185 protein-coding genes and 4 pseudogenes (1 of these 189 only partly in view) are annotated in these 230686 nt (G+C 60.9%); 84 read left to right on the top strand and 105 right to left on the bottom strand.

All coding sequences use genetic code 11. The annotated features are described in order from the left end of the window. Positions 1 to 77: 77 nt before the first annotated feature. From KSS91_RS16475 to KSS91_RS16450, 6 genes are all read right to left on the bottom strand, one after another. Positions 78 to 743: a response regulator transcription factor gene (locus tag KSS91_RS16475; protein WP_007976602.1), complete on the bottom strand. Its 666-nt coding sequence runs from the start codon at positions 741 to 743 to the stop codon at positions 78 to 80. A 56-nt stretch (positions 744 to 799) separates the two neighbouring features. Next, positions 800 to 1357 carry a PQQ-dependent catabolism-associated CXXCW motif protein gene (locus tag KSS91_RS16470; RefSeq protein WP_126046097.1) on the bottom strand — a complete coding sequence of 186 codons (558 nt, stop codon included), beginning with the start codon at positions 1355 to 1357 and terminating at the stop codon, positions 800 to 802. Between the two features lie 226 nt (positions 1358 to 1583). Further along, a complete protein-coding gene (locus KSS91_RS16465) occupies positions 1584 to 2375 on the bottom strand; it encodes an ABC transporter permease (RefSeq protein ID WP_217835422.1) in 792 nt (263 codons plus the stop codon). Further along, complete coding sequence (locus tag KSS91_RS16460) at positions 2372 to 3103, bottom strand: ABC transporter ATP-binding protein (protein ID WP_217835421.1); 732 nt, start codon at positions 3101 to 3103, stop codon at positions 2372 to 2374. The genes KSS91_RS16465 and KSS91_RS16460 overlap by 4 nt, the downstream gene beginning before the upstream one ends. Then, positions 3100 to 4059, bottom strand: a complete 960-nt coding sequence (locus KSS91_RS16455) for a YVTN family beta-propeller repeat protein (protein ID WP_217835420.1) — start codon at positions 4057 to 4059, stop codon at positions 3100 to 3102. Before KSS91_RS16455 ends, KSS91_RS16460 begins: the two co-directional genes overlap by 4 nt. 30 nt (positions 4060 to 4089) lie before the next feature. Next, positions 4090 to 5274, bottom strand: a complete 1185-nt coding sequence (locus tag KSS91_RS16450) for an ABC transporter substrate-binding protein (RefSeq protein WP_217835419.1) — start codon at positions 5272 to 5274, stop codon at positions 4090 to 4092. 157 nt (positions 5275 to 5431) lie between these two features. On the opposite strand from KSS91_RS16450, the gene KSS91_RS16445 reads away from it, so the two are divergent. From KSS91_RS16445 to KSS91_RS16380, 14 genes are all read left to right on the top strand, one after another. After that, positions 5432 to 5596, top strand: coding sequence for a hypothetical protein (locus KSS91_RS16445; protein WP_177325098.1), 165 nt, complete (start codon positions 5432 to 5434; stop codon positions 5594 to 5596). Positions 5597 to 5652: 56 nt separating this feature from the next. After that, positions 5653 to 6114 carry a cytochrome c-550 PedF gene (pedF, locus tag KSS91_RS16440; RefSeq protein ID WP_217835418.1) on the top strand — a complete coding sequence of 154 codons (462 nt, stop codon included), beginning with the start codon at positions 5653 to 5655 and terminating at the stop codon, positions 6112 to 6114. Between the two features lie 3 nt (positions 6115 to 6117). Beyond that, complete coding sequence (locus KSS91_RS16435; RefSeq protein ID WP_126046094.1) at positions 6118 to 6993, top strand: substrate-binding periplasmic protein; 876 nt, start codon at positions 6118 to 6120, stop codon at positions 6991 to 6993. 10 nt (positions 6994 to 7003) lie between these two features. After that, entirely contained in the window at positions 7004 to 7765 is a 762-nt protein-coding gene (locus KSS91_RS16430) for a quinoprotein dehydrogenase-associated SoxYZ-like carrier (RefSeq protein ID WP_102701833.1), read from the top strand. A 16-nt stretch (positions 7766 to 7781) separates the two neighbouring features. After that, the gene (locus KSS91_RS16425; protein ID WP_217835417.1) at positions 7782 to 8720 is read left to right on the top strand and encodes a quinoprotein relay system zinc metallohydrolase 1; all 939 of its coding nucleotides are present in this window, start codon (positions 7782 to 7784) and stop codon (positions 8718 to 8720) included. A 272-nt stretch (positions 8721 to 8992) separates the two neighbouring features. Continuing rightward, positions 8993 to 10768: a PQQ-dependent methanol/ethanol family dehydrogenase gene (locus KSS91_RS16420; protein ID WP_217835416.1), complete on the top strand. Its 1776-nt coding sequence runs from the start codon at positions 8993 to 8995 to the stop codon at positions 10766 to 10768. A 241-nt stretch (positions 10769 to 11009) separates the two neighbouring features. Continuing rightward, entirely contained in the window at positions 11010 to 12530 is a 1521-nt protein-coding gene (gene exaC / locus KSS91_RS16415) for an acetaldehyde dehydrogenase ExaC (protein WP_015095428.1), read from the top strand. A 258-nt stretch (positions 12531 to 12788) separates the two neighbouring features. Beyond that, complete coding sequence (pqqA, locus tag KSS91_RS16410) at positions 12789 to 12860, top strand: pyrroloquinoline quinone precursor peptide PqqA (RefSeq protein WP_003253598.1); 72 nt, start codon at positions 12789 to 12791, stop codon at positions 12858 to 12860. 55 nt (positions 12861 to 12915) lie between these two features. Beyond that, positions 12916 to 13830, top strand: a complete 915-nt coding sequence (pqqB, locus tag KSS91_RS16405; protein ID WP_217835415.1) for a pyrroloquinoline quinone biosynthesis protein PqqB — start codon at positions 12916 to 12918, stop codon at positions 13828 to 13830. Positions 13831 to 13954: 124 nt separating this feature from the next. Continuing rightward, positions 13955 to 14707, top strand: coding sequence for a pyrroloquinoline-quinone synthase PqqC (pqqC, locus tag KSS91_RS16400; protein WP_217835414.1), 753 nt, complete (start codon positions 13955 to 13957; stop codon positions 14705 to 14707). Further along, complete coding sequence (pqqD, locus tag KSS91_RS16395) at positions 14704 to 14976, top strand: pyrroloquinoline quinone biosynthesis peptide chaperone PqqD (protein WP_007972043.1); 273 nt, start codon at positions 14704 to 14706, stop codon at positions 14974 to 14976. The genes pqqC and pqqD overlap by 4 nt, the downstream gene beginning before the upstream one ends. Next, positions 14954 to 16096, top strand: a complete 1143-nt coding sequence (gene pqqE / locus KSS91_RS16390) for a pyrroloquinoline quinone biosynthesis protein PqqE (RefSeq protein WP_217835413.1) — start codon at positions 14954 to 14956, stop codon at positions 16094 to 16096. The genes pqqD and pqqE overlap by 23 nt, the downstream gene beginning before the upstream one ends. A gap of 236 nt (positions 16097 to 16332) precedes the next feature. After that, entirely contained in the window at positions 16333 to 17496 is a 1164-nt protein-coding gene (gene ercA, locus KSS91_RS16385) for an alcohol dehydrogenase-like regulatory protein ErcA (RefSeq protein WP_007972176.1), read from the top strand. Beyond that, positions 17480 to 19216: a PAS domain-containing hybrid sensor histidine kinase/response regulator gene (locus tag KSS91_RS16380; protein ID WP_217835412.1), complete on the top strand. Its 1737-nt coding sequence runs from the start codon at positions 17480 to 17482 to the stop codon at positions 19214 to 19216. The genes ercA and KSS91_RS16380 overlap by 17 nt, the downstream gene beginning before the upstream one ends. Here the strand turns inward: KSS91_RS16380 and KSS91_RS16375 are convergent. The 4 genes from KSS91_RS16375 to KSS91_RS16360 form a co-directional block, all read right to left on the bottom strand. Next, entirely contained in the window at positions 19192 to 20082 is an 891-nt protein-coding gene (locus tag KSS91_RS16375; RefSeq protein ID WP_217838435.1) for an aldose 1-epimerase, read from the bottom strand. The two genes, KSS91_RS16380 and KSS91_RS16375, sit on opposite strands and share 25 nt — an antisense overlap. A gap of 5 nt (positions 20083 to 20087) precedes the next feature. Then, positions 20088 to 20978 carry an SMP-30/gluconolactonase/LRE family protein gene (locus KSS91_RS16370; RefSeq protein ID WP_217835411.1) on the bottom strand — a complete coding sequence of 297 codons (891 nt, stop codon included), beginning with the start codon at positions 20976 to 20978 and terminating at the stop codon, positions 20088 to 20090. Between the two features lie 52 nt (positions 20979 to 21030). Further along, entirely contained in the window at positions 21031 to 21855 is an 825-nt protein-coding gene (locus tag KSS91_RS16365) for an NAD-dependent epimerase/dehydratase family protein (protein WP_217835410.1), read from the bottom strand. A gap of 254 nt (positions 21856 to 22109) precedes the next feature. Then, entirely contained in the window at positions 22110 to 23405 is a 1296-nt protein-coding gene (locus KSS91_RS16360; RefSeq protein ID WP_015095420.1) for an OprD family porin, read from the bottom strand. Positions 23406 to 23638: 233 nt separating this feature from the next. Here KSS91_RS16360 and KSS91_RS16355 point away from each other — a divergent pair, with 233 nt between their 5' ends. Beyond that, complete coding sequence (locus KSS91_RS16355) at positions 23639 to 24259, top strand: TetR/AcrR family transcriptional regulator (protein ID WP_015095419.1); 621 nt, start codon at positions 23639 to 23641, stop codon at positions 24257 to 24259. A gap of 125 nt (positions 24260 to 24384) precedes the next feature. Here KSS91_RS16355 and preA read toward each other — a convergent pair whose 3' ends face one another. The 3 genes from preA to hydA form a co-directional block, all read right to left on the bottom strand. After that, a complete protein-coding gene (gene preA, locus KSS91_RS16350) occupies positions 24385 to 25659 on the bottom strand; it encodes an NAD-dependent dihydropyrimidine dehydrogenase subunit PreA (RefSeq protein WP_007988216.1) in 1275 nt (424 codons plus the stop codon). Continuing rightward, positions 25660 to 27027, bottom strand: coding sequence for an NAD(P)-dependent oxidoreductase (locus KSS91_RS16345; RefSeq protein ID WP_217838434.1), 1368 nt, complete (start codon positions 27025 to 27027; stop codon positions 25660 to 25662). A 158-nt stretch (positions 27028 to 27185) separates the two neighbouring features. Next, the gene (gene hydA, locus KSS91_RS16340; RefSeq protein ID WP_217835409.1) at positions 27186 to 28625 is read right to left on the bottom strand and encodes a dihydropyrimidinase; all 1440 of its coding nucleotides are present in this window, start codon (positions 28623 to 28625) and stop codon (positions 27186 to 27188) included. 544 nt (positions 28626 to 29169) lie between these two features. On the opposite strand from hydA, the gene KSS91_RS16335 reads away from it, so the two are divergent. The 5 genes from KSS91_RS16335 to KSS91_RS16315 all read left to right on the top strand — a co-directional run bounded on the left by KSS91_RS16335 (position 29170) and on the right by KSS91_RS16315 (position 35305). Next, positions 29170 to 30654, top strand: a complete 1485-nt coding sequence (locus tag KSS91_RS16335; protein ID WP_217835408.1) for an NCS1 family nucleobase:cation symporter-1 — start codon at positions 29170 to 29172, stop codon at positions 30652 to 30654. Between the two features lie 151 nt (positions 30655 to 30805). Beyond that, on the top strand, positions 30806 to 32089 hold the full coding sequence (locus KSS91_RS16330; protein ID WP_217835407.1) for a Zn-dependent hydrolase: 1284 nt from the start codon (positions 30806 to 30808) through the stop codon (positions 32087 to 32089). Positions 32090 to 32327: 238 nt separating this feature from the next. After that, positions 32328 to 33824 carry a helix-turn-helix transcriptional regulator gene (locus KSS91_RS16325; protein ID WP_217835406.1) on the top strand — a complete coding sequence of 499 codons (1497 nt, stop codon included), beginning with the start codon at positions 32328 to 32330 and terminating at the stop codon, positions 33822 to 33824. Positions 33825 to 33984: 160 nt separating this feature from the next. Next, positions 33985 to 34236, top strand: a complete 252-nt coding sequence (locus KSS91_RS16320) for a DUF1652 domain-containing protein (RefSeq protein WP_217835405.1) — start codon at positions 33985 to 33987, stop codon at positions 34234 to 34236. A gap of 808 nt (positions 34237 to 35044) precedes the next feature. Beyond that, entirely contained in the window at positions 35045 to 35305 is a 261-nt protein-coding gene (locus KSS91_RS16315) for a hypothetical protein (protein WP_217835404.1), read from the top strand. A gap of 653 nt (positions 35306 to 35958) precedes the next feature. On the opposite strand, the gene KSS91_RS16310 is transcribed toward KSS91_RS16315, so the two are convergent. From KSS91_RS16310 to KSS91_RS16290, 5 genes are all read right to left on the bottom strand, one after another. Further along, positions 35959 to 36726 (bottom strand): SDR family oxidoreductase, encoded by a 768-nt coding sequence (locus KSS91_RS16310; RefSeq protein ID WP_007976320.1) that lies wholly within the window; start codon positions 36724 to 36726, stop codon positions 35959 to 35961. Between the two features lie 132 nt (positions 36727 to 36858). Continuing rightward, positions 36859 to 37926, bottom strand: coding sequence for a phosphotransferase family protein (locus KSS91_RS16305; RefSeq protein ID WP_217835403.1), 1068 nt, complete (start codon positions 37924 to 37926; stop codon positions 36859 to 36861). A 144-nt stretch (positions 37927 to 38070) separates the two neighbouring features. Next, the gene (locus KSS91_RS16300; RefSeq protein WP_217835402.1) at positions 38071 to 39036 is read right to left on the bottom strand and encodes a 2-hydroxyacid dehydrogenase; all 966 of its coding nucleotides are present in this window, start codon (positions 39034 to 39036) and stop codon (positions 38071 to 38073) included. A 472-nt stretch (positions 39037 to 39508) separates the two neighbouring features. Further along, positions 39509 to 40117, bottom strand: coding sequence for a TetR/AcrR family transcriptional regulator (locus KSS91_RS16295; protein WP_217835401.1), 609 nt, complete (start codon positions 40115 to 40117; stop codon positions 39509 to 39511). Positions 40118 to 40144: 27 nt separating this feature from the next. Further along, entirely contained in the window at positions 40145 to 40528 is a 384-nt protein-coding gene (locus tag KSS91_RS16290) for a tautomerase family protein (protein ID WP_015095408.1), read from the bottom strand. A 367-nt stretch (positions 40529 to 40895) separates the two neighbouring features. On the opposite strand from KSS91_RS16290, the gene KSS91_RS16285 reads away from it, so the two are divergent. After that, positions 40896 to 42176 (top strand): serine/threonine transporter, encoded by a 1281-nt coding sequence (locus tag KSS91_RS16285; RefSeq protein WP_102674538.1) that lies wholly within the window; start codon positions 40896 to 40898, stop codon positions 42174 to 42176. Between the two features lie 97 nt (positions 42177 to 42273). Further along, positions 42274 to 43926, top strand: coding sequence for a SulP family inorganic anion transporter (locus KSS91_RS16280; protein WP_217835400.1), 1653 nt, complete (start codon positions 42274 to 42276; stop codon positions 43924 to 43926). A 174-nt stretch (positions 43927 to 44100) separates the two neighbouring features. Here the strand turns inward: KSS91_RS16280 and acnB are convergent, their stop codons facing one another. Next, positions 44101 to 46701, bottom strand: coding sequence for a bifunctional aconitate hydratase 2/2-methylisocitrate dehydratase (gene acnB, locus KSS91_RS16275; RefSeq protein WP_041474887.1), 2601 nt, complete (start codon positions 46699 to 46701; stop codon positions 44101 to 44103). Positions 46702 to 47155: 454 nt separating this feature from the next. Here acnB and KSS91_RS16270 point away from each other — a divergent pair, with 454 nt between their 5' ends. Further along, a complete protein-coding gene (locus KSS91_RS16270) occupies positions 47156 to 47626 on the top strand; it encodes a DUF1289 domain-containing protein (RefSeq protein ID WP_095966964.1) in 471 nt (156 codons plus the stop codon). Positions 47627 to 47757: 131 nt separating this feature from the next. On the opposite strand, the gene KSS91_RS16265 is transcribed toward KSS91_RS16270, so the two are convergent. Continuing rightward, on the bottom strand, positions 47758 to 48621 hold the full coding sequence (locus tag KSS91_RS16265; protein WP_217835399.1) for a universal stress protein: 864 nt from the start codon (positions 48619 to 48621) through the stop codon (positions 47758 to 47760). Between the two features lie 163 nt (positions 48622 to 48784). On the opposite strand from KSS91_RS16265, the gene KSS91_RS16260 reads away from it, so the two are divergent. Continuing rightward, entirely contained in the window at positions 48785 to 49393 is a 609-nt protein-coding gene (locus KSS91_RS16260; protein WP_007976299.1) for a MiaE family protein, read from the top strand. Between the two features lie 210 nt (positions 49394 to 49603). On the opposite strand, the gene KSS91_RS16255 is transcribed toward KSS91_RS16260, so the two are convergent. Continuing rightward, positions 49604 to 51847, bottom strand: coding sequence for a TonB-dependent siderophore receptor (locus KSS91_RS16255; protein WP_217835398.1), 2244 nt, complete (start codon positions 51845 to 51847; stop codon positions 49604 to 49606). Positions 51848 to 52244: 397 nt separating this feature from the next. Here KSS91_RS16255 and KSS91_RS16250 point away from each other — a divergent pair, with 397 nt between their 5' ends. From KSS91_RS16250 to KSS91_RS16240, 3 genes are all read left to right on the top strand, one after another. Further along, complete coding sequence (locus KSS91_RS16250; protein ID WP_217835397.1) at positions 52245 to 53129, top strand: LysR substrate-binding domain-containing protein; 885 nt, start codon at positions 52245 to 52247, stop codon at positions 53127 to 53129. Positions 53130 to 53229: 100 nt separating this feature from the next. After that, positions 53230 to 54354 carry an agmatine deiminase gene (gene aguA, locus KSS91_RS16245; protein WP_217835396.1) on the top strand — a complete coding sequence of 375 codons (1125 nt, stop codon included), beginning with the start codon at positions 53230 to 53232 and terminating at the stop codon, positions 54352 to 54354. Between the two features lie 2 nt (positions 54355 to 54356). After that, positions 54357 to 55454, top strand: coding sequence for an extracellular solute-binding protein (locus KSS91_RS16240; protein WP_217835395.1), 1098 nt, complete (start codon positions 54357 to 54359; stop codon positions 55452 to 55454). A 70-nt stretch (positions 55455 to 55524) separates the two neighbouring features. Here KSS91_RS16240 and KSS91_RS16235 read toward each other — a convergent pair whose 3' ends face one another. From KSS91_RS16235 to KSS91_RS16215, 5 genes are all read right to left on the bottom strand, one after another. Continuing rightward, positions 55525 to 56142 (bottom strand): DNA-3-methyladenine glycosylase family protein, encoded by a 618-nt coding sequence (locus KSS91_RS16235; protein WP_217835394.1) that lies wholly within the window; start codon positions 56140 to 56142, stop codon positions 55525 to 55527. 4 nt (positions 56143 to 56146) lie between these two features. Next, positions 56147 to 56959, bottom strand: a complete 813-nt coding sequence (locus KSS91_RS16230; RefSeq protein WP_217835393.1) for an isocitrate lyase/PEP mutase family protein — start codon at positions 56957 to 56959, stop codon at positions 56147 to 56149. Positions 56960 to 56994: 35 nt separating this feature from the next. After that, on the bottom strand, positions 56995 to 58077 hold the full coding sequence (locus KSS91_RS16225) for a bifunctional transcriptional activator/DNA repair enzyme AdaA (RefSeq protein ID WP_217835392.1): 1083 nt from the start codon (positions 58075 to 58077) through the stop codon (positions 56995 to 56997). 203 nt (positions 58078 to 58280) lie between these two features. Next, complete coding sequence (locus KSS91_RS16220; RefSeq protein ID WP_217835391.1) at positions 58281 to 58901, bottom strand: LysE family translocator; 621 nt, start codon at positions 58899 to 58901, stop codon at positions 58281 to 58283. 91 nt (positions 58902 to 58992) lie between these two features. Continuing rightward, complete coding sequence (locus KSS91_RS16215; RefSeq protein WP_217835390.1) at positions 58993 to 59889, bottom strand: DMT family transporter; 897 nt, start codon at positions 59887 to 59889, stop codon at positions 58993 to 58995. A gap of 89 nt (positions 59890 to 59978) precedes the next feature. Between KSS91_RS16215 and KSS91_RS16210 the strand changes: the two genes are divergently transcribed. Both KSS91_RS16210 and KSS91_RS16205 read left to right on the top strand, forming a co-directional pair. Continuing rightward, the gene (locus KSS91_RS16210) at positions 59979 to 61310 is read left to right on the top strand and encodes an aminotransferase-like domain-containing protein (RefSeq protein ID WP_217835389.1); all 1332 of its coding nucleotides are present in this window, start codon (positions 59979 to 59981) and stop codon (positions 61308 to 61310) included. An 86-nt stretch (positions 61311 to 61396) separates the two neighbouring features. After that, positions 61397 to 61984: a LysE family translocator gene (locus KSS91_RS16205; RefSeq protein WP_217835388.1), complete on the top strand. Its 588-nt coding sequence runs from the start codon at positions 61397 to 61399 to the stop codon at positions 61982 to 61984. Between the two features lie 208 nt (positions 61985 to 62192). On the opposite strand, the gene KSS91_RS16200 is transcribed toward KSS91_RS16205, so the two are convergent. From KSS91_RS16200 to KSS91_RS16180, 5 genes are all read right to left on the bottom strand, one after another. Further along, positions 62193 to 63026: an AraC family transcriptional regulator gene (locus KSS91_RS16200; RefSeq protein ID WP_217835387.1), complete on the bottom strand. Its 834-nt coding sequence runs from the start codon at positions 63024 to 63026 to the stop codon at positions 62193 to 62195. Between the two features lie 33 nt (positions 63027 to 63059). After that, positions 63060 to 63563 carry a VOC family protein gene (locus tag KSS91_RS16195; RefSeq protein ID WP_217835386.1) on the bottom strand — a complete coding sequence of 168 codons (504 nt, stop codon included), beginning with the start codon at positions 63561 to 63563 and terminating at the stop codon, positions 63060 to 63062. A 103-nt stretch (positions 63564 to 63666) separates the two neighbouring features. Next, positions 63667 to 66156 carry a TonB-dependent siderophore receptor gene (locus tag KSS91_RS16190; protein ID WP_217835385.1) on the bottom strand — a complete coding sequence of 830 codons (2490 nt, stop codon included), beginning with the start codon at positions 66154 to 66156 and terminating at the stop codon, positions 63667 to 63669. 99 nt (positions 66157 to 66255) lie between these two features. Continuing rightward, on the bottom strand, positions 66256 to 67239 hold the full coding sequence (locus tag KSS91_RS16185) for a FecR domain-containing protein (protein WP_217835384.1): 984 nt from the start codon (positions 67237 to 67239) through the stop codon (positions 66256 to 66258). Continuing rightward, positions 67236 to 67760: a sigma-70 family RNA polymerase sigma factor gene (locus KSS91_RS16180; protein WP_041474885.1), complete on the bottom strand. Its 525-nt coding sequence runs from the start codon at positions 67758 to 67760 to the stop codon at positions 67236 to 67238. The genes KSS91_RS16185 and KSS91_RS16180 overlap by 4 nt, the downstream gene beginning before the upstream one ends. Before the next feature lie 359 nt (positions 67761 to 68119). Here KSS91_RS16180 and KSS91_RS16175 point away from each other — a divergent pair, with 359 nt between their 5' ends. The 5 genes from KSS91_RS16175 (at position 68120) to KSS91_RS16155 (ending at position 73316) form a co-directional block, all read left to right on the top strand. Next, on the top strand, positions 68120 to 69274 hold the full coding sequence (locus KSS91_RS16175) for an NnrS family protein (protein WP_217835383.1): 1155 nt from the start codon (positions 68120 to 68122) through the stop codon (positions 69272 to 69274). Positions 69275 to 69445: 171 nt separating this feature from the next. Then, positions 69446 to 69901, top strand: a complete 456-nt coding sequence (locus tag KSS91_RS16170) for a (2Fe-2S)-binding protein (RefSeq protein WP_015095385.1) — start codon at positions 69446 to 69448, stop codon at positions 69899 to 69901. A 7-nt stretch (positions 69902 to 69908) separates the two neighbouring features. After that, positions 69909 to 72077: a xanthine dehydrogenase family protein molybdopterin-binding subunit gene (locus KSS91_RS16165; protein ID WP_217835382.1), complete on the top strand. Its 2169-nt coding sequence runs from the start codon at positions 69909 to 69911 to the stop codon at positions 72075 to 72077. 1 nt (position 72078) lies between these two features. Next, a complete protein-coding gene (locus KSS91_RS16160; protein WP_217835381.1) occupies positions 72079 to 72660 on the top strand; it encodes a hypothetical protein in 582 nt (193 codons plus the stop codon). Positions 72661 to 72734: 74 nt separating this feature from the next. Then, a complete protein-coding gene (locus tag KSS91_RS16155; protein ID WP_217835380.1) occupies positions 72735 to 73316 on the top strand; it encodes a GGDEF domain-containing protein in 582 nt (193 codons plus the stop codon). A gap of 121 nt (positions 73317 to 73437) precedes the next feature. Here the strand turns inward: KSS91_RS16155 and KSS91_RS16150 are convergent, their stop codons facing one another. Further along, entirely contained in the window at positions 73438 to 73863 is a 426-nt protein-coding gene (locus tag KSS91_RS16150) for a VOC family protein (protein WP_217835379.1), read from the bottom strand. Between the two features lie 113 nt (positions 73864 to 73976). On the opposite strand from KSS91_RS16150, the gene KSS91_RS16145 reads away from it, so the two are divergent. Further along, positions 73977 to 74837, top strand: a complete 861-nt coding sequence (locus KSS91_RS16145) for a LysR family transcriptional regulator (RefSeq protein ID WP_217835378.1) — start codon at positions 73977 to 73979, stop codon at positions 74835 to 74837. A gap of 171 nt (positions 74838 to 75008) precedes the next feature. On the opposite strand, the gene fabI is transcribed toward KSS91_RS16145, so the two are convergent. The 8 genes from fabI to gloB form a co-directional block, all read right to left on the bottom strand. Further along, positions 75009 to 75803, bottom strand: a complete 795-nt coding sequence (gene fabI / locus KSS91_RS16140) for an enoyl-ACP reductase FabI (protein ID WP_008028639.1) — start codon at positions 75801 to 75803, stop codon at positions 75009 to 75011. A gap of 19 nt (positions 75804 to 75822) precedes the next feature. Further along, positions 75823 to 77433, bottom strand: a complete 1611-nt coding sequence (locus tag KSS91_RS16135) for an ABC transporter ATP-binding protein (protein WP_217835377.1) — start codon at positions 77431 to 77433, stop codon at positions 75823 to 75825. A gap of 1 nt (position 77434) precedes the next feature. Then, positions 77435 to 78454, bottom strand: a complete 1020-nt coding sequence (locus tag KSS91_RS16130) for an ABC transporter permease (protein ID WP_015095378.1) — start codon at positions 78452 to 78454, stop codon at positions 77435 to 77437. 1 nt (position 78455) lies between these two features. Then, positions 78456 to 79529, bottom strand: a complete 1074-nt coding sequence (locus tag KSS91_RS16125; RefSeq protein ID WP_007979116.1) for a microcin C ABC transporter permease YejB — start codon at positions 79527 to 79529, stop codon at positions 78456 to 78458. A 4-nt stretch (positions 79530 to 79533) separates the two neighbouring features. Further along, entirely contained in the window at positions 79534 to 81375 is a 1842-nt protein-coding gene (locus KSS91_RS16120) for an extracellular solute-binding protein (RefSeq protein WP_217835376.1), read from the bottom strand. Next, positions 81372 to 83192: an extracellular solute-binding protein gene (locus KSS91_RS16115; RefSeq protein WP_437179757.1), complete on the bottom strand. Its 1821-nt coding sequence runs from the start codon at positions 83190 to 83192 to the stop codon at positions 81372 to 81374. The genes KSS91_RS16120 and KSS91_RS16115 overlap by 4 nt, the downstream gene beginning before the upstream one ends. A gap of 189 nt (positions 83193 to 83381) precedes the next feature. Then, positions 83382 to 84812, bottom strand: a complete 1431-nt coding sequence (locus KSS91_RS16110; protein ID WP_015095375.1) for a transglycosylase SLT domain-containing protein — start codon at positions 84810 to 84812, stop codon at positions 83382 to 83384. 99 nt (positions 84813 to 84911) lie between these two features. Next, entirely contained in the window at positions 84912 to 85679 is a 768-nt protein-coding gene (gene gloB, locus KSS91_RS16105; RefSeq protein ID WP_217835374.1) for a hydroxyacylglutathione hydrolase, read from the bottom strand. A 65-nt stretch (positions 85680 to 85744) separates the two neighbouring features. On the opposite strand from gloB, the gene KSS91_RS16100 reads away from it, so the two are divergent. From KSS91_RS16100 to KSS91_RS16080, 5 genes are all read left to right on the top strand, one after another. After that, positions 85745 to 86503, top strand: coding sequence for a class I SAM-dependent methyltransferase (locus tag KSS91_RS16100; RefSeq protein WP_217835373.1), 759 nt, complete (start codon positions 85745 to 85747; stop codon positions 86501 to 86503). Positions 86504 to 86596: 93 nt separating this feature from the next. Continuing rightward, positions 86597 to 87049: a ribonuclease HI gene (gene rnhA, locus KSS91_RS16095; RefSeq protein WP_007996378.1), complete on the top strand. Its 453-nt coding sequence runs from the start codon at positions 86597 to 86599 to the stop codon at positions 87047 to 87049. 195 nt (positions 87050 to 87244) lie between these two features. Then, on the top strand, positions 87245 to 88003 hold the full coding sequence (gene dnaQ / locus KSS91_RS16090) for a DNA polymerase III subunit epsilon (RefSeq protein ID WP_007979124.1): 759 nt from the start codon (positions 87245 to 87247) through the stop codon (positions 88001 to 88003). Positions 88004 to 88265: 262 nt separating this feature from the next. Continuing rightward, positions 88266 to 90521, top strand: a complete 2256-nt coding sequence (locus KSS91_RS16085; protein WP_217835372.1) for an Orn/Lys/Arg family decarboxylase — start codon at positions 88266 to 88268, stop codon at positions 90519 to 90521. Positions 90522 to 90535: 14 nt separating this feature from the next. After that, a complete protein-coding gene (locus KSS91_RS16080) occupies positions 90536 to 91150 on the top strand; it encodes a GNAT family N-acetyltransferase (protein ID WP_217835371.1) in 615 nt (204 codons plus the stop codon). Here the strand turns inward: KSS91_RS16080 and KSS91_RS16075 are convergent. Beyond that, positions 91116 to 92009 carry a LysR family transcriptional regulator gene (locus KSS91_RS16075; protein WP_217835370.1) on the bottom strand — a complete coding sequence of 298 codons (894 nt, stop codon included), beginning with the start codon at positions 92007 to 92009 and terminating at the stop codon, positions 91116 to 91118. The two genes, KSS91_RS16080 and KSS91_RS16075, sit on opposite strands and share 35 nt — an antisense overlap. A gap of 88 nt (positions 92010 to 92097) precedes the next feature. Next, complete coding sequence (locus KSS91_RS16070) at positions 92098 to 92325, bottom strand: hypothetical protein (protein WP_015095369.1); 228 nt, start codon at positions 92323 to 92325, stop codon at positions 92098 to 92100. Positions 92326 to 92501: 176 nt separating this feature from the next. Here KSS91_RS16070 and KSS91_RS16065 point away from each other — a divergent pair, with 176 nt between their 5' ends. Continuing rightward, a complete protein-coding gene (locus KSS91_RS16065) occupies positions 92502 to 93062 on the top strand; it encodes an NADPH-dependent FMN reductase (protein WP_217835369.1) in 561 nt (186 codons plus the stop codon). 198 nt (positions 93063 to 93260) lie between these two features. On the opposite strand, the gene KSS91_RS16060 is transcribed toward KSS91_RS16065, so the two are convergent. Further along, positions 93261 to 94211 (bottom strand): DUF1853 family protein, encoded by a 951-nt coding sequence (locus KSS91_RS16060; RefSeq protein ID WP_217835368.1) that lies wholly within the window; start codon positions 94209 to 94211, stop codon positions 93261 to 93263. Between the two features lie 117 nt (positions 94212 to 94328). Here KSS91_RS16060 and KSS91_RS16055 point away from each other — a divergent pair, with 117 nt between their 5' ends. From KSS91_RS16055 to pepN, 6 genes are read left to right on the top strand one after another with little or no spacing between them, the layout of a single operon-like run. Next, a complete protein-coding gene (locus KSS91_RS16055; protein WP_007979142.1) occupies positions 94329 to 95219 on the top strand; it encodes an NAD(+) kinase in 891 nt (296 codons plus the stop codon). Next, positions 95216 to 96190: a metallophosphoesterase gene (locus tag KSS91_RS16050; RefSeq protein WP_437179756.1), complete on the top strand. Its 975-nt coding sequence runs from the start codon at positions 95216 to 95218 to the stop codon at positions 96188 to 96190. Before KSS91_RS16055 ends, KSS91_RS16050 begins: the two co-directional genes overlap by 4 nt. After that, positions 96187 to 97056, top strand: a complete 870-nt coding sequence (locus tag KSS91_RS16045; protein WP_217835367.1) for a rhomboid family intramembrane serine protease — start codon at positions 96187 to 96189, stop codon at positions 97054 to 97056. Before KSS91_RS16050 ends, KSS91_RS16045 begins: the two co-directional genes overlap by 4 nt. Positions 97057 to 97089: 33 nt before the next feature. Further along, a complete protein-coding gene (locus tag KSS91_RS16040) occupies positions 97090 to 97350 on the top strand; it encodes a YeaC family protein (protein ID WP_007979148.1) in 261 nt (86 codons plus the stop codon). Next, on the top strand, positions 97347 to 98177 hold the full coding sequence (locus tag KSS91_RS16035) for a DUF2797 domain-containing protein (protein WP_095967001.1): 831 nt from the start codon (positions 97347 to 97349) through the stop codon (positions 98175 to 98177). The genes KSS91_RS16040 and KSS91_RS16035 overlap by 4 nt, the downstream gene beginning before the upstream one ends. Positions 98178 to 98187: 10 nt before the next feature. After that, positions 98188 to 100845 carry an aminopeptidase N gene (gene pepN, locus KSS91_RS16030; RefSeq protein ID WP_217835366.1) on the top strand — a complete coding sequence of 886 codons (2658 nt, stop codon included), beginning with the start codon at positions 98188 to 98190 and terminating at the stop codon, positions 100843 to 100845. A 41-nt stretch (positions 100846 to 100886) separates the two neighbouring features. Here the strand turns inward: pepN and KSS91_RS16025 are convergent, their stop codons facing one another. Next, complete coding sequence (locus tag KSS91_RS16025) at positions 100887 to 102923, bottom strand: hypothetical protein (protein WP_225923689.1); 2037 nt, start codon at positions 102921 to 102923, stop codon at positions 100887 to 100889. Positions 102924 to 103298: 375 nt separating this feature from the next. Here KSS91_RS16025 and KSS91_RS16020 point away from each other — a divergent pair, with 375 nt between their 5' ends. Further along, on the top strand, positions 103299 to 104351 hold the full coding sequence (locus KSS91_RS16020) for a WD40/YVTN/BNR-like repeat-containing protein (protein WP_015095361.1): 1053 nt from the start codon (positions 103299 to 103301) through the stop codon (positions 104349 to 104351). 28 nt (positions 104352 to 104379) lie between these two features. Beyond that, positions 104380 to 106764, top strand: a complete 2385-nt coding sequence (locus KSS91_RS16015; RefSeq protein WP_217835365.1) for an efflux RND transporter permease subunit — start codon at positions 104380 to 104382, stop codon at positions 106762 to 106764. Between the two features lie 173 nt (positions 106765 to 106937). On the opposite strand, the gene KSS91_RS16010 is transcribed toward KSS91_RS16015, so the two are convergent. Further along, on the bottom strand, positions 106938 to 107657 hold the full coding sequence (locus KSS91_RS16010) for a FadR/GntR family transcriptional regulator (protein WP_217835364.1): 720 nt from the start codon (positions 107655 to 107657) through the stop codon (positions 106938 to 106940). 185 nt (positions 107658 to 107842) lie between these two features. Further along, positions 107843 to 109579, bottom strand: coding sequence for an IlvD/Edd family dehydratase (locus KSS91_RS16005; protein ID WP_007979961.1), 1737 nt, complete (start codon positions 109577 to 109579; stop codon positions 107843 to 107845). Between the two features lie 194 nt (positions 109580 to 109773). Here KSS91_RS16005 and KSS91_RS16000 point away from each other — a divergent pair, with 194 nt between their 5' ends. The 9 genes from KSS91_RS16000 to KSS91_RS15965 all read left to right on the top strand — a co-directional run bounded on the left by KSS91_RS16000 (position 109774) and on the right by KSS91_RS15965 (position 116738). Then, complete coding sequence (locus tag KSS91_RS16000) at positions 109774 to 111096, top strand: MFS transporter (RefSeq protein WP_217835363.1); 1323 nt, start codon at positions 109774 to 109776, stop codon at positions 111094 to 111096. Between the two features lie 160 nt (positions 111097 to 111256). Beyond that, the gene (gene araD1, locus KSS91_RS15995; protein ID WP_217835362.1) at positions 111257 to 112249 is read left to right on the top strand and encodes an AraD1 family protein; all 993 of its coding nucleotides are present in this window, start codon (positions 111257 to 111259) and stop codon (positions 112247 to 112249) included. 10 nt (positions 112250 to 112259) lie between these two features. After that, the gene (locus KSS91_RS15990) at positions 112260 to 113840 is read left to right on the top strand and encodes an aldehyde dehydrogenase (NADP(+)) (RefSeq protein WP_217835361.1); all 1581 of its coding nucleotides are present in this window, start codon (positions 112260 to 112262) and stop codon (positions 113838 to 113840) included. A 176-nt stretch (positions 113841 to 114016) separates the two neighbouring features. After that, positions 114017 to 114316 (top strand): DUF5629 family protein, encoded by a 300-nt coding sequence (locus KSS91_RS15985; protein WP_217835360.1) that lies wholly within the window; start codon positions 114017 to 114019, stop codon positions 114314 to 114316. Beyond that, the gene (locus tag KSS91_RS15980) at positions 114309 to 115478 is read left to right on the top strand and encodes a lactonase family protein (protein WP_217838432.1); all 1170 of its coding nucleotides are present in this window, start codon (positions 114309 to 114311) and stop codon (positions 115476 to 115478) included. The genes KSS91_RS15985 and KSS91_RS15980 overlap by 8 nt, the downstream gene beginning before the upstream one ends. Positions 115479 to 115634: 156 nt before the next feature. After that, positions 115635 to 115814 carry a hypothetical protein gene (locus KSS91_RS15975; protein WP_007979950.1) on the top strand — a complete coding sequence of 60 codons (180 nt, stop codon included), beginning with the start codon at positions 115635 to 115637 and terminating at the stop codon, positions 115812 to 115814. Positions 115815 to 116030: 216 nt separating this feature from the next. Continuing rightward, on the top strand, positions 116031 to 116156 hold the full coding sequence (locus KSS91_RS28495) for a hypothetical protein (RefSeq protein ID WP_007979948.1): 126 nt from the start codon (positions 116031 to 116033) through the stop codon (positions 116154 to 116156). A 115-nt stretch (positions 116157 to 116271) separates the two neighbouring features. After that, positions 116272 to 116484 (top strand): hypothetical protein, encoded by a 213-nt coding sequence (locus KSS91_RS15970; protein WP_217835359.1) that lies wholly within the window; start codon positions 116272 to 116274, stop codon positions 116482 to 116484. Beyond that, entirely contained in the window at positions 116481 to 116738 is a 258-nt protein-coding gene (locus KSS91_RS15965; RefSeq protein WP_015095351.1) for a hypothetical protein, read from the top strand. Before KSS91_RS15970 ends, KSS91_RS15965 begins: the two co-directional genes overlap by 4 nt. Positions 116739 to 116901: 163 nt before the next feature. Here KSS91_RS15965 and KSS91_RS15960 read toward each other — a convergent pair whose 3' ends face one another. From KSS91_RS15960 to KSS91_RS15915, 10 genes are all read right to left on the bottom strand, one after another. Beyond that, positions 116902 to 117498 carry a glutathione S-transferase gene (locus KSS91_RS15960; protein ID WP_217835358.1) on the bottom strand — a complete coding sequence of 199 codons (597 nt, stop codon included), beginning with the start codon at positions 117496 to 117498 and terminating at the stop codon, positions 116902 to 116904. Continuing rightward, positions 117495 to 121136 carry an AAA family ATPase gene (locus KSS91_RS15955; protein ID WP_217835357.1) on the bottom strand — a complete coding sequence of 1214 codons (3642 nt, stop codon included), beginning with the start codon at positions 121134 to 121136 and terminating at the stop codon, positions 117495 to 117497. Before KSS91_RS15955 ends, KSS91_RS15960 begins: the two co-directional genes overlap by 4 nt. Continuing rightward, a complete protein-coding gene (locus KSS91_RS15950; RefSeq protein ID WP_217835356.1) occupies positions 121133 to 122377 on the bottom strand; it encodes an exonuclease SbcCD subunit D C-terminal domain-containing protein in 1245 nt (414 codons plus the stop codon). Before KSS91_RS15950 ends, KSS91_RS15955 begins: the two co-directional genes overlap by 4 nt. A 287-nt stretch (positions 122378 to 122664) precedes the next feature. After that, positions 122665 to 124317 carry a BatD family protein gene (locus KSS91_RS15945; RefSeq protein ID WP_217835355.1) on the bottom strand — a complete coding sequence of 551 codons (1653 nt, stop codon included), beginning with the start codon at positions 124315 to 124317 and terminating at the stop codon, positions 122665 to 122667. Further along, entirely contained in the window at positions 124314 to 126053 is a 1740-nt protein-coding gene (locus KSS91_RS15940; RefSeq protein WP_217835354.1) for a VWA domain-containing protein, read from the bottom strand. Before KSS91_RS15940 ends, KSS91_RS15945 begins: the two co-directional genes overlap by 4 nt. Further along, complete coding sequence (locus KSS91_RS15935; protein ID WP_217835353.1) at positions 126050 to 127132, bottom strand: vWA domain-containing protein; 1083 nt, start codon at positions 127130 to 127132, stop codon at positions 126050 to 126052. Before KSS91_RS15935 ends, KSS91_RS15940 begins: the two co-directional genes overlap by 4 nt. Further along, positions 127125 to 127619: a DUF4381 domain-containing protein gene (locus KSS91_RS15930; RefSeq protein ID WP_095967019.1), complete on the bottom strand. Its 495-nt coding sequence runs from the start codon at positions 127617 to 127619 to the stop codon at positions 127125 to 127127. Before KSS91_RS15930 ends, KSS91_RS15935 begins: the two co-directional genes overlap by 8 nt. Further along, a complete protein-coding gene (locus KSS91_RS15925) occupies positions 127616 to 128560 on the bottom strand; it encodes a DUF58 domain-containing protein (protein WP_015095343.1) in 945 nt (314 codons plus the stop codon). Before KSS91_RS15925 ends, KSS91_RS15930 begins: the two co-directional genes overlap by 4 nt. A gap of 5 nt (positions 128561 to 128565) precedes the next feature. After that, complete coding sequence (locus KSS91_RS15920; RefSeq protein ID WP_015095342.1) at positions 128566 to 129525, bottom strand: AAA family ATPase; 960 nt, start codon at positions 129523 to 129525, stop codon at positions 128566 to 128568. 286 nt (positions 129526 to 129811) lie between these two features. Beyond that, entirely contained in the window at positions 129812 to 130165 is a 354-nt protein-coding gene (locus KSS91_RS15915) for a hypothetical protein (protein WP_217835352.1), read from the bottom strand. Here KSS91_RS15915 and KSS91_RS15910 point away from each other — a divergent pair. The 3 genes from KSS91_RS15910 to KSS91_RS15900 all read left to right on the top strand — a co-directional run bounded on the left by KSS91_RS15910 (position 130164) and on the right by KSS91_RS15900 (position 137824). Then, positions 130164 to 130331 (top strand): hypothetical protein, encoded by a 168-nt coding sequence (locus KSS91_RS15910; RefSeq protein ID WP_217835351.1) that lies wholly within the window; start codon positions 130164 to 130166, stop codon positions 130329 to 130331. The two genes, KSS91_RS15915 and KSS91_RS15910, sit on opposite strands and share 2 nt — an antisense overlap. Before the next feature lie 160 nt (positions 130332 to 130491). Continuing rightward, entirely contained in the window at positions 130492 to 132333 is a 1842-nt protein-coding gene (locus KSS91_RS15905; RefSeq protein WP_217835350.1) for a S8 family serine peptidase, read from the top strand. Between the two features lie 595 nt (positions 132334 to 132928). Continuing rightward, positions 132929 to 137824: an NAD-glutamate dehydrogenase gene (locus KSS91_RS15900; RefSeq protein WP_217835349.1), complete on the top strand. Its 4896-nt coding sequence runs from the start codon at positions 132929 to 132931 to the stop codon at positions 137822 to 137824. Positions 137825 to 137904: 80 nt separating this feature from the next. Here the strand turns inward: KSS91_RS15900 and KSS91_RS28800 are convergent, their stop codons facing one another. The 5 genes from KSS91_RS28800 to pdxR all read right to left on the bottom strand — a co-directional run bounded on the left by KSS91_RS28800 (position 137905) and on the right by pdxR (position 142055). Further along, positions 137905 to 138432: a hypothetical protein gene (locus KSS91_RS28800; protein ID WP_217835348.1), complete on the bottom strand. Its 528-nt coding sequence runs from the start codon at positions 138430 to 138432 to the stop codon at positions 137905 to 137907. Positions 138433 to 138677: 245 nt separating this feature from the next. Then, the gene (locus KSS91_RS15890) at positions 138678 to 139385 is read right to left on the bottom strand and encodes an ATPase (RefSeq protein WP_217835347.1); all 708 of its coding nucleotides are present in this window, start codon (positions 139383 to 139385) and stop codon (positions 138678 to 138680) included. Between the two features lie 228 nt (positions 139386 to 139613). Beyond that, positions 139614 to 140024, bottom strand: coding sequence for a cupin domain-containing protein (locus tag KSS91_RS15885; protein ID WP_015095336.1), 411 nt, complete (start codon positions 140022 to 140024; stop codon positions 139614 to 139616). Positions 140025 to 140204: 180 nt separating this feature from the next. After that, positions 140205 to 140498 carry an antibiotic biosynthesis monooxygenase family protein gene (locus KSS91_RS15880; RefSeq protein ID WP_217835346.1) on the bottom strand — a complete coding sequence of 98 codons (294 nt, stop codon included), beginning with the start codon at positions 140496 to 140498 and terminating at the stop codon, positions 140205 to 140207. 123 nt (positions 140499 to 140621) lie between these two features. Further along, positions 140622 to 142055, bottom strand: a complete 1434-nt coding sequence (gene pdxR / locus KSS91_RS15875) for a MocR-like pyridoxine biosynthesis transcription factor PdxR (protein WP_217835345.1) — start codon at positions 142053 to 142055, stop codon at positions 140622 to 140624. Positions 142056 to 142260: 205 nt separating this feature from the next. Between pdxR and KSS91_RS15870 the strand changes: the two genes are divergently transcribed. The 3 genes from KSS91_RS15870 to KSS91_RS15860 all read left to right on the top strand — a co-directional run bounded on the left by KSS91_RS15870 (position 142261) and on the right by KSS91_RS15860 (position 144450). Further along, a complete protein-coding gene (locus KSS91_RS15870) occupies positions 142261 to 142701 on the top strand; it encodes a carboxymuconolactone decarboxylase family protein (RefSeq protein WP_015095333.1) in 441 nt (146 codons plus the stop codon). Between the two features lie 73 nt (positions 142702 to 142774). After that, positions 142775 to 143755 carry a LysR substrate-binding domain-containing protein gene (locus KSS91_RS15865; protein ID WP_217835344.1) on the top strand — a complete coding sequence of 327 codons (981 nt, stop codon included), beginning with the start codon at positions 142775 to 142777 and terminating at the stop codon, positions 143753 to 143755. A gap of 173 nt (positions 143756 to 143928) precedes the next feature. Then, a complete protein-coding gene (locus tag KSS91_RS15860; protein ID WP_217835343.1) occupies positions 143929 to 144450 on the top strand; it encodes a GNAT family N-acetyltransferase in 522 nt (173 codons plus the stop codon). Position 144451: 1 nt separating this feature from the next. Here KSS91_RS15860 and KSS91_RS28795 read toward each other — a convergent pair whose 3' ends face one another. Further along, a complete protein-coding gene (locus tag KSS91_RS28795) occupies positions 144452 to 144601 on the bottom strand; it encodes a hypothetical protein (RefSeq protein ID WP_437179707.1) in 150 nt (49 codons plus the stop codon). A 42-nt stretch (positions 144602 to 144643) separates the two neighbouring features. Between KSS91_RS28795 and KSS91_RS15850 the strand changes: the two genes are divergently transcribed. After that, the gene (locus KSS91_RS15850; RefSeq protein ID WP_217835342.1) at positions 144644 to 145138 is read left to right on the top strand and encodes a hypothetical protein; all 495 of its coding nucleotides are present in this window, start codon (positions 144644 to 144646) and stop codon (positions 145136 to 145138) included. A 64-nt stretch (positions 145139 to 145202) separates the two neighbouring features. Here the strand turns inward: KSS91_RS15850 and KSS91_RS15845 are convergent, their stop codons facing one another. The 3 genes from KSS91_RS15845 to KSS91_RS15835 are packed head-to-tail and all read right to left on the bottom strand — an operon-like array spanning position 145203 to position 149181. Beyond that, positions 145203 to 147239, bottom strand: coding sequence for an LTA synthase family protein (locus KSS91_RS15845; RefSeq protein WP_217835341.1), 2037 nt, complete (start codon positions 147237 to 147239; stop codon positions 145203 to 145205). Positions 147240 to 147271: 32 nt separating this feature from the next. Further along, positions 147272 to 147889: a hypothetical protein gene (locus KSS91_RS15840; protein ID WP_126046016.1), complete on the bottom strand. Its 618-nt coding sequence runs from the start codon at positions 147887 to 147889 to the stop codon at positions 147272 to 147274. Next, the gene (locus KSS91_RS15835) at positions 147886 to 149181 is read right to left on the bottom strand and encodes a sialidase family protein (RefSeq protein WP_217835340.1); all 1296 of its coding nucleotides are present in this window, start codon (positions 149179 to 149181) and stop codon (positions 147886 to 147888) included. The genes KSS91_RS15840 and KSS91_RS15835 overlap by 4 nt, the downstream gene beginning before the upstream one ends. 273 nt (positions 149182 to 149454) lie before the next feature. Here KSS91_RS15835 and KSS91_RS15830 point away from each other — a divergent pair, with 273 nt between their 5' ends. Next, a complete protein-coding gene (locus KSS91_RS15830; RefSeq protein WP_015095326.1) occupies positions 149455 to 150357 on the top strand; it encodes a universal stress protein in 903 nt (300 codons plus the stop codon). 104 nt (positions 150358 to 150461) lie between these two features. Here KSS91_RS15830 and KSS91_RS15825 read toward each other — a convergent pair whose 3' ends face one another. From KSS91_RS15825 to KSS91_RS15765, 14 genes and pseudogenes are all read right to left on the bottom strand, one after another. After that, positions 150462 to 152822, bottom strand: coding sequence for a tetratricopeptide repeat protein (locus KSS91_RS15825; RefSeq protein ID WP_217835339.1), 2361 nt, complete (start codon positions 152820 to 152822; stop codon positions 150462 to 150464). A gap of 198 nt (positions 152823 to 153020) precedes the next feature. After that, positions 153021 to 155534: a fused MFS/spermidine synthase gene (locus KSS91_RS15820; RefSeq protein ID WP_217835338.1), complete on the bottom strand. Its 2514-nt coding sequence runs from the start codon at positions 155532 to 155534 to the stop codon at positions 153021 to 153023. Positions 155535 to 155800: 266 nt separating this feature from the next. After that, on the bottom strand, positions 155801 to 157381 hold the full coding sequence (locus tag KSS91_RS15815; protein ID WP_217835337.1) for an arylsulfatase: 1581 nt from the start codon (positions 157379 to 157381) through the stop codon (positions 155801 to 155803). A gap of 70 nt (positions 157382 to 157451) precedes the next feature. Then, positions 157452 to 158480: an HAD family hydrolase gene (locus KSS91_RS15810; protein ID WP_217835336.1), complete on the bottom strand. Its 1029-nt coding sequence runs from the start codon at positions 158478 to 158480 to the stop codon at positions 157452 to 157454. After that, complete coding sequence (locus KSS91_RS15805; protein WP_217835335.1) at positions 158477 to 159898, bottom strand: BatD family protein; 1422 nt, start codon at positions 159896 to 159898, stop codon at positions 158477 to 158479. The genes KSS91_RS15810 and KSS91_RS15805 overlap by 4 nt, the downstream gene beginning before the upstream one ends. Beyond that, complete coding sequence (locus KSS91_RS15800; RefSeq protein WP_217835334.1) at positions 159895 to 161475, bottom strand: VWA domain-containing protein; 1581 nt, start codon at positions 161473 to 161475, stop codon at positions 159895 to 159897. Before KSS91_RS15800 ends, KSS91_RS15805 begins: the two co-directional genes overlap by 4 nt. A 1-nt stretch (position 161476) precedes the next feature. Then, the gene (locus KSS91_RS15795) at positions 161477 to 162469 is read right to left on the bottom strand and encodes a vWA domain-containing protein (protein ID WP_217835333.1); all 993 of its coding nucleotides are present in this window, start codon (positions 162467 to 162469) and stop codon (positions 161477 to 161479) included. Continuing rightward, positions 162456 to 163049, bottom strand: a complete 594-nt coding sequence (locus KSS91_RS15790; protein WP_015095318.1) for a DUF4381 domain-containing protein — start codon at positions 163047 to 163049, stop codon at positions 162456 to 162458. The genes KSS91_RS15795 and KSS91_RS15790 overlap by 14 nt, the downstream gene beginning before the upstream one ends. Continuing rightward, entirely contained in the window at positions 163046 to 163990 is a 945-nt protein-coding gene (locus tag KSS91_RS15785; protein WP_437179706.1) for a DUF58 domain-containing protein, read from the bottom strand. Before KSS91_RS15785 ends, KSS91_RS15790 begins: the two co-directional genes overlap by 4 nt. Further along, the gene (locus tag KSS91_RS15780; protein ID WP_217835332.1) at positions 163990 to 164970 is read right to left on the bottom strand and encodes an AAA family ATPase; all 981 of its coding nucleotides are present in this window, start codon (positions 164968 to 164970) and stop codon (positions 163990 to 163992) included. The genes KSS91_RS15785 and KSS91_RS15780 overlap by 1 nt, the downstream gene beginning before the upstream one ends. A gap of 54 nt (positions 164971 to 165024) precedes the next feature. After that, complete coding sequence (locus tag KSS91_RS15775; protein WP_217835331.1) at positions 165025 to 165972, bottom strand: SphA family protein; 948 nt, start codon at positions 165970 to 165972, stop codon at positions 165025 to 165027. 225 nt (positions 165973 to 166197) lie between these two features. Further along, positions 166198 to 167649 carry a DUF1254 domain-containing protein gene (locus tag KSS91_RS15770; protein ID WP_217835330.1) on the bottom strand — a complete coding sequence of 484 codons (1452 nt, stop codon included), beginning with the start codon at positions 167647 to 167649 and terminating at the stop codon, positions 166198 to 166200. A 10-nt stretch (positions 167650 to 167659) separates the two neighbouring features. Beyond that, a pseudogene (locus KSS91_RS28260) lies at positions 167660 to 167926 on the bottom strand (hypothetical protein); the annotation flags it as partial. A gap of 393 nt (positions 167927 to 168319) precedes the next feature. Further along, entirely contained in the window at positions 168320 to 168745 is a 426-nt protein-coding gene (locus tag KSS91_RS15765) for a YciI family protein (protein WP_015095313.1), read from the bottom strand. 422 nt (positions 168746 to 169167) lie between these two features. On the opposite strand from KSS91_RS15765, the gene tpx reads away from it, so the two are divergent. From tpx to KSS91_RS15720, 9 genes are all read left to right on the top strand, one after another. After that, on the top strand, positions 169168 to 169668 hold the full coding sequence (gene tpx, locus KSS91_RS15760; protein ID WP_015095312.1) for a thiol peroxidase: 501 nt from the start codon (positions 169168 to 169170) through the stop codon (positions 169666 to 169668). A gap of 308 nt (positions 169669 to 169976) precedes the next feature. Next, a complete protein-coding gene (locus KSS91_RS15755) occupies positions 169977 to 171293 on the top strand; it encodes an MdtA/MuxA family multidrug efflux RND transporter periplasmic adaptor subunit (protein ID WP_217835329.1) in 1317 nt (438 codons plus the stop codon). Next, positions 171290 to 174385 carry an MdtB/MuxB family multidrug efflux RND transporter permease subunit gene (locus tag KSS91_RS15750; protein ID WP_217835328.1) on the top strand — a complete coding sequence of 1032 codons (3096 nt, stop codon included), beginning with the start codon at positions 171290 to 171292 and terminating at the stop codon, positions 174383 to 174385. Before KSS91_RS15755 ends, KSS91_RS15750 begins: the two co-directional genes overlap by 4 nt. 148 nt (positions 174386 to 174533) lie before the next feature. Then, positions 174534 to 177641 (top strand): efflux RND transporter permease subunit, encoded by a 3108-nt coding sequence (locus KSS91_RS15745; RefSeq protein ID WP_126046000.1) that lies wholly within the window; start codon positions 174534 to 174536, stop codon positions 177639 to 177641. Then, positions 177638 to 179119, top strand: a complete 1482-nt coding sequence (locus tag KSS91_RS15740) for an efflux transporter outer membrane subunit (protein ID WP_217835327.1) — start codon at positions 177638 to 177640, stop codon at positions 179117 to 179119. Before KSS91_RS15745 ends, KSS91_RS15740 begins: the two co-directional genes overlap by 4 nt. A 296-nt stretch (positions 179120 to 179415) precedes the next feature. Next, positions 179416 to 181497, top strand: coding sequence for a putative bifunctional diguanylate cyclase/phosphodiesterase (locus KSS91_RS15735; RefSeq protein WP_217835326.1), 2082 nt, complete (start codon positions 179416 to 179418; stop codon positions 181495 to 181497). Between the two features lie 178 nt (positions 181498 to 181675). Then, complete coding sequence (locus KSS91_RS15730) at positions 181676 to 182422, top strand: SDR family oxidoreductase (RefSeq protein ID WP_007974372.1); 747 nt, start codon at positions 181676 to 181678, stop codon at positions 182420 to 182422. Positions 182423 to 182552: 130 nt separating this feature from the next. After that, a complete protein-coding gene (locus tag KSS91_RS15725; protein WP_217835325.1) occupies positions 182553 to 184547 on the top strand; it encodes an RHS repeat-associated core domain-containing protein in 1995 nt (664 codons plus the stop codon). A gap of 19 nt (positions 184548 to 184566) precedes the next feature. Continuing rightward, entirely contained in the window at positions 184567 to 185331 is a 765-nt protein-coding gene (locus KSS91_RS15720) for a M35 family metalloendopeptidase (protein WP_217835324.1), read from the top strand. Between the two features lie 37 nt (positions 185332 to 185368). Here the strand turns inward: KSS91_RS15720 and mapR are convergent, their stop codons facing one another. From mapR to KSS91_RS15705, 3 genes are all read right to left on the bottom strand, one after another. Beyond that, on the bottom strand, positions 185369 to 186784 hold the full coding sequence (mapR, locus tag KSS91_RS15715; RefSeq protein WP_217835323.1) for a GntR family transcriptional regulator MpaR: 1416 nt from the start codon (positions 186782 to 186784) through the stop codon (positions 185369 to 185371). 145 nt (positions 186785 to 186929) lie between these two features. Next, positions 186930 to 188342 (bottom strand): cytochrome c oxidase accessory protein CcoG, encoded by a 1413-nt coding sequence (gene ccoG / locus KSS91_RS15710; protein ID WP_217835322.1) that lies wholly within the window; start codon positions 188340 to 188342, stop codon positions 186930 to 186932. 195 nt (positions 188343 to 188537) lie between these two features. Further along, the gene (locus KSS91_RS15705) at positions 188538 to 188771 is read right to left on the bottom strand and encodes a DUF3203 family protein (RefSeq protein ID WP_217835321.1); all 234 of its coding nucleotides are present in this window, start codon (positions 188769 to 188771) and stop codon (positions 188538 to 188540) included. Between the two features lie 120 nt (positions 188772 to 188891). Between KSS91_RS15705 and KSS91_RS15700 the strand changes: the two genes are divergently transcribed. Beyond that, positions 188892 to 189392 (top strand): MgtC/SapB family protein, encoded by a 501-nt coding sequence (locus KSS91_RS15700; RefSeq protein ID WP_217835320.1) that lies wholly within the window; start codon positions 188892 to 188894, stop codon positions 189390 to 189392. Here the strand turns inward: KSS91_RS15700 and KSS91_RS15695 are convergent. Together KSS91_RS15695 and KSS91_RS15690 are read right to left on the bottom strand one after the other, a co-directional pair. Then, the gene (locus KSS91_RS15695; RefSeq protein WP_217835319.1) at positions 189389 to 189634 is read right to left on the bottom strand and encodes a hypothetical protein; all 246 of its coding nucleotides are present in this window, start codon (positions 189632 to 189634) and stop codon (positions 189389 to 189391) included. The genes KSS91_RS15700 and KSS91_RS15695 overlap by 4 nt on opposite strands. Before the next feature lie 246 nt (positions 189635 to 189880). After that, complete coding sequence (locus KSS91_RS15690; RefSeq protein ID WP_172435747.1) at positions 189881 to 190048, bottom strand: hypothetical protein; 168 nt, start codon at positions 190046 to 190048, stop codon at positions 189881 to 189883. A gap of 203 nt (positions 190049 to 190251) precedes the next feature. On the opposite strand from KSS91_RS15690, the gene KSS91_RS15685 reads away from it, so the two are divergent. The 3 genes from KSS91_RS15685 (at position 190252) to glgB (ending at position 198043) form a co-directional block, all read left to right on the top strand. After that, on the top strand, positions 190252 to 192249 hold the full coding sequence (locus KSS91_RS15685; protein ID WP_217835318.1) for an alpha-1,4-glucan--maltose-1-phosphate maltosyltransferase: 1998 nt from the start codon (positions 190252 to 190254) through the stop codon (positions 192247 to 192249). Positions 192250 to 192467: 218 nt separating this feature from the next. After that, the gene (gene treS, locus KSS91_RS15680) at positions 192468 to 195809 is read left to right on the top strand and encodes a maltose alpha-D-glucosyltransferase (RefSeq protein WP_217835317.1); all 3342 of its coding nucleotides are present in this window, start codon (positions 192468 to 192470) and stop codon (positions 195807 to 195809) included. Positions 195810 to 195811: 2 nt separating this feature from the next. Continuing rightward, complete coding sequence (glgB, locus tag KSS91_RS15675; RefSeq protein ID WP_217835316.1) at positions 195812 to 198043, top strand: 1,4-alpha-glucan branching protein GlgB; 2232 nt, start codon at positions 195812 to 195814, stop codon at positions 198041 to 198043. A 158-nt stretch (positions 198044 to 198201) separates the two neighbouring features. Here glgB and KSS91_RS15670 read toward each other — a convergent pair whose 3' ends face one another. From KSS91_RS15670 to glgA, 10 genes are all read right to left on the bottom strand, one after another. After that, a complete protein-coding gene (locus KSS91_RS15670) occupies positions 198202 to 200898 on the bottom strand; it encodes an RHS repeat domain-containing protein (RefSeq protein WP_225923688.1) in 2697 nt (898 codons plus the stop codon). A gap of 254 nt (positions 200899 to 201152) precedes the next feature. Continuing rightward, a complete protein-coding gene (locus KSS91_RS15665) occupies positions 201153 to 203750 on the bottom strand; it encodes an autotransporter family protein (protein ID WP_217835315.1) in 2598 nt (865 codons plus the stop codon). A gap of 273 nt (positions 203751 to 204023) precedes the next feature. Next, positions 204024 to 204824 carry an endonuclease/exonuclease/phosphatase family protein gene (locus tag KSS91_RS15660; RefSeq protein WP_217835314.1) on the bottom strand — a complete coding sequence of 267 codons (801 nt, stop codon included), beginning with the start codon at positions 204822 to 204824 and terminating at the stop codon, positions 204024 to 204026. 267 nt (positions 204825 to 205091) lie between these two features. Continuing rightward, the gene (locus tag KSS91_RS15655; RefSeq protein WP_217835313.1) at positions 205092 to 205850 is read right to left on the bottom strand and encodes a PIG-L deacetylase family protein; all 759 of its coding nucleotides are present in this window, start codon (positions 205848 to 205850) and stop codon (positions 205092 to 205094) included. A 215-nt stretch (positions 205851 to 206065) separates the two neighbouring features. Further along, complete coding sequence (glgX, locus tag KSS91_RS15650; protein WP_015095293.1) at positions 206066 to 208216, bottom strand: glycogen debranching protein GlgX; 2151 nt, start codon at positions 208214 to 208216, stop codon at positions 206066 to 206068. Between the two features lie 218 nt (positions 208217 to 208434). Beyond that, on the bottom strand, positions 208435 to 208755 hold the full coding sequence (locus KSS91_RS15645) for a DUF2934 domain-containing protein (RefSeq protein WP_102700049.1): 321 nt from the start codon (positions 208753 to 208755) through the stop codon (positions 208435 to 208437). Between the two features lie 21 nt (positions 208756 to 208776). Next, the gene (locus KSS91_RS15640; RefSeq protein ID WP_217835312.1) at positions 208777 to 211572 is read right to left on the bottom strand and encodes a malto-oligosyltrehalose synthase; all 2796 of its coding nucleotides are present in this window, start codon (positions 211570 to 211572) and stop codon (positions 208777 to 208779) included. Continuing rightward, entirely contained in the window at positions 211569 to 213647 is a 2079-nt protein-coding gene (gene malQ / locus KSS91_RS15635) for a 4-alpha-glucanotransferase (protein WP_217835311.1), read from the bottom strand. Before malQ ends, KSS91_RS15640 begins: the two co-directional genes overlap by 4 nt. Beyond that, positions 213640 to 215439, bottom strand: a complete 1800-nt coding sequence (treZ, locus tag KSS91_RS15630) for a malto-oligosyltrehalose trehalohydrolase (protein WP_217835310.1) — start codon at positions 215437 to 215439, stop codon at positions 213640 to 213642. Before treZ ends, malQ begins: the two co-directional genes overlap by 8 nt. Before the next feature lie 12 nt (positions 215440 to 215451). Continuing rightward, positions 215452 to 217035, bottom strand: coding sequence for a glycogen synthase GlgA (glgA, locus tag KSS91_RS15625; protein ID WP_015095288.1), 1584 nt, complete (start codon positions 217033 to 217035; stop codon positions 215452 to 215454). A 559-nt stretch (positions 217036 to 217594) separates the two neighbouring features. Here glgA and KSS91_RS15620 point away from each other — a divergent pair. Both KSS91_RS15620 and nudC read left to right on the top strand, forming a co-directional pair. Then, a complete protein-coding gene (locus KSS91_RS15620; protein ID WP_217835309.1) occupies positions 217595 to 218407 on the top strand; it encodes a crotonase/enoyl-CoA hydratase family protein in 813 nt (270 codons plus the stop codon). Between the two features lie 5 nt (positions 218408 to 218412). Continuing rightward, a complete protein-coding gene (gene nudC / locus KSS91_RS15615) occupies positions 218413 to 219243 on the top strand; it encodes an NAD(+) diphosphatase (protein WP_015095286.1) in 831 nt (276 codons plus the stop codon). On the opposite strand, the gene KSS91_RS15610 is transcribed toward nudC, so the two are convergent. From KSS91_RS15610 to KSS91_RS15600, 3 genes are all read right to left on the bottom strand, one after another. Further along, entirely contained in the window at positions 219211 to 219990 is a 780-nt protein-coding gene (locus KSS91_RS15610; protein WP_007974280.1) for a TSUP family transporter, read from the bottom strand. The two genes, nudC and KSS91_RS15610, sit on opposite strands and share 33 nt — an antisense overlap. A gap of 191 nt (positions 219991 to 220181) precedes the next feature. After that, positions 220182 to 220658 carry a nuclear transport factor 2 family protein gene (locus tag KSS91_RS15605; RefSeq protein WP_217835308.1) on the bottom strand — a complete coding sequence of 159 codons (477 nt, stop codon included), beginning with the start codon at positions 220656 to 220658 and terminating at the stop codon, positions 220182 to 220184. Between the two features lie 55 nt (positions 220659 to 220713). Beyond that, positions 220714 to 221277 (bottom strand): TetR/AcrR family transcriptional regulator, encoded by a 564-nt coding sequence (locus KSS91_RS15600; protein WP_217835307.1) that lies wholly within the window; start codon positions 221275 to 221277, stop codon positions 220714 to 220716. A gap of 218 nt (positions 221278 to 221495) precedes the next feature. On the opposite strand from KSS91_RS15600, the gene pssA reads away from it, so the two are divergent. Both pssA and KSS91_RS15590 read left to right on the top strand, forming a co-directional pair. Further along, positions 221496 to 222839 carry a CDP-diacylglycerol--serine O-phosphatidyltransferase gene (gene pssA, locus KSS91_RS15595; protein WP_217835306.1) on the top strand — a complete coding sequence of 448 codons (1344 nt, stop codon included), beginning with the start codon at positions 221496 to 221498 and terminating at the stop codon, positions 222837 to 222839. 164 nt (positions 222840 to 223003) lie between these two features. Further along, positions 223004 to 224020, top strand: coding sequence for an AraC family transcriptional regulator (locus KSS91_RS15590; protein WP_217838430.1), 1017 nt, complete (start codon positions 223004 to 223006; stop codon positions 224018 to 224020). Between the two features lie 27 nt (positions 224021 to 224047). Here the strand turns inward: KSS91_RS15590 and KSS91_RS15585 are convergent, their stop codons facing one another. The 8 genes and pseudogenes from KSS91_RS15585 to KSS91_RS15555 all read right to left on the bottom strand — a co-directional run. Beyond that, positions 224048 to 224518 (bottom strand): LEA/WHy family protein, encoded by a 471-nt coding sequence (locus KSS91_RS15585; RefSeq protein WP_217835305.1) that lies wholly within the window; start codon positions 224516 to 224518, stop codon positions 224048 to 224050. A gap of 66 nt (positions 224519 to 224584) precedes the next feature. After that, entirely contained in the window at positions 224585 to 226048 is a 1464-nt protein-coding gene (locus KSS91_RS15580) for a nucleobase:cation symporter-2 family protein (RefSeq protein ID WP_217835304.1), read from the bottom strand. A gap of 96 nt (positions 226049 to 226144) precedes the next feature. Then, the gene (locus KSS91_RS15575; protein WP_217835303.1) at positions 226145 to 226852 is read right to left on the bottom strand and encodes an HPP family protein; all 708 of its coding nucleotides are present in this window, start codon (positions 226850 to 226852) and stop codon (positions 226145 to 226147) included. 159 nt (positions 226853 to 227011) lie between these two features. Continuing rightward, positions 227012 to 228223, bottom strand: coding sequence for an MFS transporter (locus tag KSS91_RS15570; RefSeq protein WP_437179705.1), 1212 nt, complete (start codon positions 228221 to 228223; stop codon positions 227012 to 227014). Positions 228224 to 228361: 138 nt separating this feature from the next. Continuing rightward, positions 228362 to 229741, bottom strand: a complete 1380-nt coding sequence (locus KSS91_RS15565; protein WP_015095277.1) for a UDP-glucose dehydrogenase family protein — start codon at positions 229739 to 229741, stop codon at positions 228362 to 228364. Next, positions 229738 to 229812, bottom strand: a pseudogene (locus tag KSS91_RS15560) (4-amino-4-deoxy-L-arabinose-phosphoundecaprenol flippase subunit ArnF); the annotation flags it as partial. The gene KSS91_RS15565 and the pseudogene KSS91_RS15560, both read right to left, overlap by 4 nt. 55 nt (positions 229813 to 229867) lie before the next feature. Continuing rightward, a pseudogene (locus KSS91_RS28915) lies at positions 229868 to 229966 on the bottom strand (hypothetical protein); the annotation flags it as partial. A 49-nt stretch (positions 229967 to 230015) separates the two neighbouring features. Continuing rightward, a pseudogene (locus tag KSS91_RS15555) lies at positions 230016 to 230159 on the bottom strand (DegT/DnrJ/EryC1/StrS family aminotransferase); the annotation flags it as partial. A 347-nt stretch (positions 230160 to 230506) separates the two neighbouring features. On the opposite strand from KSS91_RS15555, the gene KSS91_RS15550 reads away from it, so the two are divergent. Continuing rightward, positions 230507 to 230686, top strand: partial view of a site-specific integrase gene (locus tag KSS91_RS15550; protein WP_217835301.1) — the 5' end (the start) only. 729 nt of this gene lie beyond the right edge of the window; only the first 180 of its 909 coding nucleotides appear in the window; its start codon is at positions 230507 to 230509; its stop codon lies beyond the right edge, outside the window.

Raw genomic sequence — 230686 nt, 5'->3', positions numbered from 1 at the left:
AGCAGGCTCGCTCCCACAGGGGCGGTACCGTACCTGTGGGAGCGAGCCTGCTCGCGAAGGGCGCGCTGCGGTCTGACTCAACGCCGCAAATAAGACCCGAAATCAATATCCCCGGCACTCAGGATCGCCTGCACCCGGTTGTGCACGTTGAGCTTGCGCAGGATCGCCGAGACGTGGGCCTTGACCGTGGTCTCGGCGATTTCCAGGGTGTAGGCGATCTGTTTGTTCGATTCGCCCTTAGTCATGCGTTCCAATACCTGCAACTGCTTGCGGGTCAGGGCCTGGAGCAGTTCGGGCGGGAAGCTCGGGGTGTCGTTCATCCGCCGGTGGGTGCTGCTTTTGGCGGTGCGGATGATGTCCGGGGGCAGGTAGACATTGCCATTGAGAATCTGCTGGATGGCATCGGTCATCTGGGCGCGGGGTGAAGACTTGGTGATGAAACCCACCGCGCCGTAGGTAATGGCCTGCAGCACGATCTGCTTGTCCTGTTCGGCGGAGACAATCACCACCGGAATGGTCGGCGCCTCGTTACGCAGGTTGATCAGGCCATTGAGCCCGTGCATGCCGGGCATGTTCAGGTCGAGCAGGATCAGGTCCAGGTCATCGTGTTCCTGGGTCAGTGCCAGGGCGCTGTCCAGGTCGGCGGTTTCCATCACTTCGCTGCCGGCAAAACCGTCGCTGATGACGTTGTGGATGGCTTCTCGAAACAGCGGGTGATCGTCGGCAATCAGAATTTTGTACATGGCCTTTCACCTCATTATTTTGATTATGGTGTGGCAACAACACGCACGCGTAAAGCTCAGGGAAAGGGTTCGGGCCTGGCTGGCGAAACCGGCAGATTGGCCGCTTGCCAGGCGTCCAGGCCATCGCGATACCAGTACAGGGTCTTATAGCCCATGGTGGCTGCGCGCTTGACCGCATTCCAGCTCAACCAGCAGTCGGAGCGGCAATAGAAGACCAGCGGTTGCGTCGGGTCGCCGGCGGTCAGCTTTTTCAGGTTGGCGGCGAAATAGTCCTGCCATTGCGGCGTCAGCTCACCGTCACCGGTATTGGCCAGCCAATGGCTGCCGGGCAGGTTTTCATGGGGCTGGTCTTCGATGAATTGCCCTTGCAGCCACTGGCGGCGGTAGACATCGATCAGCAGCGGGCGCGGGGTTTGGCCGAGCAGGGCTTGCAGGGCGGGGGTATCGACGATGGTTGCGCCTTGCAGCTGGTCGGGCGTCGGGCTGCGGTACAGGCCGATGCGATAGCCGTCGCGAGAGAACAGTGCGGTGTCGGCCTGCGCGGTGCTCAGCAGCAGGCCCAGCGACAGGGCGGCGAGAGTAGGGCGCAACAGGCAACGTCGGGCACGCGGCATGGGGTCAGTCCTTATAGTTATGGACCTATTACATGCCAGTCGGGGGATGTTGGGAATGCGACGATAGACAGGGAAACCAGTACTAAAGTAGTAATTTCACCCTGCTTAATGAAGATCCCCCCTGTGGGAGCGGGCTTGCTCGCGAAGGCGGCGTTACATTCAATGAATGAGTTGACTGACACAACGCTTTCGCGAGCAAGCCCGCTCCCACATTGGGATTGTGTTGTTACCCAGATTTACGCAAGGCCGCATGCTGTGGGTTGAAGGTCAGTACGGCGAGTAACGCAAACAGCAGCGTCAACCCCGCGCACACCGCCAGCGCCAGCGGATTGAAGCGTTCATACAGGGCAAAACGCACCAGCTCCACCGCATGGGTGAACGGATTCACCGCGCACAGCCAGTACAGCCATTCGCTGGCCTCGCGCATCTTCCACAGCGGATACAGTGCCGATGACAGGAAAAACAGCGGAAAGATCACGAAATTCATCACCCCGGCAAAGTTCTCCAGCTGGCGGATCGCGTTCGACAGCAACAGGCCCAGTGCGCTGAGCATCAACGCCACCAGCAGCAGCGCCGGCAACGCCAGCAACAGGCCCATGGCCGGTGGCCGCACGCCGTAGGCCCAGGCAATCGCCAGGAATGCATACACCTGCAACAGCGAAATCAGTGACGTGGCCATCAGTTTGCTGCACAGCAGGAAGGTTCGGGGCAGGGGGCTGGTCAGCAGCACGCGCATGCTGCCCATCTCGCGGTCGTAGACCATCGACAGAGACCCCTGCATGCCATTGAACAGCAGGATCATGCAGGCCAGACCGGGAATGATGTAGACCTCGTAGGGGATGTAGGTGTCGTAGGGCTCGATGATCGCGATCCCCAGCGCCGCGCGAAAACCGGCGGCGAACACCAGCAACCACAGCAGCGGCCGCACCAGGGCGCTGAGAAATCGCGTGCGTTGCAGCACAAAGCGCAGCCACTCGCGCAGCACGATGCCGCTGAAACATTGCCAGTAAGCGTTCATTGGGTAGCTCCCGATGTAGTCAGGCGGGTGAAGGCCGAACCGAGGTCTCCACCGTGTTCCAGGCTCAGGGCATCGGCCTGTCCGCTGGCCACCAGTCGGCCTTGATGCAGGATCAGCAAGTCATCGCTGGGTTGCACTTCGTCGAGCAGGTGGGTGGTCCAGAGCACGCTGATGTGCTCCTCGCGACACAGGCTGCGGATGTGCTGGTTGAGCGCCAGGCGACTCGCCGGGTCGAGGCCGACACTGGCTTCATCGAGCAACAGCAGGCGCGGCTCATGCAACAGGGCGCGGGCAATTTCCACCCGGCGACGATGGCCGCCATTGAGCTCACGCACCCGTTCGCGGCGGCGCTCGGTCAGGGCCTGGCGAGCCAGTTCGGCGTTGACCCGAAGGTCGGTCTGGCGCCGGGACAGGCCATGCAATGCCGCGTGATAACGCAGGTTCTGCTCGACGCTGAGGTCCAGGTCCAGGGTGCTTTGCTGGAACACCACGCCCAACTGCCTGAGCGCCGGGCGTGCCGCGCTGCGCAACGAACAGCCACCGACGCGGATCTCGCCGTGCTGCAGATCATAGAGTCGGGTCAGCAGGGCAATCAGGGTCGACTTGCCGGCGCCGTTGGGTCCCAACAGCGCGGCAAAACGCCCGGGTTCCAGGCTGAAACTCACTTTGCGCAAGGCCTCCCGGGCGCCGTAGGCAAAGCTCAGGTCACTGACTTCAAGGGCGTTCATGGCGTCACCACCACGCCCCAGGGATAGCGCCCGACCTTCACCGATTTGCTGACCTTGAGGCTGTCGACATCGATCACCGAGACATCGCCGCTGACGCCGTTGGTGGTCAGCAACTGTTTCTGATCCGGGGTGAACGCCATCTGCCAGACCCGTCGACCCACCAGCAGGTAATCGAGAATCTCGAAGGTCCTGGCATCGATCACCGCCACATGATTGGCCGGGCCGAGGGCGACGAAGCCGTACTTGCCATCGGCGCTGAGCTTGATGCCGACCGGCTGGACCTTGTCCGGGTGCACGCCCTTGATCTGGAAGTTCAGGGTCTTGAGCACGGTGCGGCTGGCTACATCGAGAATGGTCACGGTGCCGCCGATTTCCGCCGAGGCCCAGAGCCTGGCGCCATCGGGGGAGAACTCGACGAAGCGCGGACGCTGGTCCACCAGAGTGCTGTCGGCCAGGGTCTGGGTGCTGGTGTCGATCCAGTGCAGCATGTTGGTGGTTTCGCTGGTGTTGACCGCCCACTTACCGTCAGGGCTGACGGCCATGCCCTCGGGCTCGACACCGACTTCGATCTGGCCAAGTACCTTGGAGGTCTCGGTGTCGATCACCGTCACCAGCGCATCGTCTTCGTTGGAGACGTACAGCCAGCGGTTGTTCGGGTGCAGGGCGAATTGCTCGGGGTCTTTGCCCGAGGGCAGTTCCTTGATGATCTTGCGTGTGGCCACGTCCATCACCTGGACCCGGTCCGAGTCGCTGGCGCAGATGTACAACAGCTTGTTGTCATGGGACAGCAGCAGGCCCCGGGGGCGCTGGCCGACGGGCAGGGTGTCGGTGACTTGCAGGGTCTGCATGTCGATCAGGCTCAGGCTGTTGTCCTTTTCGTTGGAGACCCAGGCAGTGCTGGCAACGGCATGGCCGGCGGCGAGCAGCAAGGTGCACGAGAGCAGGGTGCGGCGCATGGCGGATTCCTTGTTGTTGTGATGTTCGGATCAGGGAAAGCGGCAGCTGACCTCGGGTTTGTCGTAGCCCAGGCTGTCCATCTCGTTGAACGGGTGCAGAAAGCCCTCCTGGGGCGAGGTGCTGACCAGCGCCCGGGGCTGGACGATGGGAATCGGCTGGCGCAACTGGCCGTTCCATGGCCGGTAGCTGAGCTTGCGACCCTTGAAACCGTCGAGGGGCAACTGGTCGCTGATTTCCAGCGTGCGGATCGCCATCGGCTCGACCTGGCGCAATTTGCTCACGGCACTGGCGATACTGCGCACGGCCATCCAGGCGGCGAAATCGCGGTCATTCATCCAGCGCCCGGTCAGGGCTTCAAAGCGTTTTTGCAGCTGCGCGGCGCCGTAGGTTTCCACGGTCTTGTGCCAGCCCACCGGGGTCAGGCCCTGGGTGCCGGCGACCGGGCGCGGGTACCAGGTCTGGTAGGGCACGTATTCACCGAAGTCGCCGCGTTCATCGGCCACCAGTACCACGTCGTACTCGGCGGTCTGGGTGAACAGCGGCATGTCGGCCTGGGCACTGCGGCGTTGGTCGTTATCGAAGCTCCAGGTTTTTTCCGCCACCAGTTGCAAGCCGAAACGCTTGGCCCCGCGGCGCAGGGCGGCGGCATAGGCTTGATCGTCGGGCGTCGGCCCGACGATCAGCAGCGCCCGCTGCCATTTGCGCAACACCAGAAACTGCGCCAGCGCATCGGCGAGCATCGCCCGGCTCGGCAAGGTGTGCAGCACGTTCGGCAGGCAAGCGGTGGTGCGCAGGCTGTCATCGGCACTGCCGGCGTTGAACAGCAAACTGTCGGGCAGTGCCGCACTCAATTGGCGCAGGCTGGTCGCGGGGGCATTCACCACAAACAGGCGCAGGCCTTGTTCGTGCTGAGCCTTCGCCGCTTCGAGCAAGGCTTCGGGGCTGTCGACGCTGGCGCTGACCAGGCTGTAGCCGTGGTTGAGAAAACGCCCGGTGCTGTTGCTGTCGGTGATCGCCAGTTCGGCGCCGCGCAGCCCGGCATCGATGGGCTCGGGGATGACGTTGGACAGCAACGGGCCGGGGGCGGGGCGATAGCCCAGGTAGCCGATCCGCACCTGCAAGGGCGCATCGGCGGCCTGGCTTTGGGTGGCCAGGCCGGCGGCGCAGGCAATCGCCAGCAGGTAGATCAGGGCGTAAGGGGCAAGCTGGCGCATAAGGCTCTCCATGACCGTTAGCGCCAGCATAGGAAGCCTGGGGGGCGGTGAAAATATGCAGAAAGTACCGAAGGGCCAGTACCAAGGTAGTAGCCCGCCACACACGGCGCGGTTCTAGCATGGGTAACCACGGCCACTGATCTGGAGGGGATTGACCATGCGTATCGTCAAAGCACTGCTCCTGCCGTTTCTGCTGATCCTGACCCTGATCGGCGTCGACCGGCTCCAGGGCCCGCGTCCGGTGTCCAACGATCGCCTTACGACCAAGGGAGTAGGTGGCGACCACCAAAGCAGCATGGGGTCTGAGCGCAGGGCTTTCTAAGATGGCTGCCATAGCCTCTGCCAAGAGGTTTTGCGTGCAATCCAGAGGGCATGACAATGACAACAAAACGCAACGCCTTGCTCGTGACCGGTCTATTGGCCAGTTTGATCAGCGCAGGTTCGGTCTGGGCCCACGGCAACGTGGTGCCACAGGCTGTCGCCACCCAGGGCCTGACCCCGATAAAAGATGCCGGTGTGCAGCTCGATGCCGATGGCTGGGCCGCGGTAAACCCGTATCGCACTGCCCCGGAACACGACAAGGCAGTGGAAATCGGCTCTTCGGCCTATACCCAGAACTGCGCGGCCTGTCATGGCCTGGAGGCCAAGTCCGGCGGTATCGCTCCCGACCTGCGCATGCTCGATGTCGGCGAGGCGGGCGATGAATGGTTCGCCGAACGGGTGCGCCATGGCGCGGTACGCGACGGTCGCGTGTACATGCCGAAGATGGCCGACTACCTGAGCCAGGAAGCCCTGTGGGCGGTGCGCACTTATCTGGACACTGTGCACGTCGAGGAGTGACCCATGCGCCTGTTCGCGGTGTTGATCAGCGCTCTGTGGCTGTGCTGCCAGGCGGCGCAGGCGCAGGTTCGCAACTACGACGAAATGATCGCCGCCGGGGAGCTGAAGGTTGCGGTCTACAAGGACTTCGCCCCCTACAGCTTTGAACGTGCCGGCAAACCCCAGGGTGTCGATGTCGAGCTGGCCGAAGCCCTGGCCAAGGCGCTCGGCGTGCGCCTGACGCTGATCTGGGCGCCGGCCGGGGAAAAGCTCGATGACGACCTGCGCGATTACATCTGGCGTGCCAGTGCCTTGCACAACCAGCAACTGGCCGACCTGATGATGCGCGTGCCCTACGACCACGACTACGCGCAGAGGCGCAACGAAGTCGGTGAGCTGGTCAACGGCCATGTGGTGATGTTCGGTCCGTACCAGAACGAACAATGGCAGGTGGCCTATGACCGCCGAAGGCTGGACAAGGTCGCCAGCGTCGCGGTGTTCGAGCAGCACCCGATTGGTGTCGAAGTGGACAGCGTGCCGTCGTTCTACCTGACCTCGGTGTTCAACGGCATGCTCGCCGGCAAGACCCATCACTACCCCGGCGTGCCCCAGGCGTTTGCCGCGATGAAGGCCGGCGAGGTCGACGCGGTGATGGCCATGCGCGGCGAAATCGACTGGCAAGTGCACGAAGCGGCCGACCCGCAGCTGGCGCTGGCAGAAAATGCCTACCCGAACATGGGCAAGCAGCTCTGGGAAATCGGCATGGCGGTGCACGAAAGCAACCGGCAACTGGCCTATGCCGTGGAAGAAGCGCTCGAAGGCCTGATCCGCGAGGGTTCGGTGAAGACCATCTACGGCCGTTACGGCCTGCAATACGACGTGCCCGAGATGTATCAATAAGGAGCAGGCGATGAAATGGCGAGGGAGTTGTCTGTTGGCCTGCTGGTTGAGCCTGGCGGCACAGGCTGGCGCTATCGATCCCGGCAAAGACCCGGTGCCATCGGTGATGTGGGCTTTCTATCACCAGCAGTTTCTGGGCAATGCGCCGTTCGTTTTCGATGAGCGGGTCAAGCTGCTGGCGCCGCCGTTTGCCGAAGATGCCCGGCAGGTGCCGCTGGAAATCGACGCCCGGGCGTTCAAGGGCGAGGTGGTAAGAATCCTCGCCTGGGCAGAACTGAATCCGTTGCCGAAAATCGTCGACTTCCAGCCGCTGGATTCGGTTTTGCCCTGGCTGTCGTTGCGCATCCGCATCGAACAGGCCACGCCCCTGCGCGCGGCGGTGTTGACCCGCGACGGGCTGTGGCATGTCGGCTCGACCCTGATTGACGCCGCAGGTGGCGGTTGCACCGCGCCGAGTGTGGTGCGCACCCAGCCGGGCTGGGAGGAACACATCGGCGAAGTGCTCGGCGGGCGCTATCCCCGGGACGGGTTCAGCCGTTTGCGTATGCAGGTGGCCCATCCCATGGACAACGGCATGGTCAGCGGCATTCCGGAATTCTTCATCAACCATGCCGAGCTGCGTGACCACAACCAACACGTGCTGGCCCGGCTGGAGCTGTTCCCCGCAGTCAGCGAAAACCCCAATCTGGCCTTTGACATCGAGGGGGCAGGGCAAACACGTCTGTTACTACGGGACAACAGCGGCAATGAGTTCGATGCGTCGATCCCCTGACCCCAAGGAGCGTGGCATGCGCTGGATCCTGTTGATGGTGTTAAGCGTCAGTCTGCCGGCCCTGGCCGATCTCGACTACTCACTCAAGCCCCGGCAGATCGCCCGGGACACCTGGCTGCTGGAAGGCAGCACCGATAATTTCGCCAAGGCCAACGGCGGCAACATCGTCAACACCGCGTTTATCGTCACTGAACGCGGTGTGGTGGTGATCGACACCGGGCCGTCCCGCCGTTACGGCGAAGCGATGCGCAAGGCCATCGCCGCCACCACCGACAAACCGGTGATCGAGGTCTTGCTGACCCATCACCACCCGGACCATGTGCTGGGCAATCAAGCCTTCACCGACGTGCCGATCGGCGCCTTGGCCGGCACCACCGAACTGTTGCACCGGCAGGGCGATGCCATGGCCGAGAATATGTACCGAATGGTCGGCGACTGGATGCGTGGCACCGAAGTGGTGCTGCCGACGCAGACGCTGACACCCGGCGTGAAAAGTTTTGGGAATCACGATCTGCGCTTGCTGAGCCTGGGTGGGCATACGGGCGCGGATCTGGCTATTCTCGACCAGCAAACCGGCGTGCTGTATGCCGGGGACCTGGTGTTTTATCAGCGGGCGCTGACCACGCCCAACAGTCCGGGGTTGTCAGTGTGGCTGGCGGACATCGCGACCCTGCAAGGTTTGCCCTGGACGCAGGTCGTGCCGGGCCATGGGCCGGTGGCCAGTGATCGACAACCCTTCGAGCAGATGCGCGATTACCTGAGCTGGCTCGATCAGCTCATGCGCGACGGCGCGGCCAATGGCAGTGATATGGCGGAGATGATCCGCAGCCCCATCCCCGAACGCTTCGCCGGGATCAGCCTGAGCCGTTATGAACTGATCCGCAGCGTCAGTCATCTGTACCCGCGCTACGAGCGCGAGCGGATGACGCGGGTGGATTCCGCCGCAAACAACTGACCCACCCCGATCCAATGTGGGAGCGGGCTTGCTCGCGAAGGCGGAGTGTCAGGCAACAACGATGTTGAATGTGCCGGCCTCTTCGCGAGCAAGCCCGCTCCCACAGGGGACCTGTGTCGGGTACAAAATCGCTGCTCATCTCCTCCCACCCTGTACCAAGGAACTAGCAATCTCCTCATTGCGGGCAATTGTTGTCAGGGCGGCGGCGCCCAAGAATCTGCACCAGACCGGAAAATTTCCGGGCATAACAAAAATCCGCAGAGGAAGCCGTCATGACTCAACCCGCACGTCGCCAGCCCTTCGTCCTGAGCTTGCTGCTCAGTGCCATGCTGTTGTCCGGCCAGGCATTGGCCGGGGTTTCCGACCAGGACATTCTCCAGGACCCGAAGAACCCGGAACAGGTCGTGACCAACGGCCTCGGCGTTCAAGGGCAGCGCTACAGCCCGCTGGATATTCTCAACGTCGACAACGTCAAGGAGCTGCGCCCGGCCTGGGCGTTTTCCTTCGGCGGTGAAAAACAGCGTGGCCAGCAAGCGCAGCCGATGGTCAAGGACGGCGTGATGTACATGACCGGTTCCTACTCCCGGGTCTTCGCCGTGGATGCGCGCACCGGCAAGAAACTCTGGCAATACGATGCGCGTCTGCCCGATGACATCCGCCCTTGCTGCGACGTGATCAACCGTGGCGTCGCGCTGTATGGCGACCTGGTGATCTTCGGCACCCTCGACGCCAAGCTCGTGGCGCTGAACAAGGACACCGGCAAGGTGGTGTGGAGCAAGAAAGTCGCCGACCACAAGGAAGGCTACTCGATCAGCGCCGCGCCGCTGGTGATCAACGGCAAGCTGATTACCGGTGTGGCCGGTGGCGAGTTCGGCGTGGTGGGCAAGATCGAGGCCTACGACCCGAAAAACGGTGATCTGCTGTGGACCCGGCCGACGGTCGAAGGCCATATGGGCTACGTCTACAAGGACGGCAAAGCCGTGGAGAACGGCATCTCCGGCGGCGAGGCGGGCAAGACCTGGCCGGGCGATCTGTGGAAAACCGGCGGTGCGGCCCCTTGGCTTGGCGGTTATTACGATCCGGAAACCAACCTGCTGCTGTTCGGTACCGGCAACCCGGCGCCGTGGAACTCGCACCTGCGCCCTGGCGACAACCTCTACTCCTCATCGCGCCTGGCGCTCAACCCGGACGACGGCACCATCAAGTGGCACTTCCAGAGCACGCCCCACGACGGTTGGGACTACGACGGCGTGAACGAGCTGGTGTCGTTCAACTACAACGAAGGCGGCAAGGAGATCAAGGCAGCGGCCACGGCCGACCGTAACGGTTTTTTCTACGTGCTGGATCGTACCAATGGCAAATTCATCCGTGGCTTCCCGTTCGTGGACAAGATCACCTGGGCCACTGGCCTGGATAAGGACGGCCGGCCGATCTACAACGAAGCCAGCCGTCCCGGCGCCCCGGGTTCGGAAGCCAAGGGCAGCTCGGTGTTCGTGGCACCGGCGTTCCTCGGTGCGAAAAACTGGATGCCGATGGCCTACAACCGGGACACCGGGCTGTTCTATGTGCCGTCCAACGAATGGGGCATGGACATCTGGAACGAAGGCATCGCCTACAAGAAAGGCGCGGCGTTCCTCGGTGCCGGCTTCACCATCAAGCCGTTGAACGAAGACTACATCGGCGTGCTGCGGGCCATCGATCCGAAAACCGGCAAGGAAGTCTGGCGTCACAAGAACTACGCGCCGCTGTGGGGCGGGGTGCTGACCACCAAGGGCAACCTGGTGTTCACCGGCACGCCTGAAGGTTTCCTGCAGGCGTTCAACGCCAAGACCGGCGAAAAGGTCTGGGAATTCCAGACCGGTTCCGGCGTGCTCGGCTCGCCCGTGACCTGGGAAATGGACGGCGAACAGTACGTCTCGGTGCTCTCCGGCTGGGGCGGCGCGGTACCGCTGTGGGGCGGCGAAGTGGCCAAGCGGGTGAAGGACTTCAACCAGGGCGGCATGCTCTGGACGTTCAAGCTGCCCAAGGACCTTGTGGCCAAGCACTGATCCCTTGTGGGAGCGAGCTTGCTCGCGATGGTCGTCAACGATAACGCTGGAAACCTGAAACCCCGCGGCGTTCTCGGGTTCATCGCGAGCAGGCTCGCTCCTACAGTGATCTGTGTGAAACCTACGACCAAATAACGAGAGCCCCTCCTGCCAACGACGCATTCGTCTGGTACGCGGGGCTCTCTAGTATCGGCTCATCGCCTGTCAGTACGACAGGCATCGACCCAGACAGAGGCCCACCATGATCTACGCACAACCCGGAACCCCAGGCGCCGTCATTACCTTCAAGCCGCGCTACGGCAACTTCATCGGTGGTGAGTTCGTTGCCCCGATCAATGGCGAGTACTTCACCAACACCTCGCCGGTCAACGGTGAAGTGATCGCCGAATTCCCGCGTTCCAGCGCCGCCGACATCGACAAGGCCCTCGACGCCGCCCATGCCGCTGCCGACGCCTGGGGCAAGACCTCGGCCCAGGACCGCTCCCTGGTGCTGCTGAAGATCGCCGACCGCATCGAGCAGAACCTTGAGGTCCTGGCCGTCACCGAAACCTGGGACAACGGCAAGGCCGTGCGCGAAACCCTGAACGCAGACGTACCGCTGGCGGCCGACCACTTCCGTTACTTCGCCGGATGCATCCGTGCCCAGGAAGGCGGGGCTGCCGAGATCAACGAGCTGACCACGGCCTATCACTTCCATGAGCCCCTGGGCGTGGTCGGGCAGATCATTCCGTGGAACTTCCCGCTGCTGATGGCCGCCTGGAAACTCGCCCCGGCGCTCGCCGCCGGCAACTGCATCGTGCTCAAGCCTGCCGAGCAAACGCCGCTGTCGATCATGGTGTTCGCCGAGCTGATCGCTGACCTGCTGCCAGCGGGCGTGCTGAACATCGTCCAGGGCTTCGGTCGCGAAGCCGGCGAGGCCCTGGCCACCAGCAAGCGCATCGCCAAGATCGCCTTCACCGGTTCGACCCCAGTGGGTGCGCACATCATGCATTGCGCCGCCGAGAACATCATCCCGAGCACCGTTGAACTGGGCGGCAAGTCGCCGAACATCTTCTTCGAGGACATCATGAACGCGGAACCGGCGTTCATCGAAAAAGCCGCCGAAGGCCTGGTGCTGGCGTTCTTCAACCAGGGCGAAGTCTGCACCTGCCCGTCCCGGGCGCTGGTGCAGGAGTCGATCTACGAGCCGTTCATGGCCGAGGTGATGAAGAAGATCGCCAGGATCAAGCGCGGCAACCCGCTGGACACCGAGACCATGGTCGGGGCCCAGGCGTCCGAGCAGCAATACGACAAGATCCTCTCGTACCTGACCATTGCCCAAGAAGAGGGCGCCGAACTGCTCACCGGCGGCGCGGCCGAGCGTCTGGAGGGCGACCTGTCCAGCGGTTACTACATCCAGCCGACCCTGCTCAAGGGTCACAACAAGATGCGCGTGTTCCAGGAAGAAATCTTCGGCCCGGTGGTGGGTGTCACCACCTTCAAGGACGAAGCCGAAGCCCTGGCGATTGCCAACGACAGCGAGTTCGGCCTCGGCGCCGGCCTGTGGACCCGCGACATCAACCGCGCCTATCGTATGGGCCGCGCCATCAAGGCTGGACGGGTGTGGACCAACTGCTACCACCTGTACCCGGCGCACGCCGCGTTCGGCGGGTACAAGAAGTCCGGCGTCGGCCGGGAAAACCACAAGATGATGCTCGACCACTATCAGCAGACCAAAAACCTGCTGGTGAGCTACGACATCAATCCGCTGGGGTTCTTCTAACCCGCAAAAACACCACAAACCAAAATGTGGGAGCGGGCTTGCTCGCGAATACGGAGTCCCATTCAGCAGAAATGTTGACTGGCACACCGCTTTCGCGAGCAAGCCCGCTCCCACATTGATTATGTGTGTTTTGTAAGTCCTGCAACACCCCCTACCAAATCACCCCGCCAACTCCTTCGAAAGTAGCATTCGGGCACTCAACGCCCCGTGCATTAATGGCTCTACCGGAATCACCCGGCACAAGAAGAGGAATGACCCATGTGGACTAAACCCGCGTTTACCGATCTGCGCATTGGCTTCGAAGTGACGATGTATTTCGCCAACCGTTGATTGATCACCCGGCCAGCCGCTGCGTTGGCCGGGCCTGCCTTCCGGAGCATCTGCCATGCACATCCGCGTTCTCGGTTCCGCCGCTGGCGGTGGTTTTCCGCAATGGAACTGCAACTGCCGCCAGTGCGCCGGTGTGCGCAATGGCAGCCTGCGGGCCCAGCGCCGTACGCAGTCGTCGATTGCCTTGAGTGACGACGGTGTGGAGTGGGTGCTGTGCAATGCCTCACCGGACATTCGCGCGCAACTCGAAAGTTTTGCGCCTCTGCAACCGGCGCGGCGCCTGCGTGACAGCGCCATCGCCGGTATCGTGCTGCTGGACAGCCAGATCGACCATTGCACCGGTTTGCTCAGCTTGCGCGAAGGCTGCCCCCATGACGTCTGGTGCACCGAGCGTGTGCATCAGGACCTGAGCAGCGGTTTCCCGTTGTTCAACATGCTCGGACACTGGAACGGCGGACTGCAATGGCAACCGGTCGGCCTCGATCGCCAGCCGTTCGGCATAGCGGCCTGCGGGCATTTGCAATTTCGCGCGATTCCCCTGGTGAGCAACGCGCCGCCGTATTCGCCCAATCGCGGCAACCCGCAACCAGGCGACACCATTGGCCTGTTCATTGAAGACCTGCGCAACGGCGCCTCGCTGTTCTATGCCCCGGGCCTTGGCCGAATCGACGATGAAGTGCTGGGCTGGATGCAGCGTGCCGATTGCCTGCTGCTGGACGGCACCCTGTGGCGCGACGACGAGATGCGTATCTGCGAAGTCGGCCAGAGCCTGGGCAGCGAAATGGGGCACCTCCCACAAAGCGGCCCCGGCGGGATGCTTGAAGTGCTGGAGGGTTTCAACCGCCAGCGCAAGGTGCTGATCCACATCAACAACACCAATCCCATTCTCGATGAAGACTCGGCCGAGCGGGCTTTGCTGGAGCGGCGGGGGATTGAAGTGGCTTATGACGGCATGAGTATTGAGCTGTAGCGAAGGACGCCTTCGCGGGGCAAGCCCGCTCCCACAGGTTTTGTGGACACTGCCGAACCCTGTGGGAGCGGGCTTGCCCGCGAAGAGGCCGGAACAGACACCGAAGATTCCCCGGAGACCCGCAATGACCGACACTCCCATGTCCCCCAGCGAATTCGAAGCCGCCCTGCGCGCCAAGGGCGCCTACTACCACATCCACCATCCTTTCCATCAAGCCATGTACGCCGGCCGCGCCAGCCGCGAGCAGATTCAGGGCTGGGTCGCCAATCGCTTCTACTATCAGATCAACATTCCCCTGAAGGACGCCGCGATTCTCGCCAACTGCCCGGACCGCGACGTGCGCCGCGAGTGGCTGCAACGGATTCTCGACCACGATGGCGTCCCCGGCAGCGAGGGTGGAATCGAAGCCTGGCTGCGCCTGGGCGAGGCTGTGGGCCTGGATCGCGAGCAGATCCTCTCCCAGGAACGGGTGCTGCCCGGCGTGCGTTTCGCCGTGGACGCCTACGTCAATTTCGCCCGTCGCGCCTGCTGGCAGGAAGCGGCCAGCAGTTCGCTGACCGAACTCTTTGCCCCACAGATCCATCAGTCGCGACTCGATGCCTGGCCGACCCATTACCCGTGGATCGACGTCGCCGGCTACGACTATTTCCGCACGCGCCTGAGTCAGGCACGGCGCGATGTCGAGCATGGGTTGCGCATCACTCTCGCGCACTACGTGACCGCCGAAGGCCAGCAACGCATGCTGGAGATCCTGCAATTCAAGCTCGACGTGCTGTGGAGCATGCTCGATGCCATGAGCATGGCCTACGAACTTGCGCGCCCGCCGTATCACACGGTTACCGGCGACAACGTCTGGCATCGGGGGATCGCCCTGTGAGCCTGATCGATCGCCAACAGTCACCGGCCTTGCGTCGCGGTTTTCGTCTGCAATGGGAGCCCCGTCAGGACTGCCATGTACTGCTGTACCCCGAAGGCATGATCAAGCTCAACGCCAGTGCCGGGCAGATTCTCGATCTGGTGGATGGCCAGCGCAGCGTGGCGGCGATCATTGAGCGATTGAGCGCGAATTTCCCCGGCGTCCCCGGGATCGACGAAGACGTGCTGGCGTTTCTGGAGGTGGCCCATGCGCAATTCTGGATCGAGTGAGACGCTGCCCGGACCGCCGTTGTGGCTGCTCGCCGAGCTGACTTACCGCTGTCCGTTGCAGTGCCCCTATTGCTCCAATCCGTTGGACTTTGCCCGGCACGGCGAGGAACTGAGCACGCAAGAATGGATTCGCGTATTTCGCGAGGCGCGGGACATGGGCGCCGCGCAATTGGGCTTTTCCGGTGGTGAGCCGCTGGTGCGCCAGGACCTCGCCGAACTGATCAAGGCCGCCCGGGACATGGGCTACTACACCAATCTGATCACCTCCGGCATCGGCCTGACCGAGCAGAAGGTGCGCGACTTCAAGGTGGCCGGGCTGGATCATATCCAGATCAGCTTCCAGGCCGCCGACGAAGCGGTGAACAACATGCTCGCCGGTTCGCGCAAGGCCTTTGCCCAGAAACTCGCCATGGCCCGTGCGGTGAAAGCCCAGGGCTATCCGATGGTGCTGAACTTCGTCACCCATCGGCACAACATCGACCGGATCGCGCAGATCATCGAGCTGTGCCTGGAGCTGGAGGCGGACTTTGTCGAATTGGCCACCTGCCAGTTCTACGGCTGGGCTGAACTCAACCGCGTCGGCCTGCTGCCCACCCGCGAGCAATTGCAGCGCGCCGAGCGCATCACTAACCAATACCGCGAACGCCTTGAAGCCCAGGGTCACCCGTGCAAGTTGATCTTCGTCACCCCGGACTACTACGAGGAACGTCCCAAGACCTGCATGAACGGCTGGGCCAACCTGTTTCTCGACATCACCCCCGACGGCACTGCCTTGCCTTGCCACAGCGCCCGGCAGTTGCCGGTAGCGTTTCCCAACGTGCGCGAGCACAGCCTTTCGCACATCTGGAACGATTCGTTCGGCTTCAATCGTTTTCGCGGCGACGACTGGATGAAGGAGCCGTGCCGCTCCTGCGACGAAAAACACAAGGACCTGGGAGGGTGCCGCTGCCAGGCCTTCATGCTGACCGGCGATGCCGCCAATGCCGACCCGGTGTGCAGCAAGTCGCCCCACCACGGGGTGATCCTCAAGGCCCGCGAGGAAGCCGAGGCGCCGGGGATGGGGATCGAACACCTGACGCTGCGCAACGCGAAGGCTTCGCAACTGATCTATCGCGGCTAGTCTGGCGACATAAATCCCCTGTGGGAGCGGGCTTGCTCGCTAAAGCGGTGGGTCAGGCAATATAAATGTTGAATGTTAAGGCCTCTTCGCGAGCAAGCCCGCTCCCACAGGGGATCTGCGGTGAATACAGAATGTGAGCACACCCCAGGCAGTGCTACCCATTGGTCTGATTGCATTCACAGCTGGATGGTTTAGTGTGGTTTCTACCTTCCAAAACAATAAGAACAGGCTTTCCAATGAGCCAGAGTCTCAACCAGTTGCGCAAGTTCGTTTCCCCCGAAATCATCTTCGGTGCCGGTAGCCGGCACAGTGTCGGCAATTACGCCAAGACCTTTGGCGCACGCAAGGTCCTGGTGGTCAGTGACCCCGGCGTGATCGCCGCCGGTTGGGTCGCCGATGTCGAGGCCAGCCTGCAGGCGCTGGGCATCGAATACTGCCTGTACAGCGATGTCTCGCCCAACCCGCGGGTTGAAGAGGTGATGCTCGGTGCCGAGATGTACCGGGAAAACCACTGCGACGTGATCGTCGCCGTGGGCGGCGGCAGTCCGATGGACTGCGGCAAAGGCATCGGCATTGTCGTCGCCCATGGCCGCAGCATTCTCGATTTCGAGGGCGTGGACACCATCCGCGTGCCCAGCCCGCCGCTGATCCTGATACCGACCACCGCCGGCACCTCGGCCGATGTCTCGCAATTCGTGATCATTTCCAATCAGCAGGAGCGCATGAAGTTCTCCATCGTCAGCAAGGCCGTGGTGCCGGACGTTTCGCTGATCGATCCGGAAACCACCCTGAGCATGGATCCGTTCCTGTCGGCCTGCACCGGCATCGACGCCTTGGTGCATGCCATCGAAGCCTTCGTGTCCACCGGCCACGGGCCGTTGACCGATCCTCATGCGCTGGAGGCGATGCGCCTGATCAATGGCAACCTGGTGCAGATGATCGCCAACCCGAGCGACATTGCCCTGCGCGAGAAGATCATGCTCGGCAGCATGCAGGCCGGGCTGGCGTTCTCCAACGCCATCCTGGGCGCGGTGCATGCCATGTCCCACAGCCTCGGCGGTTTTCTCGACCTGCCCCACGGCCTGTGCAACGCGGTGCTGGTCGAGCATGTGGTGGCCTTCAATTACAACTCGGCGCCGGAGCGTTTCAAGGTGATCGCCGAGACGTTCGGCATCGACTGCCGGGGCCTGAATCACCGGCAGATCTGCGGGCGCCTGGTCGAACACCTGATCGCCCTCAAACACGCCATCGGCTTTCACGAAACCCTCGGTTTGCATGGCGTCAGGACCTCGGACATTCCGTTCCTGTCGCAACATGCAATGCACGATCCGTGCATCCTGACCAACCCGCGCGAATCCAGCCAGCGTGATGTCGAGGTCGTCTATGGCGAAGCCCTCTGACGAGCAACAACGGGCCCTGACCGGGCTGCTGGGGCTGGGCAGCCATTCTGCGCGCAAGAGTCATTACCCGGAACTGGCCGCGCGCCTGGATGATCTGGAAGCCGAGCGCAATCGCTACAAGTGGCTGTTCGAAAACGCGGTGCACGGGATCTTCCAGGCCAGCCTGCACGATGGCATGCGCGCCGCCAACCCGGCGCTGGCACACATGCTCGGCTACCAGGACCCGCAGGAGGTGCTGTTCTCCCTGACTGACCTGGGCAGCACCCTGTTCGTCGACGGCGCGCAGGAACTGGAAGCCATCGGCGAAATCCTCAGGCACCAGCGCAGCCTGCACGGCTATGAAACCCGCTTGCGACGCAAGGACGGCAGTCACCTGGATGTGTTGATGAACCTGCTGCTCAAGCCCGGCCAGGAAGGTCTGGTGGAAGGGTTCGTCTCCGATATCACCGAGCGCAAGCTGGCCCAGCGACGTCTGCAGCAACTCAATGACGAACTGGAGCAGCGCGTCGTCGCGCGCACCGATGAATTGCTCGAAGCCAACCGTAACCTTCAGCAGCAGATCACCCAGCGTAAACAGATTGCCAAGGCCTTGCGCGATGCCCGCGATGCCGCCGAGGCCGCCAACCACAGCAAGGACAAATACCTCGCCGCCGCCAGCCACGACTTGCTGCAACCGCTGAACGCCGCGCGGTTGCTGATTTCGACCTTGCGCGAACGCAATTTGCCGCAAGCTGAACAGGTGCTGGTGGAGCGCACTCACCAGGCCCTGGAAGGCGCCGAAGACCTGCTGACGGATCTGCTGGACATTTCCCGACTCGATCAGGCTGCGGTCAAGCCGGACATCGCGTTGTACCGCCTCGACGAACTGCTGGGGCCACTGGTGTCGGAGTTCCAGTCCGTCGCCCAGGCGGCCGGCTTGAACCTGCGGGTGCACATGGCCGATTACGCCATCAGCACCGACTTGCGCCTGATGACGCGGATCCTGCGCAACTTCCTCAGCAATGCCTGCCGCTACACCGATGAAGGCAGCATCCTGCTGGCGGCAAGGCGTCGGGGCGAGATGTTGCGCCTGGAGGTCTGGGACACCGGGCGTGGCATCGCCGCCGACCGGCTCGATTCGATCTTCCTCGAGTTCAACCAACTGGATGTCGGCCGAGCCGCCGACCGCAAGGGCGTGGGCCTGGGGTTGGCGATTGTCGAGCGCATCGCCAAGATCCTTGGCTACAGGATTGGCGTTCACTCGTTGCCGGGACGGGGTTCGATGTTCAGCATCGAGGTGCCGTTATCCGACGAGGTTCCATTGCCCGTGAGCCAGGCGGTGCCACAGCCGGGCACCGGCAACCCGTTGCCGGGACGCCGTTTACTGGTGATCGACAACGAAGTGAGCATTCTCCAAAGCATGGGCGCGTTGCTCGGGCAGTGGGGCTGTGACGTTCTGGTCGCCACCGATGAAGCGGCTGCACTGGCGGCGTTAGGCGGGCAGGCGCCGGAACTGATTCTCGCGGACTACCACCTCGATCACGGGGTGGTCGGCTGTGATGTGGTGCGACATTTGCGTGAGCATTTCCACCAGGACATTCCTGCGGTGATCATTACTGCCGACCGCACCGACCATTGTCGGCGTGCGTTGCAGCGGCTCAACGCGCCCTTGCTGAACAAACCGGTGAAGCCCGGCAAGTTGCGAGCGGTGTTGAGTCAACTGTTGGGGGCATCAGTCTGATACGGCCGATACTGCAGGGTCAAGCCCAGTTCGGTGGCTTGACCTTGCTCCAGCAAACGCAACCCCGGCCGACCGGGAAGGTGGTGTGCGTTGACCGGGTGGCTCACCGGTTCGATGCAGAAAAATTCCAGGCCCACGGGGCAGTAGAGCAGGTAGTAATCGCTACCGGTGGCCTGGCAGTCCAGTTCGTATCCGAGGTCGGGCTGGCGGATCAGGCAGTGGCCGTTCCATTCGCAGAAGCCGTTGTCCACGAGCGATTCGGGCAATGGCTTGAGCTGCTGAAAATCCCACTCGACCGGCAATGCGCTGAGTTGCGTCGGTAGTTTTTTCTCGTTGCACAACCATACCTCGCGGGCTGCGGCCTGCAGTCGAGTGTTGGCGGTGCGCGGCAGATACGGATGCAGGCCCAGTCCATGCCAGGCGGCACGTTCAGCCAGATGGGTGACGCTCAGTTCGATGCTGAGTTTGCCCTGACTCAGATGGAAACGCTGGCGGGCGCGATAAGCGAAGGGGGTTGTGCTGTCGAGTTGCAGGACCACTTCATTTTCCGACCGGGAAACCACATCCCACGCCTGCTGCCAGGCGCTGCCATGGATCGGCAGGGGATCGGTGAGGCTGTTGGGCGCCAGTGCCAGCCAGCCATCGGGGCAATCGAAGCCGCCTTCGGCGATGCGGTTGGACCAGGGGATCAAGGGAAAGCAGCCGAGCTTGCCGGGCAGACCGGTGTTTAGGGCGTGCTCATCGGCGTGGCGCAACAAGGGCTGGCCGCTGCTGCGCACGGTCCAGTTGACGATGCTGGCGCCGAGTTCGGGGGCGAGGGTCAGCTGAGTGTATTCGTCTTCGAGCTCGAGAAGTGCGGGCGTCATCGTCATCACTGATCCTGAAATCGCGGTTCCGGCAATCCCTTCACGCCAGGATCGAGCGCGAACACCCCCCCGGCCAGTGATTGCGGATCATGGTCGTCGCCGGGGCGGATCGAGGTCACGAAGAGCGTGTCCAGTCGAGGGCCACCGAAGGCGCACATGGTGGGTTTTTTCACCGGTACGGCCAGAGAAAGGTCTAGCCGGCCGTCGGGGGTAAAACGGTGGATCAAGCCGGCGTCGTTGGCGCAAATCCAGTAGCAGCCATCGGCGTCCACCGCCGCACCGTCGGGTCGACCTTCGTGCCGGTTCATGTCAACGAACACGCGGCGGTTGGAAGGGGTGCCGGTTTCGGTGTCGTAGTCGAAGGCCCAGATCTGCTGGATCTGCGGATGGGAGTCGGACAGGTACATCGTGCGCCCGTCCGGGCTGAAACCCAGGCCGTTGGGCACGATGAACCCGCTCAGCCGGGAATCGAGCGGCCCGCGTTGTCCGGCGCTGTAGCGGTACAACGTGCCGTTGGCGGCGTTGGCGCCCATGTTCAGCACCATGCTGCCGGCCCAGAAGCGTCCCTGACGATCGCAGCGGCCGTCGTTCAGGCGCATGTCGGCGCGGGCATGGTCGACGTGGGCCAAGGGTTCACTGTCGAGGCTGCCGTCGTTGCGCGGATGCAGGCGGAAGAACCCGCTTTCCATGCCGGCGACCCAGCCGCCGTCGGCATGAGGCGCGATGCAAGCGAGCATCTGCGGGGTTGTCCAGGTAGTCACCTGCCCGGTGTCGGCACTCCAGCGCTGTAAACCGCCGGCGGGAATATCGACCCAGTACAGAGCGCTTTCCTCAGGCACCCAGACCGGGCTTTCACCGACTGCGTTACGGGCGTCGACAATCAATTCGGCTTGCATGGCAACTCATTCCCTTGGTTTTTGTTGTGGGGATCAAGCGGGGCGCGAAGGTTCAGTCACCGAACGGGCCGGCTACGCAAAAGGCGCCGCCCTGATACAGCCGCGCCGGGTCATCGGCGGCAGGCATCGGCTGGGTTTCGATTTTTTCGCGGAACTGTTCGGAGCTGTCCTGCGCGACAAAACCCAAGGCAGTAGCGTAGCGGTTGTCCCACCAGACGTCCTTGTTGTCGGACACGCCGTAGACCACGGTGTGGCCGACGTTCGGGGTGTACAAGGCACGTTCGAGCAGTTGCGTAAGGTCGCCGAAACTCAGCCAGGTGCTCATCATCCGACGGTTGTGCGGCTCGGGGAACGAGGAGCCGATGCGCACGCTGACGGTCTCGATGCCATAGCGGTCGAAGTAGAACGTGGCCATGTCCTCGCCGTAGGACTTGGACAGGCCATAGTAGCTGTCCGGGCGGCGAGGGGAGTGGGCGTCGATGACTTCGTCCTGCCGGTAGAAGCCGATCACATGGTTGGAACTGGCGAAGATCACCCGCTTCACCCCATGGCGGCGCGCGGCTTCGTAGATGTGGAACACGCCACAGATGTTGGCGCCGAGGATCTCTTCGAACGAGTGCTCGGTCGACACGCCGCCGAAGTGCAGGATCGCGTCCACGCCTTCGACCAGTTGATGCACCGCTTGCTTGTCGGCGAGGTCGCACGGCATCACTTCTTCGCGATCATCGATGGCTGGCGCAATGTCGGCGATGTCCGACAGGCGAATGACATTGGCGTAAGGGCGCAGGCTTTCGCGCAAGACTTTGCCGAGGCCACCGGCGGCGCCGGTCAGCAGCAGGCGGTTGAAAGGGGGGCGGGCGTTTGCTGTGGTCGTCATGGGAATCCTGGGTGCGCGGTTGTTGTTATTGATTTGTTGTAGGTTGTCGTATGACTTGGATGAAGTATCGTTAGGGTCTCCGGCTCTTGTCAACGCGGCATTGGTGGAAATTGACGGAGGGTCGTTCCTATTCGCTGAACTGAAATACCCTCCTGTGGGAGCGGGCTTGCTCGCGAAGGCGGAGTGTCAGTTAACAACATGTCGACTGACACTCCGCCTTCGCGAGCAAGCCCGCTCCCACAGTGGTTCTGTGTTTACAGGAGGCTGATCGGGTAGCTGATGAAAATGCGGTTTTCATCGAATTCGTTGGTGCTGAAACTCTTGCGGATACTCGCGTTACGCCATTTCACGTTGAGGTTTTTCAGCGCACCGCTTTGCACCGTGTAGGCCAGTTCGGATTCGCGGCCCCATTCCTTGCCGTCGGTGATCGCGCCGGTGTGCACGTTGTCACCGCTGATGTAGCGGTTCATCAGGGTCAGGCCGGGAATGCCGAGGGCGACGAAGTTGTAGTCGTGGCGTACCTGCCAGGATCTCTCCCGGGCGTTGTCATAGCTGGAGTTGTAGCTGTCGTTGGCCAGGGTGCCGCCGCTGGTGCCGTTGACCCGCATCCACACGTCGTCGCCGGTGAGTTTTTGCAGGCCGACATAGAAGGTGTTGCCGCCATATTTGGCCGAGAGCAGGGCAAACGCGGTCTTGTTGTCGAGATCACCGGCCTTGGCGCTGCCGTCTTCCTTGCCGATGAAGTAGCCCAGGTTGGCGCCCAGGGTCCAGTCACCGACGGGCTGGCTGTGGGTCAGGTTGAAGTATTGCTGCTGGTAGATGTCGCTCAGTTCCGAGTACCAGACGCCGACCTGCGTGCGCTTTTCATTGAACGCGTATTCACCGCCGCCGAAGTTGAAACGATCGGAGGTGAACGCGGTTTTTCCGTTCATGAACATGTCTTCCATGCTCGCGTCATTGCGCGGGCTGTTTTTCTGGAATTGACCGCCATACAGCGTCAGGCCGCTGATTTCGGTGGACGTCACCTGGGCGCCCTGGAAGGTCTGCGGCAGTGAGCGGCCATCGTCGGAACGCAGGATCGGCAGCACCGGCATCCATTCGCCGACCTTCAACTCGGTTTTCGAAATCTTGCCTTTAAGCGCCACGCCCAGGCGGCCGAAATTGTCGGCGGGGCGGCCGTCGTCGTGGATCGGCAACAGCTGCGTGCCGCCAGTGCCCTTGCCGCCATCGAGCTTCTGCGAATACAGGCCCAGTACATCGACACCGAAACCCACGGTGCCCTGGGTGAACCCGGACCTGGCATCGAGGATGAAGTTTTGCGTCCACTCTTCAGCCTTGCCCTGGGGGTAGGCCGGGTTGGTGTAGTTGCGGTTGATGTAGGCGTTACGCAGGTTCAGCGTGGCCTTGGCGTCGTCGGTGAAACCTGCGGCTTGGCCTGTGATGGGCAAGGCGAGGGCCAGCCCGCTGCAGCCGATCAGGCTCAGGGTATGACGACGAGAAAGGTATGCACGCGAAGAACGGGCGGACGAATTGCGGACGAGCTTGCTCACTGTGACGCTCCCTTGTTTCTTGTTTTTATAGTTGTCATACGTCGTCGTACAACATTGCGGGCGATATTTGCGGGATTTTTGTGGGTTGTCAATCGGAAGTTATACGATGACTTGTGGCGGGGTGGATTAGACTCTCAGCTTTCTGACTGCGGCTGTACGAAGATTCGTTTTCCCCTGTCGCCGCAGTCCAGAGCGGATGCTAGTCTTGCTCAACGCTGTTGTCGGGGACCCGCATGGGCAATCACAAGATCGAGATTCGTCGCAGTAACGTCGAAAAAATCCTGCTGGGGGCGGAAAAGGTCTTCGCTGAAAAGGGCTTCGGCAGCACGGCCATGGCCGACATCGCCGCGCAAGTGCAACTGCCGCGTTCAAACCTGCATTACTACTTCAGCACCAAGACCGAACTGTACAGCGCGGTACTGTTCGACTTGCTGGAAGTCTGGAAGCAGGACGCACTGTGCTTCGAGATGTTCGACGACCCGCGCGTGGTGCTCAGTAGCTACATCCGCGCCAAGATGAACCATTCCCGCAGCCGGCCTTATGGTTCGAAAGTCTGGGCCAACGAAATCATCCACGGCGCGCCGACCCTCGGCGCAGCGCTGGATGCGAGCCTGTACGACTGGGCCAAGATGAAGGAAGCGAAAATCCGCCAGTGGGTGGACGACAAACGCATCCTGCCGGTGGAGCCGTCGAGCCTGCTGTACATGATCTGGGCCTCGACCCAGCACTATGCCGACTTCGATCACCAGGTGAATATTCTCAACGACCATCAGCCGCTGTCGGACATGCAATTTGAAAAAGCAGTGCAGACGGTGACCAGTGTGATTTTGCGGGGGATCGGGTTGGAGCCTTGAGGTTGGGTGGTGTGGCTGCTGGCCTCTTCGCGGGCAAGCCCGCTCCCACAGGGGATCTCGGTGTTTATGCGATCCCTGTGGGAGCGGGCTTGCCCGCGAAGGCGCCAGATCAGGCGCCGCTGAACTTAAGGGCTGACGTGATACGGATTCCTCGGATCATGATTCCAGTCCAGGAACGGTTTGCCGGTCTCCACCGGCACCATCTCGATACAGTCCTGCACCGGGCAGGTGATCTGGCACAGGTTGCAGCCCACGCACTCCTCATCGATCACCTGGTACTTGTGCGTGCCATCCGCTTGCTTGAGGCTGGCCACGGCCTGGTGCGAGGTGTCCTCACAGGCAATGTGGCAACGACCACAGCCGATGCACGCCTCCTGGTCGATTTTCGCGATCACCTGGTAGTTGATGTCCAGGTACTTCCAGTCCGTGGTGTTGCCCACCGCGCGCCCGGAAAATTCCGCGACACTGGCGTAGCCCTGACTGTCCATCCAGCGTGACAAACCGTCCTTCATGTCTTCGACAATCCGGAAGCCATGCAGCATCGCCGCCGTGCACACCTGCACCGCGCCGCTGCCCAACGCGATGAATTCCGCAGCGTCGCGCCAGTTGCCGATGCCGCCGATGCCGCTGATTGGCAAGCCTTGGGTCTGCGGGTCACGGGCGATTTCGGCGACCATGTTCAAGGCAATCGGCTTGACGGCCGAGCCACAGTAACCGCCGTGGGTGCTTTGGCTGCCGACCATGGGATTGGCGACCATGCGTTCGAGGTTGACGCTGGTGATCGAGTTGATGGTGTTGATCAGCGACACCGCGTCGGCACCGCCACGGTGGGCCGCGCGGGCGGCGACGCGGATGTCGGTGATGTTCGGCGTGAGCTTGACGATCACCGGCAGCGAGCAATAGGTCTTGCACCAGCGGGTGACCTGTTCCACGTATTCCGGCACCTGGCCGACCGCGGCGCCCATGCCGCGTTCCGGCATGCCGTGGGGGCAACCGAAGTTCAGTTCGATGCCGTCGGCGCCAGTGGCTTCCACCAGCGGCAGGATGTGTTTCCAGGATTCCTCGACGCAGGGCACCATCAAGGACACGATCAGCGCGCGGTCCGGCCAGTCCTTTTTGACCTGGGTGATTTCCCGCAGGTTGATCTCCAGCGAGCGGTCGGTGATCAGCTCGATGTTGTTAAAGCCAAGCACCTCCCTGTTCGCCCCGAAGTGCGCCGAGTAGCGCGACGACACGTTCACCGCCGCCGGATCTTCCCCCAGGGTTTTCCAGACCACGCCGCCCCATCCGGCCTCGAAGGCGCGGACCACGTTATAGGCTTTGTCGGTGGGTGGCGCGGAGGCCAGCCAGAACGGATTGGGTGCCTTGATGCCGGCGAAGACAATCGACAGATCGGCCATTTACGCAGCCTCCACGTTGAGCATCAGTTGAGCGTTGATCGCCTCGGCGGCGCGCTTGCCGTGTTGCACCGCTTGCACGGTGAGGTCTTGATCGAGGCTGGTGCAGTCGCCGCCGGCATACACGCCGGGGATGCTGGTGCGCAGCTGTTCATCGACGGCGATGCGCTCGCCCTGGCGCTTGAGTTCGCGCGCCAGCGGATCGGCCAGGGCGTCGCTGTCGAAGGCCTGGCCGATGGCCTTGAAGATCGCGTCGGCGGCCAGTTCGAAGGTTTCACCGGTGGTTTGCAGGCGACCTTCGACCAGATGGGTGCGGGCGAAACGCATGCCGCGCACCCGGCCGTGGTCATCGAGCAGCACCTCTTCAGGTTGTGCCCAGGTCATCAGCCGCACCTGATTGGCCTTGGCAATCTCCTGTTCGTGATGGGTGGCGCCCATGTCTTCGACGCCGCGCCGGTACACCAGGTTCACGTCACGGGCGCCGAGACGAGCCATTTGCACGGCCATGTCGATGGCGGTGTTGCCTGCGCCGAGGACGATGCAATGGTCGGCCAGGGGCAATTGGCTCAGGTCATCGGCCTGGCGCAGTTCGCGGATGTAGTCGGTGGCGGCGAGCAGGCCAGGCGCGTCTTCGTGGGCCAGGCCCAGTTGCTTGCTGGCGTTGAGCCCGAGGCCGAGGAACACCGCATCGAACTGTTGATGCAGTTCGCTGAGGGTCAGGTTGTCCCCGAGTTTGTGCCCGTGGCGGATTTCGATTCCGCCGATTTCCAGCAGGAACTCAAGCTCCCGTTGCGCGTAGTCGTCCACCAGTTTGTATTTGGCGATCCCGTATTCATTGAGGCCGCCAGCTTTTTCCCGCGCCTCGAAGATCACCACGTCATGCCCGTGCATGGCGCTGCGGTGGGCGCAGGACAATCCGGCCGGACCTGCGCCCACCACGGCGATGCGTTTGCCGGTGGCGGCAGCACGCGGGAAGGGGTGCGTGCTGAAGTGGGCGTTGTCCACGGCGTAGCGCTGCAACAGGCCGATCATGACCGGCGCGCATTCGTGGGCGTTGTTGCGCACGCAGGCTTGCTGGCAAAGGATTTCCGTCGGGCACACCCGGGCGCAACTGCCGCCGAGGATGTTGGCCGAGAGGATCTTCTGCGCGGCGCCTTGCACGTTGTCCTGCTGGATATTGCGGATGAACGAGGGGATGTCGATTTCGCTCGGACAGGCATTCACGCAGGGCGCGTCGTAGCAATACAGACAGCGCGAGGCTTCCAGGTGCGCCTGGCGCTCGTTGAGCGGCGGCGCCAGATCGGTGAAATGGCCGGAGAGGGCGGCCGCATTCTCGACGGGATGCGGAAGGTGGTCCAGGGTCTTGATCACGGTGTTGGCCTCACGGTTATTTGAGGTATTGCCTCTGATGGGCATTGTTTTGTGTTGCCTGTACCGGCCTCATCGCGAGCAAGCTCGCTCCCACAGGATCTCGGGTGTTCACAAAACCTGTGGGAGCGAGCTTGCTCGCGATAGGCCGCAGGCCGCTTTCAGCGTTTCACAGCGACCGGCTGATTCAGCTCGGCCCGCTTGCTCAGCAAATCAAACACCGCCGGGTACGCCGGCCGTTCGATGTAGCGCCCGGCGCCACGCTCGGCCCGCAGGTCACCGTCGGCCCAGACCACCCGGCCCTGGCTGATGGTGTGGCTGGGCACGCCGCGCACGGTCTTGCCTTCGAAGATGTTGAAGTCCACCTGCTGATGGTGGGTCTTGGCGGAAATGGTCCGCGTGCCTTGCGGGTCCCACAGCACCAGGTCGGCATCGGCCCCCACGCGAATCGCGCCTTTGCGTGGGTAGAGGTTGAAGATCTTCGCCGTGTTGGTGGACGTCAGGGCGACGAATTGCTGCATCGAAAAGCGTCCGCTGTTCACCCCTTCATCCCACAACACCGCCATGCGGTCTTCGATGCCGGCGGTACCGTTGGGGATCTTGCTGAAGTCGTCGCGGCCGGCGGCTTTTTGCTCGGCGCAGAAGCAGCAGTGGTCGGTGGCGGTGGTGTGCAGGTTGCCCGATTGCAGGCCATGCCAGAGCGCCTCTTGATGACCGCGAGGGCGGAACGGCGGGCTCATCACGTAACCGGCGGCGGTTTGCCAGTCCGGGTGGCGGTAGACACTGTCGTCCAGCAGCAAGTGGCCCGCCAGCACTTCGCCGTAGACCGGCTGGCCCTTGCCCCGGGCGTAGGTGATTTCGTCGAGGGCTTCCTTGGTCGAGACGTGCACCAGATACAGCGGCGTACCCAGGGTTTCGGCGATGCGGATCGCCCGGCTCGCGGCCTCGCCTTCAACCTGTGATGGCCGCGACAGCGGATGCGCTTCCGGCCCGGTGATGCCCTGGGCCATCAGCTTGCGTTGCAGGTGATAGACCAGTTCGCCGTTTTCCGCATGCACGGTCGGTACCGCGCCCAGTTCCAGGCAGCGCTCGAAGCTCGCCACCAGGGTGTCATCGGCGGCCATGATCGCGTTCTTGTAGGCCATGAAGTGCTTGAAGCTGTTGACGCCGTGCTGGCTGACCAGTTCGGCCATTTCCTCGCGGACCTGTTCGCTCCACCAGGTGATGGCGACGTGAAAACCGTAGTCCGACGCCGACTTCTCGGCCCAGCCGCGCCATTGATGGAAGGCTTCGAGCAAGGATTGCTGCGGATTGGGAATCACGAAGTCGATGATCGAGGTGGTGCCGCCGGCCAGTCCCGCCGCCGTGCCACTGTAGAAGTCTTCGCTGGCCACGGTGCCCATGAACGGCAGTTGCATGTGGGTGTGCGGGTCGATGCCGCCGGGCATCAGGTATTGCCCGCTGCCGTCGAGCACTTCGGCGCCTGCAGGGACATCGAGGTTTTCGCCTATGGCCTTGATCACGCCGTCTGCGCAATACACATCGGCGCGATAACTTTCATCATGGGTAATAACGGTGGCGCCACGGATCAACAGAGACATTCCGAGTTCCTCGCAGGCAATGACCGGCTTGTGCCGGCTCTAGATGTTTTATGTGACGCCAGCGTCAACAGGTGTATTCCTGTCAATGCTGTCAGGATTAAACGCTAGCTGCAGTTATTCGAATCGGCAAGAATATTTTTTATAAGCTTATTCAGTTATTAACTGATTGATATTTAACGATTAAATACAACAATCACCAAAATGGTGAGCGGCCTCACCATTTTGACGCACTTGACAGGATCTAAAAATAGTCAAGATTTCTTATGTGAAATCAGCTGTTTGAGTATGGTCTATGGTTGATGCGCGGCCATTGAAAAAAAAGATCAACGCACCAGTTTGAGTCCTGACTGTCCGGACAACTTGCCTGGCATTCGGCCTGAGTGCCCTGACAAATAGTCGAGTCAGCGAATAAAACCGATAAACATCAGTGGGTTGCAATGTGTTTATGGAACTGCCCGATGCGTAATCGGGGTACCCGGCACGTTTATTGATGCCGCCAGCCCCCGATGAGCAAAAAAATAATTCAAAGAACAGTGGAGCGGCCATGCAACAGATCAGATCGCAAGTGACCGAGCGCGACGGCTTGTTTGAGCTGGAAGCCGGCAGCGATGTCCTCGACAGTCCCCGTTACAACCACGACATTGCACCGACCAAGGTGCGCGAACGCACCTGGAACAAATGGCACATCACCGCGCTGTGGGTGGGCATGGCGATCTGCGTGCCGACCTACACCCTCGGTGGCGTGCTGACGGCGTACTTCGGCCTGACGGTCGGTGAAGCGCTGCTGGCGATTCTGTTTGCCAACATCATCGTGCTGATTCCCCTGACCTTGAACGCCTTTCCCGGCACCAAATACGGCATTCCCTTTCCGGTGTTGCTGCGCTCGTCCTTCGGCGTGCTCGGTTCCAACATTCCGTGTCTGATCCGCGCCCTGGTGGCGTGCGGCTGGTTCGGCATCCAGACCATGTTCGGCGGGTTGGCCATTCACCTGCTCCTCGGTTCGGTGTTCGAGGGCTGGAAGTCCCTGGGCGGCACCGGCGAGGTCATCGGCTTCATGGTGTTCTGGGCGCTGAACCTGTGGGTGGTAATACGCGGCGCCGAGTCGATCAAATGGCTGGAAACCCTGTCTGCACCACTGCTGGTACTGGTGGGCGTAGGGCTGTTGGTCTGGGCCATGCCGAACGTGTCGATGACCGAGTTGCTGGCGATTCCGCCCAAGCGTCCCGAAGGCGCCGGGGTAGCCAGTTACTTCGCCGCCGGGCTGACCGCGATGGTCGGCTTCTGGGCCACGCTGTCACTGAACATTCCGGACTTCAGCCGCTACGCGAAAAGCCAGAAGGATCAGATTGTCGGGCAGATCATCGGCCTGCCGTTGACCATGTTCCTGTTTGCTTCCCTGGGTGTGGTAATGACCGCGGCCTCGGTGAAGCTGGTGGGCGTGACGGTTTCCGATCCGGTGACCCTGATCGGCCATATCCAGAGCCCGGTCTGGGTGGCGCTGGCCATGGCGCTGATCATCATCGCCACGCTGTCGACCAATACCGCAGCGAATATCGTGTCGCCGACCAATGACTTCCAGAACATCGCCCCCAAGGTGATCAACCGCACCAACGCCGTATTGCTGACCGGGTTCGTCGGCTTGGCGTTGATGGCCCATGAGTTGTTGAAAAAGCTCGGCCTGATCGTTTCCGACCTCAGCCTGGAAACGGTCTACTCCAACTGGTTGCTCGGCTATTCCAGCCTGCTCGGGCCGATCGCCGGGATCATGGTGGTGGACTATTTCCTGATCAAGAAACAGCAACTGGACCTTGCCGGCCTGTACCGCGATGACGTGTATCCGGCGTGGAACTGGAGCGGTTTCATGGCCTTCGGTGTGCCGGTGGTGTTGACGCTGCTGTCGCTTGGCAGCGATGTCTTCAGCTGGTTTTACAGCTACGGCTGGTTCACCGGTTCGATTTTGGGAGGGGTGATTTATTACGGGTTGAGTGTGATGTGGCCCAGTCCATCTGTAGCGAAATCTGCGGTGTGAGCACTGGCCCTATCGCGAGCAAGCTCGCTCCCACAGGGGATCTGTAAACACTGGAGATCCAATGTGGGAGCGAGCTTGCTCGCGATGAGGGCTTTGAGTCCACCGAAGAAACACCTGAAGAAACACACAAGAACAGCCAGAGGAGATCATCATGAACGCGGCCGTCGACGTTCTGCAGTCCAGCCATCAACACATCAACCGCGACCGCCTGTGGCAGTCGCTCATGGAGCTGGCCAAACTTGGCGCCACGGTCAAGGGGGGCGTGTGTCGCCTGGCCCTGACCGATCTCGATCGCCAGGCTCGGGACATCTTCGTCAAATGGTGTGTCGATGCCGGCTGCACGGTCAGCATCGACGCCGTCGGCAACATCTTCGCCCGTCGCCCCGGGCGCAATCCCGACCTGCCACCGGTGATGACCGGCAGCCACATTGACACCCAGCCCACGGGCGGCAAGTTCGATGGCTGCTTCGGTGTATTGGCGGGGGTCGAGGTGCTGCGTACCCTCAATGACCTGAACATCGAAACCGAAGCACCGCTGGAGGTGGTGGTCTGGACCAACGAAGAAGGCTCGCGCTTTGCCCCGTGCATGATGGGCTCAGGCGTGTTCGCGGAAAAATTCACCCTCGAAGACACCCTGGCCAAGGTCGATGCCGATGGCGTGACCGTGGGTGAGGCGCTGAATGCCATTGGCTACGCCGGCCCGCGTAAAGTCAGCGGCCACAAAGTCGGGGCCTATTTCGAAGCCCATATCGAGCAAGGCCCGATCCTGGAAGACGAACGCAAGACCATTGGCGTGGTCATGGGCGCTCTCGGGCAGAAATGGTTCGACCTGAAACTGCGTGGCGTCGAAGCTCACGCCGGCCCGACCCCGATGCACCTGCGCAAGGACGCTCTGGTCGGCGCCGCGGTGATCGTCGGTGCACTCAACCGCGCCGCCCTCAGCCATCAACCTCATGCCTGTGGCACCGTCGGTTGCCTGCAAGCCTATCCCGGCTCGCGCAACGTCATCCCCGGTGAAGTGCGCATGACCCTGGATTTCCGCCACCTGGAACCGGAACGCCTGGACTCGATGATCGCCGAAGTGCGCGAAGTCATCGAAACCACCTGCGACGAACACGGCCTGACCTTCGAACTCACTCCGACTGCCGACTTCCCGCCGCTGTACTTCGACAAGGGCTGCGTCGAGGCGGTGCGCGGCGCTGCCCAAGGCCTGGGCCTGTCGTACATGGATATCGTCAGCGGAGCAGGGCACGACGCGATCTTCCTCGCCGAACTCGGTCCGGCCGGGATGATCTTTGTGCCGTGCGAAGGCGGTATCAGCCACAACGAAATCGAAAACGCCGCACCGGAAGATCTGGCGGCCGGGTGTGCGGTGTTGTTGCGGGCGATGCTGGCGGCTTCGGCGGCGGTGGCCAGTGGTGAATTGGCGGCTTGAAGATCAGAAGATCGCAGCCTTCGGCAGCTCCTACAGGGGAATGCGTTCTCATGTAGGAGCTGCCGCAGGCTGCGATCTTTGCTTTTATGTCACCAAATTGGCAGGGCGGGAGGCATCGTTGAATCTGTACTAGTCAAACGGCCGCCCGGAGCAGGCTCGCTCCCACAAGGTTTCTTTGCACTATTGCAAGCCCGGGCGGTCGTATTCTTCACAGGGTCGCCATTCTTGTGGAGATGCGATGAGCCAGGACGTCCTGAGCACGGAAACCAATCGCCGCCAGTTGCAGCAGATCATCGCCGGTCTGTCCGACGGGGTTATTCTGCTCGATCCCGACCAGAGCATCCTGTGGGCCAACGAGGCGGCGCTGGCCATGCACGGTGTTTCGCAAGTCAGCGACCTGGGTGCCACTGCCGCGGCATATGCCAAACGCTTCGCCTTGCGCTATCGCAACAAGCACGGGTTGGCAGTCGACAGCTACCCGATCAGCCGGGTCGCGCGCGGCGAGACGTTCAGCGATGTGTTGGTGGAAGTGACGCCGGCGGCGGACGAAGCGCGTACCTGGGTCCATCGCGTGCGCAGCCTGGTATTGGCCGACAGCCGTGGCGACCCGGAATCTCTGGTGTTGATCATGGACGATGTCACCGAGTGGGCCAGCGCCGAGCAGCGTTTTGAAAAAACCTTCACGGCCAATCCGGCACCGGCGGTGATTTGTCGGCTCAGTGATTTGCGCTACATCAAGGTCAACCCGGGGTTCCTCGAAATGACCGGTTACTCCCGTGACCAGGTGATCGGCACTTCGACCTATGAGCTGGACGTGCTGGACCAGGCCGAGCACAAAGAACTGGCCAGGCAGCGTCTATGCGAAGGGGCGACCATTCCCCAGATGCAGGCCGAGTTGCGCCTGGCCGACGGTGGTCGCAAGCAAGTAATCGTGGCCGGCCAGCCGCTGGAGCTCAACGACGAAGCCTGCATGCTGTTTTCCTTTGTCGACATGGAGCCCCGGCACAAGGCTGAAATCGCCCTGCGCCAAAGCGAAGAACGTTTCGCCAAGGCCTTTCGCCTGTCGCCGGTGCCGATACTGGTATGCGGCGCGGCGGATCAGTTGGTGCTGGATGTCAACGAAGCCTTCCTTGATACCCTGGGTTATCCCGGTGAAGAGGTGCGTGGGATCGGCATAACGCAGATCGACTTCTTCGAAGACCGGCACGCACGCATCCAGCTGTTCGCCGCCCTGGAGAAAACCGGCAGCCTGGACCGCATCGATGTGCGTGTGCGTAGAAAAGACGCCGGGCTGATCGATTGCACGGTGTCGGCGGACACCGTGAACATTCAGGGCACACCCTGTTATCTGCTGGTGTTGATGGACATCACCGAGCGCAAGCGCACCGAGCTGGAGCTGGTGGCAGCCATCGAGGAAGTGATGAAGGACGCCTCCTGGTTCAGCCGCACGCTGATCGAAAAACTGGCCAACGTGAAGAGCGTGAATTCTGCGCAGTTGCCCAACCTGTCCTTCACTGACCTGACCGCCCGTGAGCGCGATGTGCTGGGCTTGATTTGCGAAGGCCTGGCCGACAAGGAAATCGCCGCGCGCCTGAAGCTGGCGCCGAACACGGTGCGCAACCATGCGGCTGCGGTGTATTCCAAGCTCGACATACACAGTCGCAGCGAGGCGATTGTCTGGGCGCGGGAGCGGGGGCTGTTCTCCAGCGAGTGGCGGCCCAAGGGGCAGCGTTAAGGTGCAATTGCACTAGGGCGCTGGGTGCAAATGCATGTGTCGACCTGCCGTGGTGGCTCTTAGGCTGGGGGTGCAGCTATGCGCCCCCTGAGTAAACCGCCAACAGGAATAGCCCCATGAGCCCTTTACACCCTGCATCAAGCCACCAGGGCCCGTCGCAATGATTACGCTGGTGCAGTTGAGGATGCTGATCGAGCACAGTTTTTCACCCCTGGCCTGTGAATGCAGTATCACCGGCGAACACTGGCTGACCGTCAAGCTCTATCACCCGGTGTCGGGTCAGGTGGACCTGGTGGTCAGTGGCCTGAACATGAGCTCGCTACAAACAGCAGAGTCGGTCGCTTCGCTGATCGAAGAATTGCGCTATGAACTGCAGTGCAATTCCCTGCAACGTCCAGACCCGGTGATGTAAGAACTGCCAGCTTTTTGCTGGCATTGGCCACTGGCTGGGCTATAAGTGATTCGCAGATATTTATTTTTGTGACAGGTGTATGGATTTTGCGCGCCGGTTTTGTTGTCACAAAAATGTGTCGATCACTTATCGCGGGTCAACCTATGAAAACTCTTGGGAAACGCGTTATCTCACCCTTGTCGCTGGCATTGTGCGTAGCGATTCTCGGCGGCTGTTCCAGCCCGCCACCACCTCCAGCGGTCACGCCACCCCCTCCTGTACGCACCTGCCAGGCCATGGATAAAACCGATGTACTGGGCGATGTGCGGGCTGAAAACGGCGAGGTGACCCGAGTCACCACCACGACTCGCTGCGTTACGCAGTAAACCCGGGCACGATGTGCAGCAACCTCGACCTGCTCGGGGTGATGGTGATTGCTTTCATCGTCGCCCTGGGTAGAGCGGGACCCGAGATCTGCTGATTGGCGTCACGCCTGCCAATGCCGTGGCCGAATCGATGCATTTCTGGCGAGGTACGGCACCGACCCGGTCACCTTAAAAACGTGAACGACTTGTATGCCATCTGCGGTTTATATCGCAGTTTGGTCTAGTAGCCCTGTCGTTTATGGCAGTTTTCGGTATATCGACTTTTCCTGATAGTGAATGGACTGTTTTTTTCCAACGCTAAAAAGGAAACGTCGTCATGACCGACGAATTAAAAGCTGCAACCGTTGCACCAAGCCCTTGGGACCAAGCCACGTTGTCGATCAACGGTAATAAAGTGGAAAGGGGTACGGCACCCTGTTTTGCTCCGTGGGCAGGAGAACGTTGTGACGGTGGAGGCCTCACCCGCAATCGCCAGGGCGCTGAATCTGGCCGACGAGGTTGAAGCCCTGATTGACGGTGAAGCTGTTCCTGATTTTGGATTGAGTTTCAAATCAGGTGAAGGGCGAACGGTTACTCTGAAAATAAAAGACAACAGTCCATTAGCGGGACTCCCTCTGCAACTGAACTTCTCAACTATTGAAGGGGACGACCTCCAGTTTACGAGCGAGCCTGATTTTTGTGTACCGCAAACAGATTACGAGTGAAGTGTCAGGGGGGTATCCGGGACTGGCACGTTTCAACTGAGCCTTAAAGGTGATGGCATAATTGGAACTTTGGATTTACCGATTTGCTGGATTAGACCAGATACAGAAAATGATCTGATGATTTTCATGTTCGATGGTCGGGTAGTTACCGAGCGTGAGGTGATAAGTATTCCATCACCTGAAAGTGAACACACTATTAGACTTTTACCAAACAAAATACATCCCGAAAAAATCTGGACCTTTTTGAATCCTGGTAGTCGGTTTGTGACGACTCCAAGCGAAAGAATCCCTGTGGCGGTAGATCCAATAGACGGAGCGACATGGCGCATAGCTAATAAGGGGTGGAGGCCACAGGATGCTATTGTATTTGTTTATGCTGATCCGAAGGGGCATTGGAAGTACGTGGGAGCGCTTTATTTTTAATAACCAGCAATGAGCGGCGTGCCCCTTATGTAATCCTGTCTTACCGTGATAGCGTCCTCAAGGAAGCTATCGTTTGCAAGCCGAGGTTATCGAAAGGTAGTTGATGCCATAACACTCGTGCAGTGGGGACATTCCACTCGGCTCCACCGATGTACAGGATTCATTCAGGTCGATAAGCGCAAAGAAGAAAGGCAGCCTAACGACTGCCTTTCTTTCATTCGCAAACCGAATCAGGACAGGAACCCCCCATCCACATTCAACGAAACTCCTGTCGTGTAACTCGAAGCATCACTCGCCAAATACAACACAGCGCCCGCCATCTCACTCGGGTCTGCCACCCGCTTCAGCGGAATTTGCTGCAGCGCGGTATTCAGAATCGCCTCATTCTTCACCAGCGCCGAAGCAAACTTGGTATCGGTCAACCCCGGCAGCAACGCATTGCAACGAATCCCGAACTGCGCGCACTCCTTGGCAAATACCTTGGTCATGTTGATCACCGCCGCCTTGGTCACCGAGTAGATGCCCTGGAAGATCCCCGGCGAAACGCCGTTGATCGAAGCAACGTTGATAATGCTGCCGCCGCCGTTTTCGCGCATCAGCTTGCCGGCTTCGACCGACATGAAGAAGTAGCCGCGAATGTTCACGTCGACTGTTTTCTGGAAGGCGCTGAGGTCGGTGTCCAGGACGTTGCAGAACTGCGGGTTGGTCGCGGCGTTGTTGACCAGGATGTCGAGGCGGCCGAACTGTTCCTTGATCCCGGCGAAGACCTGGCTGATCTGTTCCATTTCGCCGATGTGGCAGGCGATGGCGGTGGCCTTGCCGCCGGCGGCGATGATCGCGTCGGCGACGTGCTGGCAGCCTTCAAGCTTGCGGCTGGAGACGATCACGTGGGCGCCTTGCTGGGCCAGAAGTTTGGCGATGGCTTCACCGATGCCACGGCTGGCGCCGGAGACGAAAGCGATCTTGCCGTCGAGGTCGAACAACTGAGTCTTGGACATGGGATTCCCTTATGAAAAGTCTTGTTATCGAGTCAAATGCCGGGTTGCGGCCAATGCTGTTGAGGCCGGTCAGTGCGCGTTATCGTTGACGATCTTCGCGAGCGGGCTCGCTCCTACAGGGATCGCGTACGGTCACAGGCTGGATTTCTGGATCACCTGCAGGCTCATCTGTTCCAGCAGTTTGTTCATGTGGATGAACTGGGCGAAGCGTTTGTCCTGGGTCTGGCCGTGGTAGAAGCGGTAGTAGATCTGCTGCACGATGCCGGCCAGGCGGAACAGGCCGTAGGTGTAGTAGAAGTCGAAATTGTCGATCTGGATGCCCGAGCGTTGGGCGTAGTAATCGACGAACTCGCGGCGGGTCAACATGCCCGGCGCGTGGCTTGGCTGGCGGCGCATCATCTGCACCGGTGCCGGATCATCGGCTTCGATCCAGTAGGCGAGGGTGTTGCCCAGGTCCATCAGCGGATCGCCCAGGGTGGTCAGTTCCCAGTCGAGCACGCCGATGATCTGCATCGGGTTGTTCGGGTCGAGGATGACGTTGTCGAAGCGGTAGTCGTTGTGCACGATGCTGGAGGTCGGATGGTCGGCCGGCATCTTGTCGTTGAGCCAGGCTTTCACCGTTTGCCATTGCGGCGCGTCCGGGGTCAGGGCCTTCTCGTAGCGATCGCTCCAGCCTTTGATCTGGCGCGCCACGTAGCCTTCGGGCTTGCCGAGGTCACCCAGGCCGTAGGCGTTGTAGTCGACCTGGTGCAGTTCGACGAACTTGTCGATGAAGCTCTTGCACAGGGCTTCGGTTTTCGCCGAGTCCAGCCCCAGTTCCGGCGGCAGGTCGGAGCGCAGGATGATGCCGTTGACCCGTTCCATCACGTAGAACTCGGCCCCGATCACCGATTCGTCGGTGCAGTGCACGTAGGCTTTCGGGCAGTACGGAAATCCGTCGCGAAGTTGATTGAGGATGCGGAATTCACGGCCCATGTCGTGAGCCGACTTGGCCTTGTGGCCAAAGGGCGGTCGACGCAGGACGAATTCCTGCTCGGGGTATTCCAGCAAGTAAGTGAGGTTCGACGCGCCGCCCGGGAACTGGCTGATCTTCGGCAAACCGCTGAGGCCCGGAATATGGGCCTTGAGGTATGGATCGATCAGGCTGGCATCGAGCTCTTCGCCGGTGCGGATACGGGTGGACTGGTCAGTAAGCGCCATGCTTATCCCTTCTGCTTATTCTGGAGGCCTGAAACTATTGGCTAATCTAATGCGCACACCCAGCACCCACAACCGCGATCGGCTCTTATAGGTGAGCGTGTTGCCGGCCAATCATTGTTTTTGATACAGCTGTTTGAATTGCCATCAATGAACCACCCGGCTCATGGCCGGCGGCAAATCGATCGGCGTCAGCACCGGTTGGCTGGAGAAAAACGCGACAAGGTTCTTGCCCACCAGTTCGACGGTGCCCTGGGTGGCTTCCGGGGACAGTCCGGCGACATGGGGCGTGAGGATCACGTTGCTCAGGGTCTTGAGCGCATCCGGCACCTTCGGTTCGGCGTCGAACACATCCAGCGCTGCGCCGGCGATCCGGCGTTGCTCCAGGGCGGTGATCAGTTCGGCGGTGGCAATCACGCTGGCCCGGGCGATGTTGACGATAAATCCCTGGGGGCCCAAGGCGTCGAGCACCTGGCGATTGATCAGGTGCTTGGTGCCCAGCCCGCCCGGCGTGGCGACGATCAGGAAGTCCGAGGCGCGCGCCAGTTCGGTCGGGGTCGAGCAGAACGTGTAGGGCACATCGCTGCGACGTTGGCGATTGTGGTAGCAGATGCTCATGTCGAAGCCGGCACTGGAACGTTTGGCGATGGCCATGCCGACCGCGCCGAGGCCGAGGATGCCCAGGCGCTTGCCGGCGAGGGAAGGGCGCATGATTTTCGGCCACTCGCCGCGCCGAACGGCGGCGTCACAGCGGGGCACGTCACGTACCAGCGACAGCAGCAGCGCCATGGCATGGTCGGCGACGGACGAGGCGTTGACCCCGGCACCATTGGTGACGGTGATGCCCCGGTCGGCGGCGGCCTGCAGGTCGACGTGTTCATAACCGGCGCCGATCACGCAGATGATCTTGAGTCTGGGCAGCGCGGCGATTTCATCGGCATACAGCCCCAATGGTCCACGGGTCAGGACGGCGTCGATCTGCCCGGCGTGGCGGGCGATGGCTTCGGCACGCTCGGCGGGCGTCGGGGCCAGTATCAGGTGGAAGCCCTGATGTTCGAGGATAGGCAGGTAATCATTGATGGTTTCAACCAGTACCAGAACGGTTACAGGCATGCTTGGCTCCCTGTGGGCATCGGAAAAACGGCTCGAACGTCGCTTGAGATTGCTGATTTCAGGATAGCTTGGCAACCGCCGGCGATCGCGGCCTGCACCATTTCATGCGGAACTGCGTGCAGGCGCTGGCGAAGCCTGCGATGGTCGTTAACGATAATGCGGGTGAACCGGATGAACGCGGCGCACTGGAGCCCATCGCCAGCAGGCTGGCTCCTACAGTTTCAGCGTGGGCACGGTCTTTTGTGGGAGCTGGCCTGCCAGCGATGGTCGTTAACGATAACGCGTGTGAGCTGGATTAACGCGGTGCGCTTGAGTCCATCGCCAGCAATCGAGCGTCGACCGGCTGTTCCTACAGTTTTAGCGTGGGCGCGGTCCTTTGTGGGAGCTGGCTTGCCAGCGATGGTCGTCAACGATTACGCGGGCGAACTGGATGATCGCGGCGCACTGGAGTCCATCGCCAGCAGGCTGGCTCCTACAGTTTCCCGGGAATGCTTAAAGACGACGCCGAGAGTGCTGCCCGGGCAGCCTCGAGAATTTCATCCGACAGTGGATCGCCGCGGGTCGCCCGGGACAACATCAGCGCGCCGAACATCAGCGAATACTGCACCAGCGCCTGCTGCCGTTTGTCGGCTTCGTCCTCGGTGTCGAGCAGTGAGCCCAGGGAGTCGAGCAGGTTGTTCAGGCCCTGCAGGTAGGTTTGACGCAAACCGCTCTCGGCGGCCTCGTGGCACATGTCCCCGGCAAAGGCCACCACCGGGCAGCTGTCACCCGGATTGTCCCGGCTTTCGCTGGACAGGTACGCTCCGACCACGGCGCGGCGGGCGGTGTCCTTGCTCTCCTGATCGGCCACCCGCGCTTGCCAGCGTTGCGCGGCCTGCTCGAAAGCCCGGCCACTGGCCTCTTGCGCCAGGGCTTCGCGGGATTCGAAGTGCCCGTAGAAGCCGCCGTGGGTCAAACCCGCGGCGGCCATCACATCGACCACGCTGATCCCGTGCAAACCGCGTTCGCGGAACAGCCGCGTAGCGGCATTGACGATGGTCTCGCGGTTGAGGTCGGCTTGTTTGCGGGAAACGCGGGGCATGGGTCTTTCTCGATTTCAGGTTGAATATCAGAGGGCGTATTGGGCAATTCCGTTGCCGAACGACCAGTTCTCTTTTTTGACTTCCACCAGATTGATGAATACGTCCTCCAGGCGCACGCCCAGCTCTGTGTGAAGGCTTTCGGCGATGGTTTTGTAGAGGCGTTTTTTCTGCTCGACGGTTCGCCCCTCGCTCATGGTGATCTGGATCACCACCAACTGGTCCGTGCGGTCGATACCCAGGTAACCGGGATCAAAGATGAAATGCTGCTCATCGTGTTCGGCGAGTATCTGAAAATTATCATTCTCCGGCACACCGATGGTGCTGTGCATGGCGGCGTAGATCAGTTGGCCGATGCGTTTGGCGTGGGTGGGGTCCTGATGTTTTTTGATGTCGACGCGAACCAGTGGCATGGGAAGACTCCAGGAGGAATGCAGGTTGTTTAAAAATACATGATGGTGGACCTTTATCAAGTGGCAAGCGCCATCTTGCGAAGAAGCACGGGATCTGAAACCGCACAAACCCCTGTGGGAGCGGGCTTGCTCGCGAAGGCGGTGGCACATTCAGCATTGATGTGTCTGACACACCGCTTTCGCGAGCAAGCCCGCTCCCACTGGGGATTTTTCGTCAATCTGGTACCACCGTTCCTCACCTAAGTCTTTGCTTCTGTTCACTAATCCTCCAGAATCGCGCCCCTGTTCCGGTCAGGGCGCTGCCTGTCGGGTATTCCGACGCGTTCTGACCGGGTGGCAAGTGACCGGAATGTGGAGATCCCACCGGATGAATGATCAGGCCAATAGCGTCAACAAACGCTATGTAGCAGCAACACCCGCAACGCTTTCGAGCTGGAATCGCCAGGACACCACGTGGATGCTGGGCCTGTTTGGCACGGCGATTGGTGCGGGCACCCTGTTTTTGCCGATCAATGCGGGCCTCGGCGGCTTTTGGCCGCTGCTGATCCTGGCGTTGCTGGCGTTCCCGATGACGTTCTACGCGCACCGCGGGCTGACCCGTTTTGTGTTGTCCGGTCGCGAAGGCGCCGACATCACTGAAGTGGTGGAAGAGCATTTCGGCATCAAGGCCGGTGCGCTGATCACCTTGCTGTACTTCTTCGCCATTTTCCCGATCCTGCTGATCTACAGCGTGGCCCTGACCAACACCGTGGGCAGCTTCCTCGAGCATCAACTGCACATCACGCCGCCACCGCGCGCCGTGCTGTCGCTGGTGCTGATCCTCGGCCTGCTGGCGGTGGTGCGTTGCGGTGAGCAACTGATCGTCAAGGCCATGAGCCTGATGGTCTATCCGTTCATCGTCGCCCTGCTGTTCCTGGCGGTGTACCTGGTTCCGCACTGGAACGGCGGCATCCTGACCACCGCCAGCAGCGTGCCGGCACCGTCGGCGCTGTTGCACACCCTGTGGCTGGCGATTCCGGTGATGGTGTTCTCGTTCAACCATTCGCCGATCATCTCGGCCTTCGCCGTGGACCAGAAGCGTCGCTACGGCGATCACGCCGAGGAGCGCAGCTCGCAGATCCTGTCCCGGGCGCACCTGTTGATGGTGGTGATGGTGCTGTTCTTCGTCTTCAGTTGCGTGCTGACCCTGTCGCCAGCGCAACTGGCTGAAGCCAAGGCGCAGAACCTGTCGATCCTGTCGTACCTGGCCAACCACTTCAGCAATCCGACCATCGCCTTCGCGGCGCCTTTGATTGCCTTCGTGGCCATCTCCAAGTCGTTCCTGGGGCACTACATCGGCGCCAGCGAAGGTCTCAAGGGGCTGATCGTCAAGAGCGGCAAGCGTCCTTCCGCCAAGGCCCTGGACCGCATGACCGCCGCGTTCATGCTGGTGGTGTGCTGGATCGTCGCCACGCTGAACCCGAGCATCCTGGGCATGATCGAAACCCTCGGTGGCCCGGTGATCGCGGCGATCCTGTTCCTGATGCCGATGTACGCCATTCGCAAGGTGCCGGCGATGGCACGCTATCGCGGTCAGGCGTCCAACGTCTTCGTGACGGCGGTGGGTCTGGTGGCGATTACCGCGTTGATTTATTCGTTGAGCGCGTAAGATCAATAGATCGCAGCCTGCGATCCTTTGATTTTCAGCTACAGTGGCCGCTGCACGTGATACGTGCAGCGGCTTTTTTTCGCCTGGAGACATTCGATTGTCGAGCGCCCCCAACGCCAACCCCACCGAGCAACCCAAGCGCTGGCAGGACCTGTTGGCCGGGTTGTCGATAGCCGGCCTGTTGTTGCCCGAAGCCGTCGCTTATTCAAGCATCGCCGCACTGGCGCCCCAGGCCGGGGTGATCGCCTTGTTTGCCGGGTTGCTGTGTTATGGCCTGTTCGGTACCAGCCGTTTTGCCATTGTCTCGGCCACTTCATCCTCCGCCGCCGTGCTGGCCGCCGCGACCGCCACCTTGGCCAATGGCGATCCCGAGCTTCGCTCGACCCTGGCCCTCGGTCTGGTACTGATGACCGGGGCGTTTTTCCTGCTGGCGGGGCTGTTCAAACTCGGCAGCGTGACGTCGTTCATCGCCAAGCCGGTGCTGCGCGGCTTTGCCTTTGGCCTGGCGCTGACGATCATTCTCAAGCAGGTCGCCAGCGTGGTGGGCGTGCATTTGACCGAAGCCAACCTGGTGGGTTTTCTGCCGCAATTGCTGGCACAACTGCCGCAATGGAACTGGGCCGCAGCTGCTGTCGGCGCCGTGGCATTGGCCTTGTTATGGCTGTTCGCGCGGTTTCGGCGCCTGCCGGGTGGTTTGCTGGTGGTGGTGATCGGCATCGCGGCGGGGCAGTGGCTGGACCTGCCGGCCTATGGCGTGAAGCTGATCGGGTTGATCGATCTGAGCCTGGAGGTGCCGAAGCTGCCGGTATTGCCGTTTACCGACTGGCTGCGTGTGGGTGAGCTGGCGTTTGCCATGGTGATGATTCTGTATGCCGAGTCGTATGGTTCGATCAGTGCTTATGCGCTCAAGCACGGTGATCGCGTCACCTCGAACCGCGACCTGCTGGCGCTGGGTGCTTCCAACCTGCTGTCCGGTCTGTTCCACGGCATGCCGGCGGGCGCGGGGTATTCGGCGACGTCGGCCAATGAGGCTGCCGGCGCCACTTCACGCCTGGCCGGGATCGTGGCGGCGCTGGTGGTGCTGCTCATTGTCCTTACGGTGCTGCCGTATCTCGCCCTGACTCCGGAACCGATTCTCGCCGCCATCGTTATCCATGCGTTGTGGCGTGGCTTGAGCCTGCAACCGCTGGGACGCTATTTCATCTGGCGCCGTGACCGCTTGCTGGTGATCTGCGCCGTAGGGGCGGTATTGCTACTGGGTGTGCTGGACGGCTTGCTGGTGGCGGTGGCGATCAGTGTGTTGCTGATGCTCAAGCAGCTGTCGGCGGCGGATATCCAGATTCTCGGGCGCATCGATGGCGGTCACGACTTTGTCGACCTGCAACGCCATCCAGCGGCCCAGGCCGTGCCTGGCGTGTTGATTGTGCGGCCGGGTGAAGCGTTGTTCTTTGCCAATGTCGAGCGGATTCTCGGCGCTGCCTTGCACTTGATCCGGCATTCGCAAACGCCGATTCATACAGTGATTCTGAGTCTGGAGGAGTCGCCGGATCTGGATGGCACCAGCATTGAGGCGCTGCAGGCGTTTTTCGTGCATGTGCATGAGGAAGGCCCGTGCCTGATCCTGGCGCGTCTGAAGGACGACGCACAAGCGGCGTTGGCGGTGTTGCCGCAGGTGGGGGCTAACGGGGTGGTCCTGAGTGGGCTAAGTGTTGATGGCGCAGTGCAACAAGCCCTGAAGCCGAACGCATAACCCTGTGGGAGCGGGCTTGCTCGCGAAGGCGTCATGACATTCAGCATTGATGTTGACTGACCCACCGCCTTCGCGAGCAAGCCCGCTCCCACAGGATTTTTGGTGTTTGAACTGGATGCATAAAAAAACGCCGCTCATCTCACGATGGGCGGCGTTTTTCATTGCGTTGCAACGTTAGGCTTGAACGACCGGGATGTTGGCGTTCGCAGCAGCTTCACGGAACTCGGCGATCTGGTCGAAGGACAGGTAGCGGTAGACATCGGCCGCCATGCTGTCGATCTTGCCAGCGTATTCCATGTACTCCTCGACGGTCGGCAGGCGACCCAGGATGGAAGCCACGGACGCCAGCTCAGCCGAAGCCAGGTAGACGTTCGCGCCGTCACCCAGACGGTTCGGGAAGTTACGGGTCGAAGTCGACACAACGGTCGAGTTCGGCTCTACACGTGCCTGGTTACCCATGCACAGCGAGCAGCCCGGCATTTCCATGCGCGCGCCGGCCTTGCCGTAGATGCCGTAGTAGCCTTCTTCGGTCAGCTGGTGAGCGTCCATCTTGGTCGGCGGCGACAGCCACAGACGGGTTGGCAACTGACCCTTGACCTGTTCCAGCAACTTGCCGGCAGCGCGGAAGTGACCGATGTTGGTCATGCACGAACCGATGAACACTTCGTCGATCTTCTCGCCAGCAACGCTGGAGAGCAGGCGAGCGTCGTCCGGGTCGTTTGGCGCGCAGAGCACAGGCTCCTTGATGTCGGCCAGGTCGATCTCGATGACTTCGGCGTATTCAGCGTCCTTGTCTGCTTCCAGCAGCTCAGGGTTGGCCAGCCAGGCTTCCATCGCTTGAGCGCGACGTTCCAGAGTACGTGCATCGCCGTAGCCTTCGCCGATCATCCAGCGCAGCAGGGTGATGTTGGACTGCAGGTATTCGGCAATCGACTCTTTGGACAGCTGGATGGTGCAACCGGCAGCCGAACGTTCAGCCGAGGCGTCAGACAGTTCGAACGCTTGTTCTACGGTCAGTTTAGGCAGACCTTCGATCTCCAGGATGCGACCGGAGAAGGCGTTCTTCTTGCCTTTCTTCTCTACGGTCAGCAGGCCAGCCTGGATCGCGTAGTAAGGAATGGCGTGAACCAGGTCACGCAGGGTGACGCCTGGCTGCAGTTCGCCTTTGAAGCGAACCAGGATCGACTCAGGCATGTCCAGCGGCATGACGCCGGTGGCTGCGGCGAACGCAACCAGACCGGAACCGGCCGGGAACGAGATGCCGATCGGGAAACGGGTGTGGGAGTCACCACCGGTACCGACGGTGTCTGGCAGCAGCATGCGGTTCAGCCACGAGTGGATGATGCCGTCGCCCGGACGCAGGGAAACGCCGCCGCGGGTCATGATGAAGTCAGGCAGGGTGTGGTGGGTGGTCACGTCGATCGGCTTTGGATAAGCCGCGGTGTGGCAGAAGGACTGCATCACCAGATCGGTCGAGAAGCCCAGGCACGCCAGGTCTTTCAGTTCGTCACGGGTCATTGGACCTGTGGTGTCCTGGGAACCCACGGTGGTCATCTTCGGTTCGCAGTAGGTGCCCGGACGAACGCCGGTCACGCCGCAAGCCTTGCCGACCATTTTCTGCGCCAGGGTGAAACCCTTGGTGCTTTCAGCCGGTGCTTCAGGCTTCTTGAACAGGGTCGAAGGTGGCAGACCCAGCTCGGCGCGAGCCTTCTCGGTCAGGCCACGGCCGATGATCAGCGGAATACGGCCGCCGGCGCGAACTTCGTCCAACAGGACCGGGGTCTTCATTTCGAAGGTGGTCAGGACTTCGTCGGTGCCGTGCTTGCAGACTTTGCCAGCATGCGGGTACAGGTCGATCACGTCGCCCATGTGCATGTTGGAAACGTCGAATTCGATTGGCAGTGCGCCGGCATCTTCCATGGTGTTGTAGAAGATCGGAGCGATCTTGCTGCCGAAGCAGAAACCGCCGGCACGCTTGTTCGGCACGTAAGGAACGTCGTCGCCGAAGAACCACAGTACGGAGTTGGTTGCCGATTTACGCGAAGAACCGGTACCGACCACGTCGCCGACGTAGGCGATCGGGAAGCCGGCATTGCGCATTTCTTCGATCTGTTTCATCGGACCGGTGACGCCTTGTGCGTCAGGCACGATGCCGTCGCGAGCCATTTTCAGCATGGCCAGGGCGTGCAGCGGGATGTCCGGACGGGACCAGGCATCAGGTGCAGGGGACAGGTCGTCGGTGTTGGTTTCGCCGGTGACCTTGAACACGCGCAGGCTGATCTTGTCGGCCAGGGTCGGGCGCTTCACGAACCACTCGCCGTCAGCCCAGGATTGCAGCACGCCTTTGGCGTGAACGTTACCGTTCTTGGCTTTTTCAGCGACGTCGTGGAAAGCATCGAACATCAGCAGGGTGTGCTTGAGTTCTTCGGCAGCTACTGGCGCCAGTTCGGCGTCGTCCAGCAGGTTTACCAGAGTCACGATGTTGTAGCCGCCCTGCATGGTGCCGAGCAGTTCAACAGCGCGCTTCTTGTCGATCAGGGGGGAGGTGGCTTCGCCTTTGGCGATGGCGGACAGGAAGCCGGCCTTGACATAGGCTGCTTCGTCCACTCCAGGCGGAACGCGATTGGTGATCAGGTCAACGAGGAATGCTTCTTCGCCAGCCGGGGGATTTTTCAGCAGCTCGACCAGGCCTGCAGTTTGTTCGGCGTTTAGCGGCTGGGGAACGATACCCAGTGCTGCGCGCTCTTCGATATGTTTGCGGTAGGCTTCAAGCACAGTTATTACCCTCATCAGTGGTCCCAAATGGGTGTCCGGGACGCTCATCCCGAAATTGCCGTACTCATGCGCTGCATGGCGTTGTGAGCCACTTAGCCAGAATTACCGACAATTCCTTACAGAAGCTGCTTTCAAAGTTTTACGCCTGCAGAACGGGAGCTGATGAGGGTTGGCGTTGGGCTTTTCCCCGCTGGAAAAACCCCTCGCCAACACCGCTCTGAAGGAACGACTGTGCTCGTGACGCTTTGAAAACAGCTTCTAACGGACATTGGCGCCTAAAAAGGCAGGCTGATTCTACGGCAAAAAAAAATTTAAGGTAAGTCAGGTTTTATTGGACTTTGGTGGCGGCCGGTAAACGCCGATTTAGCCATGGCCCTGAACTTTGAGGGGTGATCAATGGTGGACAAAGGTCTAACATGCCGGCCTGTTCTGCTTTTTCGCGTTTTGCCTACCTATGCCCAATCAGACCATCAAGACGCCGTGCGTCGGCCTTTGCTCCACTGTTTACGGTGACCTGGTGTGCCGTGGCTGCAAGCGTTTCCACCACGAAGTGATCCACTGGAACGGTTACAACGAGGAGGAAAAGCGCGCTGTATGGCTGCGTCTTGAGCAATTGCTGTCGCAAGTGATGGCCGCCAAGGTGGAAATTTTCGATCCGGCGCAGCTGCGGATGCAGCTGGAGCAACGCAAGATCCGTTTCGTGCCCCATCAGTCGGAATATTGCTGGGCCTACCAGTTGATCGCCCGGGGGGCGCGGGTGATCAACAACCTGGAAGCCTACGGGATGGTGTTGCTGCCGGAGTTTCGCGACTGGAACCTGCCGGAACTGCGCGATGCCATTGATCGGGAATTTTTCCTGCTCTCCGAGGCGCATTACCAGCGCTACATTGCGCCGGGGTTTCTGAAGGATGCGTTTGAAGGCTAAATTTTTTAAAAGCTTCGCGAGCAAGCCCGCTCCCACATTTATCCCTCGTCGTACACAAAAGTTGTGTCTGCTGAAGATCCAGTGTGGGAGCGGGCTTGCTCGCGAAGACGGCCTTTCAATCACCACATATCTCAGTGCTTGCCGGCAATCTCCTCAAGATGATCCTCGATCTCCTGCGGCTTGAGCACCAATACGTCACTTTCAACCGAATCGAGCACCACTTCCGCCGTATTGCCGATCAACACGCCTGACAACCCGCTACGCGCCACGGTGCCGATGACGGTCACGGCCGCCTGCAGCTTGTGCACCATGAACGGAATCAGCACGTCCGCCGGACCTTCCTCGATGTGCAGGTGATCATCGTCGATGTCGAACTCGGCCTGGAACGACTTGCATTGCTCGCGGTAGCGCGCCTGGATGGTTTCGCTAAGTTGAAACGTCGGGTCGGCCGACGACAGCATCGGCGACGGGTGGGCGCTGATCACGTGCAAACGGGCCTTGGCCAGGGTTGCGATGTCATAGCCATGATCAATGATTGTGTTGTGCAGGTGGCGGTGTTCGAGGTCGGTGTTGCCGACGTCGATGGCTGCCAGGATCACTTTGTCTTTCCATGAGCCAGCGGTTTTCACCAGCAGTACCGGGGAAGGGCATTCGCGCAGCAATTTCCAGTCCTCGGGTGTCAGCAGGGCCTTTTTCAGGGTGCTGTCGGGATAGTGCTGCTTTACCACCAGACCGCAGCCTTCGGCTTGCTGCACCTCGACGATGGTTTGATGCAGGCTCTGGTTCCAGGCCTGCTCGGTGGTGACGCTGTATCCGTCTCCCTGTAAAGCGGCCTTGAGCACACCCAACATGCCATTGTGATCATGCTTGGGGTCGCACACCAGCAGATGCAACTGCGCCTGGGTCACGCCGGCGATCAGCTTCGCCCGCTTGAGCGCGAGGCTTTCGGAGTGTTCGGGGTCGATGACCACCAGAATGCTGCGTACGGCTTGCATGAGCGCGATCTCCTGAGAATAAAAAAGGCACGGCGTTGCACAACTATAGTTGCTGCCTGCGATTCGGGGACTTGATGCATATCAACGGTTGGCGACTGGTGGTCTGCGGGCAGGCCGGTATAATCGGCGCCCTTCGTTTTGAACCTATTTGTCCGTGAGCCCCATGATCCTTCCCGAAATTCACGAGTTCCTTGGCTGCCGCACCCCCGACGGCTGGGTTCAAGCCGCGCTGGCCGATCAGGAAACCTTGCTGATCGACCACAAGAACTGCGAATTCAAGGCCGCCAGCACCGCGTTGAGCCTGATCGCCAAGTACCATTCCCATGTCGACCTGATCAACATGATGTCGCGTCTGGCCCGGGAAGAACTGGTGCACCACGAGCAGGTCATGCGCCTGATGAAGCGCCGCAAGATTGCGCTGCGCCAGTTGTCCGCCGGGCGTTATGCGTCGGGCCTGCGCAAGGTGGTGCGCAGTCACGAGCCGGTGAAGCTGGTGGACACCTTGGTGGTGGGCGCCTTCATCGAGGCCCGCAGTTGCGAGCGTTTCGAAGCGCTGGTGCCGCATCTGGACGAAGAACTGGGCAAGTTCTATTTCGGCCTGCTCAAGAGCGAGGCCCGGCATTTCCAGGGATACCTGAAACTGGCCTACCAGTATGGTGACGCCAGGGACATCGCTCAGGTGATCGACAAGGTCCGCGCCGCCGAACAGGAACTGATCGAATCCCCGGATGTGGAATTCCGTTTCCATAGCGGCGTACCGGCTGCGGCCTGATCAACTGGTGTGGTTCCGACGCGCTCCCACATGGGATCTCATAAACGCTGGGAACCATTGTGGGAGCGGGCTTGCTCGCGAAGACTGCGCAACAGTAAACATTGATGCTGCCTGACACACCGCTTTTCGCGAGCAAGCCCGCTCCCACAGGTATTGCGCTTGACTGACTGGCTTTAGCCTTTCTGGCCGGTTTTTTTCAGGTGTTCAGCTTCAGAAATCCCACTTGGTGGTCAACATCACGTTGCGTGGTTCGCCGTAGTACGTGGTGTCGAAGTTGCCCAGTCCCGTCAGGTAGCGTTTGTCGAAGACGTTGTTGGCGTTGACGGTGAAGCTCAGGTTCTCGTTGAACTGGTAGCGGCTCATCAGGTCGACGAGGGTGTATCCGCCTTGCTTGATGCGGGTGTAGTCGCCCACGGTCGGGCTGTAGATCTTGCCGTAGAACGCGCTCTGCCAGCTGATGCCGCCGCCGATGGTCACCTTGTCCAGTGCGCCGGGCAGGCGGTAGGTGGTGAACGTACGCACGACGTGTTCCGGTTTGCTGGTGGACAGCGGGAAGCCGAAGACGCGCTGTTCATCGGCGTCACGGGTGCGGGCGTAGGTGTAGCCGGCCGACAGGTTCCAGCCTTGCGCCACTTCACCGGCCAATTCCAGTTCCACGCCTTTGGTGGTCGCGCCGTCGATGGCCTTGTAGATGCCTTCGTTGGTCACCGGGTTGGTGCCGATCGATTCAGCGAGGTTGTCTTGCTCGATGCGGAAGAAGGCCAGGCTGGCATTCAGTCGCCCGTCGAAGTAGGCGGCTTTCAGGCCGGCTTCGTAGCTGTCGCCTTCGACCGGTGCCAGGGTCGAACCGTTGATGTCCTTGTAGGTCTGTGGCTGGTAGATGCTGGTGTAGCTGGCGTAGGCCGAGTAGGTGTCGTCCAGGTCATACACCACACCGGCATAAGGCGTGACCACGCCATGCTCCTTGTAGCTGGCATGGGTGTCATCGAGTCCCGCACCCGGATAGTACGAATAGTCTTCGTTGTACTTGAAGGTGCTCAAGCGGCTGCCGAGGATGATCGACAGGTCATCGGTCGCGTGCAGACGCGTGGCCAGGTACAGACCGCTCTGGCTTTGGGTGCGTTCGTACTTGCCGTTTTTCGGGAAGTCCTGTTCCGGCAGATCGCCGTTCCAGTCGTAGATGCTCCCCGGGACCATGGCGAAGGCACTGGTGTCGAAGGTCGCGCCGGTCTGGCGCGAGTGGGAGGCCATGAAGCCGGCCACCAGTTCATGCTCGCGGCCTCCCAGGGAGAAGGGGCCGGTGACGTTCACGTCAGCGGTGTTTTGCACGCGATGACCTTCCCAGCGACCCCAGTACAGAAACATGCCTTCACCGGTGGCACGGTCCGGGTTGCCACCACTGGCCGAGGCCAGGCGAGTGTCGTGATCGGTGGTTTTCTGGTCGAACGTGGCCTTGAACTTCCAGTCGTTGGCCAGGGCCTGTTCCAGGGAGGCGAAGTAGGTGATGTCGTCGAAGTCGCGACGACTCCAGTCGGCACCCGGGTTGAAGTGACGCGGGAAGTCGGTACGGCCGCCGTCCGAGAAGTACACCGGGTTGCCGGTCCAGGACGAACCTCGCGGGGTGGTGCTGGACTTGTCGATGCCGAAGGTCAGCAGGGTGTCGGGAGTCAGGTCGGCTTCGAGGACGCCGTAGAACAAGTCCTTCTTCTGGCTGTAGTGATCCTGGTAGGAGTTCTTGTCGGAATAAGCGCCGACAAAACGGCCACGCACGCTGCCGGAATCGTTCAGCGAACCGGAAATGTCGCCGACGCTGCGATAGGCATCCCACGATCCGACGGTGCCGCTGATCGACGCCTTGAATTCCTTGGTCGGCTTCTTGCGGATCAGGTTGACGGTGGCGGACGGGTCGCCCGAGCCGGTCATCAGGCCGGTCGCACCCTTGACGATTTCGATGCGGTCCAGGCTGGAGGCGTCGTCGCTGTTGTTAGGGTTTTCACCGTAGACGCCGTCATAGGGGATGTTGATGCCGTCGTACTGGAAGTTGGTGATGGCAAAGCCACGGGCGGAAAACTCGGTGCGGTCACTGTCGTACTTCTGCGTCGAAATCCCGGGGGGGTTGCGGAGCGCGTCGCCGATGGTCTGCACGCCGCGGTCGTCCATTTGCTGGCGGGTGATGACGGTCACCGATTGCGGCGTTTCGCGGATCGACAGGGGCAGGCCGGTGGCCGAAGACGTTGAACCGGTGGTGTAGGAGTGGGTGCCTTCGGTGGTGGCGCCCAGCGCCTGGGCGGAAATGGTCGTTGCGCCCAGTTGCAGTACACCGTCGTCCTTAGCCGGTTTTTTCTCGGCATCGGTTTCAGCGGCGTGGGCGGCGAGGCTCAACAGGGCGGCGGGCAGGGCCAGCGCCAGAGGGCACAGGGCAAAACGGAAACGGGCGACAAGCGGGTGCGACATGGGGATCCCTTTGCATCGAATCGATCGGTAGTTGAAGTGCTTCTGAGGGGTTAACCGAACGAAACATGCAAAGGGGAACTGCCGCCTGAAAAAAAACTGATAATTATTCTCAGTGAGCCAGGCTGAAACGTTGATGCCGCTGGGTGATGGATTCTTCAGGGTAATGGACCGTCATCGTGGATCCGCCCGCGTGATAGCGCGGTTGCTTTATGGTGAATATGCTGGCCCCATCGCGAGCAGGCTCGCTCCCACAGTGGATCTGTGTTGAGCGAAGAATCGGTATTCGACGCGGCACCTGTGGGAGCGAGCTTGCTCGCGAAGAACGATAACGCGGTCCCACTGGACGCCCGGCAAAGGCCAAGTCAGCATGTCCGCCTCGAAACCGGGACACGACCTGATGCGACGACTACCTTCCCTGGCAGCCCTGCGAACCTTCGAATGCGCCGCCCGCCATGCCCATTTCGGCCGGGCGGCGGCCGAGTTGTGTGTCACCGACAGCGCGGTCAGCCACCAGATTCGTCAGCTCGAGGAGCAGCTCGGTGTGCCGCTGTTCGTGCGCGAAGGCCGGCAGATTCGCCCGACCCTGGCCGCCGGGCGCCTGATGCAGAGTTTGCAGCAGGCTTTCGAACTGATTGGCGATGCCTGCGATGAACTGCGCGATCCTTCATCGCTTGCGGTGTTGCGTCTGGCGGTGACCGCCGAGCTGGCGCAAAAGTGGCTGATGAGCCGTCTGACGGATTTCTATGCGCGCTATCCGCACATCACCCTGCATCTGTACGAACAACCGATCGACGCCACGGCGCCGGGGGAAGACATCGACCTGGCGATCACCTACGGCACCGGCCCGGTGGACAGCAGCGCGTATTTCGTCCGACCGCTGCCGGCGTTGCAGTTCTTCCCGGTGTGCAGCCCCAGCCTGTTCAACCTGGGCTCGCTGAAAACCCCGAAGGACCTGGCCCGTCACTGCCTGCTGCACGACGACCAGGACGGCAAGACCTGGACCGCGTGGCTCACCAGCCATGCCGGCGACCAGCGCCCCGACCGCCAGTTGTATTTTGCCCATGCCGGGCTTGCGCTGGAGGCGGCGGCGCAAGGGCAGGGCGTGGCCATGGGCGACAACCTGACGGCCCAGGAAGATTTGCTCAGCGGGCGCCTGGTACGGCCGTTCACGTCGAGCATGACTGCCTTGGGCCAATACGCGCTGGTGTGCGAACGGGTGCGGCTGGAGCGTCCGGCCGTGGCGCAGATGCTGGAATGGTTCAACGATCAGTTGCTCGATTGATGAGTTGAATTCAAGTATTCCGAAATAATCATCGTTGGCGGGCCAGTCGCCAACGCCCTTAGCCTGTGGTCATTCCAATCCCTGCTGAAGAGGTTTGACCATGGCCCGTTTGCTCGACACCACTCCCAAACAGGACGGTTTCCGTCTGCCTGGCGAATTCGAAGCCAAGTCCGGTTGCTGGCTCGGCTGGCCGGAGCGCACCGACGTCTGGCGCAACGGTGCCAAGCCTGCGCAGAAAGTCTGGGTGCAGATCGTCACCGCCATTTCCATGAGCGAGCCGGTCACCGTGTGCGCCTCGGCGGCACAGTTCGCCACCGCGCGCCGCCAGTTGCCGCCGCAGGTGCGTGTGGTGGAAATGACCTGCAACGACACCTGGTTCCGCGACAGCGGCCCGTGCTTTGTGGTCAATGACCAGAGCGGCGAAGTGCGCGGCGTCGACTTTGAATTCAATGCCTACGGCGGACTCGACGGCGGCCTGTACTACCCGTGGGACAAGGACGACCAGATCGCGAGCAAGATCCTCGAAATCGAACGCTTCGACCGCTATCGCGCCCCCTTGATTGCCGAACTGGGCGGCATCCAGAGCGACGGCCAGGGCAGCATCCTCACCACCGAGCAATGCTTGCTCAACCGTAACCGCAACCAGCATCTGGGCAAGGACGAAGTCACCCGCCGCCTGACCGACTACCTCGGCGCCGAGCAGGTGATCTGGCTGCCGCGGGGCTGCAAGTTCGACGAAACCGATGGCCACGTCGACGACCTCGCCTGCTTCGTGCGCCCCGGTGAAGTGGTGCTGCAATGGACTGACAACCGCGACGACCCGCAGTGGGAAATCTATCAGGAAGCCTATGACATCCTGCGCAGCACCCGCGACAGTCGCGGCCGCGAGCTGGTCGTGCACAAGCTGCCGCAGCCGGATGTGCTGCAATGGACGGCCGAAGAAGCCGAAGGGCTGGACCAGCAGGACAGCACCCATACCCGCCAGGCCGGGACGAAGATCTGCGCGTCGTACATCAACTACTACGCCGGCAACAGCGCCATCGTGGTACCGCTCTTTGGTGATCGCAACGACAAGGTGGCGCTGGCGACCCTGGCCGAGCTGTTCCCGAAACACAGCATCGTCGGCATCGAAAACTCCCGGGAAATCCTCCTCGGCGGCGGCAACGTCGCGTGCATCACCATGCCGCAGTACGCCGGCACTGCTTGCAACAAAAAGGGAGTCTGACCATGGGCCTGCACAAACTGACTCAAGCAATACTGCTGGTGCTTGCACCCCTGTGTGTGCAGGCCGCCGACACCGCCAAGCCGGTGGTCAACCTGTATATCTGGGGCGAGTACCTGGCCCCGGATACCCTGAAAAACTTCGAGGAAAAAACCGGCATTCATGTGGTGGTCGACCACTTCGACTCCCTGGAAACCGTCGAGACCAAGCTGCTCACCGGCCACAGTGGCTATGACCTGGTATTGACGGCGGGGCAGCACCTGTCGCGCGCCATCGAGAGTGGCGCTGTGCAGACGGTCGACAAGCAGCAACTGCCGCATTTCGCCGGCGTCGGCGAGGAGTTCCGCCAGCACATGGCGGTGTTCGATCCAGGCAACCGCTATGCCGGGATCTACGCCTGGGGCACCACGGGCGTGGGTTATCAGGAACAGGCCGTGAAACAGCGCCTGGCCGACGCGCCGACCGACAGTTGGGCGATGCTGTTCGACCCGGCCGTGGTCTCGAAATTCGCCGATTGCGGGGTCAGCCTGCTCAACGATCCCAATGAAGTGTTTGCGGCGGTCATGAAGTACATGGGGCTGGACATCAATCGCCAGAACCTCGACGACCTGAAACTCGCCGAGCAGCAACTGGCGAAGATTCGGCCGTACATTCGCTACTTCGACAACGACCTGAACATCAGCGACCTGGCCAACGGCAACACCTGCGTGGCGATGTCGTGGAACGGCAACGTGGGCATCGCGGCGGGCCAGGCCGAGGCAGCGGGCAAACCCTATTCGCTCAAGTACCGGATTCCGAAGGAGGGCACGTTGATCTGGTTTGATGCCATGGTCATTCCCAGGGATGCGCCGCATCCGAAGGCCGCTCTTGCCTTGATGGACTACCTGATGACCCCGCAAGTGATCGCGCCGATCACCGACACCATCCATTACGCCAATGCGATCACGGCGGCCGATGGCTTGATCGACCCGGCGATCCGCAATGATCCGGGGACGTATCCACCGGCCGCGGTCAAGGCTTTGCTGTACAGCAAGAATGACAATGGCAAGGCATTCAACCGGGCGTTGATCCGGGCGTTCAGCCGGTTGAAGTCGGGGTTGTGATTGGACCTTGATGGTGTGTTGACTGGACTGACGTCTTCGCGAGCAAGCCCGCGAAGAACGATAACGCGGTTTACTTGTTTCGAACCCGCCACAAATACCAGGCCGCCACCGTCCGGTAAGGGCTCCACGCCGAGCCGATCTCGATCATCTGCTTGCGCGTCGGCTGTACCTCCAGGCCCTTGAGCCGGCGATAACCCTCACGCACGCCAAAGTCGTCGGCCGGCAGGATGTCCGGGCGCTCCAGGCTGTAGATCAGCAGCATCTCCACGGTCCAGCGCCCGACGCCGCGCAACGTGATCAACCGCTCGATCAGCGCTTCATCGTCCATGGCCAGCGCCGTGGCGTAATCCGGCACCACGTCGTCCAGCGATGCCTGGGCGATACCCTGGATGGTCGCGATCTTGCTCGCGGAAAAGCCGCAACTGCGCAATCGGTCGAAATCCGTGGCGACGATCTGCTCAGGCCGGGGAAAGGAGCCCGAACCGAACAGCGCCAGCAGCCGCCCGACAATCGCATCGCCGGCCTTGGCGTGCAGTTGCTGATAGGCAATCGCCCGCACCAGCGATTCATACGGATCACGCGCCGCATGCGGCTGGTGCAGGCAGGGGCCGATGGCGTCGATGTGGCGACGCCAGTCGTCATCGATGGCGGCCAGGAACTCACTGGCAGCCCGATAGCCGTCGGCCATGGGCTCAGGCTTTCCCGGACGGTTTCAACAGGGCGTTGATTTCGCCATAGGTTAAAGCCTTCAGGTTGTGGCTGTCGAACTTGCCGGTTTGCAGAAAGCTTTGGGCAATGCCGGCCATGGCACCGTAGAGGAATTCGGCGATGCCGGAACCGGCGCTCAGACGGCGTACGCCGAGCGTCTCAAGCACTTCGGGCGACGGCAGGCCCGGGAACCCCAGCACATTCAATGGCAACGAGGTGCCGTGGCACAGCGCCTTGATCTCGTACTCGGCGGTAACGCCCGCCGCAAACAGGCCATTGGCACCGGCCGCCTGATACAGCGCGGCGCGCCTGAGGGTCTCGGCGACGCGGTCTTCGGCAGGCACCAGGCCGCGCAGGTAGACATCGGTGCGCGCATTGATGAACAGGTTCACGTTACGTCGATCGGCCACCTGGCGCGCGGTTTCAATCTTGCGGATCAGCAACTCCGGTGGCGAGGAACCGTCCTCGATATTGATCCCGACCGCGCCGGCGGCGATCACCGCGTCAACCACCTGTGCCACCCGCTCCAGGTCGTCGGAGTAACCGGCTTCGATGTCCACGGTCAGCGGCACCGAAATGACCCGGGCAATCGACTCGACGGTCGAGACCAGGCGCTCAAGGGGCAGGGTGTTGCCGTCCGGATAGCCATGCACCCAGGCCACCGCGGCGCTGCTGGTGGCCACCGCCTTGTTGCCCAGTTGCTCCACCAGTCGCGCCCCGGCGGCATCGGCGACATTGGTGAGGATCAGCAACCCCTCGTGATGCAGTTGGTGCAGTTGATTGTCGAGTCTGTCCATCGAGTGTCCTTCCTTATGAAAAGCCTGAGGGGGGATCAGAGCGTCAACTGCTCCGTGAGCTGCACCGCAGCGTTTTCCAGCCTGAGCAGAAACGCCTTGCGCGGCTGGCCTCCAGCGTAGCCGGTCAGCGAGCCGTCGGCGCCGATCACGCGGTGGCACGGCACGACAATCGATAAGCGGTTATGCCCGTTGGCCAGGCCTACCGCCCGACTGGCACCGGGCTTGCCCAAGGTCGCCGCAATGGTGCCGTAGGTGGTGGTCTGGCCGTAGGGGATCTTCGCCAGCTCCGCCCAGACGCGGCGGGAGAACTCGCTGCCGGGCATGTGCAGGGCAACGCTGAACTCAGTCAGCGTCCCGGCGAAGTACGCCGACAATTGCGCTTCGATCTGCTGCAAATGGGTGTTGTGCCCCGGGGCCACGGCATAACCGAAACGGTTTTGCAGCGCTTCGATCGACGGGGTCAGTGAGGCCTGATCGAGAAACTCCAGCAGCACCAGCCCGCGCCGTTCGGCCATGGCGATCATCGGCCCCAGCGGCGTGGTCAGGCGGGTGAACAGCAGCGGCTCGCTGCTGGCCGCGCGGCCCGGGGTGATGTGAAACGACTTTTGAAAGGCATCGCGAAAACCGCTCAGGGACTCGTAGCCGGAATCGAAGGCGACGTCGTCGATGGAGTCGCCTTGTTTGATCCCGCCCAACGCCATGCCCAGGCGCCGGGCACGTAGCCACGCGTGGAAGGTCATGCCGAAATGCTGCTTGAACCAGCGGCGCAGTTTCAGCGGCTCGATGCCTGCGGCCAGTAGCTGGGCGTCGGTCCAGCGCTGCTCCGGGTCGGCATCTACTGATTTGAACAGGCTCTGCACCCAGTCCGGCGCGCTGGCAGCGGTGTCCAGCGGTTTGCAGCGCAGGCAGGCGCGGTAGCCCGCCGCCAGGCATTGCTGCGCGTTGGCAAAGAACTCGACATTCTCAGGCTTCGGGCTGCGAGCGGTGCAGCCGGGGCGGCAGAAGATCCCGGTGGTCTTGACCGCCGTGAAGAACACGCCCTCGTAGGAGGTGTCTCGTTCGAGCATGGCGCGAACCATCTCGGCGCGGGGCGGGAGCAGCGTTTTTTGTAGGTTCATGGGCGCAGCATAGAGGGCGTCATGGGGGACCTCCACCGGAAAATCGACAGCGAATTCCGGACTGGAAATTGATCTCACTCTGTGGGAGCGGGCTTGCTCGCGAAGGCGTAGTGTCAGTCACCTCAATGTCGAATGACACGACGCCTTCGCGAGCAAGTCGGATCGCCGCACCGCCGCTCCCACATTAAGCAAGTGCAAATCCTTCAGGCGCGGCGCGCCATCAGGAGTACCGAAGCCGCCGCCGACAGCAACCCGGCGCAGCAGCGGTTGAACAGGCGCTTGCCGGACGGCCTGGCGAACCAGCGGCGCATGTGCAGGCCCATGTAGGCGTAGGCGCCGATGGCGATCCATTCCAGCACCAGGAACAGCGCGCCCAACACCATGAACTGCGGCGCAATGGCCTGGGTCGAGTCGACGAATTGCGGCAGGAACGCGGTGAAGATCAGGATCGCCTTGGGGTTGCCGGCCGCCACCAGGAACTCCTGCCGCGCCAGTGCCAAGGTGCCCGCTGGCGCGCTGGTGGCGACACTCTCGACACCAGGATCGGCGCGCCACAATTGCCAGGCGAGGTAGAACAGATACGCCGCACCCAGGATCTTGATGGCGTAGAACAACAGCTCGGAGGTTTGCAGCACCACCGCCAACCCCGCCGAGGCCAGGGCGATCATCCCGGCGAACGCCAGCAACCGGCCGATGCCGGCCACGCACGCGGTGCGGTAGCCATAGCGGGTCGAATTGCTGACCGACAGCAGGTTGTTGGGCCCGGGTGCCATGTTGAGGGCGAAGCAGGCCGGCAGAAACAGGGTGAGGGTGGCGAGGTCCATGGTCGGCTCCTGAAGCAAGAGCGCTATTTTTATCACAGCCCGGCGGTGGTCAGACCCATACAGTGATGGGCGTAAACCACCGTATCAGGGTTCATTTGGCGAACTTTTTTGCCCCGGCGACGCACAGGATCACCGCGACGGTCACACCCAGCATGCCGAGGCTGACCTGTTCATGCAGCAGGGTCGCCGCCAGGGTCAGCCCGAAAAACGGCTGCAGCAACTGCAATTGTCCAACGGCGGCGATGCCCCCTTGGGCCAGGCCGCGATACCAGAACACGAAACCGATCAGCATGCTGAACAGCGAGACGTACGCCAGGCTGAACCAGGCTGGCGTGCTGATGCCGCTGAACGAAGCCGGCATGCGCATCCAGCTGAGCAGCGCCACGACCGGCAGCGACAGCACCAGCGCCCAGGAAATCACCTGCCAGCCACCGAGGGTGCGCGACAGCTTCGCGCCTTCGGCATAACCCAGGCCACAGGCAAGGATCGCCAGCAGCATCAGGATGTCGCCCTGCGGGGAGGCGCTCAGCCCCTGGGACAGGGCAAAGCCGACCACCAACAGGCTGCCCAGCACCGAGAAAATCCAGAACGCCGCCCGTGGTCGCTCGCCGCCGCGCAGCACGCCAAACACCGCCGTCGCCAGGGGCAACAGGCCGACAAAGACGATGGAGTGCGCGGACGTCACGTATTGCAGCGCCAGGGCTGTCAGCAGGGGGAAGCCGATGACCACGCCAAGGGCGACTATGATCAGCGGGACCAGTTGCTGGCGCGCCGGGCGTTTTTCCTTGAATAACCCCAGCAGGCACAGCGCCAGGATCGCCGCGATGGTCGCCCGCGCGACCGTCAGGAACACCGGATCGAATTCCAGCACCGCCACCCTGGTCGCCGGCAGTGAGCCGCTGAAGATCACCACGCCGATCAGTCCGTTGATCCAGCCGCTGGTGGTGTTTTCCAGCGTCCGGTGTTGCAGGTTCGAAGTCCGTTCCATTTGGCTCACGCTCATTGTCTGATTGCACGAAACCCATCGTATGAGCGAGTATCGATACAATCAAAAAATTGTCATGGATACATCTCGACATGCCTCGATCCCGTTATAAAACGCTGGTGGATGCCTTTGCCGCCGACATCCGTTCCGGGTGTTTGCCTCCGGGCACGCGCCTGCCGACGCACCGGCAACTGGCAACCGAGCACGGTCTGGCGCTGGTCACCGCCAGCCGGGTCTATGCCGAGCTGGAGGGCATGGGCCTGGTCAGTGGCGAAACCGGTCGCGGGACCTTTGTCAGGGAGACCTCGCTGCCGCCGGGGCAGGGCATTTCGCAGCACGTGGTGGCGGCGGGGATGATTGACCTCAATTTCAACTACCCGTCATTGCCCGGTCAGGCCGATCTGCTGCGCCATGCCTTGCGTCAACTGGCGTTGTCCGGTGACCTGGAGGCGCTCCTGCGTTACCAGCCCCACGCCGGGCGCTTGCATGAGCGGGCCTCGGTCGCCCGTCATCTGGCCGAGCGCGGGCTGAACGTGCCGGCCGAGCAGGTGTTGATCGTCAGTGGTGCCCAGCATGGCCTGGCGGTGACGCTGATGACGCTGCTCAAACCCGGCGATGTCATCGCCGCTGATGCGCTGACCTATCCCGGTTTCAAGACGCTGGCCGAAACCCTGCATCTGGAAGTCTTGCCCATTCCGGTCACGGATACCGGGCCTGATCTGCCGGCCCTGGCAAGACTCTGCCGCAGCCGATCGGTGCGCGCCGTTTATTCGATGCCGACCCTGCATAACCCGCTGGGCTGGGTGATGGACGCCGATCAGCGCGAGCAACTGGTGGCGATAGCGCGCCAGCACGACCTGACGATCATCGAGGACGCCGCCTACGCGTTCCTGGCCGAAAACGTACCGCCACCGCTGGCCGAGCTGGCGCCGGAAAGAACGGTGTACGTGTCCGGTCTGTCGAAGAATATCGCCACCGGCTTGCGCGTCGGCTTTATCGCCGCACCGGCGCAATGGATCGCCGCCTTCGAACGCACCATCATGGCGACCACCTGGAACACCCCCGGCGTGATGACCGCCATCGCCACGGCCTGGCTCGACGATGGCACCGTCCTCCAGCTGGAAGCGCAAAAACGTGCGGACGCCCGGGCCAGGCAAGCCTTGGCCCGCGAGACGTTGGCGGGGCTCAGGACCATCAGTCACCCGAGTTCCTACTTCATCTGGTTGCCGTTGGCGGAAGACGCCCGGGCCGACCAGATCGCCATGGCGCTGATGCGCGAGCAAGTGTCGGTGTCGCCGGCCGAACCCTTTGCGACTTCAACCCATGTGCCCCACGCGATACGCCTGGCGTTGGGCTCGGTGGACATGGACTCGCTGCGCATTGCCCTGACCAAGGTAAAAAACGTCGTCGGCTATTACTCATAGCGCTGCAGGGCAGTTTTGTTCAATACGCGAGCCGCTCGGCTCTTTACCTTGAGGGCCTTGTTCAACTCGATGGAAGAAGGTGTGCAATGAGTCTGATGATGTCCATGGCGGCGTTTGCGCTGGTCGCGTCCATCACCCCGGGGCCGGTCAATATTGTGGCGTTGAGCGCTGGCGCGCGGTTTGGTTTCCGGGCCAGCCAGCGTCACGTGGCCGGGGCCACGCTGGGGTTTGTCCTGTTGTTGGTTCTGATGGGGCTGGGCCTGCATGAATTGTTGCAACAGTGGCCGGCGTTGACCCAGGGAGTGCAATGGGCCGGCGTAGCCTTTCTGTTGTACATGGCCTTCAAGCTGGCGGCCGACAATGGGCAGGTACAAGCCAGTGAATCGGCGCAGGCCCCGTCGATGCTGTATGGCGCGATCATGCAATGGCTCAACCCCAAGGCCTGGCTGGCCTGCGTGGCCGGCATGGGCGCGTTTGTCGCCGATGGCGAGGCGCGTCTGGTCTGGCAGTTTGCCGCGATTTATCTGGTGATCTGCTATGTGTCGGTCGGTTGCTGGGCTTATGCCGGGACGTTTTTGCGCGGTTTCCTGAAAAACCCGGCGGGGATGCGGTTGTTCAATCGGGTGATGGCGGCGTTGTTGGTGGTGAGTGCGGTGTATCTGGTGTTGCCGTAGCTGCAACCAACACAGGTTTTGTGGCAAGAAAGTACTTTGTGGCGAGGGGGCTCGCCCCCGTTCGGCGGCGTAGCCGTCGTAAATCCTGCATGCAGAGTATGTCTGAAAGAGCGCCGAGGGCCGCTTCGCGGCCCAACGGGGGCAAGCCCCCTCGCCACAGGGGAGAGTCAGGTTCAAGAGCATCTTTGCCAAGAGGTATTGTGCTGCCTCACCCCCGATACTGCCCCGGTGTCGCCGCCAGATGCTGTTTGAACGCCCGTTGAAAATGCGCCTGATCGGCAAACCCCGCTTGCAGTGCCACGTCCGCGATCAGCTTGCCGCTGCGCAGTTGATCCTGGGCGAACTGGATGCGCCGGTTCACCAGGAACGCGTGGGGCGTCATGCCGTAATGCTGTTTGAAGGCGCGGATCAGATAGGACGGCGACAGTTGCGCGGCCTCGCAAATGTCTTCGAGCCTGAGGGTTTGCGTGCAGTGGTCGCGGATGTAATCGGCGGCACGCTCGAGCTTGAAATTGGGTTCGCGCAGCGGTTGATCGACCGGGTTGAGTCGTAGCTGAACGTCAGTGAAAAACTCCACGGCCACGCTGTGCTTGCGCAGGACATCCTGCTGCGGGTCGACCAGCACTTCATACAAGTCGACGAGGCCGGCAAACAGGTTGGCATCGCGCGTATGGGTCGCTGAAAAACGGCGAAACGCCGCGTCATCGCTGAACCCGAGCTGGCGCTGCAAATCCGTCAGCCACGGCGTATCGACGTACAGCATCAGGTACGACCAGGGTTGGTCTTCGATCGGGTTGCAGGCGTGGACGTCGCCGGGGTTCATCAGCACCACCGTGCCGGCGCTGACCTCGAAGGCTGACTGCTCATGGAGATAGGTGCTGCGCCCGGCGGTGATCGCTCCGATGGAAAAGTGTTCGTGGGCGTGTCGGGTGTAGCAGACCTCGCGCCCGTCGGCGATGGCGCGGGCTTCGATGAAGGGCAGGGCGTCATCGCGCCAGAAGCGCGGGGCCTTGTCGGCGTTCTTGGCATCGGCGTGCTTCATGCTTTCTCCTCGGCAGGTCAGTGCCGGAGTGTATTAGCTCTCGCCGTCAAAGGCTCGTTGCAGTGTGGCGATATCGAGTTTTTTCATTTGCATCATCGCCTGCATGGCCCGTTGGGATTTTTTCGTGTCGGGGTCTTTGAGCATGTCCATCATCGCGACGGGGACGATCTGCCACGACAGCCCGAACTTGTCTTTCAGCCAGCCACATTGCTGGGCCTCGGGTGCTCCGCTGGCCGACAGGTTGCCCCAGTAATGGTCGACTTCTTCCTGGTTCAGGCAATTGACCTGAAACGAAACCGCCTCAGTGAACGTGAACAAGGGGCCGCCGTTGAGGCCGGTGAAACTCTGGCCGTCGAGCTCGAAGCTGACGGTCATGACCGAGCCTTCGGGCCGGCCGTGGAACTCGAAACCGGCGTGGCCGTAATGGGTGACGGCGGTGATTTTCGAGTGGTCGAAGATCGAGCAATAGAACTTCGCCGCTGCTTCGGCCTGATCGTCGAACCACAGGCAGGGCGTGAGTTTTTGTACGCGTTGCATGGCGGGCACTCCTCGGCAGGTTATGCATGCAGGAATACAGCGTAGCCAGCCTGAGTGGGGGCGGCAGTACCGTAGATCGCCAAACAGCCGTTTCAGGGTGCGATCAGAACGCCCACCGGGTGGTCAGTTGCACGGTGCGCGGTTCGCCATAAAACCCGGTGCCGAAGTTGCCCAGCCCGGTGTAGTAGGTTTTGTCGAACAGGTTCTTCACGTTCAGCGTAGTGCTCAGGTGCTCGTTGAAGTGATAGCGCGCCATCGCGTCCACCAGGGCGTAGCCGGGTTGGGTGATCGTCGTGTACTGACCGAAGTTCACCGTATCGGCGGGGTCGGGACGGAACACCTTGCCGAAGAATTCGCTTTGCCAGTTCAGGCCGGCGCCGATGGTGAGCCCGTCCCACGAGCCTGGCAGGCGGTAGGTGCTGAAGACCCGCACCAGCTGTTCCGGTGCCGTAGTTTGCAGCACCGAACCGTAGACGTAATCACCCTGGGCATCGCGGGTGTGGTTGTAGGTGTAGCCGGCCGACAGGTTCCAGCCGTCACGCAACTCGCCGGCCAGTTCGAACTCGAAGCCTTGGGTGGTGGCGCCCTGGACAGCGCGGTACACCGACTCGGTATCGATGCCTCTGACATGTTCGGCGATGTTGTCCTGTTCGATGCGGTACAGGGCGAAGCTGGCGTTCAGGCGCCCGCCAAAGTATTCGGCCTTGATGCCCGCTTCAAGACTTTTGCCCTGTACCGGATCGAGCAGTTGCCGGTTGGCATCCTTGCTCATTTGCGGCTGATAGATGCTGGTGTAGCTGGTGTACACCGACCAGGTGTCGTCGAGATCATAGACAAGCCCGGCGTAAGGCGTGACGACACTGCTCTGGCGATAGCTGTCGCGCAGGTCGGCGCTGTGCGGGTCACTGTAGTCCAGGTCGTCGTGTGCGCTGAAGTTGCTGACACGTGCGCCGAGGATCAGCGCCAGGTCGTCGAGGGGTTTGAGCCGGGCGGCCAGGTAGGCACCGGTCTGGCGCTGGACGATGTCGTCGGTGCCCACCCGCGGGATCTCGGGTTTGGCAAACTCGCCGCGCCAGTCGAAGATGCTGCCGTCCACCGGCGGATACACCGAGCCGTACACCGGGATGTCCTGGCGGGTGTTCATCGACATGAACCCGACGATCAGGTCGTGCTCGCGACCTGCCAGGGTGAACGGTCCGCTCAGGTTGACGTCGACGTTGTCCTGCACCTGGTCGCCCTTGAACTTGCCCATGTACATGAACATGCCGTCACCGCTGACCGGGTCCGGGTTGCCGCCACTGGCGGAGGCGAGGAAGGTATCGTGCTGGCGGTGCTTGCGGTCGTAACTGACCTTGAGTGCCCAGTCGTTGGCCAGTTGTTGCTGCACGTTGGCGAACAGCGTCTGGTTGGTGAAATCGCGACGGCTCCAGTCGGTGGCCGGGTTGAAGGAACGGGAGAAATCGGTGCGCGAGCCGTCGCTGTAGTACATCGGGAAACCGGTCCAGCTGGCGCCTCGGGAGCGGGTGTCTTGCTGGTCGATACCGAGGGTGACGAGGGTGTCCGGGGTCAAGTCGGCCTCGACAATGCCGTAGGCGATGTCCCTGGAGTTGCGGTAGTGATCGACGGAGGCGCTGCGGTCCTGATAGACCCCGACCAGGCGCCCGCGGACATTGGCGCTGGCGCTCAGCGGGCCGGAAATGTCGCCTTCGCTGCGATAGGTGTCCCAGGAGCCGACGGTGCCGCTGACCGAGGCTTTGAATGCCGGGGTCGGGCGCTTGCGAATCAGATTGACGCTTGCTGACGGATCACCCGCCCCGGTCATCAGGCCGGTCGCGCCCTTGATGATTTCGACGCGGTCATAGGGGGCCATGTCGGTGCTCGTGGTGCCGTAGTCGTAGACACCGTCGTAGTCGGTATTGACGCCGTCGTACTGGAAGTTGGTGATTGGCAGGCCACGGCTGGAAAACTCCCAGCGCTCGCTGTCGTAGTTTTGCACGCTGATACCGGGCGCGCGGCGCAGGGCGTCGACGATGCTGGTGGCGCCCTGGTCGTCCATGAGTTGGCGGCTGATGATCGTGACCGATTGCGGCGTCTCGCGCAGGGACAGCGGCAGGCCGGTGGCTGAAGACGTCGAGCCGACGGTGTAGGAGTGGGAGTCTTCGCTGATGGTCCCGGGTGCCTGCCCCGAAATGTTGGTCGCCCCCAGTTCCAGCGCTTCGGGTGCCATAGGGGCGGCGTGCAACACATAACCGCCGTTCCCCAGGCGTTGCGCTTGCAGGCCGCTGCCTTGCAGCAGTTGTTGCACAGCTTGCTGCTGGCTGTAGACACCGTTGAGGCCTGGGCTGCGTTTGCCCGCAGCGAGTTCATTGTGTCCGGCGAGAAAAATCCCGGCCTGTTCGGCAAAGCGGTTGAGAACGCTCACCAGCGATCCGCCGGCGATTGCGTAATGGTGTGTCTGGTTGCCGGGTTGTTCGCTCTCGACCAGAGGGGCGGCTTGACTGCGCGACACGTCCAGGCCCGGCAGGACAACCGCCAGCGCCAGCACCAGCGGATGCAAGGCGAAGCGCTGGCGGGTAAGGGTGGCGCGCGGCATGGAGTTCCCGGGGGGCGGATCAATCTGCATTCGTAGTGCTTGAAGGATTAACCGAGCGAAAAAGGCAAAAGGGAACCGACGCGCCGGAAAAAAACCTCATCAGGTATTTGGGCCTACGTTGACCCACCACTGCAGCGGTTTCTGCACCCGGACCGGCAATGCCGCTTCCAGCAGGCGCAAGGCCTGATCGGTGTCCTTGAGCGGGAAGGCACCCATGACCGGCAGCCCGGCTACCGCCGGGTCACATCCCAGATGTCCGGGACGATAGTGACTCAGTTCTTCGAGCAACTGCCCCAGCGGCAGGTTGTCCGCCAGTAACAGGCCGCGGCGCCAGGCTTCGCGGCCGGCCGACGCAGCGGTCGGTGTCGGTGTGTGGTCTTGTGTAAAGCACAGCTGCTGTCCGGCCTTGACCACCTGCATCTGACCCTGGGTGGTGCGGACTTCAACTGCGCCTTCGTAGACATTCAACAGTGTTTGCCGGTCTTCCTGACGCACGCTGAAACGCGTGCCCAGCGCACGCAGGCAGCCCTCGACGGTTTGCACCAGCAGCGGGCGGCTGGTGTCGCTGGCGGTGTCGATCAACACCTCTCCGGCCTGCAACAGCAATAACCGTTTTGCGGTGTCGAAACGTACATCCAGTGCACTGAGGGCGTTGAGCCAGATCTGGCTGCCATCGCTGAGCCGGGCTTCCCGGGTTTCACCGGTGCCGGTGGAGAGGTCGGCGGTCCATCGGGCCACGGACAGCGGCAGGGCACTTTGCCGCCATGCGCTCCAGCCGAGCCAACTGCCCGACACCAGCACCAGCAGGCTTTTGACCGTCTGGCGGCGGCTGATGGAAGCGCGGCCGCTGTTGCGTAACACGTGGCCGGCCGCTTGTTGATGAGTGTCCTGTAGCGCGGCAAAGCGCTGGCTCACACGCTCGACATAGTGCCACGCGGCCTGGTGCTCGCCGCTTTGCGCCAACCAGGCTTGCCAATGCTCGCGTTCCTGTTCGCTGGCGTGGTGATCGTTGAGTTGCACGTACCAGCTGGCCGCCTGTTCGAGGCTGGCGTGGCTGATGGCGTTTCTGGCGGCGCGGGTCATTGAATCAGCAGACCGTCGAGTTCGGCTTCGAGCATTGCGCAATGCATCAGCGCCTGGGCCAGGTACTTTTTCACCATGCGCTCGCTCACGCCGATTTCTTCGGCAATGTTTCGGTAGGGCAGCCCATGCACCTGCGCCAGAACGAACGCATCACGCACCCGCTGGGGCAAGCGCTGCAGCATGGCATCCACTTCGTACAGGGTTTCGACGATGATCGCCCGCTGCTCCGGCGAAGGCTGGACGGCCTGGGGCTGCGCGGCCAGGGTCTCGAGCCAGGCCTGTTCCAGCTGGCGACGACGCCAGTGGTCAATGCACAGGCCTCGGGCGATGGTCGCCAGATAAGAGCGTTCGTGGGTTTCCCCGTCAAACACCTGCGGACGCTTGAGCACCCGAATGAAGGTGTCATGGGCCAGGTCGGCGGCATCGAACGCATTGTTCAAGCGTCGGCGCAGCAACTCGTGCAACCAGTGGTGGTGGCTGGCGTAGAGGTTCTGGACGCAGGAGGAGTCGGCAACCGTCATCGTGAGCACATGTCCATGGGCGATCCGCACGCTTATGCAAATAAGAATTGATCGCGATTAAAACAAAAGGCCTATGACTGTGCAAATGATATTGGTTTGCTTTTATCAGGTTCGGCCCGGGCTCGAATGAGCTTGCAGTCGTTATGACTCTTGTGTGTGTCATAAGGACTATTTTTGCATGAGTCATATTGACTGCGACTTTCTGAGGTCATTGATTTACCGGGAGATATCTCATTGGCACGAAACATGATGCAGAAGAGGTACAACTGAACGCCTTCAGGAAAACGCAAAATGTCCGACTTCTCCAGCAAACTTCAGAGATATCGCCAGAGCCCAAGCCTGCTCCAGGTGGTGGCTTGATGCGTAAGCTTGGCGCTGCAGCGCTTTTCAGTGTTGGTTTTCGGCCGTTCTTTCTGGCCGGGGCCGGGTTCGCCAGCTTCGCCGTGGCGGTCTGGGCAATGTGGCTGTACGGCCGTTTACCCCAAGCGCAACCCGTGGGCGGCATGCTGGCCTGGCATCGACATGAAATGCCCTTCGGATTTGCCGCCGCCATCATCGCCGGGTTCCTCCTGACCGCGGTGCCGAACTGGACAGGTCGACCGGGGCTCAAGGGCTGGCCGCTGATCGGCCTGGTGCTGGTATGGCTGCTGGCGCGGCTGGCCTGGTGGCTGCCGATGCCTGCATCCTTGCTGCTGGCCTTGCAGGTGCCTTTTCTGCCGCTGCTGGCGTGGGCGTTGGGGCGCGACCTGGTGGCTGCGGGCAAGCGCGAGAATTATCCGATTCTGCTGATGGTGTCGCTGCTGGCCGGGTTTCAGGCGTTGACGTTGTTGGGTTTTGTCGTTGATGACGGCAACCTGCAACGACATGGCGTGCTGGCCGCCCTGTGGCTGGTCGGTGCGCTGATGAGTGTGATTGGCGGGCGGGTGATTCCGTTCTTTATCCAGCGCGGCTTGAACCGTCCGGCAACGGCTGCGGCCCATCCGTTGCCGGGCAAAGTGCTGCTGGTCAGCGCCATGCTGGCAGCGCTGTCCTTTGCCGCCGGTTTGAATGACGTCCCCCGTGTGTGGCTGGCGCCGCTGTTTGCGTTGATCAGCGGTTTGCATCTGCTGCGCCTGTGGCGCTGGCATGACCGCGGCCTGTGGCGCGTGCCGCTGCTTTGGTCGCTGTACCTGGCTTACGCCTGGCTCGCCGTGGCGACACTGACCATGGCGCTGTGGCACCTGGGCTGGCTGGCGCAACAAAGCCTGGCCACCCATTCGCTGGCCGTCGGCGGTATCGGCGGGTTGATTCTGGCGATGATCGCGCGGGTCAGCCTGGGGCATACCGGGCGTTTGCTGAAGCCGTCCGGGGCGGTCGTTGCAGGGTTTGCCCTGGTGTTGTTGGCGGGGGCGTGCCGGGTAGGGCTGGTGCCTTTTTCCAGTCTTGGATTGGCGCTGTCGGCGCTGCTGTGGTGTAGCGCTTTTGCGGTTTTTGTCTGGCGCTACACCGGGATCTTATTGGGGCCAAGGCTCTAGTGAAGGGTTCCAGGGCCGTCCATCGAGGCGGCCTTTGCATGACCGGTGGTCGATGCGCAATGGTCTGGCGGCAAATCTGCGCTTAGCTGAAGGGATACCCGAGGCGCGCGCAGGTTGTACAAGGCTGCAGCGACGCCCCTTCAGATCACCGTGAGTCTGAGGAGTCGCGCCATGCTCACCCTGAACATCAATGGCCAGGATCAGGAGCTGGATGTCCCCGCCGACATGCCGTTGCTCTGGGTCTTGCGCGATGTCGCCCACCTTACCGGCACCAAGTTCGGTTGCGGCATGGCCCAATGTGGAGCCTGCACAGTGCACGTCGATGGCGCGCCGCTACGCTCCTGCATCACACCGGCTACTGCCGTCGCCCATGGACAAAAGATTCTCACCATCGAAGGCCTGTCGGCGGACGGCTCGCATCCGGTGCAAAAGGCCTGGGCGGAACTCGACGTGGTTCAGTGCGGTTACTGCCAGTCCGGGCAGATCATGTCGGCGGCGGCGTTGCTGGCGAAAATTCCCAAACCGACCGACAGCGACATCGATCAGGCGCTGTCCGGCAACATCTGCCGCTGCGGCACTTACCCGCGGATTCGCGCGGCGGTCAAGCGCGCCGCCGAGCTGGGTTGAGGTGGCCATGAACAGCATCAACGGGTTATCGCGCCGTGGTTTTCTCAAGGGCAGTGCTGTGCTGGGCGGAGGGCTGGTGGTGGCGTTTGTCATGCCCGGCGCCCATCGGTTCGCCATGGGCGCGGAGAATCAGGGCAACGTGTTTGCCCCCAACGCTTTCCTGCGTATTGGCAATGACAACAGCGTCACCGTGTTGCTCGGCCATTCGGAAATGGGCCAGGGCATCTGGACCGGCCTGACCATGCTGATTGCCGAAGAACTGGACGCCGACTGGTCGAAGATCCGCGTCGAGCATTCCCCGGCATCGGCCGCCGATTACGGCATGCCCGGGTTTGGCGGGATGCAGATCACCGGCGGCTCGACCTCGACCTGGATGGAATTCGATCGCTATCGTCTGGCCGGCGCGGCGGCGCGCTTGATGTTGATCGACGCCGCGGCCAAGCGTTTCAACGTTGCTCCCTCCGAAATTCATACAGAGTCGGGCGTGGTGGTTGCCGGTGAGCATCGCGCCACCTACGGCGAGTTGGCCGATGACGCCGGACAGCTGCCACCGCCGGACCCCGCCTCGATCAAACTCAAGGACGCGAAAGACTGGCGGCTGATCGGTAAACCCACAAAACGTCTGGACACACCGGAGAAAATCACCGGCCGGGCGAAATTCGGTATGGACGTGCAGTTCGAGGGGCTGATGACGGCCATGGTCGCCCGTTCGCCCACCTTCGGCGGCAGCGTCAAATCCTTTGAAGGCGCCGAGGCGCTGGCGATTCCCGGCGTGCACAAAGTGCTGCAAGTGCCGACGGGCATTGCGGTGATTGCCGATCATTATTGGGCGGCGAAGCTGGGCCGCGATGCGCTGAAAGTCGAGTGGAACCCGGGGCCGAACGCGGGGCTCAATAGCCAGGCGCTGCTGGAAAGCTTCCGCAAGCTCGCCGCCACCCCTGGGCTGAACGCCGGTCAGGCGGGCGATACCCAGGCTGCGCTGGCGAAAGCGGCCAAGACCATCGACGCCGAATACAGTGTGCCTTATCTGGCCCACGCGCCGATGGAACCGCTCAACTGCACCGTGAGCATCAGCAAGGACAAGTGCGAAATCTGGACCGGCACCCAGTTCCAGACCCTGGACCAAATAGTCGCCGGGCAAATCACCGGGCTCAAACCCGAGCAGGTCGAGATCCATACCGAGTTTCTCGGCGGCGGCTTCGGGCGCCGGGCCAATCCGACCTCGGACTTCGTCAGCGAAGCGGTGCATGTCGCCAAGACCGCCGGTGTGCCGGTGAAAACCGTATGGGCGCGGGAGGACGACATCCGCGGCGGCTATTACCGTTCGGCGTTCCTGCACCATGCGCGTATCGGGCTGGGCGCTGACGGCCTGCCGCTGGCCTGGAAGCACGTGATGGTCGGGCAGTCGATCATGGCCGGGACCTCGCTTGAAGCGAGCATGGTCAAGGACGGGATCGACAAGACCTCGGTCGAAGGCGTGGCCGACAGCCCCTACATCGGAGGGCTGGCCAATCACCAGATCGAACTGCACTCGCCACAAACCGGGATCAGCGTGTTGTGGCTGCGTTCGGTGGGGCACACCCACACCGCGTTTGTCATGGAGTCGCTGATCGATGAGCTGGCGACGGCGGCGGGCAAGGATCCGGTGGAGTACCGGCGCACCTTGCTCAAGGACCATCCGCGCCACCTCGGTGTATTGAACCTGGCGGTGGAGAAGGCCAACTGGACGGCGTCGCTGCCCGATGGCCATGCCCTGGGGGTGGCGGTGCATGAATCCTTCGGCAGTTACGTGGCCCAGGTGGCCGAGGTGTCCCAGGACAATCTCGCCATCCGCGTGCACCGCGTGGTGTGTGCGGTGGACTGCGGCATTGCGGTCAACCCGCAGAGCATCGCCGCGCAGATGGAGTCGTGCATCACCTTTGGCCTGAGCTTCGCCTTGCACAGCAAGCTGACGCTCAAGGACGGGCAGGTGGTGCAGTCCAACTATCACGACTATCAGGTGCTGCGGCTCAACGAAATGCCGGTGGTCGAAGTGTATATCGTGCCCAGCAGCAACAAACCCGGCGGTATCGGCGAAGCCGGTGTGCCACCCACGGCGCCGGCTGTGGCCAACGCGGTGTTTGCCCTGACCGGGCAGCGTCTGCGCGAGCTGCCCTTGCAACTGTCGGGGGTGTGAGATGAAACGTCACCACTGGTTGCTCGGGACGGTGATTCTGATCTGTCTTGTGGCCTACGCGTCGCATGTATTCGCCGAAGACCGCGAGGCCTTGCAGGCGTTCGACACCGTGCAGAAGGTCTTCCAGAGCCCGCGTTGCCAGAACTGCCACATTCCCGGGGATTCGCCGCTGCAATTCGATGCCGGCGTGCCCCACGCCATGAATGTCGTGCGCGGCATGGACGGCAAGGGCTCGGCCGGGTTGCCCTGTGCAGCCTGCCATGGGCAAAGCAATCCACCGGCCAGCTATGGCCCTCATGCGCCGCCCGGGGCGCCACACTGGAGCCTGCCGCCGGCAGCGCAGCGGATGGCCTGGATCGGCCTGCCGGCCGACCGTCTGTGCGCGATGATCAAGGATCGCGCCAGCAACGGCGACCGGGATTTCGCCGCGCTGATCAAGCACGTCAGCGACGACAAACTGGTGCTGTGGGGCTGGAACCCGGGTGGCAATCGCGCGCCGGTGCCGGTGCCGCACGACATCTTCGTCAGCCAATTCAAACGCTGGGCCGACGCAGGAGGGCCGTGTCCGGTGGCGGGTAGCTGACCAACGGCGCGCTTGCAGGGAGTCAATGCGGGTATGGGCGACTCTAAAGTGCATACCAGCAATGGGAGTGAACGATGTTGATCTCAGGCAAAACGGGCAAATCGGGCCGTTCCGCGAGCCCGTTGCTCACGCCACAGCAAGAACGGGAGCGGCTGCGTGAAATGGCGCGCCAGGCCGAGCGAGAGCTGGCGGGCGTGCAAATGGCAAGCATGGATGAGCTGACGCTGCTGTCCAATCGCCATGGCTTCACCGCGCTGGCCCGACTCGGGCTGGAGGCTTGCCGGGCGCTGGAGACGCCGGCGACGCTGCTGTACTTCTCCCTCGATGAGTTCAAGCGCATCAGCTATCTGTATGGCCGGGCCAAAGGTGACGATGCACTCAAGACCTTCGCCGATGTGCTGCGTATCGGCTTTCGTGAAAACGATGTGGTCGGCCGGCTCGAAGGCGACCGCTTCGTGGCGCTGCTGACCGGGTCCGGCACCGTGGAAACTGCGGCGATCAAGGCGCGTCTCAATGAGATACTCGACGAGCGCAACGCTGCGGCGCATCGCAGTTATGACATTCGCTTCAGTGTTGTGCAGGTCGAATATGACCCGGTTGTGCATGGCTCGATCGAGGAGCTGCTGGAGGAGGCCGAGAGTGTGATGAGCCGTTAGTATCAGGCTGGCTGGGCGGGCCCAATCGCGAGCAGGCTCGCTCCCACATTGACCGGCGTTGGCCACCCACTAACCCCTGTGGGAGCGAGCCTGCTCGCGAAGGCGTCCTGACAGACGCCACCTATTTGGCAAACAACTGCCCAATATCCTTGAACGCCTTGAACTCCAGCGCATTCCCGCAAGGATCAAACAGAAACATCGTCGCCTGTTCGCCCACCAGCCCCTGAAAACGAATCCCCGGCTCAATCACGAAGCGAGTTCCCAGCGATTTCAGCCGCTCGGCCAATGCTTCCCACTCCGCCATCCCGAGTACCACGCCAAAATGCGGCACCGGCACATCGTGACCATCGACGGCGTTGGTGTGGGCTGCTTCTTGCGGAGGGTTTTTCGGCGCCAGGTGAATCACCAGTTGATGGCCAAAAAAATTGAAATCGACCCAATGGTCGCTCGACCGACCTTCTTCCAGGCCAAACACCGCGCCATAAAAGTGCCGGGCGGCGGGCAAGTCGTAGACTGGAATGGCCAGGTGAAAAGGGGACAGTTGCATCGGGCGAACCTCGGTGGTGGGTGGGCGTGTGTTGAGTTTAGTCCTGTGCTTTTTGATTGAAAGACGATAATTTTTGCGTCGAGCTCAAATTATTTCGATCAATCGAGGCCGCCATGCTGCGAGAACTGAAAACCTTTGTTGCCGTGGCGCGTCACGGCACGTTCGCCGCGGCCGGCATGCACATCGGCCTGACGCAGTCGGCCGTCAGCGCGCAGATTCGCAATCTGGAACAGGCCCTGGGCATCCGTCTGTTCGACCGCACCGGGCGTCAGGCGCTGCTCAATGCGGCGGGGCAGCGTGCATTGCCGATGGCCAGGGAAATGCTCGAGACCTTCAGCCGCATGGCGGTCAGTGACGATGTCAGCGAGTACCGTGGTGAGTTGAAAATCGGCGCGGTGGCGACCGCCCAGACCGGGCTGCTGCCTCAGGCGCTGTTGCGATTGCGCCAGCAGGCGCCCTTGCTGGAGCCCAAACTGGTGCCGGGTGTGTCACTGAACCTGCTGAGTCAGGTGGACACCGGAGAAGTGGATCTGGCGATCCTGATCAAGCCGCCATTCGAGTTGCCCAAGGAGTTGTCCGCGCAGGTGATACGCCGGGAGCCGTTCGTGCTGATCGTACCGGCGAACCTGGACGGCGATGATCCATTGCAACTGCTCGCCGAGCACCCGCATGTGCGCTACGACCGCAATTCGTTTGGCGGGCGACTGGTGACGCGGTTCTTGCGCGAACAGCAGATCGAGGTGCACGGGGCACTGGAGCTGGATGAACTGGAGGCCATTGTCAAAATGGTTGAGTGTGGGTTGGGGATTTCGTTGTTGCCGCAGGCGGGGTTGTGGCTTGAGCATGGGGCCGGGGTGCGAGTCATCCCCTTGGGCGAGTTGACGTTCTATCGGGAGATTGTGTTGTTGCAGCGCTATAGTCAGCGGACTCAGCCGATTCAGCAGTTGTTCGCTCAATGCCTGGCACAACACTGACCCTGTGGGAGCGGGCTTGCTCGCGAATACGGTGTGTCATTCAGAATTTGTATCGACTGACACTACGCCTTCGCGAGCAAGCCCGCTCCCACATTTGATCGAGTCATGGCGGAAATCACAGGCATAAAAAACCCGCCAAAAGAGGCGGGTTTTTTATTGGCTGACCGAAGATTACTCTTCGAGGCTGCCCATGGCCGTGGTGTTGAAGCCACCGTCCACGTACATGATTTCACCGCTGATGCCGGACGCCAGGTCCGAGCACAGGAAGGCGCCGGCGTTGCCGACTTCTTCGATGGTGACGTTGCGGCGCAGCGGAGTTTGCGCTTCGTTGGCGGCCAGCATCTTGCGGAAGTTCTTGATGCCGGAAGCGGCGAGGGTGCGGATCGGGCCTGCCGATACGCAGTTGACGCGGGTACCGTCCGGGCCCAGGGAACCGGCCAGGTAACGTACGCCGGCTTCCAGGGAAGCCTTGGCCATGCCCATCACGTTGTAGTTCGGCATGGTGCGCTCGGCGCCCAGGTACGACAGGGTCAGCAGGCTGCCGTTGCGGCCTTTCATCATTTCGCGGCCGGCCTTGGCCAGGGCCACGAAGCTGTAGGCGCTGATGTCGTGAGCGATGCGGAAACCTTCACGGGTGGTGGCTTCGGTGAAGTCGCCGTCCAGTTGGTCGCCCGGGGCGAAGCCCACGGAGTGCACGATGCAGTCCAGGCCGTCCCACTTTTTGCCCAGTTCAACGAAGACCTTGGCGATTTCTTCATCGCTGGCCACGTCGCACGGGAAGCACAGGTCAGGGTTGGAACCCCAGCTCTGTGCGAACTCTTCGACACGACCCTTGAGTTTGTCGTTCTGATAAGTGAAGGCAAGCTCAGCGCCCTCGCGATGCATGGCGGCAGCAATGCCGGATGCGATGGACAGCTTGCTGGCGACACCGACGATCAGTACGCGCTTACCGGCGAGAAAACCCATGTGTTGCTCCTCTTTCAGGTTATTGCGCAGTGGCCGGAGCCAAAAAAGCGGCTTCCAGCAACTGCTGTGTATACGGATGTTGGGGGGCGGCAAAAATACTTTGCGCGTCTCCCTGTTCGACCACTTGGCCATGCTTGACCACCATCAACTGGTGGCTCAGCGCTTTCACCACAGCCAGGTCATGGCTGATAAACAGATACGTCAGGTTGTACTTGGTTTGCAGCGAACGCAAAAGCTCCACTACCTGGCGTTGTACCGTGCGGTCGAGGGCCGAAGTCGGCTCGTCCAGCAAAATCAACGCCGGTTTTAACACCAATGCCCGGGCAATGGCGATTCTCTGCCGTTGCCCACCGGAAAATTCGTGGGGGTAGCGGTGCCGGGTTTCCGGATCCAGGCCTACCTCCTTGAGTGCTGCAATGATCGCTTGTTCCTGTTGCTCCTCGGTCCCCATCTTGTGGATCCGCAAGCCTTCGCCAACGATCTGGCTCACGCACATCCGTGGGCTCAGGCTGCCGAACGGGTCCTGAAACACCACTTGCATCTGCCGCCGCAGCGGCCGGACCTGTTGCTGCGTCAGGCTGTCCAGCGGCTGGCCTTCAAAGCGAATGGCGCCTTTGCTGGCGATCAACCGCAAAATCGCCAGGCCCAGGGTCGATTTGCCGGAACCGCTTTCTCCCACTATCCCCAGGGTCTGGCCCTGGGGCAGGCTGAAGTTGATGCCGTCGACCGCCTTGACGTAATCCACCGTGCGCTTGAGCAAGCCTTTCTTGATCGGAAACCAGACTTTCAGGTCCTCGACCGCCAGCAAGGGCGGACCGATCACGTTGCTTGCGGGCTTGCCGTCGGGCTCCGCTGCCAGCAGTTCCCGAGTGTACGGATGCTGCGGCGCACGGAACAATTCTTCGCACGATGCCTGTTCGACGATGCAACCTTGCTGCATGACACATACGCGATGCGCAATTCTTCGCACGAGGTTCAAATCGTGGCTGATCAGCAGCAGCGCCATGCCCAAACGAGCCTGCAATTGCTTGAGCAATTCGAGGATTTTCAGCTGAACGGTCACGTCCAGCGCGGTGGTCGGTTCGTCGGCGATCAGCAGTTCCGGTTCGTTGGCCAGGGCCATGGCGATCATCACCCGCTGGCGCTGACCACCGGACAATTCGTGGGGCAGGGCCTTGAGGCGCTTGTGCGGCTCGGGGATGCCGACCATCTCCAGCAACTCCAGGGTGCGTTTGGTCGCGACCTTGCCGCTCAGGCCCTTGTGGATGCCCAGCACCTCGTTGATCTGCTTTTCGATCGAGTGCAACGGATTGAGCGAGGTCATCGGCTCCTGGAAGATCATCGCAATCCGGTTGCCACGAATGTGGCGGATGGTTTTTTCCTTCAGGTCCAGCAAGTTCTGCCCGGAATACTCGATGGTGCCGGAGGGATGGCGGGCGAGCGGGTAGGGCAGCAGGCGCAGGATCGAATGCGCGGTCACCGATTTACCGGAACCGCTCTCGCCGACCAGGGCCAGGGTTTCGCCGCGCCTGATGTCGAAGCTGACGCCTTCGACGGCCCGCTGACAACGATTGCCGACAACAAATTCGACGGACAGGTTGCGCACTTCGATCAGATTTTCCTGATTCATTTCACTTCCTCGGGTCGAAGGCATCGCGAGCGGATTCGCCGATGAACACCAGCAGGCTCAACATCAGGGCCAGCACCGCAAAGGCGCTGATGCCCAGCCAGGGCGCTTGCAGATTGGATTTGCCTTGGGCCACCAGTTCACCCAGCGACGGGCTGCCCGCCGGCAGACCGAAACCGAGGAAGTCCAGGGCGGTCAATGTGCCGATGGCGCCGGTGAGGATGAACGGCATGAAAGTCATGGTCGAGACCATCGCGTTGGGCAGGATATGGCGGAACATGATCGCACCGTTCTGCATGCCCAGGGCGCGGGCGGCGCGTACGTATTCCAGGTTGCGCCCGCGCAGGAATTCGGCGCGCACCACGTCCACCAGGCTCATCCACGAGAACAGCAGCATGATCCCCAGCAGCCACCAGAAGTTAGGTTGCACGAAGCTGGCAAGGATGATCAGCAGGTACAGCACCGGCAGCCCGGACCAGATCTCCAGGAAGCGCTGCCCGGCCAGGTCCACCCAGCCGCCGTAAAAACCCTGCAAGGCGCCTGCGATCACGCCGATGATCGAACTGAACACGGTCAGGGTCAGGGCGAACAGCACCGAAATGCGGAAACCGTAGATCACCCGGGCCAGCACGTCGCGGCCCTGGTCGTCGGTGCCCAGCAGGTTGTCCGTCGAGGGCGGGGCCGGGGCCGGGACTTTCAGGTCGTAGTTGATGCTCTGGTAGCTATAGGGAATGGGCGCCCACAGCACCCAGGCGTCCTTGGCCTTGAGCAGTTCGCGGATGTACGGGCTCTTGTAGTTGGCTTCCAGCGGGAATTCGCCGCCGAAGGTGGTTTCCGGGTAGCGCTTGAGCGCCGGGAAGTACCAGTTGTTGTCGTAATGCACCGCCAGCGGCTTGTCGTTGGCGATCAGCTCGGCGCCTAGGCTGGCGCCGAACAGGATCAGGAACAGCCACAGCGACCACCAGCCACGCTTGTTGGCCTTGAACAGTTCGAAGCGCCGGCGATTGAGAGGGGACAGGTTCATCTCAATGCTCCCGGCTTTCGAAGTCGATACGCGGATCGACAAAGGTGTAGGTGAGGTCGCCGATCAGTTTCACTACCAGCCCCAGCAACGTGAAGATGAACAGCGTGCCGAACACCACCGGGTAATCGCGATTGATCGCTGCTTCGAAACTCATCAGGCCCAGGCCGTCGAGGGAGAAGATCACCTCCACCAGCAGCGAGCCGGTGAAGAAGATGCCGATGAAGGCTGAAGGGAAACCGGCGATCACCAGCAGCATGGCGTTGCGGAACACATGGCCGTACAGCACGCGGTGGTTGGTCAGGCCCTTGGCCCTGGCGGTGATCACGTACTGCTTGTTGATCTCGTCGAGGAAACTGTTTTTGGTCAGCAGGGTCATGGTCGCGAAGTTGCCGATCACCAGAGCGGTCACCGGCAGCGCCAGGTGCCAGAAGTAGTCGAGGATCTTGCCGCCCATGCTCAGTTCATCGAAGTTGTTCGAAGTCAGCCCCCGCAACGGGAACCAGTCCAGATAGCTGCCGCCGGCGAATACCACGATCAACAGGATGGCGAACAGGAACGCCGGGATCGCGTAGCCGACGATGATTGCCGAACTGGTCCAGACGTCGAAATGGCTGCCGTGTCGCGTGGCCTTGGCGATCCCCAGCGGGATCGACACCAGGTACATGATCAGGGTGCTCCACAGCCCGAGGGAGATCGACACCGGCATCTTTTCCTTGATCAGGTCGATGACCTTGGCGTCGCGAAAGAAGCTGTCGCCAAAATCCAGCGACGCATAGTTCTTGACCATGATCCACAAGCGTTCCGGCGCCGATTTGTCGAAGCCGTACATGTGCTCGATTTCCTTGATCAGCGCCGGGTCCAGGCCTTGGGCGCCGCGATAGGCCGAGCCTGCCACCGAGACTTCGGCACCGCCGCCGGCGATGCGGCTGGTGGCGCCTTCGAAGCCTTCGAGCTTGGCGATCATTTGCTCCACCGGCCCGCCCGGGGCGGCCTGGATGATCACGAAGTTGATCAGCAAGATGCCGAACAGGGTCGGAATGATCAGCAACAGTCGACGAAAAATGTACGCCAGCATCTGATTACTCCGTGCCCGCAGGATCGGCCTGCAGTATGGTTTCGACTTCTATCGCCGGCTTGATGTCGGGCTTGACCCACCAGGTGGCCGTGCCGATGTCGTACTTGGGCGAGACCTTCGGGTGGCCGAGGTGGTTCCAGTACGCCACGCGCCAGGTCTTGATGTGCCAGTTGGGTATTACGTAATAGCCCCATTGCAGAACGCGGTCCAGCGCGCGGGCATGGGCCACCAGGCTTTTGCGCGAATCGGCGTTGATCAGTCGCTCGACCAGTTGATCGACCACCGGATCTTTGAGCCCCATGGAATTGCGGCTGCCGGGTTTGTCGGCGGCGGCCGACATCCAGAATTCCCGTTGTTCGTTACCCGGTGAGTTGGACTGGGGGAAGCTGCCGACGATCATGTCGAAGTCCCGGGAGCGCACGCGGTTGATGTACTGCGAGACGTCGACCCGGCGGATCACCAGGTCGATGCCCAGGTCGCTCAGGTTGCGCTTGAACGGCAGCAGTACCCGTTCGAATTCGGTCTGGGCCAACAGGAACTCGATGACCACCGGCTTGCCGGTAGCATCGACCATTTTGTCATCGACGATGCGCCAGCCGGCCTCCTGCAACAGTTGATAGGCTTGCCGTTGCTGGGCGCGGATCATGCCACTGCCGTCGGTAGTCGGGTTCTGGAAGGCTTCGCTGAACACCTGCGGCGGCAGCTTGGCGCGGAACGGTTCGAGGATCGCCACCTGCTCGGCGTCAGGCAGGCCGGTGGCAGCCATTTCCGAGTTCTCGAAGTAACTGCGGGTACGCACATAGGCCCCGTTGAACAGTTGCTTGTTGGTCCATTCGAAATCCAGCAACAGTGACAGGGCCTGGCGCACACGCACATCCTGGAACACCGGGCGACGCATATTGAACACGAAGCCTTGCATGCCGGTCGGGTTGCCGTTGGGGATCTGCTCCTTGACCAGTCGGCCCTCGGTGACCGCCGGGATGTTGTAGGCGTTGGCCCAGTTCTTCGCGGTCATCTCAAGCCAGTAGTCGAACTGCCCGGCCTTGAGTGCTTCCAGGGCGACGGTGTTGTCGCGGTAGTAATCGGTGGTCATCACGTCGAAGTTATAGAAACCGCGATTGACCGGCAGGTCCTTGCCCCAGTAGTCCTTCACTCGCTCGTAGCGCACCGAGCGCCCGGCCTTCACTTCGCCGACCTTGTAGGGGCCGCTGCCCAACGGGATTTCAAGGTTGCCCTTGTTGAAGTCGCGGTCGGCCCACCAATGCTTGGGTAGCACCGGCAACTGGCCGAGGATCAGCGGCAGCTCGCGGTTGTTGGTGTGCTTGAACTTGAACAGCACGGTCAACGGGTCTTCGGCGATCACTTCGGCCACGTCGTTGTAGTAACCGCGGTACATCGGCGCGCCGTCCTTGGTCAGCATCTGGAAGCTGAACACCACGTCCTCGGCGCGTACCGGATGGCCGTCATGGAAGCGCGCTTCGGGGCGCAGGTAGAAGCGCACCCAGCCGTTGTCCGGGGCTTTCTCGATCAGCCGGGCGATCAGGCCGTACTCGGTGAACGGCTCGTCCAGGCCTTGCTTGGCCAGGGTGTCGTAGATGATGCCGATATCATCCGCCGGCACGCCTTTGCTGATGAACGGGTTGAGGCTGTCGAAGCCACCGAACCCGGCCTGGCGGAAGATCCCGCCCTTGGGCGCGTCGGGATTGACGTAGTCGAAGTGCTTGAAGTCGGCCGGGTACTTCGGCGGCTCGTTGTACAGGGTCACGGCGTGTTGCGGGGCGGCGCAGGCCAGCCCGGCGAACAACAGGCCGCTGGCCTGCAGGAGCAGGGTGCGGATGGGGTTCATTGATCTTTCTCCGAAGATTTCAGCCACCACGCATTCAGGCCCAGGGTGTAGGGCGGCGTGGTGACAAAGGCGAGCCGGTTGCGGTACGCCAGACGGTGATAATTGAGGTACCAGTTGGGAACGATGTAGTGCTGCCACAGCAGCACGCGGTCAAGGGCCTTGCCGGCGGCGACTTGCTGGTCACGGGTCTGGGCGGCCAGCAACTGTTCGAGCAGATGGTCGACCACCGGATTGGCAATGCCGGCGTAGTTCTTGCTGCCCTTGACCCCGGCCTGGCTGGAGTGAAAGTACTGCCATTGTTCCAGGCCGGGGCTGAGGGTCTGGTTGAGGGTCATCAGGATCATGTCGAAATCGAACTGGTCGAGGCGCTGCTTGTATTGCGCGCGATCGACCGTGCGCAGCCGCGCATCGATGCCGATGCTGGCGAGGTTCTCGACGTAGGGTTGGAGGATGCGTTCCAGGTTCGGGTTGACCAGCAACAGCTCCAGGCGCATGGGTTGGCCTGCGGCGTTTTGCAGGTGCTGGCCATTGAGCTTCCAGCCGGCTTCGGCGAGCAGGCCGAGGGCATTGCGCAAGGTCTCGCGGGGGATGCCGCGGCCATCGGTCTGCGGCAGGCTGAATGGCTCGGTAAAGAGCCTGGCCGGCAGTTGTTCACGGTAGGGCTTGAGCAACAGCCATTCATGCCCGACCGGCAAGCCGCCGGCCGAGAACTCGCTGTTGGGGTAATAGCTCATGGCGCGTTTGTAGGCACCGCTGAACAGTGCACGGTTGGTCCATTCAAAGTTGAACATCAGCCCCAGTGCTTCACGGACCCTGGCATCCGAGAAAGTCGGTCGGCGGCTGTTCATGAACAGGCCCTGGGTCTGGGTCGGGATCTGGTGGGGAATCTGTGCCTTGATCACGTCACCACGGCGTAGGGCGGGGAAGTTGTAGCCGGTGTCCCAGTTCTTCGCCTGATGCTCGATATAGATGTCGAATTCACCGGCCTTGAACGCCTCGAATGCGACGTCGCTGTCGCGGTAGAACTCGACTTCCATGCGGTCGACGTTGTACTTGCCGCGATTGACCGACAGGTCCTTGCCCCAATAATCCTTGACCCGTTCGAAGACGATCTGGCGTCCTGGCGTGACCATCGTGATGCGGTACGGCCCGCTGCCCAGTGGCGGTTCGAACGTGGTGGCCTTGAAGTCACGGCCCTTCCAGTAGTGCTGTGGCAACACCGGCATTTCGCCCAGGCGCAGGATCAGCAGCGGATTGCCGGCGCGCTTGAACACGAAACGGATGCGCTGGGGGTTGAGGATGTCGACCCGCAGCACCTCCTGAAGGTTGGTGCGGTAAAGCGGATGCCCTTCCTTGAGCAGCGTGCGGTAGGAGAACGCAACGTCGAAGGCGGTAATCGGCGTGCCGTCATGGAAGCGTGCTTCAGGACGCAGGTTGAACACCACCCAACTGCGGTCCTCGCTGAACTCCACCGACTGGGCGATCAGGCCATAGCTGGACGCGGGCTCGTCACCCGAAGGCGCGTACTGCCCGGTGCCGACCATCAGCGGTTCGTTGAGTTCGTTGATGCCGTATTGCAGGAAGTTCGGGGTGGTGACCGGGCTGGTGCCCTTGAAGGTGTACGGGTTGAGCGTATCGAAGGTGCCAAACGCCATCACCCGCAACGTACCGCCCTTGGGCGCTTGCGGGTTGACCCAGTCGAAGTGGGTAAATCGGGCCGGGTACTTGAGCGTGCCGAACTGCGCATAACCATGGCTTTCGCTGATCGTCGCGCTTGCGGTGGAGCTCAAGGCCAGGCTGAACAGGAGCAGGGGCAGGGGACGCTTCAAATAGGAGATCCGATCCAGGCGGCTTGGGCTTTGTGGACCGTACAGTAACAGCTTGTATGGACAGGAAAAAGACGGGGGATTAGTGCGCAATATCGGTCGGGCCACAATCCCTGTGGGAGCGAGCAGCCCACAAAAACTGTGAAGACATAAAAAAGCCCCTGAAATCAGGGGCTCTTTTTAATGCGGATTGGCCACTGTCAACATCTGGCCGGGTTTCAGCGCCTGGCCGACACGAGGATTCCAGCGCTTGAGGTGCTGCATCTCGACGTTGAAGCGCTTGGCCACGATGTACAGCGAGTCGCCTTGCTGGACCTTGTACTTGGTCTGCTGCTTTTTGGAGTTGGCGGCAATCACGGTGTTGACGCGCCCGGAGCTGCGTTTGCTGTTGTCCTGCATGACCAGGGTCTGGCCGGGCTTGAGATTCTTGCCGGTCAGTTTGTTCCAGCGTTGCAGGTCCTTCACGTCAACGTTGTTGGCCTTGGCGATGGAACCCAGGTTGTCACCCCGTTTGACCCGGTAGGACCGCCTGGCGCTGGCGACCTGGGTGTCGTCGGCACCTTCGAAGACCGGCTTGAGCGATTTCTTGCTGATCAACTCTTCAGGACGCATGGTCTGCAGGCTGCTGGTCAGCAGTTGCGCCTTGGAAGTCGGCACCAGCAGGTGCTGCGGGCCGTCGATGGTGGTGCGCTGCTTGAAGGCCGGGTTGAGCTGGAACAGTTCATCTTCGTCGATGTTGGCCACTTCAGCGACCTTGGACAGGTCCATGCGCTGGTTGATTTCGACGACCTGGAAATAGGGTTCGTTGGCGATCGGGTTGAGGTTCACGCCGTAGGCTTCCGGCGCCATCACCACTTGCGACAGCGCCAGCAACTTCGGCACGTAGGCCTGGGTTTCGGAGGGCAGTGGCAGGTTCCAGTAATCGGTCGGCAGACCGAGACGCTCGTTGCGCTCGATGGCCCGGCTGACGGTGCCTTCGCCGGCGTTGTAGGCCGCCAGGGCCAGCATCCAGTCGCCGTTGAACATGTCGTGCAGGCGGGTCAGGTAATCCAGCGCGGCGGTGGTCGACGCGGTGATGTCGCGACGGCCATCATAGAAACGGGTCTGGCGCAGGTTGAAGTAACGCCCGGTGGACGGGATGAATTGCCAAAGACCCACCGCGTTGGCCCGGGAATAGGCCATCGGGTTGTAGGCACTCTCAATCACTGGCAGCAGGGCCAGTTCCAGCGGCATGTTGCGTTCTTCAAGGCGCTCGACGATGTAGTGAATGTAGAGGCTGCCACGTTCACCGGCGTTTTCGAGGAAAGACGGATTGCTGGCGAACCACAGGCGCTGCTGCTCGATACGCGGGTTGACACCCAGCCCGTCCTGCAACTGGAAGCCCTGGCGCATTCGCTCCCAGACGTCCTGTGGAATTTGCGGGCTGGGCTTTTCGCTGAGCCAGATCGGCTTCTGCTTGGCGCGCGCGGCGACGTTCGGCGTGTGCGCCGCATCGGTCTGCGGCGCATGGCTGGAACAGCCCGCCAGGGTGGCGGACACAGCCACCGCAATGGCTTGAGCCAGGCGGGTCAATGCGTCGGAACTGATGGCTTTGCGAATAGGTGACGACATTGGCTGGAAGTAAGTTCCGGGCAAAAATGTCGGGCGATTCTAGAAAGCGCACCCTGCGCGGTCAACCTTTCAGAATTGTTACAGCCTTTGGGGACCCCTTTAGAACGCGTCTTTCCAAGCGCGAAGCGCAGCAAAAACCATATCGGGCGCCGAGTTATCGGTGCCGGTCCGTTCGTCCGCTTTTTCTTTAACGGATGTTTCACCGGCGCGCAAAAACGGGTTTGTGAGCTTTTCCAGTGCCAGTGTCGACGGCAGCGTCATGATCCCGGATTCCCGTTGGCGGGTGACTTTGGCCAGGCGTTCGGCCGTATCCGGATTGTTCGGTTCGACGGCTGCGGCAAACTTCAGATTGCTCAGGGTGTATTCGTGGGTGCAGTAGACCAGCGTGTCTTCCGGCAACTCCGCGAGACGTGTCAGCGAGCTGTACATTTGCTGTGGCGTGCCTTCGAACAACCGCCCGCAACCGGCGGCAAACAGGGTGTCGCCGCAGAACAGCAAGCCGTGATGGTAATAGGCGATATGCCCCAGGGTGTGGCCGGGGACCGCGAAGATATCGAAGTCCAGCCCCAGCACGCTGATGCGTTCGTTGTCCTTGAGCGCAACGTCCCGCGCCGGGATCTTTTCGCTGGCCGGACCATAGACTTTCGCGTCCGTCGCTTTTTTCAGCTGTTCGACTCCGCCGACGTGGTCATGATGGTGGTGAGTGATCAAAATATCACTCAGTACCCAGCCCGGATTGGCCGCAAGCCAGGCGTGTACCGGGGCGGCATCACCCGGGTCGACCACCGCGCAGCGTTTACTGCCGTGGTCTTGTAACAACCAGATGTAGTTGTCGGTGAAGGCGGGCAGGGCTGTGATCTGTATCATCGTCGGATTCGCCAAGCGGAAAACAATGGCGCATCTTAGAACTTCCTGGCGCGTTGGAGAATGCAATGACTGATAAAGCGTTCGCACAGGCTGATCCTGACTGGCTGGCGTTGATCAGCGCCGCCCGCGAGTGGCTGGAAGGTCCGATCGGGCAATTCCTGCTGGACGAAGAGCGTCGCATGCTCGAAGACGAGCTCGGGCGGTTCTTTGGTGGCTATCTGGTGCATTACGGTCCGTCGGCCCAGACCCCGCCGTCAGCGCCGCAGGTGCAGCGCAACGTACGCCTTGGCGCGCCGTTGCCGGGGGTCGAGATAGTCTGTGAAGAACAGGCCTGGCCGCTGAGCGAGCACGCCGCCGACGTGGTGGTGTTGCAGCATGGCCTGGATTTCTGCCTGTCGCCCCACGGGTTGCTTCGCGAGGCGGCAAGCAGCGTGCGCCCCGGCGGGCATCTGCTGATCATCGGCATCAATCCCTGGAGCAGTTGGGGCCTGCGGCATGTGTTTGCCCAGGATGGGCTGCGCAAGGCGCGCTGTATTTCGCCGTCACGGGTCGCGGACTGGCTGAACCTGCTGGGCTTCGCGCTGGAGAAACGCCGCTTCGGGTGCTATCGTCCGCCGCTTGCGTCTCCGGCATGGCAAACCCGCCTGGCCGGATGGGAGCGCAGGGCCGGTGACTGGCAACTGTCGGGCGGCGGCTTCTATTTATTGGTGGCGCGCAAGATCGTGGTGGGCCTGCGACCGGTCCGTCAGGAGCGGCGCGAGCCGATGGGCAAGTTGATTCCTTTGCCGATGGCCAAGGTCAACCGTCGCAACATCGAACCGTAACACACACTTTTTCATTTGCGGCCGGGCCTGTCCCGGCTTCGGGCGTCGTCGATCTGCGATCGGCGGGCCAGCGCATTTTCTGGATAGATTGGCATGAGCGATAGCGTAGAACTGTTCACCGACGGCGCCTGCAAGGGCAACCCCGGCCCTGGCGGCTGGGGCGCACTGCTGGTGTGCAAGGGCGTTGAAAAGGAACTCTGGGGCGGCGAAGCCAATACCACCAACAACCGCATGGAGCTGATGGGTGCGATCCGTGGCCTGGAAGAGCTCAAGCGTCCCTGTGAGGTGCTGCTGGTGACCGACTCCCAGTACGTGATGAAGGGCATCAACGAGTGGATGGACAACTGGAAGAAGCGCGGCTGGAAAACCGCGGCGAAGGAGCCGGTGAAGAACGCTGATCTGTGGAAGTTGCTCGACGAGCAGGTCAACCGCCACAAGGTCACCTGGAAATGGGTGCGCGGGCACATTGGCCATCACGGCAACGAACGCGCCGACCAGTTGGCCAACCGTGGCGTCGACGAAGTGCGCGGGTACAAGCAGGACTGATTCCGGTACTACCGATGCACCGCGCCGCGGCCTTCGCGAGCAAGCCCGCTCCCACATTGATCTCCATGCGCCACAGATCCCTTGTGGGAGCGGGCTTGCTCGCGAAGAAGGTGGCGACTGGTGTATCTGAAAGCCCCTGCAAGCGTGATAACATCACCGCTTTTGCACGATTGACCGATTGAGAGCTGAGCACTGATGGCCACCAGATCCGTTGTACTCGACACCGAAACCACCGGCATGCCGGTGACCGACGGCCACCGGATTATCGAAATCGGTTGTGTCGAGTTGATCGGCCGACGCCTGACGGGCCGGCACTTTCACGTGTACCTGCAGCCCGATCGCGAAAGTGACGAGGGCGCCATCGGCGTCCACGGCATTACCAACGAATTCCTCGTGGGCAAGCCGCGTTTTGCCGAGGTGGCCGAAGAATTCTTCGAGTTCATCAAGGGCGCGCAGCTGATCATCCATAACGCGGCGTTCGACGTTGGCTTCATCAACAACGAATTCGCCCTGATGGGGCAGCAGGACCGCGCGGACATCACGCAGCACTGCACGATCCTCGACACCCTGATGATGGCCCGGGAACGTCACCCGGGGCAGCGCAACAGCCTCGACGCCTTGTGCAAACGTTATGGCGTCGACAACTCCGGCCGTGAGCTGCACGGCGCCTTGCTCGACTCCGAGATTCTCGCCGACGTCTACCTGACCATGACCGGCGGGCAGACCAGCCTTTCCCTGGCCGGTAACGCCTCCGATGGCAACGGCTCCGGTGAAGGGGCGGACAATTCGGCCACCGAAATCCGTCGTTTGCCGGCGGACCGCCAGCCGACGCGCATCATCCGCGCCAGCGAAGACGACCTGGCCCGCCACGCGGCGCGTCTGGAAATCATCGGCAAATCCGCTGGTGCCCCGGCGTTGTGGGTGCAGTTGGCTGAGGCTGAAGCCCAGGCCTGACGCCAGTCTTTTGGTGAATGGCTTTTGTGGCGAGGGGGGCTTGGCCCCGTTCGGCTGCGAAGCAGACGTAATTCCATTCTCTGCGGTTTATCCGAAAGATTGTTGGGGGTCGCTTCGCGACCCAACGGGGGCAAGCCCCCTCGCCACAGGGAAGCGCTCTCGTCGCCACAAAGTGGTGCATCCCGCTCGCCACTTGCGCTGCAACACTCTACCCTGAGGTGATTGGCAGGCTCTGGTCTGCCGTCTCAGGACACTGAGCCTCATGTATAAAGATTTGAAATTCCCGGTCCTGATTGTCCATCGCGACATCAAGTCCGACAGCGTCGCCGGCGACCGCGTGCGGGGTATTGCCCGGGAGCTGGAGCAGGAAGGGTTCAGCGTCGTTTCGGCGGTGAACTACACCGAAGGACGACTGGTGGCGTCGACCTACCATGGCCTGTCCTGCATGTTGATAGCGTCTGAGGACGCCAGCACCCATTCCCATTTATTGCAAAACATGGCCGAACTGATCGGTCTGGCGCGGGTGCGTGCGCCGGATCTGCCGATCTTCGCCCTCGGCGAAAAAGTGACCCTGGAAAACGCTCCCGCCGATGCCATGGCCGAGCTCAACCAGTTGCGCGGCATTCTTTACCTGTTTGAAGACACCGTGCCCTTTCTTGCCCGGCAGGTGGCCCGTGCTGCGCGCAAGTACCTTGATGGCCTGTTGCCGCCATTCTTCAAGGCCCTGGTGCAGCACACCGCGGATTCCAACTATTCCTGGCACACCCCCGGTCACGGCGGTGGCGTGGCGTATCACAAAAGTCCGGTCGGGCAGGCGTTTCACCAGTTTTTCGGGGAAAACACCCTGCGCTCGGATCTTTCGGTGTCGGTGCCGGAGCTCGGGTCCTTGCTCGATCACACCGGCCCCCTGGCTGAAGCCGAGGCCCGTGCAGCCCGTAATTTCGGCGCCGATCACACCTTTTTCGTGATCAATGGCACGTCCACGGCCAACAAGATTGTCTGGCACTCGGTGGTCGCTCGCGATGATCTGGTGCTGGTGGATCGCAATTGCCACAAGTCGGTGCTGCACTCGATCATCATGACCGGCGCGATCCCGCTGTACTTGTGTCCGGAGCGTAATGAGCTGGGGATCATCGGCCCGATTCCCCTGAGCGAGTTCAGCCGCGAATCGATCCAGGCCAAGATCGACGCCAGCTCGCTGACCAAGGGGCGTGCACCGAAGGTCAAGCTCGCCGTAGTGACCAATTCGACCTATGACGGCCTTTGCTACAACGCCGAGCTGATCAGGCAGCAACTGGGCAGCAGCGTCGAGGTATTGCACTTCGACGAGGCCTGGTACGCCTATGCGGCGTTCCATGAGTTTTTTGCCGGGCGCTACGGCATGGGCACGTCCCGTGATGAAGGCAGTCCGTTGGTGTTCACCACCCATTCCACCCACAAGTTGCTGGCGGCCTTCAGTCAGGCGTCGATGATTCACGTTCGCGACGGCGGCGCGCGGCAACTGGACCGGGATCGCTTCAACGAAGCGTTCATGATGCACATCTCGACCTCGCCGCAGTACGGCATCATCGCCTCGCTGGATGTGGCTTCGGCGATGATGGAGGGGCCGGCGGGGCGTTCGCTGTTGCAGGAAATGTTCGACGAAGCCCTGAGTTTTCGCCGGGCGCTGGCTAACTTGCGCCAGCACATTGCCGCTGATGACTGGTGGTTTTCGATCTGGCAACCGCCGTCGGCAGAAGGCATCGAGCGGGTCGTCACCGAGGACTGGTTGCTGCAGCCGGAGGCCGACTGGCACGGCTTTGGCGGCGTGACTGACGATTATGTGCTGCTCGACCCGATCAAGGTCACGCTGGTGATGCCAGGGCTGACGGCCGGTGGCGCCCTCAGCGAGCGCGGGATTCCGGCGGCGGTGGTCAGCAAGTTCCTTTGGGAGCGTGGCCTGGTGGTTGAGAAGACCGGGCTGTATTCGTTCCTGGTGTTGTTCTCCATGGGCATCACCAAGGGCAAGTGGAGCACGCTGCTCACCGAATTGCTGGAGTTCAAGCGCAGTTATGACGCCAACGTCAGCCTGGCCAGTTGCCTGCCTTGCGTGGCGCAGGAGAATGTCGCGCGGTATCAGGGCATGGGCCTGCGTGATCTGTGCGATCAGTTGCATGCCTGTTATCGCAGCAATGCCACCGCCAGGCACCTCAAGCGCATGTACACCGTACTGCCGGAAGTCGCGATGAAGCCGGCGGACGCCTATGATCAATTGGTGCGCGGTGAAGTCGAAGCCGTATCGATCGATGCGCTGCACGGACGGATCGCCGCGGTGATGCTGGTGCCGTATCCACCCGGCATTCCGTTGATCATGCCGGGTGAACGCTTTACAGAGTCGACCCGCTCGATCATCGATTACCTGGCGTTTGCCCGCACGTTCGATAGCAGTTTCCCGGGATTCGTTGCTGATGTGCACGGATTGCAACACGAAGATCAGGGCAGTGGGCGGTGCTACACCGTCGATTGCATCAAGGAGTGAGGACCTTTCCCAGTATGCAGCCGGTTATAAATCCGAATTACCCAGGGTTGTCGGTACGGGTTGCCGATGAAGGTTTTGCCGCGTACATCTGGGGCAGTGACTTCAGTTTCGAAGTCGCGGCCTATGGTGCGGCCGAAATCGGCAAACCGGTCGCACTGTGGCCGGTGACGCCGATCACGCCTTATCGCAAGTGCTACGGCATCGACCCGGAGGAGTTCAGCAGCTTTCGCAATGCCGCCGACAGCGCGATCTTCATGGCTTATCTGGATGACCAGCCCGTGGGGCACCTGGTGGTCAGTACCAACTGGAACGGCTTTGCCCATATCGACGAACTGGCGGTGCATGCACCGGCCCGACGGCACGGTGTGGCCAAGGCCCTGCTGGATGTGGCGCAGTTCTGGAGCCGCAAGAAGAAACTCCCGGGCATCATGCTCGAAACCCAGAACAACAACCTGGGGGCCTGTCGGCTCTATGAGCGCTGCGGTTACGTGATCGGCGGGATCGACCACCTGCGTTATCGCGGCATCGATCCGAACACCGCCGAAGTGGCGCTGTTCTGGTATCGATTGTTCGAAAACCCGCTGGAAAACCCGCTCAGTTCGTCAGCATCGCCGCGGCTTGTTCCGTGACGATGGCCAACAGGGCCTGAACCGTTGAAGACGCTTCGGCGTTTTTCAGGGACAGGGCGTAGAGACTGATCGGGATAGCAGGTGCCAGTGGGCAACTGTCCAGTCCCGAGGCTTTGGCACCGAGGGCGGTAAAGGGGTCGACGATGGCCAGTCCTTCGCCGGCCTCGACCATGCTGCGCATCATCTGGTGCGTCTGCACCCGGGTCTGGATCACCGGGGCAGGGCGCAAGCCGTGCAGTTTGTTTTCCAGTGCCGGGCTCAGCGGGTCGTGCCCCTCCAGGCCGATCATCGATTGACCGGCCAGGTCCTGCAGTGAAATGTATTTCTGTTTCGGTTGCAGCCAGCCATGGGGGGCGAGCAACTGAAGTTTGCCCTGGGCAATCACCTGGCAATCGACGTCGGCGTGATCGGGGTCGTGCAGGCTCAGGCCCAGATCGCTTTCACGCAGCAGCAGGCTTCTGACGATGTCGCGGGTTGGCTGGCTCAACAGTGTGCAAGGCGCGTCGGGCAGGCGTCGGCGCAGGGCCGCGATGCTGTGAGGCAACAGTTGGTTGGCCAGGGGCGGGGTGCAGATGATGCGCAGCGGCGGCGCCAGGTATTGCCTGAGGCTGTTGGCCAGACGCTGCACCGGTTCGAGCGCGTCGTAGACCCGGGCAATTTCCACCTGCAGTTGCTGCGCTTCGCGGGTGGCCTGCAATCGTCCGCGAACGCTGGCGAACAGCATGAACCCCAACTGATCCTCGGCGTCGCGCAGCAAGCGCTCGACTTCGGTCACTGGCAACTGCAGCCATTCGGCGGCGGTGCCCAGGTGACCGGTCTGCAGGAGCGCCTGGATCACTTCGATATGGCGTAAGCGCATGCGTGAAGTCCATGTTCAGCAGGTGGAGGAGTCAGTGGCTGAATCCTACCCCAAGTCCGCGCATATGACTTCTGCTCATAACGACGGGTTATGAAGCGCTGACGGTTTGCGGTTCGCGGGTAATGGTCACGCCGGTTTGCACCAGCATGAATTGATTGTCGTCGACCTTGTTGACACGGTCGCCAATGGCCAGCTTATAGGTGGTGACAGGCCCGGAACCGTCTACCGCCGGGGTGGATTCCTGGAACTCGTGCACCGAATAAATACGGCCTTGCGCGTCTCTTGCGTGGAACTGACCGACGAGTACTGCTGCCATCTGCTTAGAACCTCTGGAGATAAATCACACAATTTGCGGCTCTGTAGACCGTATCTGGGTGAGGTAAGTTTTCCTACAGGAAAAAAATAGTCAGGGACGGCGTTTTTCAGTCGGCCGCTGCTTGAATCGTCATCTATAACTACAAGCTCTTCATATCGGACAGTCGAGACATTCCCATGAGCAACGTCTATTCGGTCGCCGTCGTGGTCGGCAGCTTGAGAAAGGAATCGATCAACCGCAAGGTCGCACGGGCCCTGGCTGAACTGGCACCGGCCAATCTGAAGCTGAACATCGTCGAAATTGGCGATCTGCCGCTCTACAACGAAGACATCGATGGCGCTTCACCGCCGGCAGCCTACAGCACTTTCCGACAACAAGTGAGTACATCCGACGCGGTGCTGTTCGTGACCCCGGAATACAACCGCTCGGTGCCGGCACCGTTGAAAAACGCGATTGACGTGGGTTCGCGTCCCTATGGGAAAAGTGCCTGGAACGGCAAGCCGGGCGCGATTATCAGCGTTTCGCCGGGGGCCGTCGGCGGGTTTGGTGCCAACCACAACCTGCGTCAATCCATGGTGTTTCTCAATGTGCCGCTGATGCAGCAACCGGAGGCCTATCTGGGGAACGCCGGTTCGGCGTTCGACGAGGCGGGCAAGCTGTCCGAGTCGGTCAAGCCGTTTCTGCAAAGCTTCATCAATGCCTATGGGCAATGGGTCGAGCAGCACAAGAAAGTCTGATGGTCGTTTGCCAGCGCTTTGGCCTGCAAAGCGCTGGGTGGTTATCCCTTTAGACCGTGTTGGCCTCTTCGCGAGCAAGCCCGCTCCCACAGGGATCCTCAGTGGATACAAGACTTGTGTTCGGCTGAGGCCCAATGTGGGAGCGGGCTTGGTCCGGGCGGCGATCCGACGAAGAGGCCGTCTCAGGCAATACTGGACTCAACCCTGTCCCGGCACATTCGGCCAAAGATCCGCCACCAGAAACAATCGCTCGGCCTCTTCCCAGTCGCCATTGGCATTCTCCGTCAGGCGCACCAGCAGTTGTGCCGGCGCCAGCGGGTCCAGGTCATTGAGCCATGCCCGCATTTGTTCAGGACTCCAGGTGTGCTCCGCCCAATAGTGCGCCGGTGCCAGCCAGGCATGGCGGGGCAGGGGTTGCCAGCGACCGGGCGGGCTTTGGGCAACCAACGCCGGCCAGTCCTTTTGATGCAGCCAGCGACCGCGCAAATGCTGCGGATGTGCACCCGACGGCGGCGCGGCCTGTCCGGGCCAGGGGTAGAGCAAATAGCCTCCCAGCCATAAATGGGCGCTGAAGGCCTGGATATCCAGCGCCGCCAGTACTTCACGGCTCTCGGGACGTGCGGAAATCGGTAATTGATGCTGGCTCAGGTGCGCCAGTTTGCGGTCGAGCCGATCGTGGCAGCCAGGGCCCAGCCACTGGGCGGTGTCGTGTCCGTCGCCCGATTGCGGGCCGAGGTAGAGCTTGATCGCCAGTTCCAGGTGATGCACACCGTCGCGGTCGCGCAGCAGCATGTCCAGTTCACCCAGAGTGTGCCCTTCGCGGCGAATCGGCATGTTGGCGGCAATCAGCTCAATGCCCGGCGCGTGCTGCACGGCAAATTGCCAGAGGCGTTCGTAGTACAGGCCCAGGCGGCGGGTGCGGGCCTGGGCCAGCCAATGCAGCAAGCCATAACTGTCCCGGTCCAGCTGCCGCAGCCACTGCTCCAGCCGGTCGGGAGCCTGCACCCAGTCGCTGCCGGCCAACGGGTGACGTTGCGGCCACGGGGTATCGTCCAGCATGGGCGGGGCGAGGATGACCCACGCCAGGTCACGCACTTCGGGATGGCGTAACTGATGGGGCAGGTGGAGCAAATCCGGAAATAGCATCATCTTGCGAGCATAGCCCGAAACCCGGGCACACCCTTGAAGCTGAAAGGATTTTGTCTATGGGCGGCTTTCGCCCATAATCGTGGTTTTCGCCGCCACACAGATCCCCGCAGGAGCCTCATGGAGCAATTTCGCAATATCGGCATCATCGGTCGCCTGGGCAGTTCCCAGGTGCTGGATACCGTCCGCCGACTGAAACGGTTTCTGCTCGATCGTCACCTGCACGTGATCCTCGAAGACACCATCGCCGAAGTGCTGCCAGGGCACGGCCTGCAAACCTCGTCGCGCAAGATGCTCGGCGAAGTCTGCGACATGGTCATCGTGGTCGGTGGTGACGGCAGCCTGCTCGGCGCTGCCCGGGCGCTGGCCAAACACAATATTCCGGTGCTCGGCATCAACCGGGGCAGCCTGGGTTTCCTGACCGACATCCGCCCCGACGAGCTGGAAGCCAAGGTCGCCGAAGTGCTGGACGGCCACTATCTGGTGGAAAACCGCTTCCTGCTGCAGGCCGAGGTCCGCCGCCATGGTGAGGCCATCGGCCAGGGCGATGCCCTGAACGACGTCGTGCTGCACCCTGGCAAATCCACGCGAATGATCGAATTCGAGCTGTATATCGACGGCCAGTTCGTCTGCAGCCAAAAGGCCGACGGCCTGATCGTCGCCACGCCGACCGGTTCCACCGCCTACGCTTTATCTGCCGGCGGGCCGATCATGCACCCCAAGCTCGACGCTATTGTTATTGTGCCGATGTACCCCCATACCTTGTCGGGCAGACCGATCGTGGTCGATGGCAACAGTGAGCTGAAAATCGTCGTGTCCAAGGATATGCAGATTTACCCGCAAGTCTCGTGTGACGGGCAGAACCACTTCACCTGCGCGCCCGGCGACACCATTACCGTCAGCAAAAAAGCCCAGAAACTGCGGCTGATTCACCCGCTCGACCACAACTACTACGAAGTCTGCCGGACCAAGCTCGGCTGGGGCAGCAAGCTGGGGGGTGGAGGCGACTGATGCTCGATCCCGCGCGTAGCTACGACCTGATCGGTGACGTGCACGGTTGCGCCCTGACCCTGGAGCACTTGCTCGACCGACTCGGTTATCACAAACAGGGTGGCGTCTGGCGGCATGCCTCGCGCATGGCGGTGTTCGTCGGCGATATCATTGACCGCGGCCCGCGGATTCGCGAGGCGCTGCACATCGTCCACGACATGGTCGAGGCCGGTCAGGCGCTGTGCATCATGGGCAACCATGAGTTCAATGCGCTGGGCTGGAGCACGCCGGCGCTGCCCGGCAGCGGCAAGCAGTTCGTGCGCGAGCACACGCCGCGCCATGCCCGCCTGCTGCAAGAAACCCTGACCCAGTTCGAAGGCCATCCGGCTGACTGGCACGACTTCCAGCAATGGTTCTATGAGCTGCCGCTGTTCGTTGATGCCGGGCGTTTTCGGGTGGTCCACGCCTGTTGGGATGCCGGGCTGATCGAGCCGCTGCGGGCGTTGTTCCCCAACGGTTGTATCGACGAGCATTTTCTCCAGGCGTCGGCGGAGTCGGGTTCGTTTGCCTGCACCGTGTTCGATCGCCTGCTGCGCGGCACCGACATGCGCTTGCCCCATGGCCTGACCATGACCAGCGGCGACGGCCTGGTGCGTTCGTTCTTTCGCACCAAGTTCTGGGAAGACGATCCGAAAACCTACGGCGACATCGTGTTCCAGCCGGACGCGCTGCCTGAGCCCGTGGCCCGGACGCCGCTGACGTCCACTGAAAAGAACAGCTTGCTGCGCTATGGCGTCGATGAACCGTTGTTGTTCGTCGGCCATTACTGGCGCAGCGGCAAGCCGGCACCGATCCGCCCGAACCTGGCCTGCCTGGATTACAGCGCAGTGCTCTACGGCAAACTGGTTGCCTACCGACTGGATCAGGAAACCCGCCTCGATCCGGATAAATTCGTCTGGGTCGATGTCGAGCGGCCGGAGGTGCTGCAATGAGTGCTGTAGCGGTATTGCGTCTGCCCCTGGCGGTGGACTTGAGCGGGTTTGTCACCTTGCTCAAACGCATGCAAGTGCCCCATCGGGTCAGTGAAGAAGCGGGCGAGCAAGTGCTGTGGGTTCCGGACAATATCAGTGAAGACGTGCGCGCACTGTACGAACGGTTTCCTGCGGGCGATCCCGATCAGCAACTGGACATTCCGGTGGCGCAGACCGTCAAGCGTCCGGGCTTTGTCGAACAGTTGAAATACGCCAGGGCCACTGCACTGGTATTGCTGCTGAGCCTCATCGTCGGTGCGATCACCTTGCTCGGTGACAACCTGGAAACGATGCGCTGGCTGACCTTCCTCGAATTTCGCGTAGTCGGCGAATACATCCACTTCACACCGCTGGCCGACAGCCTGGCGGCGGGGCAGTGGTGGCGCCTGTTCACGCCGATGCTGATCCACTTCGGCATCCTGCACCTGGCGATGAACGGCATGTGGTACTGGGAACTGGGGCGGCGCATCGAGTCGCGCCAGGGCAGCATCAACCTGATCGGCCTGACCCTGCTGTTCAGCCTGGTGTCCAACTACGCCCAGTACTCCTTCAGCGGCCCGACCTTGTTCGGCGGTTTGTCCGGCGTACTGTACGGCCTGCTCGGGCATTGCTGGATCTTCCAGTTGCTGGCGCCGAACCCGGCCTATCGCCTGCCGCGCGGCGTGCTGGTGATGATGCTGGTGTGGTTGCTGCTGTGCCTGTCCGGGCTGGTCTCGATGATCGGCTTCGGCGAAATCGCCAACGCGGCCCACGTCAGCGGGTTACTCATCGGATGCTTCAGCGGTTTGTTGGGCGGTTTGTATAACCGCCGTAAACTGGCCGCCTAATTCAAGAACATGCAATAAAGAGACGGAGACCCAATGTCCTCTTTTAACGAAATGATCCAGAACATCACCCCCGATATCTACGAGAGCCTGAAACTGGCCGTGGAAATCGGCAAATGGTCCGACGGTGGCAAGCTCACCGCCGAACAACGCGAGCTGTCGCTGCAGGCGATGATCGCCTGGGAAATCCAGAACCTGCCCGAGGACCAGCGTACCGGCTACATGGGGCCGCAGGAATGCGCCTCGAAGTCGATCGAAGTGCCGAACATCCTGTTCAAGTCGGATGCCATCCATTGATCGAGATTGGCCGCGGTGCAATCAGCAAAATGTCGGCACGCCTTGACGGGCCGAACGTGCAATACGCTTTCCGTCTGGGCGAAACCGAGGTCCCGGTCAATCCGTTGATCGGTACTACGGTGCGCCTGGAATACCTGGGGGCGATCCACTGCACCCATTGCGGACGCAAGACCAAGACCAGTTTCAGCCAAGGTTACTGCTACCCGTGCATGACCAAACTGGCCCAGTGTGACCTGTGCATCATGAGCCCGGAGCGCTGCCACTTCGACGCCGGTACCTGCCGGGAGCCGGAGTGGGGCGAGAAGTTCTGCATGACCGATCACGTGGTGTACCTGGCCAACTCGTCGGGGGTCAAAGTCGGGATTACCCGCGCTACCCAGTTGCCGACGCGATGGCTCGACCAGGGTGCGAGCCAGGCCTTGCCGATCGTGCGCGTATCGACCCGGCAACAGTCGGGTTTCGTCGAGGATCTGTTTCGCAGCCAGGTGGCGGACAAGACCAACTGGCGTGCTTTACTCAAGGGCGATGCGGCGGCGGTCAACCTGGCCGAGGTCCGCGATCAACTGTTCGACAGCTGTGCCGAAGGTTTGCAAGGGTTGCAGGAACGTTTCGGCTTGCAGGCGATCCAGACGGTTACCGGCGTCGAACCGCTGGAAATCCGCTACCCGGTCGAGCAATACCCGGCGAAGATTGTCAGCTTCAACCTGGACAAGAACCCGATTGCCGAAGGCACGCTGATGGGGGTCAAGGGCCAATACCTGATCTTCGACACCGGCGTGATCAACATTCGTAAATACACGGCTTACCAGCTCGCCGTGCATCAGTAAGGACTCCAGCATGCGCACCGAACAACCGAAGATGATCTACCTCAAGGACTATCAGGCGCCCGAGTACCTGATCGACGAAACACACCTGACCTTCGAGTTGTACGAGGACCACAGCCTGGTCCATGCGCAACTGGTGATGCGCCGCAACCCCGAGCGTGGCCCGGGGCTGCCGCCGCTGGTGCTGGACGGCCAGCAGCTGGAACTGCTGTCGGTCACCCTGGCCGACCAGGCGCTTTCTGCTGCGCAGTATCAGTTGACCGATAATCACCTGACCCTGCACCCGACCAGCGCGACCTTCACGGTCGATACCAGTGTCAGGATCCACCCGGAAACCAACACCGCGCTGGAAGGTCTGTACAAGTCCGGCACGATGTTCTGCACCCAGTGCGAGGCCGAGGGCTTTCGCAAGATCACCTATTACCTCGACCGCCCGGACGTGATGAGCACCTTCACCACCACGGTCGTCGCCGAGCAGCACAGCTATCCGGTGCTGCTGTCCAACGGCAACCCGATCGCTTCCGGCCCCGGCGAAGATGGCCGGCACTGGGCGACCTGGGAAGACCCGTTCAAGAAACCGGCGTACCTGTTCGCGCTGGTGGCCGGTGACCTGTGGTGCGTCGAAGACAGCTTCACCACCATGAGCGAGCGCAACGTGGCGCTGCGCATTTACGTCGAGCCGGAAAACATCGACAAGTGCCAGCACGCCATGAACAGCCTGAAGAAGTCCATGCGCTGGGACGAAGAGGTCTACGGTCGCGAGTACGATCTGGACATCTTCATGATCGTCGCCGTGAACGACTTCAACATGGGCGCCATGGAGAACAAGGGCCTCAATATCTTCAACTCCAGCGCCGTGCTGGCCAAGGCCGAAACCGCCACCGACGCCGCGCACCAGCGGGTCGAGGCGATCGTCGCCCACGAATACTTCCACAACTGGTCGGGTAACCGCGTGACCTGCCGCGACTGGTTCCAGCTGTCGCTCAAGGAAGGCTTCACCGTGTTCCGCGATGCCGGTTTCTCCTCGGACATGAACTCGGCCACGGTCAAGCGCATCCAGGACGTGGCGTACCTGCGCACCCACCAGTTCGCCGAAGACGCCGGCCCCATGGCCCACGCCGTGCGCCCGGACAGCTTCATCGAGATTTCCAACTTCTACACCCTGACCGTGTACGAAAAGGGCTCGGAAGTGGTCGGCATGATCCACACTCTGCTCGGCGCCGAAGGCTTCCGCAAAGGCAGCGACCTGTACTTCGAACGCCACGACGGCCAGGCCGTGACCTGCGATGACTTCATCAAGGCCATGGAAGATGCCAATGGCGTCGACCTGACCCAATTCAAGCGCTGGTACAGCCAGGCCGGTACACCGCGCCTGGCGGTGAGCGAGTCCTTTGATGCCGCGGCGAAAACCTACAGCCTGACCTTCCGCCAGAGCTGCCCGCAAACCCCGGACAAGGTTGAAAAACTGCCGTTCGTGATCCCGGTCGAGTTGGGGCTGCTCGATAGCAAGGGTGGCGAGATTGCCCTGCGTCTGGCTGGTGAAACCACCGCGCAAGGCACTTCACGGGTGATCTCGGTGACCGAAGCCGAACAGACCTTCACCTTCGTCGACATCGCCGAACAACCGCTGCCGTCGTTGCTACGTGGCTTTTCGGCGCCGGTGAAACTGAGCTTCCCGTACAACCGCGACCAGTTGATGTTCCTGATGCAGCACGACAGCGACGGCTTCAACCGCTGGGATGCCGGCCAGCAACTGTCGGTGCAGGTGCTGCAGGAATTGATCGCCCAGCAGCAGAAGGGCGAAGCGCTGGTGCTCGATCAGCGTCTGGTGTCGGCGCTGCGCACGGTGCTCTCGGACGAGTCGCTGGATCAGGCCATGGTCGCCGAAATGCTCTCGCTGCCAAGCGAAGCGTACCTGACCGAAATCAGCGAAGTGGCGGACGTCGAAGCCATTCACAGCGCCCGCGAGTTTGCCCGCAAGCAATTGGCTGACGCGTTGTTCGAAGGCTTGTGGCTGCGTTACCAGGCCAACCGCGAACTTTCGAAGCAAACACCGTACGTGGCCGAGGCGGAACATTTTGCCCGCCGTGCCTTGCAGAACATCGCGCTGTCATACCTGATGCTCAGCGGCAAGCCGGAGGTTCTGGCGGCGACGCTGGAGCAGTTTGACGCGTGCGACAACATGACCGAGCGCCTGACCGCGCTGGCGGTGTTGGTCAATTCTCCGTTCGAAGCCGAGAAGGCCAAGGCCCTGACCAGCTTCGCCGAGCACTTCAAGGACAACCCGCTGGTCATGGACCAATGGTTCAGTGTCCAGGCCGGTAGCGTGTTGCCGGGCGGACTTGCGCGGGTCAAGGCGTTGATGCAGCACCCGTCGTTCAACATCAAGAACCCGAACAAGGTGCGGGCGTTGATCGGCGCGTTTGCCGGGCAGAATCTGATCAACTTCCATGCGGCGGATGGTTCCGGGTATCGCTTCCTGGCGGATCTGGTGATCGAGTTGAACGGGTTTAACCCGCAGATCGCGTCGCGTCAGTTGGCGCCTTTGACTCGCTGGCGCAAGTACGACAGCGCTCGGCAGGCTTTGATGAAGGGCGAGCTGGAGCGGATTCGGGCTTCGGGGCAGTTGTCCAGTGATGTGTTTGAGGTGGTCAGCAAGAGTTTGGCTTGATCCTGCTGCCGCGCAGTGCCAGGCACTGCGCGGCGTGCAGGTTAGCGCAGCGAGAAAAACTTCGTGGCCAGTTCCTTGTCGATGTGGCCGCGATAGATGTCGATTTTCTGGTTAGGGTTTTGTGCCTTGGCCAGTGCCGTGGCATTGGTTTCGAAGCGCTGTTCTTTGGTTTTCAGGCTGGCGGCGGTGTAATCAGCCTGGGCATCAGTGAGCTTGTCATAATGAAAGTGTGCATACCATAACGGCCGTTTGTTACGGTTCAACAGGACGTATTCCTGCAAAAAGTCCTGGCGTCCGGTTTTCAGTTGTATGCGCTCGCCGATTTTTTGCGGGTGAACTTCTTCGCGACTCAACAGATATTCAACGGCTTCACTGGTAGGGGCTTGGGCCAGGGATATCTGGATACGCAACTGCGTTGCCGTTTCCTTGATTTTTCGCGCCCTGACCCGTAGGTCTTTGACGAGGTCGATATCCTTCTGCGAGTCTGACGGTGCTTTTTCATGGTGTTCCAGGCGGTCCGCATAGTCGATCAGATTCTGTGCCGTGTTCTGCAAGCTCTCTTCGATTCCCTTTGGATGGCTCGTCCCTCGAGCGTATTCCTCGAATTTGTGCACCAATTCATCGATTTTTGCCAACGCCTTTCGAGCATCACCCTTGAGTTGCGAGTAGGGAGTGACTCGCGCTTTAGGTGCGGGGTTCGTCTCTTCGGCGACTTCTACCCAGACACCCCTCCCATCTTTTTTGAAAGAGGCCTGTCGCTCGCCTCCCATAGGGTTGTTGATGTCGACAGTGTCTTCGCTCTGATCGGCAGCTCGAACCCGAATCTCTCCGATCAATGTGCCTTTGGCAGTGTGGATGACCCGCTTGCGGGAGGGCGATGTAGCGGGAAGTTCCGCTTTCGATGTCGGGGACGGCGTTGCAGTGTCCGCCTGGTTCTTCAGCTCATCAGCCAGACGGCGCTCGGCATCGTTGCGCAATTGTTTAACGATTTCACACATGCGCTTGAACTGGTCCGGCTTCAATTCATCGGATCTTAAGATCTCAATACTGGTGAGCCCGACCATTGCTGCGTCGTAGTGTTTGACCAGGTTATCCAGTACGGCAATACGATCGTCGCTTTTTAAGTGTTGTGAGCCTTGAAGCTCAATATGGGACATGATCACCAACCGCAGAGGCTCCAGAGCGTCTTGCAGTGCTGCTGACGTGTCGCTGCCAGGCTCCTTGGCGCTGAGGGAGCGCAAGGTAGAAAGTTGGCAGACCTTGGTACTCAGCACGCAAGCTTCATTATCGTGCCTGTTGCTGGTCAATCGCTCCCAGGCCTTGGCCCCCTGGTGCGACATCCCTTGAAGTTGGAGAAGCCGGCTCCCCACCTCTGTATGGAACCCGAGCATCGTTTCGTAGATCTTGCTCTCGTATTCAAATAAACGATCCACTACGACAGTACCGCCGGTTGGCTGGGCTGTAACGAGCTGCGCCTCATTACTATTGGAATGGGTGTACTCCTCTTCAGCGGCTTCGAGATCCAGGCCCGCCATGAGGTTTTTCTCGCGAGCATTGTTGACCAGATTTACCAGCAGGTCGCACCGCAGTTGAGTAAGTTTGGGATCAGCCCTCAAGGCAATCAATTTCTCGGTTTCGTCTAGCAGCGTGTCAAGGCTTTTTCTTTGAGCGTCCAGTGCGTCAACGTAACGTTGTCTGAACTTTGGCTGTTCCTCTGGGGGGCATAACTTATCGTTTTGTTTGATCAGCATGACCTTGTACGTGACATCAACGAGCTTTTGAGTCTCTATCTGTTGCCCCAGGAGCTTATCGATGTTCTGCTTTAACCCTGCAATTTGCTGCTTATTTTGCGCTCGCATCGAGGCTACTGTCTTCTTGCGGCCACCCCCGGACGGCTTCGGTCCCGCCGCAAATGAATCACTCCCCGGCTTTTTTTTCGCTGGTTGCGCGCGCGCCTCAAAATCCGCTTTTCCCTGATGAACGAGTTGCACCGCTTGTGCAATGGGTGTGGGGCCTATTGGGCGGTCGTTGTTTGCGAGAGTGCGGCTGGATGAGGAGCTAATTGGGGATGGAATCATTTCTTGCCGTCGATGGGTGATTGATGCGCATCACCATAGGAGGGCGGCAAGTCGGTTTCTGACAAAAAACGCTCATGGTTACAATTCGCCAGGCAGCATGAATCAGCCAAACACCGGCATAGACGGTCCATGGACAACTCGATCACTCTCGGCAATACCCGACCATTCACCCGGGCCGCCTTCCCCCTCGGTTAACAAAAGATAACGTGGCGTCGATTGTCAGACGTTAAAAAACACCGATAGGATAAGCCAGCTTCCGAAGGGGCTCTGGATTGCGGGTTTCAGGACTATGCTCTGAAACAACCGGTCCAGACACGCACCCTTGCGGCGCCCAGAAAGGTTGAACGACCTAACAATAATAATGGGAGAAGGTCTATGAGTGAGCCTGTCATGGGTGTGGGTATCTGCCGCCCGCCGGCACTGCGCAAATTAGCGTTGCTGGCTACAGCGCTCTCGCTGTTGGGCTCTGCCATGCTGTCGGCACCTGTGCTGGCCGCGGCGGCGCCAGCATCCGATGTTGTTTATTCCATTGAATCGGCCAAGGCTGCCAAAAGCCTGATGCTCGATGTCGTCCACGCCGGCAAGCGCCTGGTGGCGGTCGGGGATCGTGGGCACATCCTGTATTCCGATGACCAGGGCGCGACCTGGACCCAGGCCAAGGTGCCGACCCGGGCCCTGCTGACGTCGGTGTTTTTTGTCGATGACAAGCACGGCTGGGCCGTCGGCCATGACGCACAGATCCTCGCCAGCGAGGACGGCGGCGCGACCTGGACCAAGCAATTCGAAGATCTGAATCGTGAATCGCCGCTGCTCGATGTCTGGTTCAAGGACGTCGACAGCGGCTTTGCCGTGGGCGCTTATGGCTCGCTGATGGAAACCACCGACGGTGGCAAGCATTGGGAAGACGCCAGCGACCGCCTGGACAACGAAGACCAGTACCACCTGAACGCGATCGCCGCGGTCAAGGATGCCGGGCTGTTCATCGTTGGCGAGCAGGGCAGCATGTTCCGCTCCGCTGATTGGGGCCAGACCTGGGAAAAGCTCGAAGGTCCGTACGAAGGTTCGCTGTTTGGCGTGATCGGCACGGCGCAGGCCAATACGCTGCTGGCCTACGGACTGCGCGGCAACCTGTACCGCTCCACGGATTTCGGCAGCACCTGGGAGCAAGTCGAGCTCAAGGCTGAGCGCGGCGACCTGGAGTTCGGGCTGTCCGGCGGCACGCTGCTCGACGATGGTTCGATCGTGATCGTCGGCAACGGCGGCTCGGTGATTCGCAGCAGTGATAATGGCGAAACCTTCAAGGTGGTCAACCGTGCGGACCGTATTTCGGTCTCGGCAGTGACGGCGGCAGGCAATGGCAATCTGGTTCTGGCCGGGCAGGGCGGCGTTCGCGTCACCTCGCCAAACGGTACCGAGTCGGGCAAATGAGCCGGGTTAATAATAAGAAGGCGGAGCTATGACTTCCTTGAGTACACATCACCAGGACAAGGCGACGTTCCTCGAGCGCCTGATCTTCAATAACCGTCCGGCAGTGATCACGATCTGCCTGCTGGTCAGTATTTTCCTGTTCTGGCAGGCGACGCTGATCCGTCCGTCCACCAGCTTCGAAAAAATGATCCCGCTGGAGCATCCCTTCATCCAGAAGATGATGGAGCACCGCAACGATCTGGCGAACCTGGGCAACACCGTGCGGATCTCGGTGGAAGCCACCGATGGCGACATCTTCTCCAAGGAGTACATGGAGACCCTGCGTCAGATCAACGACGAGGTGTTCTACATCTCCGGTGTCGACCGTTCCGGTCTGAAGTCGCTGTGGAGCCCCAGCATTCGCTGGACCGAAGTGACGGAAGAGGGCTTCGCCGGCGGTGAAGTGATCCCGCAGAGCTACAACGGCTCCCAGGCCAGTCTCGATTTGCTGCGCAACAACGTGCTCAAGTCCGGTCAGGTCGGGCGCCTGGTGTCCAACGATTTCAAGTCGAGCATCGTCGACATTCCGTTGCTGGAGTCCTACCCGGACCCGCAGGACCAGGGCAAGCTGCTGGCGCTGGACTATCGCAAGTTCTCCCACGAGCTTGAAGACAAGATCCGCACCAAGTTCGAAACGCAGAACCCGAATGTGAAGATCCACATCGTCGGTTTCGCCAAGAAGGTCGGTGACCTGATCGATGGCCTGGTGATGGTCGTGATGTTCTTCGGCATCGCCTTCGTCATCACCCTGATCCTCCTGCTGTGGTTCACCAACTGCCTGCGCAGTACCGTCGCCGTGTTGAGCACGACGCTGGTGGCCGTGATCTGGCAACTGGGCCTGATGCACTTCTTCGGTTTCGGGCTCGACCCCTATTCGATGCTGGTGCCGTTCCTGATCTTCGCCATCGGTATTTCCCACGGCGTGCAGAAGATCAACGGGATCGCCCTGCAATCGAGCGAGGCGGACAACGCCCTGACGGCGGCGCGCCGCACCTTCCGTCAATTGTTCCTGCCGGGGATGATCGCGATCCTTGCCGATGCCGTGGGTTTCATCACGCTGCTGATCATCGATATCGGCGTGATCCGCGAGCTGGCGATTGGCGCATCCATCGGTGTGGCGGTGATCGTGTTCACCAACCTGATCCTGCTGCCGGTGGCGATTTCCTATGTCGGCATCAGCAAGCGTGCCGTGGACCGCAGCAAGAAAGACGCAACCCGTGAACATCCGTTCTGGCGCCTGCTGGCGAATTTTGCCAGCGCCAAAGTCGCACCGGTTTCCATTCTGCTGGCACTGATCGCCTTCGGCGGCGGCCTGTGGTACAGCCAGAACCTGAAAATCGGCGACCTCGACCAGGGTGCCCCGGAGCTGCGTCCGGACTCGCGCTACAACAAGGACAACAACTTCATCATCAACAACTACTCGACCAGTTCCGACGTGCTGGTGGTGATGGTCAAGACCAAGTCCGAAGGCTGCTCGCGCTATGAAGCCATGGCGCCGATCGACGAGCTGATGTGGAAGATGCAGAACACCGAGGGCGTGCAGTCGGCGATTTCCCTGGTGACCGTGTCCAAGCAAATGATCAAGGGCATGAACGAGGGCAACCTGAAATGGGAAACCCTGTCGCGTAACCCTGATGTGCTGAACAACTCCATCGCCCGCGCCGACGGCCTGTACAACAACAGTTGCTCCCTGGCGCCGGTGCTGGTGTTCCTCAACGATCACAAGGCCGAAACCCTGGATCGTGCGGTGCATGCGGTACAGGAGTTCGCCAAGGAAAACAACAAGGAAGGCCTGGAGTTCATCCTCGCTGCCGGTAACGCCGGGATCGAGGCGGCCACCAACGAGGTGATCAAGAAGTCCGAGCTGACCATCCTGATCCTGGTGTACATCTGCGTGGCGGTCATGTGCATGATCACCTTCCGTTCATGGGCGGCGACCTTGTGCATCGTGCTGCCGCTGGTGCTGACTTCGGTACTCGGTAACGCCCTGATGGCCTTCATGGGCATCGGCGTGAAAGTGGCGACCCTGCCGGTCGTGGCGCTCGGGGTGGGGATTGGCGTGGACTACGGCATCTACATCTACAGCCGCCTGGAAAGCTTCCTGCGTGCCGGCCTGCCGCTGCAAGAGGCGTACTACCAGACGCTGAAGTCCACCGGCAAGGCCGTGCTGTTCACCGGTCTGTGCCTGGCGATCGGCGTGTGCACCTGGATCTTCTCGGCCATCAAGTTCCAGGCCGACATGGGTCTGATGCTGACCTTCATGCTGCTGTGGAACATGTTCGGTGCGCTGTGGCTGTTGCCGGCACTGGCGCGGTTCCTGATCAAGCCGGAGAAACTGGCGGGGCAGAAGGGCAACTCGTTGTTTGCTCACTGATCCATGCAGAAATGAAAAAGCCGCAACCTTGGGTTGCGGCTTTTTTATTCGAATTTCACATCGTCCAATGTGGGAGCGGGCTTGCTCGCGAAAGCGGCGTGTCAGTCGACATCAATAGTGACTGGCAGTCCCCCTTCGCGAGCAAGCCCGCTCCCACATGGGTTCTTTGGTCGTTATGAAAGATCGGTGCCCAATACGACATTCAACGCACTGCGCGCATCATCCAGTTGCACCAGCGTCGCATGCCTCGCGCCCAGAGCATCACGGTTCTCGATGGCGGTGAGAATCGCCTTGTGCCGCGGCAGCGCCAGTTCATGCAGGTTCGGTCGCTGGTTCGAATGCTTCAAGGCTTCGGCAATCGCCACCGAGAGCATGTTGCACAGGTTGGCCAGCAAGTCGTTGTGCGTGGCGTCGGCGATGCGACTGTGGAAGTCCAGGTCCGGCTGCAACAGCGCCTCCGGTGTCGGCGCGGCTTCCATGCGCTGGTAGGCCTCAGCGATGGATGCGATGTCCGCCTCGGTGGCGAATTGCGCGGCGAGGGCGGCAGCGGCCGGTTCGATGATGCTGCGCACACTGGTCAGCAGGTCGAAAAACTGGTTCTGCGGACTGCTCTGCATCAGCCAGTGCAGCACGTCCGGATCGAGCATGTGCCAGTCCTTGCGTGGCTTGACCACAGTCCCGACGCGCGGGCGCGAATACACCAGGCCCTTGGCAACCAATACTCGGGTGGCTTCGCGCAACACCGGCCGGCTGACCGCATACTCTTCGCACAACAGCGCTTCGGCGGGCAGTTTGTCGTCCGGCAGGAAACGTCCCGAGACGATCTGCATGCCCAGTTCCTGGACGATGCGCGAGTGCATGCTTTTGCGGTCGGAGGGTTTGCGGTAATCCATGGGGAGCGGCGCGGTCCTGTGCGAATTGGTGTCGCGCATGATAGCAGGCGCGGCACAATCTTGAGGCGGGCGTAGATCAAATGTGGGAGCGGGCTTGCTCGCGAAAGCGGTGGGTCAGACAACATATGCGTAGGCTGACACTGCGCTTTCGCGAGCAAGCCCGCTCCCACAGGGGGCGGAGGTGATCAGTGGGAGTGACGCGGCACTTCAGCCCCACGGCAACCGACCAGGAAGTCGAAGTCGCAACCCTGGTCCGCTTGCAGCACATGGTCGATGTACAGCTGACGATATCCCCCGACGATCAGGTTCTGCGGCGGTTGCAGGTCGGCCATGCGCGCGGCCAGTTCTGCATCGGGAATATCCAGGTGCAAACGGCCGCTGGCGCAATCGAGTTCGATCCAGTCGCCTTCTTTCACTGCGGCCAGCGGTCCACCGGCAGCGGCTTCGGGGGCTACGTGGAGGACAACAGTGCCGTACGCGGTGCCGCTCATGCGCGCATCGGAAATGCGCACCATGTCGGTCACACCCTGGGCCAGCAGCTTGGCTGGCAAACCCATGTTGCCCACTTCGGCCATGCCCGGATAACCCTTCGGCCCGCAGTTCTTCATCACCAGGATCGAGTTGGCATCCACGTCCAGTTCCGGGTCGTTGATCCGCGCCTTGTACATGTCGAAGTTCTCGAACACCACCGCGCGACCGCGATGCTGCATCAGTGCCGGCGTGGCGGCGGACGGCTTGAGCACGGCGCCCAGCGGTGCCAGGTTGCCGCGCAAGACGCAGATGCCGCCATCGGCGCGGATCGGGTTGTCGAGGGTGCGGATCACTTCGTCCTCGCCATAAATCGGCGCGTCTTTGGTGTTCTCGCCGATGGATTTGCCGTTGACGGTCAGGGCATTCGGGTTCGGGATCAGGTTGGCTTCGCCGAGGCGACGCAGCACCGCCGGCAAGCCACCGGCGTAATAGAACTCTTCCATCAGGAAGCGTCCCGACGGTTGCAGGTCGACGATGGTCGGCATGCCGCGACCGATGCGGGTCCAGTCGTCGAGGTCCAGTTCCACGCCAATGCGCCCGGCGATGGCTTTGAGGTGAATCACCGCGTTGGTCGAACCGCCAATGGCGGCGTTGACGCGAATGGCGTTTTCGAAGGCTTCCCTGGTGAGGATCTTCGACAGTTTCAGGTCTTCACGCACCATCTCCACGGCGCGCATGCCGGACATGTGCGCCAACACATAACGGCGCGCATCCACGGCCGGGATCGCGGCGTTGTGGGGCAGGGAGGTGCCGAGTGCTTCGGCCATGCAGGCCATGGTCGAGGCCGTGCCCATGGTGTTGCAGGTGCCGGCCGAGCGGGACATGCCGCCCTCGGCCGCGAGGAAGTCGTCGATGCTGATGGTGCCGGCCTTGACCTGTTCGCTGAGCTGCCAGACCACGGTGCCGGAGCCGATGTCCTTGCCCTTGTGCTTGCCGTTGAGCATCGGCCCGCCGGTGACGACGATGGCCGGTACGTCGCAACTGGCGGCGCCCATCAGCAGTGCCGGGGTGGTTTTGTCGCAACCGGTCAGCAGCACCACGCCATCGATCGGGTTGCCGCGAATGGCTTCTTCCACGTCCATGCTCGCCAGGTTACGGGTGAGCATGGCGGTAGGACGCAGGTTGGATTCGCCGTTGGAGAACACCGGGAACTCCACCGGGAAGCCGCCGGCCTCGATCACGCCGCGTTTGACGTGCTCGGCAATCTGGCGGAAATGCGCGTTGCACGGAGTCAGTTCCGACCAGGTGTTGCAGATGCCGATGATCGGCTTGCCATGGAACTGATGGTCGGCGATGCCCTGATTCTTCATCCAGCTGCGGTACATGAAGCCGTTCTTGTCGGCCGTGCCAAACCATTGGGCGGAGCGCAGGGTGGGTTTCTTATCAGACATGATCGGTTCTCTTATTGTATGACTATATTGTTCGAGCTGAGGCGTAACATAAGCTCAATTTGCGATGTTTGGAAGTGTTGTTGAGTAAATAGTATTACTATATAGTCCGCTCAAACGGAGGGATGGCCCTGGCGAATTTTTCGCGAGAGGCGTCCCCCGAGGTTCCATAACAACAACAATCGGAGACCGATCTCATGAGCCAGGAACTGCGGCTTATCCGTCGCATCACGCTGAAACTGATTCCCTTCCTGATCCTGCTGTACCTGATCGCCTACGTGGACCGCTCCGCAGTGGGCTTCGCCAAACTGCACATGGGCGCCGACATCGGTCTGGGCGATGCGGCGTACGGACTGGGTGCCGGGCTGTTCTTCATCGGCTACTTCCTGCTGGAAATTCCCAGCAACCTGATGCTCGACCGCTTTGGCGCACGGCGCTGGTTCGCGCGGATCATGCTCACCTGGGGCGCCATCACCATCGGCATGGCTTTCGTCCAGGGGCCGAACAGCTTCTATGTGATGCGCTTTTTGCTCGGCGCCGCCGAGGCCGGGTTCTTTCCCGGTGTTCTGTACTACATCACCCAATGGTTCCCGGTGCGCCATCGCGGCAAGATCCTCGGGCTGTTCATCCTCTCGCAACCCATTGCGATGATGATCACAGGCCCCGTGTCCGGCGGCCTGCTGGGTATGGACGGCGTGCTCGGGCTGCACGGCTGGCAGTGGCTGTTCATTGTCATTGGCATCCCGGCGATCCTGCTGACCTGGCCTGTGCTGCGCTGGTTGCCGGACGGCCCGCAGCAAGTGAAGTGGATGGACCAGGCGGAAAAAGACTGGCTGAGCGGCGAGCTGAAAAAGGACCTGGACGCGTATGGCCAGACCCGTCACGGCAATCCGCTGCACGCCCTCAAGGACAAGCGCGTCCTGTTGTTGGCGCTGTTCTACCTGCCGGTGACCCTGAGCATCTATGGCCTCGGCTTATGGTTGCCGACCCTGATCAAGCAGTTCGGCGGCAGCGACCTGGTGACCGGTTTCGTTTCCGCTGTGCCGTACATCTTCGGTATCGTCGGCCTGCTGATCATTCCGCGCAGTTCCGACCGCTTGAATGACCGCTACGGCCACCTCGCCGTGCTTTACGTGCTGGGTGCGATCGGTCTGTTTCTCAGCGCCTGGCTGTCGGTGCCGGTGCTGCAACTGGCGGCGTTGTGTCTGGTGGCGTTCGCGTTGTTCTCCTGCACGGCGGTGTTCTGGACGTTGCCGGGCCGCTTCTTTGCCGGCGCCAGTGCGGCGGCGGGGATCGCCTTGATCAACTCGGTGGGCAACCTCGGCGGCTACCTCGGCCCATTCGTGATCGGCGCACTCAAGGAATACACCGGCAACCTGGCTTCGGGCCTGTATTTCCTGTCGTGCGTGATGGTGTTCGGGCTGGTGTTGACGGGGGTGGTGTATCGCTTGCTGGAGCGCAAGCACGTGTTGCCGGCCGATGAGTTTGCGGCGAGTGCGCGTGGGGCCACCCGTACCTGACAGGAAACATTAATTCACCACGGACTCTGTGGGAGCGGGCTTGCCCGCGATAGCAATCTGTCTGGCACATCAATGTTGAATGTGCCGCCGTCATCGCGGGCAAGCCCGCTCCCACAGGGGGGCGTGTTTGCCCGGGTTCTGGGTTAACAGGAGAAAATTCATGCGTTTGGTTCAGTTCGAATTGAGTAACGGCGAACGCCGTGTCGGTGTGGTCGACAACGACCTGGTCCGTGAAGTGCAAGACGCGCGCACTGTTCGCGACCTGGCACTGGCGGCGATTGAAGCGGGCGCGAGCCTTGAGCAACAGGTGCAGAGCCTGGGGCTGGGCATCAGCCATGACTATGCCGATCTGCTGACGCAACGGCGCATCCTGCCGCCGCTGGATCATGCTGACCCGGCGCACATGCTGGTCAGCGGTACGGGCCTGACCCATCTGGGCAGCGCGTCGGCCCGGGACAAGATGCACCAGCAAAGCGGCGACGAAACCGCGATGACCGACACCATGCGCATATTCAAATGGGGCGTGGAGGGCGGCAAGCCGGCGGCGGATCTAGCCGGTGTGCAACCGGAATGGTTCTACAAAGGCGATGGCAGCATCGTCGTAAGGCCAGGCCAGCCGTTTCCATTGCCACCGTTTGCCGAAGATGCCGGTGAAGAACCGGAGATCGCCGGCCTGTACGTGATCGCTCACGACGGCAAGCCGTATCGCCTGGGTTTTGCCGTGGGCAACGAGTTCTCCGACCACGTCATGGAACGCAAGAACTACCTGTACCTGGCCCATTCAAAACTGCGCAGCTGCAGCTACGGCCCGGAACTGCGGGTGGGCGAGCTGCCGCAGCATCTGGCGGGCACCAGCCGCATCCTGCGCAACGGCGAAGTACTGTGGCAGAACGAGTTCCTCAGTGGTGAGGCGAACATGTGCCACAGCCTCGCCAACCTGGAATTCCATCACTTCAAGTACAGCCAGTTCCTGCGCCCGGGGGACGTGCACATTCACTTCTTCGGCACCGCGACCCTGTCCTTTGCCGACGGCATTCGCACCCGCCCGGGTGATGTGTTCGAGATCACCCAGGCCGAGTTCGGCGCACCATTGATCAACGGCATCGCCCCGGTCGCGGCGGCTTTCGAGCCCGGCACTGTCGGCACACTTTGAGGATTTGTCCATGATCCGGATTCTTGGTCACAACTACATCGGCGGCCAACGCAGCGCCGCTGGCAGCGTCAAGTTGCAGAGTGTCGATGCCAGCACGGGTGAGGCCTTGCCCCACGATTTTTTTCAGGCGACACCGCAGGAAGTCGATGCGGCGGCCAACGCTGCAGCGCTCGCCTATTCGGTCTATCGCAGCCTGAGCGCGGAGCGACGGGCGCAGTTTCTCGATGCCATCGCCGATGAACTGGACGCCCTCGGTGATGATTTTGTCGCTGTCGTTTGCCGCGAAACCGCGTTGCCCGCAGGGCGGATTCAAGGCGAGCGTGGGCGCACCAGCGGGCAGATGCGCCTGTTCGCCAAAGTGCTGCGTCGCGGTGATTTCTACGGCGCGCGAATCGACCGGGCATTGCCTGAGCGTCAACCGTTGCCGCGTCCGGACCTGCGTCAGTACCGCATCGGTCTGGGACCCGTGGCGGTGTTTGGTGCCAGCAACTTTCCGCTGGCGTTCTCCACCGCTGGCGGCGATACCGCCTCGGCGCTGGCCGCCGGGTGCCCGGTGGTGTTCAAGGCCCATAGCGGCCACATGGCCACGGCCGAGCAGGTGGCGGATGCGATCATTCGCGCTGCCGAAAAAACGGGTATGCCGGCCGGCGTGTTCAACATGATCTACGGCGGGGGTGTCGGCGAGGCACTGGTCAAGCATCCGGCCATCCGGGCCGTGGGGTTCACCGGTTCGCTCAAGGGTGGTCGGGCCCTGTGCGACATGGCCGCGGCACGTGTGCAACCGATTCCGGTGTTCGCCGAGATGTCGAGCATCAACCCGGTGATCGTCTTGCCCCAGGCATTGCAGGCGCGGGCCGACACGGTCGCCCGGGACCTCACGGCCTCGGTGGTGCAGGGCTGCGGGCAGTTCTGCACCAATCCGGGTCTGGTAATCGGCATTCGCTCGGCGTCGTTCAGTGCCTTTGTGCAGCAAGCGGCCGGGTTGATGGGCGACCAGCCGGCGCAAACCATGCTCAATGCCGGTACCCTGGGCAGCTATGGTCAAGGCTTGCAAAAACTGCTGGCGCATCCGGGAATTGAACACCTGGCCGGCAATCCGCAACAGGGCAATCAGGCCCAACCGCAGCTGTTCAAAGCCGATGTCCGCCTGCTGCTCGATGGCGATGAAGTCCTGCAAGAGGAAGTGTTCGGACCAACCACCGTGGTGGTCGAGGTCGCGGATCAGGCGCAACTGACGGCCGCCCTGAACGGCCTGCACGGCCAATTGACCGCTACCATCATTGGCGAGCCGCAAGACTTCGAGCAGTTCGCCGGGCTGACGGCATTGCTGGAGCAGAAGGTCGGACGCATCCTGCTCAATGGCTATCCCACGGGCGTGGAAGTCTGTGATTCGATGGTCCACGGCGGGCCTTACCCGGCAACGTCCGATGCGCGCGGTACATCGGTGGGCACACTGGCCATCGATCGTTTCCTGCGCCCGGTGTGTTTCCAGAACTACCCGGACAGTTTGCTGCCGGACGCGCTGAAGAACGGCAATCCGCTGCGCATCCAGCGACTGGTGGATGGGCAATCGTCCCGCGAGGCGTTGTAACGACTCACCACAATCCCTGTGGGAGCGGGCTTGCTCGCGAAAGCGGAGTGTCAGCCAATAGAGATGTTGAATGATAAACCGCCTTCGCGAGCAAGCCCGTTCCCACAGTTTTGTGTGAAACTTTGGTCGGGTGCTTGCGCTATCATTGGTGCTTTCCCATTCAAAGATTGACTGCCATGACTTCCGCAACCGACACCCTGCTCAACGTCCTCGAACACTGCGATATGGTGGAAATCGACGGTTTGCACGCTTTCGAATTCTCCCTCGATGAATTCGACAACCTGCACATCGAATGCATGGATGGCCGCGCGGCCAAGCACTGGGAGTTCACGCCGGCGCAAATCCAGGCGGCGAGCTTCGATCCAACCCTGCAAAGCTGGCTGATTACAGGTGATTCCGGCGAGCACCGGTTGGTGTGCATGACCGCATACCGCGGTGACAACGATGACGGCGAAGACGCGCAAGACGATGCGTAACCTCTGGCCACTGTTGATGGCCAGCAGCATCGGAGCGATGGGCGTCCAGGCCGCATCCGCCGAGGACTATCAACTGCTGGTGGGCTCCTACACCACCGGCCAAAGCCAGGGGATCTATCGCCTGGCGTTCGACAGCAGTACCGGGCAGATCGATGCCAGGCCCCTGCAAGTGATCAAGAGCGAAAACCCGTCGTGGCTGACCCTGTCGAAAGACCAGCGACACCTGTTCGTGGTCAACGAAAACGGTCCGGGCCAGGCTGATCCGCTCGGGCGCGTCAGCAGTTATGCGATTGATCCCAAGACCCATGGGCTGAGCCTGATCAGCCAGGTGCAAAGCCTGGGCAACGAGCCGACCCATTCCAGTCTCAGCGCCGATGGCAGCCATTTGTTTGTCAGCAATTATTCGGTGGCCGAAGACCCCGGCGGCACCCTCGCGGTGGTGCCGGTGGCGGCCGATGGCACGCTCAAACCTGTGGTGCAGATGAGCAGCCACCCGGCGAGCCGGGTCAATCCCGAGCGCCAGGCCTCGGCCCACGTGCATTCGACCGTCCCGTCGCCGGACGGTAAGTACGTGTTCTCCAACGACCTGGGCGCCGACAAGGTGTTTGCCTACCGTTTCGACCCCAAGGCCAATCCGCAGCTGCCATTGACCCCGGCCAACCCGGCGTTCGTGCAACTGCCGCCCGGTAGCGGGCCGCGGCATTTGCTGTTCAGCGCCGATGGCAAACACGCCTGGCTGACCATGGAAATGAGCGCTCAGGTGGCGGTGTTCGATTACCACGACGGCACGCTAGAGCAGACGCAGATGGTCGACCTGGCTGCCAGGCAACCCGTCTCGGACAAGGCGGCCGCCGCGTTGCATGCCTCGGCCGATGGCAAGTTCCTCTACGTCAGCAACCGTGGCACGGCCAATCAACTGCTGGTGTTTGGCATTGACCCGGTAACCGCACGCCTTACCGAACTGCAACGCCGAGCGGTAGAAGGCGATCATCCGCGGGAGTTCAGCCTTGATCCGAGTGGCAAATTCCTGTTGATCGCCAACCAGAAGAGCAACCAGATTGTCGTCGTCGAACGCGACGCCAAGAGCGGTCTGTTGGGTAAAACCGTGCAAAAACTGCCGATGGACGCCCCGAGCGCCCTGAAGTTTCTGCTGCGTCAATAAGCCGCAGGCCCCGGTTGATGGGGCCTGCCTGCTTTTATCAATGACGCTGATATCTGGTACTGCTACAAAGCATTTCAAGGCGCGAACCCTCGAGGGTTAAGTTTGCTTCACGGCCCCACCGGGCAAGCAAGCCAACTGAATCCGAGGAATACCGCCATGAACTTCAACATCTTCTCTGTCATCGCCGCTTCCGCCATTTCTGCCACCGTTGCGCTGCCAGCCAGTGCCAACGTTGAAATCAGCGACAAAAAAGCCCACACCCAGAGCTACACCCAGAAATACCTGCAACAGAGCGCCAACTTCTACGCCGCGCTGGATCACAAGACCCAAGCCTGAGCTTCCCCCCTGCCTTTATGCAGGAGCGAAGTCACTGATGATCGATGCGCCTGATGCTGAGAAGCAGGTGTCGAAAACGATCAGAGTGATGTCGCTCCTGCATAACGCATTTGCGACAGCATCATTTTGCTATCAATGTCGCGCTTGATATCACATGGCCATGCGTTTAAATTGACGCTGATTTTTTGACTCCTCCTCACGGCAAGGATCGGCAGCATGGTGACGCGTCTGGCATTGGTTCTTCTGTTTCTCTATTCCACCCCTATTTTGTCGGCATCCGACGCTGTTTCCGGTGAACCGGATGCTGCGCGCGAGCGCTTGATGAGTTTTATTGAAGACTGAAATAGTCTGGCTTGATGATCAACGAAGCTGATGATCACTATGGATAACCCTGAGTGGTTACCCAGGCTTTTTTGATCGATTCTGTGGGCATTGAAACATGCCTGCGGAGAACATCATGGCCAGCGCAATTCTCACTTCTGCCAAACTCGGTGCCTATGTAGCGATCGGCCTGTACCTTGCCATGGTGCTGTTGGTCAGCCTGTCAGCCCAGTCACAATCCAGCTTCGAAGCAACGATCCAGGTCGCTCATCCCGGCATCCAGTTTGACCACCGTGCGCAAAACGCCAGCGGTGATCAGGCTGAACTCGCAGGAGTCGCCGGCGCATGAAAGGGCACAGACTCTGGGTGATCGCCTTCCTGGCGTTCATGACCAACGGATCCTCCCTGCTGGGGATCGGACAGGGCTCGGCGGGCTCGGTGGCACGCGCCATCGAAGCCAATCACAACATTGCCCGCAACATCGAAAATGCCAATGCGCAGGGCATGCTGGCCGGCAATCCGCCGATCAGGAATGAAGGCGTGGTTTTCGGCCCGTTCCATGTGGATTGCTCGGCGATCGGGATGTGTGAGGTGTTGGCTTGAACCCTGCTGGTCACTGAATCCTTTGTGGCGAGGGGGCTTGCCTGTGGCGAGGGGGCTTGCCCCCGTTCGGTCGCGAAGCGGCCGTAAATCCGGATGACCAGAAAAAGCTTGGGGCTGCTTCGCAGCCCAACGGGGGCAAGCCCCCTCGCCACAGGGGTCGTGCTTACTTGCGCATCACACTGGTAAACAGTTCAGACTCCAGAAACCGCTGCAACCAGTCCTGCAACCGCCGATACGGCGTCTGCGCAAACCATTCGCGGTCGACGTGGGCGAACTGGCGCACGAAGGGCATCAGCGCCACGTCGGCCAGGCTTGGATGGTCGGCCAGCAAATAGTCGCGTCCCTCCAGCAACGCCTCCAGCCTTTGCAAAAACACCTCGCCCTCGGCGCGATAAACCTCCATAGGTTGCTCGGGATAACGCTCGGCGTACTTGTAGCGGTTCAAGTGCACCTTGAACACCTGATCGTTCTGTTCAATCAGCGGGGCGATTTGCGCCGCTGCGTCAGGATCATCCTTGAGCAGCCAGTCTTGCGGATCGTTCTGTGCCAGGGCCCAGCGCATGATGTCGAGGCTTTCGTCGATCACCCGGCCATCGGCGCTCAGCACCGGCACCGTGCCTTTGCCCGACAGCGCGAGCATCTCGGCGGGCTTGGCCTTCAGGCTGACTTCGACGATGTCCACGGCCACTGCCGAATAACGCAGGGCCATGCGTGCACGCATGGCGTAGGGGCAGCGGCGGAAGGAATACAGCGTGTTCATTTCACCTCCAGGGTACTCAGGCCGTTGCCCTGGCGGCGGACCTGGATCTGCACCGGAATCCGTTCATGCATTTCCTGTACGTGGGAAATCACCGCGACCTTGCGGCCCTGGGCCTGCAAGCCGTCGAGGGCGTCCATGGCCAGTTGCAGGGATTCCGGATCGAGGCTGCCGAAGCCTTCGTCGATGAACAGCGACTCGATTTTCAGCGTACTCGATGCCATCGAGGCCAGGCCGAGGGCCAGTGCCAGCGATACCAGGAAGGTCTCGCCACCGGACAGCGAATGCACCGAACGCAGTTCGTCACCCATTTCGGTGTCCATCACCAGCAACCCGAGCATGCTGCCGCCGCGCTTGAGGCGATAACGGCGCACCAGTTGGCGCAATTGCACGTTGGCGTGATGCACCAGCAGGTCGAGGTTGTAGGCCTGGGCGATCTTGCGGAAGGTGTCGCCGGTGGCGGAGCCGATCAACGCATTCAGGCGTGCCCAGCGTTGATACTCGTTGTAGGCGTCGGCAATCTGTTGGGCCAGGGCTTGATTGGCGTTCTGCCGACGCTGGTCTTCGACCTGCTCGGCGCGCAGTTCGGCGCAGTGCTGCTCGCTGACGGCGAACTGATTTTGCAGGTCGGTGAGGGCGGTGGCGAGTTGCTCGGCATCGAGATGGCCGTTGTGCTGGGTTTGATGATCGAGCAAGCGCTGATCACGCTCCTGCAGCAGCACCTTGGCCTGTTCGATGGCTTTTTCGTTGTGTTGCAAGCGTTGGCGCAGTTCCCTGACCTGCGTGTCGTCGACCCGCAGCAAGTCTTCGAGGCCACCGTCATCCAGCTCAGGATGTCGGCCGCGCCAGTCGGCGATTTTGTCGGTGAGATCGCGATCTTCGTTTTCCAGCGCTTGCAAACGCTCCTGCTGCGCCTTGAGTTCGGCGGCGATCTGCACCCTTTGCGTACTTACGTGCTGCAGCTCCTGCGCCGTTGTTGCCTGGGCACTGCGTGCTTGCTCTACGGCGTTTTCCAGCCCTTGCTGCCACTGCTCGGCGCTGCCGTGCTCGCCCAGCAGTTGTGCAAGCTGGTGCTGGCAAGCCCGTTGCTGTTCGGCCAGTGCACTGAATTGCTGCTCGGCGATTTGCAGTTGTTGTACGCGGGTTTGCTGGCGATCCTGTTCTTTCTCAAGCGTCTGTTGACGCTGTTGCTGCTCGGCAAGTTCTTCCTTCTGCTGATCGAGCTGTGTGAGGCGTTCGGCGATCTGCCGATCCAGCTGCATGAACGTCGCAGCAGGCTCCATCCGTAGCGCTTCGAGGGTTTCGGCTGGCAGAAGACTGCCGAACGCGGTGAGCTCCTCGTCGAGACGCTGACGGTCGCTGCTCAGTTCGCGCTGCTGGTTGCTCAGGTGCTGGGCCGCTTGCTGGTGCGCGGTTTCGGCGTGGCGCAATTGCTGGGTCAAGCGCGCGGCGTCCTGCTGCAGGGTGAGCAGGGCGCGCTGACGCTGTTCGTCCTGAGTGATGCTCTGGTTCAACTGATCGTTTTGCCGGGTCAACCAGGCGTCGCGCTTTTCGGCATCCTGGTCCAGAAGCTGTGCAGCCAGTGGGTGAGCGTCGAGGCTCGGAGCCAAGGCTTGTTGTTGGGCGTCCAGTTGCTCCTGTTGTTGCAGCAGCTCCTTTTGCCGGGCGATGACGCCCACCACTTCGGCGCGCAGTTCGGTGAGCTTTTCCTTGAGCTGGTCGACCGCTTGCTGCGCGCGGGCCTGTTCGTTTTCGTCGTGGCGACCGAGACTTTGCAGCAGCGCTTCGGGCTGATGGTAAGGATGCTCGTGACTGCCGCAGACCGGGCACGGCTGGTCGTCCTGCAACTGCGTGCGCAACTCTTCGACACTTGCACTGCGGGCCAGACGTTGACGCTCCAGCAGTTCTCGGGTGACGTTGAAGGTTTGTTCGGCAACCGTCAGTTCGGCTTTGGTTTTCACCCCGTCCTGAGTCAGGCGCTCACGTTCCTGTTGCGCGGTGAGCTGACGCTGTTGCAGTTCGGTACTGCGCTTGTCCAGTTCCTGCTGGCTGGCCCACAGCCGCGTCAGGTCTTCGACAGCGCGCAGCTGTTTACGGTTGTCCTGCAACAGGTTGCCGAGGATGCCGATCTGCTCGGCCACGGCGTCCGGCTCCGCACCGGCCTCCTTGAACAGCACTTCAAGTTGCTGCTTTTGCAAGGCGAGTTCTTCGCCGTAGCGGGTGGCGTTTTGTTCGAGGGTCGCCAGCTCGGCCTGGCCTTTATTCAACCGGTTGCCGATCAACATCAACTGTTGCAGGCGATCCCGATAGGCATTCCACGCGTCGCTGAGCGGCGCCAGATGGGCGCTTTGTTCAAGCTCGGTGGCGATACGCTGCAAACGTTCGGCAACCTGGTTCTGCTTTTCCAGCAAGGCTTGAATGGCACTTTGGCCCTGGATGCAGGCTTGTTCTGCGTTGTGCTTCGCGTCGGCGCTGAGGGCGGTTTCCCTGGCCAGGCGGGCGAGGGTGCTTTGTTCTTCGAAAGCCTGACGCAGCAGCGGAGCACTGTCGGTTTGTCGTTGTTGGGCTTCGCTCAGGGCGATTTGTGTGGCCGAGAGGTTTTGCTCCAGCGCCGTCTGGCGTCCAGTCAGCTCGTGCTGCTGCCGGGTATGGGCAGCAACCTGTGCAGCCAGTGGCGTCAGCAGTGCATCGAGTTCGGTTTTGCGGGCGAACTGGTGCCGTTGCGGGCCGAGTTGTTCCAGCCGTGTCAGCTTCAAGCGCTCGTCGGCCAAACCTTCCCACTGCTGTTGGGCACTGTGAAGTTGCTCGGTCGCTGCGAGTTGAGTGTCCTGCAACTGACGCAGCTCCTTGAGCCAGGTGTGCTGCTGCTCAAGCTGTTTGAGTTGTGCCTGCTGCAACTTCAGCTGTTGCTGCGCGGCATTGAAGCGCTCATCCAGTTCCGCACGGGCTTGCGGCGCCAGCGGCGTCACTCCGCTGGCCTGATCCTGCAGCAGCTTGTGAACCTCGCGCGCCTCCTTGGTCTTGTCGAAGGCGCGACGACCGAGACGGGTGTAGAGCGCCGTGTCGGTGAGTTTCTCCAGCAGTTCGCTGCGGTCGTTGTCGTCGGCCTTGAGGAATGCGCTGAACTCGCTTTGCGCCAGCAGCACGGCGCGGGTGAACTGTTCGAAGTTCAGCCCCAGAGCGGCTTCGAGCTGAGCCTTGTATTCGCCTTTCTGGCTGGCCAGCAACTGGTCCTGATCGATGTCACGCAAGCTCTGGCGGCTGGCCTGCAGTTTGCCGGCGGCCTTGTCCCGAGCGCGATTGGCTTCCCAGCGAGCGCGGTAGCGGCGGCCGTCGACTCCGACGAAATCCACTTCCGCATAGCCTTCACCGGTGCCGCGCCGCAGCAGGGTTCGCGGGTCGCCGGTGCCGATTTCGCCGTCGGCGTCCGGCACTTTCGCGTCGCGGCCAGTGTTGTTCAGGCGTGGAACGGCGCCAAACAGCGCCAGGCACAAAGCATCGAGCAACGTACTTTTACCGGCACCAGTGGGGCCGGTGATGGCGAACAGTCCGGCACTGGCCAGGGGTTCGGCGGTGAAGTCGATTTCAAAGGGCCCGGCCAGGGAGGCGAGGTTTTTCAGGCGGATCGCGAGAATCTTCATGGCTGTTCGCTCTCCATCTGCACGTCTTGCAACAGCTCGGCAAAGTCCTTGAGGGTTTGCTCGTCGACCTCGCTGCCGTAGTTGTCCTGCCAGGCGCGGCTGAACAGCTCCTGGGGCGTGAGCTGGTCCAGTTCGATCAGCGTGCTGCCCTCATCGGCACCGTCACGGCTGCCGTTGCCGGCGTACTCGGCGGCGATGCGCACCAGGCGCACGGCCTTGCCTTGCAGGGCGGTTTCCACTTGATTGCGCAGGTCGGGCTGCGGCTCATCGAGGCGCACCCGCACCTCCAGCCACGGTTGGCGCTGGATGTCGGCCAACAGGTCGATGTCCGGCAGGTCCGCAAGCTGCAGCAGGATCTCGCTCAATGGCGCCGGGCCGATGCGTTGCAGGTTGACCGCACGGGGAATCAGTTTCGGCTCGACGCTGACCAGGGTTTCGCCGTCGAGCCTGATGTCGAGAATCTGGTGTTGATAGCTGATCTCGGAGAACGACAGCGGAATCGGCGAGCCGCTGTAGCGGATGCGCTCCTCGCCGTTGACCTTCTGCGGTTTGTGCAGGTGGCCCAGGGCAACGTAGCTGATGCTCGGCCCGAACAGGCTGGCGGGCAGGGCTTCGGCATTGCCGATGATCAGGCTGCGCTCGGAGTCTTCCGACACCGAACCGCCCGCCATGTGCGCGTGGCTGATGGCGATAAGTGCCTGGCCTGGTGTGCGCTTGGCGTTGGCCGCTTCGATCAGCCATTCGTGCACCTGGCCGATCCCGCGCAGATAGTTGTCGCCCAAGTGCGCGCCGGTGACTTCCGCCGGGCGCAGGAACGGCAGCGCCAGGCACCAGGCGGTGACTTCACCACTGGCGTCAGGCAACGGCAGCAACAGGCGCTCGGCATCCAGCTGCCCGTCGTCCAGCCACAGCACACGACCGAGCGCATGGGTGCGCAAGCGGCGCATCAAGGGGGCCGGCAGTTCGATTCGCGAGCCGGAATCGTGGTTGCCGGCAATCATCACGATGGTCAGCGACGGCTGCTGCTCGTGGGCGCTGACGATGAAGTCGTAGAGCCGCTCCTGGGCTTTGACCGGCGGATTGACCGTGTCGAAGATGTCGCCGGCGATCAACAGCACATCCGGTTGATCCAGTTTCAGCTGGCGCAACAGCCACTCAAGAAAACAGCCATGTTCGAAATCGCGATCCTGGCCGTGCAGGTTTTGCCCCAGGTGCCAGTCGGAGGTGTGAAACAAGCGCAAGGCGGACTCCGGTACAAAAATAGGTGATGGCCGCGTGAAAAATGAAGGCGGCGAAAGGGGGGAGAGTTTACTGGTAAAAATGCCCGGTCGCGCGATGGAATGCTCTGTGGCGAGGGGGCTTGCCTGTGGCGAGGGGGCTTGCCCCCGTTGGGCTGCGAAGCGGCCCCAAGTTTTTCTGGCACACCGAGCTGCCCGGATTTACGGCCGCTTCGCGACCGAACGGGGGCAAGCCCCCTCGCCACAGGCAAGCCCCCTCACCAAAAATGCATCCTTGCCGGCGAAGGGTTCTATTTCGGATAAAGCGGCGGCAACCCACTGTCACCGACCGGGTCCTGTACCCGTTCGGCCATCGGGATCGCCTTGATCGCCCGCCACAACTCGTCGCCTTGCCAGTACTGGCCGGTTTCGCTGTAGAGCGCGCCGTTCAAGCCGTCGAGGGCGTTGGACAGGGGCACGAAGCGGGCGGCCATGTCGGCCAGGGTTTCCGGTTGTTGCCGGGCCCAGGCGTCGAGGGCCTGGCGGGTGGCGTGGGAATCATTGGCCAGGCAGGCGCGTTTGAGGTCGTCGAGTACGGTGCGCGGGCTCGGGCCGGTTTGGGCGGTGCGTGCCACCGCCGGTTGCCAGCGGCCACGCCACCAGAGGCCGAAGCCGAGCAGGGTGGTGCAGGCCAGGAACAAGGTGCTGAGTTTCCAGCGCCACAGGGCTTCGCTGTCGGCGCTGGCCTGGACCGCAGACGCGCCGGCCGGGGTGTCGACCACCAGGCTCGGGTTGGCCGCCACGTGTAGCGTGCGGGCAGGCAGGCTGCTATGTTCCAGATGGTCTTCGAAAGTGTTCCACCAGACCACGTCGACGGTGGGCAGCTCGATGGCGCCGGTCCGTGTCGGCACCAGGGCCTCGCGGTCTTCACGGCTGCCGACCAGGCCGCGTTCGCTGTTCTGGTTGCCGAACACCGGTTGATCCGGGTAGCGGCGTAGCCCGCCGACATCGGTGCCGGGCAGCGGTGGCAGTTGGCTGCTGGACAAGCCTTCGGCCGTCACCGTCAGGCTGCGGGTCAGTGAATCGCCGACCTGGGTGTGGTCCGGTTCCGGGTTCCAGCTTTCGCTCAGGGTCAGGCTGCGCGCAGGCAGCCAGGGTGCATCGTCCGGCCAGGTGGTGGGTTTGGCCTTGACCGTCAACAGCAGTTCGGTCGAGGTGACGCGCATCAGCTTGCCGGATTTCGGCCCCTGGGCGGCGCTGTCCTGTACCGGTTGTGCGTCGACCAGCGCAGCGTTGAAGATTTGTGCCGGAATGATCAGTTCGCCACTGTGTTGCGGGTAGATCGCGTAGCGCATTTCGATCACACCGTGGCGCAGGCCATCGATGTCTTTTTCGTAGGTGCGTGAGTCGCCCAATTGTTCGATGCGTGCGTCAGGTATCTGCAAGGGTGGCAGGCTGCTGTCGTCGTACAGCGACACCGAGTGGTAGATGCGCAGGGTCAGGACGGCCTGGGCCTGAACGTACACGCTGGTTTGATCGAGGCTGGCATCGATGAACACCGGGGCGCGTTTGTTCGGGGTATCCGGTGTTTCGCTCTCGACCACTTGCAGGGTGATCGGCTGGCTCTGCAGTTCGCCCAGTTGCAGGGGCGCAATCACGACGCTGCCGTTTTGCCGCGGCAGGAGGGTGATGATCCAGCGCGTGGCGGCCTGGTTCTCGCCGCTGAGGGTGTTCAGTTGGTTGACCTGGCGGGTGCCGCGCACTTCGAACAACGGCTCCAGGGGTGTCAGGTCGGGTTTGCCGAACTGTGTCACGTCGGTGGACTCCAGGGTCAGCTCGACCGTCTCGCCTGAACTCAGGCGAGTGCGGTCCACACTGGCGGCCAGCTCTGCAGCCTGTGCCTGGACAGTGCAGAACAACAGGCCGTGCATCAGCGCGAGCAATAAAACGGTGAAGCGGGTCATCGAGTTTTTTCCTGATCCTGATGTTGCTGCTGTTCGTACCAGAATTTTCGCCGCAGCAGCTCACCGGGGTCATCCGGGATCTGCCGCAACCACTGCTCCAGTGCCTGACGCTGTTCACCTTCGATACTGTCGGTGGCCGGGCGCAGGGGCGGCGTGGTGTGCTGTTCGTCACCCAACTCGCTGCCGGGCACTTCATTGGCCCCCGGTCTGGGCGGCGAAACCGGCGGTTGCGCGGTGTTGGAGTCGGCCGGCGGTTGTTGCGCCTGCGGCTCGCCACTGTTCGTAGACTGCGATGAAACACCGGGTGGAGTCTGTTGTTGCATGGCCTGGGGTTCGTCGCTGGCGGAGCGATCCGGTTCCGGGGTGGGCGGGCTGTTTTTTTGCTTGAGCAGCTCCTCCACGAGCGCCTTGTTGGTCAGCGCCGGGCGCAAATCCGGTTGACGTTCCAGAGCCTGTTCGTACGCGTCCAGGGCCGCCTCCAGCTCACCGCTTTTGGCCAGGGCATTGCCCCGATTGTAGTGGGCGTGGGCATTGTTGCCTTCTGCGAACCGCTCGGCGGCGCCGGCATAGTCTGCGGCTTCATAGAGCGCCACGCCTTGCCACTGGTGGTCTTCGAAGCGCCGGGCGGCTTCGGCGGGGCGCTTTTGTTTGAGCAGGTGCACGCCTTGTTGGTCGGGACGCAACCACAGGTCGGCGAGGTCGAAGGCATAGCTCGGTTGGGGCAGAGCCAATAGCAGCGGCAGGCACAGCAGCCAGCCGCGACGTCCCGCGCAGGCCGCAAGCAACAGGAGCGGTAGCAACAGCCAGTACCCCTGATCGGCCCAAGTGTCCAGGCGCAGGGTCTGACCATCGTTGCGCAGGTGGCGTGGGCCGTCGAACAGGCCAAGGGCATGCAGGTCACTATCGTCCAGGCGTGCCTGGCGAAAGCCTCCATCCAGGTCGTTGGCAAAACTTTTCAAGCCTGGCTCGTCCAGGCGCGGCACGAGAATGGCCCCTTGTTCATCCTTGAGGAAACTGCCGTCCTCCTGGGTGATGGGCGAGCCTTCGGCGGTGCCGATGCCAAGCATCAGAAATTGAGTCGATTTGCCGTTGAGCGCATGACGGATGCCCAGCCGTTCCTGTTCGGTCAAGGACGAACCGATCAGCAGGATCCGGCCGTCGCCCAGCGCCGCTTGTTCGAGTAGTGCCAGGGCCTTGGTCACTGCCAGATCGGCGCGATGTCCGGCCTCTGGCATCAACGACGGTTTCAGTGCGTCCAGCAGATTGCGGCTGGTGGACAGATCATCCGACAGCGGTACCAGCGTGTGGGCACTGCCGGCGTAGACGACGATGGCGGTTTGCGCGTCGCTGCGAATCTGCAGCAGATCGAACAACTTGCGTCGAGCCTGTTCGAGCCGGTTGGGCATGACGTCGGTGGCGAGCATTTCCGGGGTCAGTTCGAGCACCACCACCAGCGGGTCGGCGGGCTTTTGACTGGTCTGCTCGACACGCTGCCAGCCCGGACCGAGCAGGGCGAGCACGGTCAACAGCCATGCCAGACCGAGGGCGATCCAGGGCAGCTTACTGTCACGGCCACTGCCGCCACTGAGCAGTGCGGCGTGAAAGGCCGGTGGCAGAATCATTTGCCAGCGCCCGGCGCGCTTCTTGCGGTGCCAGAGTTGCCAGAGCAACCAGCCGAGCACCGGCAGCAACAGCAGCCACCAGGGGCGGAACCAGTAAGGCCACAGCGCACTCATCGACGCCTCCGCAGGCGCAGGCGTTTGAGACGCTGGCGCCAGTCAGGCAGCAGTTGGGTTTGCAAGAACAGGTCCTTGGTAAACAGGCGTTGCAAGGGGTTGTCCGGCCAGAGTACGGGGGCCACCAGGAGCATGCTCAACCACAGCGCCAGGGCCAGTGGCCAGTGATACAGCGCTTGAGTCGGGCGGGCCTGGGTGGGTTGCTGGGCCACGGGCTCCAGTTGGTCAAGGGTGTCCTTGATTGCCTGCAACTCTTTGCCGTCGCGAGCACGGAAATACTGGCCACCCGTGGCCTCGGCGATGGCCTTGAGGGACGGTTCGTCCAGATCCAGGCTCGGATTTACGCCGAGAAAGCCGACCGTGCCACTCTGCTCCGGATCGGCGCCGATGCCGATCGGGTAGATTTTCACGCCTTCCTTGGCGGCGAGTCGCGCAGCGGTGAGGGGGGCGATTTCACCGCCATTGTTGGCGCCATCGGTCACCAGAATCAGCACGCGGCTGGTTGCCGGACGCAAGCGCAGGCGCTTGAGGGCCAAGCCGATGGCATCGCCGATGGCGGTGTTTTTGCCGGCGATGCCGATGCGCGCCTCGTCGAGCCAGACGCGCACGGTGTGGCGGTCGAAGGTCAGCGGTGCCTGCAGGTAGGCCTGGCTGCCGAACAGGATCAGCCCGACCCGGTCACCTTCGCGGCTTTCGAGAAAGTCTCCGAGCAGATGCTGGACCAGTGACAGGCGACTGATGTCTTCGTCCTGCCATTGCATGTCAGGGAAATCCATGGACCCGGAAACATCCACTGCCACCAGCAGATCACGGCCGCTGGCGGCAATCGGCAAGGGTTCGCCGAGCCACTGCGGACGAGCCGCCGCGACCAGCAGCAACAGCCACAGCAGGATGAACGGGGCCTGCTGGCGCCAGGCTGGCAGGTTGGCCCGGGCGCGTCGCCCGGCGAGACCTTCCAGATCGCTGAGGAAGCTGACCTTCAGTGCCGGTTCACCACTGTCGGCCACCGGCAAGACGATGCGCATCAGCCACGGCAGCGGCGCAAGGGCAAAAATCCACGGCCAGGCGAATTCAAACATGTTTGCGAATCCACGTTTCGACGGCTTGGGTCAGGCCGGCGATGGCCTTGTCGTCGAGTTTGCATTCGGGTTTGTAGGCGCCTTCGACAAGCACCATCCAGCGGGTCAGGCCGGCCGCCGGGCAGCGATTGTCGAGGAACGCCAGCCATTTGCGGCCGTTGAGGGTGTGGCTCTGGCTGTAGGGATAGTGGTTGCGGCACAGGCGCTTGAGCAGGCCGTTGAGTTGCTGCAGCCAGGCACCGGCCGGCGCACCGTCGTAAGGCTTGGGCATCAGTGCCAGCTCGGCCAGGGCCGCAAGGCGTACCGGGTCAAGCGGCTGTTCGGCACGTACCACGGGACGTTTGTGTGGAATGAAGCGACGCAGCTTCCACAGGCCCAGACCGATCAGCGGGATCACGAGCAGCAGTAACCACCAACCCGGTGCCGGAGGCCAGAATTGCACCGGTGGCGGGGATATCAGCGGTTGCAGTTGATCAAGGCTGCTCATCGGCCTTTCCCCGGTTTCTGTGGGTTCAGGTATTCGCGCAATTGCTCGACCATCTCGCTCTGAGTGCTCAACGGCATCAGCAGCACCCGCAGTTTCTGCGCGAGCAGTTCCCAGCGGGCGATACGTGCTTCGGCCTGGGCCCGGTAAGTCTGGCGCAGATCGAAATTCAGCGTGTCGAGTTCCAGTTGTGCGCCGCGTTCGGCGAAACGCAACAGACCTGCGGCGGGCAGGGCATGATCCAGCGGATCGGACAACGGCAGCAGTAACAGGTCGCAGTGGCGCGACAACAGGCTCAGTTGTTGCTCGGCGCTGTCCGAAAGGGCGCGTTCGTCGCAGATCACGATCACCAGGCTGCCAGGGCGCGACACTTCCCGGGCACGGCGCAGGGCAATGCCAAAGGCGTCGCGGTCCGGCTCGCTTTCGCTGTTGAGCGACTGATTGACCCGCACCAGCCGGTTGAGCAACTGCAGCAGGCTTTGCTTGCTGCGCCGAGGCTTGATTTCGTAGTGCTCGTTGTCGCCATACACCAGCCCGCCGACCCGGTCGTTGTGCCCCAGGGCGGCCCAACCGATCAGGCTCGCGGCCTGGGCGGCGAGCACCGACTTGAACATCAGGCCCGAGCCGAAAAACAGCCGGCGGCTTTGTTCGACCATGATGAAGATCGGTCGCTCACGTTCTTCGTGGAACAGCTTGGTGTGGGGTTCCTGGGTGCGGGCAGTCACGCGCCAGTCAATGGTGCGCACATCGTCGCCGGCCTGATAGACCCGCACCTGATCGAAGTCGACGCCACGTCCGCGCAGTTTGGAGTGGTGCAGGCCGATCAGCGGGCTGCGCTGGCTCGGCGTGGAAAACAATTGCACTTCACGCACGCGATGGCGCATCTCGATCAGGTCGGCGAGGCTGACACGGATGCCCGGCTCGGGCGGCAGGCTGGCGTTCATCGGGGTCAAGCGACGGCTACGACGTCGAGAATCCGCTGGACCACCCGGTCCTGATCGATGCCAGCGGCTTCGGCTTCAAAGGAAAGAATGATGCGATGGCGCAACACGTCGAACAGCACGGCCTGGATGTCTTCGGGGCTGACGAAGTCGCGGCCGGCCAGCCAGGCGTGGGCACGGGCGCAGCGGTCCAGGGCAATCGAACCGCGAGGGCTGGCACCATAGGCGATCCACTCGGCCATCTCCGGGTCGAACTTGGCCGGGATGCGGGTGGCCATGACCAGCTGCACCAGGTATTCCTCCACGGCGTCGGCCATGTACAAACCGAGGATTTCCTTGCGCGCGACAAAAATCGTCTGTTGAGTAACCCGACGCTCAGGCTTCGCTTCGCCGTTCAGGGCTTCTCCACGGGCTTGCTGCAGAATCCGGCGCTCAACAGCGGCATCGGGAAAGCCGATTTTCACGTGCATCAGGAACCGGTCAAGCTGGGCTTCCGGCAGCGGATAGGTACCTTCCTGCTCGATGGGGTTTTGCGTGGCCATCACCAGGAACAGCGGCGACAGCTCATAGGTGCTGCGCCCGACACTGACTTGCCGCTCGCCCATGGCTTCGAGCAAGGCCGACTGAACCTTGGCCGGGGCGCGGTTGATTTCGTCCGCCAGTACCAGGTTGTGGAAGATCGGCCCTTGCTGGAACACGAAGCTGCCGGTTTCCGGGCGGTAGATTTCCGTACCGGTAATGTCGGCCGGCAACAGGTCGGGGGTGAACTGGATGCGGTGGAACTGGGCCTCGATGCCTTCGGCGAGTTCTTTGATGGCCTTGGTCTTGGCCAGGCCAGGGGCGCCCTCGACCAGCATGTGGCCGTCAGCGAGCAGGGCAATGAGCAAGCGCTCGATGAGTTTTTCCTGGCCGAGAATCTGCGTTGAAAGAAAGGTTCGCAGCGCGAGCAGCGCTTCACGATGTTCCATCGATGACTGTTCCTGCAAAAGGGTGGCCGAGGACGTTCGAAAATGCGCCAGGGCTGGGGGCGTTACTTTAATCCATCGCGGGGGGCGGCGACTAACGGCATTTTGTGCAAAGTGCAGGAAATGGCTGGCAATCGTTGTAGGAACTTTCTACGGGTTTCAGGCTGGTGGTGTTCTTTCGGGTCTCTTCGCGAGCAAGCCCGCTCCCACATTTGATCGCATTCTTGTTGGAAGAGCACGGTCGACTGTGGGAGCGAGCCTGCTCGCGAAGGCGCCCGCTAAGGCACCATCAAATCTGGCTGATATAGGTGCCAGTACCCTTGAGAATGTTCTGCAAGGTTTCATCCACCTCAGACAGATCTGTCATGTCGGCATCAAAGGTGATTTCCAGTACATCATCCCCATTGAGCGCATCGGCATCTGCCGCCGCAATTTCAATCTTCAACAGGGAAGGGCTAAGGGTGACTTTCACGCCCTCCAGGGTCGAGGGTTCGCCGTCGAGGGTGATTTCCAGTTCGTCCTCATCCGGGTAACGGCTCATCAGGAACATTTCGCCCTTGTCACTATGGCAGCAGAGCATGGCCATGTTGTCTTCTTCGTCATCGCATGGGTTGACGATCAAAAGGGCGGTGGTCATTTGCATGGAGGAATCCTGGCTCGACGAGCGTTGTAAAGACAAACAAAAGGCGATTCTGCCAGCCTTTGGAAATTTCTGCTCGAGCGCATTGGCCATTCTGAAGCGTTACCACGGCAAAGACGAAATGTTCGTGCTGACTCGTTACTTGGACAAGTTGCCTGTCCAAGAATGACCGGAGAACATTGACCAGTCGTCGACACTGTAATTTCTGACAGTAGCCAGTCCTTGTCTTTGCGTTTATCTGTCATTGAAGCAAAAGATCGTCATTGTTTTTTTGGAAGGGGCGAAAGTTATTAAACGAGCGCCCACGATACTCACTGGAAGGTGTCAACATGCATTCGATAAACAAGTGGCTGAGTCTTGTATGTTTCTGCGCTGTTTTATCGCCTTTATTGGCCTGTGCGGCCGAGCCGGATTATTCGCATGTGATCATTCTGGTCAAAGAGCAGGGTTCCATATCCGACGCTAAAGAAAAAGCTGTTGATAGTCATAACCCGTTAAATGAACTCAAGAAGCTTGCGCCGAACGTGAGGCCATTAGTGCCGGTTACCAAGGTACGGACCAAGGAAGAGTTGCAGGCGCTGCAAAGGCATCGCTTGAATCGTTATTTCATCGTGGATACCCGCACCTTGACGAAAAAGCAGGCTAAGGCATTGGTTCTGAAGTTGAAGCAAAGCCCTTTAGTGGAAGCGGCTGACTTTGAACCAAAGGTAGACGGCATGCATAAGGATAACGGCGCGCCTATTGCGGGCGTGGCAAGTAAAAACATTCCAGACTACACGGGGCGACAAAATTATCTGCAAGGAAAAGCGGCAATATCCCCGTACAAAATAGGTGGCGTGAATGCCTTGGAAGCCTGGAAGGTTTCGGGCGGCAAAGGTCAAGATATGCGTTTGATCTCCGCGGAAATAGATCATTGGTCGTACGATCATGTTGACTTGCCAAAACCCTATCTGGAACTGACGGTCGACGCTGAAACGGACGACCATGACACTTCCAGCGCGGGCATCATTGCTTCTCAGGAAAATGGTTTTGGTACTACCGGCATCGTGCCGTATTCCAGGCTGGGTTATCTGCAGTGGGGGTCGGACAGACTGCTGGAACTGGCAGACCAATTACAGGCGGGTGATGTCTTGCAGTTGGGGGTGCAATACGATTACACGCCTTTCAACGAGGTTGGTTGCACAGATGAATGCCATATGCCACTGGAGTACTCCGGTCCGGTGCGCGACACGATTTCCTATCTGACTGAAGAAAAGGGTGTGCATGTGGTACTGGCTGCGGCCAACGGCAATATCAATCTGGATCATCCTTATTTCAAACGTTACTTTGATCGCAACGTTTTCGACTCTGGCGCAATTTATGCGGGTGCTGTTGATCCCAACACCGGCCTCAGAGCCTCGTTTTCTGAATATGGCAGTCGCGTTGATATGTTCAGCTGGGGAGAGAACGTGACCACTACCGACTGGAGCCGCAGCAATCCGACTACGGGCTATACCCATACCTTCGGCGGAACGTCTTCATCCAACCCGATCCTTGCCGGGGTAGTTGCTTCTCTGCAAGGGGTAGCACGTGCTAACGACCTGGGTAATATTCCACCGAAAGTTCTGCGCGAAATTCTCGTGGATACAGGCTACCCGCAAATCAATGGCAATAGCACGGAAATCGGGGTGCAGCCTGATTTGGAAGCCGCCATCAAAAAGATGCTGGCAGACGGAGCGGATAAACCACCTACGGGGCGTCTTGCCCTGCCTGAAGAGGTGAAGTCCGGGGAGATGTTCAGTGCACATGTCTATGCTGAATCTCCCGTTAAACCCCTGATTTATGATTGGAGTGCAACCGGCTTCACACCTTCGACAGGCAGTACGGCATCGATGTCTTTCAAAGCGCCGACAGTGACCGTCGATACCAGCGCTTCAATTTCGTTAAACGTTTCTGCTGGCACGCATACCATTACGCTAACTGAGCATCTCAATATCAAAGCACCTGCCGGGGGCGGTGAGTGCGGCGATATCCCGACCTGGGATGCCGGCAAAAAATATGTAACTTATGGCGAAGAGGTTGCGCACAAAGGGAAAAAATACAAACAAAACTTCCAGAGCGAGAATAAGCCACCGGATCTCTATTCAGCTCCGTGGGGACAGCCTTGGCACCCAGGGATTGATTGCCCATAACCAGGCAGTGTTGTTGCCTCTGCCGAAATCTTGAACTGCCAGTGAGCACTGAAGGCCCCGTGCTCACTGGCACTTTTGACCCGCTCATCTTCGTTGATCACTGCACCTGACGCCACCAAGCCTCATTCCCCCCCCCCCAAAAAAAAACTCTGTTCGTCCCAGCGGCCATGCTCATGTAGCGAACAACCAGTGTGTTACCGGTCATTTCTGGTACGAAGGTCCCGTAAATGCGGGTGCAAATCCGTCATTTTCCTGTACGACTGCTAGTGTTGTTCGATGCGCATGCCCAGAGCAGCGTGCCGATGACCGAATATGTCGCAGCACCGCAAGCACGGGCCTTGTCGCACTGGTTAAGCTGCGCAACCAATGGATACCTGTAAAGACATTGGAGCAACCCGTGGCCAGTCGTTTTTGCAGATGCCCATTCACGGAAGGTGAATGTGACCTGAGTGTCTCGTCCAGCTTCACCCACCTGTCACCCTGTTTCCTCTGCCCGAGAATCAGGAACCGGGTGACGGCTAGCTTTGAAACGTAGCCCCGAAAGGGGTTTCGCGCGACGCTTCCATCAATAACAAGCCCAAGCGGAGTACCACAGATGGCGTTCTTCACCGCAGCCAGCAAAGCCGACTTCCAGCACCAACTGCAAGCGGCACTGGCGCAGCACATCAGTGAACAGGCACTGCCACAAGTGGCGCTGTTCGCTGAACAATTCTTCGGCATCATTTCCCTTGACGAGCTGACCCAGCGTCGGTTGTCCGACCTTGCTGGCTGCACCCTTTCTGCATGGCGCCTGCTTGAGCGCTTCGATCACGCGCAACCGCAAGTGCGCGTCTTCAACCCCGATTACGAACGCCACGGCTGGCAGTCGACCCACACGGCGGTCGAAGTGCTGCACCACGACCTGCCATTCCTGGTGGACTCGGTGCGTACCGAGTTGAACCGCCGCGGCTACAGCATCCATACCTTGCAAACCACCGTGCTGAGCGTGCGTCGTGGCAGCAAGGGCGAGTTGCTGGAAATCCTGCCTAAAGGCACCCAGGGCGACGACATTCAGCAAGAATCGCTGATGTACCTGGAAATCGACCGCTGTGCCAACACCGCCGAGCTCAATGTGCTGAGCAAAGAGCTGGAGCAGGTGCTCGGTGAAGTTCGCGTGGCCGTCGGCGATTTCGAGCCGATGAAGGCCAAGGTCCAGGAGATCCTGACCAAGCTGGACAACAGCCAGTTCGCCGTCGATGGCGACGAGAAGAACGAAATCAAGAGCTTCCTGGAATGGCTGGTGGGCAACCACTTCACCTTCCTCGGCTACGAAGAGTTCGTGGTAAGCGATGAGGCCGATGGCGGCCATATCGTCTACGACAAGGACTCCTTCCTCGGCCTGACCAAGCTGCTGCGTGCCGGACTGACCTATGATGACCTGCGCATCGAGGACTACGCCGTGAACTACCTGCGCGAACCGACCCTGCTGTCGTTCGCCAAGGCCGCGCACCCAAGCCGTGTACACCGCCCGGCTTACCCGGACTACGTGTCGATCCGCGAAATCGACGCCAACGGCAAGGTCATCAAGGAATGCCGTTTCATGGGCCTGTACACCTCGTCGGTGTATGGCGAGAGCGTGCGGGTGATCCCGTACATCCGCCGCAAGGTCGAGGAAATCGAACACCGTTCCGGCTTCCAGGCCAAGGCTCACCTGGGCAAGGAACTGGCGCAGGTGCTCGAAGTGCTGCCGCGCGACGATCTGTTCCAGACTCCGGTGGACGAGCTGTTCAGCACCGTGATGTCGATCGTGCAGATCCAGGAACGCAACAAGATTCGCGTGTTCCTGCGTAAAGACCCGTACGGCCGTTTCTGCTACTGCCTGGCCTACGTGCCGCGCGACATCTACTCCACCGAAGTGCGCCAGAAGATCCAGCAAGTGCTGATGGATCGCCTGAAAGCTACCGATTGCGAGTTCTGGACCTTCTTCTCCGAGTCCGTGCTGGCCCGCGTGCAGTTGATCCTGCGCGTCGACCCGAAAAACCGCCTCGACATCGACCCGCTGCTGCTGGAAAAAGAAGTGGTGCAGGCCTGCCGCAGCTGGCAGGACGACTACGCCGCACTGACGGTCGAGAGCTTCGGCGAAGCCCAGGGCACCAACGTGCTGGCCGATTTCCCGAAAGGCTTCCCGGCCGGTTACCGCGAGCGTTTTGCCGCGCATTCCGCTGTGGTCGACATGCAGCACCTGTTGAGCCTGAGCGATAAAAACCCGCTGGTGATGAGCTTCTATCAGCCGCTGGGCCAGGTTGCCGGTCAGCGCCAGTTGCATTGCAAGCTGTACCACGCCGATACCCCACTGGCACTGTCCGACGTCCTGCCGATCCTGGAAAACCTCGGTCTGCGCGTGCTGGGCGAGTTCCCGTATCACCTGCGTCACAGCAATGGCCGCGAATTCTGGATTCACGACTTCGCGTTCACCGCCGCCGAAGGCCTGGAACTCGACATCCAGCAGCTCAACGACACGCTGCAGGACGCGTTCGTCCACATCGTGCGTGGCGATGCCGAGAACGACGCGTTCAACCGTCTGGTACTGACCGCCGGCCTGCCATGGCGTGACGTGGCGCTGCTGCGTGCCTACGCCCGTTACCTGAAGCAGATCCGCCTGGGCTTCGACCTGGGTTACATCGCCAGCACCCTGAACAACCACACCGACATCGCTCGCGAACTGACCCGGTTGTTCAAGACCCGTTTCTACCTGGCGCGCAAGCTGACCAGCGATGACCTGGACGACAAGCAACAGCGTCTGGAACACGCGATTCTCAGCGCCCTGGATGACGTCCAGGTACTGAACGAAGACCGCATCCTGCGTCGCTACCTGGACCTGATCAAGGCCACCCTGCGCACCAACTTCTACCAGACCGATGCCAACGGCCATAACAAGTCGTACTTCAGCTTCAAGTTCAACCCGCACTTGATTCCGGAGCTGCCCAAGCCGGTACCGAAGTTTGAAATCTTCGTGTACTCGCCACGCGTCGAAGGCGTGCACCTGCGCTTCGGCAACGTTGCCCGTGGCGGCCTGCGCTGGTCCGACCGTGAAGAAGACTTCCGTACCGAAGTCCTGGGCCTGGTAAAAGCCCAGCAAGTGAAGAACTCGGTGATCGTGCCGGTGGGTGCGAAGGGCGGCTTCCTGCCGCGTCGCCTGCCACTGGGCGGCAGCCGTGACGAGATCGCGGCCGAGGGCATCGCCTGCTACCGCATCTTCATTTCGGGTCTGCTGGACATCACCGACAACCTGAAGGACGGCGCCCTGGTACCACCCGCCAACGTCGTGCGTCATGACGACGATGACCCGTACCTGGTCGTGGCGGCGGACAAAGGCACCGCGACCTTCTCCGACATCGCCAACGGCATCGCCATCGACTACGGCTTCTGGCTGGGTGACGCGTTTGCCTCCGGCGGCTCGGCAGGTTACGACCACAAGAAGATGGGCATCACCGCCAAGGGCGCGTGGGTCGGCGTACAGCGCCACTTCCGCGAGCGCGGCATCAATGTCCAGGAAGACAGCATCACCGTGGTCGGTGTCGGCGACATGGCCGGTGACGTGTTCGGCAACGGCTTGCTGATGTCCGACAAGCTGAAGCTGGTCGCGGCGTTCAACCACCTGCACATCTTCATCGATCCGAACCCTGAGCCGGCGTCGAGCTTCGCCGAGCGTCAGCGCCTGTTCGACCTGCCGCGTTCGGCCTGGTCGGACTACGACACCAGCATCATGTCCGAAGGCGGCGGTATCTTCTCGCGCAGCGCGAAGAGCATCGCGATTTCCCCGCAGATGAAAGAGCGTTTCGACATCGAGGCCGACAAGCTGACCCCGACCGAACTGCTGAACGCCTTGCTCAAGGCGCCAGTGGATCTGCTGTGGAACGGCGGTATCGGTACGTACGTCAAGGCCAGCAGCGAAAGCCACGCCGATGTCGGCGACAAGGCCAACGATGCACTGCGCGTGAACGGCAACGAACTGCGCTGCAAAGTCGTGGGCGAGGGCGGTAACCTGGGCATGACCCAGCTGGGTCGTGTGGAGTTCGGCCTCAATGGCGGCGGTTCCAACACCGACTTCATCGACAACGCCGGTGGCGTGGACTGCTCCGACCACGAAGTGAACATCAAGATTCTGCTGAACGAAGTGGTTCAGGCCGGCGACATGACCGACAAGCAGCGTAACCAGTTGCTGGCGAGCATGACCGACGAAGTCGGTGGTCTGGTGCTGGGCAACAACTACAAGCAGACCCAGGCCCTGTCCCTGGCAGCCCGTCGCGCCTTGCCGCGGATTGCCGAATACAAGCGCCTGATGAACGACCTGGAAGGCCGCGGCAAGCTGGATCGTGCCATCGAGTTCCTGCCGTCGGAAGAAGCGATCAACGAACGTGTCGCGCAAGGCCATGGCCTGACCCGTGCCGAGCTGTCGGTACTGATCTCCTACAGCAAGATCGACCTCAAGGAGCAGTTGCTGGGCTCCCTGGTGCCGGACGACGACTACCTGACCCGCGACATGGAAACCGCTTTCCCGCCAACGCTGGTGAGCAAGTTCTCCGTGGCCATGCGCCGTCACCGCCTGAAGCGCGAAATCGTCAGCACCCAGATCGCCAACGACCTGGTCAACCACATGGGCATCACCTTCGTTCAACGACTCAAAGAGTCGACCGGCATGAGCCCGGCGAACGTGGCCGGCGCCTATGTGATCGTGCGTGACATTTTCCATCTCCCGCACTGGTTCCGTCAGATCGAAAACCTGGACTACCAGGTTGCCGCCGACGTTCAACTGGAGCTGATGGACGAGCTGATGCGCCTGGGCCGTCGCGCCACGCGCTGGTTCCTGCGTGCCCGTCGCAACGAGCAGAACGCTGCCCGTGACGTCGCGCACTTTGGTCCGCACTTGAAAGAGTTGGGCCTGAAGCTCGACGAGCTGCTCAGTGGCGAGATCCGTGAAACCTGGCAGCGCCGTTATCAGGCCTACGTCGAAGCCGGTGTGCCGGAGCTGCTGGCGCGTATGGTGGCTGGTACCTCGCACCTGTACACCCTGCTGCCGATCATCGAGGCTTCCGACGTGACTGGCCAGGATCCGGCTGAGGTGGCCAAGGCTTACTTCGCCGTGGGTAGCGCGCTGGACATCACCTGGTACATGCAACAGATCAGCGCTCTGCCGGTTGAAAACAACTGGCAGGCCCTGGCCCGTGAAGCGTTCCGTGATGACGTCGACTGGCAGCAACGCGCGATCACCATCTCGGTCCTGCAACAGGGCGACGGCACCCAGGACGTGGAAGCACGGCTTTCCCTGTGGATGGCGCAGCACGAAGGCTTGATCGAACGCTGGCGCGCCATGCTGGTGGAAATCCGTGCCGCCAGCGGCACTGACTACGCCATGTACGCGGTGGCCAACCGCGAACTGCTGGACCTGGCGTTGAGCGGTCAAGCGGTAGTGCCTGCCGCCGTCGCCGCCGAGCTGGAACCGGCGGCCTGATCAGGCGTTGAATGAAAAAGCCCCGCATCGAAGGATGCGGGGCTTTTTTTTAATGGGTCAAATCAGCAGACACTGCTATTTCAAGTGTAGGGTGTAGTGCTTTGAGGGGTGGCCACGTTTCTTTCAAGAATGTGCAGTTTGAATAAAACCTGGTGACCCGCCAGGTCGTGGAAGCAATAACGGTTCACCTGAGCGCCCCATAGCATTTTTTTGATAACGCCTGCATTGCGTGCCTGCAAGTAAACGGTCTGATTGTCGCTGTCGAAATCATCTAGCGTGACAGTCTTGAAACTTTCATTCAGCAAGTTAAAAGAAGTCGTATCACCTCCCGCCGCCGGAAGCGCTCCGAGGAAACCTTGGGTGCTCTTGCTGAAGTAGTTGTTGTAGTAGGACTCGCTTAAAATCTGCAGATTGTAGTAGTCGTCATAGCACCTGAAATGCACCACTATCCCTATGCTGTTTTTATTTTTAGAGGTGACGCCCAAGGGTACCATTTTCTGTAAATCAGCGGAGTAGACTTCTGCAGTCGTAATCAAGTGTTTGTGCGGGCCATCTTCGTCGTCTTGCTGAAAATGCCTGTCGCTTAATACCCTTTCGAAAAAAGTCATGGGGCTCCCTTCGCAGCTCAGGTGCGCTATGAAGGATCTTTCCTGGTCTTTGCTCATATATAAATCCATTATTTCAAGTTGAAAAGGTGGCTGTTCCGTGCCGAACTTAAAATAACTTTAATTTGTTTGTTTTACCTTGGTTAATTGTTTCGCAGTGCTACACAGCCCGCTCCCATTTCCTGATTTACTGTGGGAGCGAGCTTGAGCGTGTCTTTAGGCTTCAGAAAGTCTGGGGGGCGATAACATCAATAGCTGTTTTGCTCTGGCGTGTTGTCAATCATCGAGAGATTAGTCGGTTTGCTAAGCAAACTATTGAGCGACTGGTCAAACTTCTGCAGCGCCCTGACTTGCACATTCTGTTGCTCATGGATGTCGGCAACTATGTCTTCACTGCGTTTGTAGTCAGCCCACACGGGACTGAGTGCTTTGGCGTCATGCCCTTGTGCAGTACCGATATAGTTAAAGTTCTTGTCGTAAAAGTCCGCACTGACATCTGACTGGATGTCTGAACTGCGCGATGTCATCAGTTGGCTGCGGGTGTCGACCACCGCCATCACGTCCGGTTTCGCTGCCCTGAGACTCTGCATGTCCGGATACACAGTCACCGAACCGAATTGCCGCTGCAGGGAGGCCTTCACCCAATCCACGGCCAGGTCTGGCCTGGAAGTGGCTACATAGGCGTCATGAATCGGCTGCACCAGCAGGCTCTGGCCGAAACCGGTGCCGGCGTTGGCCTGGTAGTCCCGCAGATAGGCACGGTTCGTCTGGGTATTCTGGCTGTAGACGATGCCCAGCGAGACATGGCTGCCGTTGGTAACCAGGGTGGCGCCACTGCGGCCTACCGGCTCGGTGAAAATACCATTGAGCGAAGAGACCGCCGTGGGCGCAGTCGGGATCGAGCAACCAGTTAACACTACCGTTATGGTCAATGTACTGACAAGTGCAAGTTTCATGGCGTTTCTCCAGTGAAACAGTTTGGTCGACAGTTGAAGTTGTCGGCGTTGTGCCGACGGTGACTTAAGACTAAACCCTGGATGTTTTATTGAAATGGCCAATGTTCGAACTTATCCGGTGGCCAATAGTTTTGTTTGGCTTAATAGCCTGCGGTTAATTGCCTCGGGAAATAAAAAGGCCCGAATTCGTAATTCGAGCCTTTTTATTTATGGCTGTACGTTCAGCCATCAGTTTTCCAGTGGGATCAACACTTTCTCGTCGGGGGCCAATACCATGAACACCAACAGCTTCGCCGGCTTGGTTGTACTGGCGTTTTTCGAGACCAGGTGTTCCGAACCTGCGGGTTCGTACCAATATTCACCGGCCTTGTAGGTGACCGCTTTTTCGCCTTTCACCTGAGAAGTGACCGACCCCGAAAGCACATAGGCCATGGCCGTGCCGTCGTGCTTGTGGGCGATGGACGATTGGCCTGGCTGGTAGTCAACCTCGATCATCAAAGCCTTTTTGCCCGGGGCATTTTTCAGCATCTGGTCCTGCAAAACGGTGACCTTTTCCGAAGGGTCATGGGCAAAGGCCGAAGCGGACACAATCATGGCCAGAGCGGCGAGGGAGGCAGCACAGCAACGCAACATGTTCATGGTTCTTTACCTGCGGTGGTTAGTTGTTGCAAACCACAGTAGTGCGCAAGCGGTAGCGGTTAAACAGCCAATATTCCGGAAGGCGAGGGGACCAATTGACCGAGGTGAAAAGCAAAGATCGCAGCCTGTGGCAGATCCCGTGTAGGAGTTGCCGCAGGCTGCGATCTTTTGATCTTGTTTTCAGACGATCGGAAAACTGTTGAAGTCCACGGCATTGGCCAGTTGGCTGTCGACCAGGCCAATGAAACCCTGGACTTCGGGGCAGTTGAAATGGGATTTCATGGCCGCTTCCGATTGCCAGCGGGCGCTGACGGTCCAGCGATTGCTGTCCTCTGGGCAGCGGTCGACCATATAGGATTCGCAGCCCGGTAGTTCACGCAGGGTTTCGACAATCTTTTGCAGTTGCTTACCCAGTTCATCCGAGCGACCGGCGGCGGCCTGTACCTGTACGGTATTGATCACTTCATGGGACATTGCTCACACTCCTGAATCAGGCCGGACGAATCCTGCTCATTGAGGGTTAACGCCTATGCAGGATAGGCCTGACCCTGGGGACCGCCAATAGCCAATCGCCGGATAAAACCCCAGGCCAATCCGTCAGGCCACCTGCTGCAAAATGTCGCGCACACGGTCCAGGGCGGTGTCGATGTCCAGGGTCTCGATGGCGCCAAAACCGAGGAAAAACCCGGCCTTGGGCGCTTGCTGATAGAAAAAGCCGTCGATGGCATAGAGCCCGACTTCGACTTTTTTCGCCAGTTCGATCACCAATGGAATATCCATGGGCACTTTGCACATCACCACCATGTGGAAACCGGCGGTGGACGGCACCGCCTCCAGCCAGGGTGAGAGGTCTCCGGCCATGCGCGTCAGGATCCGTTCACGGCGCCCGGCATAGACCGTATGGCAGCGGCGGATGTGCTTGAGCAGGCAGCCTTCGGCGATGAACTTGGCCAGCGCCCATTGCGGCAGGGTTGAGGTGTGCAGGTCGGTGAGCTGTTTGGCGCGCACCACGGCCTCCAGGATCGCTGGCGGCAGGATCGTATAGCCAAGCCGCAATTCCGGCAGCAGGGTTTTGGAAAAGGTCCCGACGTAAGCGACGATCCCCCGTTCATCCATACTTTGCAGGGAATCGGTGGGGCGCCCTTCGTAGCGGAACTCGCTGTCGTAGTCGTCCTCAATGATGATCGCGCCCAGCTCATGGGCCTTGGCCAGCAGTGCTTGCCGGCGCGCCTGGCTCATCGGCATGCCCAGCGGGAACTGGTGCGACGGGGTGACGTAGATCAGGCGCGTGCCGCGAGGAATCTGCTCCACCACAATGCCTTCGGCGTCCACCGGCACGCCGATCACCGTGGCACCATGGGTGCCGAACAGCAGCCGCGCCGGCGGGTAGCCGGGGTCCTCCATGGCGACCAGGCTGCCCGGACTGATCAGCACCCGCGCAATCAGGTCCAGGGCCTGCTGCGCGCCGTTGCACACCACCACATCCTCATCCTGGCAATTGACCCCGCGGGAGAACGCGATGTGCCGCGCAATGGCGTTGCGCAGAGCGGGCAAGCCCTCAGGCAGGCTGTACAAGCCCTTGGAGCCGGCTATCTGGCGCAGCGCGTGAGAGGTGCAGCGACGCCAGTCGTCCTGAGGAAACTGGCCTTTGCTGGTGGCGCCACCAATGAAGTCGTAGCGCAGCGAGCCTTCCAGGGTCGGATGACGCAGAAACACCGGCAGGTTGCGCCAGGACTCGATCACCTCGAAGCCGCCAAGCTCTGTGTAGTTCTGTTTACACTGCACCTTCGATGAGCGCGCATTGACGTAAGTGCCTTTGCCGACCACCCCGGTGAGGAAGTTTTCGTAGGTCAACTGGGCGTAGGTATCGGAAATGGTCTTGCGCGAAATACCCAATTGTTCGGCCAGCAACCGGCTGGGCGGCAGTTGCGTCCCGGCGGCCAGGCGTCCGGACTCGATGGCGCTGCGCAGTTGGTTATACAGCTGGCCGGCCAGGTCCTTACGGCCGTTGATGACAACATGCAGTTCCATGTCGGCGAGACTCCGGGGCTGTTGAGGTGCGTGTGCGTCGCGCAAGATTACCCTTATCCGCTCGGTCGGCAGAAGTTGCGCGTTGGAAAAACCGTCAATTGGTCTGCAGGCCGTGGTCCACGGGGAAATCGCGAAATTGGATCTGTCATGCTCGCGCGCCAGCGCTTACCGTGAAAATCAACTCAAGGCAGCACGAGAACGCACCATGAAGCCCCGCCTGGATTACTACAGCGCGTCTCCCAAAGCGATGAAGGCCATGATCGCCATGGAGGCCCTGACCAGCGGCCTGAGCATCGAGCAGGGCCTGCTGCACCTGGTCAAGATTCGCGCCTCGCAACTTAACGGCTGTGCCTTCTGCACCGACATGCACTCGGTGGATGCAAGGCGCCTCGGCGAAAGCGACCGCCGCCTGTATTCCATCGTGGTCTGGCGCGACAGCAACTTTTTCAATCCGCGGGAAAGAGCCGCGCTGGCCTGGACCGAAGCGGTGACCTTGCTCTCGCAAAGCCACGTCCCGGACGATGTTTACGCGCTGGCCAGGGAGCAGTTCAGTGAAAGCGAAATGGTCGACCTGACCATCGCCGTCACCACCATCAACAGCTGGAATCGCCTGGCCGTGAGCTTTCGCCAGACACCCAGCGCCTGAGCCATTGTCACGGCAGGTTCATCAATGATCCGCAGGATGGAACTGTCAGTGTCATGTCGACAGGGAGTCCTCGATGTCAGTCATGGAAACCGGCGCCCACCGGTGCGCTACCGAGTATCGTGTAGTCATCGATAAAAATGCGTCCTGGCGCCAGTTGGCTGCGTGTATCGACCCCGAACTGGCGCTGTGCTTCACCGTCAGTGCCCGTTGCGGTTGTTTCATGCAGGCCGCGCGCAGCCTGAACATCAAGGCCACCCGCCTGCGCAGGCAACTGGCGCTGCTGGAGACACAGCTGCGCTGCTCACTGTTCAACCCGTCAGACAATGGTTTGAGCCTCAGCCGCGATGGCTTGCGCTTGCACGCACAATTGATCGCACTGGCCCATGAGCGCGATCTGCCGGTGATCGAACAGCCGTTGATTCGGCTGGCCGTGGCCGATTCGATCCTGCATGACATTCTCGGGCGTGACCTGGTGGCGCTGCTGCGGCGCAATGCCAGTGTGCGCCTGGACATCAAGACCCTCGACAGCGAACTGTCCCTGCAAGCGGTGAGCGCCGACGTGGTGGTGTGGCTGGGCGAAACCGGATCTCCGTTGCCGGGGCCGAGCTTTGCCACCACCGAACCCCGGTCTCTGGCGCAACTGGAATACCTGCCGCACATTGCCAAGCGTTACTCACGGGTGGCTTCCAGGCCGGAGTGCCAAGAGGAACTGGCCGATTTCCTCCTGGTGCAATGGCAGCAGGACTGCCAGGTTGAAAGCTTCCGGCCATGGAATGCACTGGTGGACCAACGCCTGGCGGGAGCTGTGCAGTTGCAATCCTACGAACTGATGCTGGAGATGATCCGTTGCAGCGCCTGCGTCGGTCTGCTGCCGCACTACATGAGCCATTTCGACCGCGGCCTCGTTGCCTTGCCGGGCCTGTTTGACCGGCCGATGCGGCGACAGGTGTGGATGGCGGTCAATGCCGAGTCACAGGGTGAAGCACAGGTGCGGACGGTCGTCGAGTTGATCGAAAACACCTTCAGCGAGCGTTGGGAGTGGTTCGAAAGCTGAATGCGATCAAAATGTGGGAGCGGGCTTGCTCGCGAATGCGGTGTGTGATTCAACAACAATGTCGACTGACCAGACGCCTTCGCGAGCAAGCCCGCTCCCACATTGATTCTCGCCACACGTGAAGAAAGCGTTATAGAGTGAACGGCCATGTCTGCTTCAAGGATGATTCACCCATGCCGACCACCGAACCCGTTATCACGTTCGAGCGCTTCAACGAATCCCATATCGAAGGCATTACGGCGCTGTACAACGATCCCGCCATCGCCCGGCAGACCCTGCAAATGCCGTTTCAGTCCACCGAGCTTTGGCGCAGTCGCCTGGCGCTGGATAACGAACGCCTGGTGAAGGTAGTGGCCCTGCATCAAGGCACGGTCATCGGCAACATTGGCCTGGAACAGTTCTCGCGCATACGTCGCAGCCATGCCGGCAGTTTCGGCATGGGCGTTGCGGTCGAGTGGCAAGGGAAGGGCGTGGGTTCGAAGCTGCTCGCGACGGCGCTGGATATCGCCGACAACTGGATGAACCTGCAGCGCGTCGAGCTTTCGGTGTATGCCGATAACGAAGCGGCCATTGCCCTGTACCGCAAGTTCGGCTTCGAAACCGAGGGCCTGTTTCGTGATTACGCCGTTCGCGACGGTGTACTGGTGGACACCTTGAGCATGGCGCGCCTGCGTCGCCCGCCCAGGGCCGGCTGAGTCATTCGCCCAGGGCGAACGCCACCGCAGCTGGCGCATGCAGGTCGGTGGTGTCGAGCAAGGGCAGGGTGCTTTGTTCGGGCAGATCAGCAAGTCCACTTTCAATACCGTTCGCGCTTTTAGTCGTACGCTGGCAACGCGCATCTGCCATTCTGAATGTCCGCAGTACTGCTTCAACCAAAGGATCACCGCAATGGACGATGTACAGCAACTGGGCGAGATGCTTCGTCACTACGCAGTAAGTGAAGCGCACAAGAAACAGCTGTTCGAGTCGCAATCGGCACAATGGGCGGCGCGCATTGCTGAACTGTTCGATCAGATCCAGCAGTGGCTGGAGCCAGTGCTGGTACCGCATCTGCTGGAAGTAAGCCGTGAGGCCTATGTTGCATCGGGGCCGAGCGTGCCAGTCGAGGTATCGACGTTCAAGAGCGAAAAGCTGTCCATTGTGATTGCTGGCAAGCCGGTGGAGTTCGTACCGGATGTGATGGGTGTCGGCGGGCAGATTTCCATTGCCGTGATGGGATTTACCGCAGCGCGTTATGGCAGTGTGTCACTGGTGTGCATGCCGCCGGCCACTGGTTGGCAGTGGCGCAAGACCAATGGCTTGAAGGACCCGGATACCTTTGAGTTCGATGCAAACTTTCTGGCGCAACAGCTGCAGAGCCTGATTCCCCGGGAGCGCAGCTGATGTCACAGGTCAGGGCGACCTGCGTCTATCTGCACCATAGACGCGGGCTCGCTGGCGCCAGCAGTTACTGTCGCACGTTCTGATACAGCATTAACCTTGAGGTTTCATGCATGGCGCGGGTCAACTGCACCAGGCGTTTGAACTCTTCAGGGTTTTGCTCGGCCACGTTGTCCAGGGGTGTCTTCGAGGCAAGGTCGTGGAGCGTTGGCGAGCTGCCGTCGTGCTCCATTTGCACCATGTAATGTTGAGTCACGCCGGCAATCAGCGGGAACGTTCCTTCGCGCAATACCAGCGGTACCACGCGTTCACCCTCGGGCGCCGGCTGCTGAATATCACGACCCATGCCGCTGTTGCGGAACTCAAGACCGGCCATGCCCGCCACGGTTGGCAACAAATCCACCAGGCCAACCGCCTCCTGGACCTTGCGTGTCCCGAGCAAGCCCGGGGCGTGGATGATCATCGGCACCGCATTGCTTTCCAGGCCCAGTTGCTCATAGGCCGGGGCCAGGAAAGGGATCTGCGCGATACGGGTGTTGTGGTCGCCAAACAGCACAAAGATGGTGTTGTCGTAGTAGCCGCCGGCCTTGGCGATTTCCATCAAGCGGCCGATGTTGAAGTCCAGCAGGCGCACGGCGTTGTATTGCTCGACACTGCGCGATCCTGCGGCCTGGACTTCCTCGAGGGTAGGGTGCTTGACCTCGAATCCATCATTGGTCTTGGGAATCGTGAAGGGACGATGGTTGCCGGCAGTCTGTACATACGCAAAGAACGGTTTGTCCTTGGGCAGCGCCTGCAGGAGCTGGTCGGTCTCCTTGAACAGGTCCAGATCGGAAATGCCCCAGACATCCACCACCGGGGATTTCCAGTCCCGCTCTTCGTACAGGCGAACGCCGTCGATGCTTTGCCGAATCAAGGCATTCATGTTGGCCCAGCCGGAATTGCCGCCGATGGTGTAGATCTTCTCGTAGCCGGTGAAGGCATTGACCAGGGAGTGCTGCCGGGTGATCAACGGGTTACGCGTCGCAGTCTCTTGACGCGTGACGTCAGGGACCCCGGAAATGCTGGCCCATACGGTTTTTGCGGTGCCGGTCACCGGCACATAGAAGTGCTCGAAGAACCAGCTCTGCGTGGCCAGGCGATCGAGATTGGGGGTCGGATTGATCGGGTTACCGTAAGCCCCGACAGCACTGGTGCCCAGGGATTCAAGCATGACAAACATCACGTTCGGCGGTCGTGATCCCGGTATTTTGTAGGGTTGTGGTGCCTGGTGGCGAACAAAATTAAGCGTTTGCGGATCGGGCTGGTCAACGCCCAGGTAGTTGGCCATGACTGAATAGTGCTCGCGCACCTGTGCTTCGTCATAGCGCGACTGGCCGACCTTGAGCGTGTCATACAGGAAGATCACCGGGTTGAGCCCTAGTGCGGCAGTCTGGTTATTGCCCGAGAAGAAGGCATCGCTCCAGCGCAATGGCACAGGGTTTTCCAGGTTCATGTTCTCGACACGGCCTAAAATGCCCAGCAATACCACCATGACCATCAACGCGCCGCCCCATGTGGCAGAGAACGGGTGAATCGGTTTGCGAGGGCGGTCCAGCGTCACACGCTCCAGATGCACCAGGGCCAGTGTCGTCAACGCTACCGTTGCCAGCCAACCCAGAGAAATCCAGATGACCGGGTAGGTCTGCCAGACCATGTCACGGGATATTTGTGCATCCTCGATGAAGCGCAATACCGTGGCGTTGATCCTCATGCCCAGGTAAGCGTAATGCCCGAAATCGATGATGTAGATCAGCAGCAGGGCGCCTAGAGCCGCGACAATGTAAAGGCGTGCGACCCAGCGCAGCAAGCGGCTTGTGATGAGGTTCCAGCGAGGAATCCAGGCAAGCAAAGCCAACGGCAGCATTACCAGAATGGCCAGGCGCAGATCGAAACGAAAGCCGATGCCCAGGGTTTCCCGTACGGCCTCGTCCTTGATCAGGGCATTAGCGTCGAAACCGGAATAGCCGAAAAAGAACACCACCCGTAGCAGGGCAAACAACGCAAACAGAATCGCTGTTGCGCCTAGCCAATAGTGCAAACGTCTCGATTGCAGCCAACCCATCCAAGTTCCCCTGTTAAATTTGTCGACGAAGCTCAAACGGATCTGGATGCTTTAAACACTGGGCTGGGTTGTTTGTTCAGGCAACCATACGTCCAGCGTGTGAAAAGCATCAGAAGTGCCGCACAGCAAAACAGACCCAGTAGTGGATCAATCAGGTAATCCCAATAGTTTTGCGAAGGTTTTATCCCGGCGATGAAGGCCAGGGTCGCGCTGGACAGCATCACGACGGCCAGGCTGTTGCGCAGGTAAAACAGGCCCAGAGTGAGCAATGCGAAGAAAATCAACATCGGGCGCGGGCTGTATCCAAGTCGATAAGGATCCAGATCGCTCAGACCAAGGGTTGCCGGGTACAGCACCAGGGCCAACAGGGCGAACATGATCAGAATGCAGGTTTTACCCTGCCGCGCAGGCGGCAGGTAGCCCAGCCGACGTAAACAGCCCCATGCCATGAACACCAGTGACGTGATCGCAAGGTCATCGATGTGGCTGCGCAAATACGTGGCCAACGACAACCCGTCCAGCGGTATGAAGCTGGCGGCCAGCAAGGCGGCCAGCAGCGCGATACGCCAGCTCCTGTTCAAACCGAAAGACGGCAGCAAGAGGAAGATGATCATCGCGAAGCAGACATGGGCTTGCCAAAGGTTAATCATTTGAGTCGCTCGGACAGCCACGCATCGTTGAAAGTAACGTGCTTGATGAAAGTGTTGTTCCAGGAATAAACCAGGTGATACATGCCGTCCGGGCTGCGGATGAAATATGGATATTCATATTCAAACTCGCAGCCTCGGGGGTTACAGACACGTGTGTCGAGATTGTTCAGGAATTGCGCCTCCAGAGGTTGGCGCAGCGCGCCACTGGAACCGCGGAACTCATTGCCTATGATTTTTTTGTAGGCCTGGGGTGAAAACGGATCTCCTTCCGGATCAGGTGATTTGTCCAGGTCACGCAACGAGCGCCAATCGTCCATTTTTTCGTCGGTGCCATAAAGGCTCAGCTTGAAGCGACCCTCTTGCAGGTCATTGAGCGCTACCAGCAACCCATGCTCGGGGGTTGCGACGGCTGCCAGCGAGGAGTTCGGATTCCATGGCTCGAGCGGATAAGGTTCACTCCAGCTTTGTCCGGCATCTTCAGTGCGGGTTGCCAGAACACGGTGGTGGGTGTTGCCGGCATAACGCAACAAGGCGATGCCGCGCTGCCCATCCAGCGGAACCACCGTGGGTTGCAATGAGTTCTTGCCGTGGCTGATGCGGTATTTGTCGATCACATCACCGTCTGCGCTCAAGTAGAGGTACTCGGCAAACTTGCCCAGGAACTCGTGGTAGACCGGTAAACCGATGGAACCGTCGGCATGAAACACGGGGGCGGACCGGACCAGGGTGCTGATGTTCAGAAAGGGGGACGTGATCAGTTGGCGCGGAGCGGACCAGGTTTCACCGAAATCGTCGGAAACCATCACGTTGACTGCACTGCCGGCCCAGCCGCCCATGGACACGGATACGTAGAACAACCACAGGCGTTTATCCGGCGCCAGTGCAATCACCGGGTTGCCCAGCTTGCGAATGTATCTTTGGGTGCCCTGTTGGGTCGAATTCCGTGTCGCCAATACCCGTTCGGCACCCCATTCGCCGGTTTTCGCGTCGAAGCGGGCGGAACGCACCTGCACATCGGCTGCGCCTTCGCGAGAGCCGGCAAACCAGGCTGTCATCAAACTACCGTCAGGCAAGGCTGTTACGGCCGAGGAGTGCACGAAGTCCACCAGCCCGGACGAGGCGAAACGGCTGGTATAAATGGGCCTGGCCACTTGATCGGTCACAGCCTTCACTGGATTCATCGCAAAGGACGAATGCGTGTGGGCAGGATTGAGTAACCATGCGGTCACAAAGAGGCAAGACAGTGCGAGATAAACACCGAGGGCAGGAATACTGGGTAGCTTGATGCGCATTTGAGGCTAGGCATCTCTTGGCCCGATCGAGGGCCATAACTTATCACCTATAGTTGCAGGATCGATTTTATGCAAATGAAGTATTTGTAAGAAAATGTGTTTAGGGCGTCGCCGCTTTTGAAAAAGTCGACTCGGTGAAGTGGGGGATTGATTGAATCCAGGCGTATATTGATAGTGTCGATCCAGACAGTTGAGGCGATAGTAAATCGTCGGTGGTGTGACAGGCCAGAGCGCTGGGGGAATTGGATATCCCGGAACGTTTGGAGGTGTTACATGAGCCAGTATCAACGACTCTTTCTGATAGCAGGTCCAGCCATGCGCCACACCCCGGCGTTGGAACGAGCTATCGCCATTGCCCAAGCCACTGGTGCAGCGCTGCACATCACGGTGTTTATCGAAGACTCCAACCTCTTGGGTTTGATGAGCGCAGGTGCGCGTTTTCGTGAGGCCTGTCAGCAAGAGAACGAAAAGTGGCTCAAGGATGAGGCCGAGCTAATTCGCGGGCACGGGGTCAAGGTGAGTACCGAAGTGCTTGTTACGCGAACCGCGCTGCAAGAAATACTTGTGCATGTGGCAGAAATGCAGCCGGATCTGGTTATCAAGGACGTGCAACACGAGTCGGCGCTCAAACGCGTTTTCATTACGCCTCTGGATTGGCACCTGTTGCGCGAATGTCCGGTGGCTGTGCATCTGGTCAGCGAAGTCAGGTGCCCACTTCCGCGAGTGGTAGTGGCGGCAGTCGATCCGTCTCAACCCGAGACTCAGATCACTGGCATCAACGACCGCATCATCCAGGCGGCGAACGGATTGTCGATGCAATGCAGCGCGGAGCTGCATCTGCTGTATGCCTACGATCTATCGCTGACACATATATCCGACGCAGGTGCTGGTGCAGTGACGATGCCGGGCTTCAGCAGCGATGTGCGCAAGTCACTGCAAAAGTCATTTATCGCACTGGCCGACCACTACGGCGTGCCCACTGAGCGACAACACTTCGTTGAAGGGCCACCTGGCAAAGCACTGGCCGACTTTGCAGCGCATCACCGGGCGGATGTGATCGTCATGGGAAATGCGCATCGCAAGGGACTGGGCAAATGGGTGGGCAGTACGACGGAGCATGTCCTGTATCAAGTGCCCTGCAACATTCTCGCCGTTGCGGGATCCGCGGATCAGTGAATGGATTGGCTGTTACACCGCAAAATGGCTCGCTCCTACGGAGATCACATTGATTTCCCAGGAGCGAGGCTTGCCCGCGAGAGGCCTTTGAGCCAGCCCCCCGATCATTTCAACGCCGGATCCCCCATGTTCATTTTCTTCCAGCCCTGCAACAGCACCTGGGCCTTGGGCTCCTGGCCGTTGGCCAGGTAATACTGGATCAGCGACAAGCGGGCATTACGGTTGGCCGGTTGCTCTTTCAACAGCCGTTCCAGTTCGGCGCAGGCCTCGTCAATCTTGCCGCTGTCATGCAGGGCCACTGCCAGTACGTAGCCGAATTGCCCACTCTGCGGTTCCAGCTTCGCGGCCTGGCGCAGGTACGGCATGGCTTGAGCCGCCTGGCCGGCACGAATCAGTGCCAGGCCCTGGGTGTATTGCAGCAGGCCCGAGTCAGGATGGTCCTTGAGGCTTTGCGCCAGCAGGGCATGACCTTCCTGGCTGCGACCGTTGGCCTCCAGCCACTGCACCAGGGTGACCAGCGCCGGGTAGAAGTCCGGATCGCGCTGCAGGGCCGTGCGCAGGAATCCTTCGACTTCTGCATTGCGACCGCTGGCCTGATACAGCATCGCCAGGTTGAGGTTCGCTTCGGCGCGTTCGAGCAAGTTTTTCTGCACCGCCTCGTATTCGGCGATGGCGGCATTCCAGCTGTCCTGGGCCGTGCCCAGGCCGTTGGCCGCGACACTGAGCAGGTCACGGGCGGCGGCGATGCGCACGGCTCTCACAGGGTCACTCAACAAGGGCGTGAGCAGTGGCGCACGTTCCGCTGGCGGCAGGAAGGCGCTGAGTGCGCGGATGGCGCTCTCACGGACTTGCGGCGCCGGGTTGTTGAGGTCCCTGGTGGCCAGTTTCAACGCTTGCTCGCTCGGATACTGCGCCAGTTCGCCAAGCAGCGTCGCGCGCTGGATCGCCGGCAAGTTGCTGCGTTGCAGTTGCTCGATCAAGGCCTGTGCGGCACCGGCCTGACCGTTGCGAATCAGCCACAGGCTTTCGTCGTAGCGAGGGGCTTGTACCGCGCTGGCGTTGGCAGTGTTCCACAGCTTGAACTGCTCGGTGATCTTGTCGCCGGCCTTGCCCTGGTGGCAGGTCAGGCAGGCATCAGGCGTACCGAGTTTCTTTGCCCGCTCAGGGTTGGGGATGCTGAAGCTGTGGTCATGCCGGTAGTCATTGCCCATGTAGAACTTGCCGGGCATATGACAATCCACGCACTGCGAACCCGGTTGGCCCGTGGTGTGGCGAGTGTGTTCGACGGAGTCGTAGTTTTTCGCTTGCAGGCCCTTGCCGTCGACGCCTTCCACGGTGGTTTTGCCGGCGGTGTTGTGGCATTGCAGGCAGACACCGTTGCCTGGCGCTTTCAATTGCGTGCTGTGCGGGTTGTGGCAGTTGCTGCAACGCACGCCCTTGTCGAACATTTTGCTCTGGGCAAAGGAGCCGTGTTCGAACACTTCGTCCTTGATCTTGCCGTCCAGCGCGTACAGCTCGCGGGTCAGGACGCTCGGCAGGTAGTCGTCCATCAGCCGCTTGCCGACCGTGTAGCCATCATCCAGAGGCGCGCGGCGCGAGTGGCAGCGGGCGCAGGTTTCGATTTCGACGGTGGCGTTCTTGTCCTTGAGGTCGACGGCAAAGCCGGCATGGATCAGATCGGTCTTCTTCGCCGTCCATTCCAGGTGACTGGATGCGGGGCCATGACAGGCCTGACAGCCGACACCCAGGCTGTTCCAATTGCTGTCGAAGGTGTTTTTTGCCGCATCGAAATTGCGCTTGAAGCCGGTGGTATGGCATTCGACGCACATGAAGTTGGCGTTCTGGCTCGGTTTGCTCCAGTGCAGCGGGTTCTTGAAGTTCACGCCCTGGCCCGGGTAGAGGTGAAACCAGCGGTGCTTTTCGGTATCCCAGGCAATCCCAAGGGCCTGCAACCGGCCTTCGCCGACTTCGATCAGGTACTGCTGCAAGGGGGCGATGCCAAAGGCATAGGCCACCTTGAAATCGGTACTCCTGCCATCGATGCCCGGCGTGTTGACCCAGTATTCGTCGCCTTTGCGCGAGAACACCGTGGTCTCCTTTTCGGCCTTGAAGGTGACGTTGTTGAAGTCGCCGAGCATCGTGTCCGCGTTGGCTTGCTGCATCGCCAACTGGTGGTGGGAGCCTTGCCAGTCCTTGACCTGCTCGCCGTGGCAACCCTGGCATTGCTGCTCGTCGACCATTTTTGCAGGCGCGATGGCGACGGGTTGCGGTTTGGCCGGTTGAACAGCAGGGGGGCTGACGGTGACCGGCTTGGGCGGCGTGGGTGTACTGCTCAGCAAAAACCAGCCAATACCCGCCACAGTCAGCAACAGGATGCCGATGGTGACGGGGAACAGATAACGGTTGATCAGGGTCGGTTGCGAATCAGGGTTTGGCTGTGCAGCTTTGTTTTTATTTTTCGGCATTACGACTTCCATGGTCCAGGTGCGATTGCCGTCAGGCGCGCGTTGAGGCTTGATGCAGCTTTGCCGGAGGGTCGGCGTCTGTCAAATGGCATTGTTTTGAGGCAGATGGCCTCTTCGCGAGCAGGCTCGCTCCCACAGGGGAACACATCCTCATGTGGGAGCGAGCCTGCTCGCGAAGGCGGCCGCCAAGGCGCAACATCACTCCCCGACAAACCACCGGTAATACGGATTCCCGGAGTCCCCACGCATCACCTCGCGCATCTCCCTGGCCCAACCCTCACGGTCACCCTCATAGGCATGCAGGCTCGCCCGGTAGAACTGCATCAGGCGTTGTTGCTGGGTGTTCATGCGCTCGATGAACCCGGTATCGGCGTTCAGCAGTGCGGGTGACTGATGCAGGCCGAGCAGGGCGGGCAGCACTCGGGTGATTTCCCTGGCCCGCACCCACGGCGCGTATTCGATGCGCGGCTGATCGTCCGTCACCGGTTGCGCTTGCCCAGCGAAGCGTTCCAGCCCCGCACGGTCAGTCACCCAGGTGGCGAGCAACGCCGCGGCCGAGCCGATGCCGATATCCTGCAAGGTGCTGCGGACGCTGTCCTGCTGGAAGCGTGCGTTGATCTTCGCCGCATCCAGTTCAATCGGCTCCATCGAACCCACCAGCAGCATCTCGTGGAACTCGCTGGTCCACAGGTTCGCGTAGGGGAATACGTCGAGGAAGCTGCGCACCAGTGAGCGCGAGTCGTCGATGTTCTGCGTCGGCAGCGGCAGCCATTGGGCGACCAGGCCCTGTTTTTGCAAACGGCTGGCGGCCAGTTGGTAGAAGTCCCTGGAATACAGGTTGACCACGCCGGCAGCGGAGGGCGGTGGCGGTTCAAGGGTGATCAGGTCGTAGCGCTGGGGATTGCGCAGCAGTTCCTGGCGACCGTCACGCAAGCGCACATTGACACCCGGATCGGCTGCGGCATTGAAATTGCCCTTGAACAAGGGGGCCGCCTTGACCACCGAGGGCAGCAGTTCGGCGACCACGCGATGTTCCAGGCCGGGGTAGCGGGTCAGGGCGCCGGCGGTGATGCCGGTGCCGAAGCCGATCACCAGCGCCGAACGCGGTTCACCGTTGTGGATCAGCAAGGGCAGCAGCGCCTGAATCCGCATGTAACGCAGGGACGGCATGGTGTCGCCGGTATTGGACACGCCCTGGATATACAAACGCTGGAACGCCCGTTCGCCCTTGCCCTGGGTGACCACGGCGACGGTCCCGCCACGGCCTTCTTCGTAGAACGTCAGCGTGCCATTGCGTGCGCCCGGCAGCAGGCTGGCCAGCTTGTTGACCGGCGTGAACACGGCCAGTGCCAGGGACACCAGGCCAATGGCAACCACCGCCTGACGCCGGCCTTTCTTCACGCCATGACCCTTGCGCACGGCGAGGTACGCGATTCCGGCGGCGATCATCGCCAGCAGGCCCAGGGTCCGTACCAGGCCCAGCATCGGGATCAGGACAAAGCCGCAGAGCATCACGCCGATGATCCCGCCAAGGGTATTGAACGCGACGACTTCGCCGACGTTGCGCCCCACCTGTGCGCCGCCGACGCTCAAGCGCAGGGCCAAGGGGAACGCCGCACCCAGCAACAGGGTCGGTACAAATACAATGCTCAAGGCAGCCACCGCAAACCGCGTGCTCATGCCCGCCAGTTCACTGCCGCCCCATGACAATACCCAGGATTCAGCCAGGGTCTGGGCGAGCACCAGCCAGCGTCCCAGCAACGCCACTTCCAGCAAGGCAATCGCCCCGGCTGCGGCAATCAGCAAACCGAACACCCCCCAGGGATCACGCAGGCGATCGACCCGACGGGCCAGCAGCATGCTGCCCAGGAACAACCCGGTAAGGTAGGTTGCCAGCACCACGGCAAAGGCGTAGGTACGGGTGCTCATGAACTGCACGATCGATTGCGACCACACCACTTCGTAGCCCAGCGCTACGCCACCGGCAATGGAGTACAGCCACAGGGCCAGGCGGTCGGGGGCTTTTTGAACGTGATGTTTCGCTACCGTATCAACGGGGGCCACGCGCCGGCGCTGGAACCACAGGGCCCCTGCGGCGGCCAGCAGGTTCAGCATGGCAGCGGCCAGCGCACTGCCGCGCACGCCGAGGGTGGCAACCAGCACGAACGCGGCGAGCAGGGTGCCGGCGATGGCCCCGGCGGTGTTCGCCGCATACAGTTGCCCGCCGGCCTTGCCCAGGTGTTGCGGGTCAGCGGCCAGGGAGCGAACCAGCACCGGCAAGGTGCCGCCCATCAGCAACGCGGGAATACCCACCAGCGCGAACGGCAGTACCCAGGCCAGCAAGCCCACGTGCGCTTCCAGCCAGGCAAACGGGCTGGCCGCCAGGCTCATGGCGAAGGTCGCAGCGACGCCCAGTACCGCCACCAGCACTTCCAGACCGGCGTAGAGCACAACCGGGTGCTGCATCCGGTCCGCCCAGCGGCCGAACAGCAAGCCGCCCAAGGCCAGCCCGGCAAAGAATGCGCTGATCCCGGTGGTGATGGCGTAGACCTCGACGCCCACGACCAATGACAGCTGTTTGATCCACAGCACCTGATACACCAGCGCCGCGGCACCGGAGACAAACAGCAGCAGGGCGGGGATCAACAGCGCCGGGGAGGCGACTTGTGGGGAAGGTATGGCCGACGACTTGCTGGCGACACGTGAGGTCATTGCAGATTGCCTTGTACTGGTACGTTAAAACAGTGACTGCTGGATCTGAGTCAGTCAGATAATTTCAAACCTTACAAAAACTATTGTGGCGAGGGGGCTTGCCCCCGTTCGGCTGCGAAGCAGTCGCAAACCAGGCGATTTGATTTGCCTGAAACAACGCATGGGGCTGCTTCGCAACCCAGCGGGGGCAAGCCCCCTCGCCACAGAATAGTGTTTGCCACAAAAAAGTCCGCTCGCCGGTGAGGGCGAGCGGCGGTCTGGCGGTCTTACTGTGCAGCTTTCATTTTTTCAGCGATCTTGGCATCTACCGCAGCGCGGATCTGGTCAATGCTGAAACTCGCCGGTTTCTGGCTTGGCGGGTATTCGATGAACGTTTGCAGGAACCCGGCCGCTTTTTGTACGGCTTGCGCGGCGAGGTAGACGTTTTTGGTCTGCCAATCGTAATACTGGTCGGAAACCACGTCGGCCCGTTCATACGGGTCCATCCTCAGGTTGAAGATTTTCGGCACGCGCAGGCATACGAACGGTTCGCTCCAGACTTTAAAACCACCGGGCTCGCGTTGTTCGCAGAACACCACTTTCCAGTTACCGAAGCGCATCGACACCAGCACGCCGTCGTCGTTGAAGTAGTAGAACTCCTTGCGCTCGCCTTTAGGTTGTTGGCCGGTCAGGTAGGGCAGTTGGTTGAAACCGTCCAGGTGCACTTTGAAGTTGTTGCCACCCGAAGTCGGTGCCCAACCCTTGAGCAGCTTTTCCTTCACGTCGGTTTCGCCCGCGGCTGCCAGCAAGGTCGGGAACCAGTCCATGCCCGAAAACATTTCGTTGGAGACTTCACCGGCCTTGATCTTGCCCGGCCAGCGAATGATCGCCGGCACGCGGTAGGCGCCTTCCCAGTTGGAGTTCTTCTCGTTACGGAACGGCGTGGTGGCCGCGTCCGGCCAGGAGAACTGGTTCGGGCCGTTGTCGGTGGTGTAGACGACGATGGTGTTGTCGGCGATTTTCAGGTCATCGAGGGTCTTCAGCAGTTTGCCGACGTCGCCGTCGTGTTCCAGCATGCCATCGGCGTATTCGTTGCCGGGCATGCCGCTCTGGCCCTTCATCGAATCGCGCACGTGGGTGAACAAATGCATGCGTGTGGTGTTCATCCAGACGAAGAACGGCTTGTCGGCCTTGGCCTGTTTCTCGATGAAGGATTGAGCGGCAGCCGTGGTTTCGTCGTCGATGGTTTCCATGCGCTTGGTGGTCAGCGCACCGGTGTCTTCGATCTTGCCGTCGGCGAAGCTGTGGATCACGCCACGGGGGGTATTGGCCTTGACGAACTCGGCATCGTCTTTTGGCCAGTACGGACGCTCAGGCTCTTCTTCGGCGTTGAGGTGGTACAGGTTGCCGAAGAACTCGTCGAAACCGTGGTTGGTCGGCAGGTATTCATCCTTGTCGCCCAGGTGGTTCTTACCGAACTGGCCGGTGGCGTAGCCTTGGGACTTGAGCGCCTGGGCGATGGTGATATCACGCTTTTGCAGGCCAACCGGTGCGCCCGGGATGCCGACTTTCGACAGGCCGGTACGCAAAGGCGTCTGGCCAGTGATGAACGAAGACCGGCCGGCGGTGCAGCTGTTCTCCGCGTAATAGTCGGTGAACATCATGCCTTCTTTGGCAATGCGGTCGATGTTCGGCGTCTTGTAGCCAACCACGCCCATGGAATAGGCGCTGATGTTGGTCTGGCCGATATCGTCGCCGAAGATCACCAGAATGTTGGGTTTATCAGCGGCTCCGGCTGTTGCCGAAATCGCCATCACCGAGGTTGCCACCAGGGCGAGTTTCGGTAGCCACTTACCTATGCGAGTCATCTGACTGGCTCCTTTTCACTGCGTCGCTGAATGCGACAAACGTTTATTGCGGTCCTGCGTAACGCTTTTTTTATTGCACTTGCTCGGGTGTGGCGGCGTCGTACGGATAGATCCGGCGCCATTCGGACGCCATGTCGACGACTGTCCAGCCACGCTTGTTCGCTTCGTCCAGGGCCTTGTCCAGGCGACCGATCTGCGACTGTCGGTCGTAAGCCCATTCACGCTTGGCGTCGGTGTGGTGCACCAGCCCCATGAATCGTTTGCCGGGACCGGCGGCGGTCCACTGGAGCATCTGCAGGTCACCGTCGGAATTGCCGAACGCGAGGATCGGACGACGACCGATTACCGCGTCGATGCTTTCCGGCTTGCCTGGGCCATCGTCGTTGTGGGCCAGTTTCGGCGTGCGCAGGATCGACGCCTCGCCGTCCTTGTACTGGAACTCGGTGACGAAGGTGGTGCCGATCACCTGCTCCGGTGGAACGCCATAGACCTTCTCGGCAAAGGCGCGCATGAACCCGGTATCGCCACCGGAGACGATGTAGGTCTTGAAGGCGTTGCCGCGCAGGTAGTCGAGCATCTCCAGCATCGGCTGGAAGACCATTTCGGTGTACGGCTTGCCGGTTTTCGGATGCCTGGCCTGACTCAGCCAGGTCTTGGCGTAGTCATCGAACGCTTCGCTGGTCATGCCGGTGTGGGTCGCCCCGAAGATCTTCATCATGCCTTCCATGCCGCTGGCGGCCAGTGCCTTGTGATCGTTTTCCAGCACGGCCTGGAATGGCTGGGTGGTTTTCCATTCCGGGTGCTGCGGCGCTGTGCGTTTGACTTCTTCGAGGGCGAACAGCAATTCGAAGTACATCGGCTGCTCGCTCCACAAGGTGCCGTCGTTATCGAACACGGCAATGCGGTCTTCGGGTTTGACGAAGTCCTTGCTGTTTTGATCGGTCACCGCCTGCACGAACTCGATGATCTGCTTTTTCGACGGTCCATCGTTCCACGAGGGCAGCGGTTCGGCTGCCTGGACCAGCAGCGGCAGGCTCAAGACCAGGGTCAGCAGAAAGCTGAATACGCGATGATGGTGTAACGATATCGAATTCGTCATGGGAAACCCTTCTTGTGAACGGGGTTGAGCGGATGAAGAGCAGAAGAGACTGATTCTCTGTTGCACTCGGCCTGACTATGCAGCGTAGACAAGGATTCCCTGATTTGGCGCAGAGCCTGCTCTTTGTCCGTTTCGCGGCCGTAACAGGCCCGCAGGAAGCTTTGCAGGCGCGGGCCGAGACCGGTCAGTTTCAGGCCCCGGCGGCTGCGTCGGGTCCACAGGTACAGGGCGCTCAATTGCGTCGGTTTGCTCTCCAGTTGTGCCGGAATCTGCTTCCACGCGTAGTCGGCGGACTCGAGCCAGGCGGCGTGTCGGGCGCGGCGGCGGGCTTGCCACTTGAGGTATGCGCGGTGTACGAGCGGGCGACTGAACCAGCCCAGTGCCACCAACGCCAGGGCCAATAGTCCGAACCAGTGCCCGGAAAGATGCAGGCGATTGTGCTGGCCGAGTTTTTTCAGGTCTTCGGTGATTGAAAATACCGGCTTGTAGGCGCTGTTGGCCGCGGCGTCGAAGGTCACGCCAGGCACCGTGGCCGTGCGGGTTTGCTGGCTGCTGGCATCCCACCATTTCAGTTCGACGGATGGCAGGCTGTAGTGGCCTTCGGTGTCGATTCGATACGTCACGCTGTCGATGCGCTGGCCGCCATTGAAGTGGCCGCGACCGTCATCCAGATTGCGGATTTGCGCTGCTTTCGGGTAGCGACTCAGGCCCCTGATGGCCTCCAGCGTCGGTGTCGGCAATGACATGCCCAGGGCACCGTCGGCCTGTAGCGTCAGTTCCCGGGTGATGCTGTCGCCGACCTTCAGCGGCGTGGCCGAATGGATGATCTTTTGGGTAAGCCGTAGCCCTTGCGCCACCAGCACCGCCTCCCCGGGCTGGAATCCCGGCGGCTGTGCGGCGTTGAAGTGCAGTGGCTGACTGTGGGCGCTGAGTGCGTGGCTGGCCTGGCCCGGTGTGGCTTGTACGGTCAGCGCCGGAATGTCGAAGCCCTGGGCCAGGTTCGGGGTGATCAGGTAGCTGTAGCGCATGCCGCTGAAGGATTGGCCGTCGATCGTCTGGTTGATGTGCTCGGCATGGCCGTCCGGTGGCATCACCAGTGCGCCGGGCAGTTTCAGGTCGGGCAGGGTGGGGGCGCTGGTGAACCAGGTGTCGGTGAAGACATGGAGTTGCAGTTCGACCAGGCTGCCGACCATGACGGGGGTGGTGGGTTGCAGGGTGGCGCTGACCCGCAGCTGGGGTTCGGCGGCGAGGGTGCCAGTGCTGATCAGGCAAAGGAGCAAGGTGCCGAGTTTTGTGGTGAGCGTTCTGGCCCATTCGCGGGCAAGCCCGCTCCCACAGGGGATCGGTGGCGCACACAAATCCAGTGTGGGAGCGGGCTTGCTCGCGAAGGCCGTGACTCGGACTTTCAGGCTGATCATGGCTTGGCCCCCGCCTGATCCTGCAGGCTGAATTTCTGCTTGAGAAACTTCGCCGGCGATGTGGTGAGGTTCTGCAACCATTGCTCATCCGAGGCGGCCTGCTGGGTCTGCACCTGTTTGCTCTGACCCTTGCCCGGCGCCTTGTCCATCTTGATTTCGTCGGGTTTGACCTCTGGCGTGTTTTTCTCGGCGCTTTCGGTGTCTTTCTGCAAGGCGATGGCCAGCGCCAGGTTGGCTGTGGCTTCGGGGAACTGCGGTTGCAACTTCAGCGCCTGGTTATAGGCGGCGATGGCCTGATCGAACTTGAACCGGCGCACGTAGATATTGCCCAGGTAGAAATACGCCTGCGGTGTATCGAGCCGCGCGAAACTGGCCAGTGCCAGGTCGAAATCGGCCGCGTTGTAGGCGGCCACGCCTTTCCAGTACGGATCGACGAACAGCGCCGCCGCCTGAGGGTAGTGCTGGTGTTCGAAGGCCCAGCGGCCTTGCTGGTCGCGGGTGAAAAAGGCATCGGTCAGCGCGTTGGCCTGTGCCAGCCCCGGTAGCAGGCCCAGGCCCACCGCCAGCAGCAGTCCAGCCATCCAGTTCACGCTCCAGCCCCTGCGTACGCTGAAGAAAGCGAACAGCAACAGCGGCCAGCACAACCAGTAACCGGCGTCTTTCCAGTGCAATTCACGCTGTTCGTCGCTGGCTGACTGGTAGTGCTGCTCGGCGTGCAGTTCGATCCAGTCCAGATCGTCATCGTTGAGTGTCAGGCTGCCCAGCGGGGCATCCAGCGTTGAAGCAAGCTGCTTGAGGGCGTCCTGGTCGAAACTGCCGAGTTGCGGGCGACCATTGCTGTCGATGCGCGGCTGGCCGCTGGCATCGCGGATGATCCCGCCGTCGGTGCTGCCGGCCGCCAGAATCAGCACTTGCAACGCACTGCCAGCCAGTCGTTTGTCCAGCCCGGCCAGTGCCGTGGTGTCGGCGCCATCGGTGATCAGCAGCAGGGTGCCGGGTGTTTTCTCGGCGGTGAGCAGGCGCTTGGCCTGATTGATAACGGCACCGACATCTTTCCCCGGTTTGTTGATCAGGTCGGTGCTCAGGGCCTGAATGAAGGTGTCGAGCAGGGCCGGGTCATCGGTGGCAGGCAACACCAGATGCGCACTGCCGGCATAGGCAATCAAGGCGTTGCGCGAGCCGGCGCGGCGCTGGACCAGGTCGTGGAGTTTGTGCTTGACCGCTTCCAGGCGACTGGGTGGGACATCGCTGGCGTCCATGGACGGCGACAGGTCGACGGCGATGATCAGCGGCGCGCGGTTTTCCAGAAAATCCGGGCGATCCTGTTCCCAGGTCGGCCCGGCGGCGGCGAGGGCGCCCAGTACCAACAGCGCACACAGCAGATGCACGGGGCGCAGGCGGTGCCGGTCTTGCGGGGTGATGAGCAGGTGCGGCAGCAGGTGCGCAGCGATGTTGCTGCGCAAGCGCCGTTGCAGATCCTGGCTATGTCGCCACAGCACTGGCAGCAGTGCGCCGAACACGGCGAGCAACAGCCACACAGGGCGCAGGAAATGGAAGTCGCTGAGGTTGATGTCCACCTCAGGCCTCCTGCCGTTGACGGGCTTGCATCAGCCGTGGAAGCAGCAGGGCGCCCAGGTGATACATCGCAAGTAAAGCAAGGGCTGCGCCTAGCGGCCACCAGAACAGATCGAGTTTGGGTTGGTGGCTGAGGGTTTTCACCTGATGCGGGGTGAGCTTGTCGAGGGTGCTGTAGACCTGATCCAGGGCGTTGCGATCTTCGGCGCGGAAGAAGCGTCCGCCCGTGGTTTGGGCAATGTCCTTCAGGCCTTGCAGGTTGACCTTGGCTTCGCCTTCGGCGTTCGGGTCGCCGATGCCGATGGTGTGAATCACCACCCCTTTGGCGGCAGCCATGGCGGCCGCGTGATCCGGGGTGATGGCGCTGCTGGTGTCGTTGCCGTCGGTGAGCAGGATCAGCACTTTTTCCTGCTCGTGGGCCTGCTCCAGCAGTTTCAGGCTCAGGCCGATGGCGTCGCCGATGGCCGTGTTGGGGCCGGCCATGCCGATGCCGGTGTCGTCCAGCAGCAGTGACAGGCTGGCGTGATCGAGGGTCAAGGGTGCCTGCGGATAGGCGCCGGTGCCGAACACGATCAGTCCGATTCGATCGTCCTTGCGCTTGTCGATGAACCCGTGCACCACGTCCTTGACCGCGGCCAGGCGATTGATTTTCTGACCGTTGGCGTCGGTGAAGTCGGTGGTTTCCATCGACTGGGAAATGTCGATGGCCAGCATCAGGTCACGCACCGGCTGCTGGCGCTCGATGGGCTTTTCCACCCACACCGGCCGGCTCGCCGCCACCAGCAACAGTGTCCAGACCAGCAGGTTCAGGAGCAACTGCCAGCGGTTGCTGCGGGTACCGGCCTGGCTGGGTGCCTGGCCGACAGCGCGGCTCATGGCGCCGAAAAACGGTACGCGAACGGCACTCCGGGCTTCGCGGTAATCGGGCAGGTAGCGATAACCCAACCATGGCAATGGCAGCAGGATCAGCAACCATGGGTAATCAAGCTGCCACATGATGACGCTCCACCCAGGTTTTGCAGGTGCTGAACAACAGTTGGCGCTGCTCGTTGGGCATGGCCCTCAATGTTGCGTCAGGCGCGTAGGCCAGCAGCGACAGTTGTTGGCTGAAGTCGGCGGGTAAGGGTTGTGAAATGTGCCGCTGCAGGAATGCCTGCCAATCCTTGTTTCCTAACGCCGCAGGACCCTGTGGGAGCGGGCTTGCCCGCGATGAGGCCATGACATTCAAAATTGATGTCGACTGACAGGACGCCTTCGCGGGCAAGCCCGCTCCCACAGGGAATGCATTCCAGTTAGAGGACGGCATGGAGAGGGCCACGCGTTTGAGCAACTCCGGAAGTTCGCGCAACGCATTCAGGTCATTGCTGCGCTGCTGCAACTCCGCCAGCCGTGCCAGTGCCTCGCGCCGATAGCGGTCGCGCCGCCATTGCCAGTAACGTCGGGCACTGACCAGCAGCAGGCTGAGCACCAATAATGTCAGCAACGCCCACCAACCCCACGTCTGCGGCGCATAGCTGACCGGTGCCGGCAGGGCCATTTCCTTGAGTTGGTCGATGCTCGGGACAGCGGGGTTCATCGGCGCCCCCGGACGAGCTTGCCCAGTTCGGCGCGCAGTTGTTCGTGGGCTTCGGTGGCGGTGCTGAACATCATCAACGGCACCTGGCTGCGGCGCAGCAAGGTCGCGACGTCCTTGAGCCGACCGCTGAGAAAGTCCCCCAATGGCTGATGCACCTGTTGCCGATCCACCGCCAATTCCACCTGCAATTGCCCCTGCGTGATCAGCACGCGACCGTTTTTCGGCAGGTTCAACGCCAGCGGGTCATAGACCTGCATGGCGATCACATCGTTATGGGCTGCCAGTTGCCGCATGAGCTGCAAGGTGCGTTCGCCAGCCCCGGCAAAATCACTGACGATGCAGATCAGGTGATCGTGACCGGCCACGGCCAGGCAATGCTGCAGGACCTTGTCGAGCTGGTCTTCGCCCTCTGCATCCGGGTTGCCCGCATTGAGTGCCTGGTTCTGCCGGGCAATGCGGCTGCACAGCGCCTCGACGCGTTTACGGCTGCGCAGCGGGGCGATGCTGTCGATGCGTTGATCGTTGAATACCAGTCCACCGACGCGGTCGCCGGCGTTGAACACCATCCACGCGGCCAGGGCGCCGAGTTCGGCGGCGACCGCGGATTTGAAGCTGCGTTGCGAACCGAAGAACATCGACATGCGCTGGTCGACGAGGATCAGCGCCGGGCGGTCGCGCTCTTCGGTGAATGTCCGTACCACCGGTTTGCCGGTGCGCAGGGAGGCGCGCCAGTCGAGATGACGCAAATCGTCCCCCGGCTGATAACGGCGCAGCTCATCGAAGTTCAGGCCGCGGCCACGCAAGCGTGACGCGTGATTACCCGCGAGGATGCTGCCTTGAGGTTGGCGAGCGACAAAACTCAGGTCACGGGCCTTGAACTCCAGGGCCATCAACTGCGCCAGAGAGACATACACCAGGCCGTCGACGCTGTTCATGGACATCAGGCCGCAATCGCCACTTTATCGAGCAGACGGTCGAGCACCTGGTCGGCGCTCACGCCATCGGCTACCGCGTCGTAGCTCAGTTGCAGGCGATGGCGCAGCACCGGGTGCACCACGGCGCGGACGTTGTCCGGAGAAACGAAATCCTGGCCCTGCAACCAGGCGTCGGCCCGGGCACACCGGTCCAGGCCGATGCCGCCGCGAGGGCTGGCGCCGATGCTGATCCAGCGCCCAAGGTCGGCGTCGTAGTCGGCCGGATGGCGCGTGGCATTGATCAAGTCGATCAGGTAACGGTCGATCGCCGGGGACACGTGCACCGCACTGACTTCCCGGCGCGCGGCAAAGATCACGTCCTGGGCCAGGGCAAAACCCTGCACCGCAGCCGTTTTGGCGCCGAGTGCCTGCTCTTCTTCGCGCAACAGGCGCAGGACCTGGCTTTCGTTTTCCGCGCTCGGGTAATCGAGCAGCACTTTCATCAGGAAGCGGTCCATCTGCGCTTCCGGCAGCGGGTACGTGCCTTCCTGTTCGATCGGGTTCTGGGTCGCCACCACGATGAACAGTTCCGGCAGGGCATGGCTGTTGCCGGCCACGGTGATCTGGCGCTCTTCCATGGCTTCGAGCAACGCGGCCTGGACCTTGGCCGGCGCACGGTTGATTTCGTCGGCCAGGATCAGGTTGCCGAACAGCGGGCCGGGCTGGAAGCGGATTTCGTTCTTGCCTTCGACCTGATGCAGCACCTCGGCGCCGGTGATGTCCGACGGCAGCAAATCCGGGGTGAACTGGATGCGGCTCATCTTCGCGTCCAGGTGTTTGGCCAGCGCTTTCACCGTGCGGGTCTTGGCCAGTCCGGGCAGGCTTTCGAGCAGCAGATGCCCATTGGCCAGCAGGCCGACGAGGATTTGCCGGATCACCTGGTCCTGACCGAGTACCGCTTCGGCGATGCTGGCTTGCAGGGCATTGAGGTCGTTGAGTGCGGTCATGAAAGGCTCCTGCAGAAGGTCGAACGGGTACTGATGGCCATCCCTGGTTACCTCTTAAAAAAATGCCAGGGTCAGGTTGACGCTGATGCCATTGCCTTCGGGCCGGTTCTTGGTGTCGAACTCCGGGACCCAACGGGCACTGATGTTGGCCTGGGCGTCGGCGAACTTGCCGCTCCAGCCTACCGTGGGGCCAGCACCCACCGAGCGCCCGCGAAAGCCGCTGGTTGCGCCGGATCCGGAGTCATCGGTGACCTGCTGGATATAGCCGGCCACCAAACCGGCGTTCCAGCCGTTGCCGAAACCGTGGGTCCACAGGGCGTCGAGGGTGAAAATGTTGCCGTTGCGATAATCCGTGGCGTCGTTCTCGGTGTAGAACTCCAGGCCACTCGACAACGTGAACTCGCCGCCCTTGCCAATCAGGTGAGTGAACGCCACGGTCGGCATGAAGGTGTAAGTGTTCTGGCCGGGGTTGGCCAGGCGATCGTCGTTGTAGGCACCGGTCGGCACGTAGATCGGCAGCGAGAACGCGATGTGGTTGAGTTCGTCGAAGTGATAGCCGGCGGCAATCGGCGTCACCAGCATGTCGGCGAATTGGGTGCCGCTGTCCTCGGTGCCCAGGGTCCTGCCGCGAGGGCCGCTGATACTGGCGGTAACGTCGGTGTACTGCACCGGTACACCGATGGCCGAGGCGTAGTTCCAGCGACCCTTGCCCGTGTCCCAGACGCGAGTGAAGTTGGCCATGGTGTAAGACACTTTCATGTCCAGCCCGGTACTCAGGGCGCCCACGATCGGCACCTGGGCGTTGCCCTTGAGATCACCGTCGTACCAGATGCTGGTCAGGGACATGACCCAACCCGGCTCCGGAGGCACGATCCCGGCATCGGAAAACACTAGTTGCCCGGTGATCGGGCGACCGACACCCCCTTCGGCCGCCAGGCTCAATGGACTGACGCTGACCATGCACAGCGCCAACAAGGGGCGCACTACGTAAGGCCTGATCATGAACGACTCCGCTTATTGTTGTGTGGTTGCTGGCGTCAGCAGCGGCAGTTTCCACTGGCCGTTGTTGACTTCCGGTTTGGGCAGGTACAGGCGCCTTGTCAAAATGCAAGGTGTAGTCGGTTTTCGACGCATCGACCGGGTTTCCGGCCCAGGCGTTGGTGCTCGGAGCCAATGCAAGGTCGCTGAATACGATGCGGTAGTTCATGGTGCTTCCTGTCTCGGCCTTCATTGCACAGCCGTGATGTCGTCGAGCTTCCAGCTCTTGTCGAAATACGCCTCGGTCGGGGCGTACAGGCGGAAGTAGCTGAACCAGTGCTTGCCCGGCAGGGTTTGCACCCAGTTGTCTTCAAAGCCTTGCGGTGCCGTCGGGCCGAAGTACAGGTCCACCGAGCCGTCGGGGTTTTTCTTCAGATTCTGCCGGGACGACAGGTCGGCCTTGCGCTGGGGGTTGTCGATCAGGCAACGGCTGTCGATGTCATACACGGTCATCGACCAGAACTGCTTGGCCGGTGGGTTGGCGTCGACGTGCAGGCGATAATGCTTGCTGCCGTCGAGCCAGTTACCCTGGTTGTCGGTGTAGGCGCCAAGGTAGGTCTGGCCCAGCCCCGGGGTTTTCGAGACCATGCCTTTGGTGTTCGTCACCGCCTCGTAGAACCAGGCACTGCGCTCCCACAGCTGGTCGTAATAGGCGACACGCTGGGACGGCTCGGCGATGTTCAGCACTGTGTCCCATTGGCGATCCGGCCAGTACTGGGCATCGGGGAAACGCTTGGCGAAGGTGTTGGCCTTGGCGATCAGTTCGCCGACCTGCGCACCCTGTTCCAGGGCCGCGCGTTGCTTGTCGTCGGGATTGAACGGTTTGTCCTTCTCGATGCCCAGGCTGGCCAGCATGGCCATGTAGAAACGGTCACGTTCGTTGACCGGTTCCTTCTGAATGATCTGGTGCAAGCGCTCCCAATACGCCAGGCCTCGTGGCTGGGTACCGGACCAGGCTTTGCCGCCGGGGGACAGCAACCTGGTCCTGGACGGTTCTGCACGCCTGGCATACGGGTACATCCTGAATTGCTCGACCAGCGCCTTGCCCTTGGCCGGGTCCGGATCGAGTACACGGAAACCGACCAACACGTTCATGGTTTCCGATTTGGCCAGGTAATATTTGCCGGCATCGACCGGTGGCTCGGCACCCGGTGGCAGCACCAGGTATTTGCCTCCCTTGCCTTTGTCCGGGCCTGTCTGGCCCATGTCGATGATCGCCCGCTGCCAGAAATCGCCCACGCCGCCAGCAGTCGGGCCGGGTGGCAACTCAATCACCAGTGGCCCGGTTTCATTGAGGTCGACAAAACCAAGGATGTACGGCGTGGTGGCATTGGCCGTGATCACCCCGAGCTTGTCTTCGTAGCTGTTGAGTACCATCAGGTCGCCGCTGTGGGCACCCAGTTTGTCGCGAAACTCTTCCTGCCATTGGGCGTAGGACACCAGCGGCAACGCCCACAGATAACTCTGGGTGGCCTGCTGGAAATCCAGTTCGGCGTAGAGCCTGGCGATCGACTCGTGGGCCGGCAGTTCGCCTTGCATGGCAATTTTGCCGATACGCGTATCGAGATCCTGGGCACCCACGCCGCAGCTGACGAACATTGTCATCAGGCTGAAGCCGGCTGCGCGAAGGGCAACGTTCATAAGAAGGTCCTTATTTACTGAAGGTGGCATTGATCCCGGCGAACAGTGTGAGTTGCGGTAAGCCATCGCCTTTTCGGTCAACGGTCCACTGTGGCTCGATAAAGGCATTGAGGATATTGGACCCGGACTTCCAGGCTTTGCCGCCACCCAAACCGAGTGGGATGTAATGAGTGTTGTTCTTCAGGTCGAAAGTCCAGGTGCCGGTCGAGCACAGGTACCAGCCTTTTTCCAGGTTGTGGAAGATGAGCGGTTGGAAGGTGGCGGACTCGACTGGAGGGTGAGTAGCCGGTTGGCCGTCTCGGCGTGAACACGAAAAACAGGCGCCAGTGAAGTCACCCAGACGAAGGCGTACTTCCCCAATTGCTTTGACATCATTCCCCCCGCTTCCCTGGTGGCTGACTGATCGGGCGTGCGGCCCCTTAAGTTCAGCCGCAACTTCGTAATCCCTTTCCGATCAAGCCTGTAGGACTTATCGGATGAAGTTAGCAGTTAACCACGGGTTAGCCAGCCATATGGATTAATTCTTTCGTTTTGTGTGTGGATTCTCGTTATTTTCGTGTACTAAAAAGTTAAAACGGGTCAAGGACTTGCCCAAGCAAGTTAAGTGGCTATCTAGTTAATGTGGGAGCAAGCGCGCTCCCACAGCAAGCTGAGGAGAAGTTCGAATCAGTCAGTTCTTCTTCGCCTGCTCCCAAACCCGCTCTTCCTGCTCGCGCAGTTCCGGAGTGAACTCGGCGCCAAAGTCTTCGGCCTCAAAAACCTGGCGTATCTCGATCTCGGCCTCGGTGCCCGGCATCGGGTTGGGGCAGCGCTTGACCCATTCGATGGCTTCTTCTCTGGACTTCACTTTCCACAACCAGAAACCGGCAATCAGTTCCTTGGTTTCGATGAAGGGGCCGTCGATCACCGTGCGTTTTTCACCTGAAAACTTTATGCGAGCGCCTTTGCTGCTCGGGTGCAGGCCTTCGCCCGCGAGCATGATGCCGGCCTTGACCAGTTCTTCGTTGTAGTTGCCCATGGCGGTCAGCAGTTCCTGGCTGGGCATGACGCCGGCTTCGGAATCCTGGCTGGCCTTGATGATGATCATGAATCGCATGGTGTCGTCTCCGTTGCAGTTGAGTGATTCGATTTATAGTCGAACGACGATGGAGCAATTCGACAGAGTGCTATCAAAAGTTTTAGTCGAAGACGTGTCGCGTACCTTTCGTCATGAACATCGGGAAGCGGCGGGTGAGGGCGTACTCTGTACTTTTGCCGACTTGATCGGCTAACAAACGAACCCTGTGGGCGCGAGCCTGCTCGCGATGACGTCAGATCAGTCGCCAGCGATGTTGCATGACATTGCGCTTTCGTCGGATCGCCGCCCGGAGCAAGCCCGCACTCGGGGTTATGAGTTGTATCCAGTTTTGTGCGCTGATACATGACAATTTATGTTTGACCGTAGGTCGCAGGACAATTTCGTGGTTAACTTCGGCCTCGTCAAAATTCTCCACCACAACGTTCAGAAGGACTCCGTTCATGGCTCAAGTCACTCTTAAAGGCAACCCGGTTCAAGTCAACGGCCAACTGCCACAAGCCGGTTCCAAGGCGCCAGCCTTTTCCCTGGTTGCCGGCAATCTGTCCGACGTCACCCTCAAAGACTTTGCAGGCAAGCGCAAAGTGCTGAACATCTTCCCAAGCGTTGACACCCCGACCTGCGCCACTTCCGTGCGCAAGTTCAACGCCCAGGCCAGCGACGTGGCCAACACTGTTGTGCTGTGCATCTCCGCTGACCTGCCGTTCGCCCAGGCCCGCTTCTGCGGCGCCGAAGGCCTGGAAAACGTACAGAACCTGTCGACCCTGCGCGGTGCAGAGTTCATCCAGAACTACGGCGTGGCCATCGCCGACGGCCCGCTCAAGGGCCTGACCGCTCGCGCCGTCGTGGTTCTGGACGAGAACGACAACGTGTTGCACAGCGAACTGGTTGGCGAAATCGCTGACGAGCCGAACTACGACGCGGCACTTGCTGTTCTGAAGTAAGTACGCCGTTGCAATTGTTAACACCCCCGCTGTCAAAAATGCTGTTGTAGGAGCGAGCTTGCTCGCGATGGACTCAAGAACGCTGCGTTTCGTCAGTAGACATGCGTTATCGTTAACGACCATCGCGAGCAGGCTCGCTCCTACGCTGATCGGCATTACCCTTTGTCCAGGCCGTTTTCATTTGTGTTTCAGTGTCTTGGATAAAACTCCTGTTACGTAAGCTGAAAGTAAATTGCCGGTAAAGGCGCTTTGCTTAATACCCGCCAGTGCTTATCGTTCAGCCTCATGTAAAAAAGCCCACGCGCCCAATGGTTGATCACTCAATGCAATCCTCCGCTTCCCGTAGTCCCCGTCGCTGGCTGTTCGGCCTGCTCGTCCTGTTGGTCATCGCCGCCCTGTGCTGGAAATTCTGGCCTGGCAGTGCTGCACCCAAAGAGGCTGCGGGACAGAAAGCCGTTGCCGGGCATACCGGCCGATCGGGGGGCATGCGCCCGGGGTTCGGCGGTGCGTCAGGGCCGGTACCGGTGCGCGTGGCTGCGGCCGTCACCGGCGACTTCCCGCTGTATTTCAAGGCGCTGGGCACGGTCACGGCGCTGAACACCATCAACGTCCGCAGCCGCGTCGGCGGTGAGCTGGTCAAGATTCATTTCGAAGAAGGGCAGATGGTCAAGGCCGGCGACCTGCTGGCTGAAATCGACCCGCGCCCTTACCAGAACGCCTTGCTCCAGGCCGAAGGCACCTTGCTGCAGAATCAGGCGCAATTGAAAAACGCCCAGGTCGATGTCGAGCGCTATCGCGGCCTGTACCGCGAAGACAGCATTGCCAAGCAGACCCTGGACACCGCCGAAGCGCTGGTCGGTCAGTTCCAGGGTACGGTCAAGACCAATCAGGCCGCGGTCAACGACGCCAAGCTCAACCTTGAATTCACCCGGATCCGCGCACCCATCACCGGTCGCGTGGGCCTGCGTCAACTGGACGTCGGCAACCTGGTGGCGGCCAACGACACCACCGCCTTGGCGATCATCACCCAGACCCAACCGATCAGCGTGGCCTTCACCCTCCCGGAAAACAGCCTCGACACCGTGCTTGCCCGTTATCGCAGCGGTGCCAGATTGCCGGCTGAAGCCTGGGATCGCGGCGATACCAAATTGCAGGCCACTGGCGTGCTGCAGAGCCTGGACAACCAGATTGACGTCACCACCGGCACCCTGAAATTCAAGGCCCGTTACGAGAACCGTGATCAGTCGCTGTTCCCCAACCAGTTCGTCAATGTGCGCCTGTTGGCCGACACCCTCAAAAACGTGGTGCTCGCACCGTCCGCCGCGATCCAGTTCGGCACCAACGGCACGTTCGCCTATGTCCTGGATGGTGACAAAAAGGTCAAGATCCGTCAGTTGAAAGTCGGCGCCAGTGACGGCCTGAACACCGTGGTCACCGAAGGCCTGTCCGCGGGTGACAGGGTCGTACTGGAAGGCACTGACCGCCTCAAAGACGGCAGCGACGTGGAGGTGGTCAACGACAGCCAGGACGTGCCGACCACGCCAACCGAACACCTGCAAGGCAAGTCGGCGGTCAACACGGCTGAGCCCGCGACCACCGACAAGGCGAAAAAGGGTGGCGCATGAACCTCTCGCGGCTGTTCATCCTTCGCCCGGTAGCCACCACGCTGAGCATGCTGGCGATTATCCTGGCCGGCGTCATTGCCTATCGGCTGCTGCCGGTGTCTGCGTTGCCCCAGGTCGATTACCCGACCATTCGCGTCATGACCCTGTACCCTGGCGCCAGCCCGGACGTCATGACCAGCGCGGTGACCGCGCCGCTTGAACGGCAGTTCGGGCAGATGCCCGGCCTGACACAAATGGCCTCCACCAGTTCCGGCGGGGCGTCGGTGCTGACCCTGCGGTTCAGCCTCGACATCAACATGGACGTGGCTGAGCAACAGGTGCAGGCGGCGATCAACGCGGCCACCAACCTGCTGCCCAAGGACCTGCCGGCCCCGCCGGTGTACAACAAGGTCAACCCGGCCGACACGCCGGTGCTGACCCTGGCCATCACCTCCAAGACCATGCTGCTGCCCAAGCTCAACGATCTGGTCGATACGCGCATGGCGCAGAAAATCGCCCAGATCAGCGGCGTCGGCATGGTCAGCATTGCCGGTGGTCAACGCCAGGCCGTGCGGATCAAGGTCAACCCGGAGGCCCTGGCCGCCAACGGCTTGAACCTGTCGGACGTGCGCACCCTGATCGGCGCCTCCAACGTCAACCAGCCCAAGGGCAACTTCGACGGCCCGACCCGGGTCTCGATGCTCGATGCCAACGATCAACTGACCTCACCCAAGGACTACGCCAACCTGATCCTGGCCTACGCCAATGGCGCGCCGCTGCGGCTCAAGGACGTGGCAGAAATCGTCGATGGTGCCGAGAATGAACGCTTGGCGGCATGGGCCAATGAGAATCAGGCGGTACTGCTGAACATCCAGCGTCAGCCCGGTGCCAACGTGATCGAGGTGGTGGACCGGATCAAGGCGCTGCTGCCGAGCATCACCGACAACCTGCCGGCCGGCCTCGACGTGGTGGTGCTGACCGACCGCACCCAGACCATCCGCGCCTCGGTCAAGGACGTGCAGCACGAATTGCTGATCGCCATCGCCCTGGTGGTCATGGTCACCTTCCTGTTCCTGCGTCGCGCCAGCGCCACGATCATTCCGTCGGTGGCCGTGCCGCTGTCGCTGATCGGCACGTTCGGCGTGATGTACCTGGCCGGGTTCTCGGTCAACAACCTGACCCTGATGGCCCTGACCATCGCCACCGGTTTCGTGGTGGACGATGCGATCGTCATGCTGGAAAACATTGCGCGCTTCATCGAGGAGGGCGACAGCCCGCTGAACGCGGCGCTCAAGGGCGCCAAGCAGATCGGGTTCACCCTGATTTCCCTGACGTTGTCGCTGATCGCCGTGCTGATCCCGCTGCTGTTCATGGCGGACGTGGTCGGGCGCTTGTTCCGCGAGTTCGCCATTACGCTGGCGGTGGCGATCCTGATTTCCCTGGTGGTTTCCCTGACGCTGACGCCGATGATGTGCGCGCGGTTGCTCAAGCGCGAACCCAAGGAAGCCGAGCAGGGGCGTTTCTATCGCGCCAGCGGTGCGTTCATCGACTGGATGATCGCCGCTTACGGACGCCAGTTGCAGTGGGTGCTCAAGCACCAGCCCCTGACCTTGATGGTGGCCATCGGCACCCTGGCGCTCACGGTATTCCTGTACATGGTGGTGCCCAAAGGCTTCTTCCCGGTGCAGGACACCGGGGTTATCCAGGGTATTTCCGAAGCGCCGCAATCGATTTCCTTCGCCGCCATGAGCGAGCGTCAGCAGGAGCTGGCCAAGGTGATTCTGGCCGACCCGGCGGTTGAGAGCCTGTCCTCCTACATTGGCGTGGACGGCGACAACTCGACCCTCAACAGCGGTCGTTTGCTGATCAACCTCAAGTCGCACCGCGACCGTGACCTGAGTGCAACGCAAGTGATTGCCCGCCTGCAACCGGAGCTCGACAAGCTGGTCGGCATCCGCCTGTTCATGCAGCCGGTGCAGGACCTGACCATCGAGGACCGGGTCAGTCGTACGCAGTACCAGTTCAGCATGTCGTCGCCGGACTCGGAGCTGCTGAGCCTGTGGAGCGGGCGCCTGGTGGAGGCCTTGGCCGACCGCCCGGAATTGACCGACGTGGCCAGCGATCTGCAGGACAAGGGCTTGCAGGTCTATCTGGTGATCGACCGCGATGCGGCGTCGCGGGTCGGGGTGTCGGTGTCGAACATCACCGATGCGCTGTACGACGCCTTCGGTCAGCGGCAGATTTCCACGATCTACACCCAGGCGAGCCAGTACCGCGTGGTCCTGCAATCGCAGTCCGGGGAGAAGATCGGCCCGGATGCGTTGAACCAGATTCACGTCAAGACCACCGATGGCGGCCAGGTGCGCCTGTCCAGCCTGGCGCATATCGAGGAGCGCCAGGCGCAACTGGCGATCACCCACATCGGCCAGTTCCCGGCGGTGATGATGTCCTTCAACCTCGCGCCCGGCGTGGCGCTGGGGCATGCGGTCGAGATCATCGAGCAGGTGCAGAAGGACATCGGCATGCCGATTGGCGTGCAGACCCAATTCCAGGGCGCGGCGCAGGCGTTCCAGGCTTCGTTGTCGAGCACCTTGCTGCTGATCCTGGCGGCGGTGGTGACCATGTACATAGTGCTGGGCGTGCTCTACGAGAGCTACATCCACCCGATCACCATTCTCTCGACCTTGCCGTCGGCGGCGGTGGGCGCCTTGCTGGCGTTGATCCTCAGTGGCAACGACCTGGGCATGATCGCGATCATCGGCATCATTCTGCTGATCGGCATCGTCAAGAAGAACGCGATCATGATGATCGACTTCGCGCTCGACGCCGAGCGTAACCAGGGCATGGACCCGCAAACGGCGATCTATCAGGCCGCCTTGCTGCGTTTCCGGCCGATCCTGATGACGACCCTGGCGGCGCTCTTCGGTGCCGTGCCGTTGATGCTGGCCACCGGTTCCGGTGCGGAACTGCGCCAGCCGCTGGGGTTGGTGATGGTCGGCGGCCTGTTGCTGAGCCAGGTTTTGACCCTGTTCACTACGCCTGTGATCTACCTGTATTTCGATCGTCTCGGTCGGCGCTTTGGCAAGACCGGCGCTCAGGAGACGGCGGTATGACGGCCTGCCTAACCTGTGGGAGCGGGCTTGCTCGCGAAGGCGTCCGGTCAGGCGACAGGGATGTTGAATGCATGGCCCTCTTCGCGAGCAAGCCCGCTCCCACAGGGGGGCTGCAGGGCTCGTGGGTTGGGGCTGGGAGCAGTCATCGATGAATCTCTCGGGACCTTTCATCAAGCGCCCGGTCGCGACCATGTTGCTGAGCCTGGCCATCATGCTGCTGGGTGGCGTGAGCTTCGGTTTGCTGCCCGTGTCGCCGCTGCCGCAAATGGACTTTCCGGTGATCGTGGTCCAGGCCAGCCTGCCCGGCGCCAGCCCCGAGGTGATGGCGTCGACGGTGGCCACGCCGCTGGAACGCTCTTTCGGCGCGATTGCCGGGGTCAACACCATGAGTAGCCGCTCCAGCCAGGGCTCGACCCGGGTGATCCTGCAATTCGACCTCGACCGCGACATCAACGGTGCGGCGCGGGAGGTGCAGGCGGCCATCAACGCCTCGCGCAATCTGCTGCCCAGCGGGATGCGCAGCATGCCGACCTACAAGAAGGTCAACCCGTCCCAGGCGCCGATCATGGTGCTGTCGCTGACGTCCGATGTGCTGGAAAAAGGTCAGCTCTATGACCTGGCTTCGACGATCCTGTCCCAGAGCCTGTCCCAGGTGCAGGGCGTCGGCGAGGTGCAGATCGGCGGCAGTTCGCTGCCGGCGGTGCGTATCGAACTCGAACCGCAGGCGCTGAACCAGTACGGCGTGGCCCTGGACGATGTGCGCAACACCATCGCCAATGCCAACGTGCGTCGGCCCAAGGGTTCGGTGGAAGACGATCAGCGGCTGTGGCAGGTCCAGGCCAACGACCAGTTGGAAAAAGCCAAGGACTACGAGTCGCTGATCATCCACTACAACGGCGGCGCGGCCCTGCGCCTCAAGGACGTGGCCAAGGTCAGCGACGGCGTCGAAGATCGTTACAACAGCGGTTTCTTCAACGACGACGCGGCGGTGCTGCTGGTGATCAACCGGCAGGCCGGCGCCAACATCATCGAGACGGTCAACGAGATCAAGGCGCAGTTGCCGGCGTTGCAGGCGGTGTTGCCGGCCAGCGTCAAGCTGAACCTGGCCATGGATCGTTCCCCGGTGATCAAGGCCACGTTGCACGAAGCGGAAATGACCCTGCTGATCGCCGTGGCGCTGGTGATCCTGGTGGTGTTCCTGTTCCTCGGTAACTTCCGTGCCTCGCTGATCCCGACCCTGGCGGTGCCGGTCTCGCTGGTCGGTACCTTTGCCGTGATGTACCTCTACGGCTTTTCGCTGAACAACCTGTCGCTGATGGCGCTGATCCTGGCCACCGGGCTGGTGGTGGACGATGCCATCGTGGTGCTGGAGAACATTTCCCGGCACATCGACGAAGGCGTGCGACCGATGAAGGCGGCCTACCTCGGCGCCCAGGAAGTCGGCTTCACCCTGCTGTCGATGAACGTGTCGCTGGTGGCGGTGTTCCTGTCGATCCTGTTCATGGGCGGGATCATTGAAAGCCTGTTCCGCGAATTCTCCATCACCCTGGCGGCGGCCATCGTGGTTTCGCTGCTGGTGTCATTGACCCTGACCCCGATGCTCTGCGCCCGCTGGCTCAAGCCGCACACGCCGGGGCAGGAGAACCGCCTGCAACGCTGGAGCCGGCGGGCCAACGACTGGATGGTCGGCAAATACGCCACCAGCCTCGACTGGGTGCTGCGCCACAAACGCCTGACGTTGCTCAGCCTGTTTGTGACAATCGGTGTCAACATTGCGCTGTATATTGTTGTTCCTAAAACATTTTTACCTCAACAGGATACCGGTCAGCTGATCGGTTTCGTGCGCGGCGACGATGGCCTGTCGTTCAGCGTGATGCAGCCGAAGATGGAGATTTTCCGTCGGGCGGTCTTGAAGGATGAGGCGGTAGAAAGCGTCGCCGGCTTCATCGGCGGCAACAACGGCACCAACAACGCCTTCATGCTGGTGCGGCTGAAACCGATCAAGGAACGCAACATTTCAGCGCAGAAAGTCATCGAACGCCTGCGCAAGGAAATGCCCAAGGTGCCCGGCGCACAACTGATGCTCATGGCCGACCAGGACCTGCAGTTCGGTGGCGGCCGTGAGCAGACCACCTCGCAATACTCCTACATCCTGCAAAGCGGGGATCTCGGGGCATTGCGCGAGTGGTATCCGAAAGTCGTCACCGCGCTCAGGGCCTTGCCGGAACTGACGGCCATCGATGCGCGGGAAGGCCGGGGCGCCCGGCAAGTGACCCTGATCGTCGACCGCGACCAGGCCAAACGCCTGGGTGTCGACATGGATATGGTCACGGCAGTGCTGAACAACGCCTACAGCCAGCGGCAGATTTCGACCATCTACGACAGCCTCAACCAGTATCAGGTGGTGATGGAGGTCAACCCGAAATACGCCCAGGACCCGATCACCCTCAAGCAGGTCCAGGTGATCACCGCCGATGGCGCGCGGATCCCGCTGTCGACCATCGCCCATTACGAAAACAGCCTGGAAAACGACCGGGTCAGCCACGAGGGCCAGTTCGCCTCGGAAAGCATTGCCTTCGACATGGCTGAAGGCGTGACCGTGGAGCAGGGCGGTGCCGCCATCGAGCGGGCGATTGCCAAGGTCGGGCTGCCGGAAGAGGTGATCGCAAAAATGGCCGGTACAGCCGACGCTTTCGCGGCGACCCAGAAAAGCCAGCCGTGGATGATTCTGGGGGCGCTGGTGGCGGTGTATCTGGTGTTGGGGGTGCTGTACGAAAGCTACATTCATCCGCTGACCATCCTGTCCACCCTGCCGTCCGCCGGGGTCGGCGCGTTGCTGTCGATCTATGCGCTGGGCGGCGAGTTCAGCCTGATTTCGTTGCTGGGGCTGTTTCTGCTGATCGGCGTGGTCAAGAAAAACGCCATTCTGATGATCGACCTGGCGTTGCAGCTGGAGCGGCATCAGGGCATGGCGCCGCTGGAATCGATTCGCAGTGCCTGCCTGCAACGTTTGCGACCGATCCTGATGACCACCCTGGCGGCGATCCTCGGTGCCTTGCCGTTGCTGCTGAGCCGCGCCGAAGGGGCGGAAATGCGCCAGCCGCTGGGCCTGACCATCATCGGCGGGCTGATCTTCAGCCAGGTGCTGACGCTTTACACCACGCCAGTGGTTTACCTCTATCTCGACAAACTGCGCCATCGCTTCAACAAATGGCGTGGGGTGCGTACCGATGCTGCTCTGGAAACTCCGCTATGACTGAACGTTCGCTTTTCAACCTGGCTGCACCGCTGATCACGGCTCGAGGCTCGCGTCTGCTGAGCCTGTCACTGTGCGTGGCGATGCTCAGTGCCTGCGCCGTCGGCCCGGATTACCAGCGCCCGCAAACCGCGGAACCTGCGCAGTACAAGGCAGCAGAAGGCTGGCGCCAGGCCAACCCGAGCGATGCCCTGGCGCGCGGGGCATGGTGGGAGCTTTATGGCGATCAACAGCTCAATGGCCTGATCGAGAAGCTCAACAGCGCCAACCAGACCGTCGCCCAGTCCGAAGCCCAGTACCGCCAGGCCCAGGCCTTGGTGCGCAGCGCACGCGGGGCGTTTTTCCCCACGGTCGACCTGAACGTCAGCAAGAACCGTTCAAGCCAGGGCACAGGCAGCAGCAGCTCCAGCCTGAGCAGTTCGTCCAGCGGTATTCGCGACACGTATTCGGCCCAGGCGGGCGTCAGTTGGGAAGCGGATGTGTGGGGCAAGCTGCGCCGTGGCCTGGAAGCCGACACCGCGAATGCCCAGGCAAGCTTCGCCGATCTGGCGGCCATGCGCCTGAGTCAACAGTCGGAACTGGTGCAGAATTACCTGCAATTGCGCGTGATCGATGGCCAGAAACGCCTGCTCCAGGACACGGTCGAGGCTTATCAGCGCTCCCTGAAGATGACCGAGAACCAGTACCGCGCCGGCGTATCGGGCAAGGACGCCGTGGCCCAGGCCCAGACCCAGCTCAAGAGCACCGAAGCGGACATGATCGACCTGGTCTGGCAACGCGCGCAGTTCGAGAACGCCATTGCCGTGCTGATCGGCCTGCCGCCGGCGGAGTTCAGCCTGGCGGAAAGCCAGGACATTCCGCAGTTGCCGCAAGTACCGCCGGCCCTGCCTTCGCAGTTGCTGGAGCGTCGCCCGGACATCGCATCCGCCGAGCGCTCGGTGATGGCTGCCAACGCCAACATCGGTGTGGCCAAGGCGGCCTATTACCCGGACCTGACCCTGAGTTTGAACGGTGGTTACAGCAGCAGTACCTCGAAAGACTTGTTCAGCCTGCCGAACCGCTTCTGGTCGGTCGGGCCGCAATTGGCCATGACCCTGTTCGACGGCGGCCAGCGCTCGGCGGAAGTCGACCGCAGTGAAGCGGCCTATGACGAAACAGTGGCCAAGTACCGCCAGACCGTGCTGGACGGATTCCGCGAAGTTGAAAACTTCCTGGTGCAACTCAAGGTGCTTCAGGACGAAGCCGTCGTGCGCCAACAGGCGCTGGACGCCGCCCGTGAATCGTTGCGCCTGACCCAGAACCAGTACAAGGCCGGCTTGATCGCATACATCGATGTGGTGGTGACCCAGGCGGCGGCGCTGAACAATGAGCGCAGCAACCTGGACCTGTTGCAAAGCCGCCTGATCGCCAGCGTGCAGTTGATCGCCGCGCTGGGCGGTGGCTGGGACGGGCAGCTTGAAGTGAGCGAGAGCCGATAACGCAATCTAACGTACGCTGCAATCCCTGTGGGAGCGAGCTTGCTCGCGATGGCTGAGTCACATTCAGCATGGATGTTGCCTGACCCACCGCTATCGCGAGCAAGCTCGCTCCCACAGGTTTTGTGGTGCCAGCAGCTTGATGCGAGTTGATGTAAAACCTTAAAACAAACGTTTCATCGGACTGATGGCCCTTTGCTCATTTTGTGAGTGCGTTCTCATTCGGAATCAGTACAATCGCCGCATTTTCCCCCGGCGAGAATCAATACCATTAATGGGGGTATTCGCGAGAAGTCCCCATGCTCATCGGTAGCTATTCCCCCACCCTGGTTATCATTTCGCTCTGTGTCGCGATTCTCGCTTCCTATACCGCACTCGACCTGACCGGACGCATTGCCACTGCCAAAGGCCGCGCCGTGCATTTGTGGACCGCGGGCGGGGCCATTGCCATGGGCATCGGCATCTGGTCGATGCACTTTATCGGCATGCTCGCATTCAAGCTGCCGATCGATCTGGGCTATGACGGCGCAATCACCCTGTTGTCGCTGTTGATCGGCGTGCTCTCCAGCGGTTTTGCGCTGTGGCTGGTCAGCCAGCCAAAACTGCCGGCCTGGCAACTGGCCTTTGGCGCGCTGGTCATGGGCGCCGGCATCAGCGCGATGCACTACACCGGTATGGCTGCCATGCGCATGCAACCAGGCATCGACTATGACCCGACGCTGTTCGGCGTTTCGCTGATGATCGCTGTCGCTGCCTCGGGCGCGGCATTGTGGATCGCGTTCCATTTACGCCAACACACGCCTTATGTCCGCCTGATCCGTGGCGGTGCCGCCGTGATCATGGGCATCGCCATCGTCGGCATGCACTACACCGGGATGGCCGCTGCACGCTTTGCCGATGGCAGCTTTTGCGGGGCGGCGGTCAATGGCCTGAATGGCAAGGGCCTGGACAATCTTGTGCTGATCACCACGTTGGCGGTGCTGTGCATTGCCTTGCTGACCTCGATCCTCGATGCGCGCCTGGAGGCTCGCACCGCAAGCCTGGCCCAGTCGCTGACCGAAGCCAACCGTGAACTGACCCAACTGGCCCTGCACGACACCCTCACCGGGTTGCCGAACCGGACGTTGCTCGCCGACCGAATCGATCAGGCCATGTCCCGGGTTCGTGAACAGGGCGGTTGCTTTGCCCTGATGTTCATCGACCTGGACGGCTTCAAACCCGTTAACGATGCCTTCGGTCACCACATGGGCGACCTGCTTTTGCGCGAAGTGGCCATGCGCCTGCGCGAAGACTTGCGCAGCCAGGACACCCTGGCGCGGATCGGCGGCGATGAGTTCGTGTTGCTGGTGCAATTGAGCGAGCAGAACGATGCCTTGAGCCTCGCGGCCCGCCAGGTCGGGTTGATTGCACGGGCGTTCCGGGTTGCCGAACATGATTTGCACATTTCCGCCAGTGTCGGCATCGCGCTCTATCCGGGTAACGGGCAGTCCGCCCACGAATTGCTGATGAACGCCGACGCGGCGATGTACCACGCCAAGGGCGCGGGTAAAAACGGCTACAGCTTTTTCGACGCCTCGATGAACACCAACGCGCGCAAGCAACTGCAATTGCTGCAGGACTTGCGCAATGCCGTGGAACATCAGGAATTCAGCCTGCATTACCAGCCCAAGTTCGATGCCGCCAATGGCCGGCCGGTGGGCGCCGAGGCCCTGTTGCGCTGGGAGCATCCGACGCAAGGCTTGCTGTTGCCGGACAAATTCATCGAACTGGCGGAAAAGACCGGGCTGATCATTCCGATCGGCGAGTGGGTGCTCAACGAAGCGTGCCGCCAGATGCGCGAGTGGTACGTGCTGGGCTACACCGATTGGCGCATCGCCGTGAACCTGTCGGCCATCCAGTTTTGCCATGCCGGACTGGTCCAGAGCGTCGCCAAGGCATTGGCGACTCACCATCTGCCGGCCAATAGCCTGACCCTGGAAATCACTGAAACCACCGCCATGAGCGATGCCGACGCGAGCATGACGGTGCTTCAGGAACTCTCGGAAATGGGTGTCGACCTGTCCATCGACGATTTTGGCACCGGTTATTCGAGTTTGATGTATCTCAAGCGCCTGCCGGCCAACGAACTGAAGATCGACCGCGGTTTTGTCCGTGACCTGGAGCACGACAGCGATGACGCCGCCATCGTTTCGGCCATCGTGGCTCTCGGCCAGGCGTTGGGGTTGCGCATCGTTGCCGAGGGTGTGGAGACGGGTTCGCAGCAGGACTTCCTGACGCAACTGGGCTGCGACTCGTTACAGGGTTACCTGCTGGGGCATCCGCTGCCGGCCGAAGGTTTCATGATGGAAATCCATCGCTCGGAGCGATTGGCGCTGGCTTGACAGTCCGTGTCATCGTTCATCGCGGGCAAGCCACGCTCCCACAGGTTTTGCATATTCTGTGGGAGCGTGGCTTGCCCGCGATGGCGTCTGTGCAAACGCTACCCAAGCCATGCAAAAACCACCAATGGCGGTTATTCTTGCCCCCGACCGCTTAAGCTTTGATTGGGGGAAGGCTCGCATGGACAAAGTCATCGTCATCACCGGCGGCAGCCGCGGCATTGGTGCAGCCACCGCACTGTTGGCCGCCGCGCAGGGCTATCGGATCTGCATCAATTACCAGGCGGACGAAAAGGCCGCACTCGGCGTGCTGGAGCAAGTCCGCGCCCTCGGTGCGCAAGCCATTGCGGTAAGGGCCGATGTCAGCATCGAAGACGAAGTCATCGCGCTGTTCCATCGGGTCGACAATGAACTGGGCCGGGTCACGGCGCTGGTCAATAACGCCGGGACCGTGGGGCAAAAGTCCCGGGTCGACGAAATGTCCGAGTTCCGCATTCTCAAGATCATGAAAACCAACGTCCTGGCGCCGATCCTCTGCGCCAAGCACGCGATCCTGCGCATGTCGCCCAAACACGGCGGGCAGGGCGGCAGTATCGTCAACGTGTCCTCGGTGGCCGCACGCTTGGGCGCGCCCAACGAATATGTCGACTACGCAGCGTCAAAAGGTGCGCTGGACACCTTCACCATCGGCCTGTCCAAGGAAGTGGCGGGAGAGGGGATCCGCGTCAACGCGGTGCGCCCGGGCTACATCTACACCGATTTCCATGCCTTGAGCGGCGATCCGGACCGGGTCAGCAAGCTTGAGTCGGCAATTCCCATGGCCCGCGGTGGGCGCCCGGATGAAGTGGCGGAGGCGATTGTCTGGTTGTTGTCGGACAAGGCTTCTTATGCGACGGGGACATTTGTTGATCTTGGTGGTGGACGCTGAGTTGAGCCCGCAAGCATCCACCTGTTATTTCTGACAGTAGACGCTGCTGACAAGGGCGCCTAGATTGGCGACGAGCCACGCAACCGAACACTGCGTGTGTTGAAGCCTCTCAAAGTCGGGCGCCTTGTGCATGCACATCCACACACCAACGCTGAACGCCGTCGACCCTCGCGGTTTAGCTGTTCGTACGGTGGCTTATCATCGTCGCGCGACCAGTGCGCCGCCCGAGTCACGGGTCACGCATCAGCTGTATGACGGGGCCGGCCGTCTTGCTCGGCAACGCGATCCGCGATTGTTTGCGTTGCTCGATGCGCCTTCAAACCTGTCCACCACTTACAGCCTTTCGAATCAGCCGCTGTGCAGCGACAGTGTCGATGCTGGCTGGCAAGTCGATTTGCCCGGTGCAGCCGAGCAGGTAATCGAGTCATGGGATCAACGCGGTTGGCATCGTCGCACTGAGCATGATTCGTCGCTGCGGCCGGTGGCGATGTTCGAGCAAGGCGTCGGTGAGGTGGAGCGCTGTGCCGAGCGCATCCTATGGGGCGCTGCGACAGATGAAGAGGCCCGGCACAATCGCTGTGGTCAGCCGATCCGACAGGATGATCCGGCAGGGAGTCGATTGCTTTCCGATTACGGGATGGCAGCGGCTGTACTGCTTGAGACTCGGCATTTCTTGAACAGTCTTGATCCGTCCGATTGGCCCCTTGTAGAAGCGGAGCGCGACCGTCTGCTGGAACCGGGCGAGGGCGCACGGGCATCCTGGTCCTTCCTGCCTTCGGGTGAGCTCTCGCATCAAACCGACGCCAAAAGTCATACCCGACATTTCACCTATGACCGCGCCGGGCAACTGCATTCGGTCGGGCTACAACGGGCTGGCCAATCCGTCGCCGACACGCTGGTCAATGCCATCGAGTACAACGCCTTTGGCCAGATAGAACAGGAGCGGGCAGGCAATGGCATGCGTACCACCAGCAGTTATGACCCGGCCAATGGACGCCTGACGAACCTCGATACCCAAGGCCCCGCTCAGGGATTTCTGCAGGAGCTCAGTTATGGCTACGACCCCGCAGGCAACATCACCGAAATCGCCGATGCGGCGCTGCCCATTCAGCATTTCGCCAACCAGCGCATCGAGCCGGTGCGGCGCTTCACCTATGACACGCTCTATCAGCTAATCAGCGCCACCGGTTGGGAAACAGCCAGGCCGTCGTTGGGGCCGGCGTTGCCCGAGTGGCAGGGATTCGGCCCGCCGGATGGTAGTCGCTGGTGCAGTTACACAGAAACCTATCACTACGATGAAGCAGGCAACCTGCTGCGGCGTCTGCATCACGGCGCGGTAGACGACACCTTGATCATGCGCGTGGCATCGCACAGCAATCGCAGCGTGAAAGATCGAGCCGGCCAGCCGGCCATTGACGAGCTGTTCGACGCTCGCGGCAACCTGCTGGAGCTGCAACCTGGGCAGGCTTTGCAGTGGAATGGGCGTAATCAGTTAGCCCAAGTCACCCAAGTGGCGCGGATTGAAGGCGCTGACGACATCGAGAGGTATGTCTACGACAGCGAAGGCGCTCGCCTGCGCAAATACCGGGAGGTCACCGCGAAATCCATCGTGCATACGCCCGAGGTACGTTACTTGCCGGGCATCGAACTGCACGCCAATAGCGCCACAGGAGAACGGCTCCAGGTGATAAGCGTACAGGCCGGGCGGTGCACCGTACGCCTGCTGCATTGGGACAGTCCGCCGCCAGCAGGACTGGACAACGATCAGTGGCGCTACTGCTTTGACGATCACCTGGGATCGAGTGCCTTTGAGGTGGATGCCCAGGCTAAAACCATCAGCCAGGAAGTCTATTACCCCTTCGGCGGAACCGCGTGGTTGGCAGGGCGACATGAGGTGGAAACCGGTTACAAGACCATTCGTTATTCGGGTAAGGAACGGGATGTTTCAGGGCTTTATTACTATGGCGCGCGGTATTACGCGCCGTGGTTGCAGCGCTGGTTGAATCCGGACCCGGCGGGGGATGTGGATGGGTTGAATTTTTATCGGTTTGTCAGGAATGGTCCGGTTATCTATACAGATAAAAGAGGATACGCTCCGAGTGAGGCGGAAAAAAAACCGTACTGAGCTTGAAAACGAGTTTGGGTTGAAAAATCTAATTCAGTCGCGTGGTATGGAAGCAATTAAAATGAATTATCGCGATATTGCGAAAGCGTTGCATGCTTCATTCTTAGAGGCAGAAATTATTTTAGAAAATACTTTGGCTTCGTTGGAGTCTACAAATTTTGATAGTGAGGATTCTGGGATAATTGGAAATCACTTTGGTATAATTGACTTTGATGCTCCAGGGTATTTAATCGGTGGTTATCGTAAGGCGTTATCGAATGTTAGGCTTTTAATGTCGGAATCGGATAGCGTTGTTTTGTTTAAAGGGGCTGGAAGGTATTTAAGAACTGAAGCGTTAGTTTTTCCTACTGATACAACAAATTTCGTGTATTTTAATTCGGAAATAATTCGTGGGCTGGATGTGAAAGATCTTGCATTTACAGTAATTCACGAAATTACACATCGGCGTGAAGTATTTGCTTCCAAGGATTTTTGGTATCTCTCAGTTAATGGAGTGGGTGGTGATAATTCTTCTGGAAGCAGGTATTCGCGCACAGAAAAATTATCAAGCAGAATGTTGAACGAAAAAATTGAAAAAAGTGATGTTTCAACCAGGTTGCATGAGAAGTTTTCTCGAGTCCTGCGGAGTGAGGATATTCATGCAGCTATAAAGAAATTTAGAGAAAATCCAAGCACTCGAAATAAAATGGCATTAAGAAATGCCGACAATCTTGCATCTGCTGCTGGCAGACTAAGTGAGGCAAGAGAGTTACGGAAACGTCAGCACCAGATTTTCCGTCGGTAATAAATGCGTAATTATAAAGTTCGAATCGGAGTAACGATCAAGGTAAAAACGACCGCACAATCCGCCCCAACGTCTCCATCGCCTTCTCCGAGACCTCATCCCACGGGCTCCCATAATTCAACCGAATACAATTCCTGAACCTTTGCGTCGGCGAGAAAATCGGCCCCGGCGCAATGCTGATCCCCTGCGCCAGCGCCATCTGAAACAACTTCAACGAATCCATCTGCTCCGGCAATTCCAGCCACAAAAAGTATCCGCCCGCCGGTTGGCTGACCCGCGTCTGCGCCGGGAAATAGCGGGCGATGGCGGCGAGCATGGCGGCTTGCTGGTCTTCCAGCGCATGACGCAATTTACGCAGGTGCCGGTCGTAGCCGCCGTGTTGCAGGTAGTCGGCGATCGCCGCCTGCGCCGGCATCGAGGCGCACAGCGAAGTCATGAGTTTCAGGCGTTCGATCTTTTGCGCGTAGCGCCCGGCGGCGACCCAGCCGATGCGGTAACCGGGGGCCAGGCTTTTGGCGAACGAGCCGCAATGCATCACCAGGCCTTCGGTATCGAATGCCTTGGCCGGTTTCGGGGCTTGTTGACCGTAATACAGTTCGGCGTAGACATCGTCTTCGATCAGCGGCACCTGGTGGCGGCGCAGCAGTTCCACGAGCTGTTGTTTCTTGGCCTCGGGCACAGTGGCGCCCATGGGGTTCTGGAAGCTGGTCATGCACCAGCAGGCCTTGATCGGATGGCGTTCCAGGGTTTGTTCGAGCACGCCGAGGTCGATGCCGTCGCGCGGGTGCACGGGGATTTCCACGGCTTTGAGTTTCAGGCGTTCGAGCACTTGCAGGCAGGCGTAGAACGCCGGTGCTTCGATGGCCACCAGGTCGCCAGGTTGCGTCACTGCTTGCAGGCACAGGTTGAGGGCTTCCAGGGCGCCGTTGGTGATCAGCAGTTCTTCCATGGGCAGCATCAGCCCGCCGACCATGTAGCGCAGGGCGATTTGCCGGCGCAGCTGCGGGTTGCCCGGCGACATGTCGGTGACCACCATGCGCGGGTCCATCTCGCGGGTGGCGCTGGCCAGGGAGCGGGACAAGCGTTGCAGGGGGAACAGCGTCGGGCTGGGGAATGCCGAGCCGAAGGCCACGGTGTTCGGGTCCTTGATCGAGTCGAGTACCGAAAACACCAGTTCGCTGACGTCGACTTCCGTGGATTCGTTGACCTGGCTGCTGATCACCGGCTCGGAAAACGGTCGCGGCGCATGGGCATTGACGAAATAGCCGGAGCGCGGACGGGCGCGGATCAGACCACGACGTTCCAGCAGGTAGTAGGCCTGGAACACCGTCGACGGGCTGACGCCGTAGGTCTGGCTGGCGTAGCGCACTGACGGCACACGCTGGCCGGGACCCAGGACGCCGGAGCGGATCAGTTCTGCGATGTCGTCGGCGAATTTTTCGTAGCGTTTCATCAAAAAGCCCGGTTGGGTGTCTTTTGGAAAGAGGGGACGGGGGTACCGCCAAGATCGCAGCCTTCGGCAGCTCCTACAATGGATCGGCTTGCGTGTGTAGGAGCTGCCGAAGGCTGCGATCTTTAACGCTCTGCATCTTAAAGGCTCAGCGATTCATTGGCGCAACAAACCGGCTCTTCGCCACGCTGTAGACGCCAGGCTCATCGCTGTCGATCACTTTGAAGCTGATGCTCTGCGAACTGCTGGCCGGGCGTTCCGTGAGCATCGCTACCGACACAGGCAGATCGACAATCTCGCCCGGCGCCAGGCTCAGCACTGTCTTGCCCTGCAACTCGAAATCATCGGCATCGACCAGACTCAATTGATAGTCCTGACGCTGCTGGGTCTTGTTGATCACCTTCAGGCTGTAGATGTTTTCGATCTGCCCCTGGCTGTTTTCGCGAAACAGGCCCCGGTCCTTGCTGACGTCGAGCGAGACCATCGGCCGTTCCATCAATGCCACCACCAGGGCGGCGATCATCACCAGCAGCACGGCGGTGTAGCCGATCAGGCGTGGGCGCAGCAGGTGCGTCTTTCCACCTTGCAACTGATGTTCGGAGGTATAGCTGATCAGTCCCCGGGCGTAGCCCATTTTGTCCATGATCGAATCGCAGGCGTCGATGCACGCGGCGCAACCGATGCATTCCATCTGCAAGCCATCGCGGATGTCGATGCCGGTCGGGCAGACCTGTACGCAGAGCTGGCAGTCGATGCAATCGCCCAAACCGACCTCGGCGGGTTTGACCTCGCGTTTGCGCGGGCCACGGTTTTCGCCACGGGCCGCGTCGTAGGAAATGGTCAGGGTGTCCTTGTCGAACATCACGCTCTGGAACCGCGCGTAAGGGCACATGTGCATGCACACCGCTTCACGCAACCAGCCGGCATTGATGTAGGTGGCACCGGTGAAAAACAGCACCCAGAACAGGCTGACGCCGCTCATTTGCAAAGTCAGCAGTTCTTCGGCCAGTGGCCGGATCGGAGTGAAGTAGCCGACGAAGGTCAGGCCGGTCAACAGGCTGATGGCCAGCCACAAGGAGTGTTTGGCTGAGCGACGCATCAGTTTGTTGACGCCCCACGGCGCGGCTTGCAGCTTGATCCGTTGGTTGCGCTCGCCCTCGGTGACTTTCTCGCACCACATGAAGATCCAGGTCCACGAACTTTGTGGGCAGGTGTAGCCGCACCAGACCCGGCCGGCAAACACGGTGATCGCGAACAGGCCGAACGCGGCGATGATCAACAGCGCCGACAGCAGGATGAAGTCCTGCGGCCAGAAAGTCGCGCCGAAGATGTGGAATTTACTTTCGGAAAGATCCCAGAGCACTGCCTGTCGGCCGCCCCAGTTCAACCACACGGTACCGAAAAACAGCAAAAACAGAAAACCCGCGCCGCTGATGCGCAGGTTGCGAAACAGCCCGGTGAAGCTGCGGGTGTGGATCAGGTTGTCGCTGGTTTTGGCCTTCGTCCTTGGACGCGGAGGCTCGAATGTTTCTACGGTTCGGACGGGGATTCTTTCGCTCATGGTCTTTCGCTCATCAGCCTCCATCAGGCATGAGCACTATGAGCGGCGATCTGTTTGCATAACAGACTCAGGTATTGCATTAAAAAGCGGATCAGATGGCCGTGTCCGCCCGGCCTGCGACAACTTGAAGCACCCGTCGCACAAAGGTGCAAACGCCTGGGCAAAACAGCTGAGGCGGGTATTGATCAACGTCAGTCAAATCACCGAATCACTGTCGCTGGCTTTCAGGTGCCGGCGTCCATCCACCGCGCCTGCGACGGTCAAGGCGTCGGCTTCCGCTTCGGTGATGTAGATGCGCTGGCCTTCGATGTCCACCGCCGACATGGCTTTGCGACCATCGGTGACGATGGTCACGTCAGGACACAGACGAATCTGTTCGCCATTTTCGGTGGTGAAAAAGCAGGTCTGGTTATCGATGCGCACGGTCATGGCGGAATCCTTTTTCATGGGTATCTTAAGTGTCAGGCCGCAACCGCCGGTCATCGTTCTGTGCAACCGATTAATGGTCGCTGCGGTCCACTCTCCATGGCTCCTCACAAGGACAACACCATGAACGCCTGGTGGCACGAAGTCTGGGTGACCCTGCAAGCCGAGTTCGCCGACATCACCGATGCCTCGCAATTGACGCGGATGACCGTGCGTCTGTTGATGGCCGCCTTGCTGGGCGGGATTCTCGGGTTCGAACGCGAGCACCAGGGCAAGGCTGCTGGTGTGCGCACCCACATGCTGGTGGCGATGGGGGCGGCGCTGTTTGTGCTGGTGCCGCAGATGTCCGGTTCACAGGCCGATGCCATGAGTCGGGTCGTGCAGGGCGTGATTGCCGGTATCGGCTTTCTCGGGGCCGGCACCATCCTGAAAAACCACGACGGCGACGAAGGCGACGTCAAGGGCCTGACCACCGCCGCCGGCCTGTGGATGACCGCCGCCATCGGCGTCGCCACCGGGCTGGGTCGGGAGGCGACGGCAGTGCTCAGCACGCTGTTGGCGCTGGGGGTGTTCAGTGTGATGCCGAGGATCGTGAAGCTGATTGACAAGGATCATCAGCCCTAGGCGCTGTCAGGGATTAACCCTGTCTGCGCAGTCGCTTCACAGCCTGAGTCCTGCTCGTTGCTCTTCGTTTCCGAGAGTTCGTGCTGGCTGTAGTCCATATCACCGTGCAGCAAATGTTTCTCCAGTTCCCTGATGATTGAACTTTTGGTTGATTGTTCAGAGGGATTGCGCTCGGCTTCGAAGCAAAGAAATTCGTAGTTGAATATTTTCAAGGGATGGCCAGCCGTCGGTGGGTCGTTCACGGTGTAGCGCGTGGTGCTGTGCGCTAGCTCTGTTTGTGAATTCGCTGACGCTGGAAAAAAACGTTTTCATGGCTAACCACACTCAAGGCTGAAGAAGTGATGGCTATATAAGGCGCGGGGTGTAAGTTTCGTAAAGTGTCGGACGGGCAGAATGGGCGCTTTAGGATCGGTACTACAGGTACTTGGGAAGCGTCATTCATTTTTGATGATCGTTCCTGCTGTCGAGGCAGGAACGATCAACTGTCTTCATTCAGGATTCACAATCACCGGCGGCATCGTCGCTGGCGGTTCTTCCCTTGGCGGCGGGGTCGTGCCGGGTGGGTCCTGTTCGGGCACAGGTTGTGGTTCGCTCGGCGGTATCACCGGGTTGTCGATGTTTGGATCGGGTGTTTCTGCCGGGAATGGATTGGTCATGGTTCAAGCCTCCGGTGGCACATGGCGTGAGTCGTGCTTAAGTTGGTGGACCGCAGTGCGAACGATTTGATTCCGCAAATTGCTGATGAACTTTTCCCGGCAGCCATCGCTCGGAACCTAAGTGAGTACGTCCCGGGGCGGATGGCCCAACGGGATGGCGACCCGACACAAGCGCGTCCATGGGGCGTAAGGAGAGAGGCTCGATGACGGCTGAAAAACCGACTGAGTTGAGCTACAACCCGCACATGCCGCTGTCGCAGGCGCTGTTGCTGCCGCGCATAGTCATAGAAAACATCATGCCGACCCTTGAAGGCGGGCAGTTCGCGGTCAAGGCGGTGGTGGGGCAGGATGTGGTGGTGACGGCCAAGGTCTTTGCCGACGGACATGACAAGCTGGCGGTTCGAGTGCGCTGGCGGTCCGAGGACGAGGACGTCTGGCAAAGCGCTGTCATGCACGATCTGGGCAACAACGGTTGGCAGGGGCAGTTCCGGGTGAACAGTCAGGGCCGTTATGTTTACTGTATCGAAGCCTGGATCGATCAGTTCGCCAGTTTTTGCTACGAACTGGAAAAGAAGCATGTGGCAGCGGTGCCCGTCAGCCTCGAATTGCAGGAAGGGCGGATCCAGGTGCAGCAAGCCGCCGAGCGCAGTGAAGGGCAACTCAGCGAGCAATTGGCGGCATTGCACCATGAACTGGCAGGACTGCTCGAAACCGAGCAGGTCGCACTGTTTTTGCACCAACGTAGCGCCGACCTCATGGCCCGCGTCGATCATCGTGCTTACCTCAGCCTGAGCCCGGAGTACCCGGTGGATGTGGAGCGCGAGCTGGCGCAATTCGCCAGTTGGTATGAATTGTTCCCGCGTTCGATCACCGACAGCCCGGAGCGCCACGGTACTTTCAATGACGTGCATTCGCGGCTGGCGATGATCCACGACATGGGCTTCGATGTGCTGTATTTCCCGCCGATCCACCCGATCGGGCGCAGTTACCGCAAGGGCCCGAACAACTCCCTGACGGCAGGCCCCGATGATCCGGGCAGTCCCTATGCGATCGGTAGCGAGGAGGGCGGCCACGAGGCGATTCACAAGCAGTTGGGGACTCGCGAAGACTTCCGCCGACTGGTGTCGGCCGCTGCGGCCCACGGCCTGGAAATCGCCCTCGACTTCGCCATCCAGTGCTCCCAGGACCACCCATGGCTCAAGCAACACCCCGGCTGGTTCAACTGGCGGCCCGACGGCACGATCAAGTACGCGGAGAACCCGCCGAAGAAATACCAGGACATCGTCAACGTCGACTTTTATGCCCCCGAGGCGATTCCGAGCCTGTGGGTGGAGCTGCGTGACATCGTGGTGGGCTGGGTCGAGGAGGGCGTGAAGATCTTTCGCGTCGATAACCCGCACACCAAGCCGTTGCCGTTCTGGCAATGGCTGATCGCCGATGTACGGGCGCTGTACCCCGAAGTGATCTTCCTTGCCGAGGCCTTTACGACCCCGGCGATGATGGCGCGCCTGGGCAAGGTCGGTTATTCCCAGAGCTATACCTATTTCACCTGGCGCAACACCAAGGCCGAACTGGCGACTTACTTCACCGAACTCAACGAATCGCCGTGGCGCGAGTGTTATCGGCCGAATTTTTTCGTCAATACACCGGACATCAACCCGGCGTTCCTGCATGAGTCCGGGCGTCCCGGGTTCCTCATCCGCGCCGCGCTGGCGACCATGGGTTCGGGCCTGTGGGGCATGTACTCGGGTTTCGAGTTGTGCGAGTCGGCAGCGGTGCCGGGCAAGGAGGAGTACCTCGACTCCGAGAAGTACGAGATCCGCCCCAGAGACTTCAATGCGCCGGGCAACATCATTGCCGAGATTGCCCAGCTCAACCGCATCCGTCGGCAGAACCCGGCGCTGCACACGCATCTGGGCCTGAAGGTCTACAACGCCTGGAACGACAACATCCTGTACTTCGGCAAACGCAGTTTTGACGGCAGCAACTTTATTCTGGTGGCGGTCAGTCTCGATCCGCACAACGTGCAGGAGGCGAACTTCGAGTTGCCGCTGTGGGAAATGGGTTTGCCCGACGACGCCAGCACCCAGGGCGAAGACCTGATGAATGGCCATCGCTGGACCTGGCATGGCAAGCATCAGTTCATGCGGATCGACCCGGCGTACCAGCCGTTCGGGATCTGGCGCATTACCGCCTCTTGAGAACACCACAATCTCTGTGGCGAGGGAGCTTGTCTGTGGCGAGGGGGCTTGCCCCCGTTGGGTCGCGAAGCGACCCCCGCTTTTTCTTTCAACAACACCGAGTCGCTGTATTGACGACTGCTTCGCAGCCGAACGGGGGCAAGCCCCCTCGCCACAGGTAAGCCCTTCACCACTGGGGTTCAGCCTGTGGCCAAAGTTGAATTCACCAGGAGTTTCACATGGCGAAGAAACCCAAGGCAGCCACGTTCATCAAGGACCCGCTCTGGTACAAGGATGCGGTGATCTATCAAGTACACGTCAAATCGTATTTCGACTCCAACAACGACGGGATCGGCGACTTTCCCGGCCTCATCGACAAGCTCGACTACATCGCCGACCTGGGCGTCAACACCATCTGGCTCTTGCCCTTCTACCCCTCGCCACGGCGCGACGACGGTTATGACATCGCCGAGTACCGCGGCGTGCACAGTGACTACGGGACCATGGCCGATGCCAGGCGTTTCATTGCCGAGGCACACAAGCGCGGCCTGCGGGTGATCACCGAACTGGTCATCAACCACACCTCCGACCAGCACCCGTGGTTCCAGCGTGCACGCAAGGCCAAACCCGGGTCGGCGGCGCGGGACTTCTACGTGTGGTCCGACGACGATCAGAAATACGACGGGACCCGCATCATCTTTCTCGATACAGAAAAGTCCAACTGGACCTGGGACCCGGTCGCCGGCCAATACTTCTGGCACCGTTTCTACTCCCACCAGCCGGACCTGAATTTCGATAACCCGCAAGTCATGAAGGCGGTGCTGTCGGTGATGCGTTACTGGCTCGACATGGGCATCGACGGCTTGCGCCTGGATGCGATTCCCTACCTGATCGAGCGCGACGGCACCAACAACGAAAACCTGCCGGAAACCCACGATGTCCTGAAACAGATCCGCGCCGAAATCGACGCCAATTACCCCGACCGCATGCTGCTGGCGGAAGCCAATCAGTGGCCGGAGGACACCCAGTTGTACTTCGGCGACACCGACAAGAAAGGCCTGAACGGCGACGAATGCCACATGGCCTTTCACTTCCCGTTGATGCCGCGCATGTACATGGCGCTGGCCCAGGAAGATCGCTTCCCGATCACCGACATTCTGCGCCAGACCCCGGATATTCCCGCCAACTGCCAATGGGCGATCTTCCTGCGCAACCACGATGAACTGACCCTGGAGATGGTCACCGACAAGGAACGCGACTACCTGTGGAATTACTACGCCGCCGACCGTCGCGCGCGGATCAACCTGGGGATTCGCCGGCGCCTGGCGCCGCTGGTGGAGCGTGATCGACGCCGGGTCGAACTGCTCAACAGCCTGTTGCTGTCGATGCCCGGCACACCGACACTGTATTACGGCGACGAGATCGGCATGGGCGACAACATCTACCTCGGCGACCGCGATGGCGTGCGCACGCCGATGCAATGGTCCATCGACCGCAACGGCGGTTTCTCCCGCGCCGACCCTGCAAGCCTGGTGCTGCCACCGATCATGGACCCGCAATACGGCTATCTGTCGGTCAATGTCGAAACCCAGGCCGGCGACCCGCATTCACTGTTGAACTGGACCCGGCGCATGCTCGCCGTGCGCAAGCAGTCCAAGGCCTTCGGGCGCGGTACATTGAAGATGCTATCGCCGAGCAACCGGCGGATTCTGGCCTACACCCGTGAATACACCGGGGCGGACGGCAAACACGAAGTCATCCTGTGCGTGGCCAACGTGTCGCGCAGTGCCCAGGCCGCCGAGCTCGACTTGTCGGCCTACGTCGGCATGGTGCCGGTGGAGATGCTCGGGGGTAACGCGTTCCCGCCCATCGGCCAGTTGAATTTCCTCCTGACCCTCGCGCCCTACGGCTTTTACTGGTTCGGCCTCGCCGCGGAAAACCAGATGCCCAGTTGGCACGTGGAGCCCGCACAAAGCCTGCCGGATTTCACCACGCTGGTTCTGAAAAAACGCATGGAGGAACTGCTTGAAGCGCCGTCACGCCACACCCTTGAGCAGAGCATCCTGCCCAGCTGGTTGCAGAATCGTCGCTGGTTCGCCGGCAAGGACGCCGCCATCGAGCAGGTCGATCTGGCCTACGGTGTGCGCTTCGGCGATGAGCAGCATCCGGTGCTGTTCAGTGAGATCAATGTCACCAGCGCTGGCCAGAGCAGTCGTTATCAGTTGCCGTTCGGCTTTATTTCAGAGGATCAGGTCGGTACGCCGCTACCGCAGCAGCTGGCACTGTCGCGGGTACGGCGTGGACGCCAGGTCGGCCTGATCACCGATGCCTTCAGCCTGGAAACCTTCGTGCATGCCGTATTGCAAGGGATTCAGGCCGGTACCGTATTGCCCTCCAGCGATGGCGACATTCGCTTCGAGGCCACCGCCGAACTGGAAAAACTCGGCCTCAATGCCGAGTCGCCGGTGCGTTACCTGTCGGCGGAACAGTCCAACAGCTCGGTGGTGATCGGCAACAGCATGGTGCTCAAGCTGATCCGCAAGGTCGCCAGCGGCGTGCATCCTGAACTGGAAATGAGTGCTTACCTGACCGCAGCCGGGTTCAGCAATATCTCACCACTGCTGGGGGCCGTAGTGCGTCGGGACGGGGCGGGTGAAGACAACCTGCTGATGATCGCCCAGGGCTACCTGAGCAACCAGGGCGATGCCTGGGAATGGACGCAAAACAACCTCGAACGGGCGCTGCGCGATGAATTGGCCGACGCCATGTCCGAGCAGGAGCAACACTACAACGCGCTCGGCGAACTGAAAGATTTCGCCGGTATGCTGGGCCGGCGCCTGGGGGAAATGCATCAGGTGCTGGCAGCGCCCAATGCCAACCCGGACTTCTTGCCGCAGGTCACCACGCAGAAGGACGCGCTGGCCTCGGCCAAGGATGTCGCAACGCAAATCGAGCACGCGCTGAACTTGCTCAAGCAGCATCAAAATCAACTGAGCCCGGCGGACCAGACCCTGGTCAGCCGTTTACTGGACAACAAAAAAGCCATTCTCGGACATGTGCAAGCGTTGGGCAAAAAGACTGCAGGCGGCTTGCGCATTCGTGTGCACGGTGACCTGCATCTGGGTCAGGTGCTGGTGATCAAGGGCGATGCGTACTTGATCGACTTCGAGGGGGAACCGGCGCGGCCCTTGCATGAACGTCGGGGCAAACACAGCCCGTACAAGGATGTCAGTGGCGTGCTGCGTTCCTTCGACTATGCGGCGGCCATGGCGATCAACGTGCACAGCGTCGATAACACGGCGGGGGCCGATGCCGCGCGTGTGCGGGTCACCGGGCGCTACTTGAGTGAAGCGCGAACAGCATTTGTCGACGCCTATCGGCTGGCGGCAGCTAGTCTTGCCCATGCATGGCAAGATCCCGAAGGCGAGGACGCCGCGCTGGCGTTGTTCGGTCTGGAGAAGGCGGCGTATGAAGTGGCCTATGAGGCGGAAAATCGCCCCAGCTGGTTGCCCGTGCCGTTGCACGGTTTATATGGATTATTGAGTGGGCTTAAACCCTTTTCCGATCTTGGTGGAGAGTAGTCATGAGTGTCTCGAACAAGGAACAGGGTCATCACAAAGAAGCGCTGCTGCCCGGCGCACGGGATATCGATGCATTGGTGCGTGCCGAGCATATCGATCCCTTCGCCATACTTGGCCCCCACGGTGATGGCGCCGGTGGACAGTTCATCCGCGCCTACCTGCCGGGCGCCCTGAGTGTAGAAGTTCTGGCCCGGAACTCGGGCGAAGCGCTTGGGAATCTTCAAGCCACAGAGACGCCGGGGTTGTTTGTCGGGCATTTCGACCGCGCGCAAGCGTATCTGCTGCGCACCCGTTGGGCCGGCGGCGAGCAGACGGCCGAAGACCCTTACAGCTTCGGCCCCTTGCTGGGCGACATGGATTTGTACCTGTTTGCCGAAGGTAATCACCGCGACCTCAGTGCGTGCCTCGGTGCGCAGCTCAAGACCGTGGACGGCATCGACGGTGTGCGTTTCGCGGTGTGGGCACCCAATGCCCGGCGGGTGTCGGTGGTGGGTGATTTCAACGTCTGGGACGGGCGCCGCCATCCGATGCGCCTGCGACATCCCACCGGGGTCTGGGAGTTGTTCATCCCGCGCCTGCAAGCAGGGGACGCCTACAAGTACGAAATTCTCGGTGCCCACGGCATCCTGCCACTGAAGGCCGACCCGATGGCGCTGGCCACCAGCCTGCCACCGGACACCGCCTCGAAAGTCGCCTCACCTTTGAACGTCGACTGGCAGGATCAGGACTGGATGATGGCCCGAGGCGACCACCAGCGGGTGACGGCGCCCTTGTCGATCTACGAATTGCACGCCGGTTCGTGGCAATGCGAGCTGGACGACCTGGGTGAAGTGGCCCGCCAGTACACCTGGCCGGAACTGACCGAACGACTGATTCCCTATGTCAAAGACCTGGGCTTCACCCACATCGAACTGATGCCGATCATGGAGCACCCGTTCGGCGGTTCGTGGGGTTATCAGTTGCTGTCGCAATTCGCGCCGAGTGCGCGTTATGGCACGCCGGACCAGTTCGCCGCGTTCGTCAACGCCTGCCACCAGGCCGATATCGGGGTGATTCTCGACTGGGTGCCGGCGCATTTCCCCACCGATACCCACGGCCTCGCCCAGTTCGACGGCACGGCCCTGTACGAGTACGGCAACCCGCAGGAAGGCTTCCACCAGGATTGGGACACGCTGATCTACAACCTGGGGCGCACCGAAGTGCACGGCTACATGCTGGCGTCGGCGCTGCACTGGCTCAAGCATTTCCACGTCGATGGCCTGCGGGTCGATGCCGTGGCCTCGATGCTGTACCGCGACTACTCGCGCAAGGCCGGCGAATGGGTGCCGAACCGCCACGGCGGGCGCGAGAACCTGGAGGCCATCGACTTCCTGCGCCACCTCAACGATGTGGTCGCCCTGGAGGCACCCGGTGCCCTGGTGATCGCCGAGGAATCCACCGCATGGCCAGGCGTCAGCCAGGGCACGCAACAGGGTGGCCTGGGCTTTGCCTACAAATGGAACATGGGCTGGATGCACGATTCGCTGCATTACATTCAGCAGGACCCGGTGTACCGCGCCCATCACCACAACGAGCTGAGTTTTGGCCTGGTGTACGCCTGGTCCGAGCGCTTCATCCTGCCGATCTCCCACGACGAAGTGGTACACGGCAAGCACTCGCTGATCGACAAAATGCCCGGAGACCGCTGGCAGAAATTCGCCAACCTGCGGGCCTACCTGAGTTTCATGTGGGCGCACCCGGGCAAGAAACTGCTGTTCATGGGCTGCGAGTTCGGCCAATGGCGCGAGTGGAACCACGACCAGCAACTGGACTGGTACTTGCTGCAGTACTCCGAACACAAGGGCGTACAGAAACTGGTCGGCGACCTCAATCGCCTGTACCGCGAAGAACCGGCGCTGCATGAGCAGGACGATGTGCCGCAGGGTTTCCAATGGCTGATCGGCGATGACGCGATCAACAGCGTTTATGCGTGGCTGCGCTGGAGCAAGGACGGCCGGCCTGTGCTGGTGGTGGCCAACTTCACGCCGGTGCCGCGCGAGGCGTATCGCGTTGGGGTGCCGTTTGCCGGGCAGTGGAACGAGGTGCTCAATAGCGACTCGTCCATCTATGCCGGTTCCAACTACGGTAATAGCGGAGGCGCGGTTGCCGAGGAAACGCCGAGCCATGGGCAGGCGTTGTCGTTGGTGTTGAATTTGCCGCCACTGGCGGTGTTGATGTTAAGGCCAGAGTGGTAGATTCCTTATCCTGGCAAGGTGTATTTTTTTCATACCGTTTATCGACTCATGTGGCAGGACGTATTATGAGTGAGCTGACTCCCGAGATAACTCGGGAGTGATCGGGGCAGGGTATCAACTTTGATTTTTTGATGATGAGGGTAGTAAAAATGGTTGTGTTACTTAAAAAACTGTAATAGTCGGTTTAGTGGTTTTTTGTGCTCAGCTAAAAAGCTAGTTATTGTTAAATAATCATTTATAAAAAAATGCTTTTTGTTGATCTCGCTTTTTTCAAGAAAGTCTTTAATGTGCTCGAGCGAATCTTTTGATGGTTTGTAATGGCCGGAATAATTGGTGAAGATTGCTTTATTTTTGTGGATGTATATTGTTCCAGCGCTTAATATGTCGGTTCTTCCTATAAAAATGTTTTGGTGGTGGAAAGCTGATTCTTTAAATCCATTCCGAATATCACCTCTTGCCAGTATTCTCATTCCTTTTTTTTCAGAAAGTGCAAAAATGTACTCGCTCTGAGGACGGTTTTTGTGATTTTTTATAATGGTTTTTATTGTGTTTTTTGCGTTTGTATTATTTATGAGGAAAGCGTAAATATTTCCGTTGTACACTTGCTCTTTCATTACATTGAGATCAACAGGCTTGCTGCCTTGGTTGAATAGATACCGATTTGGTATTGTGTTTTCAGTGGGTGGCGTCGAATTTGGTGGTTCTGGTTGTAGAGAATCTGAGTTGCTTGGTTCCAGAGTGATGTGGTCTGTGAGTTTTTTTTCAGAAATTATTTCTTGTGAGTCGTTGTTTATCGCGTTGGTAGTTATTTTTCTGATGTTGGCTTGGTACGTATCCAGCCAGTGATTTTTTTTAGTGATTCTACCGTCATGATCATACAGAGTGGCCGGATTGTTTTTGCACATCCTATACAGGTTAAATCCGTCTAACGTGCCGATTGGGTCTGCATTGAGCCACCGCTGCAACCACGACGCGTAGTACCTGAACCCATAGTAATAAAGCCCCGTCGCATCCCGCTCCTTGCCTGAATAGCGCACAGTCTTGTACTTGGCCTCAGTCGCCGAACGAGCCGCAAAACAAGCCGTGCCACCAAACGGGTAATACCACTCCCGACTGATCAGGTCGGCGTTTTGATCCAACTCCAGAGCGCCGGACTGCAAGTGGTCGTTGAGGCTGTATCGCACTTGATTGTTGGCGATGTCCTCGGGCTGTCCGGCGACCCAATGCAACACCTGCACGCTATTACTGCCCGCGCTGGCAGTGATCACGTGAAGGATTTCTCCGGTGCCTCCGTGACTACGGATTTCCACGCCGGGCAGATAGCGCACTTCACTGATCAGCGTGCGGGCATTGGTCTGGTTCGCGCGGAGCTTGCGCACGCGTTGGCCGCCGCCGTCATAGACATAGCGTTCGTAGTCATCCTCCGCGTTGTCGCGCACCACCGGGCGCACGACGGTGAGTTGATTGCGCAAGTCCCATTCCATCGCCTGGCCGGCTTGCAGTTCCCGTAGATTGCCATTGGCATCGAAGCCGGCAGCGATTTCCGCTTCCGTCGGTGGTCGGCCGTTGCGCTCGGGCAGGCAGCGGTTGCTGTATTTGGCGCGGGTCAAAATGCGGCCGTGGGGCTGGGCGCCGACGTGTACCAGGTTCAGCAGGTTGCCGCCGGCGTCGTAGTGGTAGGTCTGGGTGTAGTTGGCAATCTGGCTGGGGTCGAGGGGCAGGGGGTGCAGGTCGGGCAGGGCGGGGCCGCCGTGGCCGATTTTGGCTTCCCAGCCGCTGGCTTCGATCAGTTGATCGAGGGTGTCGTAGCAGAAAGTCTTGATCGGTTCGATGCGCTGGTTGTTGAAGTAGCGAATCGGTTGGGCGGCGTCTTCGAGGCTTAGCACGTTGCCGGTGGCGTCGTAGCTGTAGCGCAAGTCTTGAAGGGGGGTGCCATCGGCTTTGTGCGCGCTCAAGCCAATCAGGCGTCCGTCCGCGAGGTCGTAGCGATGGCGGGTGATGACGCGGTTGCCGGCGGTTTCCGACTCGATCTGGCCCGAGGCGTTGTAATGAAGATCGCTGACCAGTGTCATCTCGTCCTCACCGACCAAGGTCAACCGAGTGTTTTTCAATTCGCCGGCGACGGTGTAGGCAAAGCGCTGGCGGTTGCCCAACGCATCCGTTTGCTGGAGTGGTTCGGCGCCCGGCGAGTAGACATGGGACGTGGTGGCGCCATCGCCGGTTTCGAGCAAGGCGTCGCGGGCGGCTTCGCTCGCAGGCCAACCTGGCGTGTCGGCATCGCGCAAGAAATGCCGAACCTGTTGCAGCACCGCGCCGCCGAGCCCCAACTCCTTCAGGTGCAGCGTGCCGGCCGGATCGTCATGGCGAATCAATTGGCCGCAGAGGTTGTGCAAGGCTGCGTCAGCATCAACCCCAGCATAGGTAAAACGCTCAAGCACGTGTTCAGCGATATCGTCGCCACGCTCTCGCACCGCCACGGGGCGCAACAGTGCATCGAACTCAGTCCGGGTGCGGCTACCTCGACCATCCCAACGCTCAACGATTTGCCCGGCAGCACCTTGCAGCGCGACTCGCCACCCGGCGTCAACGCTGTCACTCGCCAACGGCACGCCGGACAAACTGAACACCTGGCTGAGGTTCGCCGGGACCGACGCATCGTTCTGCGCCAGGGCAAACAGATACGGATCACGACTGGTCACCGGTCGCGTGGCTGCGTCAAAGCGTTGATGCGTGATCCGCGCCTCTGCCGGGTCGGTCGCTAGCCGCCGATGGTATTGAATGGCCCTGACCGCCAGCCCGCGCGCGTCTGAAACCGCAAGGGTGGGTGTGCCGTGACGCGCATGGTCCACAGACATCCGTGCCGGCCTCGATCAGGGTGACTTGCCCATTACAATGCACCGCCGTCAATGCCATGGATACTGTAAGAAATACCAGTTTTCACCAACAAATCTGCGGGTTGCTTCGCTGAAGCGAAGAAGGTTAACCGGCGTCGTGGTGGCCAGCTGCAAGAGGAATCAGACCGAGTGTCGGGATGTCCTGGCGATACCACGGCGTCACGGGCTGCCCGTTTTTACGGGAGCCCGCGACTGGATAGAGCGATTTAATCCCCTCACCACTTCACCCGAACCCCCACGTTACCGAATGTCCCCCGTTGTTGGTTGCTGTCGATATTGCTGGTGTAGTCGACGCCGGCATACACACTGACGGATGCCGCGACGCTCAGTACCATGCCGATTCCGAGGTCGGCGGACGAGGTTCGTTGTTGGGTTTCGACCTGATCGACATGGTCAAAGGTGACCGTATCGGTACCCGTGAAGGTGTGCCAGATATTGGCCCGCAGATAGGGTTCCAGCGGCCGGCCACTGACTTCGTAGCGACCCTTCATGCGTGCGCCGACGCGGCCGGTCCAGGCACTGTCGGAATCGAACGAGACATGGGAGATGCCGTCGTCCTGGCTGTCGAGCTTGACCTTCTGGTAAATCGCCTGGGTCTGGGGTTCGACTACCCAGTTGCCTGCCACGGTGATCGGGTATCCGACTTCTGCCGATAACGTCGTTACATGGCCATCATTGTCGATCTTCAGGCCACTTTCGGAACGGTTGTCGCCATTGAGCCAGGTGTACATGGCCACGGCATCGAAATAGGCGCCGGCGGAATCGGTGAGGGTCCAGTACACGCCAAGGCTGTCGCCTTGCAGCTCGACGTTGCCGGAGCGTTTGCCTTCGAAGCCCTGATTGAAACCGTCGACATCCCCTTGCAGGCGGCTGTGGCCGATAAAGAAACCGCTGCGCTGGGTTTGCCCACCCGCCAACTGTGAGCTGAACAGGTCATTGCCGACCTGGAAGCCATTGAGCGAGCCATCCAGCCTTGGTGTGACGGTGCCAGCCCAGGTCTGATCGAGGTTCTTGCCGTAGACCCGTCCCCAACCTGCGCTCAAGGCGCCGGTTTCGGTCAGCAGACGCTGATCGCCCTGACGGTCATGAAAGGTACCCAGTGCTGACAGGCTCAATTGCGCTGCAGCCGGCGGCACCACCGACCAGGCAGGCACCGCCTCTCGATACAGGGGGATAGGCTCTGCGCCGGGTACGGCGGCCGGTAGCACAGGAACTTCGAGTGTCACGACGCCTCCAGCGCCTTGAACCCCGGTAGTCACGACCACAGGTGCGGCGACCGGCACTGCCACGATCGGTTCCAGCGTCGGCGGCAAGGCGGGATCTGGGTTGGCGACGGCAACCACGGGCGGCGCCACCACCGAGGAGCGCAAATACCAGCTGTTTTCGCTGCCTGGTGTGATACCGCCTTTGAACAGGCGGTAATCGAAGGCGCCAACCGACACCCGGGCTTTGAGGGCGAACGCGGTGTTGTCGCTGACCGCCGTGCCTTGGGCCTGAACCAACTGGATGCCGTTTTGCTGGGTAAGGGCCCCCGCGCCGCCAACGTTGGTGACGCTGATCAGGGTGCTGCCGGTCAGCGTTCCGTTGTTGACCACCAACTTGTCGCTGGGGGAGCTGTCATCGCCCACTGCGCTTTGCAAGAGCAACTGGCCGCCGTTACCCACGTAATTGCCTTCAACGGTCAGGGTATCGTTGGTACGCGAGTTACCGCTGGCAAGGTCGATGACCCCGCTGTTGTTCAAGGTCGCGAGCCGACCCGCGGTCGAAGACGTGATGCTGCCCCGGATTGACGTGAGCATACTGCTGCCGTCGATGTTGAACACGCCGGTGCCCGTGGTGCTGTCCCCCAGTTGAAGATTGCCATCGAGATCAAGGCGCGAGCCCTTGACCAGATTGATGGTTTCCCAATTGATATACCGGGCAGCGCCCGATGACGTGGTGTGATCGAAGGTCAGCAGGTCATTGTCATTGCCGCCATTGATGCTCGGGGTCTGGGCGAGGCTGCTTTCGGTCAGATTGCGCAAAGTGGCGCGGTCGTTGCCTGCCCCCAGCAGGACTTGCGAGCGGATGATCCCGCCGCCGTCCCACACCAGCGTGTCATCGCCGTTGCCGGCGCGAATCTCGCCGACGATTTCTCCACCTGTGATCGTGATGCTGTCGTTGCCGTTGCTGACACTGATGTTGCCGCCAATACGCCCCCCGGAAACGATGATCTCATCGGTGCCCAAACCGGTCACCAGGTTGCGGAGGATCTGCCCACCGGACATATCGAAGATATTGTTATCGAGTTTCATGTCGACCCGGTCGATGATGCCGTCGGTCATCCTGGCGACGTCGCCATCTTCGAAGGCGCCGACGATGGTGCCGCCGGTCATCAGAAAGGTGTCGCGGCCGTCCCCTTGGGCCAGGGACTTAATGGTTCCACCGGACATGATGAAATCATCGATGCCATTGCCTTGGCTGACCGCCCCGGTGACTTGCCCGGCGCTGATCATAAAGCTGTCCGCCCCGTCGCCCAGATCCACTGCACCGGTCACGATGCCCGAGGCCATGTTCACAGCGTCGGCGCCCGCACCGAAGCTCACGCTGCCGTTGATCCTGCCGGTGCCATTGGCGGGGAAGGTCAGGGTGTTATTGCCCGACAAATCGGTCAACGGCGCGCTGGTGCCGCTGTCGCAGACGAAGTTGTCGTTACCGGCGCTGGGGGTGAGTGTGCAGGCGGCATAGGCGGGTTGAGGCCAGTTCGCACATATCCAGATCGAGAACAGGCAGGCGCCATAACGGTACTTGGACAGATCTGTCGAAAACTCCATGTTGCCTCCGCGATGGGATCAACTTCCGTTTCTTTGGCCGTCATCGATGGCCAGGAACCAGACGTGCTTGGCAGCGCGAGTTGCAAGACAACATCGGGCGGGACTATGACCCGCAAGTACCTTCGGCAACCAAGGCGCTACGTGTGTGTCGCAAGCCCCTGCGGATTTCCGTCAGGGCGGCAACAACGTAGCAGGCAGCGATCCAGCATGGCTACTGTCAGAAATAACAGGTGGGGGACGATTTCTCGTTACTTCACACTCAATCGCCGCGATTCAAAGATGCACTTCCACCGCTAACGGCAAATGGTCGGAAAGGTGCGTCCATGGTTTATTCCCGAGTATTTTCGGCTCATGGCTGCTGGCATTGCGCAGGTAGACGCGATCCAGGCGCAGCAAGGGGAACCGCGCGGGGTAGGTTTTGGCCGGGCGGCCATGGTGGCGCTCGAAGGCTTCGTGCAGGTAGTTGCGGCGGGCAAGGGCGGCATTGCCTTGCATCTGCCAGTCGTTGAAGTCGCCGGCAATGATCACCGGCGCATCATCCGGCAGGGACTCGAGGAGCAGGCAGAGTAGCTGCAATTGCAGCTGACGATGGCTTTCCAGCAGGCTGAGGTGCACGCAGATGGCATGCACTTCGCTGTGCCCAGGCACGTCCAGCACGCAGTGCAGCAAGCCGCGGCGTTCCGGGCCGGTAATGGAGACATCCAGGTTGCGGTATTCGCGGATCGGGTATTTCGACAGCAGGGCATTGCCATGGTGACCGTCGGGATAGACGGCATTGCGCCCATAGGCGAAGTCGCTCCACATGCTGTCGGCAAGAAATTCATATTGCGAGGTCTGTGGCCAATCGTTGTAGCGTGAGGAGTGGCGGTCGTGCTCGCCGACCACTTCCTGCAGAAACACCAGGTCTGCCGATGTACTGCGCACGGCTTCACGCAACTCGGGGAGGATGAAGCGCCGGTTGAGTGCGGTAAATCCCTTGTGGGTGTTGACCGTCAGCACGCGCAGTCGGTGGATGTCCGGGGGAGTAGTCAACGGCACCGATTCAGCTGTTTGCCGCTTGGAATGACTGGCCACGTTTGCTCCTGGGATTGGGGGCTGCCTATGCATGCGACTGACGCATGGACGGGCAGTTCAGTTTGCCGTTAACGCCAACGTGCCAGATCTGACACTTTGCGGCGCTCTCACCTAAGGGGTTTGTGTTTTCAGCATCGGCGGCCAATGCTTCCTGTAGGAGCGAGCTTGCTCGCGATAAACCTGAGAACACCGCGGGGTGTCAGGCTCCCCGCATCATCGTTGACCTCCATCGCGAGCAGGCTCGCTCCTACAGAAAGCGCATTGGGCTTAGACGAAGACGATTTCATAAGGCAAACGAATGCGCTCCAGCAGCGTGCGCGGCAGCGACGGCGCAAGGCCGATGGCGGGTTCACCATCGAGTTGGCTGGCGTAGGCGTGGGTGGCGTGGCTCTTGCGGGCGACGGTCCAGGCATCGAGGCGCACCTTGCGCGCACGGTGCCAGGGGATCAGCTCCCGGTCCCGTGCCGGCCAGTGCCAGGCCCGAAACGGCACGTCGTTGTAGGTGGCTCCCACACTGGCCGCCGCCCTGGCACTGGCGCGGCCGACGGTGTCGTGGTCGACGTTGCCGTCTTCGCACCAGGTGCTGAACACCACATCACCCGGGCGCAGGTAACGCCCGATGAATTGGGCGATCCGTTCTTCGTGTTCCACCAGGGCGTTGTCGGTAAACCCGCCACGGATCCACTTCAGGCTGTGCATCGGCAAACCGAGTCGGCGGATGGCTTCCACGCTTTCCTGGGGACGAAACACACTGAGGCGTTTTTCCGACCACTGTCGAGAACCGGGATGACTGGCGCTGCCGTCGGATATCGAGATCAATTGCAGCGGGTGGCCCAGGTTGCTGAGCAACTGCAGCAGGCCGCCGCAAGTCACGACTTCATCGCCGGGGTGCGGGGCAATGAGCACTGCGCGTGCACCGGCTGGCACCAGGGTTTGGGTGTTGATGACCGCAATGCTGTCCAGTTGCGGGGCACTGTTCCAGATCTGGGAGGGCAGGCTGGCTTCGCTGAGGGAAACGGATTTCATGGGTATACGTCCTTGTGCTGCTTCGCCTTCAGTCGTGCGCGAGACAAGCCCGGCCGACCCGTGAGGGCTGGTGGATAGCGAGGTGCGACAACCCCAACCCTGGATCGCCGCGAATCGAGTATTGCTCATGTAACGCTTTTCGTCGCGTGGCGACCCCGGCCAAAATGATTTTTCCGCTCTGCGGCAATGGCGCGCTGAATGCCTGGACTTCGTCGTCACTCCTCTTCCTCATGCTGCAACTCGAACAGCAGCAATGAGCGGCCGGTTACCGAGTACTCGTGGCCGAACTCGAAGCGCTCCTGGCCACGGATCGACGGCTGGTTGGTGTCGATCATGCACGTCCAGAAACCGCCGTCAGGCACTTGCGGCAGGCGGAAATTGACGATGTCGTGATGCGCGTTGACCACCAGCATCAAGGTCGCGTCGACGCCTTTGCGGCAAATGCCGGTTTCCTGGGCGCGTCCATCGAGCAGCATGCCCAGGCAGCGGTTGTGCGCATCGTGCCAATGCCTGGTGTTCATTTCCGTGCCATCTGGCGCCAGCCAGGTCACGTCCTTGACGCCGATGTCCTCGTTGTAGTTACCCACCAGAAAACGCCCGCGGCGCAGGATCGGGTAGGTCAGGCGCAACTTGATCAGGCGTTTGACGAACTTGAGCAAGGCCTTGCCGTCTTCGCTGAGGTCCCAGTTGACCCAGCCGATCTCGCTGTCCTGGCAATACGCATTGTTGTTGCCCTCCTGGGTGCGGGCGAACTCGTCGCCGGCCACCAGCATCGGCGTGCCCTGGGCCAGCAGCAGGGTGGCGAAGAAATTGCGCATCTGCCGATGGCGCAACGCGTTGATCTCGGGATCATCGGTGGGGCCTTCGACGCCGTGGTTCCAGGACAGGTTGTTGTTGCTGCCGTCCTGATTGTTTTCATCGTTGGCCTCGTTGTGCTTGTCGTTGTAAGACACCAGGTCGTTGAGGGTGAAACCGTCATGGGCGGTGACGAAGTTCAGCGATGAGTAGGGGCGGCGACCCCGTTCATTGAACATATCCCCCGAAGCGGTCAGGCGGCTGGCGAAGTCCGCCAGTTGACCGTCGTCGCCCTTCCAGAAGGCGCGCACGGTGTCGCGGAATTTGTCGTTCCACTCGACCCAGCCCGGTGGAAAATTGCCGACCTGATAACCGCCGGGGCCACAGTCCCAGGGTTCGGAGATCAGCTTGACCTGGCGCAGCACCGGGTCCTGGCGGCAGGCGACGAGGAAACTGTGGCGCTCATCGAAACCGCCGTGATAGCGCCCGAGTATGGTTGCCAAGTCGAAGCGGAACCCGTCCACGTGCATTTCCGAAGCCCAGTAGCGCAGGGAGTCGGTGACCATTTGCAGCACGCACGGGTGACTCAGGTCCAGGGTGTTGCCGGTGCCGGAATCGTTGATATAGAAGCGTTTGTCATCGGGCATCAGGCGGTAGTAGGACGCGTTGTCGATGCCGCGCATGGACAGGGTCGGGCCTTGCTCGTTGCCTTCGGCGGTGTGGTTGTAGACCACGTCGAGGATCACTTCCAGATTCGCTTCGTGCAGGTGCGCGACCATTTCCTTGAACTCGGCAATCTTGCCACTGGCCAGGTAACGCGGGTCGGGGGCGAAGAACGCGATGCTGTTGTAGCCCCAGTAATTGGTCATGCCCTTATGCAGCAAATGCTGGTCGTTGACGAACGCGTGGATCGGCAGCAACTCCACGGTCGACACGCCGAGCTTGCGGATGTGCTCCAACACGTCATCGACCATCAACCCGGCAAAGGTTCCGCGCAGGTTTTCCGGGACCGAAGGGTGACGCATGCTGAAGCCGCGCACATGGGTTTCATAAATGATCGTCTTGTCCCACGGTACGCTGACGCGGTGGTCGTGGCCCCAGGTGTGCGCCGGGTCGATGACCTTGCACTTGGGCACGAAGGGCGCACTGTCACGTTCATCGAAGCTGAGGTCGGCGTCGGGGTGGCCGATGGTGTAGCCGAACAGCGCTTCGGACCATTTCAACTTGCCGACCAGTTGTTTGGCGTAGGGGTCGATCAGCAGTTTGTTGGGGTTGAAGCGATGACCGTTGGCCGGGTCGTACGGACCGTAGACCCGATAGCCATAAATCAGCCCGGGATGAGCATCGGGCAGGTAGCCGTGGTAGATCTCGTCGGTGTATTCGGGCAGTTCGATGCGTTCGAGTTCCACCTCGCCGCTGTCGTCGAACAGGCACAGTTCAACCCGGGTGGCGTGGGCGGAAAACAAGGCGAAGTTGACTCCCAGTCCGTCCCAGGTGGCACCCAGCGGGAAGGGCAGGCCTTCGCGGATTCGTGTGGTTTCGACACGGGGGGCTTTCTTTGGGCTGGTCATAAGTGCTCCTGGCTACAAATACTCGCTGATCAGCATTGCAACCTGTGGGAGCGGGCTTGCTCGCGAAGGCGGTGTGTCAGGCAACATCAATGCTGGAAGTGATGGCCTCTTCGCGGGCAAGCCCGCTCCCACAGGGACCTGTGAGTTGCCACAGATTGCAGTTACAACACCAAACACTGTGGGAGCGGGCTTGCCCGCGAAGGGGCCTCAAGACATATTCAAACCGCGGGCGGTTTTCGTGGTGCCCGGGGCTTTTTCTCGACGGCCTTTTCCCCCGGCGGAATCACTTTCGAGGCCGCAGCAGGCTTGGCTTTGGTTTTGGGCGCAGCGACTTTGCTTTCGCCAGCCTTGCCATTGGCCGTTTTGCTGACCGGGGTTTTGCTCGCCGCTGCCTTGGCTGGTTTCTTTGGTGCCAGGGCTTCGGCTTCCGCCAGTTTGCACGCCATCTCCCAGTGGCGGGCTTCCTGGCCTTCGGGTTTTCCTTCGGATTCCCAGATCTGATAGGCGAATTCGCGGATGCGTTTATCGTCGGTACTCATCGCAATGCTCCTGAACTGAACTCAAGTGTGGTGAGTTTGAATAATGAGGTTGACCGGGAAATCCCCCAGCGCGGCGCTGATCAGCAGCTCTCTGTGTTTTGTGACTGTGATGCCTGTAAAAAGTCCCTTCAGATGTTCGTCCGCAAAGGTGAACGGCAGTTTGACCCGGGTATCGCCCCACAGCGGCGCGTGGACCTGGGGGCCGGCACTATTTTCCAGCAATTCGGCACAGCGTATCGGCACTATCACGATGGCGCGTTCTCCCTCCCGCTCACGGACAAAACCCAGCACTCGATGGGCCTCGCTGCCAAGCACTTCCAGGGCCTGGTAAGTGCCACGCCGAAACAGCTCGGCATGTTTGGCACGCAGGCCCAGGGTGCGTGCAATCAGGGCTTGCTTGATGCGCCCGTCCTGCCAGTTCGACAACAGGTCCGGCAGGTCTGCCGCTTGCTGCAGTGCCTGCTGGCGGCTGGCGTAATCCACGGGGCGACGGTTGTCCGGGTCGACCAGGCTGAAGTCCCAGAAATCGTTGCCCTGATACAAATCCGGCACGCCGGGTACGGTCATGCGCAGCAAGGTTTGCGCCAAACCGTTAAGGGCACCGGGGGCGGCAATCGAACGGGCCGCCTTGGCGAGGGCCGCACGCAGCAGCTCACCTTCTGGGCTGAGCAGCAGGCGCTGGATAAAGTCCTCGGTCGCTTGCTCGTAAGCGTCATTGGGCGCGCTCCAGCTGCTTTGCAGCTTGGCTTCGCGCAGGGCTTTGCGCTGCCATTGCCAGAGGCGTTTGGCGTAGTCCTCGAGCGCCGGCGGATTATCGATAGCCAATGCCAGCGGCCAACTGCCGAGGATGGCCTGGTACAGAATCAACTCATCGCCCGCCGAAGGCACTTGATCGTCTTGGCGCAATGGCCGGGCGAGGGTGCGCCACAGGCCGATCTGCTCGCTGTACCAGCTGCTGCACTCACTCAATACCGCCAGCCGCGCGCGTGAGTCTTCGCCACGCTTGTGGTCGTGGGTGGCGCTGGCCAGCAGATTGTCCGGAAAGGTTTCAAAGCGCTCGATGCAGGCCCGATGAAAGTCGGCAACCGGCGCACTGAACTGCTCGGTGCTGAACCCAACGTCATTGCGCGAAAGGAGGACGGCCGAACGATAGAACGCGGTGTCTTCCACCGCTTTCGCCGCGGCTGGCGAGGTCAGTTGCTGGAAACGTACGCAGGCGTGCTTGAGGCGTTTGCGCTGACGACCGGTCGGGCGTTGCCGCCAGGGCTCACCGCCGAGCCAGCCGGCCAGGCAGTCGAGCACCGGCCAGTCAGCCTCGCTCAGTGTCTGGCGGGCGCCGTCCATGGCCTGCTGGAAAAACACCTCGTCCTGGCCTGTCCGGCCGAGGGGGCTGATGTAGGTGCGGTACACCGGGAAATGTACGATCAGCTCCTGCAACGCCCGGCGAATGGCGCCGAGCGTCAGGTCGCGGCTCATGAGGTTGTCCCGGGCCACCTGGAGCAAGGCCTGGGCGACGCTTTCGAAATCGCCGGCCAGGGAACCATTGAGGATTTGCTGGCGGGCCAGTTGTGCTTCCCGGGAGAAGTCAGCGGGCCGCTCACTGTGGCGCTGCCAGAGTTCGGCCAGTGTCTGCGCGCCCCGTGGGTCGTGTTGCAGCAGTGACAGCTGGTTCATGAATTCATAACCGGTGGTGCCGTCCACCGACCAGTCGAGGTGCAGGGACTCGCCTTCGCCGAGGATTTTTTCGACAAAGATCGGCAGGTGGCGGCCCGCGGACAGACTGTCGACCCGGCGCCGCAGCTTTCGGCAGTAGCCCCGCGGGTCGGCGAGGCCGTCGATGTGGTCGATGCGCAACCCGTCGATCAGCCCCTCGGCCACCAGCTGGAAGATCTTCGCGTGGGTGGCTTCGAACACCGCGGGACGCTCGACGCGCAGTCCGCCGAGTTCATTGATATCAAAGAAGCGCCGCCAGTTGATGTCATCGGCGGCCGTGCGCCAGCTGGCGAGACGAAAGCTCTGGCGCTCCAGCAGGTTGTGCAGGCGCTGGAAGCTTTCGCCGGTCAGTGAGTCGTAGTGCTTCAGGTGTTGCTCAATGGCTTGGGCAATGGCCGGATCACTGACCAGATCGCGCAGTTCCGCTTTCAGCGGTATGGCCAGGCTGTGGGCGTCGGTCTGATAGCTCAGGGTGCTGAAGCGATCGGCCAGGTTTTTCAGTTGTTCGGCCTGCTCCGTATCGAGCGCTGCATCGGTTTTGAGCAGCTCGCCGTAATCCCGGGGGCAAATGGGAAAGCGATGTTCGTAGTGCTCGACATGGAAGCTGCCGTGCCAGGCATCGAAGCGCAAGGGCAGGGTGCCGTCCTGCAACGCCACACCGTAATCGCTGCCCAGGAACGGCAGGAGCAGTTGGCCTTCCATCAACGGATCGGGAGAGTGCCACTGGATGTCGAAAAACTCGCCGTAGGGACTCAGGCGTCCCCACTCCAACAGGTCCAGCCACCAGGGATTGTCAGCGCCGCCGACCGCCATGTGGTTGGAGACAATGTCGAGGATCAACCCCATGTCCTGCTCGTGCAAGGCGTTGACCAGGCTGCGCAGCGCCACTTCGCCACCCAGTTCCGGGTTGACCCTGGTCGGGTCCACCACGTCATAGCCATGCATCGATCCGGCTCGGGCACGCAACAGCGGGGAGGCGTAGACATGGCTGATGCCCAGGCGTGCGAAATACGGCACCAGCGGCACCGCATCTTCCAGCGTGAAGCCTTTATGAAATTGCAGGCGCAGCGTGGCGCGCAACGGGCGGGTCGGCTGTTGGGTCATCGGTCACGCTCGGCCGCCTGCAGTCGCGCACAGGCGAGCAGTTCCAGGCGCCGCGCGGCATCCGGTCCATCGAGCAGGGCTTCGCTGTAGCCGGGCAAGCGCCGCGACCAGTTCGGGTGGGTGTCGATAGTGCCGGGCAGGTTGGCCTGTTGTTCCACGCCAAGGGCATCTTCCAGCGGCAGCAGCACCAAGGGCGCCCGGGTATGCCCGAGAAAACGCACGCTGGCATCGAGCACCTGGTCGGTTTCGTGGGATTCTTCGCGGAAGTTCTGCGGGTCCTGGCTCAACGCCCGGCGCAGTCCCTCTCGCTCGCGCTCGCGATGCTGGCGCCATTCGATCTCACCGCTGGCGTCGATCATGCCGAGCCGGGCGTTCCAGTCGATGTCGCGACCATGCCACCAGCCGTTGAGGGTCGGCAGGTCATGGGTGCTGGTGGTCGCCAGGGCGTTGTCCGGCCAGTCGAGGATCGGCTTGAAGTGCGTGTTGTCCTGCTCGAACAGCAGCACCCGCATGCCGAGCATCGAACGGGCGATGAGTTTTTCCCGCAGGCCGTCCGGCACGGTGCCGAGGTCTTCGCCGAGGACAATGGCCTGGTGCCGGTGGGATTCCAGGGTCAGCAATCGCAACAGGTCGTCCACCGGGTAATACAGGTAGGCGCCGTCGGCCGGCGGCGAGCCGTTGGGGATCACCCACAGACGCTGCAGCCCCATGACGTGATCGATACGCAAGCCACCGCAGTGGGCGAAATTGGCCCGCAGCATTTCGATGAAAGCCCGGAAACCATTGCGTACCAGGCCTTCAGGGGAGAACGCGGAAATCCCCCAGCCCTGGCCCGTACGGTTGAGAATATCCGGTGGCGCACCGACGGTGAGGGACGCGAGCAGTTCATCCTGCCGGCTCCAGGCCTGGCTGCCGCCGCCATCGGCGCCAACGGCCAGGTCGGCGATCAGGCCGATGCTCATGCCGCTGGCGCGGGCGGCGGTTTGCGCGCGCTCCAGGCAGCGGGTGATCAGCCACTGGCAGAAAGCGAAGAAGCCGATGCGCCCGGCATTCTCTTCGGCGAATGCCGCAAGTTCAGCGCTTCGCGGATTACGCCAGGGTTCGGGCCACAGTCGCCAGTCGAGGCCTTCACCCCGGGCAGCGCGTGCCTCCTGGATGGCTTCGAAGCGACAGTGGTTTTCCAGCGCTTCGCCGGCGGCGTGACGAAAACTGCTGAAGTCTTCGTGCAAGGGGTGTTCACCCTGGACGAAACCTTCGTACAGCGACTGCAACAGCCGATGCTTGGCTTCGGCGGCGGCCGGCCAGTCAATCAGCGCACGCTCTTCCAGCGCCTTGAGTTCAATGGCCAGCCCGGTTGCATCGATCGCGGTGCGCAGGGCGCGCTCACCGAGAATGGTGCCGGGGGCGCAGTACAGGCTGTTGAGAAACAGACGGCTGGAGGGCGAGTAAGGACTGTAGCGTTGGGCGTCATTGGAAAACATCGCATGCAAGGGGCTGATCGCCAGCGCCTCGGCGCCACGTTCACCAGCCACCCGGGCGAGGTCCTCCAGCGCCTGGGTGTCACCAAACCCACCATCGCCGGGGCGGCGCAAGGCATACAGTTGCACGCTCAGGCCCCAGGCACGGGGGATCGGGTTATCCACGGCATCGCCGACGCTGTAACAACGGGGTGGGGCCACCGCCAGGGTGAAGGTTTGTCCGTCGATACTGACCTGTTGATAGCCGACCGGTACCAGCCCCGGCAGCTTTGCGTTGGCGTCCAGCTTGAGGTTGAGCCGCGAACCGTCTTCGAGGTGGATTTCGCAAGGGGTTTCAGGTGCAAAATAACGCGCCAGATCCAGGCCAACTCCAACATCGGCGGTGATCAATGGCGGCAAGTGGTGGGTCTGCTGCACCGCTTGCAATTCCAACAGGCTGGCGTCGATTTCCTGGGCACTGCCCGCCGGGTGACCGAGGCCAGTCAGCACATTTCGCAACACGGAAGGCGCGACTTTTTGCGGGCGGCCGTTGGCGTCGATCCAGTCGACTGCGAGGCCGGCACGGCTGGCCAGAATTTCCAGTTGCGCATCACTCATGGACGCTCTCCATACGAACTAGCAAAGGGGCTGCGGCGGTGAGGCTGACGAGCGCGCAATACGGGGCAAGGATGCCCTGGTCCAACAAATCGGCGCTCTGTGGAGGGTATTCGAACAACCGCGCGGCACCGGTCTGTGGTGTGTGGACTACGGGCTTGTCACTGAGGTTCAGGTCAATGCGCAGCTCGCTGCCATCGCCCAGGCGCCAGGCGGCACTGACCGCGCCTTCGCCCAGCTCGTCAGCCCCCAGTGCCTGGGTGCCCGGCAAGCGCGGGATGAGGACTCGGTGACGGATCTGCAACAGCCGGCAATACAGCTCGTGCATCTCTGTATGGCCGGTCGAAGGCATGACAGGGCGGGACGCTGAAAATGTCTGCGGATCGTTCGGGTCAGGAATGTGTTCGCGCAGGAGTGGGTCGGCAAACACGCTGAACGCCGCGAACTCGTTGCGCCGGCCGTCCCGTACCAACTTGGCCAACTCGCCGTGATGGCTGGTGAAATACAGGAAGGGTTGCTCGACGGCGAACTCGTCGCCCATGAACAGCAGCGGAATCATCGGCGACAACAGCAGCAACACCGTGGCGGCCCGCAGCGCTTGCGAGTGGGCGAGTTGATGCAGGCGCTCGCCGAAGGCACGGTTGCCGATCTGGTCATGGTTCTGCAGGAACAGGATGAAGGCGCCGGGCGGCAAGTGCCCGCTGGGTTCACCGCGTGCCACACCATGGCGATTGACATGCCCCTGGAACACGAAACCCTGACTCAGGCAACGCGCCAGTTGTTCGGTGGGGTTGTGCGCGTAGTCGGCGTAATAGGCCTCGGTTTCGCCGGTCAGTAACACATGCAGGGCATTGTGGCCGTCATCGTTCCACTGCGCGTCGTAACCCTGTTCGAGCAGGCCGGCCTGGTTGTGTTCGTTCTCCACCATCAGCCACACATGGCGCGCCGGTCCCGTCTGCTGGCGCACCCGTTGCGCCAGTTCGTGGAGGAAATCCGGGTCTTCTATGGCGTGCACCGCGTCCAGGCGCAAACCGTCGAAACGGTATTCGAGCAGCCACATCAAGGCGTTTTCGATGAAGAAGTCCCGTACTTCGCGGCGGCGGAAGTCGATGGCTGCGCCCCACGGCGTCTGTTTGTCTTCGCGAAAGAAGCCCTTGGCATAACGATGCAGGTAATTGCCGTCCGGACCGAAGTGGTTGTAGACCACGTCGAGAATCACCGCCAGACCATGACCGTGGGCGGTGTCGATCAAGTGTTTGAGCTGCTCGGGTGACCCGTATGAAGCCTGGGGCGCGTAGGGCAGGACGCCGTCATACCCCCAATTGCGCTCACCGGGAAACTGCGCGATGGGCATCAGTTCGATCGCGGTGACCCCCAGTTCGACCAGGCGCGCCAGATGCTGCTCGACGGCACTGAAGCCGCCGAGGGCACCGACGTGCAACTCGTAGATCACCGCTTCGTTCCACGGCCGTCCCGACCAGGCACTGTGTTGCCAGGCATAGGCCAGCGGATCGACCACCACACTGTGCCGGTCGATATCGCCGTCCTGTGAGCGGGAAGCCGGGTCGGGCACTTCCAGTTCGCCGTCGATGTTGTAGCGGTAACGCGTGCCCGCCGCGCATCGGGTGTCGCTCACGAACCAGCCGTCGGCCTGGGGCAGCAACGGCAAGGACTGTCCATGTTCCAGTTCGACACTGACGTAAAACGCATCTGGCGCCCACAACGCGAATCGCGTGTGCTCTGCGTCCAGCATGATTGCGCCGTGGGGCCAGGTCTCAAGGGTCCGTAACGGCATCTTGAAAGCCTCTTACTGTTTGTTCGATTTCCCCAACGCTTTTGCCACAAGCTGTTCATAGAGTTCGGCGTAGGGTTCGACCGCCTTGCACCAGTTGAACGGCGCTGCCATGGCCCGGCAGCGCATGGCGTGCAGCAGGTCGGGGAAGGCGAACACCTTGAACGCGCGGCTCAGGGCTTCCTGATAGCTCTGCACGGTGGATTCATCGAACAGGAAGCCGGTCACACCGTTTTCGATGGTGTCGGCCAGACCGCCGGTATTGCGCGCCACCGGCAACGAGCCGAAGCGCTGGGCGTACATCTGGCTCAGGCCGCAGGGCTCGTAACGCGAAGGCATCAGCAGGAAGTCGCTGCCGGCGAACATGCGCCGGGCATCGGTTTCGTTAAAGCCGATGCGCACGCCGATCTGCCCGGGGAAACGCAGGGCCAGTTCGCGCATCGACTGTTCTTCTTCCGGCTCGCCACGGCCGATGATCGCGATCTGCCCACCGGATTTGACGATGTACTCGGAGACCGCTTCGGTCAGGTCCAGGCCTTTCTGATAGACCAGGCGCGACACCACGGCGAACAGCGGCCCTTCGGAGTCTTGCAGGCCGAACAGCTCGCGCACATGGGCGGCGTTCACCGCCTTGCCATCCCAGTCGCCGATGCTGAACGGGCAGAACAGGTGCGGATCGGTGGCCGCATCCCAGCTTTCATCGATGCCGTTGGGAATCCCGCTGAGCAGGCCTTGCTGGGTCTTGGCGGCGAGGAAACCGTCGAGCCCGCAGCCGAAATCCGGTGTGGTGATTTCCTGGGCGTAGGTCGCGCTGACGGTGGTGATGTGGCTCGAATAGGCCATGCCGGCCTTGAGGAACGACATCTTGCCGTAGAACTCCATGCCTTCCTGTTGCAGTGCGTGATGGGGAATGCCCAGTTCGGGGCACGAGCCCAGGCTGGTCACGCCTTGATAAGCCAGGTTGTGAATGGTGAACAGCGTTGGTGTGCGCTGCCCACGCCAGTGCATGTAGGCCGGGGCCAGGCCGGCCGGCCAGTCGTGGGCGTGCACCAGGTCCGGGCACCAGTGGATTTGCGCGAGGTTGGCTGCAATATCGGCCGCCGCCAGGCCCAGGCGGGCGAAACGGATATGGTTGTCCGGCCAGTCGCGGCCGTTGTTGGCGCCGTAGGGTGAACCTTCGCGCTCGTAGAGTTCAGGGCAGATCAGTACGTAGATGACCAGGCCATCGGGCATGTCCATGCGCCCGATCTTGCACGGTGGCAACGCGGCATGGCCGCCGAGCTCACCGATGATATGAATGGGGTTCTCGCTGTGCAGCACCTGCGGGTAACCCGGGATCAACACCCGCACGTCGTGCAGATGGGCCATGGCTCGTGGCAGCGCCGCAGAAACGTCACCCAGGCCACCGGTTTTCACCAGGTCGGCAATTTCCGAGGTCACGAACAACACTTTCTTACGGTTCGGATTCTGGTGGGCTGCCGGGGTCAGCGTCCTGGTGCCGGGAACGCTGACGGGCTGGGTGTTCGCGGCAGTTACGGCGCTCGATTCGCCGACCTGATGAGCACGCTCTCCCTGTATTTCCAAAGCCGTACTGATCATATGAATCTCCCGTGCTGTTGATCTAATTCTTAGGTCTGGCAAACGGTGTTTCATGGCCAATTCCCGTGGCCGGGCAAAAAAACGCTGCGCATCAGTGAGCAAGCGCTGCCCGATGCGTCGAAGCAAAAGGGGTGAATGAGCCGTTGCAAGGATTGCACCAGTCGCAACGCACCTTCTTGTCAGAGGACCGATCGGGAATGGAAAAAGTTTCGACTGTTTTTCCACTTTATGACCGATCGGTTTCGCTTTGAGAAAATGAGTCTAGGCCAGAACTTAGAGCGGTAAAGGGCAGATGGCAAAATTGTTCGACAATCGGTTTGTAACGGTACGGACGTGCCTGATCGAGGTGCAAACGCCCCGACGAAGTGCATGTTTTTTTGCGTTTTGGCTTCAAAAAGTCACCGGGCGGTCACATGAGTGTGCGACGTGAACGAGCGGTCGCGCACCAATGTGGTGCGTGCGCTAAGTCCCGGATTTGGCTGAACCGCTGCCTTACTGCCGTTCGCGATGCCTTGTTATAGTTCGGGCCTCGTTTTCTGCCCGCAAAAGGATCAATGGAATGTCTCAGTACAGCGCGTTCAACGTCGAACTGGTCGATAAAATCGCCCATGTGCAGATCAACCGGCCGGAGAAGATCAACTCGATGAACGCTGCGTTCTGGAGCGAGATCGTCGAAATCTTCCAGTGGATCGACGACACCGATGAAGTGCGCGTGGTGGTCCTCAGCGGGGCAGGCAAGCATTTCTCCTCGGGTATCGACCTGATGATGCTGGCCGGTGTGGCCAATGAACTGGGCAAGGACGTCGGCCGCAATGCGCGGCTGCTGCGGCGCAAGATCCTTACCCTGCAAGCGTCGTTCAATGCCGTCGACAACTGCCGCAAACCGGTGCTTGCAGCGATTCAGGGCTACTGCCTGGGTGGCGCCATCGACCTGATTTCCGCGTGCGACATGCGTTATGCCGCCGAGGACGCACAGTTCTCGATCAAGGAAATCGACATCGGCATGGCCGCCGACGTGGGCACGCTGCAACGCTTGCCGCGAATCATCGGTGACGGCATGCTGCGCGAACTGGCTTACACTGGTCGCACCTTTGGCGCCGACGAAGCGCGGAGCATGGGCCTGGTCAATCGCGTCTACAGCGACAACGACAGCCTGCTCGACGGCGTCATGGGCATTGCCCGCGAAATCGCCAGCAAGTCGCCGATCGCCGTCACCGGCACCAAGGAGATGATCAGCTACATGCGTGACCATCGCATCGATGACGGCCTCGAATACATCGCCACCTGGAACGCCGCCATGCTGCAATCCACCGATCTGCGCGTGGCCATGGCCGCCCATATGAGCAAACAGAAACCCGAATTTCTGGATTGATTAACATGATTCCTCGCTGGACCACTGCAGTACTGGACACCGACCAACCCGGCGGCTGGGCCGTCGCGCGCAGCCCCGAAGGCTTTCTGTTCGATGACAATGGCGCACTGTTTCCACGCGAATGGTTGAAGCGTCAGGACCTGCCGATTCTTGCCGAACATGGCATCGGTCATCTCGATGGCGAGCCGGTCTACCTGCTGGAGTTGCGCAGTCACAGCGAGGTGTCGGGCTGCAACTGGAAGGGCTTGCGGGCGTTCATGCTCGAAGGCGATCACACGGTCTACAAGGTGCTCGGTTACGCCGCACAGATCGGCACCTGGGCCCGCGAGCACCGTTTTTGCGGTAACTGCGGTCAGGCCATGACCCAGGTGCCGCGCGAACGGGCGATGTATTGCCAGCCGTGTGATCTGCGCAGCTACCCACGGATTTCGCCGAGCATGATCGTACTGGTCACCCGAGGCGATGAAGTGCTGTTGGCACGCTCACCGCGTTTTGTCAGCGGTGTCTACAGCACATTGGCCGGGTTCGCCGAACCGGGCGAATCGGCCGAGGACTGCCTGATTCGCGAGGTTCGTGAAGAGGTGAGCATCGAGGTCAGGAACATCCAGTACATGGGCAGCCAGTGCTGGCCGTTCCCGCACTCGATGATGCTCGGCTTTCATGCCGAATACGCCAGTGGCGAGATCGTCTGCCAGGAAGACGAGATCGAGGACGCCCAGTGGTTCAACGTGCATGCGCTGCCGCCGTTGCCGGCGTCGCGCTCGATTGCCCGTTACCTGATCGATGTCTACGTGGCGCGGCGTTTAGGCCACGCTGAACCAGTGCTGCCAGGCTAGGCGCACGGTCAGGCCCAACACCACGGTGATGAACACCGGACGAATGAATTTCGCGCCACCGCTGATGGCGGTGCGAGCGCCGAAAAAGGCGCCGACCATCAATGACGAGCCCATGCACAGGCCGATGATCCAGTCCACCTGACCGGAAAAGATGAAGATCGACAGCGCCGCCGCGTTGCTGACGAAGTTCATGCTGCGCGCCACGCCGCTGGCTTTCACCAGGTCGATGGGGTAGAGCAACAGGCTGCTCACGGTCCAGAATGCGCCCGTGCCGGGACCGGCCACGCCGTCATAGAAACCGAGGCTGAAGCCCTGGGTCGACTGCCACGTTTTCTTGATCGGTGCATCGCTGTCCGTCGGCGCTTTCGGCGTGCCGCCAAACAAAAGATAGACACCGCAGGCGAAGACGATCACCGGCAGCATTTTGTTCAGCCATTCCGCCGGCAGGTAGTGCGCGACCACGGCACCGGTCAACGCGCCGACCAGGGTGCCGACGATGGCGTGCACCCATTGCGCGGGGTGGAACAGCTTGCGTCGGTAGAAGGTGAAACTGGCAATCGCCGAGCCGAAGGTCGAACTGAGCTTGTTGGTGCCCAGCACCAGATGCGGCGGCAGGCCGGCGGTCAACAGGGCCGGGGTGGTCAACAGACCACCGCCACCGGCGATGGCGTCGATGAAACCGGCAACAAAAGCGACAAGGGCCAGGATGGCCAGGGTGGAGAGGTCAACGCTGAGTTCGAAAGGCATGGGATCGGCTTATTCGGCGGGTGCAGAAAGAGGCTGCGGGGAAGGGCAGCATCTTAACCACCTGCACAGCACAAAACCATTGTGGGAGCGAGCTTGCTCGCGAAGACGCCGTCAGATCCAGCATAAATGTTGGCTGACACACCGCTATCGCGAGCAAGCTCGCTCCCACAGGTGATTAGTGTGGATTTAAATTACAGACCCAGATCCGACAGCCCCGGATGATCGTCAGGGCGACGTCCCAATGGCCAGTGGAACTTGCGCTCGCTTTCCTTGATCGGCATGTCGTTGATGCAGGCGAAGCGGCGAGCCATCAGGCCGTCCTCGTTGAACTCCCAGTTTTCGTTGCCGTAGGAACGGAACCAGTTGCCCGAGTCGTCGTGCCATTCATAGGCATAACGCACGGCGATGCGGTTGTCGGTAAAGGCCCAGAGTTCCTTGATCAGTCGATAATCCAGCTCCTTGGCCCATTTGCGGGTCAGGAAGCCTTTGGCTTCTTCGCGGTTATGGGCGAACTCGGCGCGGTTTCGCCACTGGGTGTCCAGGGTGTAGGCCAGGGACACGCGCTGCGGATCGCGGGAGTTCCAGCCATCCTCAGCCAGGCGAACTTTTTCAATGGCCGATTCACGGGTGAAAGGGGGCAATGGCGGACGAACTTCGGCATTAGACATTTCAAGTCTCCGTATCAAGTTAAAGTTAAAGCAATTGTCGAGCTTGATCAGGTTGCTACAGGTCCAATAACTTTCGCGCCATGCATTGCGCATTATCGGCGGCACTGTGATCACCCGTTACAAGCGCCACGGTAATGGCACCATCGATCAGGATCAGCAGCTGTCTGGCCAGCCTCTGCGGATCCTCGGCACCCTGTTCGGTACACAGCTCGCACAGGTAGTCGAGCAGTTTCTGTTTATGTTCTTTGGCGACCAGGCGCACCGGGTCTTGCGGGTCGCCGGTTTCGCCACTGGTGTTGATGAAGGCGCAGCCGCGAAAGCCTTCGCTGGCGAACCACGACTTGAGTACGGTAAACAGGTTGAGCAGCCGCGCGGCCGGGGTTTGTGCCTGGCCGACTTCGCTGCGGTACCAGTGCATCCAGCGCTGATCGCGGCGTTGCAGGGCGGCCACGACCAGTTCGTCCTTGTTGGCGAAGTAGCGGTAAATGCTTTTTCTGGAGACACCGGCGGTTTTCACCAGGAGATCCATGCCAGTGGCGGCAATGCCACTTTTGTAGATCAACTTTTCGGTGACATCCAGAATGATGTCGCGTGTGTCATTGCTATTGATTTCGTTCATGTGGCCAACAGTAGAACGATCGTTCTCCTTGGTCAATCTATATTTTTACGGTGTCTGATAAATGGTCTTCGCGAGCAAGCCCGCTCCCACATTTGAAATGCGTTCCCCCTGTGGGAGCGGGCTTGCTCGCGAAAGGGACATTACAGACAGTAACAAGACCCGAACCTTTGCATGGTGTAAGCTCTCAGGTTCTTCGGATTCGACCCATTGCGAGCCCTATGCCGTCGCTTTTCAAACGCTCCCTGCTGCCCAAGCTGCGCAGTTTTCCGCTGACGGCCGATGCCGTCGGCATCCTCTCCGGCGCTGCCCAATTCCGTCGTTGCCTGCTTGAGCAAATCGCCAGCGCGACCCGGCGCATTTACATCGTTGCGCTGTACCTGCAACAGGATGAAGCCGGCCAGGAAATTCTCGATGCCTTGCACGCGGCCAAACTGGTGCGTCCGGAACTGGATGTGGTGGTGGTCGTTGACTGGCTGCGCGCCCAGCGCGGCCTGATCGGTGCCGGCAAGCAACCGGGCAACTCGGCCTGGTATCAGGAAATGACCCGCACCCACGAAAGCGTTGTGCCGATCTATGGCGTCCCGGTGCAAACCCGCGAGCTGTTCGGTGTGTTGCACCTCAAAGGCTTCGTGATCGATGACTGCGTGATCTACAGCGGCGCAAGCCTGAACAACGTCTACCTGCACAAGTTCGACAAGTACCGCTACGACCGTTATCACGTGCTGCACAATCGCGAACTGGCCGATTCGATGCAGCACCTGGTGCAGCACGGCCTGGTGGCCTCCAAAGCGGTGCACCGCCTCGACCTGCCGAACCTGCCGACGACCCGCAGCCTGCGCAATGACATCGGCGACCTGCGCAGCCGGCTCAAGCACGCGGCGTACGACACCACGCAAGGCACCACCGAGCGGACCGGTCTGTCCGTCAGCCCGTTGCTCGGCGTCGGCAAGAACAATCCGCTGAACCGGGTGATCTGCGAGCTGATCGCCAGCGCCCAGCAGCAGCTGACCATTTGCACGCCGTACTTCAACCTGCCGCTGGCGATCATCCGCGAGATCAACCGCGCGCTGGCCCGTGGGGTGAAGATCGATATTGTGGTCGGTGACAAGACGGCCAATGACTTCTACATTCCGCCGAGCGAACCGTTCCGGGTCATTTCGGCGCTGCCGTACCTGTACGAAATCAGCTTGCGCCGGTTTGCCAAGCGTCATCAGCGCAACATCGACAGCGGTCAGTTGAACCTGCACCTGTGGCTTGATGGTGACAACACCTATCACCTCAAGGGCATGTGGATCGACCGGCGCTATACCTTGCTGACCGGCAACAACCTCAACCCGCGGGCGTTCCGGCTCGATCTGGAAAACGCCTTGTTGATCGATGATCCGCACGGCGAATGGTTGGAGCCGCGCCGTCAGGAACTGGCGGAGATTTTCCAGCACACCCGGAGAATCGAGCACTTCCAGAACCTGGAAACCCTCGCCGAATACCCGACGGGCGTGGCCAAGTTCCTCAAGCGCGTGAGTCGTGTGCGGATCGAGCGGTTGCTGTACCGGATTCTCTAAAAGATCGCAGCCTTCGGCAGCTCCTACAGGGTTTTTTGTCCGTCCGCGGCACTTGCGGTGTGTAGGAGCTGCCGCAGGCTGCGATCTTTTGATCTTGCTCGTTTTGGCTTTTGATCTTGCTAATATGCCCCCCACTCGAACAAGAACAGGGCTTGCCGCAATCCATGTCGGAAAAAGACACCATCTCCATCCAACTGGTGCGTGAAGCACTGTTGCAAAGCTGCGCGCCAGGTATCGACAAGGACGAGTTGTTGATCAAGGTTGGCATCGACCCGCAGCTGCTGGGCAATTCCAGCGCCCGGGTTCCAGCCACTGCTTATGCGCGCCTGTGGCGGCTACTGGCGCGGCGTGGGGATGACGAGTTTTTTGGCATGGACCCACGCAAACTCAAATCCGGCAGCTTCGCTTTCCTGTGTCGCAGCGCCATGCTCCAACCCAACGTGGCGGCAGGACTGGCTGGCGGCCTGGCGTTTCTGTCACTGATCCTCGAACACCTGCCAGCGCAGTTGGTGCGTCAGCAAAGCCTGGCGGAAATCGTCCTGCTCGAAGACGACAAAGACCCACGCCGGGCCTTCACCTATTTCACCTACTGGATGATCGTCCACGGCGTTGCCTGCTGGCTGGCAGGGCGGCGGATTCCGATTCTGGCCATTGAACTGCGCTGTTCGAAACCGGATTTCTGCGATGATTATCAGGTAATGTTTTCCGAGAACCTGCGTTTCGACCGTCCGCGCACGCGGATGATTTTCTCCGCCGATTGCCTGGATTTGCCGATCAAGCGCAGCCCCGAAGAGCTCAAGCGATTCCTGGCCCACGCGCCGGCGAACATTCTGGTGAGGTACCGTGATCCGCAGAGCCTGGCCAGCCGTATCAAACACGATCTGCGTCACCTGCCGGCCGAGCACTGGCCGGAAACCGAGGCCCTGGCGCAACGCCTGTGCATGTCGGCATCGACCTTGCGGCGCCGGCTGGCCGAAGAAGGGCAAACCTATCAAGGTCTCAAGGACAGCGTGCGCAAGGAACTGGCGATCGTCTGGTTGGCCGAGCCGGCGATCAGCTTCAGCGAAATCGCCACGCGGCTCGGGTTCGCTGACACCAGTTCGTTCTACAAGGCCTTTCGCAAGTGGTCGGGGTCAAACCCGGGGCATTACCGCAGCCTGATTCTCAATGACGTCGAGTAAATTCAGCGCCAGCCTGACCCGCTCTCGCTAGCGACTGCCAGTGGTCGATCCCGGCAGATTGAGTGTGCCGCTGTCGACGAAACGCTTCGTGTTGAACACCCCGCCCGAGAGCTTGCCGCGCAGAATATAAGGCATGTTGTTGAGGGTTTTCATCTGGCTGATGCCATAGGTCTGGCGGATGAACGAAAATGCCGAAACGCTGACCGGCACGCTCACGACGGTGTCGGAAAAACGCCCGATCTCGCCCCTCTGATCGCTGACGCCCGAGGCGAATGGCTGGCCGTTGATGTCCAGATCCAGGGCCACGCCGCTGTAGGTGAGGTTGTAGTCATTGGGGTTCTGCACGCGGATTGTCACGGCAAAGCGTACTTCCATGCCCTCGCCCTGCAGGGGCTCGATACCCACGACGTTGATTTTCAGCGGGTCTCGATTGGGCAGCGAGGAACAGGCGCTCAGGCAGAGCAGAAGGGAAATCAGGACCGCGTGAACGCTGCGCATGTACGTGCTCTCATCTGAAAAGGGCTGTTCCGCTACCGGCTCAGCCCCTGAGCCCGTCCGGCGGTTTTACCGTGCGACCAGCGCAGCCTTTGCGGGTTCATCCCTGGTGGTCACATCGGGGTTCTGCATCACCTGAAGCACGGAGGCCTCCGGATCGAATTCGTCCTCCTCCAGCTCGATGAACTCCTCAGGCAGGAAGATATTAAGAACGATAGCGCACAGCGCGCCGACGGTGATGGGCGATTCGAAAATGTTGTGCAGGGCCTTGGGCAGTTCACGCAAGACTTCCGGCACGGCGGCCACACCCAGGCCCATGCCGATGGAAATCGCCACGATCAGCATGTTGCGCCGATGCAGGCCGGCCTCGGCGAGAATCTTGATCCCGGCCACGGCGACGGTGCCGAACATCACCAGCTCCGCGCCCCCCAGCACCGGTTTGGGCATCAATTGCAGTACCGCGCCGATCATCGGGAACAGGCCCAGCACCACCAGCAAACCGGCAATGAAAAACGCCACGTAGCGACTGGCCACGCCCGTGAGCTGGATCACCCCGTTGTTCTGGGCGAAGGTCACCATTGGCATGCTGTTGAACACCGCCGCCATGGCCGAGTTGAGACCATCGGCGAGCAGGCCGGACTTGATCCGGCGAATGTACACCGGGCCTTTGACCGGTTGCCGGGAAATCATCGAGTTGGCCGTGAGGTCACCGGCGGCCTCCAATGGCGAAACAAGGAAGATCACCGCCACCGGAATAAACGCCACCCAATCGAAGGAAAAACCGTACTTGAACGGCACCGGTACGCTCATCAGCGGGACGTCGGGCAGGCTGTTGAAATCCACCTGGCCCATGAGCCAGGCCACCACGTAACCGAGGGTCAGGCCGATGACAATCGCCCCCAGGCGCAGAAACGGCACGTCGACCCGGTTCAACACCACGATGGTTCCCAGCACCAGCGCCGCCAGGGCCAGGTGACTGGCGGCCCCCAGGTCCTGGGCGCCGAAGCCTCCGGCGATGTCGGTCATGGCCACCTTGATCAGCGACAAACCCATCAGCGTGATGATCGTCCCGGTCACTACCGGCGTGATCAGCATGCGCAGTTTGCCGATGAACTGGCTCAACACCACTTCAATGAACGCGGCAAAAAAGCACACGCCGAAGATGGTCGAGAGAATCTCGTCGGTGCCGCCGCCCCGGGCCTTGACCATGAAGCCGGCGCTGAGAATCACACTGATGAACGAGAAACTGGTGCCTTGCAGGCACAACAGGCCCGAACCCACCGGGCCAAAACGCCGCGCCTGGACGAAGGTGCCCAGGCCCGAGACGAACAGCGCCATGCTGATCAGATAGGGAATTTCGCTTTGCAGGCCCAGGGCGCTGCCCATGATCAGCGTCGGGGTGATGATGCCGACGAAACTCGCCAGCACGTGTTGCAGGGCGGCGAAGACGGTGGCGGTCAGGTGCGGGCGGTCGTCGAGGCCGTAGATCAGGTCATTGTTACGTGGTGCGGGGGCTTTTTCGGAGGCGGTCATGGAGGTTTGCGTGCCAGAAGGCGGCCGGGTCAGAAAATGGAGGCGCAGGATGCCAGAACCGCCCGGCCACGGCAAAAGATCCACCAGAACAGGGGCTTACGGACGCGGGGCGAACACCTCGGCGACGCTGCGGCGTTTGGCGTGCAATTGGCTGGCCTGGATCAGCTGTTCGAGGTCCTCGGGCGTGACGTCATAGAAGGCTTCCATGTCCGCCAGCGCCAGTTTCAGGTCTTCGGCGGTGATGGCCTGACTGTCGACTGGCGGGTGATCGGCCGGGACAGTGACGGCCGGTTCGCTGGTGCCCTTGGGGTAACGAACGCGGGTCAGGTTGTTGTAGGCAAGGGCGCAGAGCAGCATCGTCGCTGCGCTGAGCATGACCGGCTCAATGGCTTTCCAGTCCATGGCAATGGTCACCGGATCGGCCAGTACCAGGGTCAGGGCCAATGCCCCGGCCGGTGGATGCAGGCAGCGCAACCAACACATCAGCAACACCGCCATGCCCGCCGCCAGACAGGCGCTACCGAGGGTTCGGCCCAACACATGGGCCACCAGCAGCGCAATCACTGCGGCGCACAAGTAGCCACCCAGAATCGACCAGGGCTGGGCGAGCGCTCCCGAAGACACCGCAAATAACAGCACAGCAGACGCCCCCAGCGGGCCGATCAGGTGCTGGGCCACCTCAATGCCAAACACTAGGCTACAGAGCCAGACGCTCAGCAACGTGCCCAAGGCCATGCCGATGGCGGCGCGGCTCCATTCTGTGGGGCGGGTGTTGATGGCGACGGGCAACCAGCGGGCAAGCATTGCGAGAAAACTCCGGCAGAAAAAGTCGAGGTAAAAAAAGGGCTTAGCTGGCAAACCCAGAAAGCCCTTGAAGGTGTTCCAACTGTTGGGGGAGGAACAGGCACAGTGTGCCGTTCAATCCAGCTACTGACAAATTCATATTAATGAGCTTTCAGTGCATTAATTTTGCTTTAAGTTGCCCCGTCGGCCACTCATGTAGCAGAGCAGGCCGCCCACCGCAGCCAGTGCACTCAAGGCATAAAACATCGTCGGCGCCGGGGTGTGCATCAGCATGAAGCCGCAAATCACCGGGCTCACCGCGCCGCCAAGCGCAGCCAGGTTTTGCGCGCCGTAGTAACTGCCGCGCAGTTCTTCCGGAGCCAGGGTGTCGACAAAGAGAAACTCGGCCGGGTAAATGATGATTTCACCCAGGGTGAAGATGAACATTGCCACGCACCAGCTCACCAGGCTGTCCGCCAGGCTGAAACCGATCAGGCCGAGGATGAACAGGCCGGTGCCGGCCACAATCCACTGGCGCAATTGTTCACGTTTGAGAAAACGCCCGACCTGGTATTGCAACAGGATCACGCTGATGGCGTTGCAGGCGAGCAGGGCAGCCATGATTTCCATGGTGTGCTGGGGATTACTGGTCACCAGCAGGTACTGCGACAGGTAAAAGGTAAATCGCCCGTGCACCACGGTGCTGAGCAGGCAACCGGCGGTGAACATGATCAGGGTGCGGTCGTTTTTCAGGGTGATCAGGGTTTTCAGAAAACTCTGCGCCTGACCGGTAAAAGGCACTTTGGCCGGATCCGCGGGAATGCCGGTCATCAGGAAAATACTGAAAAAAGCGATGGCCGCCGCGATCAGGAATGGCGCACTGGCAAAGGCGCCGGCAATCAGCACGCCAAGCATCGGCCCGACCGCGTAGCCAATGTTGGTCAGCGTATAGCTCAAGGAAAATGCCTTGGCCCGCTGGCCCACGGGCAGGTTGTCGCTGAGGATCGCTTTCGAACCGATCAGGAACAGCGCCGAGGCGGTTTCGGTGACGATCAGGGTGATCGTGGTCAGGTAGAGGTTTTCGGCAAAGGTCAGCAACACCAGGCCGACCGCGCTGGAGGCCATCGACAGCACGAGCAGTCGGCGTTTTTCGAAGCGATCGATGATGTAGCCGCCATAGAGGGAGAGCAGGGTGGCGACAAACACCGCAATGCCGAGCAACAAGCCAACGTCCTGTTGGTTGAGGCCAAGCTTGTCGCTGACGAACAACGTGAGTAACGGGCTGGTGATGGCGCGGCTGACGACGATGGTCAGCGAGCAGATCAGCAGGCGGCGGATGAGGGGGGAGTATCGGGTCACGGTGTGAATGTCCTTATTCGATCGGGCCGGCATCAGTCCAATGGTCGGCGCTACTCTAGCAGGCGGACATCCGGTCGTTGCTACAGGATTTACTGGCGGTGCAGCAACGGCGCCAGGCACCGGCAGCGCCGATGCCAGCAATCGGAAGTCAAACCGCCGGGAGCATGAGGCTTAAGCGACCACTGACTCGGCCAGCCATTGCTGGTAAGGGATCGGCAACTTGTGCGACTCACCCCGACCGATCGGGAAGTAGGTAAAGCCGATGCGTGCCAGGCGGTCCGCGTCGTACAGGTTGCGGCCATCGAAGATCACCGGCGTGTTGAGGCGTTGGCGGATAAACTCGAAGTCCGGCGCCTTGAACTGTTGCCATTCGGTGCAGATGATCAATGCATCGGCGCCGGCCAAGACTGACTCAGGCGTACCCATGAGCATCAGTCTCGACTCATCCGGATACAGCTTCTGGGTTTCCTGCATGGCTTCCGGATCGAACGCACGGACATTCGCCCCGGCGGCCCACAACGATTCGAGCAACACCCGGCTCGGTGCATCGCGCATGTCGTCGGTATTGGGTTTGAAGGCCAGGCCCCAGACGGCAAAGGTCTTGCCGCGCAAGTCGCCCCGGTAGAACGCGTTGATGCGCTCGAACAGCTTGTGCTTTTGCCGCTCGTTGATGGCTTCCACTGCCTGCAGCAGGTCACTGGAGCAATGGGCCTCTTCGGCGCTGTGGATCAGGGCGCGCATGTCCTTGGGGAAGCACGAGCCACCGTAGCCGCAACCGGGATAGATGAAGTGGTAGCCGATACGCGAGTCGGCGCCGATGCCCAGGCGTACCGATTCGATGTCGGCACCCAGGTGTTCGGCCAGTTCGGCGATCTGGTTGATGAAGCTGATCTTGGTCGCCAGCATGCAGTTGGCGGCGTATTTGGTCAGTTCGGCGCTGCGCAGGCCCATGAACATGATGCGTTCGTGGTTGCGGTTGAAGGGGGAGTACAGGTCACGCATCACATCACGCACTTCATCGCGTTCACAGCCGATGACGATACGGTCCGGGCGTCGGCAGTCGGCCACGGCCGAACCTTCTTTCAAGAACTCCGGGTTCGAGACGATATCGAACTGCAATACCCGCCCGACACTGAGCAGGCATTTGTCGATGTGCGCGCGTAAGGCGTCGCCGGTGCCGACCGGGACGGTGGATTTCTCCACCAGGATCGCCGGCTGTTCGCGATACCGTGCTACCGCTTCGCCCACCGACATCACGTAGCGCAAGTCTGCTGAACCATCGTCCCGGGACGGTGTGCCGACCGCGATGAACAGCACCTGACCGTGTTGGACCGCTAATCTTTCGTCGCTGGTGAACTGCAACCGTTTGGCGTCAAGACCTTCGCGTACCAGGCTGGCCAGGCCGGGTTCGAAAATACTCACGTGGCCCTGTTGGAGCAGTTCGACTTTTTTCTCGTCAACGTCCATGCAGATCACGTCGTGGCCGACTTCCGCCAGTACCGCTGCCTGCACCAGGCCAACATAGCCGCTACCAAACACACTGATTTTCATGGGGCACTCCTTTGTTCGGGCGCACGAGCAGGTCGGGAATTGATGGTGATGACGCCGAGGATGACCAATGCTGGCGGCCACTTGCTGGCGGGCACCGTGCATGCACTGTTGCACCTGGTCCGGGTCGACGCGCTGCTTCAGCGAATCAGGATAGGCAAGGCCATATTTCAATTTGCTTATCGTGTTGAAAAAAGCCACGTGCGGCCGTTTCAACCGCCAGGACAACGCCGAAGCGGCGCCCAGGTCGTTGCTCGGCAATCTGACGCTCTGGCTGAGTGACTGTGGTGTGGGTAGCGTCTTGGATCACGGCAATGCCGTGTTTGTCGGCGAGGGCGTAAAGCCGATCGAGATCGAATGCCGCACCGGCGTAATGCACCGGGATGATGGCTTTGGTGCGCGGTGTGATCGCCGCCTCGATATCAGAACCTGCATCAAATCAAATAGTTACCGGTCGGCGGTAAAAAACTGCATCGATTGACTTTTTTCGCCGTGGGCGGCAGGTTGGACGTCCATTCGGGTTGCTTCGACGCCATGGGAGGTTATGCCCGATTTTGTGAAAGGGACATGAAAAGCGGTGGTGGAATCGTTTATCTGAAGGCTATTTAATCTGCTGTTCAGACTTCCCGCGTTTATGGTGTTTTTAGGAAAAGTTCTACAGAACTGATGTCCTTTATATGATCGTTATTTCTCTTCTTGGTTGCTTCATTGACCTGTTTTCATTCAAGGCCGTTTCGTTTGATTGACTTACCTGTAGCTGATTCTCGCATGCCCCTCACCAATCCGCTGACCTTGTATCTGACGCGGCTGGCACCCTCCAGCCAGCTGACCATGCGCTACGTGCTGCAGGACGCCGCCGACCGCCTGGGCTTCGAAGACTGCGATATCGAGGAGATACCCTGGCACAACCTGCAGCCCGAAGATGTGATCGCACTGGTGGCCGCATTG

Origin of the sequence: Pseudomonas azerbaijanorientalis, assembly GCF_019139795.1 — a bacterium.
Taxonomy (GTDB): domain Bacteria; phylum Pseudomonadota; class Gammaproteobacteria; order Pseudomonadales; family Pseudomonadaceae; genus Aquipseudomonas; species Aquipseudomonas laurylsulfatiphila.
This window is presented reverse-complemented; position numbering and strand designations above follow the sequence as displayed.

Excerpts from the sequence above, each read along its gene's own strand:
- KSS91_RS16475 (WP_007976602.1), bottom strand. The coding sequence starts at position 743 with ATGTACAAAATTCTGATTGCCGACGATCACCCGCTGTTTCGAGAAGCC.
- KSS91_RS16470 (WP_126046097.1), bottom strand. The coding sequence starts at position 1,357 with ATGCCGCGTGCCCGACGTTGCCTGTTGCGCCCTACTCTCGCCGCCCTG.
- KSS91_RS16465 (WP_217835422.1), bottom strand. The coding sequence starts at position 2,375 with ATGAACGCTTACTGGCAATGTTTCAGCGGCATCGTGCTGCGCGAGTGG.
- KSS91_RS16460 (WP_217835421.1), bottom strand. The coding sequence starts at position 3,103 with ATGAACGCCCTTGAAGTCAGTGACCTGAGCTTTGCCTACGGCGCCCGG.
- KSS91_RS16455 (WP_217835420.1), bottom strand. The coding sequence starts at position 4,059 with ATGCGCCGCACCCTGCTCTCGTGCACCTTGCTGCTCGCCGCCGGCCAT.
- KSS91_RS16450 (WP_217835419.1), bottom strand. The coding sequence starts at position 5,274 with ATGCGCCAGCTTGCCCCTTACGCCCTGATCTACCTGCTGGCGATTGCC.
- KSS91_RS16445 (WP_177325098.1), top strand. The coding sequence starts at position 5,432 with ATGCGTATCGTCAAAGCACTGCTCCTGCCGTTTCTGCTGATCCTGACC.
- pedF (WP_217835418.1), top strand. The coding sequence starts at position 5,653 with ATGACAACAAAACGCAACGCCTTGCTCGTGACCGGTCTATTGGCCAGT.
- KSS91_RS16435 (WP_126046094.1), top strand. The coding sequence starts at position 6,118 with ATGCGCCTGTTCGCGGTGTTGATCAGCGCTCTGTGGCTGTGCTGCCAG.
- KSS91_RS16430 (WP_102701833.1), top strand. The coding sequence starts at position 7,004 with ATGAAATGGCGAGGGAGTTGTCTGTTGGCCTGCTGGTTGAGCCTGGCG.
- KSS91_RS16425 (WP_217835417.1), top strand. The coding sequence starts at position 7,782 with ATGCGCTGGATCCTGTTGATGGTGTTAAGCGTCAGTCTGCCGGCCCTG.
- KSS91_RS16420 (WP_217835416.1), top strand. The coding sequence starts at position 8,993 with ATGACTCAACCCGCACGTCGCCAGCCCTTCGTCCTGAGCTTGCTGCTC.
- exaC (WP_015095428.1), top strand. The coding sequence starts at position 11,010 with ATGATCTACGCACAACCCGGAACCCCAGGCGCCGTCATTACCTTCAAG.
- pqqB (WP_217835415.1), top strand. The coding sequence starts at position 12,916 with ATGCACATCCGCGTTCTCGGTTCCGCCGCTGGCGGTGGTTTTCCGCAA.
- pqqC (WP_217835414.1), top strand. The coding sequence starts at position 13,955 with ATGACCGACACTCCCATGTCCCCCAGCGAATTCGAAGCCGCCCTGCGC.
- pqqE (WP_217835413.1), top strand. The coding sequence starts at position 14,954 with ATGCGCAATTCTGGATCGAGTGAGACGCTGCCCGGACCGCCGTTGTGG.
- ercA (WP_007972176.1), top strand. The coding sequence starts at position 16,333 with ATGAGCCAGAGTCTCAACCAGTTGCGCAAGTTCGTTTCCCCCGAAATC.
- KSS91_RS16380 (WP_217835412.1), top strand. The coding sequence starts at position 17,480 with ATGGCGAAGCCCTCTGACGAGCAACAACGGGCCCTGACCGGGCTGCTG.
- KSS91_RS16375 (WP_217838435.1), bottom strand. The coding sequence starts at position 20,082 with ATGACGCCCGCACTTCTCGAGCTCGAAGACGAATACACTCAGCTGACC.
- KSS91_RS16370 (WP_217835411.1), bottom strand. The coding sequence starts at position 20,978 with ATGCAAGCCGAATTGATTGTCGACGCCCGTAACGCAGTCGGTGAAAGC.
- KSS91_RS16365 (WP_217835410.1), bottom strand. The coding sequence starts at position 21,855 with ATGACGACCACAGCAAACGCCCGCCCCCCTTTCAACCGCCTGCTGCTG.
- KSS91_RS16355 (WP_015095419.1), top strand. The coding sequence starts at position 23,639 with ATGGGCAATCACAAGATCGAGATTCGTCGCAGTAACGTCGAAAAAATC.
- preA (WP_007988216.1), bottom strand. The coding sequence starts at position 25,659 with ATGGCCGATCTGTCGATTGTCTTCGCCGGCATCAAGGCACCCAATCCG.
- hydA (WP_217835409.1), bottom strand. The coding sequence starts at position 28,625 with ATGTCTCTGTTGATCCGTGGCGCCACCGTTATTACCCATGATGAAAGT.
- KSS91_RS16335 (WP_217835408.1), top strand. The coding sequence starts at position 29,170 with ATGCAACAGATCAGATCGCAAGTGACCGAGCGCGACGGCTTGTTTGAG.
- KSS91_RS16330 (WP_217835407.1), top strand. The coding sequence starts at position 30,806 with ATGAACGCGGCCGTCGACGTTCTGCAGTCCAGCCATCAACACATCAAC.
- KSS91_RS16325 (WP_217835406.1), top strand. The coding sequence starts at position 32,328 with ATGAGCCAGGACGTCCTGAGCACGGAAACCAATCGCCGCCAGTTGCAG.
- KSS91_RS16320 (WP_217835405.1), top strand. The coding sequence starts at position 33,985 with ATGATTACGCTGGTGCAGTTGAGGATGCTGATCGAGCACAGTTTTTCA.
- KSS91_RS16310 (WP_007976320.1), bottom strand. The coding sequence starts at position 36,726 with ATGTCCAAGACTCAGTTGTTCGACCTCGACGGCAAGATCGCTTTCGTC.
- KSS91_RS16305 (WP_217835403.1), bottom strand. The coding sequence starts at position 37,926 with ATGGCGCTTACTGACCAGTCCACCCGTATCCGCACCGGCGAAGAGCTC.
- KSS91_RS16300 (WP_217835402.1), bottom strand. The coding sequence starts at position 39,036 with ATGCCTGTAACCGTTCTGGTACTGGTTGAAACCATCAATGATTACCTG.
- KSS91_RS16295 (WP_217835401.1), bottom strand. The coding sequence starts at position 40,117 with ATGCCCCGCGTTTCCCGCAAACAAGCCGACCTCAACCGCGAGACCATC.
- KSS91_RS16290 (WP_015095408.1), bottom strand. The coding sequence starts at position 40,528 with ATGCCACTGGTTCGCGTCGACATCAAAAAACATCAGGACCCCACCCAC.
- KSS91_RS16285 (WP_102674538.1), top strand. The coding sequence starts at position 40,896 with ATGAATGATCAGGCCAATAGCGTCAACAAACGCTATGTAGCAGCAACA.
- KSS91_RS16270 (WP_095966964.1), top strand. The coding sequence starts at position 47,156 with ATGCCCAATCAGACCATCAAGACGCCGTGCGTCGGCCTTTGCTCCACT.
- KSS91_RS16265 (WP_217835399.1), bottom strand. The coding sequence starts at position 48,621 with ATGCAAGCCGTACGCAGCATTCTGGTGGTCATCGACCCCGAACACTCC.
- KSS91_RS16260 (WP_007976299.1), top strand. The coding sequence starts at position 48,785 with ATGATCCTTCCCGAAATTCACGAGTTCCTTGGCTGCCGCACCCCCGAC.
- KSS91_RS16255 (WP_217835398.1), bottom strand. The coding sequence starts at position 51,847 with ATGTCGCACCCGCTTGTCGCCCGTTTCCGTTTTGCCCTGTGCCCTCTG.
- KSS91_RS16250 (WP_217835397.1), top strand. The coding sequence starts at position 52,245 with ATGCGACGACTACCTTCCCTGGCAGCCCTGCGAACCTTCGAATGCGCC.
- aguA (WP_217835396.1), top strand. The coding sequence starts at position 53,230 with ATGGCCCGTTTGCTCGACACCACTCCCAAACAGGACGGTTTCCGTCTG.
- KSS91_RS16240 (WP_217835395.1), top strand. The coding sequence starts at position 54,357 with ATGGGCCTGCACAAACTGACTCAAGCAATACTGCTGGTGCTTGCACCC.
- KSS91_RS16235 (WP_217835394.1), bottom strand. The coding sequence starts at position 56,142 with ATGGCCGACGGCTATCGGGCTGCCAGTGAGTTCCTGGCCGCCATCGAT.
- KSS91_RS16230 (WP_217835393.1), bottom strand. The coding sequence starts at position 56,959 with ATGGACAGACTCGACAATCAACTGCACCAACTGCATCACGAGGGGTTG.
- KSS91_RS16225 (WP_217835392.1), bottom strand. The coding sequence starts at position 58,077 with ATGAACCTACAAAAAACGCTGCTCCCGCCCCGCGCCGAGATGGTTCGC.
- KSS91_RS16220 (WP_217835391.1), bottom strand. The coding sequence starts at position 58,901 with ATGGACCTCGCCACCCTCACCCTGTTTCTGCCGGCCTGCTTCGCCCTC.
- KSS91_RS16215 (WP_217835390.1), bottom strand. The coding sequence starts at position 59,889 with ATGGAACGGACTTCGAACCTGCAACACCGGACGCTGGAAAACACCACC.
- KSS91_RS16210 (WP_217835389.1), top strand. The coding sequence starts at position 59,979 with ATGCCTCGATCCCGTTATAAAACGCTGGTGGATGCCTTTGCCGCCGAC.
- KSS91_RS16205 (WP_217835388.1), top strand. The coding sequence starts at position 61,397 with ATGAGTCTGATGATGTCCATGGCGGCGTTTGCGCTGGTCGCGTCCATC.
- KSS91_RS16200 (WP_217835387.1), bottom strand. The coding sequence starts at position 63,026 with ATGAAGCACGCCGATGCCAAGAACGCCGACAAGGCCCCGCGCTTCTGG.
- KSS91_RS16195 (WP_217835386.1), bottom strand. The coding sequence starts at position 63,563 with ATGCAACGCGTACAAAAACTCACGCCCTGCCTGTGGTTCGACGATCAG.
- KSS91_RS16190 (WP_217835385.1), bottom strand. The coding sequence starts at position 66,156 with ATGCCGCGCGCCACCCTTACCCGCCAGCGCTTCGCCTTGCATCCGCTG.
- KSS91_RS16185 (WP_217835384.1), bottom strand. The coding sequence starts at position 67,239 with ATGACCCGCGCCGCCAGAAACGCCATCAGCCACGCCAGCCTCGAACAG.
- KSS91_RS16180 (WP_041474885.1), bottom strand. The coding sequence starts at position 67,760 with ATGACGGTTGCCGACTCCTCCTGCGTCCAGAACCTCTACGCCAGCCAC.
- KSS91_RS16175 (WP_217835383.1), top strand. The coding sequence starts at position 68,120 with ATGCGTAAGCTTGGCGCTGCAGCGCTTTTCAGTGTTGGTTTTCGGCCG.
- KSS91_RS16170 (WP_015095385.1), top strand. The coding sequence starts at position 69,446 with ATGCTCACCCTGAACATCAATGGCCAGGATCAGGAGCTGGATGTCCCC.
- KSS91_RS16165 (WP_217835382.1), top strand. The coding sequence starts at position 69,909 with ATGAACAGCATCAACGGGTTATCGCGCCGTGGTTTTCTCAAGGGCAGT.
- KSS91_RS16160 (WP_217835381.1), top strand. The coding sequence starts at position 72,079 with ATGAAACGTCACCACTGGTTGCTCGGGACGGTGATTCTGATCTGTCTT.
- KSS91_RS16155 (WP_217835380.1), top strand. The coding sequence starts at position 72,735 with ATGTTGATCTCAGGCAAAACGGGCAAATCGGGCCGTTCCGCGAGCCCG.
- KSS91_RS16150 (WP_217835379.1), bottom strand. The coding sequence starts at position 73,863 with ATGCAACTGTCCCCTTTTCACCTGGCCATTCCAGTCTACGACTTGCCC.
- KSS91_RS16145 (WP_217835378.1), top strand. The coding sequence starts at position 73,977 with ATGCTGCGAGAACTGAAAACCTTTGTTGCCGTGGCGCGTCACGGCACG.
- fabI (WP_008028639.1), bottom strand. The coding sequence starts at position 75,803 with ATGGGTTTTCTCGCCGGTAAGCGCGTACTGATCGTCGGTGTCGCCAGC.
- KSS91_RS16135 (WP_217835377.1), bottom strand. The coding sequence starts at position 77,433 with ATGAATCAGGAAAATCTGATCGAAGTGCGCAACCTGTCCGTCGAATTT.
- KSS91_RS16130 (WP_015095378.1), bottom strand. The coding sequence starts at position 78,454 with ATGAACCTGTCCCCTCTCAATCGCCGGCGCTTCGAACTGTTCAAGGCC.
- KSS91_RS16125 (WP_007979116.1), bottom strand. The coding sequence starts at position 79,529 with ATGCTGGCGTACATTTTTCGTCGACTGTTGCTGATCATTCCGACCCTG.
- KSS91_RS16120 (WP_217835376.1), bottom strand. The coding sequence starts at position 81,375 with ATGAACCCCATCCGCACCCTGCTCCTGCAGGCCAGCGGCCTGTTGTTC.
- KSS91_RS16110 (WP_015095375.1), bottom strand. The coding sequence starts at position 84,812 with ATGTCGTCACCTATTCGCAAAGCCATCAGTTCCGACGCATTGACCCGC.
- gloB (WP_217835374.1), bottom strand. The coding sequence starts at position 85,679 with ATGATACAGATCACAGCCCTGCCCGCCTTCACCGACAACTACATCTGG.
- KSS91_RS16100 (WP_217835373.1), top strand. The coding sequence starts at position 85,745 with ATGACTGATAAAGCGTTCGCACAGGCTGATCCTGACTGGCTGGCGTTG.
- rnhA (WP_007996378.1), top strand. The coding sequence starts at position 86,597 with ATGAGCGATAGCGTAGAACTGTTCACCGACGGCGCCTGCAAGGGCAAC.
- dnaQ (WP_007979124.1), top strand. The coding sequence starts at position 87,245 with ATGGCCACCAGATCCGTTGTACTCGACACCGAAACCACCGGCATGCCG.
- KSS91_RS16085 (WP_217835372.1), top strand. The coding sequence starts at position 88,266 with ATGTATAAAGATTTGAAATTCCCGGTCCTGATTGTCCATCGCGACATC.
- KSS91_RS16080 (WP_217835371.1), top strand. The coding sequence starts at position 90,536 with ATGCAGCCGGTTATAAATCCGAATTACCCAGGGTTGTCGGTACGGGTT.
- KSS91_RS16075 (WP_217835370.1), bottom strand. The coding sequence starts at position 92,009 with ATGCGCTTACGCCATATCGAAGTGATCCAGGCGCTCCTGCAGACCGGT.
- KSS91_RS16070 (WP_015095369.1), bottom strand. The coding sequence starts at position 92,325 with ATGGCAGCAGTACTCGTCGGTCAGTTCCACGCAAGAGACGCGCAAGGC.
- KSS91_RS16065 (WP_217835369.1), top strand. The coding sequence starts at position 92,502 with ATGAGCAACGTCTATTCGGTCGCCGTCGTGGTCGGCAGCTTGAGAAAG.
- KSS91_RS16060 (WP_217835368.1), bottom strand. The coding sequence starts at position 94,211 with ATGATGCTATTTCCGGATTTGCTCCACCTGCCCCATCAGTTACGCCAT.
- KSS91_RS16055 (WP_007979142.1), top strand. The coding sequence starts at position 94,329 with ATGGAGCAATTTCGCAATATCGGCATCATCGGTCGCCTGGGCAGTTCC.
- KSS91_RS16045 (WP_217835367.1), top strand. The coding sequence starts at position 96,187 with ATGAGTGCTGTAGCGGTATTGCGTCTGCCCCTGGCGGTGGACTTGAGC.
- KSS91_RS16040 (WP_007979148.1), top strand. The coding sequence starts at position 97,090 with ATGTCCTCTTTTAACGAAATGATCCAGAACATCACCCCCGATATCTAC.
- pepN (WP_217835366.1), top strand. The coding sequence starts at position 98,188 with ATGCGCACCGAACAACCGAAGATGATCTACCTCAAGGACTATCAGGCG.
- KSS91_RS16025 (WP_225923689.1), bottom strand. The coding sequence starts at position 102,923 with ATGATTCCATCCCCAATTAGCTCCTCATCCAGCCGCACTCTCGCAAAC.
- KSS91_RS16020 (WP_015095361.1), top strand. The coding sequence starts at position 103,299 with ATGAGTGAGCCTGTCATGGGTGTGGGTATCTGCCGCCCGCCGGCACTG.
- KSS91_RS16015 (WP_217835365.1), top strand. The coding sequence starts at position 104,380 with ATGACTTCCTTGAGTACACATCACCAGGACAAGGCGACGTTCCTCGAG.
- KSS91_RS16010 (WP_217835364.1), bottom strand. The coding sequence starts at position 107,657 with ATGGATTACCGCAAACCCTCCGACCGCAAAAGCATGCACTCGCGCATC.
- KSS91_RS16005 (WP_007979961.1), bottom strand. The coding sequence starts at position 109,579 with ATGTCTGATAAGAAACCCACCCTGCGCTCCGCCCAATGGTTTGGCACG.
- KSS91_RS16000 (WP_217835363.1), top strand. The coding sequence starts at position 109,774 with ATGAGCCAGGAACTGCGGCTTATCCGTCGCATCACGCTGAAACTGATT.
- araD1 (WP_217835362.1), top strand. The coding sequence starts at position 111,257 with ATGCGTTTGGTTCAGTTCGAATTGAGTAACGGCGAACGCCGTGTCGGT.
- KSS91_RS15990 (WP_217835361.1), top strand. The coding sequence starts at position 112,260 with ATGATCCGGATTCTTGGTCACAACTACATCGGCGGCCAACGCAGCGCC.
- KSS91_RS15985 (WP_217835360.1), top strand. The coding sequence starts at position 114,017 with ATGACTTCCGCAACCGACACCCTGCTCAACGTCCTCGAACACTGCGAT.
- KSS91_RS15980 (WP_217838432.1), top strand. The coding sequence starts at position 114,309 with ATGCGTAACCTCTGGCCACTGTTGATGGCCAGCAGCATCGGAGCGATG.
- KSS91_RS15975 (WP_007979950.1), top strand. The coding sequence starts at position 115,635 with ATGAACTTCAACATCTTCTCTGTCATCGCCGCTTCCGCCATTTCTGCC.
- KSS91_RS28495 (WP_007979948.1), top strand. The coding sequence starts at position 116,031 with ATGGTGACGCGTCTGGCATTGGTTCTTCTGTTTCTCTATTCCACCCCT.
- KSS91_RS15970 (WP_217835359.1), top strand. The coding sequence starts at position 116,272 with ATGGCCAGCGCAATTCTCACTTCTGCCAAACTCGGTGCCTATGTAGCG.
- KSS91_RS15965 (WP_015095351.1), top strand. The coding sequence starts at position 116,481 with ATGAAAGGGCACAGACTCTGGGTGATCGCCTTCCTGGCGTTCATGACC.
- KSS91_RS15960 (WP_217835358.1), bottom strand. The coding sequence starts at position 117,498 with ATGAACACGCTGTATTCCTTCCGCCGCTGCCCCTACGCCATGCGTGCA.
- KSS91_RS15955 (WP_217835357.1), bottom strand. The coding sequence starts at position 121,136 with ATGAAGATTCTCGCGATCCGCCTGAAAAACCTCGCCTCCCTGGCCGGG.
- KSS91_RS15945 (WP_217835355.1), bottom strand. The coding sequence starts at position 124,317 with ATGACCCGCTTCACCGTTTTATTGCTCGCGCTGATGCACGGCCTGTTG.
- KSS91_RS15940 (WP_217835354.1), bottom strand. The coding sequence starts at position 126,053 with ATGAGTGCGCTGTGGCCTTACTGGTTCCGCCCCTGGTGGCTGCTGTTG.
- KSS91_RS15935 (WP_217835353.1), bottom strand. The coding sequence starts at position 127,132 with ATGTTTGAATTCGCCTGGCCGTGGATTTTTGCCCTTGCGCCGCTGCCG.
- KSS91_RS15930 (WP_095967019.1), bottom strand. The coding sequence starts at position 127,619 with ATGAGCAGCCTTGATCAACTGCAACCGCTGATATCCCCGCCACCGGTG.
- KSS91_RS15925 (WP_015095343.1), bottom strand. The coding sequence starts at position 128,560 with ATGAACGCCAGCCTGCCGCCCGAGCCGGGCATCCGTGTCAGCCTCGCC.
- KSS91_RS15920 (WP_015095342.1), bottom strand. The coding sequence starts at position 129,525 with ATGGAACATCGTGAAGCGCTGCTCGCGCTGCGAACCTTTCTTTCAACG.
- KSS91_RS15910 (WP_217835351.1), top strand. The coding sequence starts at position 130,164 with ATGGAGGAATCCTGGCTCGACGAGCGTTGTAAAGACAAACAAAAGGCG.
- KSS91_RS15915 (WP_217835352.1), bottom strand. The coding sequence starts at position 130,165 with ATGCAAATGACCACCGCCCTTTTGATCGTCAACCCATGCGATGACGAA.
- KSS91_RS15905 (WP_217835350.1), top strand. The coding sequence starts at position 130,492 with ATGCATTCGATAAACAAGTGGCTGAGTCTTGTATGTTTCTGCGCTGTT.
- KSS91_RS15900 (WP_217835349.1), top strand. The coding sequence starts at position 132,929 with ATGGCGTTCTTCACCGCAGCCAGCAAAGCCGACTTCCAGCACCAACTG.
- KSS91_RS28800 (WP_217835348.1), bottom strand. The coding sequence starts at position 138,432 with ATGACTTTTTTCGAAAGGGTATTAAGCGACAGGCATTTTCAGCAAGAC.
- KSS91_RS15890 (WP_217835347.1), bottom strand. The coding sequence starts at position 139,385 with ATGAAACTTGCACTTGTCAGTACATTGACCATAACGGTAGTGTTAACT.
- KSS91_RS15885 (WP_015095336.1), bottom strand. The coding sequence starts at position 140,024 with ATGAACATGTTGCGTTGCTGTGCTGCCTCCCTCGCCGCTCTGGCCATG.
- KSS91_RS15880 (WP_217835346.1), bottom strand. The coding sequence starts at position 140,498 with ATGTCCCATGAAGTGATCAATACCGTACAGGTACAGGCCGCCGCCGGT.
- pdxR (WP_217835345.1), bottom strand. The coding sequence starts at position 142,055 with ATGGAACTGCATGTTGTCATCAACGGCCGTAAGGACCTGGCCGGCCAG.
- KSS91_RS15870 (WP_015095333.1), top strand. The coding sequence starts at position 142,261 with ATGAAGCCCCGCCTGGATTACTACAGCGCGTCTCCCAAAGCGATGAAG.
- KSS91_RS15865 (WP_217835344.1), top strand. The coding sequence starts at position 142,775 with ATGTCAGTCATGGAAACCGGCGCCCACCGGTGCGCTACCGAGTATCGT.
- KSS91_RS15860 (WP_217835343.1), top strand. The coding sequence starts at position 143,929 with ATGCCGACCACCGAACCCGTTATCACGTTCGAGCGCTTCAACGAATCC.
- KSS91_RS28795 (WP_437179707.1), bottom strand. The coding sequence starts at position 144,601 with ATGGCAGATGCGCGTTGCCAGCGTACGACTAAAAGCGCGAACGGTATT.
- KSS91_RS15850 (WP_217835342.1), top strand. The coding sequence starts at position 144,644 with ATGGACGATGTACAGCAACTGGGCGAGATGCTTCGTCACTACGCAGTA.
- KSS91_RS15845 (WP_217835341.1), bottom strand. The coding sequence starts at position 147,239 with ATGGGTTGGCTGCAATCGAGACGTTTGCACTATTGGCTAGGCGCAACA.
- KSS91_RS15840 (WP_126046016.1), bottom strand. The coding sequence starts at position 147,889 with ATGATTAACCTTTGGCAAGCCCATGTCTGCTTCGCGATGATCATCTTC.
- KSS91_RS15835 (WP_217835340.1), bottom strand. The coding sequence starts at position 149,181 with ATGCGCATCAAGCTACCCAGTATTCCTGCCCTCGGTGTTTATCTCGCA.
- KSS91_RS15830 (WP_015095326.1), top strand. The coding sequence starts at position 149,455 with ATGAGCCAGTATCAACGACTCTTTCTGATAGCAGGTCCAGCCATGCGC.
- KSS91_RS15825 (WP_217835339.1), bottom strand. The coding sequence starts at position 152,822 with ATGCCGAAAAATAAAAACAAAGCTGCACAGCCAAACCCTGATTCGCAA.
- KSS91_RS15820 (WP_217835338.1), bottom strand. The coding sequence starts at position 155,534 with ATGACCTCACGTGTCGCCAGCAAGTCGTCGGCCATACCTTCCCCACAA.
- KSS91_RS15815 (WP_217835337.1), bottom strand. The coding sequence starts at position 157,381 with ATGACTCGCATAGGTAAGTGGCTACCGAAACTCGCCCTGGTGGCAACC.
- KSS91_RS15810 (WP_217835336.1), bottom strand. The coding sequence starts at position 158,480 with ATGACGAATTCGATATCGTTACACCATCATCGCGTATTCAGCTTTCTG.
- KSS91_RS15805 (WP_217835335.1), bottom strand. The coding sequence starts at position 159,898 with ATGATCAGCCTGAAAGTCCGAGTCACGGCCTTCGCGAGCAAGCCCGCT.
- KSS91_RS15795 (WP_217835333.1), bottom strand. The coding sequence starts at position 162,469 with ATGTGGCAGCTTGATTACCCATGGTTGCTGATCCTGCTGCCATTGCCA.
- KSS91_RS15790 (WP_015095318.1), bottom strand. The coding sequence starts at position 163,049 with ATGAACCCCGCTGTCCCGAGCATCGACCAACTCAAGGAAATGGCCCTG.
- KSS91_RS15785 (WP_437179706.1), bottom strand. The coding sequence starts at position 163,990 with ATGTCCATGAACAGCGTCGACGGCCTGGTGTATGTCTCTCTGGCGCAG.
- KSS91_RS15780 (WP_217835332.1), bottom strand. The coding sequence starts at position 164,970 with ATGACCGCACTCAACGACCTCAATGCCCTGCAAGCCAGCATCGCCGAA.
- KSS91_RS15775 (WP_217835331.1), bottom strand. The coding sequence starts at position 165,972 with ATGATCAGGCCTTACGTAGTGCGCCCCTTGTTGGCGCTGTGCATGGTC.
- KSS91_RS15770 (WP_217835330.1), bottom strand. The coding sequence starts at position 167,649 with ATGAACGTTGCCCTTCGCGCAGCCGGCTTCAGCCTGATGACAATGTTC.
- KSS91_RS15765 (WP_015095313.1), bottom strand. The coding sequence starts at position 168,745 with ATGCGATTCATGATCATCATCAAGGCCAGCCAGGATTCCGAAGCCGGC.
- tpx (WP_015095312.1), top strand. The coding sequence starts at position 169,168 with ATGGCTCAAGTCACTCTTAAAGGCAACCCGGTTCAAGTCAACGGCCAA.
- KSS91_RS15755 (WP_217835329.1), top strand. The coding sequence starts at position 169,977 with ATGGTTGATCACTCAATGCAATCCTCCGCTTCCCGTAGTCCCCGTCGC.
- KSS91_RS15750 (WP_217835328.1), top strand. The coding sequence starts at position 171,290 with ATGAACCTCTCGCGGCTGTTCATCCTTCGCCCGGTAGCCACCACGCTG.
- KSS91_RS15745 (WP_126046000.1), top strand. The coding sequence starts at position 174,534 with ATGAATCTCTCGGGACCTTTCATCAAGCGCCCGGTCGCGACCATGTTG.
- KSS91_RS15740 (WP_217835327.1), top strand. The coding sequence starts at position 177,638 with ATGACTGAACGTTCGCTTTTCAACCTGGCTGCACCGCTGATCACGGCT.
- KSS91_RS15735 (WP_217835326.1), top strand. The coding sequence starts at position 179,416 with ATGCTCATCGGTAGCTATTCCCCCACCCTGGTTATCATTTCGCTCTGT.
- KSS91_RS15730 (WP_007974372.1), top strand. The coding sequence starts at position 181,676 with ATGGACAAAGTCATCGTCATCACCGGCGGCAGCCGCGGCATTGGTGCA.
- KSS91_RS15725 (WP_217835325.1), top strand. The coding sequence starts at position 182,553 with ATGCACATCCACACACCAACGCTGAACGCCGTCGACCCTCGCGGTTTA.
- mapR (WP_217835323.1), bottom strand. The coding sequence starts at position 186,784 with ATGAAACGCTACGAAAAATTCGCCGACGACATCGCAGAACTGATCCGC.
- ccoG (WP_217835322.1), bottom strand. The coding sequence starts at position 188,342 with ATGAGCGAAAGAATCCCCGTCCGAACCGTAGAAACATTCGAGCCTCCG.
- KSS91_RS15705 (WP_217835321.1), bottom strand. The coding sequence starts at position 188,771 with ATGACCGTGCGCATCGATAACCAGACCTGCTTTTTCACCACCGAAAAT.
- KSS91_RS15700 (WP_217835320.1), top strand. The coding sequence starts at position 188,892 with ATGAACGCCTGGTGGCACGAAGTCTGGGTGACCCTGCAAGCCGAGTTC.
- KSS91_RS15690 (WP_172435747.1), bottom strand. The coding sequence starts at position 190,048 with ATGACCAATCCATTCCCGGCAGAAACACCCGATCCAAACATCGACAAC.
- KSS91_RS15685 (WP_217835318.1), top strand. The coding sequence starts at position 190,252 with ATGACGGCTGAAAAACCGACTGAGTTGAGCTACAACCCGCACATGCCG.
- treS (WP_217835317.1), top strand. The coding sequence starts at position 192,468 with ATGGCGAAGAAACCCAAGGCAGCCACGTTCATCAAGGACCCGCTCTGG.
- glgB (WP_217835316.1), top strand. The coding sequence starts at position 195,812 with ATGAGTGTCTCGAACAAGGAACAGGGTCATCACAAAGAAGCGCTGCTG.
- KSS91_RS15670 (WP_225923688.1), bottom strand. The coding sequence starts at position 200,898 with ATGTCTGTGGACCATGCGCGTCACGGCACACCCACCCTTGCGGTTTCA.
- KSS91_RS15665 (WP_217835315.1), bottom strand. The coding sequence starts at position 203,750 with ATGGAGTTTTCGACAGATCTGTCCAAGTACCGTTATGGCGCCTGCCTG.
- KSS91_RS15655 (WP_217835313.1), bottom strand. The coding sequence starts at position 205,850 with ATGAAATCCGTTTCCCTCAGCGAAGCCAGCCTGCCCTCCCAGATCTGG.
- glgX (WP_015095293.1), bottom strand. The coding sequence starts at position 208,216 with ATGACCAGCCCAAAGAAAGCCCCCCGTGTCGAAACCACACGAATCCGC.
- KSS91_RS15645 (WP_102700049.1), bottom strand. The coding sequence starts at position 208,755 with ATGAGTACCGACGATAAACGCATCCGCGAATTCGCCTATCAGATCTGG.
- KSS91_RS15640 (WP_217835312.1), bottom strand. The coding sequence starts at position 211,572 with ATGACCCAACAGCCGACCCGCCCGTTGCGCGCCACGCTGCGCCTGCAA.
- malQ (WP_217835311.1), bottom strand. The coding sequence starts at position 213,647 with ATGAGTGATGCGCAACTGGAAATTCTGGCCAGCCGTGCCGGCCTCGCA.
- treZ (WP_217835310.1), bottom strand. The coding sequence starts at position 215,439 with ATGCCGTTACGGACCCTTGAGACCTGGCCCCACGGCGCAATCATGCTG.
- glgA (WP_015095288.1), bottom strand. The coding sequence starts at position 217,035 with ATGATCAGTACGGCTTTGGAAATACAGGGAGAGCGTGCTCATCAGGTC.
- KSS91_RS15620 (WP_217835309.1), top strand. The coding sequence starts at position 217,595 with ATGTCTCAGTACAGCGCGTTCAACGTCGAACTGGTCGATAAAATCGCC.
- nudC (WP_015095286.1), top strand. The coding sequence starts at position 218,413 with ATGATTCCTCGCTGGACCACTGCAGTACTGGACACCGACCAACCCGGC.
- KSS91_RS15610 (WP_007974280.1), bottom strand. The coding sequence starts at position 219,990 with ATGCCTTTCGAACTCAGCGTTGACCTCTCCACCCTGGCCATCCTGGCC.
- KSS91_RS15605 (WP_217835308.1), bottom strand. The coding sequence starts at position 220,658 with ATGTCTAATGCCGAAGTTCGTCCGCCATTGCCCCCTTTCACCCGTGAA.
- KSS91_RS15600 (WP_217835307.1), bottom strand. The coding sequence starts at position 221,277 with ATGAACGAAATCAATAGCAATGACACACGCGACATCATTCTGGATGTC.
- pssA (WP_217835306.1), top strand. The coding sequence starts at position 221,496 with ATGCCGTCGCTTTTCAAACGCTCCCTGCTGCCCAAGCTGCGCAGTTTT.
- KSS91_RS15590 (WP_217838430.1), top strand. The coding sequence starts at position 223,004 with ATGTCGGAAAAAGACACCATCTCCATCCAACTGGTGCGTGAAGCACTG.
- KSS91_RS15585 (WP_217835305.1), bottom strand. The coding sequence starts at position 224,518 with ATGCGCAGCGTTCACGCGGTCCTGATTTCCCTTCTGCTCTGCCTGAGC.
- KSS91_RS15580 (WP_217835304.1), bottom strand. The coding sequence starts at position 226,048 with ATGACCGCCTCCGAAAAAGCCCCCGCACCACGTAACAATGACCTGATC.
- KSS91_RS15575 (WP_217835303.1), bottom strand. The coding sequence starts at position 226,852 with ATGCTTGCCCGCTGGTTGCCCGTCGCCATCAACACCCGCCCCACAGAA.
- KSS91_RS15570 (WP_437179705.1), bottom strand. The coding sequence starts at position 228,223 with ATGCCGGCCCGATCGAATAAGGACATTCACACCGTGACCCGATACTCC.
- KSS91_RS15565 (WP_015095277.1), bottom strand. The coding sequence starts at position 229,741 with ATGAAAATCAGTGTGTTTGGTAGCGGCTATGTTGGCCTGGTGCAGGCA.